General features: G+C 64.6%; 211 protein-coding genes and 1 pseudogene (1 of these 212 only partly in view). 116 read left to right on the forward strand and 96 right to left on the reverse strand.

Translation table 11 applies throughout. From position 1 onward, the window contains the following. The 3 genes from KY465_RS14875 to KY465_RS14885 all read left to right on the forward strand — a co-directional run. The coding region (locus KY465_RS14875) for a recombinase family protein (RefSeq protein WP_219202833.1) at positions 1-693 on the forward strand (693 nt) is incomplete at its 5' end. A gap of 15 nt (positions 694-708) precedes the next feature. Further along, a complete protein-coding gene (locus KY465_RS14880; protein ID WP_219201790.1) occupies positions 709-849 on the forward strand; it encodes a hypothetical protein in 141 nt (46 codons plus the stop codon). A gap of 861 nt (positions 850-1,710) precedes the next feature. Continuing rightward, complete coding sequence (locus KY465_RS14885) at positions 1,711-3,189, forward strand: pyridoxal phosphate-dependent decarboxylase family protein (RefSeq protein ID WP_219202835.1); 1,479 nt, start codon at positions 1,711-1,713, stop codon at positions 3,187-3,189. A 36-nt stretch (positions 3,190-3,225) separates the two neighbouring features. On the opposite strand, the gene glpK is transcribed toward KY465_RS14885, so the two are convergent. The 9 genes from glpK to KY465_RS14930 all read right to left on the reverse strand — a co-directional run bounded on the left by glpK (position 3,226) and on the right by KY465_RS14930 (position 13,321). Continuing rightward, positions 3,226-4,731, reverse strand: a complete 1,506-nt coding sequence (glpK, locus tag KY465_RS14890) for a glycerol kinase GlpK (protein WP_219202836.1) — start codon at positions 4,729-4,731, stop codon at positions 3,226-3,228. A 118-nt stretch (positions 4,732-4,849) separates the two neighbouring features. Further along, positions 4,850-6,568, reverse strand: a complete 1,719-nt coding sequence (locus tag KY465_RS14895) for an ABC transporter substrate-binding protein (protein WP_219202838.1) — start codon at positions 6,566-6,568, stop codon at positions 4,850-4,852. 66 nt (positions 6,569-6,634) lie between these two features. Further along, positions 6,635-6,916 (reverse strand): DUF2160 domain-containing protein, encoded by a 282-nt coding sequence (locus KY465_RS14900; RefSeq protein WP_219202840.1) that lies wholly within the window; start codon positions 6,914-6,916, stop codon positions 6,635-6,637. Between the two features lie 10 nt (positions 6,917-6,926). Beyond that, a complete protein-coding gene (locus KY465_RS14905) occupies positions 6,927-7,829 on the reverse strand; it encodes a carbohydrate ABC transporter permease (RefSeq protein ID WP_255561740.1) in 903 nt (300 codons plus the stop codon). After that, on the reverse strand, positions 7,829-8,716 hold the full coding sequence (locus KY465_RS14910) for a carbohydrate ABC transporter permease (protein WP_219202841.1): 888 nt from the start codon (positions 8,714-8,716) through the stop codon (positions 7,829-7,831). Before KY465_RS14910 ends, KY465_RS14905 begins: the two co-directional genes overlap by 1 nt. 2 nt (positions 8,717-8,718) lie before the next feature. After that, positions 8,719-9,795 carry an ABC transporter ATP-binding protein gene (locus tag KY465_RS14915; RefSeq protein ID WP_219202843.1) on the reverse strand — a complete coding sequence of 359 codons (1,077 nt, stop codon included), beginning with the start codon at positions 9,793-9,795 and terminating at the stop codon, positions 8,719-8,721. Between the two features lie 10 nt (positions 9,796-9,805). Then, on the reverse strand, positions 9,806-10,888 hold the full coding sequence (locus tag KY465_RS14920) for an ABC transporter ATP-binding protein (RefSeq protein WP_219202845.1): 1,083 nt from the start codon (positions 10,886-10,888) through the stop codon (positions 9,806-9,808). Positions 10,889-10,891: 3 nt separating this feature from the next. Next, positions 10,892-12,418, reverse strand: a complete 1,527-nt coding sequence (gene glpD, locus KY465_RS14925) for a glycerol-3-phosphate dehydrogenase (protein WP_219202847.1) — start codon at positions 12,416-12,418, stop codon at positions 10,892-10,894. A 135-nt stretch (positions 12,419-12,553) separates the two neighbouring features. Then, the gene (locus KY465_RS14930; RefSeq protein WP_219202849.1) at positions 12,554-13,321 is read right to left on the reverse strand and encodes a DeoR/GlpR family DNA-binding transcription regulator; all 768 of its coding nucleotides are present in this window, start codon (positions 13,319-13,321) and stop codon (positions 12,554-12,556) included. A gap of 107 nt (positions 13,322-13,428) precedes the next feature. Here KY465_RS14930 and KY465_RS14935 point away from each other — a divergent pair, with 107 nt between their 5' ends. The 9 genes from KY465_RS14935 (at position 13,429) to cueR (ending at position 23,643) form a co-directional block, all read left to right on the forward strand. Beyond that, positions 13,429-14,190, forward strand: coding sequence for an SDR family NAD(P)-dependent oxidoreductase (locus tag KY465_RS14935; RefSeq protein ID WP_219202851.1), 762 nt, complete (start codon positions 13,429-13,431; stop codon positions 14,188-14,190). A gap of 204 nt (positions 14,191-14,394) precedes the next feature. Next, entirely contained in the window at positions 14,395-15,204 is an 810-nt protein-coding gene (locus KY465_RS14940) for a LuxR C-terminal-related transcriptional regulator (RefSeq protein ID WP_219202853.1), read from the forward strand. A 147-nt stretch (positions 15,205-15,351) separates the two neighbouring features. Next, the gene (locus KY465_RS14945; protein WP_346432661.1) at positions 15,352-16,413 is read left to right on the forward strand and encodes an ABC transporter ATP-binding protein; all 1,062 of its coding nucleotides are present in this window, start codon (positions 15,352-15,354) and stop codon (positions 16,411-16,413) included. Further along, positions 16,410-17,348 (forward strand): ABC transporter permease, encoded by a 939-nt coding sequence (locus tag KY465_RS14950; protein WP_219202855.1) that lies wholly within the window; start codon positions 16,410-16,412, stop codon positions 17,346-17,348. The genes KY465_RS14945 and KY465_RS14950 overlap by 4 nt, the downstream gene beginning before the upstream one ends. Further along, a complete protein-coding gene (locus KY465_RS14955) occupies positions 17,341-18,177 on the forward strand; it encodes an ABC transporter permease (RefSeq protein WP_219202857.1) in 837 nt (278 codons plus the stop codon). The genes KY465_RS14950 and KY465_RS14955 overlap by 8 nt, the downstream gene beginning before the upstream one ends. 27 nt (positions 18,178-18,204) lie before the next feature. After that, positions 18,205-19,236 (forward strand): extracellular solute-binding protein, encoded by a 1,032-nt coding sequence (locus KY465_RS14960; RefSeq protein ID WP_219202859.1) that lies wholly within the window; start codon positions 18,205-18,207, stop codon positions 19,234-19,236. 84 nt (positions 19,237-19,320) lie between these two features. Beyond that, on the forward strand, positions 19,321-20,553 hold the full coding sequence (locus KY465_RS14965; protein ID WP_255561741.1) for a serine hydrolase domain-containing protein: 1,233 nt from the start codon (positions 19,321-19,323) through the stop codon (positions 20,551-20,553). A gap of 205 nt (positions 20,554-20,758) precedes the next feature. Further along, positions 20,759-23,170: a heavy metal translocating P-type ATPase gene (locus KY465_RS14970; protein WP_219202861.1), complete on the forward strand. Its 2,412-nt coding sequence runs from the start codon at positions 20,759-20,761 to the stop codon at positions 23,168-23,170. 71 nt (positions 23,171-23,241) lie between these two features. Further along, positions 23,242-23,643, forward strand: coding sequence for a Cu(I)-responsive transcriptional regulator (gene cueR / locus KY465_RS14975; RefSeq protein ID WP_219202863.1), 402 nt, complete (start codon positions 23,242-23,244; stop codon positions 23,641-23,643). Between the two features lie 4 nt (positions 23,644-23,647). On the opposite strand, the gene KY465_RS14980 is transcribed toward cueR, so the two are convergent. Continuing rightward, entirely contained in the window at positions 23,648-24,442 is a 795-nt protein-coding gene (locus tag KY465_RS14980; protein ID WP_219202865.1) for a class I SAM-dependent methyltransferase, read from the reverse strand. Positions 24,443-24,664: 222 nt separating this feature from the next. Between KY465_RS14980 and KY465_RS14985 the strand changes: the two genes are divergently transcribed. Further along, a complete protein-coding gene (locus KY465_RS14985; RefSeq protein ID WP_219202867.1) occupies positions 24,665-25,030 on the forward strand; it encodes a MerR family transcriptional regulator in 366 nt (121 codons plus the stop codon). Then, positions 25,027-25,464 (forward strand): carboxymuconolactone decarboxylase family protein, encoded by a 438-nt coding sequence (locus KY465_RS14990; RefSeq protein WP_219202869.1) that lies wholly within the window; start codon positions 25,027-25,029, stop codon positions 25,462-25,464. The genes KY465_RS14985 and KY465_RS14990 overlap by 4 nt, the downstream gene beginning before the upstream one ends. Positions 25,465-25,530: 66 nt before the next feature. On the opposite strand, the gene KY465_RS14995 is transcribed toward KY465_RS14990, so the two are convergent. The 6 genes from KY465_RS14995 to KY465_RS15020 all read right to left on the reverse strand — a co-directional run bounded on the left by KY465_RS14995 (position 25,531) and on the right by KY465_RS15020 (position 31,757). Then, positions 25,531-25,779, reverse strand: a complete 249-nt coding sequence (locus tag KY465_RS14995) for a hypothetical protein (RefSeq protein WP_219203339.1) — start codon at positions 25,777-25,779, stop codon at positions 25,531-25,533. Between the two features lie 119 nt (positions 25,780-25,898). Then, on the reverse strand, positions 25,899-27,173 hold the full coding sequence (locus tag KY465_RS15000; protein WP_219202871.1) for an amidohydrolase family protein: 1,275 nt from the start codon (positions 27,171-27,173) through the stop codon (positions 25,899-25,901). Beyond that, positions 27,170-28,111 carry an ABC transporter permease gene (locus KY465_RS15005; RefSeq protein WP_219202873.1) on the reverse strand — a complete coding sequence of 314 codons (942 nt, stop codon included), beginning with the start codon at positions 28,109-28,111 and terminating at the stop codon, positions 27,170-27,172. Before KY465_RS15005 ends, KY465_RS15000 begins: the two co-directional genes overlap by 4 nt. A 4-nt stretch (positions 28,112-28,115) precedes the next feature. Next, positions 28,116-29,165 carry an ABC transporter permease gene (locus tag KY465_RS15010; RefSeq protein WP_219202875.1) on the reverse strand — a complete coding sequence of 350 codons (1,050 nt, stop codon included), beginning with the start codon at positions 29,163-29,165 and terminating at the stop codon, positions 28,116-28,118. After that, positions 29,155-30,711 carry an ABC transporter ATP-binding protein gene (locus KY465_RS15015; protein ID WP_219202877.1) on the reverse strand — a complete coding sequence of 519 codons (1,557 nt, stop codon included), beginning with the start codon at positions 30,709-30,711 and terminating at the stop codon, positions 29,155-29,157. The genes KY465_RS15010 and KY465_RS15015 overlap by 11 nt, the downstream gene beginning before the upstream one ends. Continuing rightward, positions 30,711-31,757, reverse strand: a complete 1,047-nt coding sequence (locus KY465_RS15020) for a BMP family protein (RefSeq protein ID WP_219202880.1) — start codon at positions 31,755-31,757, stop codon at positions 30,711-30,713. The genes KY465_RS15015 and KY465_RS15020 overlap by 1 nt, the downstream gene beginning before the upstream one ends. Before the next feature lie 206 nt (positions 31,758-31,963). On the opposite strand from KY465_RS15020, the gene KY465_RS15025 reads away from it, so the two are divergent. After that, positions 31,964-32,971, forward strand: coding sequence for an alpha/beta hydrolase (locus KY465_RS15025; RefSeq protein WP_219202882.1), 1,008 nt, complete (start codon positions 31,964-31,966; stop codon positions 32,969-32,971). A gap of 6 nt (positions 32,972-32,977) precedes the next feature. On the opposite strand, the gene fosX is transcribed toward KY465_RS15025, so the two are convergent. After that, positions 32,978-33,382 (reverse strand): FosX/FosE/FosI family fosfomycin resistance hydrolase, encoded by a 405-nt coding sequence (gene fosX / locus KY465_RS15030; protein ID WP_219202884.1) that lies wholly within the window; start codon positions 33,380-33,382, stop codon positions 32,978-32,980. Positions 33,383-33,604: 222 nt separating this feature from the next. On the opposite strand from fosX, the gene mog reads away from it, so the two are divergent. After that, the gene (gene mog / locus KY465_RS15035) at positions 33,605-34,129 is read left to right on the forward strand and encodes a molybdopterin adenylyltransferase (protein ID WP_219202886.1); all 525 of its coding nucleotides are present in this window, start codon (positions 33,605-33,607) and stop codon (positions 34,127-34,129) included. Positions 34,130-34,179: 50 nt separating this feature from the next. Here mog and cysN read toward each other — a convergent pair whose 3' ends face one another. The 8 genes from cysN to betI form a co-directional block, all read right to left on the reverse strand. Then, on the reverse strand, positions 34,180-35,658 hold the full coding sequence (gene cysN / locus KY465_RS15040; RefSeq protein WP_219202888.1) for a sulfate adenylyltransferase subunit CysN: 1,479 nt from the start codon (positions 35,656-35,658) through the stop codon (positions 34,180-34,182). Further along, entirely contained in the window at positions 35,658-36,602 is a 945-nt protein-coding gene (cysD, locus tag KY465_RS15045; protein ID WP_219202890.1) for a sulfate adenylyltransferase subunit CysD, read from the reverse strand. The genes cysN and cysD overlap by 1 nt, the downstream gene beginning before the upstream one ends. A 4-nt stretch (positions 36,603-36,606) precedes the next feature. Continuing rightward, complete coding sequence (locus KY465_RS15050) at positions 36,607-37,416, reverse strand: phosphoadenylyl-sulfate reductase (RefSeq protein WP_219202892.1); 810 nt, start codon at positions 37,414-37,416, stop codon at positions 36,607-36,609. 124 nt (positions 37,417-37,540) lie between these two features. After that, positions 37,541-38,917, reverse strand: coding sequence for an O-antigen ligase family protein (locus KY465_RS15055; protein ID WP_219202893.1), 1,377 nt, complete (start codon positions 38,915-38,917; stop codon positions 37,541-37,543). Positions 38,918-39,050: 133 nt separating this feature from the next. Continuing rightward, positions 39,051-40,721, reverse strand: coding sequence for a choline dehydrogenase (betA, locus tag KY465_RS15060; RefSeq protein ID WP_219202895.1), 1,671 nt, complete (start codon positions 40,719-40,721; stop codon positions 39,051-39,053). Between the two features lie 44 nt (positions 40,722-40,765). Further along, on the reverse strand, positions 40,766-42,229 hold the full coding sequence (gene betB, locus KY465_RS15065) for a betaine-aldehyde dehydrogenase (RefSeq protein WP_219203301.1): 1,464 nt from the start codon (positions 42,227-42,229) through the stop codon (positions 40,766-40,768). A gap of 59 nt (positions 42,230-42,288) precedes the next feature. Further along, on the reverse strand, positions 42,289-43,830 hold the full coding sequence (gene betC, locus KY465_RS15070) for a choline-sulfatase (RefSeq protein ID WP_219202896.1): 1,542 nt from the start codon (positions 43,828-43,830) through the stop codon (positions 42,289-42,291). Next, complete coding sequence (gene betI, locus KY465_RS15075) at positions 43,830-44,426, reverse strand: choline-binding transcriptional repressor BetI (protein ID WP_219202898.1); 597 nt, start codon at positions 44,424-44,426, stop codon at positions 43,830-43,832. The genes betC and betI overlap by 1 nt, the downstream gene beginning before the upstream one ends. 196 nt (positions 44,427-44,622) lie before the next feature. Between betI and KY465_RS15080 the strand changes: the two genes are divergently transcribed. Continuing rightward, complete coding sequence (locus tag KY465_RS15080) at positions 44,623-45,789, forward strand: acetyl-CoA acetyltransferase (protein WP_219202900.1); 1,167 nt, start codon at positions 44,623-44,625, stop codon at positions 45,787-45,789. Further along, complete coding sequence (locus KY465_RS15085) at positions 45,786-46,538, forward strand: SDR family NAD(P)-dependent oxidoreductase (protein ID WP_219202902.1); 753 nt, start codon at positions 45,786-45,788, stop codon at positions 46,536-46,538. Before KY465_RS15080 ends, KY465_RS15085 begins: the two co-directional genes overlap by 4 nt. Positions 46,539-46,542: 4 nt before the next feature. On the opposite strand, the gene KY465_RS15090 is transcribed toward KY465_RS15085, so the two are convergent. Further along, entirely contained in the window at positions 46,543-47,421 is an 879-nt protein-coding gene (locus KY465_RS15090; protein WP_219202904.1) for a DMT family transporter, read from the reverse strand. A gap of 135 nt (positions 47,422-47,556) precedes the next feature. Next, positions 47,557-48,408, reverse strand: a complete 852-nt coding sequence (locus KY465_RS15095) for an N-acetylmuramoyl-L-alanine amidase (RefSeq protein ID WP_219202906.1) — start codon at positions 48,406-48,408, stop codon at positions 47,557-47,559. Between the two features lie 130 nt (positions 48,409-48,538). Here KY465_RS15095 and KY465_RS15100 point away from each other — a divergent pair, with 130 nt between their 5' ends. Both KY465_RS15100 and KY465_RS15105 read left to right on the forward strand, forming a co-directional pair. Then, positions 48,539-49,552: an asparaginase gene (locus KY465_RS15100; protein ID WP_219202908.1), complete on the forward strand. Its 1,014-nt coding sequence runs from the start codon at positions 48,539-48,541 to the stop codon at positions 49,550-49,552. Between the two features lie 46 nt (positions 49,553-49,598). After that, on the forward strand, positions 49,599-50,078 hold the full coding sequence (locus tag KY465_RS15105; RefSeq protein WP_219202909.1) for a cupin domain-containing protein: 480 nt from the start codon (positions 49,599-49,601) through the stop codon (positions 50,076-50,078). Positions 50,079-50,101: 23 nt separating this feature from the next. Here the strand turns inward: KY465_RS15105 and KY465_RS15110 are convergent, their stop codons facing one another. From KY465_RS15110 to KY465_RS15120, 3 genes are all read right to left on the reverse strand, one after another. Continuing rightward, positions 50,102-51,496 carry a TIGR03808 family TAT-translocated repetitive protein gene (locus tag KY465_RS15110; RefSeq protein ID WP_428983040.1) on the reverse strand — a complete coding sequence of 465 codons (1,395 nt, stop codon included), beginning with the start codon at positions 51,494-51,496 and terminating at the stop codon, positions 50,102-50,104. 181 nt (positions 51,497-51,677) lie between these two features. Then, on the reverse strand, positions 51,678-52,832 hold the full coding sequence (ampC, locus tag KY465_RS15115) for a class C beta-lactamase (protein WP_219202912.1): 1,155 nt from the start codon (positions 52,830-52,832) through the stop codon (positions 51,678-51,680). 91 nt (positions 52,833-52,923) lie between these two features. After that, positions 52,924-53,292 (reverse strand): DUF2267 domain-containing protein, encoded by a 369-nt coding sequence (locus KY465_RS15120; RefSeq protein ID WP_219202915.1) that lies wholly within the window; start codon positions 53,290-53,292, stop codon positions 52,924-52,926. 280 nt (positions 53,293-53,572) lie between these two features. Between KY465_RS15120 and KY465_RS15125 the strand changes: the two genes are divergently transcribed. Together KY465_RS15125 and KY465_RS15130 are read left to right on the forward strand one after the other, a co-directional pair. Further along, a complete protein-coding gene (locus tag KY465_RS15125) occupies positions 53,573-55,168 on the forward strand; it encodes a helicase HerA-like C-terminal domain-containing protein (protein ID WP_219202916.1) in 1,596 nt (531 codons plus the stop codon). A gap of 66 nt (positions 55,169-55,234) precedes the next feature. Then, positions 55,235-55,576, forward strand: a complete 342-nt coding sequence (locus KY465_RS15130; protein ID WP_219202918.1) for a RidA family protein — start codon at positions 55,235-55,237, stop codon at positions 55,574-55,576. A 69-nt stretch (positions 55,577-55,645) separates the two neighbouring features. On the opposite strand, the gene KY465_RS15135 is transcribed toward KY465_RS15130, so the two are convergent. The 4 genes from KY465_RS15135 to KY465_RS15150 all read right to left on the reverse strand — a co-directional run bounded on the left by KY465_RS15135 (position 55,646) and on the right by KY465_RS15150 (position 59,655). Further along, positions 55,646-56,392 (reverse strand): L,D-transpeptidase, encoded by a 747-nt coding sequence (locus KY465_RS15135; RefSeq protein ID WP_219202920.1) that lies wholly within the window; start codon positions 56,390-56,392, stop codon positions 55,646-55,648. Positions 56,393-56,616: 224 nt separating this feature from the next. Beyond that, complete coding sequence (locus KY465_RS15140) at positions 56,617-58,041, reverse strand: alpha,alpha-trehalose-phosphate synthase (UDP-forming) (RefSeq protein WP_219202922.1); 1,425 nt, start codon at positions 58,039-58,041, stop codon at positions 56,617-56,619. A gap of 1 nt (position 58,042) precedes the next feature. Beyond that, complete coding sequence (gene otsB / locus KY465_RS15145; protein ID WP_219202924.1) at positions 58,043-58,849, reverse strand: trehalose-phosphatase; 807 nt, start codon at positions 58,847-58,849, stop codon at positions 58,043-58,045. A gap of 146 nt (positions 58,850-58,995) precedes the next feature. Next, positions 58,996-59,655, reverse strand: a complete 660-nt coding sequence (locus tag KY465_RS15150) for a haloacid dehalogenase type II (RefSeq protein ID WP_219202925.1) — start codon at positions 59,653-59,655, stop codon at positions 58,996-58,998. 300 nt (positions 59,656-59,955) lie between these two features. Between KY465_RS15150 and KY465_RS15155 the strand changes: the two genes are divergently transcribed. Further along, positions 59,956-60,825, forward strand: a complete 870-nt coding sequence (locus KY465_RS15155) for a branched-chain amino acid aminotransferase (RefSeq protein WP_219202927.1) — start codon at positions 59,956-59,958, stop codon at positions 60,823-60,825. Positions 60,826-60,855: 30 nt separating this feature from the next. Here KY465_RS15155 and KY465_RS15160 read toward each other — a convergent pair whose 3' ends face one another. After that, positions 60,856-62,133, reverse strand: a complete 1,278-nt coding sequence (locus KY465_RS15160; protein ID WP_219202929.1) for a pilus assembly protein TadG-related protein — start codon at positions 62,131-62,133, stop codon at positions 60,856-60,858. 330 nt (positions 62,134-62,463) lie between these two features. Between KY465_RS15160 and KY465_RS15165 the strand changes: the two genes are divergently transcribed. The 3 genes from KY465_RS15165 (at position 62,464) to KY465_RS15175 (ending at position 64,656) form a co-directional block, all read left to right on the forward strand. Continuing rightward, positions 62,464-63,066, forward strand: a complete 603-nt coding sequence (locus KY465_RS15165) for a superoxide dismutase (protein WP_219202931.1) — start codon at positions 62,464-62,466, stop codon at positions 63,064-63,066. A 193-nt stretch (positions 63,067-63,259) separates the two neighbouring features. Then, a complete protein-coding gene (locus KY465_RS15170) occupies positions 63,260-63,706 on the forward strand; it encodes a c-type cytochrome (protein ID WP_219202933.1) in 447 nt (148 codons plus the stop codon). Positions 63,707-63,708: 2 nt separating this feature from the next. Further along, on the forward strand, positions 63,709-64,656 hold the full coding sequence (locus KY465_RS15175; protein WP_219202935.1) for a cytochrome c: 948 nt from the start codon (positions 63,709-63,711) through the stop codon (positions 64,654-64,656). An 18-nt stretch (positions 64,657-64,674) separates the two neighbouring features. On the opposite strand, the gene KY465_RS15180 is transcribed toward KY465_RS15175, so the two are convergent. From KY465_RS15180 to msrB, 6 genes are all read right to left on the reverse strand, one after another. Further along, the gene (locus tag KY465_RS15180; RefSeq protein WP_219202937.1) at positions 64,675-65,724 is read right to left on the reverse strand and encodes a vWA domain-containing protein; all 1,050 of its coding nucleotides are present in this window, start codon (positions 65,722-65,724) and stop codon (positions 64,675-64,677) included. 294 nt (positions 65,725-66,018) lie between these two features. After that, positions 66,019-67,125 (reverse strand): vWA domain-containing protein, encoded by a 1,107-nt coding sequence (locus tag KY465_RS15185; RefSeq protein ID WP_219202939.1) that lies wholly within the window; start codon positions 67,123-67,125, stop codon positions 66,019-66,021. 152 nt (positions 67,126-67,277) lie between these two features. Then, positions 67,278-68,387, reverse strand: coding sequence for a vWA domain-containing protein (locus KY465_RS15190; protein ID WP_219202941.1), 1,110 nt, complete (start codon positions 68,385-68,387; stop codon positions 67,278-67,280). Between the two features lie 1,421 nt (positions 68,388-69,808). Beyond that, the gene (locus KY465_RS15195; protein WP_219202942.1) at positions 69,809-71,902 is read right to left on the reverse strand and encodes a S9 family peptidase; all 2,094 of its coding nucleotides are present in this window, start codon (positions 71,900-71,902) and stop codon (positions 69,809-69,811) included. Between the two features lie 110 nt (positions 71,903-72,012). Next, a complete protein-coding gene (locus KY465_RS15200) occupies positions 72,013-73,347 on the reverse strand; it encodes an AMP-binding protein (RefSeq protein ID WP_219202944.1) in 1,335 nt (444 codons plus the stop codon). A gap of 382 nt (positions 73,348-73,729) precedes the next feature. After that, positions 73,730-74,140 carry a peptide-methionine (R)-S-oxide reductase MsrB gene (gene msrB / locus KY465_RS15205; protein WP_219202947.1) on the reverse strand — a complete coding sequence of 137 codons (411 nt, stop codon included), beginning with the start codon at positions 74,138-74,140 and terminating at the stop codon, positions 73,730-73,732. 220 nt (positions 74,141-74,360) lie between these two features. On the opposite strand from msrB, the gene KY465_RS15210 reads away from it, so the two are divergent. The 10 genes from KY465_RS15210 (at position 74,361) to KY465_RS15255 (ending at position 83,062) form a co-directional block, all read left to right on the forward strand. Next, positions 74,361-76,733 (forward strand): putative monovalent cation/H+ antiporter subunit A, encoded by a 2,373-nt coding sequence (locus KY465_RS15210; protein ID WP_219202949.1) that lies wholly within the window; start codon positions 74,361-74,363, stop codon positions 76,731-76,733. Next, positions 76,733-77,152, forward strand: coding sequence for a Na+/H+ antiporter subunit B (locus tag KY465_RS15215; protein ID WP_219202952.1), 420 nt, complete (start codon positions 76,733-76,735; stop codon positions 77,150-77,152). The genes KY465_RS15210 and KY465_RS15215 overlap by 1 nt, the downstream gene beginning before the upstream one ends. Beyond that, positions 77,152-77,529: a Na+/H+ antiporter subunit C gene (locus KY465_RS15220; protein ID WP_219202954.1), complete on the forward strand. Its 378-nt coding sequence runs from the start codon at positions 77,152-77,154 to the stop codon at positions 77,527-77,529. The genes KY465_RS15215 and KY465_RS15220 overlap by 1 nt, the downstream gene beginning before the upstream one ends. Positions 77,530-77,561: 32 nt before the next feature. Further along, entirely contained in the window at positions 77,562-79,187 is a 1,626-nt protein-coding gene (locus KY465_RS15225) for a Na+/H+ antiporter subunit D (RefSeq protein WP_219202955.1), read from the forward strand. After that, a complete protein-coding gene (locus KY465_RS15230; RefSeq protein WP_219202957.1) occupies positions 79,184-79,657 on the forward strand; it encodes a Na+/H+ antiporter subunit E in 474 nt (157 codons plus the stop codon). The genes KY465_RS15225 and KY465_RS15230 overlap by 4 nt, the downstream gene beginning before the upstream one ends. Next, on the forward strand, positions 79,654-80,124 hold the full coding sequence (locus KY465_RS15235; RefSeq protein ID WP_219202959.1) for a cation:proton antiporter: 471 nt from the start codon (positions 79,654-79,656) through the stop codon (positions 80,122-80,124). The genes KY465_RS15230 and KY465_RS15235 overlap by 4 nt, the downstream gene beginning before the upstream one ends. Next, positions 80,121-80,477 (forward strand): monovalent cation/H(+) antiporter subunit G, encoded by a 357-nt coding sequence (gene mnhG, locus KY465_RS15240; RefSeq protein ID WP_219202961.1) that lies wholly within the window; start codon positions 80,121-80,123, stop codon positions 80,475-80,477. Before KY465_RS15235 ends, mnhG begins: the two co-directional genes overlap by 4 nt. Positions 80,478-80,875: 398 nt before the next feature. Then, a complete protein-coding gene (locus tag KY465_RS15245; RefSeq protein ID WP_219202964.1) occupies positions 80,876-81,307 on the forward strand; it encodes a Ros/MucR family transcriptional regulator in 432 nt (143 codons plus the stop codon). Between the two features lie 346 nt (positions 81,308-81,653). Beyond that, positions 81,654-82,193 (forward strand): helix-turn-helix domain-containing protein, encoded by a 540-nt coding sequence (locus KY465_RS18725; protein ID WP_255561742.1) that lies wholly within the window; start codon positions 81,654-81,656, stop codon positions 82,191-82,193. Next, positions 82,190-83,062: a DUF6456 domain-containing protein gene (locus KY465_RS15255; protein ID WP_219202965.1), complete on the forward strand. Its 873-nt coding sequence runs from the start codon at positions 82,190-82,192 to the stop codon at positions 83,060-83,062. Before KY465_RS18725 ends, KY465_RS15255 begins: the two co-directional genes overlap by 4 nt. A gap of 31 nt (positions 83,063-83,093) precedes the next feature. Here KY465_RS15255 and KY465_RS15260 read toward each other — a convergent pair whose 3' ends face one another. Next, positions 83,094-83,522 carry a SufE family protein gene (locus KY465_RS15260; protein ID WP_219202967.1) on the reverse strand — a complete coding sequence of 143 codons (429 nt, stop codon included), beginning with the start codon at positions 83,520-83,522 and terminating at the stop codon, positions 83,094-83,096. Positions 83,523-83,735: 213 nt separating this feature from the next. Beyond that, positions 83,736-84,245 carry a DUF5330 domain-containing protein gene (locus KY465_RS15265; RefSeq protein ID WP_219202969.1) on the reverse strand — a complete coding sequence of 170 codons (510 nt, stop codon included), beginning with the start codon at positions 84,243-84,245 and terminating at the stop codon, positions 83,736-83,738. Between the two features lie 394 nt (positions 84,246-84,639). Here KY465_RS15265 and KY465_RS15270 point away from each other — a divergent pair, with 394 nt between their 5' ends. The 3 genes from KY465_RS15270 (at position 84,640) to KY465_RS15280 (ending at position 87,928) form a co-directional block, all read left to right on the forward strand. Next, positions 84,640-86,565, forward strand: coding sequence for a sensor histidine kinase (locus KY465_RS15270; protein ID WP_219202970.1), 1,926 nt, complete (start codon positions 84,640-84,642; stop codon positions 86,563-86,565). Continuing rightward, a complete protein-coding gene (locus KY465_RS15275; RefSeq protein ID WP_219202971.1) occupies positions 86,540-87,490 on the forward strand; it encodes a peptidoglycan-binding domain-containing protein in 951 nt (316 codons plus the stop codon). The genes KY465_RS15270 and KY465_RS15275 overlap by 26 nt, the downstream gene beginning before the upstream one ends. 81 nt (positions 87,491-87,571) lie before the next feature. Continuing rightward, positions 87,572-87,928 carry a DUF1491 family protein gene (locus KY465_RS15280; protein ID WP_219202972.1) on the forward strand — a complete coding sequence of 119 codons (357 nt, stop codon included), beginning with the start codon at positions 87,572-87,574 and terminating at the stop codon, positions 87,926-87,928. 34 nt (positions 87,929-87,962) lie between these two features. Here the strand turns inward: KY465_RS15280 and KY465_RS15285 are convergent, their stop codons facing one another. After that, positions 87,963-89,120, reverse strand: a complete 1,158-nt coding sequence (locus KY465_RS15285; protein WP_219202973.1) for a hypothetical protein — start codon at positions 89,118-89,120, stop codon at positions 87,963-87,965. 235 nt (positions 89,121-89,355) lie between these two features. Between KY465_RS15285 and KY465_RS15290 the strand changes: the two genes are divergently transcribed. Further along, the gene (locus KY465_RS15290; RefSeq protein WP_219202974.1) at positions 89,356-89,601 is read left to right on the forward strand and encodes a hypothetical protein; all 246 of its coding nucleotides are present in this window, start codon (positions 89,356-89,358) and stop codon (positions 89,599-89,601) included. Positions 89,602-89,674: 73 nt separating this feature from the next. Here the strand turns inward: KY465_RS15290 and KY465_RS15295 are convergent, their stop codons facing one another. The 3 genes from KY465_RS15295 to KY465_RS15305 form a co-directional block, all read right to left on the reverse strand. Then, positions 89,675-90,226: a DUF1254 domain-containing protein gene (locus KY465_RS15295; protein WP_255561743.1), complete on the reverse strand. Its 552-nt coding sequence runs from the start codon at positions 90,224-90,226 to the stop codon at positions 89,675-89,677. Continuing rightward, positions 90,216-90,803, reverse strand: a complete 588-nt coding sequence (locus tag KY465_RS15300; protein ID WP_219202975.1) for a DUF1214 domain-containing protein — start codon at positions 90,801-90,803, stop codon at positions 90,216-90,218. The genes KY465_RS15295 and KY465_RS15300 overlap by 11 nt, the downstream gene beginning before the upstream one ends. A gap of 91 nt (positions 90,804-90,894) precedes the next feature. Then, a complete protein-coding gene (locus KY465_RS15305; RefSeq protein ID WP_219203304.1) occupies positions 90,895-93,186 on the reverse strand; it encodes a transglycosylase domain-containing protein in 2,292 nt (763 codons plus the stop codon). A 273-nt stretch (positions 93,187-93,459) separates the two neighbouring features. On the opposite strand from KY465_RS15305, the gene KY465_RS15310 reads away from it, so the two are divergent. Further along, positions 93,460-93,939 carry a YcgN family cysteine cluster protein gene (locus KY465_RS15310; protein ID WP_219202976.1) on the forward strand — a complete coding sequence of 160 codons (480 nt, stop codon included), beginning with the start codon at positions 93,460-93,462 and terminating at the stop codon, positions 93,937-93,939. An 85-nt stretch (positions 93,940-94,024) separates the two neighbouring features. Here the strand turns inward: KY465_RS15310 and KY465_RS15315 are convergent, their stop codons facing one another. Both KY465_RS15315 and KY465_RS15320 read right to left on the reverse strand, forming a co-directional pair. Then, entirely contained in the window at positions 94,025-94,273 is a 249-nt protein-coding gene (locus KY465_RS15315) for a hypothetical protein (RefSeq protein WP_219202977.1), read from the reverse strand. A gap of 107 nt (positions 94,274-94,380) precedes the next feature. Beyond that, positions 94,381-94,695, reverse strand: a complete 315-nt coding sequence (locus KY465_RS15320; RefSeq protein WP_219202978.1) for a hypothetical protein — start codon at positions 94,693-94,695, stop codon at positions 94,381-94,383. Between the two features lie 538 nt (positions 94,696-95,233). On the opposite strand from KY465_RS15320, the gene KY465_RS15325 reads away from it, so the two are divergent. The 31 genes and pseudogenes from KY465_RS15325 (at position 95,234) to KY465_RS15475 (ending at position 125,824) form a co-directional block, all read left to right on the forward strand. After that, positions 95,234-95,923, forward strand: coding sequence for a hypothetical protein (locus KY465_RS15325; protein WP_219202979.1), 690 nt, complete (start codon positions 95,234-95,236; stop codon positions 95,921-95,923). A gap of 128 nt (positions 95,924-96,051) precedes the next feature. Next, a complete protein-coding gene (locus KY465_RS15330; RefSeq protein ID WP_219203305.1) occupies positions 96,052-97,326 on the forward strand; it encodes a DNA-packaging protein in 1,275 nt (424 codons plus the stop codon). A gap of 116 nt (positions 97,327-97,442) precedes the next feature. Beyond that, positions 97,443-97,736, forward strand: coding sequence for a Dabb family protein (locus tag KY465_RS15335; protein WP_219202980.1), 294 nt, complete (start codon positions 97,443-97,445; stop codon positions 97,734-97,736). A 181-nt stretch (positions 97,737-97,917) separates the two neighbouring features. Beyond that, complete coding sequence (locus tag KY465_RS15340) at positions 97,918-99,162, forward strand: phage portal protein (protein WP_428983041.1); 1,245 nt, start codon at positions 97,918-97,920, stop codon at positions 99,160-99,162. A gap of 30 nt (positions 99,163-99,192) precedes the next feature. Beyond that, positions 99,193-99,495: pseudogene (locus KY465_RS15345) on the forward strand (DUF6107 family protein); the annotation flags it as partial. Between the two features lie 152 nt (positions 99,496-99,647). Beyond that, a complete protein-coding gene (locus tag KY465_RS15350; protein WP_219202983.1) occupies positions 99,648-100,196 on the forward strand; it encodes an HK97 family phage prohead protease in 549 nt (182 codons plus the stop codon). A 40-nt stretch (positions 100,197-100,236) separates the two neighbouring features. After that, positions 100,237-101,496: a phage major capsid protein gene (locus KY465_RS15355; protein WP_219202984.1), complete on the forward strand. Its 1,260-nt coding sequence runs from the start codon at positions 100,237-100,239 to the stop codon at positions 101,494-101,496. Positions 101,497-101,573: 77 nt separating this feature from the next. Further along, positions 101,574-102,140 carry a head-tail connector protein gene (locus KY465_RS15360; RefSeq protein ID WP_219202985.1) on the forward strand — a complete coding sequence of 189 codons (567 nt, stop codon included), beginning with the start codon at positions 101,574-101,576 and terminating at the stop codon, positions 102,138-102,140. Beyond that, positions 102,140-102,475, forward strand: a complete 336-nt coding sequence (locus tag KY465_RS15365; protein ID WP_219202986.1) for a phage head closure protein — start codon at positions 102,140-102,142, stop codon at positions 102,473-102,475. Before KY465_RS15360 ends, KY465_RS15365 begins: the two co-directional genes overlap by 1 nt. Then, on the forward strand, positions 102,472-102,873 hold the full coding sequence (locus tag KY465_RS15370) for a DUF3168 domain-containing protein (RefSeq protein WP_219202987.1): 402 nt from the start codon (positions 102,472-102,474) through the stop codon (positions 102,871-102,873). The genes KY465_RS15365 and KY465_RS15370 overlap by 4 nt, the downstream gene beginning before the upstream one ends. Before the next feature lie 45 nt (positions 102,874-102,918). Next, complete coding sequence (locus tag KY465_RS15375; protein WP_219202988.1) at positions 102,919-103,326, forward strand: phage major tail protein, TP901-1 family; 408 nt, start codon at positions 102,919-102,921, stop codon at positions 103,324-103,326. After that, the gene (locus tag KY465_RS15380) at positions 103,326-103,712 is read left to right on the forward strand and encodes a gene transfer agent family protein (RefSeq protein ID WP_219202989.1); all 387 of its coding nucleotides are present in this window, start codon (positions 103,326-103,328) and stop codon (positions 103,710-103,712) included. The genes KY465_RS15375 and KY465_RS15380 overlap by 1 nt, the downstream gene beginning before the upstream one ends. Then, positions 103,709-103,933 (forward strand): phage tail assembly chaperone, encoded by a 225-nt coding sequence (locus KY465_RS15385; protein WP_219202990.1) that lies wholly within the window; start codon positions 103,709-103,711, stop codon positions 103,931-103,933. Before KY465_RS15380 ends, KY465_RS15385 begins: the two co-directional genes overlap by 4 nt. Beyond that, complete coding sequence (locus tag KY465_RS15390; protein ID WP_219202991.1) at positions 103,923-104,540, forward strand: phage tail tape measure protein; 618 nt, start codon at positions 103,923-103,925, stop codon at positions 104,538-104,540. The genes KY465_RS15385 and KY465_RS15390 overlap by 11 nt, the downstream gene beginning before the upstream one ends. A 63-nt stretch (positions 104,541-104,603) precedes the next feature. Next, the gene (locus KY465_RS15395; RefSeq protein WP_219202992.1) at positions 104,604-105,245 is read left to right on the forward strand and encodes a DUF2460 domain-containing protein; all 642 of its coding nucleotides are present in this window, start codon (positions 104,604-104,606) and stop codon (positions 105,243-105,245) included. Next, the gene (locus tag KY465_RS15400; RefSeq protein WP_219202993.1) at positions 105,242-106,132 is read left to right on the forward strand and encodes a DUF2163 domain-containing protein; all 891 of its coding nucleotides are present in this window, start codon (positions 105,242-105,244) and stop codon (positions 106,130-106,132) included. Before KY465_RS15395 ends, KY465_RS15400 begins: the two co-directional genes overlap by 4 nt. Further along, a complete protein-coding gene (locus KY465_RS15405; protein WP_219202994.1) occupies positions 106,107-106,577 on the forward strand; it encodes an NlpC/P60 family protein in 471 nt (156 codons plus the stop codon). The genes KY465_RS15400 and KY465_RS15405 overlap by 26 nt, the downstream gene beginning before the upstream one ends. A 3-nt stretch (positions 106,578-106,580) precedes the next feature. Beyond that, entirely contained in the window at positions 106,581-110,438 is a 3,858-nt protein-coding gene (locus KY465_RS15410) for a baseplate multidomain protein megatron (protein WP_219202995.1), read from the forward strand. Positions 110,439-110,485: 47 nt separating this feature from the next. After that, a complete protein-coding gene (locus tag KY465_RS15415) occupies positions 110,486-110,695 on the forward strand; it encodes a hypothetical protein (RefSeq protein ID WP_219202996.1) in 210 nt (69 codons plus the stop codon). 180 nt (positions 110,696-110,875) lie between these two features. Continuing rightward, entirely contained in the window at positions 110,876-111,127 is a 252-nt protein-coding gene (locus tag KY465_RS15420) for a hypothetical protein (RefSeq protein WP_219202997.1), read from the forward strand. 60 nt (positions 111,128-111,187) lie between these two features. Beyond that, positions 111,188-111,868 (forward strand): response regulator transcription factor, encoded by a 681-nt coding sequence (locus tag KY465_RS15425; RefSeq protein ID WP_219202998.1) that lies wholly within the window; start codon positions 111,188-111,190, stop codon positions 111,866-111,868. Then, positions 111,865-113,289 carry a sensor histidine kinase gene (locus tag KY465_RS15430; protein ID WP_219202999.1) on the forward strand — a complete coding sequence of 475 codons (1,425 nt, stop codon included), beginning with the start codon at positions 111,865-111,867 and terminating at the stop codon, positions 113,287-113,289. Before KY465_RS15425 ends, KY465_RS15430 begins: the two co-directional genes overlap by 4 nt. A 150-nt stretch (positions 113,290-113,439) precedes the next feature. Then, a complete protein-coding gene (locus KY465_RS15435; RefSeq protein ID WP_255561746.1) occupies positions 113,440-113,976 on the forward strand; it encodes an RT0821/Lpp0805 family surface protein in 537 nt (178 codons plus the stop codon). A 152-nt stretch (positions 113,977-114,128) separates the two neighbouring features. Further along, a complete protein-coding gene (gene ccmI / locus KY465_RS15440; RefSeq protein ID WP_219203000.1) occupies positions 114,129-115,703 on the forward strand; it encodes a c-type cytochrome biogenesis protein CcmI in 1,575 nt (524 codons plus the stop codon). After that, positions 115,700-116,224: a cytochrome c maturation protein CcmE gene (gene ccmE, locus KY465_RS15445; RefSeq protein ID WP_219203001.1), complete on the forward strand. Its 525-nt coding sequence runs from the start codon at positions 115,700-115,702 to the stop codon at positions 116,222-116,224. Before ccmI ends, ccmE begins: the two co-directional genes overlap by 4 nt. Before the next feature lie 55 nt (positions 116,225-116,279). Beyond that, positions 116,280-118,280 carry a heme lyase CcmF/NrfE family subunit gene (locus tag KY465_RS15450; RefSeq protein WP_219203002.1) on the forward strand — a complete coding sequence of 667 codons (2,001 nt, stop codon included), beginning with the start codon at positions 116,280-116,282 and terminating at the stop codon, positions 118,278-118,280. After that, complete coding sequence (locus KY465_RS15455) at positions 118,277-118,771, forward strand: cytochrome c-type biogenesis protein (protein WP_219203003.1); 495 nt, start codon at positions 118,277-118,279, stop codon at positions 118,769-118,771. Before KY465_RS15450 ends, KY465_RS15455 begins: the two co-directional genes overlap by 4 nt. 170 nt (positions 118,772-118,941) lie before the next feature. Continuing rightward, the gene (locus tag KY465_RS15460) at positions 118,942-120,468 is read left to right on the forward strand and encodes a Do family serine endopeptidase (RefSeq protein ID WP_219203004.1); all 1,527 of its coding nucleotides are present in this window, start codon (positions 118,942-118,944) and stop codon (positions 120,466-120,468) included. Between the two features lie 272 nt (positions 120,469-120,740). Next, positions 120,741-121,418: a response regulator transcription factor gene (locus KY465_RS15465; protein WP_219203307.1), complete on the forward strand. Its 678-nt coding sequence runs from the start codon at positions 120,741-120,743 to the stop codon at positions 121,416-121,418. Between the two features lie 6 nt (positions 121,419-121,424). Next, positions 121,425-122,867, forward strand: coding sequence for a sensor histidine kinase (locus KY465_RS15470; RefSeq protein ID WP_219203005.1), 1,443 nt, complete (start codon positions 121,425-121,427; stop codon positions 122,865-122,867). Next, the gene (locus KY465_RS15475; RefSeq protein WP_219203006.1) at positions 122,864-125,824 is read left to right on the forward strand and encodes a bifunctional [glutamine synthetase] adenylyltransferase/[glutamine synthetase]-adenylyl-L-tyrosine phosphorylase; all 2,961 of its coding nucleotides are present in this window, start codon (positions 122,864-122,866) and stop codon (positions 125,822-125,824) included. Before KY465_RS15470 ends, KY465_RS15475 begins: the two co-directional genes overlap by 4 nt. 15 nt (positions 125,825-125,839) lie before the next feature. Here the strand turns inward: KY465_RS15475 and KY465_RS15480 are convergent, their stop codons facing one another. Both KY465_RS15480 and pepN read right to left on the reverse strand, forming a co-directional pair. Then, entirely contained in the window at positions 125,840-128,260 is a 2,421-nt protein-coding gene (locus KY465_RS15480) for a PAS domain-containing sensor histidine kinase (RefSeq protein WP_219203007.1), read from the reverse strand. A 293-nt stretch (positions 128,261-128,553) separates the two neighbouring features. After that, on the reverse strand, positions 128,554-131,190 hold the full coding sequence (pepN, locus tag KY465_RS15485) for an aminopeptidase N (protein WP_219203008.1): 2,637 nt from the start codon (positions 131,188-131,190) through the stop codon (positions 128,554-128,556). 269 nt (positions 131,191-131,459) lie between these two features. Here pepN and KY465_RS15490 point away from each other — a divergent pair, with 269 nt between their 5' ends. Together KY465_RS15490 and KY465_RS15495 are read left to right on the forward strand one after the other, a co-directional pair. Continuing rightward, positions 131,460-133,757 carry a xanthine dehydrogenase family protein molybdopterin-binding subunit gene (locus KY465_RS15490; protein ID WP_219203009.1) on the forward strand — a complete coding sequence of 766 codons (2,298 nt, stop codon included), beginning with the start codon at positions 131,460-131,462 and terminating at the stop codon, positions 133,755-133,757. Next, positions 133,757-134,821, forward strand: coding sequence for a DMT family transporter (locus tag KY465_RS15495; protein ID WP_219203010.1), 1,065 nt, complete (start codon positions 133,757-133,759; stop codon positions 134,819-134,821). Before KY465_RS15490 ends, KY465_RS15495 begins: the two co-directional genes overlap by 1 nt. A 17-nt stretch (positions 134,822-134,838) precedes the next feature. Here the strand turns inward: KY465_RS15495 and KY465_RS15500 are convergent, their stop codons facing one another. The 10 genes from KY465_RS15500 to KY465_RS15545 all read right to left on the reverse strand — a co-directional run bounded on the left by KY465_RS15500 (position 134,839) and on the right by KY465_RS15545 (position 143,873). Continuing rightward, the gene (locus KY465_RS15500) at positions 134,839-136,125 is read right to left on the reverse strand and encodes an MFS transporter (RefSeq protein ID WP_219203011.1); all 1,287 of its coding nucleotides are present in this window, start codon (positions 136,123-136,125) and stop codon (positions 134,839-134,841) included. Positions 136,126-136,423: 298 nt separating this feature from the next. Then, positions 136,424-136,963 carry a dihydrofolate reductase family protein gene (locus KY465_RS15505; RefSeq protein WP_219203012.1) on the reverse strand — a complete coding sequence of 180 codons (540 nt, stop codon included), beginning with the start codon at positions 136,961-136,963 and terminating at the stop codon, positions 136,424-136,426. 75 nt (positions 136,964-137,038) lie between these two features. Then, entirely contained in the window at positions 137,039-137,959 is a 921-nt protein-coding gene (locus tag KY465_RS15510) for a uracil-DNA glycosylase (protein WP_219203013.1), read from the reverse strand. A gap of 435 nt (positions 137,960-138,394) precedes the next feature. Then, positions 138,395-139,042 (reverse strand): 50S ribosomal protein L9, encoded by a 648-nt coding sequence (gene rplI, locus KY465_RS15515; RefSeq protein ID WP_219203014.1) that lies wholly within the window; start codon positions 139,040-139,042, stop codon positions 138,395-138,397. A gap of 35 nt (positions 139,043-139,077) precedes the next feature. Then, positions 139,078-140,046, reverse strand: coding sequence for a YybS family protein (locus KY465_RS15520; RefSeq protein WP_219203015.1), 969 nt, complete (start codon positions 140,044-140,046; stop codon positions 139,078-139,080). Between the two features lie 128 nt (positions 140,047-140,174). After that, positions 140,175-140,423: a 30S ribosomal protein S18 gene (rpsR, locus tag KY465_RS15525; protein ID WP_219203016.1), complete on the reverse strand. Its 249-nt coding sequence runs from the start codon at positions 140,421-140,423 to the stop codon at positions 140,175-140,177. A 12-nt stretch (positions 140,424-140,435) separates the two neighbouring features. Next, on the reverse strand, positions 140,436-140,903 hold the full coding sequence (gene rpsF, locus KY465_RS15530; protein WP_219203017.1) for a 30S ribosomal protein S6: 468 nt from the start codon (positions 140,901-140,903) through the stop codon (positions 140,436-140,438). A 270-nt stretch (positions 140,904-141,173) separates the two neighbouring features. Further along, complete coding sequence (locus tag KY465_RS15535; RefSeq protein ID WP_219203018.1) at positions 141,174-142,220, reverse strand: aldo/keto reductase; 1,047 nt, start codon at positions 142,218-142,220, stop codon at positions 141,174-141,176. A 205-nt stretch (positions 142,221-142,425) separates the two neighbouring features. After that, positions 142,426-142,758 carry a hypothetical protein gene (locus tag KY465_RS15540; RefSeq protein WP_219203019.1) on the reverse strand — a complete coding sequence of 111 codons (333 nt, stop codon included), beginning with the start codon at positions 142,756-142,758 and terminating at the stop codon, positions 142,426-142,428. A gap of 218 nt (positions 142,759-142,976) precedes the next feature. After that, positions 142,977-143,873 carry a LysR family transcriptional regulator gene (locus KY465_RS15545; RefSeq protein WP_219203020.1) on the reverse strand — a complete coding sequence of 299 codons (897 nt, stop codon included), beginning with the start codon at positions 143,871-143,873 and terminating at the stop codon, positions 142,977-142,979. A gap of 199 nt (positions 143,874-144,072) precedes the next feature. Here KY465_RS15545 and KY465_RS15550 point away from each other — a divergent pair, with 199 nt between their 5' ends. From KY465_RS15550 to gmk, 9 genes are all read left to right on the forward strand, one after another. Then, a complete protein-coding gene (locus tag KY465_RS15550) occupies positions 144,073-144,495 on the forward strand; it encodes a DoxX family protein (protein ID WP_219203021.1) in 423 nt (140 codons plus the stop codon). Positions 144,496-144,600: 105 nt separating this feature from the next. Then, positions 144,601-145,425 (forward strand): 4,5-DOPA-extradiol-dioxygenase, encoded by an 825-nt coding sequence (gene ygiD / locus KY465_RS15555; protein WP_219203022.1) that lies wholly within the window; start codon positions 144,601-144,603, stop codon positions 145,423-145,425. 340 nt (positions 145,426-145,765) lie between these two features. Next, on the forward strand, positions 145,766-146,716 hold the full coding sequence (gene fabD / locus KY465_RS15560) for an ACP S-malonyltransferase (protein WP_219203023.1): 951 nt from the start codon (positions 145,766-145,768) through the stop codon (positions 146,714-146,716). Between the two features lie 47 nt (positions 146,717-146,763). Further along, positions 146,764-147,501 (forward strand): 3-oxoacyl-[acyl-carrier-protein] reductase, encoded by a 738-nt coding sequence (gene fabG / locus KY465_RS15565; protein WP_219203024.1) that lies wholly within the window; start codon positions 146,764-146,766, stop codon positions 147,499-147,501. A gap of 336 nt (positions 147,502-147,837) precedes the next feature. After that, positions 147,838-148,074, forward strand: coding sequence for an acyl carrier protein (locus KY465_RS15570; RefSeq protein WP_219203025.1), 237 nt, complete (start codon positions 147,838-147,840; stop codon positions 148,072-148,074). 142 nt (positions 148,075-148,216) lie between these two features. Then, positions 148,217-149,479: a beta-ketoacyl-ACP synthase II gene (gene fabF / locus KY465_RS15575; RefSeq protein WP_219203026.1), complete on the forward strand. Its 1,263-nt coding sequence runs from the start codon at positions 148,217-148,219 to the stop codon at positions 149,477-149,479. Between the two features lie 148 nt (positions 149,480-149,627). Beyond that, a complete protein-coding gene (gene mltG, locus KY465_RS15580) occupies positions 149,628-150,818 on the forward strand; it encodes an endolytic transglycosylase MltG (protein ID WP_219203027.1) in 1,191 nt (396 codons plus the stop codon). Positions 150,819-150,906: 88 nt separating this feature from the next. Further along, a complete protein-coding gene (locus tag KY465_RS15585; RefSeq protein ID WP_219203028.1) occupies positions 150,907-151,794 on the forward strand; it encodes a YicC/YloC family endoribonuclease in 888 nt (295 codons plus the stop codon). 2 nt (positions 151,795-151,796) lie between these two features. Next, a complete protein-coding gene (gene gmk, locus KY465_RS15590) occupies positions 151,797-152,459 on the forward strand; it encodes a guanylate kinase (RefSeq protein WP_219203029.1) in 663 nt (220 codons plus the stop codon). Positions 152,460-152,495: 36 nt separating this feature from the next. Here the strand turns inward: gmk and KY465_RS15595 are convergent, their stop codons facing one another. The 7 genes from KY465_RS15595 to KY465_RS15625 form a co-directional block, all read right to left on the reverse strand. Beyond that, on the reverse strand, positions 152,496-152,933 hold the full coding sequence (locus tag KY465_RS15595) for an EVE domain-containing protein (protein ID WP_219203030.1): 438 nt from the start codon (positions 152,931-152,933) through the stop codon (positions 152,496-152,498). A gap of 28 nt (positions 152,934-152,961) precedes the next feature. Further along, entirely contained in the window at positions 152,962-153,837 is an 876-nt protein-coding gene (gene rsmA / locus KY465_RS15600) for a 16S rRNA (adenine(1518)-N(6)/adenine(1519)-N(6))-dimethyltransferase RsmA (protein WP_219203031.1), read from the reverse strand. Then, positions 153,834-154,859, reverse strand: coding sequence for a 4-hydroxythreonine-4-phosphate dehydrogenase PdxA (pdxA, locus tag KY465_RS15605; RefSeq protein ID WP_219203032.1), 1,026 nt, complete (start codon positions 154,857-154,859; stop codon positions 153,834-153,836). The genes rsmA and pdxA overlap by 4 nt, the downstream gene beginning before the upstream one ends. A 28-nt stretch (positions 154,860-154,887) precedes the next feature. Continuing rightward, complete coding sequence (locus KY465_RS15610) at positions 154,888-155,841, reverse strand: SurA N-terminal domain-containing protein (RefSeq protein ID WP_346432650.1); 954 nt, start codon at positions 155,839-155,841, stop codon at positions 154,888-154,890. Between the two features lie 267 nt (positions 155,842-156,108). After that, the gene (locus KY465_RS15615) at positions 156,109-158,448 is read right to left on the reverse strand and encodes an LPS-assembly protein LptD (protein WP_219203309.1); all 2,340 of its coding nucleotides are present in this window, start codon (positions 158,446-158,448) and stop codon (positions 156,109-156,111) included. Between the two features lie 134 nt (positions 158,449-158,582). Continuing rightward, a complete protein-coding gene (gene lptG / locus KY465_RS15620; RefSeq protein ID WP_219203033.1) occupies positions 158,583-159,677 on the reverse strand; it encodes an LPS export ABC transporter permease LptG in 1,095 nt (364 codons plus the stop codon). Then, complete coding sequence (locus tag KY465_RS15625) at positions 159,674-160,882, reverse strand: LptF/LptG family permease (RefSeq protein WP_219203034.1); 1,209 nt, start codon at positions 160,880-160,882, stop codon at positions 159,674-159,676. The genes lptG and KY465_RS15625 overlap by 4 nt, the downstream gene beginning before the upstream one ends. 425 nt (positions 160,883-161,307) lie before the next feature. Between KY465_RS15625 and KY465_RS15630 the strand changes: the two genes are divergently transcribed. From KY465_RS15630 to KY465_RS15640, 3 genes are all read left to right on the forward strand, one after another. Then, positions 161,308-162,789, forward strand: a complete 1,482-nt coding sequence (locus tag KY465_RS15630) for a leucyl aminopeptidase (RefSeq protein ID WP_219203035.1) — start codon at positions 161,308-161,310, stop codon at positions 162,787-162,789. Positions 162,790-162,792: 3 nt separating this feature from the next. Further along, positions 162,793-163,251, forward strand: coding sequence for a DNA polymerase III subunit chi (locus KY465_RS15635; RefSeq protein ID WP_219203036.1), 459 nt, complete (start codon positions 162,793-162,795; stop codon positions 163,249-163,251). A gap of 127 nt (positions 163,252-163,378) precedes the next feature. After that, complete coding sequence (locus KY465_RS15640; protein WP_219203340.1) at positions 163,379-163,612, forward strand: hypothetical protein; 234 nt, start codon at positions 163,379-163,381, stop codon at positions 163,610-163,612. Positions 163,613-163,665: 53 nt separating this feature from the next. Here the strand turns inward: KY465_RS15640 and KY465_RS15645 are convergent, their stop codons facing one another. The 3 genes from KY465_RS15645 to KY465_RS15655 all read right to left on the reverse strand — a co-directional run bounded on the left by KY465_RS15645 (position 163,666) and on the right by KY465_RS15655 (position 167,151). Further along, complete coding sequence (locus KY465_RS15645; RefSeq protein ID WP_219203037.1) at positions 163,666-164,295, reverse strand: DUF922 domain-containing protein; 630 nt, start codon at positions 164,293-164,295, stop codon at positions 163,666-163,668. Between the two features lie 226 nt (positions 164,296-164,521). Continuing rightward, positions 164,522-166,408: an ABC-F family ATP-binding cassette domain-containing protein gene (locus KY465_RS15650; protein ID WP_219203038.1), complete on the reverse strand. Its 1,887-nt coding sequence runs from the start codon at positions 166,406-166,408 to the stop codon at positions 164,522-164,524. Positions 166,409-166,524: 116 nt separating this feature from the next. Beyond that, the gene (locus KY465_RS15655; protein WP_219203039.1) at positions 166,525-167,151 is read right to left on the reverse strand and encodes a hypothetical protein; all 627 of its coding nucleotides are present in this window, start codon (positions 167,149-167,151) and stop codon (positions 166,525-166,527) included. 376 nt (positions 167,152-167,527) lie between these two features. Here KY465_RS15655 and KY465_RS15660 point away from each other — a divergent pair, with 376 nt between their 5' ends. The 5 genes from KY465_RS15660 (at position 167,528) to KY465_RS15680 (ending at position 171,262) form a co-directional block, all read left to right on the forward strand. Further along, positions 167,528-168,175 (forward strand): DUF2799 domain-containing protein, encoded by a 648-nt coding sequence (locus KY465_RS15660; RefSeq protein WP_219203040.1) that lies wholly within the window; start codon positions 167,528-167,530, stop codon positions 168,173-168,175. A 119-nt stretch (positions 168,176-168,294) separates the two neighbouring features. Further along, on the forward strand, positions 168,295-169,068 hold the full coding sequence (locus tag KY465_RS15665; protein ID WP_219203041.1) for an SH3 domain-containing protein: 774 nt from the start codon (positions 168,295-168,297) through the stop codon (positions 169,066-169,068). Between the two features lie 117 nt (positions 169,069-169,185). Further along, positions 169,186-169,878, forward strand: a complete 693-nt coding sequence (locus tag KY465_RS15670; protein WP_219203042.1) for a glutathione S-transferase family protein — start codon at positions 169,186-169,188, stop codon at positions 169,876-169,878. A gap of 198 nt (positions 169,879-170,076) precedes the next feature. Beyond that, positions 170,077-170,499, forward strand: coding sequence for a nucleoside-diphosphate kinase (gene ndk / locus KY465_RS15675; RefSeq protein WP_219203043.1), 423 nt, complete (start codon positions 170,077-170,079; stop codon positions 170,497-170,499). A 133-nt stretch (positions 170,500-170,632) separates the two neighbouring features. Next, entirely contained in the window at positions 170,633-171,262 is a 630-nt protein-coding gene (locus KY465_RS15680; RefSeq protein ID WP_219203044.1) for a LysE family translocator, read from the forward strand. 14 nt (positions 171,263-171,276) lie between these two features. On the opposite strand, the gene KY465_RS15685 is transcribed toward KY465_RS15680, so the two are convergent. The 6 genes from KY465_RS15685 to KY465_RS15710 all read right to left on the reverse strand — a co-directional run bounded on the left by KY465_RS15685 (position 171,277) and on the right by KY465_RS15710 (position 176,644). Further along, positions 171,277-171,750, reverse strand: coding sequence for a molybdenum cofactor biosynthesis protein MoaE (locus KY465_RS15685; RefSeq protein WP_219203045.1), 474 nt, complete (start codon positions 171,748-171,750; stop codon positions 171,277-171,279). Positions 171,751-171,752: 2 nt separating this feature from the next. Next, positions 171,753-172,004 (reverse strand): molybdopterin converting factor subunit 1, encoded by a 252-nt coding sequence (moaD, locus tag KY465_RS15690; RefSeq protein WP_219203046.1) that lies wholly within the window; start codon positions 172,002-172,004, stop codon positions 171,753-171,755. 4 nt (positions 172,005-172,008) lie between these two features. Beyond that, a complete protein-coding gene (pgsA, locus tag KY465_RS15695) occupies positions 172,009-172,593 on the reverse strand; it encodes a CDP-diacylglycerol--glycerol-3-phosphate 3-phosphatidyltransferase (protein ID WP_219203047.1) in 585 nt (194 codons plus the stop codon). Positions 172,594-172,749: 156 nt separating this feature from the next. Beyond that, complete coding sequence (uvrC, locus tag KY465_RS15700) at positions 172,750-174,828, reverse strand: excinuclease ABC subunit UvrC (protein ID WP_219203048.1); 2,079 nt, start codon at positions 174,826-174,828, stop codon at positions 172,750-172,752. Next, the gene (locus KY465_RS15705) at positions 174,825-175,595 is read right to left on the reverse strand and encodes an SDR family oxidoreductase (RefSeq protein ID WP_219203049.1); all 771 of its coding nucleotides are present in this window, start codon (positions 175,593-175,595) and stop codon (positions 174,825-174,827) included. Before KY465_RS15705 ends, uvrC begins: the two co-directional genes overlap by 4 nt. A 113-nt stretch (positions 175,596-175,708) precedes the next feature. Further along, positions 175,709-176,644 carry a calcium/sodium antiporter gene (locus KY465_RS15710; RefSeq protein WP_219203050.1) on the reverse strand — a complete coding sequence of 312 codons (936 nt, stop codon included), beginning with the start codon at positions 176,642-176,644 and terminating at the stop codon, positions 175,709-175,711. A gap of 402 nt (positions 176,645-177,046) precedes the next feature. On the opposite strand from KY465_RS15710, the gene KY465_RS15715 reads away from it, so the two are divergent. Further along, positions 177,047-177,682: an outer membrane protein gene (locus tag KY465_RS15715; protein WP_219203051.1), complete on the forward strand. Its 636-nt coding sequence runs from the start codon at positions 177,047-177,049 to the stop codon at positions 177,680-177,682. 115 nt (positions 177,683-177,797) lie between these two features. Here KY465_RS15715 and KY465_RS15720 read toward each other — a convergent pair whose 3' ends face one another. From KY465_RS15720 to KY465_RS15740, 5 genes are all read right to left on the reverse strand, one after another. Next, on the reverse strand, positions 177,798-178,403 hold the full coding sequence (locus KY465_RS15720) for a glutathione S-transferase family protein (protein ID WP_219203310.1): 606 nt from the start codon (positions 178,401-178,403) through the stop codon (positions 177,798-177,800). Positions 178,404-178,439: 36 nt separating this feature from the next. Then, entirely contained in the window at positions 178,440-179,156 is a 717-nt protein-coding gene (locus tag KY465_RS15725) for a ribonuclease T2 family protein (RefSeq protein ID WP_219203052.1), read from the reverse strand. Between the two features lie 22 nt (positions 179,157-179,178). Beyond that, the gene (locus KY465_RS15730) at positions 179,179-179,655 is read right to left on the reverse strand and encodes a hypothetical protein (protein WP_219203053.1); all 477 of its coding nucleotides are present in this window, start codon (positions 179,653-179,655) and stop codon (positions 179,179-179,181) included. A 147-nt stretch (positions 179,656-179,802) separates the two neighbouring features. Then, positions 179,803-180,693: a LysR family transcriptional regulator gene (locus KY465_RS15735; RefSeq protein WP_219203054.1), complete on the reverse strand. Its 891-nt coding sequence runs from the start codon at positions 180,691-180,693 to the stop codon at positions 179,803-179,805. 162 nt (positions 180,694-180,855) lie between these two features. Next, positions 180,856-181,707 carry a 23S rRNA (adenine(2030)-N(6))-methyltransferase RlmJ gene (locus tag KY465_RS15740; RefSeq protein ID WP_219203055.1) on the reverse strand — a complete coding sequence of 284 codons (852 nt, stop codon included), beginning with the start codon at positions 181,705-181,707 and terminating at the stop codon, positions 180,856-180,858. A 67-nt stretch (positions 181,708-181,774) separates the two neighbouring features. Between KY465_RS15740 and KY465_RS15745 the strand changes: the two genes are divergently transcribed. Beyond that, the gene (locus KY465_RS15745) at positions 181,775-183,940 is read left to right on the forward strand and encodes a molybdopterin-containing oxidoreductase family protein (protein WP_219203056.1); all 2,166 of its coding nucleotides are present in this window, start codon (positions 181,775-181,777) and stop codon (positions 183,938-183,940) included. A 125-nt stretch (positions 183,941-184,065) separates the two neighbouring features. Next, positions 184,066-184,488, forward strand: coding sequence for an organic hydroperoxide resistance protein (locus KY465_RS15750; RefSeq protein WP_219203057.1), 423 nt, complete (start codon positions 184,066-184,068; stop codon positions 184,486-184,488). A gap of 34 nt (positions 184,489-184,522) precedes the next feature. Here the strand turns inward: KY465_RS15750 and KY465_RS15755 are convergent, their stop codons facing one another. From KY465_RS15755 to purM, 3 genes are all read right to left on the reverse strand, one after another. Continuing rightward, positions 184,523-185,824 carry an HD-GYP domain-containing protein gene (locus KY465_RS15755; protein WP_255561776.1) on the reverse strand — a complete coding sequence of 434 codons (1,302 nt, stop codon included), beginning with the start codon at positions 185,822-185,824 and terminating at the stop codon, positions 184,523-184,525. Positions 185,825-186,074: 250 nt separating this feature from the next. Then, positions 186,075-186,755 (reverse strand): phosphoribosylglycinamide formyltransferase, encoded by a 681-nt coding sequence (purN, locus tag KY465_RS15760; protein ID WP_219203312.1) that lies wholly within the window; start codon positions 186,753-186,755, stop codon positions 186,075-186,077. A gap of 29 nt (positions 186,756-186,784) precedes the next feature. Then, entirely contained in the window at positions 186,785-187,852 is a 1,068-nt protein-coding gene (gene purM / locus KY465_RS15765; RefSeq protein ID WP_219203058.1) for a phosphoribosylformylglycinamidine cyclo-ligase, read from the reverse strand. A 310-nt stretch (positions 187,853-188,162) separates the two neighbouring features. On the opposite strand from purM, the gene KY465_RS15770 reads away from it, so the two are divergent. From KY465_RS15770 to ppx, 5 genes are all read left to right on the forward strand, one after another. Beyond that, a complete protein-coding gene (locus tag KY465_RS15770; protein WP_219203059.1) occupies positions 188,163-188,699 on the forward strand; it encodes a CDP-alcohol phosphatidyltransferase family protein in 537 nt (178 codons plus the stop codon). 84 nt (positions 188,700-188,783) lie between these two features. Then, positions 188,784-189,917 (forward strand): AI-2E family transporter, encoded by a 1,134-nt coding sequence (locus tag KY465_RS15775; RefSeq protein ID WP_219203060.1) that lies wholly within the window; start codon positions 188,784-188,786, stop codon positions 189,915-189,917. 6 nt (positions 189,918-189,923) lie between these two features. Then, positions 189,924-190,736 carry a DnaA regulatory inactivator HdaA gene (gene hdaA, locus KY465_RS15780; RefSeq protein WP_219203061.1) on the forward strand — a complete coding sequence of 271 codons (813 nt, stop codon included), beginning with the start codon at positions 189,924-189,926 and terminating at the stop codon, positions 190,734-190,736. A gap of 82 nt (positions 190,737-190,818) precedes the next feature. Further along, positions 190,819-193,092: an RNA degradosome polyphosphate kinase gene (locus tag KY465_RS15785; protein WP_428983030.1), complete on the forward strand. Its 2,274-nt coding sequence runs from the start codon at positions 190,819-190,821 to the stop codon at positions 193,090-193,092. A gap of 162 nt (positions 193,093-193,254) precedes the next feature. Next, positions 193,255-194,790, forward strand: coding sequence for an exopolyphosphatase (gene ppx, locus KY465_RS15790; protein WP_219203063.1), 1,536 nt, complete (start codon positions 193,255-193,257; stop codon positions 194,788-194,790). Between the two features lie 26 nt (positions 194,791-194,816). Here ppx and KY465_RS15795 read toward each other — a convergent pair whose 3' ends face one another. The 4 genes from KY465_RS15795 to KY465_RS15810 form a co-directional block, all read right to left on the reverse strand. After that, a complete protein-coding gene (locus KY465_RS15795) occupies positions 194,817-195,170 on the reverse strand; it encodes a DUF1428 domain-containing protein (RefSeq protein ID WP_219203064.1) in 354 nt (117 codons plus the stop codon). A gap of 80 nt (positions 195,171-195,250) precedes the next feature. Beyond that, positions 195,251-195,733: a VOC family protein gene (locus KY465_RS15800; protein ID WP_219203065.1), complete on the reverse strand. Its 483-nt coding sequence runs from the start codon at positions 195,731-195,733 to the stop codon at positions 195,251-195,253. Positions 195,734-195,802: 69 nt separating this feature from the next. Next, positions 195,803-196,279 carry an SRPBCC family protein gene (locus tag KY465_RS15805; RefSeq protein WP_219203066.1) on the reverse strand — a complete coding sequence of 159 codons (477 nt, stop codon included), beginning with the start codon at positions 196,277-196,279 and terminating at the stop codon, positions 195,803-195,805. Continuing rightward, a complete protein-coding gene (locus KY465_RS15810; protein WP_346432651.1) occupies positions 196,276-196,896 on the reverse strand; it encodes a TetR/AcrR family transcriptional regulator in 621 nt (206 codons plus the stop codon). The genes KY465_RS15805 and KY465_RS15810 overlap by 4 nt, the downstream gene beginning before the upstream one ends. Positions 196,897-197,263: 367 nt before the next feature. Between KY465_RS15810 and KY465_RS15815 the strand changes: the two genes are divergently transcribed. Further along, positions 197,264-198,214, forward strand: a complete 951-nt coding sequence (locus KY465_RS15815) for a hypothetical protein (protein ID WP_219203068.1) — start codon at positions 197,264-197,266, stop codon at positions 198,212-198,214. A 137-nt stretch (positions 198,215-198,351) separates the two neighbouring features. After that, positions 198,352-199,653, forward strand: a complete 1,302-nt coding sequence (locus KY465_RS15820; RefSeq protein WP_219203069.1) for an SAM-dependent methyltransferase — start codon at positions 198,352-198,354, stop codon at positions 199,651-199,653. A gap of 35 nt (positions 199,654-199,688) precedes the next feature. Here KY465_RS15820 and rnd read toward each other — a convergent pair whose 3' ends face one another. Further along, positions 199,689-200,846, reverse strand: coding sequence for a ribonuclease D (gene rnd / locus KY465_RS15825; protein ID WP_219203070.1), 1,158 nt, complete (start codon positions 200,844-200,846; stop codon positions 199,689-199,691). A gap of 257 nt (positions 200,847-201,103) precedes the next feature. Between rnd and aspS the strand changes: the two genes are divergently transcribed. Continuing rightward, positions 201,104-202,894 (forward strand): aspartate--tRNA ligase, encoded by a 1,791-nt coding sequence (aspS, locus tag KY465_RS15830; protein ID WP_219203071.1) that lies wholly within the window; start codon positions 201,104-201,106, stop codon positions 202,892-202,894. 52 nt (positions 202,895-202,946) lie between these two features. Here the strand turns inward: aspS and KY465_RS15835 are convergent, their stop codons facing one another. Next, positions 202,947-204,176 (reverse strand): hypothetical protein, encoded by a 1,230-nt coding sequence (locus KY465_RS15835; RefSeq protein WP_219203072.1) that lies wholly within the window; start codon positions 204,174-204,176, stop codon positions 202,947-202,949. A gap of 205 nt (positions 204,177-204,381) precedes the next feature. Between KY465_RS15835 and parC the strand changes: the two genes are divergently transcribed. Continuing rightward, positions 204,382-206,634: a DNA topoisomerase IV subunit A gene (gene parC / locus KY465_RS15840; protein ID WP_219203073.1), complete on the forward strand. Its 2,253-nt coding sequence runs from the start codon at positions 204,382-204,384 to the stop codon at positions 206,632-206,634. Between the two features lie 169 nt (positions 206,635-206,803). Next, a complete protein-coding gene (locus KY465_RS15845) occupies positions 206,804-209,008 on the forward strand; it encodes a methyl-accepting chemotaxis protein (RefSeq protein WP_255561748.1) in 2,205 nt (734 codons plus the stop codon). A 118-nt stretch (positions 209,009-209,126) separates the two neighbouring features. On the opposite strand, the gene KY465_RS15850 is transcribed toward KY465_RS15845, so the two are convergent. The 4 genes from KY465_RS15850 to hemB all read right to left on the reverse strand — a co-directional run bounded on the left by KY465_RS15850 (position 209,127) and on the right by hemB (position 213,540). Beyond that, positions 209,127-209,876, reverse strand: a complete 750-nt coding sequence (locus KY465_RS15850; protein ID WP_219203074.1) for an arginyltransferase — start codon at positions 209,874-209,876, stop codon at positions 209,127-209,129. Positions 209,877-209,921: 45 nt separating this feature from the next. Continuing rightward, positions 209,922-211,736, reverse strand: coding sequence for an SLC13 family permease (locus tag KY465_RS15855; RefSeq protein ID WP_219203075.1), 1,815 nt, complete (start codon positions 211,734-211,736; stop codon positions 209,922-209,924). A 159-nt stretch (positions 211,737-211,895) separates the two neighbouring features. After that, a complete protein-coding gene (locus KY465_RS15860) occupies positions 211,896-212,363 on the reverse strand; it encodes an RDD family protein (RefSeq protein WP_219203076.1) in 468 nt (155 codons plus the stop codon). A gap of 112 nt (positions 212,364-212,475) precedes the next feature. Next, positions 212,476-213,540 carry a porphobilinogen synthase gene (gene hemB, locus KY465_RS15865; RefSeq protein ID WP_219203077.1) on the reverse strand — a complete coding sequence of 355 codons (1,065 nt, stop codon included), beginning with the start codon at positions 213,538-213,540 and terminating at the stop codon, positions 212,476-212,478. Positions 213,541-213,724: 184 nt separating this feature from the next. On the opposite strand from hemB, the gene KY465_RS15870 reads away from it, so the two are divergent. From KY465_RS15870 to KY465_RS15900, 7 genes are all read left to right on the forward strand, one after another. Then, positions 213,725-214,222, forward strand: coding sequence for a DUF6163 family protein (locus KY465_RS15870; protein WP_346432652.1), 498 nt, complete (start codon positions 213,725-213,727; stop codon positions 214,220-214,222). A gap of 123 nt (positions 214,223-214,345) precedes the next feature. Then, the gene (gene ldtR, locus KY465_RS15875) at positions 214,346-214,870 is read left to right on the forward strand and encodes a transcriptional regulator LdtR (protein WP_219203078.1); all 525 of its coding nucleotides are present in this window, start codon (positions 214,346-214,348) and stop codon (positions 214,868-214,870) included. A 383-nt stretch (positions 214,871-215,253) separates the two neighbouring features. Continuing rightward, the gene (locus KY465_RS15880) at positions 215,254-216,525 is read left to right on the forward strand and encodes a L,D-transpeptidase family protein (protein ID WP_219203079.1); all 1,272 of its coding nucleotides are present in this window, start codon (positions 215,254-215,256) and stop codon (positions 216,523-216,525) included. Positions 216,526-216,764: 239 nt separating this feature from the next. After that, a complete protein-coding gene (gene glyA / locus KY465_RS15885) occupies positions 216,765-218,066 on the forward strand; it encodes a serine hydroxymethyltransferase (protein ID WP_219203080.1) in 1,302 nt (433 codons plus the stop codon). A gap of 8 nt (positions 218,067-218,074) precedes the next feature. Next, positions 218,075-218,560 carry a transcriptional regulator NrdR gene (gene nrdR, locus KY465_RS15890; RefSeq protein ID WP_219203081.1) on the forward strand — a complete coding sequence of 162 codons (486 nt, stop codon included), beginning with the start codon at positions 218,075-218,077 and terminating at the stop codon, positions 218,558-218,560. Continuing rightward, positions 218,560-219,690 carry a bifunctional diaminohydroxyphosphoribosylaminopyrimidine deaminase/5-amino-6-(5-phosphoribosylamino)uracil reductase RibD gene (ribD, locus tag KY465_RS15895; protein ID WP_219203082.1) on the forward strand — a complete coding sequence of 377 codons (1,131 nt, stop codon included), beginning with the start codon at positions 218,560-218,562 and terminating at the stop codon, positions 219,688-219,690. The genes nrdR and ribD overlap by 1 nt, the downstream gene beginning before the upstream one ends. Next, positions 219,691-220,308, forward strand: coding sequence for a riboflavin synthase (locus KY465_RS15900; RefSeq protein ID WP_219203083.1), 618 nt, complete (start codon positions 219,691-219,693; stop codon positions 220,306-220,308). It begins immediately after the preceding gene. 76 nt (positions 220,309-220,384) lie between these two features. Here KY465_RS15900 and KY465_RS15905 read toward each other — a convergent pair whose 3' ends face one another. Then, positions 220,385-222,040: a methyl-accepting chemotaxis protein gene (locus tag KY465_RS15905; protein WP_255561777.1), complete on the reverse strand. Its 1,656-nt coding sequence runs from the start codon at positions 222,038-222,040 to the stop codon at positions 220,385-220,387. A gap of 457 nt (positions 222,041-222,497) precedes the next feature. On the opposite strand from KY465_RS15905, the gene KY465_RS15910 reads away from it, so the two are divergent. The 5 genes from KY465_RS15910 to KY465_RS15930 form a co-directional block, all read left to right on the forward strand. Continuing rightward, on the forward strand, positions 222,498-224,126 hold the full coding sequence (locus tag KY465_RS15910; protein ID WP_346432654.1) for an MFS transporter: 1,629 nt from the start codon (positions 222,498-222,500) through the stop codon (positions 224,124-224,126). A 171-nt stretch (positions 224,127-224,297) separates the two neighbouring features. Then, complete coding sequence (ribH, locus tag KY465_RS15915) at positions 224,298-224,753, forward strand: 6,7-dimethyl-8-ribityllumazine synthase (protein ID WP_219203085.1); 456 nt, start codon at positions 224,298-224,300, stop codon at positions 224,751-224,753. 3 nt (positions 224,754-224,756) lie between these two features. Beyond that, complete coding sequence (gene nusB, locus KY465_RS15920) at positions 224,757-225,314, forward strand: transcription antitermination factor NusB (protein WP_219203086.1); 558 nt, start codon at positions 224,757-224,759, stop codon at positions 225,312-225,314. Between the two features lie 71 nt (positions 225,315-225,385). Then, positions 225,386-226,588, forward strand: coding sequence for an MFS transporter (locus KY465_RS15925; RefSeq protein WP_219203316.1), 1,203 nt, complete (start codon positions 225,386-225,388; stop codon positions 226,586-226,588). Positions 226,589-226,802: 214 nt separating this feature from the next. After that, positions 226,803-228,678 carry the 5' portion of a sodium-translocating pyrophosphatase gene (locus tag KY465_RS15930; protein WP_219203087.1) on the forward strand. The gene runs 269 nt beyond the window's last position, so the window shows 1,876 of its 2,145 coding nt (coding positions 1-1,876); the start codon lies at positions 226,803-226,805; its stop codon lies beyond the right edge, outside the window.

The raw sequence follows: 228,678 nt of genomic DNA on the forward strand, positions 1-228,678 counted from the left end.
ACCCAATCCAGACCGATGGCGACGATGGCGAAAAGCGGTAAGGAAACAGCGTCCAAATCCGAGAACCCGCCCCGGCGGATGATCGGCTACGCTCGCGTCTCCACCGCTGACCAGAACCCGGATATGCAGGTCGCCGCCCTGCGTGCCTACGGGGTGCCAGAAGCCTTAATCTTCGTGGACAGGGCGAGCGGCAGCACCTTGGACCGCCCGCAATTCATCCGCGCTCTGAAGTTCGCGCAGCACCCCGAAACGGAGTTCGTCGTCTGGAAGCTCGACCGCCTCGGTCGCACGCTGGAAGGCATCATCGAAGTCCTTGCTCTTCTCGAATCTCGGGGCCTGAAGTTCTTCAGCCTGACCGAGCGGGTCGATATGACGACGCCTATGGGCAAGGCCATGTTGCAGATGATGGCAGTCGTCGCCGAGCTTGAGCGCAACCTGATCGTGGAGCGCACCAAGGCGGGGATAGCCCGTGCTCGTGAACGCGGGGAGCGAGGCGGCCGGCCCATCGCAATGACCCCGGCGCGCGTCGAAGTGGCAGACATGATGCTGCGCCTCGGCAAGCGCGGCAATGAGGTCTGGGAAGCCCTCAAGCCCCTGTCCGAAGTGCCGATCAGCCGGGCGGCTTACTTCGCCTGGCAGAAGCAATGGGATGCCGGGGAGGTCACGGATCTGCCCGGCGATGATGAAGTCTGAAAAGGAGCAAGGGCGATGAAGAGTTCGGATTATATTTGTGATTTTTCGTGGTTGGTCTATTTCGCGTTCTTCGGCATGGCCTGCGGCGCGCTGTTGCTGATAGGCGCGTTGGGCGGACTGATATGGTTCATCGTGAACCATGTGCAAATTGTCTGAATAGGAGCAAGGCTATGGCCGAAGGATGGAAGTGCCCGAACTGCGGGAAGGCCCACGGGCCACACGTTGACACGTGCCCGGAGCCGGGTGGTTTGGCACCACCCTTCTCGCCGTCGCCGTTTCCATATCCGCAGCCCGGCACCCTCTACGCCCCGTCGCAGATATGGCCGCCGTACACGACATGCGGCGGCCCGCCGGGCAGCGTCGATTCAGGGGCCACGCAAGTAATCGATCGGGTTTCGGGGCGCAGCCTCGGGCCGTCCGACTGAGTCCAAATAGGAGCGAGGCGATGCTGGAATGGAGACGAAAACGAGTTTTCTGGCCTGTGCGGTTCACGCACGACAACAAGGGTTACATGATCCTTCATCAGCCGGCGCGGCGACGCGCGCGTTGGTTTGAGGTGGTGCTGACCTGTGAGTATCAGACCTTCCGGGATTCTCACCGGGGCTATAGGCCATGCTGATCTGCACAAAGGAGCGAGAACGCCCCGTGAACTTAGTACGGGTTGGTACGGGTTGGGGACGGGTTGGGCCAGATTTGCATGAACGAAACGCGATCAAACGCAATCGGCTTCATTGATTTCATTGAATTTTTAGGACGCTTCCCCCGTTCGGGACGAGGGGGTCGGAGGTTCAAATCCTCTCGCTCCGACCAGCCTGTTCCCCCAATCAGTCGGTACACAAACCGGGTCGTTCGCGAAAGCGACCTGCGCCACCGCGCGCATCGCCGCCGACCGTCCCGATGGCGCCGGCATTGCCACCGTGCTACAGCTTGCAGCTGACGCGGCTGAAGCTGCCGCGCCGGGGCCCCGACTGCCACGTCGCCACCCGCGACGTCGCCGCACGATGGAGGACCCCGCCCATGCCGTCCCCGCCCACCGAGACGCCGCGCCGCGAGATGGAAAGCCTCGATCCCGCAGACTGGGAAGAGATCCGCCGGCTCGCGCACCGCATGATCGATGACGGCATCGACCACCTGCGCGACGTGCGCAGCCGCCCCGTCTGGCAGGACATGCCGCCGGCGGTGCGGGAAGCCTTCCGGTCCGGCCTGCCGCAGGAGCCACAGCCGCTGGCGCAGGTTTATGACGAGGTGGCGGCGTCGGTGATGCCCTATCCGATGGGCAATATCCACCCGCGTTTCTGGGCCTGGTACATGGGTTGCAGCAACATCACCGGCGCACTGGCCGATTTCCTCGCCGCCGTGCAGGGCTCCAATCTCGGCGGCGGCAATCACGCCGCCACCCTGCTCGACAACCAGGTGGTCGACTGGCTCAAGACGATGATGGGCTTTCCCGCCGAGGCCAGTGGCTCGCTGGTCAGCGGCGGCTCGATGGCCAATCTGATCGGCTTGGTGGTCGCCCGCAATGTCATGGCCGGTGCCACCGGTGTCGACGTGCGCGAGGAGGGGATGGCCGCCGCTCGCCCCCTGTGCTTCTACGGGTCCGACCAGTTGCATGGCTGCCACCGCAAGACCATGGAAACGCTCGGGCTCGGCAACAATGCCCTGCGGCGGATCGGCACCGACCAGCGCCTGCGCATCGATTGCGACGCCTTGCGCGCCCGCATCGCCACCGACCGTGCCGATGGCCGGCATCCGGCCTGTATCATCGCCAGCGCCGGCACCGTCAACACCGGCGCCATCGACGATCTGCCGGGACTGGCAGCCATCGCCCGCGACGAGGGCCTCTGGCTGCATGTCGACGGCTGCATCGGCGCATTGCTGGCCATAGCGCCGGACAATGCCTGGCGGGTGGCGGGGCTCGAACTGGCCGATTCCATCGCCCTCGATCCGCACAAGCTGCTGCATGCGCCCTTCGAGGCTGGCTGCGTGCTGGTGCGCGACGCCGCCGCCCATCGCAAAAGTTTTGCGGTCGACAGCGAATATCTGCAATCGACCCGCCGCGGCCTGCCGTCGGGCGACTGGCTCTACGAGCTCGGACTGCAGACATCGCGCGGGTTTCGCGCGCTGAAGATCTGGATGGCGCTGAAGGAACACGGCGTCGACAAGTTCGGCCGCCTGATCGACCAGACCATCGCGCTGGCCGGCGAATTGGCGCGCCGGGTCGCCGCCGAGGAGACGCTCGAACTGGTGGTCGAGCCTCAGCTCAACATCGTCTGCTTCCGCTATCGCCGTCCCGGCCTCGACGCCGACCGGCTCAAGGCCGTCAATGTCGAGATCATGCTGCGGCTGCAGGAACAGGGCACCGCCGCCGTCTCCGACACCACGGTGCACGGCACGCATTGCCTGCGCGCCGCCATCGCCAATTACCGCACCCGCCCGGAGGATCTCGCTTTGCTGGTCTCCGAGACAACGCGGATCGGCCGCACGCTCGCGTCCTGAGAGATGCTGCCCGTGGCACGGCCCGCGCGACGGCGATCAGGCCCGTGGGGCCTGCTGGGCGATGGCGCTTTGCACCGCGCGTTGCCAATTGGCGTATTTGCGCTCGCGGTCGGCCTCCTGCATCGCCGGCTCGAAGCGTCGCTGCAGCTGCCAGATCTCCGCGAAGCCGTCTTTGCCCGGATAAAGGCCGGCTTTCATCCCGGCCAGCCAGGCGGCGCCGACCGCGGTGGTCTCGAGAATGGTCGGGCGGTCGATCGGCGCATCGAGAATGTCGGCGAGAAACTGCATCGTCCAGTCGCTGGCCACCATGCCGCCATCGACCCGGAGCGTGACATCACCGTCCGAGCGCCCCCAGTCGGCGCGCATCGCCTCGACAAGGTCGCGCGTCTGGTAACACACCGCTTCCAGCGCCGCCCGGGCGAATTCCGCCGGCCCGGAATTGCGCGTCAGTCCGAAAATCGCCCCGCGTACTTCCGGCTCCCAATAGGGGGCGCCAAGACCGGCGAATGCGGGCACCAGCACGACCTCCTGGCTGGCATCGGCCGCATCCGCCAATGGACCGGTCTCGCCGGCATTCTTGATGATCCCCAGCCCGTCGCGCAGCCATTGCACGGCCGCCCCGGCAATGAAGATGGCGCCCTCCAGCGCATAGGTGGTCTCTCCGTCCAGCCGGTAGGCAATGGTGGTCAGGAGCCGGTTTTCGGAGCGGATCGCCCGCGTGCCCGTATTCAGCACCATGAAGCAGCCGGTGCCATAGGTGGATTTCACCATGCCCGGCGCGAAACAGGCCTGGCCGATCGTTGCCGCGTGCTGATCCCCGGCCATGCCGAGCACCGGAATGCTGGCGCCGAAGAGCTCCTTCGCCGTAAATCCGAATTCGAAGGCGCAGTCCTCGACCGTCGGCAGCATCGCCCGCGGGATGTCAAACAGCGCCAGCAACTCCTCGTCCCAGCAATTGTCATGAATGTTGTAGAGCAGCGTCCGCGCCGCATTGGTCGCGTCGGTGCGATGGCATGCGCCGTCGGTCAGCCGCCACAGCAGGTAGCAATCAATCGTTCCGAACAGAAGATCGCCGCTTTCCGCCTTGCCGCGCGCGCCCTCGACATGATCGAGCAGCCAGCGGATTTTCGTCGCGGAGAAATAGGGGTCGAGCAGCAGCCCGGTTTTCGCGGCCACCAGCGCCTCGTGCCCCTCCTTTTGCAGCCTGGCGCAATCGCCGGACGTGCGCCGGTCCTGCCAGACAATGGCCCTGTGGATCGGCTTGCCGGTCTTCCGGTCCCAGACCACCGTCGTCTCGCGCTGATTGGTAATGCCGATGCCGGCAATCGAGGCGGGCTCGATCTGCGCCTTTCCGATGGCATTGCGGGCGGTCGCAACGACGCTGTCCCAGATGTCTTCCGCATCATGTTCAACCATGCCCGAGGCAGGGAAATGCTGGGTGAACTCGCGCTGGTCCGAGGCCGTCACGCCGAGCGTCTCGTCAAAGATGATGGACCGCGAGGAAGTTGTGCCCTGGTCGATCGCAAGAATGTAGGAAGCCATTGGTCGCCCCATGCCGCTGTGGATTTGCAACTAGCCTATGAAAAGGGGGCCAAAACGCAATGTCCTGGCCCCCTCATTCGTCAGCAGGCGCGCGATGCCCTCGCGCGCCGGCAGAAGCTTACTGCCAGCTCTTGATCAGCTCGTCATAGGCGATGGTTTCGCCGGCCGGCTTCTCGTTTTCGACCTTCGGATAGGGAGCTCCCGGCTGCTCGAGCCAGTAGGAGGGATCCTGCTCCTCGTTCATCACCGGCCCGATGTCGCCCTGCACGCCGGCACGCTCGAGACGCTCGAGCACCTTTTCCTGGGCTTCACACAGGGAATCGAGCGCTTCCTGCGCCGTCTTGGCACCGGACATCGCATCGCCGATATTCTGCCACCACAGCTGTGCCAGCTTCGGGTAGTCCGGCACGTTGGTGCCGGTCGGCGACCACTGGATGCGCGCCGGCGAGCGGTAGAACTCGATCAGCCCGCCAAGCTTGTCGGCCCGTTCGGTGAAGTGGTCGGAGTTGATCGTCGATTCCCGGATGAAGGTCAGACCGACATCCGACTTCTTCAGATCGACCGTCTTGGACGTGACGAACTGGGCATAAAGCCAGGCCGCCTTGGCGCGGTCGGTGGGTGTCGACTTCATCAGCGTCCACGAACCGGCATCCTGGTAGCCGACCTTCTGGCCATCCTTCCAGTAAACGCCGTGCGGCGAGGGGGCCATGCGCCATTTCGGCGTGCCGTCCTCGTTCATCACCGGCAGGCCCGGCTCCACCGTCGCTGCGGTGAAGGCGGTGTACCAGAACATCTGCTGCGCGATGTTGCCCTGGGCGGGGATCGGGCCGGCTTCGCCGAACGTCATCCCGGCCGCTTCCGGCGGCGAGTACTGTTTCAGCCAGTCGATCGCCTTCTCCACGGCGTAGACGGCCGCCGGCGCGTTGGTGGCTCCGCCGCGGTCGACACACGAGCCGACCGGCTGCGAGTTCTCGTTGACGCGGATGCCCCATTCGTCCACCGGCAGTCCGTTCGGCTCGCCGACATCGCCCATGCCGGCCATCGACATCCACGCATCGGTGTAACGCCAGCCGAGTGAGGGATCCTTCTTGCCGTAGTCCATGTTGCCGTAGACCTTGCCCTCGACACCCAGATGCGACAGATCGCGGCCGGTGAAGAATTCGGCAATGTCCTCATAGGCGGACCAGTTCACCGGCACGCCCAGATCGTAGCCGTATTTCTCCTTGAAATCGGCCTTGTTCTTTTCGTCGTTGAACCAGTCGTAGCGGAACCAGTACAGATTGGCGAACTGCTGGTCCGGCAGCTGGTAGAGCTTGCCGTCCGGAGCCGTGGTGAACGAGGTGCCGATGAAGTCGTCGACATCCAGGTCCGGATTGGTCACGTCCTTGCCTTCTCCGGCCATCCAGTCCGTCAGGTTGCGCACCTGCTGGTAGCGCCAGTGGGTGCCGATCAGATCGGAATCGTTGACATAGGCGTCATAGATGTTCTCGCCCGACTGCATCTGTGTCTGCAGCTTCTCGACGACATCGCCTTCGCCGATCAGATCATGCGTGACATTGATGCCGGTGATGGCGCTGAAGGCTTCCGCCAGCACCTTCGATTCGTATTCATGCGTCGTGATGGTTTCCGAAACGACCTTGATGTCCATGCCCTGGAACGGCTTCGCGGCATTGATGAACCATTCCATCTCGGCCTTCTGCTCGTCCTCCGAGAGCACCGACAGGCCGTTGATCTCCTCAGCCAGGAATTTCTCTGCCGCCGCCATGTCGGCATGGGCAGGACCCATTGCCAGCATCAAGGCCGCGACGGCCGTTGTGTTGAGTAGGATATTTCGCATGCTTTTTCCTCCCATTGGAACTATGCGCATTACGAAGATGAGGGGCTCATCTCCGGTTCAGTTGGCTCACACGGTACGAAAAACGCCGACGGCGAAGATCAGCGAGAGCCCAAAGGCCCACCACAGGTCCGGGCCGACGAGGCCCAGCCAAGCGAGATGGATGAAGGCGCTGCCGAGCAGCGATATGAACAGCCGGTCGCCGCGCGTCGTCTCGAAGCGCAACAGCCCGACGCGCGGATGCCCGCCCGGCGAGAAATACTCCCACACGCCCATGGCGATCAGCAGTCCGACAATACCGGCCCAGAACAGGAAGGTCGGCACGGTCCATGCCATCCATGAGAAATCCATCGCTTCCTCCCTAAACCCGGCCCAGGGCAAAGCCCTTGGCGATGTAGTTGCGAACGAAATAGATGACGAGCGCGCCGGGGATGATGGTGAGGACACCGGCGGCGGCCAGAACCCCCCAATCAACCCCCGACGCGCCGACCGTGCGGGTCATGATGGCGGCGATCGGCTTGGCGTCCGTCGTCGTCAGGGTCCGCGCGATCAAAAGCTCCACCCACGAGAACATGAAGTTGAAGAAGGCTGCGACGCCAATCCCCGAAGCGATCAGCGGCATGAAGATCTTCACGAAGAAGCGCGGGAAGGAGTAGCCGTCGATATAGGCCGTCTCGTCGATCTCCTTCGGCACGCCGGACATGAAGCCTTCGAGAATCCACACCGCAAGCGGCACGTTGAACAGGCAATGCGCCAGCGCCACCGCCAGATGCGTGTCGATCAGCCCGAAGGCCGAGTAGAGCTGGAAGAACGGCAGCACGAACACTGCCGCCGGCGCCATGCGGTTGGACAGCAGCCAGAAGAACATGTGCTTGTCGCCGAGGAACCGGTAGCGCGAGAAGGCATAGGCCGCCGGCAGCGCCGCCACGATCGAGATCGTCGTGTTCATCACCACGTAAATCAGCGAGTTGATGTAGCCGGTGTACCAGCTCGGATCGGTGAAGATCACCGCATAGTTTCTCAGCGTCGGGTTGTCGGGGATCAGCGTGAAGCGCGACAGGATCTCCTGGTTGGTCTTGAAGCTCATATTGAGCAGCCAGTAGATCGGCAGCATCAGGAACACGATGTAGAGCGTGGGCACCAGCCAGCGCGACACGCTCTTGCGGGCGAAGCGGTTGCTGGCCCGCACGTTCTTCGTATCGATGACGTTTGCCGGAGCGGCTGTGGTCTCGGCGACCTTGGTATCGGAAACGCGGTTGGCCATCAGTCTTCCACCCGCGCATCTGGCTTGTCGACGCCGACATTGCTCATCACGGTAAAGAAGATGTAGCTGATCGTGATCACCATCAACTGGTAGACCAGCGACATCGCCGCCGCCGGGCCGAGGTCGAATTGGCCCACCGCCTGCTTGACCAGGTCGATCGACATGAAGGTCGTTGAATTGCCCGGCCCGCCGCCGGTCAGCACGAATGGCTCGGTATAGATCATGAAGGAATCCATGAAGCGCAGCAGGAAGGCGATGATCAGCACGCCGCGCAATTTCGGCAGCTGGATGTAGCGGAACACCGACCAGCGCGAGGCGCCGTCGATTTTGGCGGCCTGGTAATAGGCTTCCGGAATGGAGACCAGCCCGGCATAGCACAACAGGACAACCAGGCTGGTCCAGTGCCACACATCCATCAGGATGATCGTCGCCCAGGCGTCGAAGATGTTGCTGGCGTAATTGTAGTTGATGCCCATCTGGTCGAGCGCGTAGCCCAGCAACCCGATGTCGGCACGCCCGAAGATCTGCCAGATCGTGCCGACAACGTTCCACGGGATCAGCAGCGGCAGCGCCATCAGGACAAGGCAGACCGGCACCCAGATACCCCGGCGCGGCATTGTCAGCGCGATTGCGATCCCGAGCGGGATCTCGATGCACAAGACGATGAAGGAGAACAGCAGGTTGCGGCTCAGCGAGTTCCAGAACCGGTCCGATCGCAGCACGTCCTGGAACCATTCGGTGCCGGCCCAGAAGAACTGGTTGTTGCCGAACGTGTCTTGCACGGAATAGTTCACCACCGTCATGATCGGAATGATGGCGCTGATGGCGACCAGCAGGAACACCGGGATCACCAGCAGCCAGGCCTTGTTGTTGTAGGGTTTATCCATGTTCACGCTCCCCGCCGCACCAGGTGAGAGTTCTTGTAGATATTGATCCGCGCCGGATCGAAGCGCAGCGCCGCGTCCGCCGGGATTTCCTCCCCCTCCTGCAGCAGCGCATTGACCGGGTGGCCCTCGAGATTGGTGCGGACAATCTGGAAGCGGCCGATATTTTCCACCGCATCGATGCGCACCGGAATGCCCTCGCTGCCGCGCGCCGTCAGGGTGACGAATTCCGGCCGGATGCCGAGCTCGAGATTCTCGCCTGACGCCGGTGAAGGCTGGACCAGATCGATCGCCGTGCTGCCCACGGTCGCCGTACGTCCGGTGATGTTGCAGGGCAGGACATTCATGCCCGGCGATCCGATGAAATATCCGACAAATGTGTGCGCCGGTTCCTCGAACAGCTCTTCCGGCGTGCCGATCTGCACCACTTCGCCGGCGTACATCACCACCACCTTGTCGGCAAAGGTCAGCGCCTCGGTCTGGTCGTGCGTAACATAGATCATCGTGTGCCCGAGCTGGCGGTGCAGGTCCTTCAGCTTGGTGCGCAGCTGCCACTTCATGTGCGGATCGATGACCGTCAGCGGCTCGTCGAACAGGATGGCGTTGACGTCGTAGCGCACCAGCCCCCGGCCCAGCGAGATCTTCTGCTTCTCGTCGGCGGTCAACCCGCGCGCCTTGCGGTCGGCCTTGTCGCCAAGGTCGAGAATCTCGACCATCTCGTTGACGCGCTCGGTGATCGTCTCGCGCGGCACGCGGCGGTTGATCAGCGGAAAGGCCAGGTTCTCCCGCACCGTCATCGTGTCGTAGATCACCGGGAACTGGAACACCTGCGCGATGTTGCGCTCCTCCGGTTGCAGATGCGTGACGTCCTTGCCGTCAAACTTGATGTGGCCCTTGGATGGCACCAGCAGACCGGAGATGATGTTGAGCAGGGTGGTCTTGCCGCAACCCGATGGTCCGAGCAGCGCGTAGGCGCCGCCATCCTCCCAGTTGTAGTTGATCTCCTTCAGCGCGAAGTCGGCATCCGAGGTCGGGTTCGGAAGGTAGGAGTGGGCCAGACGGTCGAGGGTGATGCTTGCCATGCTCTTGTCCTCACATCTGTCCGGCGGAAGCAGGCGACGAGACCAGTTTCTCGCCCGCATCGAAGATGAACACGTCGCGCCCGGCGATATAGGCCGGGATCTGGTCGCCAATGCCGATGCGATGCACCCCGTGCAGCAGAGCCACCATCGGGGCATGCGCGCTTTCCAGATGAATGAAGCTTTCCGAACCGGTGATTTCTGTTGTCGAAACACGGCAGGCGATGGTCAGGGCTTCGCCTTCCGGCGGGCGCAGCGACAGGTGATGCGGCCGCACGCCGAGCGTATAGGCCCCGTCCGCCAACCCGCCGAGATGCGCAGGGACCCGCAACCGGCTCTGCTCCACCACGAAGGCATCGCCGGTCTTCGTCACCGGCACCATGTTCATCGGCGGATCGGAGAAGGTCTGCGCCGTCAGAAGGTCCGAGGGCGCATTGTAAACGTCAATGGTGCGATCGAACTGCGTCACCCGGCCCTCGTGCAGCGTCGCCGTCTTGCCGCCGAGCAGCAGCGCTTCATGCGGCTCCGTGGTCGCGTAGACGAAGATCGCTCCCGTCTCGGCGAAGATTTTCGGCAGTTCGACCCGCAGCTCTTCGCGCAGCTTGTAGTCGAGATTGGCCAGCGGCTCGTCGAGCAGCACCAGTTCCGCATCCTTGACCAGGGCCCGCGCCAGCGCCGTTCGCTGCTGCTGGCCGCCCGACAAATTGAGCGGGGTGCGATCGAGATACGGCGTCAGCTTCATCAGCGCCGCGGCTTTCTGCACCCGCGCATCGATCTTCGACTTGTCGACGCCGGCAACCCGCATCGGCGAGGCGATGTTCTCGTAAACCGTCATCGCCGGATAGTTGATGAACTGCTGATAGACCATCGCCACATTGCGCTTCTGCACCGGCACGCCGACCACGTCCTTGCCGTCGAGCAGGATCTGCCCCGAGGTCGGGCGGTCGAGACCGGCCATCAGCCGCATCAGCGACGTCTTGCCGGACAGCGTCGGCCCGAGCAGCACATTCACCGTGCCCTTCTCGAGCTGCATCGACACGCCGTCAATGTGCAGGCTGTTGCCGACTTTCTTGCTGACGTTCCTCAGTTCAAGCATCAATCAACCCCGTTCCGCCGCGCTTTGGCGCGGTTGTGCGTTGATGTCCATGAAGGCTTGCAGGTCGGCCATCTGCTCCGGGCTGAAGCGAATGCCGAGCTTGGTTCTGCGCCATGCGACATCCTCTGCCGTCCGCGCCCACTCATGCGCGATCAGATACCGCACTTCCACCTCCGTCAAGCCATGTCCGAAATCGGTGCCGAGGTCGGCCGCCGACCCGGCGGCGTCGAGCATCTCGAAGACCTTGAGGCCGTAGCATCGCGCCAGCCGTTCGCTCTGCGCCGTCCCGAGAAACGGGAAGGTGGCGCGCAGCCGGGCCAGCAGCGCGTCAAAGCCGGTCACTGCGAAATCGCCGCCGGGCAGGGCACTTTCGCGCGTCCACGGCCTGCCTTTCGCGCCGAGCGTCGCCTCGACTTTCTCCAGCATCGATTCCGCCAGGCGGCGATAGGTGGTGATCTTGCCGCCAAAGACATTGATGACCTTGGCCTGTGCACTTTCGCCGTCGACGCGCAGGACGTAATCGCGCGTTGCTTCCTGCGCTTTCGAGGCGCCGTCGTCGTAAAGCGGCCGCACGCCGGAAAAGGTCCAGACGATGTCGTCACGCGTCACCGGCTCGCGAAAATACGCGCTCGCCCCCTCGCACAGATAGTCGATTTCCTGCTCCGAGATGCGCACATCCGACAACGGACCGTGATAATCCTGGTCGGTGGTGCCGATCAGCGTGAAATCCTGCTCGTAGGGGATGGCGAAAAAGATGCGTTCGTCGGTGTTCTGGAAGAAATAGGCCTTCGGGTGATCGAACTTGCGGCGCACGACGATGTGGCTGCCCTGAACAAGGCGCACATTGTCCGCGTTGGTGTGACCGAGGGACGTCTGCAGGATGTCATCGACCCAGGGGCCGCCGGCATTGATCAGCAGTTTCGCCCCGACCGTCTCTATGGCGCCGGTATCGACCGATTGCAGCGAGACCTCCCACTCCGCCTCTTTGCGTTTTGCCGAGACAACCTTCGTCCGCGTGTGAATTTCCGCGCCTCTGGCCTGCGCGTCCATGGCATTGAGCACGACGAGGCGGGCATCGTTCACCCAGCAGTCGGAATACTCGAACGCTTTCGAAAACTCGCTCTTCAGCGGCCGCCCGGCACTGTCCGATCGCAAGTCGACGACATCGGTCGCCGGCAGCAGCTTTCGCCCGCCCAGATGGTCGTAAAGAAACAGGCCGAGCCGCAGCAGCCAGGCCGGCCGCATGCCGTCATGATGCGGCAGCACGAAGCGCAGCGGCCAGATGATATGCGGCGCCATCCGCAACAGCACCTCGCGCTCGATCAGGGCCTCGCGGACCAGCCGGAACTCGTAATGCTCGAGATAGCGCAGGCCGCCATGGATCAGCTTGGTCGACCAGGAGGATGTGCCCGAAGCCAGATCGTTCATCTCGGCCAGGCATACGGAATAGCCCCGGCCGGCCGCATCGCGCGCGATGCCGCAGCCATTGATTCCGCCGCCAATGACGAGAAGATCATAGTGCCTGGACAAGTCTGCCTCCCGAAGACGGTCACGCTTCCTCCAAAGCGAAACCGCTCACAGAAGAAGTGAAAATAATACGAATGTCAAACGAAAATGTCTCGAAAGGCTGACGCCCGTTCTCCCGCCGCGCGACGCGCCTGCGTCTCAGGCGGCGCCGGCTTCGATCAGCCGCACATCATTGTCCACGCAGATCCGGCGGATGGTGTCGCTGGCGCAGATATCGGTGACAAAGGTGTTCACCTGCGAAAGATGTGCGATGCGCACCGGCGCCGTGCGTTCGAACTTGGTTGAATCGGCGACCAGGATCACGTTGCGGGCGTTCTCGATGATCGCCTGTGCCACTTTCACCTCGCGGATATCGAAGTCCAGCAGCGCCCCGTCATGATCGATCGCGGAGGTGCCGATCACCGCGTGATCCACCTTGAACTGGCGGATGAAATCCACCGCCGTTTCCCCGACGATGCCGCCATCCGCGGCGCGCACCACCCCGCCGGCCATCACCACCTCAAACTTGCGATATACCCGTAAACGATTGGCAACATTGATGTTATTAGTGATCGCCATCAGGCCGACATGGTCCAATAGCGCCTCGCTGACTGCTTCCGTGGTCGTACCGATATTGATGAACAGCGAGGATTCATTGGGGATCAGCGCCGCCGCGGCCCTGCCGATCGCCGATTTCTCAGGTGCCGCAATCTGCCGGCGCTCCTCATATTCGAGATTGGCAACACCGGAGGGAAGTTCGGCGCCGCCGTGGATCCGCTTGAGCAATTGCTGCTCGCACAGATCGTTGAGATCCTTGCGGATCGTCTGCGGCGTTACATTGAAGCGCGACGCCAGGTCCTCGACCAGCACCCGTTCCTCGATCTTCGCCAGTTCGAGAATTCTTTCATGACGTGGGGTCAGATACATGCCGGTTCCGCGGTTTCATTTCTCTTTCGTTTTATCTATAACCGAACCCGAGCGAAACTCCAATCTGCCGATCTGCACGGACGGGTCGGTGCCGCGGCGAGGATGCAATGAACGGATCTCCTTTTTCACAAACCCTGTTTGACGGCCAGACCGTTCTTGTCACCGGAGCCGGGCGCGGCATCGGCCTGAGCGTGGCGCGCGCCTTTGCCGATCACGGCGCAAGGGTCATCGTCCACAGCGGCCGCGCCGGCACCGCGGAAACATTTGCCGGCAGCGGAATCGAAGCGCTGGAGGCCGATTTCAGCCAGCGCACCGGGGTCGCCGACTTCATTGCCGCCGTGCACGACCGCACCGACCACCTTGATGTGCTGGTCAACAATGCCGGCACCATGCTTGGCCGCTTTCCGGCGGGAGAGATCACCGATGCCCAGTATGATGAACTGGTGATGCTCAACCAGACCAGCGTGGTGATGCTGTGCCGTGGCCTGCTCGCGCCGCTGCGCGCCGCTCGCCAGGCGGCCATCGTCAACACCGTGTCGATCTCCGCCAGAACCGGCGGCAGCCCCGGCTCGTCCGTCTACAGTGCCACCAAGGCTTTCGTGTCCACCTATACCCGCGCATTGGCCCGCGAACTGGCGCCGGACGGCATCCGCGCCAACGCCGTCTCGCCCGGCACCATCGCCACCGATTTTCACGGGCGCTATTCCAGCGCCGCCAAACTCGAGGCCACCCGCGCCGCGCTGCCGCTGCAGCGGCTCGGAACGCCGGACGATTGCGCCCCCGCGTTCCTCTTTCTCGCCAGTCCGCTCCTGTCGGGCTACATCACTGGGCAGGTGCTCGAGATCAACGGGGGTCAGTTGATGGCCTAGCCATGCCATCTTGAGCCGCCGCCCGGCGGCCAGCGCGCCGATTGCCTTTGCGCGTGAAATCCGCTGGCGCCCGGCCTGCGATCTGCGCTAGTTTCACGCGGCCCGGCCCGGCTCACGCCGTGCTTCAGAAGGGCAGGGGATGACCCGCCGTTGTGTGCGGGCGTGGATATCGGCGCGGGGCCGGCGATGACACAGGATGCAGGCATGGCTGACCAGAACGCTGCGCCCTCGGAACGCGCGCCCCCGGCGCGCAGCCCGGTGGCGCGGGTCGTGGCCGCCATCGACACCGCCGACTTCTTTCCGGCGATGACCGATTATCTGCGCTCTGTGGTTCCCTTTCGCGGCATCTTCGTCACCCACCTGCACCGCGATCGGCCGCCCGGACATGTCTATGACAATGTCCGCGCCGAGCGCCACCGCGTCGTCGTCAATCAGTATCTCGACAGTGCCTATCTGCTCGATCCCGTCTACGATGCCTATCTGTCGGGGCGCATCAACTGTGCCATGCGGCTGCGCGACATCGCTCCCGACCGGTTTCGCAGCTCGACCTATTTTCGCCGCTACTATCAGAAGATCGTGCTGCGCGACGAGATGGCATTGCTCGTGCCGATGCCCGGCGACGATGCCCTTTTCTACTCGCTCGGACGGCTTGGCGACGAACCGCGCTTCACCGCGCGCGCCGTGCGCGCCTTTCAAGACGAGATGCCGGTGATCACCGCCCTGACCGGCAAGCATTTCGATCGCGGCCGCCACGGACCGTCCGGGCCCCGCGACGTCCCCGCCGGACCTTCGCTGACCGCCGCGCTCGAGGCTTTTGGCCGCGATGTTCTCACCGCCCGCGAGCGCGAGGTGGCAACGCTCATCCTCAAGGGGCATTCCTCCGCCTCGGTGGCCGCCGTGGCCGGCATTGCCGTGGCCACGGTGAAGATCCACCGCAAGAACATCTACCGCAAGCTCGGACTGTCGTCGCAGTCGGAGCTGCTGTCGCTCTTCCTGCGCTCGGTCCTGCAGTGATCCATACCTCCTTGGGGGTATTTACCGGCACGCATGCGGCTCCTAGCCTGAAGACAATTGCAGGGGGACAGCGTGACGAACACTCACACAGGCACCGTCTTGGCAGACCAGGGTTCGGCGGACGCGCACAGGCCCGCAGCCGTTTCCGTGCAGAAACTGTCGAAGAGATTTGGCGCCGGGCCGTTTGCCATCACCGCTCTGGACGCCGTCGAGATCGATATTGATCAGAACGAATTCTTCACGCTGCTCGGACCGTCCGGCTGCGGCAAGACCACGCTGCTGCGCCTGATCGCCGGCTTCGAACTGCCCTCCAGCGGTACCATCGCCTTGCAGGGCGAGGACATCACGGCGTTGCCGCCGCACCGGCGGCCGGTCAACACCGTGTTCCAGAGCTATGCCCTGTTTCCGCACATGACGGTTGCCGAGAATATCGGCTTCGGTCTGCGCATGCTTGGCAAATCGAAGGCCGAGATCGGCACTGTCACCGAGCGCATGCTGGCCCTCGTGCAGCTTGAGGCACTGGCCGGCCGGCGCACCGATCAGCTCTCCGGTGGTCAGCAGCAGCGCGTCGCGCTGGCACGCGCTCTGGCACCGGCACCGCGCGTATTGCTCCTCGACGAGCCGTTGGCCGCGCTCGATCTCAAACTGCGCAAGAGCATGCAGCTCGAACTCAAGAGCCTGCAGGCGGAAACCGGCATCACCTTCATCTTCGTCACCCACGATCAGGAAGAGGCGCTGACCATGTCCGATCGCATTGCGGTGATGAAGGCCGGCCGCATCCTGCAGGTCGGCAATCCGCGCCAGATATATGACCGTCCCGAGCACCGCTTCGTCGCCGACTTCATCGGCGATATCAACATTCTCGAGGCAACGGTTCTCGAGGCCCGTGACGGCGTCGCGACGGTGCGTCTGAAGGACGGCACGAAGGTCAGCGCCGGCACGGCCGCCGGTGCGGCGCCCACCGGCGAGGTGGCCATTGCCATCCGCCCGGAAAATCTGCGTCTGGCCGGCGAGGGCGAGAGCGCCACGATCACCGGCACGCTGGAGAACCTTGTCTATTTCGGCGCCGCCAGCAATCTGCATCTGCGCCTGCCCACCGGCGAGGACCTCGTGGTCCGCGTTCCCGGCACATTCGCGGAAGGCCGCTACACGCCCGGGGCATCGCTGGGCGTCAGCTTCCAGCCCGAACTGACCCGGGTCCTGGCATGAGCGCGCCGCCGCAAAATCCGGCTCTTGCAGCGGCGATCGCCAGCACCACCCGGCGGGAGCGGACAACCCGCGCCGCCCTTCTGGCACCGGCGCTGCTGATCATTCTGACAATCAGCGTCCTGCCGCTCGGCATCACGCTCGTCTATTCCTTCCTCACGCCGGGAACCTACGGCGGCGTGACCTGGGAATTCAGCGTCAACAGCTACCTGCAATTCCTGTTTGACCGCGACATCTTCGACGACACGCTGAGCTTCAACCCGGCCTATCTTTCAATCTATCTGCGCTCGATCGGTCTCGCCCTCGGCGCCACGCTCGGCGCGTTGATCCTTGGTTTTCCGACCGCCTATTTCATCGCCACCAAGCCGCGCGAGCAGCGCAACATCTGGCTGTTTCTCGTCACCCTGCCATTCTGGACCAACCTTCTGATCCGCACCTACGCCATGCTGCTGATCATTCGCGACGAGGGGATCATCAACACGGTGCTGATGCAGATCGGCCTGCTGAACGCGCCCCTGACCATTCTCTACACCGACACCGCCGTGTTCATCGGACTGATCTATTCCTACCTGCCGTTCATGGTGCTGCCGCTCTATGCCAGCCTGGAAAAGCTCGATTTCAACCTCGTCGAGGCCGGCTACGATCTCTATGCCAACCGCCTGCGCGTTCTCTTTCACGTCATCGTGCCGCTGGCCAAACCGGGCATTGTGGCCGGTTGCGTGCTCGTCTTCATTCCCGGTCTCGGCGCCTACATCACGCCCGAGCTTCTCGGCGGCGGCAAGAAACTGATGATCGGCAACATGATCGCCATGCAGTTCGGAGCCTCGCGCAACTGGCCGTTCGGCTCGGCAGCGGCGCTCATCCTGATGACCCTGGTGATCCTGGTACTGCTGGTCTATGCCCGCGCCGCCCGCCGGAAGGAGGCGGTCCATGACTGAAGGCTCCCCGGCCCCTGTGTTGCGCGCCTTTCGCCGGCGCGACCTGCGCGCCATGCCCGGCTTCAAGGCGATGGCCTGGTTGTGCATCATCGCCCTGTACATGCCTCTGGCTGTGCTCATCATCTTCTCGTTCAATGACAATCGCTCGGTGGTGCGCTGGACCGAATTTTCCCTCGACTGGTATGCCAAGGCCCTGGCCAATGACGGGATCCGCAACGCCGCCTTGGTGTCGGTGAAGATCGCCCTGTTCGCCACCGTCATCTCGACCGTCGTTGCGACCATGGCCGCCCTGGCGACGACCCGCACCCGCGGCTTTCGCGGCCAGGGTCTTGTCTACGGCATCATCAACCAGCCGCTGATGATCCCCGAGATCGTCACCGCCATCGCCACTTTGTCGCTGTTCGCACTGATCAAGCGGCTGACCGGGGTCACCGGTGTCGGCTACCTGATGATGGCGCATGCCGCCTTCTGCATTCCCTTCGCCTACATGCCGATCCGCGCCCGCCTTGAAACCATGACGCTGACCATGGAGCAGGCCGCCGCCGATCTGTATGCCACGCCGTTGAAGGCCTTCGCACTGATCACCCTGCCATTGCTCGGCCCCGGCATCGTCTCGGGCGCCATGCTCGCCTTTGTCGTGTCTCTCGACGACGTCATCATCACGCTGCTGGTCGCCGGACCGGGCGAGACCACGCTTCCCATTTACATTCTCGGCGCCATTCGGCGCGGGATCACCCCGGAGATCAATGCCGTCTCGACCATTTTGGTCGCGGTCTCGGTGTTGCTGGTCGTCCTGCTGTTCTTCGTGCAGCGGCGCATGCAGCGCTAAAGACGGAATAAAAAGGAGAGAGGAACAATGAAAGCGCTTATCAGGCTTTTCGGAGCAGCATCCGTGCTCGCCTTCGCGTCATCGGCGGCGATGGCGGAGGGTGAATTGAACATCTACAACTGGGGGAATTACACCAACCTCGACATGATCAAGAAGTTCGAGGAAAAGCATGACGTCAAGGTCAACCTCGATGGCTATGATTCCAACGAGGCGATGCTCGCCAAGGTGAAGGCCGGCGACACGGGCTACGACATTGTCGTTCCCGGCGACTACATGATCAAGGTGATGATCGGCGAGGGCCTGCTCGAGGAGGTCAAGCCCAACGAGATGGAGAACTTCAAGAATGTCGATTCGCAATGGGTCGATGTCTGGTGGGACCCGGGCCGCAACTATTCGATTCCCTACCAGTGGGGCACCACCTCCTTCACGGTCGACACGACGGTCTATGACGGCGACATCAACACGCTCGCCCTGATGTTCGATCCGCCCGAGGTCCTGAAGGGCCGGATCAACATGCTCAATGACATGAATGATGTCATCAACGCCGGTCTGCGCTATCTCGGCTACGGCCGCTGCAATGGCAATCAGGACGAGCTGCGCGAGGTTCTCGACCTGCTCATGGCCGCCAAGCCGCATTGGCGCACCATGGATTACGCCACCATCGAGAAGCTGACTTCCGGTGACGTCGATCTGAGCCAGACCTGGAACGGCGCGGCCATGCGGGCCCGCGCCCAGCGCGAGACCCTGCAATACGCCTATCCGAAGGAAGGCTTCACCGGCTGGATGGACAATGTCGCGGTCCTCAAGGGCGCTCCGAATCTGGAGAACGCCAAGCTGTTCATCAACTTCATGATGGATCCGGAAAACGCCGCCATGACCTCCAATTTCGCGCGCTATGCCAATGGCATCAAGGGCAGCGAGGAATTCATGGATGAGGAAATGCTCTCCGCGCGTGAGATCGTCATGCCCGAAGATGCGCCCGAGCCGGACTTCGTCACGCCCTGTCCGCAGGAAGTGGTCGATCTGTACAACAAGATCTGGACCCGGCTGAAACAGTAGGCCCTCACTCCGGACGCGCGCGCCGCGCGCGTCCGTCTTTGCCCCGGGGATCGCTCCCCAAGTCTCGCAGCAGGGATCACCGCGATGTCAGACACCGACAAGGTGGAGCCGACCGTGGCGCCGAAGACTGCCCGTCAACTGGGCATCATGCAGGGGTTTCCGCCCCCGCCGGAAAAGCGGCCGACCCTTGAGAACTGGGACCTGCCGCCCTTCAACCGCTGGAGTTTCCAGAATGTGCGCAGCCTGATCCCGACGGTTGACGTGTTCCGCGGCTACGGCGCCCCATCGCCGATGCCCGAGGCCCCGCGCGATCTTTCCGAAGTGACCTTCACGCGCGAGGATGGCAGCAGCGTCTCGCTCGCGCGGTTTCTCGATGACAGCTACTGTGACGCGTTTCTCGTCATGCATCGCGGCGCCATCGTCTACGAGACCTATCTCAACGGCATGCAACGCGAGACCTTGCACCTGTCGCAATCCGTCGCCAAATCCGTCGTCGGCCTGCTGGCCGGCATTCTTGCCGAAAACGGCACCCTTGACCTGCATGTGCCGCTTGTCGAGATGGTGCCGGAGCTGGGCCGCTGCGGCTATGCCGATGCGACACTCGACCAGGTGCTCGACATGCGCTCCGGCGTCCGCTTCAGCGAAGATTACAATCTGCCCGGCAGCGATATGACGCGCATCGACGTGGCCTCCGGCTGGCGCCCGGCCGCTGCCCATGAAGTGCGGCCGACGATCCGCGAGGTTATTCTCAGCCTGCCGAAGGTGCGCCCGCATGGCGAGGCCTTCGAGTACCGCTCGATCGAGACGGACGTTGCCGCCTGGGTTCTCGAGCGCACCGCCGGCAAGTCGCTGGCATCCCTGGTCAGCCGCCATCTCTGGCAGGCCATCGGCGCCGAGCGCGATGCCTATTTCACCGTCGACGAAGCCGGAACGGCCCTCGCCGACGGCGGCTTCAATGCAACCTTGCGCGACTATGCGCGGCTTGGCCGCCTGCTTCTCGACGGCGGGTGCGCCGATGGCCGCCAGGTCGTTCCTGCCGCCTGGATCGAAGGCATGCGCCAGGGCGATCATTCCGTGTTCGCGCATCCCTATACGGCGGTGCTGCCGCAGGGCGCCTATCGCCGCTTCTGGTGGATCCGCGACACCGCCCGCGGCGATATCTGCGCCCGCGGCGTCTTCGGCCAGTTGATCTATGCCGATCCGCGCAGTGATTTCCTGGCCGTCAAGCTGTCGACATGGCCGGACTACGTCATCCCGTCGCTGACCCGCGACACGTTCCGGGCCCTCGATACGATCCGGGACGCGCTGATCGAATGAGCGCCCGCGATCATATTGCGTGATTGTCGCGGCAGACCGACTAAGCCTGCTCTGAAATCCGTTGTTTTCATTGATAAATTTTGCTTCTTCCGGGGCGCGCGGGACGACCGCGATAAACCGCTTGACTCTCTAGTAACTGGAAGCTTTAGGCTTCGTGAAATCGTCCTTTTGACGACCTTTCACTTGAACCGCTTTGGAGCTTCCGATGGCGAAAATTCTTGCTCATACGCATACCGATGGTCATGGCGCCTGCTGTTCGCATCACGATCACAGCCCATCCGGTACAGATATTCTTTCCGCCGCCACGGTTCCCGTCGACGGCAAGGTCACCGACCCCGTCTGCGGCATGCAGGTGGCGGTTGATGCCGGCAAGCCGTCCCTCGAGCACAAGGGGCAAACCTTCCATTTCTGCAGCAGCAAGTGTCACGACAAGTTCGAAACCGATCCCTGGTTTTACCTCTCGGGCGGCAATGCGAAAAAGAAGGTCGTTGCCTCCGGCGCCGTGCAATACACCTGCCCGATGCATCCGGAAGTGGTGCGCGATGGCCCCGGCGCCTGCCCGATCTGCGGCATGGCGCTTGAGCCGATGAGCGGCGTTGCCGAGGGGCCGAACGAGGAACTCGTTGATTTCACACGCCGTCTGTGGGTCAGCGTGCTGGCCGCCGTGCCGCTTCTCATCCTCACCATGGGACCGATGTTTGGCCTTCCCATCCGCCAGTGGCTCGGCGAGCAGATGTCCGTCTATGTCGAATTCCTGCTGGCCGCCCCGGTCGTCCTCTGGGCCGCGCTGCCCTTCTTCCAGCGCGGGATCACGTCGGTGCGCACCATGAATGCCAACATGTGGACGCTGATCATGCTGGGCGTCGGCGCCGCCTACGGCTTCTCCGTTGTGGCGACCTTCCTGCCGGGCCTGTTCCCTGACGGCCTGAAGATGCATGGCGGCCATGTTCCGGTGTATTACGAAGCCGCCGTGGTCATCGTCGCCCTGATCTTCGTTGGCCAGGTGCTGGAACTGCGCGCCCGCGAACGCACCGGCGACGCCATCCGCGCTCTTCTCGACCTGGCGCCAAAAACCGCGCGCCGCATCACGCCCGATGGCGATGAATACGACGCGCCGCTGGAAAACATCGTGGAAGGCGACCGCCTGCGCGTGCGTCCGGGCGAGGCCGTCCCCGTCGATGCCACCGTCATCGAGGGCACATCCAGTGTCGATGAGAGCCTTCTGTCCGGCGAGCCTATGCCGGTCTCCAAACAGGCTGGCGATACGGTCACCGGCGGCACGCTCAACAAGCAGGGCTCGCTGATCATCGAGACGCGCGCCGTCGGCGAGGACAGCATGCTGGCGCGCATCGTGGCCATGGTCGCTTCGGCGCAGCGCTCGCGCGCGCCGATCCAGGGACTGGCCGATCGGGTTGCTTCCTTCTTCGTGCCGGCCGTGGTGGCCGTCGCCATTATCGCATTCATCGTCTGGCTGGTTTTCGGACCGGAGCCGTCCTTCATCTTCGCCATGGTCTCGGCGGTCGCCGTGCTGATCATCGCCTGTCCCTGTGCGCTGGGTCTGGCCACGCCGATGTCGATCATGACGGCAACCGGCCGCGGCGCTCAGATGGGCGTTCTGATCAAGGATGCAGAGGCGCTCGAGCGCATGGCCAAGGTCGACATCATCGTCGTCGACAAGACTGGCACGCTGACCGAGGGCCGTCCACAACTCACCGATGTCGAGACCGTTGACGGTGTCGATGAGAACGAGATGCTGGCGGCCGTGCGCGGGCTCGAGCAGGGGTCCGAGCATCCGCTCGCCGAGGCGATCGTCTCGGGCATCGAGGCGCGCGGCATAAATTCATCCGCCGTCGGCGATTTCGAAGCGGTGACCGGCAAGGGCGTGCGCGGCGTTGCTGCCGGCCGGAAAGTGGCGCTCGGCAATGCCGCGATGATGGCGCTGGACAAGATCGATCACGCCGCACTCGATGCGCGCGCCGATGAATTGCGGGCCAGTGGCAAATCCGCCATGTATGTCGCCCTTGATGACCGCATCGCCGGTTTGATCGCCGTCGCCGATCCCATCAAACCCACCACTGCCGCGGCCATCAAGGCCTTGCACGAGGAAGGCCTGCGCGTTGTCATGGCTACCGGTGACAATGAAATCACCGCCCGTGCCGTCGCGGCGAAACTTGGCATCGACGAGGTCCGTGCCGGGATCCTGCCTGAAGACAAGAAGGCCCTGGTCGACGAGTTTCACCGCCAGGGTCACAAGGTCGCCATGGCAGGCGATGGCGTCAATGACGCACCGGCTCTCGCCGCCGCCGAAGTGGGCATTGCCATGGGCACCGGCGCCGATGTGGCCGTCGAAAGCGCCGGCATCACGCTGCTCAAGGGCGACCTGATCGGCGTCGTCAAGGCGCGCCAACTGGCCCGCGCCACGCTGCGCAACATCAAGCAGAACCTGTTCTTTGCTTTCTGCTACAATGCCGCCGGCGTTCCGATCGCCGCCGGCATTCTCTACCCGGTCACCGGCACGCTGCTGTCGCCGATGATCGCCGCCGCGGCCATGAGCCTGTCATCGGTCTCGGTGATCAGCAACGCCCTGCGGCTGCGCCGGGTCAGGCTGGGCGCCTGAGCCCGGCCTGGAGCGCCGGGGAAAGGCCAGAAGACCCCCGCGTGAGAGGCTTTTGAGAAAGGAGAGCAGTCATGAACATCGCCATTGCCGCCGAACGGTCCGGACTGCCGGCAAAGACCATCCGCTATTACGAAGACATCGATCTGATCAAGCCGGCGCGCGGACCCAATGGCTATCGCGACTATTGCGCCCGCGATGTCGAAACCCTCAGCTTCCTGCAGCGGGCGCGCAGCCTCGGCTTCTCGCTTGATGAATGCCGCCTGCTGCTGTCGCTGTATCGCGACAGCCATCGCTCCAGTGCCGAGGTCAAGGCGATCGCCGAGGACAAGATCGTGCATATCGATCGCAAGCTCGTCGAGCTGAAGGCCTTGCGCAAGACGCTGTCGACGCTCGTTGCCAATTGTCACGGCGATGCCGAGCCCGAATGCCCGATCATCGATACGCTGGCCGGCCAGTCAGGCGAGGGGAACTGAGGCCTCACTCGGCGCCGATGCGGTAGAGATAAAGCTGCGTGCGCCGCCGGTCGCCCACCGGAATCACCGCCTCCGGCGTCACCCCCGGCACCGCGAAACTGTTGCTGACGAACAGGCTGCCCGGTCGCATTTCGGCGCGCGCCTTTGCAAACAGAGCCGCCATCGGCGCCGGCGACAGGAAGCAGTAGACCAGATCCCGCTCGGCCAATCCGCTGCGCCACAGGCTGCGAAACCCGATCCGCGCATTGCGGCAGCGCGCCAGGAATTTTCGCATGCGCGCCACCGCATAGACCAGCGGAGCGGTCTCGAGACCGTCGCAGATCAGGCGCGGATGCGCGCGCGCCAGCGTCAGCACCACGCCGCCCGTCCCGCAACCCAGATCGACAAAGCTGCCGGACCGGTTGTCGGTGATCAGCTGGCTGAGGGCGCTGCGCGTCTCGCGGTTGGTCAGATACAGCGGCACCCGTTCCAGCGGACTGTTCCAGAAGATCAGCGCCAGCACTGCAAGGGCCACGGGAAACAGCCATGCCGGGGCGCTTGCCGCCTGCACGACGGCCAGCGGCACCACCAGCTGCACCATCAGCCATGCCGCCGGCAGGCGCAGCAACAGGCGGCCGAAAGCCGCCGCCAGCGCCCCGAGGGCCAACAGCATGATGATCATCGCAGCGCCGGCCGGCAGCTCTTCGACCAGTTTGGCGTTCAATGGCACGAGGCGCAGGATCGACCAGACGATGATCAGCGCCAGCCCTTGGAGAAGAAGGGTCTTCAGCGCCATCATCAGCACGCGCCGCAGGGCCATCGCTTGGTCTGCCTAGTTGAAAATTAGACGAATCATGGGGGTAAATTAGCATATGACGATCTAGTGGCGAACGGCTTTGCCCCACCCTCTATGCCGCGCGCTGTACGATCACTTCCGCCTGGAGGGCCACATTGCGTGCGCCGGGCGCGGCGTCGCTTTTGCCCTTGACTTCGAGTGCACTCGAACCGGTAGGTTTCGCCCGATGGCAACAAGAGGCAAACGATGAAAATTGGGGAAGTGGCGCAACGCTCGGGCCTTTCGGTGCATACGATCCGCTATTACGAACGCATCGGCCTGGTGCCGAGAGCCGGTCGCGATGCAGCCGGACACCGCGATTATGACGCAGCCATCCTGACATGGATCGCATTTCTCAGCCGCCTGAAGGAAACCGGCATGCCGTTGCGCCAGATGGTTCACTATGCCGAACTGCGCGAACAGGGAGACACGACCGCAAACGCACGGCGGCACATTCTAAAATCCCATCGCAGCCATGTGCGCGATCGGATGCGTCGTCTCACCGAGGCGCTCGATGCGCTTGACGCCAAGATCTTCAGCTACACCGATAAACGCAAGGAAACACCGGAATGAACCCTATCGACAATGCAACGGAGACCCGGCTGCAGCGTGGCCAGAGGGCACTGGCTGAAATCGACGGCGAGGCCGGTGAAGCCGTGGTGCGCAGCCTGGCGGACATCGCGCCGGATTTTGCCACCTACCTGCTCGAGTTTCCGTTCGGCGATATCTACAGCCGCCCCGGTCTCAGTCTGCGCGAGCGCGAGATTGCCACCATCGGCGCGCTATGCGCCATGGGGACCGCTCGCCCGCAGCTGGAAGTGCACATCCGCGCCGGGCTCAATGTGGGCCTGACGCGCGAGGAGATCGTCGAGATCCTGATGCAGATGTCTGTCTATGCCGGCTTTCCGGCGGCGCTGAACGGCCTGTCGGCGGCAAAAGCGGTATTCGCCGCGCTTGATAGCGAAAACGGACCCGACGAGGTCGGGTCCGCGCAAGATATCAGCTGATGGTGAGACAGCCCGGTTCAGGCAAGGGCCACGGTGAGGGGAGGACCGGGCCGCAGCTCGAGTGATCTACTTCTCGTGATCCGGATCGCCCGCATGCCCGGGAATGGTCACGGCCACAGGATCACTGGCCGGAAACGTGTCTTCCAGACCGGTCTCCAGCTTCTCTTCATTGTCGGCCTTCTCGCGCGATTCCAGCTCCGCGCGCGCCGCCTCCGCAGCCAGTTCGCGGGTCGCGTAGACCGGCGAGTGGCGATTGTCGATGACGTAGCTGTAGCCATCCTCGCGCTGCTCGATTTCAAAGGATTCGTCGGTCATTGCAAAACTCCTTGGTCCAAACGTGAACTCACAGGGCAAACGCAGGAGCACCGGGCCAAGTTCCGGCTGTCCACGCGCCCGGCCGGTTCCCTGTTTCGGCACAACGGCCAGAAACCTCTTCAAAAGCGCCGGTCGATGGCCTTCTGGCGTCCGGGAAGGGTCAGCTGCATTGGCGTTTTCGCTCGCCGTGCGATCACCTGTCCCTTGGAAATTACCAGCAGCCGGTCGGCCCTGAGCCGGATGGCTTCCACCGGATCGGACGCATCGAGCACCACCAGGCTGGCCGCTGCGCCTTTGTGCAGGCCGTAGCCGTCAAGGCCGAGGATCGCGGCGCTTTCGCTGGTCACCATGTCATAACAGCGCCGCATCTCCGCTGGGCTCGTCATCTGCCCGACATGCAAGGCCATGAAGGCGACATCCAGAAGGTCGGCGGTGCCCAGCGAATACCAGGGATCGAGCACGCAGTCCTGGCCGAAACCGACCCGGATGCCGTGCGCCAGCATCTCGCGGACGCGCGTCATGCCACGCCGCTTCGGATAGCTGTCATGCCGGCCCTGCAAGGTGATGTTGATCAGCGGATTGGGGATCGCCGCCACCTGCGCCTCCGCCATCAGCGGCAACAGTTTCGAGACATAGTAATTGTCCATCGAATGCATCGATGTCAGGTGCGAGCCGGCGACCCGGCCATGCAGCCCGAGCCGTTGCGTCTCGTAGACCAGCTGTTCGATATGCCGCGACTGCGGATCATCGCTCTCGTCGCAATGCATGTCGACCCGGAGCCCGCGCGCCGCGGCGATCTCGCAAAGTTCCGTCACCGAAGCCCGGCCGTCGGCCATCGTGCGCTCGAAATGCGGAATGCCGCCCACCACGTCGACGCCCATGTCCAGCGCTTCAAGTGTGCACTTGCGGGCGTTCGGCGCGCGGTACAGCCCGTCCTGCGGAAAGGCCACCAGCTGCAGATCGATATAGTCCCTGATCTGCTCGCGCACCGACAGCAGCGCCCGCACTCCCTTCAGCCCGTCTTCATCGGAGGTGTCGACATGGCTGCGGATCGCCAGCAGACCCATCGAGGCGGCCCAGTCGCAGTAATCGAGCGCCCGCGCTGCAATTTCCTCTTCTGTCTGCACCGGTTTCAACTCGCCCCACAGCGCGATGCCTTCGAGCAACGTGCCGGAGGCATTGATGCGCGGCCGCCCGTAGGACAGTGTCGCGTCCATGTGGAAATGCGGATCGACAAAGGGCGGACTGACAAGATGACCGGAAACGTCGATCGTCTCACCGGCCTCGGCCGCAATGCCCGCCTCGACGGCCGCGATTTCGCCGCCCGACAGGCCGATATCGGCATGGGTGCCGTCCGGCAGCACGCCGCCCTTCAAGAGAATGTCGAAACTCATCTCTCACCTTTCTGATAGGGCACCATCAGCGCCTTCGGATAGGCCACCCGCCGGGCCACCAGCACCAGGGCGGCGATCGACAGGATATAGGGCATCATCAAAAACACCTGATAGGGGATCACCCCGCCGGTCAGTTGCTGCAGCCGCACCTGATAGGCATCGAATGCGGCAAACAGAATGGCCCCGATCAGCGCCTTGCCGGGCCGCCACGAGCCGAAGACGACCAGCGCGATTGCGATCCAGCCCCGGCCATTGATCATTTCGAAAAAGAACGAATTGAACGCCGACATGGTCAGGAACGCACCACCGATCGCCATCAGCGCCGAACCGGCCATCACCGCTCCGATGCGCACCGCCGAGACGGAAATGCCCTGGGCTTCCACGGCGCTCGGATTTTCGCCCACCGCCCGCACCGCCACGCCTGCTGGTGTGCGGTACAGCACCCACGCCACAACCGCGACGCTGACAAAGGCCAGATAGGTCAGCGGCGTCTGCTCGAACAGCGCCGGGCCGAGAATCGGAATCTCTGAAAGGCCCGGAATGGCGAGAGGTTGAAAGGCCTCGATCTTTGGTGGCGAGGAGACTTCCGGCAGCAAGAGGCGATAGGTGAAATAGGTCAGCGATGTGGCCAGCAGCGTGATGCCGATGCCGATGACATGCTGTGACAGGCCGAGGGGAACGGTCAGAACGCCGTGCAGCAGCCCGAATGCCGCCCCCGTCAGCGCCGCGATCATCACACCGGTCCACAGATCGAAGCCGAGATAGACGGTGAACCAGCCGGCGAACGCCCCGGCGGTCATGATCCCCTCAATGCCGAGATTGAGGACGCCAGCGCGTTCGCAGATTAATTCGCCCATGGTCGCGAAGATCAGCGGCGAGGCGATGCGGATGGCCGCCGCCCAGAAACTCGCCGTCAGAAGAATGTCGAAGGCTTCCATGGCGTTACCTCCACCGGATGCGGTAGCGCATCAGCATCATCGCCGTCACCATGGCCAGCAATGCGCTCGCCACCATCACCTGCGCGATGTAGCTCGGCACATTCGCCGAACGGCTCATCGCATCGGCACCGACGAAGATTCCCGCGACGAAGATCGCCGCGATCACCACGCCAAGCGGGTGCAGCATCGCCAGCATCGCCACGACGATGCCCGTGTAGCCGTAGCCGGGCGACAGATCGAGCGTCAGATTGCCCTTCAATCCGGCAACCTCCGAAAAGCCCGCCAGCGCCGCCAGTCCGCCCGACAGCAGCGCCGTCTTGGCCAGCACACGGTTGACCGGAATGCCGGCAAAGCGTGCCGCCTCGGCATTGTGGCCGACGGCCCGCATCTCGTAACCGAGCACGGTTTTCTTCATGATGAACCAGATGATGCCGGCCGCGACCAGCGCCAGCACGAAGCCGAAATGCAGCCGCTTGCCCTTGATCAGGCGCGGCAGTTTGGCCTCGGCAATCACCTTTTCCGATTGCGGCCAGCCGAGCCCGGTCGGATCCTTCAGTGGCCCTTCAAGCAGCAGCGAGACGAACAGGATGACGATGAAATTGAGCAGCAGCGTCGTCACCACCTCGTCGACCCCGAAGCGGGTCTTCAGCAGCGCCGGGCCAAGCAGCACCAGGGCACCGGCCAGCATCGCCGCCATCATGATCAGCGGGATCAGGCCATAGGCCGGGATCGTCACCGCCCCGGTGCCGATCACCACCGTCATCACCGCGCCCATGTACAGCTGCGCCTCGGCGCCGATGTTCCACAGTTTGGCGCGGAAGGCGACGGCGACGGCGAGGCCGGTGAAGATCAGCGGCGTCGCCCGGGTCAGCGTTTCCAGCGCCGCGAATTGCGAACCGGCGGCGCCTTTGGCGACCAGCCAGAACACGGTCAGCGGATTGGCGCCGGCCGCCATCACCAGAAGCGAGGCAAAGACCAGCGCCGCGGCAAGCGCCAGCACGGTCAGCGACAGCGACCGCGTCAGCGAGGAAGCTGCGCGTGGTTCAAGCCGCATCCGAGGCGCTCCCATGCTCATCAAAGCCGTGTCCGGCCATCAGAATACCGAGATCGCGCTGGCTGCGCGCGCCGCGCGCCGAGGGTGCTGACAGGCGTCCCTGCGACATCACGATGATGCGGTCCGACAGGGCCTGGATCTCGTCGAGATCCTCGGAAATCAGCAGGATCGCCGCCCCCCGGTCGCGCGCCTCGACCAGGCGCCTGTGCACATAGGCCACGGCGCCCACATCGAGCCCGCGGGTCGGCTGGCTGGCGAGTATCACCTCCGGATCGCCATCAAGCGCCCGTCCGAGAATGAGTTTCTGCATGTTGCCGCCGGACAAAAGCCGCACGCGCGCTTCTTCGGAGGGGCATTTCACGTCATAGGCGGCAATGATCTGGCGCGCGAAAGCCGCCGCTGCCGCCCAGTCAAGAATGCCCAGGCGCGAAAAGCGCCGGCTGCGATAGCCCTCGGAAATGACATTCTCGGTGACGCTCATATCGCCGATCATGCCGGTCGCATGCCGGTCCTCGGGGATGCGTCCGAGCCGCCGCGCCAGTGCCTGGCGCGGCGACCAGCGCGCCATCGTCTCGCCGCGAATGCTGATCGTGCCCGCGCTCAGGGGCAGGGTGCCGGCGATCGCTGCCGCCAGCGCCGCCTGTCCATTTCCCGAAATGCCGGCCAGGCCGGTGATCTCGCCGGCTCTCAGTTCCAGACTGACACCGTTCAGCCCGGCGCCGCCATAGCTGCGTGTCCGCGCATTGGCCAGCGCGAACAGGACCGGTCCCGGCGTCGCCGGCGCCACCTCATCCTGGGCCAGTTCGGCGCCGACCATCAGATGCGCCAGGTCCTGCGCCGACGTCTCGCCGATTGCCCGCGTACCCGCCACCGCGCCGGCCCGCAGCACGACGACCCTGTCGCTGACCGCCATCACTTCGTGCAGCTTGTGCGAGATGAAGATCACCGACAGCCCGTCGGCGACCAGCTTCTTGAGGGTCGCAAACAGCGCCTCGCACTCCATCGGCGTCAGCACCGCCGTCGGTTCGTCGAGAATCAGAATGCGCGCGTCGCGATACAGCGCCTTGAGGATCTCCACCCTCTGGCGCTCGCCCACCGAAAGATCCTTGATCTGCGCCTGCGCATCGACGGCCAGCCCGTAATCGCGCGCCAGGCGGTCAATGCGGGTCCGCGCCGCCCGCCGGTCCAGCCTCGGCCGGAACAGTCGCTGCGTGCCGAGCACGATATTGTCGAGCACGCTCATCTGTTCGGCGAGAGTAAAATGCTGGTGCACCATGCCGATCCCGGCGGCCAGGGCAGCGCGCGGTTCGCCGGCCGGCAGCGGTCGTCCCTCGACCTCGATGCGTCCGGCATCGGCCGTGTAGTGGCCGAACAGGATGTTCATCAGCGTCGTCTTGCCGGCGCCGTTTTCGCCGAGCAGCGCCACCACCTCGCCGCGCTTCAGCGTCAGCGAGATGGCGTCATTGGCGGTCAGCGCGCCGAAGTGTTTGGTGATCCCCGCGAGGCGGAGAACAGTCTCCGCCTCGTCCCCCGCTGTGTCCGGCATCAGCTGGATTTGGGCTCGGAATCATCGATCTCGACGGTAAATGAGCCGTCCAGGATCGCCTTTCTCTTCTCTTCAACCAGCTTCATGGCCTCTTCTGGGACCTTGCCCTCGAAGGTGCCGAGCGGCGCCAGCGACGAGCCTTTTTCCTTCATGAAGGAATAGACGCCGTAATCCTCGGCCTTGAAGCTCCCGTCGCGGACCTTGGCAATCGCCGCATCGAGCGTCGGTTCGAAATGCCACAGCGCCGATGCCACCACCGTGTCGGGATAGTCGGACTGCGTGTCGATGACATTGCCGATCGCCAGAAGCCCCTTTTCCTGGGCCGCGTCCGACACGCCGAAGCGCTCGGCATAGAGCACGTCGGCGCCGCCATCGATCTGCGCGAATGCCGTCTCCTTGGCTTTCGGCGGATCGAACCAGGAGCCGATGAAGGCGACCTGGAATTCGACCTCCGGATTGATCTCGCGGGCGCCGGCCATGAAGGCATTCATCAACCGGTTGACCTCGGGAATCGGATAGCCGCCGACCATGCCGATATTGTTGCTCTCGGTCATGGCGCCGGCAATGATCCCGGTCAGATAGGAGGCATCCTGGATGTAGTTGTCGAACACTGCGAAATTCGGGTTGGCATCGTCCGGCTTGAAGGAGGAGCCGATCAGGAAGGCGGTGTCCGGATAGTCGGCGGCAACAGCGCGGGCGGCGTCCTCGACGGCAAAGGCCTCGCCGACGATCAGGTCATGGCCGGCCTCCGCATATTCGCGCATGACGCGCTCATAATCGTTGTTCGACACGCTTTCCGAGAACACGTATTCGATGTCGCCGCGCTCCTTTGCCGCCTGCGCCGCCTTGTGAATACGGCTAACCCATTGCTGCTCCACCGGCACGGTGTAGATCGCCGCGACCTTGATCGGCTCTTCCTGGGCCGCAGCCGGACCGATAAAGCCGGGCAGCGTGGCCGACAGCGCCAGGGTGGCCACGGCGGCGGCGCCGCTGGCCAGCAGCTGCCGGCGTTTGACGAGAATTTTCGGGGCAGGGGATTTGGACATGTCAGACGCTCCTGTTGCGATGAAAGCTGTTCCGGGTAATTTTTGACCAAACGTTAAAACGCGTTTCCGCCCTTGGCAATGGGCGGCGCGCCTGACGGCGCGGAAAAGAGCGGTGCATCGCGGCGGCGTTTGCAGTTCGCCGGATCTTGCTGATACAAGCGCCGGCGAGCGGCCCATCGAGCAGAAGCGCCGGAGCGCGACAATCCATGTCCTTTCTCAGCACCTTTCTTGTCGGCGTCGTCATCGCCGGCGGCGCCTATTTCATCGCCGGGGCGGTGCTGGCCGCCTCGCAGACCCCGAGCGCGCCGTCCGCGAAGAAGGGCGAAGGCCTGCAGTTCGGCCACCTGCCGGCGCTCGACACCCGCACCGTGCCCGCGCCCGAGACCTTTCGGGCCGGCGATGGCGCCGAGCTGGTCTATCGCCGCTGGCCCGGTGAAAGCGCCCGGTCGCCGGCGCTCATTCTCCTGCACGGCTCCACCTGGCACGGCCGGCAGTTCTGGCATCTTGCCGCACAGCTGGCCGCGCAGGGCATCGAGGTGATCGTCCCGGATCTGCGCGGCCATGGCGAAGCGCCGCACAAGCGCGGTGACGTGGGTCATATCGGCCAGCTCGAGGACGATATCGCCGACCTCGTTGCTCATCTCGGCCTCAAGGCGGGCGAGCGCAAGCTGGTGATCGGCGGCCATTCCTCCGGCGGCGGCCTGACCGTGCGCTTTGCCGGTGGGCCGCATGCATCGCTCGCCGACGGCTTTGTGCTGCTCGCACCCTATCTTGGCTACAGGGCGCCGACCGCCAGGCCGCATTCGGGCAACTGGGCCTATCCGGCCACCCGCCGTATCATCGGCCTGTCGATGCTCAATGCCGCCGGCGTGCACCACCTTGACCACCTGCCGGTGATTGCCTTCGCCGTGCCGGACCTTGTGCGGCGCAGCCCGCTGGGTAAGACGGTCACCGACACCTATTCGCATCGGCTGCTGACCAGCTATTCGCCGCGCCGCGATTATACCGCCGATCTGGCCGCCATCGACAGGCCGCTGCTGCTGATTGCCGGCGCCGAGGACGAGGCGTTCCACGCGGACCAATTCGAGCCGACCATCTCGGCCCACACGGCCACCGGCCGCTATCACCTGATCGACGGGGAAAACCATCTCGGCATCGTCGACAATGAGCAAACAGCGCCGCTGATCGCCGATTGGCTGAAAGAGCATTTCTAAAAGGTTCTAGCCGCGCGCGTAGCGCGCCAGCCGCGTCGCCAGCGTGCCCGTATGCAGTTCGAACAGGTGATTGTCGTAGTCGTGAAAATAGATCGAGCGGCCTTCGCCGGCAATGCGGGCGCGGCCCTCGCGCACATCGAGGCCGAGCGCTTCAATGCGCGCCAGCCGCGCCTCGTACTCGTCCTCGGCAATCTTGAAGGCGACGTGATTGTAGCTCCGCTCGCCGAGTGCCGGACCTTGCATCACCGCCACCCAGACGCCGCCAATATCGAAAAACCGTTCCGGCGACAGGGAATGGCTGGCCGCGCCGCTGTCATAGGTCTTTTCCGCATCCAGCACCGTGACGAGCAGCTTTTCCATCCGGTCAAGATCGCTGACGATGAAGGTGATATGGCTGAGCCCCTCGACCATCTGGTTCTCCCGGGTGGTGAATTGCCGGACTGCGGATGCCCGTGCTGCACGGCGAATGCGACCGGACAATGCCACCGCCGCGCCCGCCCGGCAACGGCTGATCGCCGCAGCCGCAGCCAGGTCGGTAGACCGCCCGAAGCCATGCACGGCGCATCGCCCGCCCTTGGCGGCGCGCCGCCGCTGCGCTAGACAAACCCTCAAACCGGCCCTGAAGGATATTTCATGAAAATTGTCGCCGTCACCATTTCCGACCGCGCCAGCCGCGGTGAATACGAGGACAAGAGCGGCCCGGCGTTGGAAGACTGGCTGCGCCGCGCCATCTCCTCCGCCTTCGAGATGCAGCGCCGCGTCATCCCCGACGGCCTGGAGAGCGTGCGTGACACGCTGATTGATCTCTGCGACGTCGAGGGAGCTGATCTGGTGCTGACCACCGGCGGCACCGGCCCCAGCCCGCGTGATCTGACCCCGGAAGCGATGCGCCAGGTGATCACCATGGAACTGCCCGGCTTCGGGGAACTGATGCGCCGCGTCAGCCTCGAGGAAGTGCCGACCGCCATCCTGTCGCGGCAGACGGCGGGGGTGCGAGGCACCACACTGATCATCAATGTGCCGGGCAAGCCGGCGGCGATCGACATCTGCCTCAACGCGGTCTTTCCCGCCGTGCCCTATTGCCTCGATCTGATCGGCGCCGGCCGCATCGAGACCCGCGACGAGGTCATCAAGGCCTTCCGACCCAAGGGCGCGTGATACTGCGCGCCTGACCTACGGGGCGCGACCGCCGCCGCAACCGGCCTTGATCAATCGTTGCTGCTCTCGCCCTCTTCGACACGGATTTCGCCGGCATGGCTGCGGGCGAAGTCCGAATTGCGGAAGGCCTCGAGAAGATGGCCGGGCAGGGTGATGCGCACCCGTCCATCAGTGCCGCCACGCAGACCGCCCGGCGGATTGCGCCGGCCTTCGATCATGCCGCCGGCCACCGTGTTGCGCGTTTCCGGATCGATCAGGATGAAGGCGCCGGTCTGCCGGTTGGTGTCATAGGCATCGAAGATCGCCGGCTCGTCGAAATCAAGCTGCGCGCTGCCGATGGCGTTCAGCGCCAGGCCTGTCGCCGGTTGCCACTGCCCGCTTTGCAGATCGAGCGCCGCCGTTGGTGTCACCTGCACCCGCTGCCGCCGCGATCCGGCTTTCAGCCAGTAGCGCTTGCCCGGCTCGATGCCATCGGCCGACAGCGCCACCAGCCGCGAGGAAAACGCCGTGCCGGTCTGCGGGCGCTGATCGATAGCGACAATCATGTCGCCGCGCGCAATATCGACCGGCCGGTCGAGCACCAGGGTGATCGCATCACCGCTGACCGCGGCATTGCGGATCAGATCGAAGGTGACGATCTGCTTGACATTGGCCTCGACGCCGGAGGGCAGAATGACAACGGAATCGCCGGGCTTGATCGAGCCGCCGCTGACCGTGCCCTGATATCCGCGAAAGCCTTCACCGGGGCGCGACACGCGCTGCACCGACATGCGGAACCCGGTCGACTGTCCGGCGCGTTGGGTTGCGCGTTCAAGCACCTCGACCAGCGTTGGCCCCTCATACCACGGCATCGCTGCCGTGCCCGGCAGTACGATGTTCTCGCCTTTCAGTGCCGAGACCGGAATCGAGATGACGTTCTTGACGCCGAGCGTCAGGGCCAGTTCGCGGAACGCGCGGCTGATTTGCAGATAGCCGGCTTCGTCGTAATCGGTCAGATCGATCTTGTTGACCGCCAGCACGAACTGCCGGATGCCCATCAGCGCCGCAATCGTCGCATGCCGCCGTGTCTGTTCGAGCAGACCCGTGCGCGCATCGACAAGCAGCACCGCCAGATCGGCGGTCGAGGCGCCGGTCGCCATGTTGCGGGTGTACTGCACATGCCCGGGCGTGTCGGCAACAATGAAGGCGCGCCGTTCCGTCGAGAAATAGCGGTAGGCGACATCGATGGTGATGCCCTGTTCGCGTTCGGCCTGCAGCCCGTCGAGAAGCAGCGCGAAATCCGGCAGGCCGAGATCGTTCTGCTTGCCGGTCGAATCGCGCGACAGGGCCGCCGCCTGATCTTCCTTGACCGCCTTGGTGTCCCATAGCAGCCGGCCGATCAGCGTAGATTTGCCGTCATCGACCGAGCCGCAGGTGATGAACCTCAGCGGCCGCGAATCCTTGCCCGCCAGCTCGCTGGCAGTCTCGATCGATGGCGTTGGATCAGCCGCGCGTTCAGCCCGCGCCAGCGACGTGTTGTGCCCCGTCATCAGAAATATCCTTCGCGTTTTTTCTTTTCCATCGAGCCGGACTGGTCGCGGTCGATGGCGCGTCCCTGGCGCTCCGAGACCGTGGCGATTTCCAGTTCCTCGATGACCTCGTCGAGTGTCGTGGCGTGCGAGCGGATGGCGCCGGTCAGCGGAAAGCAGCCGAGGGTGCGAAAGCGCACCATTTCGCTGCGCACCTGCTCGCCGGGCAAGAGTTCCAGCCGCGCATCCTCGGCGAGGATCAACATGCCGTCGCGCTCCACCACCTTGCGCGGCGCCGCGTAATAGAGTGGCACGAGCGGGATGTTCTCGGCCGCGATGTAGCGCCAGATATCCACCTCGGTCCAGTTCGACAGCGGAAAGGCGCGCACGCTTTCGCCGGGCCGGATCATGCCATTGTAGATCGACCACAATTCCGGCCGCTGGTTGCGCGGATCCCAGCGATGATCGGGCGTGCGGAACGAGTAGATGCGCTCCTTGGCGCGCGAAGCCTCCTCGTCGCGGCGGGCGCCGCCGAAGGCCGCGTCGAACTTGCCGGCATCAAGCGCCTGGCGCAGGGCCTCGGTCTTCATGATGTCGGTGTAAAGCGCCGAACCATGTGTGAACGGCGTGATGCCTTCGGCCTTGCCGCGCGGATTGCTGTGAACGATCAGATCGAGGTCATACTCGGCGGCGATGGAATCGCGGAAGGCGATCATCTCGGCGAACTTCCAGCCCGTATCCACATGCAGAAGCGGGAATGGAATCTTGCCGGGATGGAAGGCCTTGCGCGCCAGATGCAGCAGCACCGAGGAATCCTTGCCGATCGAATACAGCATCACCGGCCGCTCGAACTCGGCGGCCACCTCGCGAAAGATGTGGATCGCCTCGTTCTCGAGCGCCTTGAGATGCGGATCGAGCGGCGGACGGCCGCGGCCGTGCTCGATGATTTCGGGATGTGCTGTCATGCGTTCAGGCCTTCTCGGTCCGTGTTGGTGTGGCGGCGGGCCCGACATGCAGGCCGCATTCGCGTTTCTCGTCATTTTCCCACCACCAGCGGCCGGCGCGTTCCGGCTCGCCCGGCTTGATGGCGCGCGTGCAGGGCGCGCAGCCGATCGAGGGATAGCCGCGCCGGTGCAACGGATTGACCGGAATGGTCTCCTCCGTGACCATGCGTTCGAGGCGCTCCAGCGGGACATCGGCAAGCGGGTTGATCTTGATCAATTCGCGCACCGGGTCGTATTCGGCCAGCGGCGTCTGCGCCCGGTTGTGCGACTGGCCACGGCGGATGCCGGTCACCCACACATCGGCGCCTGAAAGGACCCGAGCCAGTGGCCGCATCTTGCGGATATCGCAACAGGCATGACGCGCCGCGACGCTGTCATAAAAGCCGTTCAGCCCGTACTCCGCGACATAGCCGGAAACCTCGTCCACCTGCGGCTCGACCTGCGTGATCTCCACGCCGTAGCGCGACTGCGTTTCGCCAATCAGCATCAGGGTTTCGTCAAACAGCCGTCCGGTCTGCAGCGTCACGATGTCGATCTCTGCGCCGCTGCGCGCGATGGCCGCGGTCAGGACCTGGTCTTCAAGGCCAAGGCTGGTGGTGAACACGGCGCGCCCGAGGGCGCCGGCCTGCACCAGGCGCGCCTCAAGCGGCAGCGCTGCAAGAGTTGCGGCCAGCCGGGCTGCCTCTGCCTGGCCTGCCTGCGGGCTGGCGGCATCGGATTGCGCCGTCGGCGTGAGCGAAGGGGCATTTTGTGCGATCGATGAGGCAAGCGGCATGGTCGGTCTCCTGACGAAGTCCGGATCATGCCGTTCAGGGCGCGGCTTCGCGAGGAATGACGATCTGTTTGCACCGCCGCAGGCAGGCAGCCTTTCTATGCTTCACGCCCGTGGCAGGAAAATCTCACCGTGCGGTTGCGCCGCCGCTCGCCCCGGCTCCGGCCGGGCGCGGATTGAAGGCAAAGCGGGCCGCGAGATGCAATCCGAAAATGGCCAGCGATTGCATGGCCCAGATCGGGTCGATCCGCCGCAGGAAAAAGGTCTCGAGCAGCCCCATCAGCGACAGGAAGATGATGATCGTCGCGAACATGTCGGCCAGTTTCTGGTTGCCGGCGATGCGCCGCGCCTTGGCGTAGTTGTACAGGGGGGTGATGAACAGGACGAAGATGACGATGCCGCCGCCGATCACGCCGAGATTGTTGATGGCGTCGAGATAGTTCTGGTGGCCGTGGACGATGAAGCGGTAGTCCCACGCCGCCCAGAACGGCTTGTCGAGACCGCGCACCGTGCTGGTCAGCCAGAAATCGTCGTAGCCGTAGCCGAACCACAGCCGCTGCGGAATCATCGACAGGTTGAACTCCCACAGGCTCGTGCGTCCCGTAAACGTGCCATCGCCCAGCACCGAGTGCGCCAGCGCAAAGATGCGTGCGTTGAAAGCCGACCCGAGTGTGAGCACCAGCGCCCCGGTGAACGCGATCAGATGCAGCGCGATGGCGACCCAGGCGCGTCCGGTCAATGTTCCCATGGCGACGATGAAGACGGCCAGCGGCAGAAACCCGCTGGTGGTTTTCGACCCGGTCTGGATGACGAAATAATAAGCGGCGATGAATGTGATGGCACCGATCAGACGCAGGCCCGAGCGAAACAGATAGATGCCGAAAATGGCGATCACCGAGATCACCGGGCCGGCAATGTTCTTGTGCGAGAACAGCCCGCGCCAGAGCCCGGCATGCTGCGGCTCGTAAGCGTCATAGCCATGCACCGCCAGATGCGGCAGCAAGGCAACGCCGGCATAGGAGATTGCGAGAACGAGAAGCGACACGCTGGCCAGCACCAGCCGCAGGTCGCGCTCGCCGCGTGGCAGGGCCACCACCGTGAAGGTGATCATCATGCCGATCACCGTCAGCCCCAGCGATCGTGCGGTCTCCATCATGTCCGGCGCCCGCAGGACCGAAAAACCGATGACGGCCGCCAGCGCCAAAAGGCTCGGCGAAAAGAGGCTGCGCAGGACGCGCGGACTGGCAAGCGTCAGGAGACCGGCCAGGCTGATGGCACCGGCCGCCATGAACCCCACCTGCTTCAGCGGGTCGCCGTCCGAACTGATGTCCCCGCTCATGCTGATGGCAACGAATGGCCGGAGCGAGATGAGAATCAGCGCCAGCCCGGCGATCGACAGGGTCAGGGCCACAAGCCGCATCAGCGGCGGCGAGATCATGTCGGCGCGCCTGATCCGGTAATTGGCCAGAATGTCGGGACGAGCCCGGGCGCCCGGATATGTCAAATGCTGTCCCATGAGAACCTGGCCGCCATTGCGCCACGGGACGGCATTGCGTGGCCCATCCCGGTGGCAGAGAATCCGCCGGGCCACAATGAAACAACCGGGTTAACGCGGCGTTAACCATGTCACTGGCGGCTCAGCGCTTCAGCCGGTCCGTGCTCTGCCAGTCGGGGTTGATCCACGGCTCGAGGTCTTCGGCGCGGGGCAGGGAGCGACCCAGTATATGGTCGGCGGCCTTCTCGCCGGTCATGATCGACGGCGCATTCAGATTGCCATTGGTGATGCGCGGGAAGATCGAGGAATCGGCCACCCGCAATCCGGCAACGCCGATCACCCGCGTGTCGCTGTCGACGACAGCCATCGGGTCGTCCGGCGCCCCCATCTTGCAGGTGCCGCAGGGATGATAGGCGCTTTCCGTATGCTCGCGCAGGAAGGCGTCGATCTCCGCGTCGCTTTCAACCCCGGCGCCCGGTGCGATTTCGGCGCCGCGCCAGCGGTCGAAGGCCGGCTGAGCGAAGATTTCGCGGGTCAGCCGCACGCAATGGCGAAAGTCGCGCCAGTCATTCTCGCCGCTCATGTAGTTGAAGCGGATTTCCGGCGCCCGCCGGGGCTCGCGCGACTTCAGCCGCACCGTGCCGCGCGCTGCCGAACGCATCGGCCCGACATGCGCCTGGAAACCGTGCCCTTCAGCCGCCGCCTTGCCGTCATAGCGAATGGCGCCGGGCAGAAAATGAAACTGGATGTCCGGATAGCGCACCCCGGCGCGCGAGCGCACGAAGCCGCCGGCCTCGAACTGGTTCGAGGTGCCGAGACCCTGACGCAGGAACAGCCATTGCGCGCCGATCATCGCCTTGGAGACAAGGTTGAGATGTCCGTTCAGCGTGATCGGCTCGATGCATTCCTGCTGGATATACACTTCAAGATGGTCCTGCAGATTGCTGCCGACACCGGGCCGGTCGGCGACCACCTCGATGCCGTGCTCGGCAAGATGCGCCGCCGGGCCGATCCCCGACATCATCAGAAGCTTCGGCGAGTTGAAGGCCGAGGCGGCGAGGATCACCTCGCGGCGCGCGCCAACCCTCTGCAGCTTGCCATGCGCCTCGACCTCGACCGCCGTGGCGCGTTGATTCTCGATGACAATGCGAGTCGCAAAGCCTTTGAGAAGGCTGACATTGTTGCGCTTCAGGGCGGGCGTGAGATAGGCGTCGGCCGCCGACCAGCGCCGGCCCCGGTGAATCGACTGCTCGGAAGCGCCGAACCCCTCCTGGCGCCATCCATTGTAATCATCGGTGGTGCCGAAGCCGGCCTGACGACCGGCCTCGATGAAGGCGGAGAACAGCGGGTTGTCGAGCCGGCCGCGCTGCACATGCACCGGACCCTCGCTCCCGCGCCAGCGCCGGTCGACGCCGCCGCCGCGCCGGTGCGCCGTTTCCATGCGTTTGAAGTAGGGCAGCACATCGGCAAAGGCCCATCCGCGCGCGCCGCTCTCCTGCCAGTGATCGAAATCGGCGGCATGGCCGCGCACGAACACCATGCCGTTGATCGAGGACGAGCCGCCGATCACCTTGCCGCGCGGCGCCGCCAGCCGCCGGTTGTTGAGCTGCGGCTCCGGTTCGCTCTCGTAGCGCCAGTCATACAGGCTCATGTTCATCGGATAGGACAATGCTGCCGGCATGCGGATGAAGGGACCCATGTCGGTGCCGCCATATTCGATGACGATCACCGAATTGCGGCCATCCTCGCTGAGCCGCGCGGCCAGGGCCGACCCGGCCGATCCGGCGCCGACGATAACGAAATCAGCCTCCATGATGTCTCCGTTCATGCGTTGGTGGGAGGGCGCGCAAGCCGCGCTCAATAGGGGCTGTCGACCGGGCCGCTGGCGACATAGACGCTCTTCAGCCGCGTGTAGTGATTGATCGCTGCCATCGAATTCTCGCGGCCGATACCCGAGCGCTTGACGCCGCCGAAGGGCGCTTCCACCGGTGTCAGATTGTAGGTGTTGATCCAGGTGGTGCCGGCATCGAGCGCCGCAATGACCCTGTGCGCCCGCGCCAGATCGCGGGTGAACACGCCGGCCGCCAGCCCGTAGGGCGTGGCATTGGCACGATCGATCACTTCGCTTTCCTCCGCGAACGGCAGCACCGCCATCACCGGACCGAAAATCTCCTCGCGGGCGATGGTCATGTCGTCGGTGACATCGGCAAAAACGGTCGGCGCGATGAACGCACCCCCGGCAAAGCCCTGCAGCTCCAGCGGCGTGCCGCCGGTGATCAGCCGCGCGCCTTCACGCTGGCCGCTGGCGATGTAGTCGAGCACCTTGTCACGCTGGGCCATCGAGATCAGCGGCCCCATCTGTGTGTCCGGGTCGAGCGGATCGCCGATGCGGATTTTTTCCGTGCGGGTCTGCAAACGCTCGACAAAGCGTTCGTAAACCGGCTTTTCGACGAACACCCGCGTGCCGTTCGAGCAGATCTGCCCGGTCGAGTAGAAATTGCCGAGCATCGCGCCGCCGATGGCGTCTTCGAGATCGGCGTCGGCAAAGACGATCAGCGGCGACTTGCCGCCAAGTTCCATCGTCACGTCCTTCAGGGTGGTTGCCGCTGCGCCCATCACCTTGGAGCCGGTCGGCACCGAGCCGGTCAGCGAGATCTTGTCGATGCCCGGATGCGCGGCGAGAGCGGCGCCGATATCGCCAAAACCCTGGATGACGTTGAAGACCCCATTCGGCAGCCCGGCTTCGCAAAGGATTTCAGCGAGAATCAGGGCCGTCAGTGGTGTCATTTCCGAGGGCTTGAAGATGAACGCATTGCCCGCCGCCAGTGCCGGCGCGGCTTTCCAGGCGGCGATCTGCATCGGATAGTTCCAGGCGCCGATGCCGGCACACACGCCAAGAGGTTCGCGCCGCGTATAGACGAAATCATCGCCGAGATTGACTGTCTCGCCGGTGATGGCGGCGGCGATGCCACCGAAATATTCGAGACAGTCGGCCGCCGACGCCGCATCCGCCACCAGCGTTTCCTGCAGCGCCTTGCCGGTATCGAGAGTCTCGATGCGCGAGATCTCGGCATTGCGGGCGCGGATCAGATCGGCGGCGCGGCGCAGCACCCGGCCGCGTTCGCTTCCGGTCAGTCTCGCCCAGCCTTTTTGCGCCGCTCGCGCCTCGGCCACCACCCTGTCGACCAGTTCCGGCGTCGCCGCATGCAGGCGGGCAATGATGTCGCCGGTGGCCGGATAGGACACGTCAAGCGGCGCGCCGTCGGGGGTTTCGTGGAACTGGCCATTGATGTGGTGGGAGGCGCGCGGCTGCGCTTGCAATTTGGAATTCATGGCAGATCGGACTTTCATGGCTAGGGGAAGGGCGGCAGGTGGCGGGCCTATTCGCCGCGCGGGAACCGCTTTTCCTCTTCAAGGACATTGAGATCCATATGGTTGCGCATATAGCGCTCGGAGGCCTTCTGCAGCGGCTGGAAGTCCCACGGAAAATAGGCGCCGTTGCGCAGCGCCGGGTAGACGACATGCCGCCGCGCCTGGCTGGCGCGCACCTCGGCGTCGAAGGCAGCCATGTCCCAGCGCGCCGCAATTTGCGTCATGAACGTCTCGACGCGCTGCGCATGCTCGGCCATCCCGGCGAGGTTGCTGAGTTCGTTCGGATCGCTTTCAAGATCGAACAGTTGCGGCGGATCGAGTTCGCAATGGACGAACTTGTAGCGGCCCTCGCGCAGCGCGACGAGCGGCGCCGCCGAGCCCTCCGCCGCGTACTCCATCGCCACCGGCGCCGAGCGGCTGCCGCCTTCGATCAGCGGCACGAGGCTTTCGCCATCCGTCCACGGCGCGATCTCGTCCATCGCAACACCGGCCAGATCGCCCAGCGTCGGCGCCACATCGAGATTGGACACCGGTGCGTCGATCCGCCCGCCGGGGCGGCCGGGCACGGCGATCATCAGCGGCACCCGCGCCGAGCCTTCGAAAAAACTCATCTTGAACCACAGGCCGCGCTCGCCCAGCATGTCGCCATGGTCTGAGGCAAAGACCACGATCGTGTCGTCCTGCATGCGGGTGGCGGCAAGGGTCGCCAGAAGGCCGCCGATCTTGTCATCCAGATAGGAGATGTTGCCGAAATAGGCCTGGCGCGAGCGGCGCACGTCGTCGGCGCTGATGTCAAATTGCGCCGCATCATTGGCCTTGTACAGCCGCTGCGAATGCGGATCCATCTCGTCATAGGGGATTGCCGCCACCTGCGGATCGAGTTCGCGAATGCCCTGGTAAAGATCGAAGAACTGCCGCCGCGCCACATAGGGATCGTGGGGATGCGTGAATGAGACGGTCAGCAGCCACGGCCGCCGTTCCGGATCGTCACTGTCGCGCGCCAGCTGGTGCAGCTTCTGGGTGGCGAAGAACGCCACCTCGTCATCATATTCCATCTGGTTCGAGGTTTCCGCCACGCCGGCGCCGGTGACCGAGCCGAGATTGTGGTACCACCAGTCGATCCGTTCGTTCGGGCGGCGATAATCGGGCGTCCAGCCGAAATCCGCCGGATAGATGTCGGTCGTCAGCCGCTCCTCGAAACCGTGCAACTGGTCCGGGCCGACAAAATGCATCTTGCCCGACAGGGCGGTGCGATACCCGGCGCGCCGCAGATGATGCGCAAAGGTCGGAATATCGGAGGCAAACTCGGCGGCATTGTCATAGACCCGCGTCCGGCGCGGCAACTGGCCGGTCATGAACGAGGCGCGGCCCGGCGCGCACAGCGGCGAGGCAGTGTAGTTTTGCGCAAACCTAAAGGAGCGCGCCGCCAGCGCTTTCAGATGCGGCGCATGCAGAAAGTCGGCCGGCCCATCGGGGAACAGGGTGCCGTTCAGCTGATCGACCATGAGGATCAGGATATTGGGCTGCCGGGATGCGGTTGTCTGAGCCATCATGCCGCCTGCCGCTGCCGGATCGCCGCGATCTGGCTGGAGACCTGCTCTTCGATCAGCGCCACCGGGTCGGTGTGCCGGCCGGCCGTGCCGAGCGCCTTGCGGATATACAGCCCGTCGATCATCGCCGCCGCCGCCTCGGCGATGCGCTGCGCTTCGGTGCGGCCGGTTAGCGGGGCGAGTCCGCTCATCAGGTTGGAATGCAGTCGCCGGCCGTACAGTTTCAAGAGCCGGCTCAAGGGTGACGAACGCTGCGCCTCGACATAAAAGGCCAGCCAGGCCGCCACCGTCTGCCGCGAAAACTGCTTGTCGGAGAAGCTGACGGTCAGGATCGCCGACAGCCGCTCGCGCGGCGTTGCCGCTTTCTGCAGCGCCGCCACCGCATCCGCCTTGAGTTCGGCCAGCATCGATCGCACCGCCGCCGCCACCAGCATCTGCTTCGATCCGAAATAATGATGCGCCAGAGCCGGTGACACGCCTGCCTCGGCGGCAATCTCGGCCATGGTGACATCGAGCGAGCCGCGCCGCCCGACCGTCGTGATGACGGCCCCGGTCAGCGCCTTGCGGCGTGCGATTTCGACAGTGCTTCCGGCCACGGCGCGGCTCCTTTGCTCGTCAATATAGACTTGATTGACTGATCAATCAACAATGTCGGCAGCGCGACTTTCTCGCCTGAAATAAGGAAGAATCAGGCCGAAACTTGCCTCGCTCGCCGCGCAGGGCCGGTAGCCGAGGCTGCGCACTTTACAACGCGGCGGAATTGCCCAACATGGACGGCAAAAGGAGTTCTTCATGACAGCGAGTATCATCGGTTGGGCCCACACGCCCTTTGGAAAACACTCGGACGAGACCGTCGAAAGCCTGATCGTGCGCGTCGCCCGCGAGGCGCTCGAGCATGCCGGCCTTTCCGCCGGGGACATCGACGAGATCTATCTCGGCCATTTCAACGCCGGCTTCTCGCTGCAGGATTTCACCGCCAGCCTCGTTCTGCAGGCCGATGACGGCTTCCGTTTCAAGCCGACGACACGCGTTGAAAATGCCTGCGCCACCGGCTCGGCAGCCGTTCACCAAGGCATCAAGGCCATTCGTGCCGGTGCGGCGCGCCGCGTCCTCGTCGTCGGCGTCGAGCAGATGACCACGACCCCCGGCCCGGAGATCGGCAAGAACCTGTTGAAAGCCTCCTACCTGCCCGAGGATGGCGACACGCCAGCCGGTTTCGCCGGCGTTTTCGGACAGATCGCCGATGCCTATTTCCAGCGCTACGGCGACAAGTCCGATGCCCTGGCAGCGATCGCCGCCAAGAATCACAAGAACGGCGTCGACAATCCCTATGCCCAGATGCGCAAGGATCTCGGCTACGATTTCTGCCGCACCGAGAGTGAAAAGAATCCCTTTGTCGCCGGCCCCTTGAAGCGCACCGACTGCTCGCTGGTCTCCGATGGCGCCGCCGCCGTCGTTCTCGCCGACACCGAGACGGCGATGCAGGCGCCGCGCGCCATCCTGTTCCGCGCCGCCGAACACGTTCAGGACTTCCTGCCGATGAGCAAGCGCGACATTCTCGCCTTTGACGGGTGCCGCGAGGGCTGGCAACGCGCCTTCGCCCGCTCCGGCACGACGCTCGATGATCTCTCGCTGGTCGAGACGCATGACTGTTTCACCATCGCCGAACTGATCGAATATGAGGCGATGGGCCTGGCCAAGCCGGGGCAGGGCGCCGATGTCGCCCTGTCGGGCGAGACGGCGCGCGACGCCCGGCTGCCGGTCAACCCGTCCGGCGGGCTGAAGGCCAAGGGGCATCCGATCGGCGCCACCGGCGTCTCCATGCACGCCCTGTGCGCCATGCAGCTGACTGGCGAGGCCGGCGGCATCCAGGTGCCCGGTGCCGAGCTGGCCGGCATCTTCAACATGGGCGGTGCCGCGGTGGCCAATTACGTCTCGATCCTGGAACGCATCAGGTGACCGGCACGGTCGACGGTCACGTCGTCGTCACCGGCGGCGCTGCGGGCATTGGCGCGGCCACTGTCGCAGCCCTGCTCGACGAAGGCGCGGCCGTCACCGTGCTTGATGCCGACGGCAACGGTCTTGCCGCGCTGGAAGACCGTCATGAGGGAGAGGATCTGCTGGCGCTGTCCTGCGATGTCTCCGACGAGGATGAAGTCGCCGATTGCCTCGACCAGGCTGCCGACACCCTCGGGCCGATCACCGGGCTGGTCTGTGCGGCGGCGATCCCGGCGCGCGCTACCGCCGAGAAGACCTCGGTCGAGCTGTTTCGCCAGATCATCGATATCAATCTCACCGGCACCTTCATCGTCTGCCGTGCCGTGCTTGACCGCATGGGCGAAGACCTGGCGATCGTCACCCTGGCCGCCGCCTCGGGCCTGAGGGCCAATCACGGCCATGTTGCCTATGGCGCGTCGAAAGCCGGCGTCGTGCTGATGACCCAGGTTCTCGCCAATGAGTGGGGCGCCTCCGGTGTGCGCGTCAATGCCGTTGCGCCCGGCATCATCGGCGCCGCCGATGCGGGCCACAGCGATAACGATGAGTATCGCCGCTGGCTGGCGCGCACGCCGATGCGCCGTGGCGGCACGCCGGATGATGTGGCCGGCGCCATTCTGTTCCTTCTGTCGGACGAAGCCGGCTATATCAATGGCCACGTGCTTTCGGTCGATGGCGGCTTTGCCTCGGCCGGGCTGCTGCAGGATCTGTGAGCCGTCAGGCGGCGCCGGTCGGCACCGTCTCGATCGCTGCCAGCCTGCGCCGGCGCACGCTGACGCCGGTGATGATGGCGCCGAGCACCAGCAGAATGCCGGCCCATTGCGCCAGACCGAAGCGCTCATCCATCACCAGCGTGCCGATCAGGGTCGCCGTCACCGGACTGGCCAGCGCCAGATAGGCGGCGCTCGGCCCGAGTTTCGTCACGCCGCGGTTCCACGCGTAATAGCCGAAGGCCGTGCCGAAAAAGATCAGCCAGCCATAGCCCGCCACGGCCATCAGGTCAGGGGCCGGCGGCAAACCCTCCTTCAGCCACGCAACCGGCGCCAGGATCAGCCCGCCGAAGATCATCTGCCAGGTCACCATCTCCAGCGGCTTGCCGGCGCGGCCCCAGCGGTCGATCAGCACGGTCCCGACCCCCATCGACACGGCGCCGCCCAGCGCCGCCATGACGCCGATCATGTCCAGCGTTGCCGAGGGTGAAAACACCATCAGCCCGACGCCCGCCACCCCGGCAATGCCCGCCGCCACCTGCACCGGGTGCGGCGCATGCCGCCCGATCAGCGCCACCAGGCCGACAACCACCAGCGGCTGCACAGCGCCCAGCGTCGCCGCCAGCCCGCCCGGCACGCGCCCGGCGGCCACGAACAGCATGGAAAAGAACACCGCAATGTTGAAGACGGCCAGCACCGCATAGCGCATCAGCACCCCGGGTTTCGGAATCACCGGGTTCAGCGCCAAGAGCAACAGCCCGGCCGGCAGCGCCCGGATGACCCCGGTGAAGAACGGATGCGTGGTCGGCAGAAATTCCGTGAAGACGGCGTAGGTGGTGCCCCACAACATCGGACCGAGCACGGCAAACAACGCAATACGGAACATTCGCACTCCACAGGATCGGCCGCCTGCGGGTGCCGGGGGGTGGTCACGGGCAGGATGCATCAAGACGCGGCGGCGCGATGATATCTGTCGCCGCGCTGGATGCAAGCCGCGCTGCCATCGGCGGGTTTTTCGGCCTCACGCCGGAGCGGTCAGCCAGGCCGAATGTGCAAAGCCGCTGACGCCGTCGCAGCCCTCCTTCACGCGTGTGACAAAGGCCCATGGCGCCGCCTCCGACACCACCCGCACGAGGCTGCCTTGAGAAAGCAGGCCGATCACCGGGTGCTGCAGGCCGGGGCCGCTGCGCAGATTAAGACCATTGGCCGCCCGCACCTGCCGATAGGAGTCCTTATCTGCCGGGCAATCTGGCGGCGAGGATGTGCCGCGTCCCGCCGCAAGCCCGCGGAAGGCGCGCATGTCGAAAGCCGGGCCGGGATCGATCTTCCGTCCCGGCGCGATGTCGTCATGGCCGATGATCGCTTCCTCGCCGAGCCCGTAGCGCGCCATCAGCGCCGCCACCAGCTCAGCCGCCGCTTCGACCTGCACCGGCGCGAAGCGCTCCCAGGCGAGCGCCTCCGCCGGTCCGTTGCGGTGCGCGGCAATCGCCACGCGGCCGCGATCGACGGCGACGCCCGCATGGCTGACAAAGCCGTCCGGTCCGCGCTGCAACAGACCCCAATTGGCCAGTTCCACCCCGATCGAATGGGCATTCAGCCCGTCGATGCCGCGCCACCGGCTGCGTCCGGCATGCCAGGCGGCGCGGTCGCAGGCCACCTGCTGCACGATCGCCCCCTGTCGGCTGACGACGAAATGCGCCGAGGCGCGCGCGCCGGGAGAGGCGAAATAGCGCACCGTTCCGGCGGCAGCACCCCCGGCGGTATAATGCATGACGATATAGCGCGGCACGATGGCGCTGCCGGAATGGGCAGCGGCGACGAAGCGCACCGGCTGGTTGTCGGCGCCGACGAGGCGATTGTTTTCGATTTGCATCCGTTTCATCTCCCGCGCTAGAAGGAACCTGCATCAGCATAGGGGCATCGCTGATGGAGTGGATGAACTGGCTGCTGCGACTTCCGGGCGCCACACCGCGCCACGCTGCCCGCAATCGCCGGAGAAGAGCATGCACAACCCGGTTCTGGTCGAAATCACCCGTGGTGATCTGGTGGAAAGCCGCCATACGGGCCGCGTTGTGGTTTTCGATGCCGACGGCGCCACTGTCCTCGCGCTCGGCGCGGTCGATGAACCGGTCTTTCCGCGATCGGCGATCAAGGTGCTGCAGGCCCTGCCGCTGGTCGAGAGCGGCGCCGCCGAGGCCTATGGGTTCGGCCAGCGCGAACTGGCCCTGTCCTGCGCCTCGCATTCCGGCGAACCCGAGCACGCCGAACTGGCCGCCGCCATGCTCGCCAAAGCCGGGCTGGATGAGGCGGCGCTGGGATGCGGGTCCCACTGGAGCCTTGAGCCGCGTGTGATGCGCGCCCAGGCAAGGGCGCACGCGCATCCGACGCCGCTGCTCAACAATTGTTCCGGCAAGCATGCCGGCTTTCTCTGCTTTGCCTGCCATTCCGGCATCGCGCATGCCGGCTATGTCGATTATGATCATCCCGTGCAGCAGCACATCCGCGATGCCATGGCCGAACTGACTTCGACGCCGCTCGGCCATGATGTCTGCGGCACCGATGGCTGCAACATTCCCACCTATGCGGTGCCGCTTGACCGGCTCGCTCATACCTATGCCCGCCTGGCCACCGGAACCGGCCTTGCAGCCGAACGCGCCCGCGCCGCCCGAACGCTGATCGAGGCTTCGATGGCCGAGCCGTTTTTCGTTGCCGGCACCCGGCGCATGTGCACCACTCTGATGCAATTGGCCCCCGGGCGTATTTATGCCAAGACCGGCGCCGAGGGCGTCTACTGCGCCGCCATTCCCGAGCTCGGTCTCGGCATCGCCCTGAAAGCCGACGATGGCGCCACCCGCGCCGCCGAGATCATGGTTGCCGCAACGCTGGCGCGCCTGTTTGATGCCGCCGACCGGGACCTTGCGGCAAAGCTCGATAAGCTCGCTCAGCGCACATTGAAAAACTGGAACGGCACCATTGTCGGCGAGGAACGCCCGGCCGACGAACTGCGCGCCGGTTGATCGGGCTGAGCTGCAGGGTTGTCGGCGCGCAAAACGGAGACCCGCAATGAGTGAGGCTGAGAAACCGCTGGCCATCCGGGCCGCCGACGCGCCGGCGCGGCAAAAGCCCTCCAACTATCCCGAACCCTTTGCCAGCCGCATGGCCGGCCGCCACAAGCACCCGCTTGGCGACCTGTTCGGCCTGACGAATTTCGGGGTCAATCTGACACGGCTCGAACCCGGCGCCGAGACGGCGCTGTTGCACCGCCATTCGCGCCAGGATGAGTTCGTCTATGTGCTGGAGGGCGCGCCGACCCTGGTCACCGACACCGGCGAGATCGACCTGCAACCGGGGATGTGCAGCGGCTTCAAGGCCGGCGGGCTGGCCCATCATATCGTCAACCGCAGCGATCGTCCGGCGGTCATTCTCGAGATCGGCGACCGCCGGCCCGGCGACAGCGGCGAGTACCCGAAGGACGATCTCGTCGCCGCGCTCGGCAGCGACGGCGCCTGGATCTTCACCCGCAAGGATGGCACACCCTACTGACGGCAGGCCGCCGGCCGGCGTTTCTATCCGGCGACATTGTTGCGCACGGTCAGATGCGCAAAAGCCTCGGCTCCCTGGCGCGCCAGGTCACCGGTGACGGTCTCGTTCCAGCGCGTGCCGATGACGGCGCCCTGCGGTGTGTGCGAAAAGATGTTGCCTTGCACCAGCGTCGCTCCGGCGCCCTCGACCACGCTGACCGCGATGCCGGCGCCGCAATGCCGAATCATGTTGCCGGTCAGCGCCACATCGCGCAGATACGGGCCCCAGCCGGCCATGACGCCCCATTTCGGCGCCCCCTCGATCGTGTTGCCGGACACGCTGGCATCGGCTTCGACGGCGATGCCGATGCCGAAGCCGGAATTCTTCGGCACATAGGGGCCGCTCGTGGAAAGGTTGCGGACGAGATTGCCCGAAATCACCGACAGCCGCCCGCCGCGATCGAAATTGGCCACCGAGATGCCCATCGTGCCGCCATCGATCAGATTGTTGGCAATCACCGCCCCGCTGAACTCGAATTCGCTGTAGATCGCCGTCTCGCCCGAATGGAGCGCCTGGTTGCCGATGATCTGGCAATTGTCCGCCGAATTGGCGCGAATCGCCGAAAAAGCGCAATCGCTGACATGGTTGCCATTGATGATCACGCCGCCGGCCCGGAACAGATTGATTCCATTGCCGAACGGCCCGGTGCCGCCGTTCGTCGCCGCGATCCGCGCGATCCGGTTGCCGCTGATCAGCGTCCCGTCAAAGCCCTTGCTCCAGCGGTGCACCAGAATGCCGCCATTGCCGCAATCATGCACATGGTTGTCGCGGATCGTCAGGGTCCGACTCTCGACGGCATAAAGGCCCGCCTCCGCCGCGCCGGACAAGTCGCACTGCTCGACCGTTCCGCCGCACCCTTCGAGTGCCAGGCCATATTTCGCCGAACCGGCGATCTGCACGTCCCGCAGCGTGAGGTTTCCGACATTGCGCAACTGCACCAGTCCGCGCACATGCTCGCCGAGCCGCTGATTGGCGCCGTCGATCACCAGGCCATCAAGCGCGACCCGCTCCCCGCCCTCGGCAAGCAGCCCGTGCCCGCGCCCCGTATAGATCAGGCGGGTGGCTCCCGGCACACCGGCGAGCCGCGCCCCATCGGGCAGCGTCAGATTGGAGAAATAATAATCGCCCGCCGGCAATCGCAAAATCCGGCCCTCGCGCGCCGCGTCATCGATCGCCTGTTGCAGGCGGCGGCTCTGATCATCGACGACATCGGGCAGCAGTCCGGCAAGATCGCCATCATGCCCGCCGCGCAGATCCGCCTGTGCCAGGAGGGTTGGCTCGGCGGAGGCCGCCCGCACCAGGCCGGTGGACATGACGGCAAGGCCGGCCAGACCGGCAAGGCCCGACACTCCGGTCAGAAGGCGGCGACGGGTCGGCAAAGAGGGCGCAGGCGTCCGGGTCATAGCGTTACCAAGCAGGAAACGTGCCAGCGGAAACTGTGTCATTCCGGCACAGATCGCGCCCGAGCGGGCGGGCGAGGGGCCGGCAGCGACCGCATCGTTCCGGGCTGAGACACAAAGGGTGTCCACAAACCGTGTTGGTCGACCTCGTCCCAGGCCGCTAATCTTGTGCCGCCAGAAGCTCCTCGATCAGATTGTATGTGGCGCGCACACGCGCCTCATTGGGATAGTTCCGGTTGGCGAGGACAATGACACCAAGGTCCTGACTGGGCAACAACGCCACATATGCGCCGAAACCCCTGGTGGCCCCGGTCTTGTTCAGAATGACGTTCTGCTGCGGCGGCAAGGGAGACGCAATCGCCGTGACCGGCTGCGGTGACAGGATGAAGTCATAGCCGTTGCCGGCTTCGATCACGGTCCTGTCTGCGGGCCACGGATATTGCTCCCAAATCATGGCCTGCGTGTAATGGGCCGTCTCCGCCCGGCCCTCGCGCGTGCGTTTGAGGGCAGCAGCGAGCGCCGGGTCGGCATCGCCACGGCCGAGTTCGAGGTCGAGCAGGCGCAGCATGTCGCGGGCGGTGGATTTGACGCCGTAAGCCTCGTCCGCCAGCACACCCGGGTTCACCCGGATCGGCGCGTCGGACTCGCGATGATAGCCATAGGCGTAGCGGTGCATGGCCGACTCCGGCACATTCACGAAGGTGCTGGTCAGGCTTAACGCCGGAAACAGGATCTCTTCTGCAGCCTGCGCATAGGGCATGCCCAGGGCCTCCGCCGTGATGTAACCCAGCAGGCCGATGCTGACATTCGAATAGCTGCGCGTTCCGGGTTGCGGCGGTCGCCAGTCGGCCAGCCAGTCGATCAGTGCGGGCACATCCCTGATCCCGCCCGGAACCTGCAGCGGCAGACCACCTGTGACGTGTGTGGCGAGATCACCGAGCTTGATGCCGCCCAAGGCAGAGCCTTTCAGCTTTGGCAGACGGTCCGAGACAGGGGCTTCCAGATCGATGTGGCCGCGTTGTTCGGCCAGTGCCGCAAGGGTTGCGTTGAAGATCTTGCTGATCGACCCAAGCTCGAAGATGGTCTCCGGCGATGCCGCGACCTTGCCGTCTCGCACGGCCAATCCGGTCGCATAGAAGTGCTGTTCGCCGCGTAAGGTGATGCCGACAACCAATCCCGGAATGTCATATTGGGCGATCACCGGTGCGAAGCTCTCGCGCGCCATGCCGACGACCTGCTCGTCTGTCAGATCTTGCGCCGAAAGCAGGGTGGTAAACGAGAGCAGCGCGGCCGCTGCAAGAGCCCACCTCTTCATCTTTGCCTTCAACACGGTTTACGGCCCCAATAAAACAAAAAACCCGGCGCCGAGACGCCGGGTGGATCACGGGTTCACACGCGGCGTGCGCTCAGACGAACTGGCTGAGGCCGGGGATCGAGTTGACGATATCGTCGACCGCGCCGCCCGCACCCTTTTCACGCGCGAAACCGACGGTTTCCTTGGCCACCGAGGAGATCTGGCCCATGTCGAGCCCCATGCCCATCAGCTTCGAGCCGAGGCCCATCACGCCGCCGCCCATCAGGCTGCCCATGCCGCCGCCTTCTCCGGCAGCCATTTCCATGAACACATCGGCGCCGGGCAGGGCGGCAAGCATTTCCTGCACCTTGTCATCCGGCCCTTCCGACTTGAGGAAATTCAGGATGGCGCCGACAGCCTTCTGCGCCGTTTCCGCATCGATTCCGACAGCGGCCTCGATGCGCTTGATAAGTTCTTCCATGGGGATCTCCTTTGCATTGGCAAATTCTTACCTGATCAGTACGCAAGGTAAGGTCGAGTTTCAAGCGAAGATTGCCGCTCCGCCTGCTCTGCCTGTGCTCCGGGTTCGGCTGCCGAGCGCAGTGCGCCGAAGCGGCCAACCCACAGCATGACGGCGATCAGGCCATTGTTCGCCCTCTTCGATTTACCTATAAGTCATGCGGGGGCCGATGGCCACGCGTTGCATCGCAGCGCCCCGGGCACACAGGGCCGGGGGTGGCACAGGGGAAACGGAATACAACATGCTCAAAGACGGCAAGATCTACATCGGCACCAGCCGCAAGCCCGATGACACGGTCAACAAGGGTGAATATCTCGATCTGAAATACGCCAATCGTCACGGTCTCGTCACCGGCGCCACCGGCACCGGCAAGACGGTCACCCTGCAGATTCTCGCCGAAGGCTTTTCCAATGCCGGCGTGCCGGTGTTCTGCGCCGATGTGAAAGGCGATCTGTCGGGCATCGCGGCGATCGGAGAGCGCAAGGATTTTCTTGAAAAGCGCGCCGCGACCATCGGCCTCGATCCCTATGATCTGCAGGAGTTTCCGGTCATTTTCTGGGACCTTTTCGGCGAAAAGGGGCACCGCGTGCGCACCACGATCAGCGAGATGGGGCCGTTGCTGCTGTCGCGGCTGATGGACGCCACCGACGCGCAGGAAGGCGTCGTCAACATTGCCTTCAAGATCGCCGACGAGGGCGGTCTGCCGCTGCTCGATCTGAAAGATCTGCGCTCGATGCTCACCTACATGTCGGAGCATTCCGACGAGCTCTCGCGTGTCTATGGCAACATTTCGAAACAGTCCGTCGCCGCCATCCAGCGCGATCTGCTGGTGCTCGAGCAGCAGGGCGCCGAGAATTTCTTCGGCGAGCCGGCGCTGAAAATCTCCGACATCATGCGCACCACCAATGATGGCCGGGGTGCCATTTCCGTGCTGGCCGCCGACAAGCTGATGATGAACCCCCGCCTGTACGCCACATTCCTGCTGTGGCTGCTGTCGGAACTGTTCGAGCAGCTGCCCGAGGTTGGCGATCCGGACAAGCCGCGCCTGGTGTTCTTTTTCGACGAGGCGCATCTGCTGTTCGATTCCGCGCCGCGCATCCTGCTTGATCGTGTCGAGCAGGTGGTGCGGCTGATCCGCTCGAAGGGCGTCGGCGTCTTCTTCGTCACCCAGAACCCGCTCGACGTGCCCGATTCGGTGCTCTCGCAGCTCGGCAACCGGGTGCAGCACGCGCTGCGCGCCTACACCCCGCGCGAACAAAAGGCCGTCAAGGTTGCCGCCGAGACCTTCCGCCCCAATCCCGATTTCGACAGCTTCGAGACGATCACCCAGCTCGGCGTCGGCGAGGCGCTGGTCTCGACCCTCGAAAGCAAGGGGGTGCCCTCCATCGTCGAGCGCACTTTGGTGCGCCCGCCATCCTCGCGCCTTGGCCCGTTGACCGATCCGGAGCGCCAGAAGGTGATGGCCGTCAGCCCGGTGGCCGACCAGTATGACGAGGACATCGACCGTGAGAGCGCCCATGAAATTCTCACAGAACGCGCCGAGCAGGCTGCGAAAGAGGAGGAGGAACAGCGCCGCGCCGAGGAGGAAGAGGATCGCGAGATCGACGAGTCGCGCCGCTGGACGCTGCCCGGCTTTGGCGGCGATGACGATGATGATGAGCGCGAACGCAGCGGACGCCGCAAATCTACAACGCGCCGCAAGAGCAGCCGGCGCCGCTCAAGCAACCGCCAGACCGTCACCGAGGCGGTCATCAAGTCTGCGGCGCGCACGGCCGCGACGACCATCAGCCGGGCGCTGGTGCGCGGCATTCTCGGCTCCCTGAAAAAGGGCTTCTAGGGTCGCAACGCCGCCGCAGACACGGTGCCTACAAGCGCCCATACAAACATTCAGGAAAGACTGCAAATGATTGAAAGACTTGAGACATCGGCGCGCATGAGCAAGATTGTCCGGCACAATGGAACGCTCTATCTGTGCGGCCAGGTCGGCGCCGGCGATACGATCACCGAGCAGACCCGCGACTGCCTGTCGCGCGTCGATGCACTCCTCGAGAAGGGCGGTTCGTCGCGCGACCGCATCCTGCAGGCGATCATCTGGCTGGCGGACATGTCCGATTTCGCCGAGATGAACGCCGTGTGGGACGAATGGGTGCCGGAAGGTCATGCCCCGGCCCGCGCCTGCGGTGAGGCGAAGCTGGCCCGCCCGCAGCTCGGCGTCGAGATCATCATCACAGCCGCTTGCGATTAGAGTTGCGGCGAATGCCGCCGCACCAGGCGGTGATCAGTCAGGGCGGCCCCTCGGCCGCCCCTTTGTTGCTCAGCGCACCAGGATCGGGGTCTTGGCGGGAACGCGATCATACAGATCGCAGACATCCTGGTTGATCAGCCGCACGCATCCTGAGGAAACGGCCTTGCCGATCGACTGGTATTCCGGGCTGCCATGCAGGCGATACAGCGTGTCCTCGCCGCCCTGGAAGATGTAAAGGGCGCGGGCGCCAAGCGGATTGTCGAGCCCCGGCTGCATGCCGCCGTTATCGGCCGAATACTTCTCGAGCTCCGGTTCGCGGGCGATCATCTCCGCCGGCGGTGTCCAGGTCGGCCACTTCTTCTTCCACTGCACGATGGCGCGGCCCGACCAGGAAAAGCCCTGGCGGCCGATCCCGACGCCATAGCGCATGGCACGGCCGTTCTCGCGCACGAGGTAGAGAAAGCGCTGGCTGGTGTCGACGACGATCGAGCCGGGCCGCTCGCCCGTCGGATCGGCGACTTCCTGGCGCAGATAGATGGGATCGATCTCCCAATAGGGAATCGCCGGCAGCGGAAACAATTCATCCGGCTTGGCGCCATAGATCTCGTCGTAGAATGCCGAGCGCCGCGTCAGACCGGCTGAAGGGGATTGCGGCGAGCGGAAAGCCGGGTCCGTCTGCTGACGGAACGTGACCGTGGATTGCGGAGCCGCGCAACCGGCCATCAGCCCGGCGGCCGCGCCGCCGACGCCGAAACGCAGGAGGGAACGTCGTGAAAGTCCGAACGCCCTTTGCGTTCCGGTATTCTGGTCATGCATGTAAAGGCCCCTGAGCGGATTGATCTTGCAGAGTGGATAGGAGGTCGAATGTGGTTTTCCCACGGCAGGTACGTGACAATCCAGTCACAGCGCGGTGGCAGAAGTCACTTTGATGTGAGAACGCCGCATTTCTGCCCCGGTGAGATCCCCTTCTTGCCATCTTCTCCGATCAACAACTCGAAATTGTCGGGATGGTTCCGAGGCTTGGCTCGCACGACGGCGCGCTAGCGGTGCTGCGGCTGCATCAGCGGCCTTGCCCGGCGATCGAGGTTTATCGGCATCGCCTCTGGCGCCGGAGTGCTCACCGGCAGTTCCAGCTGCTTGATGAATGTCTCGCTCCACTTTGAGACATCGTTGTCCGCCAACCGCTTGTACAGGGCCTCATGACGCTCGCGTCGTTCCTCAAGCGGCATTTCCAGACCGCGCCGGATAGCCTTTGCAAGTCCCTGCGGATCATGCGGATTGATGATCAGGGCTTCCTTCATCTCCTCGGCGGCGCCGGCAAACTGGGACAACAGCAGCACCCCGGGATCGGCACTGTCCTGCGCCGCCACATACTCCTTGGCAACGAGGTTCATGCCGTCAAACAACGGCGTCACCAGCGCCAGGCGCGAATATCGGTAGAGCGCCGCGAGTTCATTGCGCGGCAGGGAGCGGTGGATGTAGTGCAGCGGCACCCAGTCCACGGTACCGAAGCGGCCATTGATGCGGCCGGTGATTGCTTCCAGTTCCGCCCGGATCTCCTTGTAGGCTTCAACGTCATCACGGCTTGGCGGCGCGATCTGCAACAGCGACACCTTGCAGTGATAGCCCGGATTGCTTTCGAGAAAATGCTCGTAGCCGGCCAGCCGCTGCGGCAGTCCCTTGGAGTAATCGAGGCGATCGACACCGATCAGCCGCGGCAACGCCGGCGGTTCGACCTTGCGTGACGTTTCAGCCGCCATGGCGGCAAAACCCTGCACGTCGATCGAGATCGGGAAACAGCCCAGCGAAATTTCCTTGCCATCGATGGACATGTTGCCGTTGAAGCGCAACTCACCGTTCAGCGTGTGCCGGAAGATGTCGATCAGATGCGCGACATCGCGTTTCGCCTGAAAGCCGATGACATCGTAGGACGCCAGCCACCCGGCGATGTCCTTCCATTCCGGAATGGCCCGGAAGGTCTGCAGATCCGGCAGCGGGATGTGCAGGAAAAAGCCGATGCGGTTGGTCAGTCCCGCCTTCTTCAATTCATGCGCCAGCGGGATCAGCTGGTAGTCGTGAATCCAGATGACGTCATCATCGCCGATCACCTTGGCGACCATGCGGGCGACGCGCTTGGACACCTCGCGATAGGCGCGGATGTAGTCCGGCTGCACATCGATCAGGTCAAGGCGCCCGTGAAAGGCCGGCCAGAGAACGGAATTCGAGTAGCCGAGATAGAAATCGCGCTGCAACTGCGGCTCGAGTTCGAACAGACCGATGTCGAAATCGCTGCGCTCATGCATGATGATGCTTTGCGACGGGTCCTCGCTGGCCGCCGGTGCGCTGCCGATCCACAGCCCGCCGCGCTTGCTCAGCGCATCCTTCAGGGCAACCACCAATCCGCCCGAATCGCTGGCTCCGTCGACGGAGGGCGCACGGTTGGAAATGATCACCAGTCTGGACACGTTAGTTTCTCCGTTTTGACAGCGTGGCCGACAGCCACCGTTTCAGCACCGCCGGGCTTTCGGCCCGATATTGCGCGCAGGTCGGGCCCGCGCCGATCTTTATCGACAACCCGCCCATGTCGTTGACACAGGCGAATGCCGTCTCATCGGTGGTGTCATCACCCGCATAAAGCGGCACCCGCCCGGCAAATTCCGGCTGCTGCAGGATCTGCTCGATCGCCGCTGCTTTCGAGATATTCTTCGGCTTGATCTCGAAGGCCATCTTCGCCGGCTGCAGTTCGAAATCATCACATCCCGACAAAAGACACTCGGCGAAGGTCCGCACCAGGCTTTCCACCTCGGGATTTTGACGGAAGTGCAGAACCATCCCGGTCGACTTTTCCTCGAGGATGACGCGCGGATCGATCACCGCGAATTCGGTCACCGCATTCTTGATATGCTCAAGCCGCTCGGCGTCGAACTCGGCCTGCGTGACGATCTCGCCGTCGCGGCGGATCTGCGCGCCATGGCCGCCGGAAACCGTGCCGGCAAAACCGCCGAGATAATAGCTGATATCCGCGAGATCACGGCCGGTGACGACCGCGACGGCACCGTGAAATCCCTGCATCAGGCTGCTGAGCAGGCGGCCATCGGCCGGCGTGTAGCGGATCGCGTCCGGCCGCGCCGCGATGTCGACAAGCGTGCCGTCAAAGTCGAGGAGGATGGCGGTGTTGAGGACATTGATGCGAAGATCGGCGAGATCTGCGGGCTCGGGAACCTGTGGCGCTTGAAATCCGACAAATTCGTAAAAACTGGCGCTCTGTTCCATCCATCCGACTCCCGCTTCCAACACCGGACTGAACTGCTCAGAAGCGTGAAGGTTCCATCACATTTACAATTTTACTTAGCAGCTGCAGCATAGCACATGCTGCACTGCAAGTTAACCCCGCGCGCCCCGGTCTGTCGCCGGCGGTTTCAAGTCACTGTCAGGGCTGACAAATCCGGCAGTATCAGCTGGGGTTTGAGATCCGGATACTCGTCCGGCATGCCGCCGCGATTGATCCAGACAGTGCGGAAACCGAACCGCGTCGCTCCCGCGATATCCCAGCGATTGGACGACTGGAAGGAGACCGCCTCGGCATACAGCCGGTATTGCGTGGTGACCAGTTCATAGACGGACTGCGCGGTCTTGAAGGTCTGCAAGGCATCGACCGAGAAGACATCGTCGATGATCGTATCGAGCGCGGCATTCTTCACCGCCGAGTCCAGCATCGCCGGAGACCCGTTCGACAGAATGGCGATCTTGGCGCCGGAATTCTTCAGGGCGCCGAGCACCGCCGGCACTTCTGCGTAGCAATCGAGCTTCCAATACGCCTCGAGCAGTTGCGATCGCAGGCTGCGATCGGCGGACGGCACCCGCTCGAACGCATGGTCGAGAGCCTCTTCCGTCAGGCTCCAGAAATCCCGGTAGGCGCCCATCAGGGCCCGCGTCCAGGAATATTCCAGCTGCTTGGCCCGCCAGATTTCCGACAGCAAAGGGCCCTCGCTGCCGAGGGCCTCGGCATGCCGGCGCACGGCCGCATGCACGTCGAACAGTGTGCCATAGGCATCAAAGACGAATGCGGCGTGAGGCATGAAGCGATCTTTCCCGGACTGGCATGACATGGCGGACAGGTGGACATGGCGCGGCGCGTGCGGCTGTGGCTGCCCTGCAGCGCCGCTTGCAAGGGTAAACCGTGGGCAGCCCAACATGCAATGGCCGCCACCGCGTGCCCCGCTTTCCCCCAGCGCTCTCATATTGTTTTGCCCGCACGTGCGTTCACGCAAGGATGCTGCGTTCTCTGCCTCCCGCCTTCCAGCGACGCGATTTTCAGCTTGACGCCGTGCGGGCGGACCGCTTGGCTGCTCTCCGCACAGCATGGCAAGGAGAGCGGAATGGCCCACGGCACGCGCGCCGGAACACCCACATGGACCTATGTTGACGGGGACTGGATCGAGGGCAACCCGCCGCTGATCGGCCCGGTCAGCCACGCCATGTGGCTGGCGTCGACTGTATTCGACGGCGCCCGATGGTTTGAGGGGGTTTCCCCCGATCTCGATCTGCACTGCCAGCGGGTCAACCGCTCGGCGCGTGCCCTTGGCCTCGAAGCCACGGTCCCGGCCGAACAGATCGAGGCGCTGGTCGCCGATGGGGTGAAGAAGTTCGACGGCAAGACGGCGATCTACGTCAAGCCGATGTACTGGGCCGAGCACGGCGGCTACATGGGCGTGCCGGCCGATCCGGCATCGACGCGTTTTTGCCTCTGCCTGTTTGAATCGCCGATGATCGCGCCCTCCGGCTTCTCGCTGACGCTGTCCCCGTTCCGCCGGCCATCGCTTGAAACCGCGCCGACGGACGCCAAGGCCGGCTGCCTCTATCCCAACAGCGGCCGCGCCATACGCGAAGCGCAGGCCCGCGGTTTCGACAACGCCCTGATGCTCGACATGGTCGGCAATGTCGCCGAAACCGCCACCTCGAACATCTTCATGGTCAAGGACGGTGTCGTCTTCACGCCCGTGCCGAATGGCTCGTTCCTGTCCGGCATCACCCGCCACCGGGCCATGACATTGATGCGCGCCGATGGCCGCCAGGTGGTCGAGAAATCGCTGACCATGGCCGATTTCCGCGATGCCGACGAGATCTTCGCGACAGGCAACCATTCCAAGGTCGTGCCGGTCATTCGCTTCGAAGAGCGCGACCTGCAGCCGGGCCCGGTCGCCCATGCCGTGCGTGACCTTTACATGGACTGGGCGCATTCCGCCTAGGTCCAACCCGCTGTCCCGAACGCGCACTATTCACTTGGTCAGCCGCGGCATCTCGATCGCGGTGTCGAAAAGTTCGGAAATGGCAGCTGGAACGCTGTCGTTAAAGCCGACCTCGGCATAAAGGCCCGGCGTCGCGCATGTGGCCATCTGTGTCGGGATGTCATCCTGAAACGGCGCCACATAGCGCGTGTAGAAGGGGCTGGAGGGCAGCGGCAGATAGGTCGTGTAGAGCACCGCGAGGCGGATCCCGGCGGCCTTGATATCGGTGCAGACGGCATCGTCGATCGGTTCGATGCAGCGCGTCGCGCGGATGACGCTCCGCGTGCAGGCATAAGGTCGCCGCGCGTCCCCGACGCCGTCGGAGATCAGAACGACAATCGCGTCCCGCTCTGCCTCGCTGGCCTGGTGACCGGTGATCACCGGAATCAGATCGGAAAGAGTTGCCGCAAAATGCGTCTGCTGGTCCTTGTTGTAGTTCTGATAGGGGATGCTCATCAATTGCAGCTGAGTCGCCATGGCGGCCTGCGCGTCGAAATCGCTCGAAGGCGGCGCAATCTCCGTCAGCCCCATGGTTTTCGCCGTCTCGCCGAATGAATAGATGCCGACCCTGAACTGATCCGGATAGTACTGGCGGCTGGAAATGTCGTTCAACAATTCCTGCACGCCGCGCCGTACCGTATCGATGCGGATGTTGACGCCGTAGGTCTCGGCGAGAGTGAGGTAATTGTCATTGTCGTTTTCCGTGTGGCAGGCAAAGGCGCAGCCATCAGGTGTGCTGTCTTGCATCAGCGCGATGTCGTCGGTCGTCGCGGCAACTCCCATCGAGGGGGTATTGTCGATCAGGAAATAGAAATTGGCGCTCTGGGCGGCGTTGGTCTCGGCGCGGACCGTGTCGCTGATCGTGATGGTCTCGTAATTGAACAGGTGCATGATCGTCGTATCCAGTTCCGCCGTATAGGTGGCGGTGGCGGTCAGGACATTGGAAATGTCCTCCACGGTGACCACAAACTCGGTGAGCGTGAAGGACATGTAGTCGTCGCTGTTGGCCAGCATGAAGTCTTCCGAAAGCAGTTCCTCGGCTGTGTAGACCGTCTTTGCGCCATTCATCACGAGATCGCTGTTGGCCTGCTGCAGCGCCGCAAGCACCGCGCTGTCGGCCGAATGTGTCAGCAGCGACCGGACACGATTGGCATTGGAAAGATCAAATGCCATGCCGGCAGTTGCCAGGACGACCGGCAACAATAGGGCCGTGAAAATTCCGAAGTTCCCGCTTGATTCATGTTTCGTATGTTTAAATACATGTTTCATATTAAAAACCTTGTATTAAATACAAATTATAAAATAAAAAACAATTATTTACTTGATAAATGAAAAACAAATGAATCTTCTATCTGTAGTTTATATGTAAAACTTTGGGGAAACATCGCGGCACGCCGGTTTGCGGGCAGGCCCGTTCCCTGGTCCGCTGTTTAAAAGCGGTTCGGACATTGTCAGGAAAAACCGATGGCTCTATGTAAGGCGACAGATCCGTACACCGGTTTTCTGCGGCGGAATGGGTGCGGCTGACGGCAAGCGGGGGATACCCGATCCATCGGCCCATCCGGCCTTGCCAAAACCCTCGAACCATGGAGATTGCATATGCCTCTCGAACTTCCGGAACTGCCTTACGACTACGACGCCCTGGCGCCCTACATGTCGAAGGAAACGCTTGAGTTCCATCACGACAAGCACCATCAGGCCTATGTCACCAAGGGCAATGACCTGCTCGCCGGCTCGGCTCATAAAGGCAAGTCGCTCGAGGAAATCTGCAAGGCCGCTTACGACGAGGGCAATGCCGGGCTGATCAACAATGTCGGCCAGCATTACAACCACATTCACTTCTGGCGCTGGATGAAGAAGGGCGGCGGCGGCAACAAGCTGCCCGGCAAGCTGCAGCAGGCCATCGACAGCGATCTCGGCGGCTTCGACAAGTTCAAGTCGGATTTCGTCGCTGCCGGCGTCGGCCAGTTCGGCTCGGGCTGGGCCTGGCTTGCCGTCAAGAACGGCAAGATCGAGATCATGAAGACCCCGAATGGCGAAAATCCGCTGATGCATGGCGCCAGCCCGATTCTCGGCGTCGATGTCTGGGAGCACTCCTATTACATCGACTACCGCAATGCGCGGCCGAAATACCTTGAGGCCTTCGTCGACAATCTGATCGACTGGGATCACGTGCTGGAAATGTACGAAGCGGCTGTCTGACAGCTAAGGCCCGCTCTGAGACACTGCAAAAGCCCCGGCGGAAACGTCGGGGCTTTTTTTGCGACCGTGACCTGTCGACCCCAGGGCGCGCCACTCTTCGCATGCATCACGCTTTTGTGATTTTATCTCCCAGCCGGTCATGCAATCATCTGCAGGCCTGCTGATTGGCGCAGGTCTCTAAAGGGAGAAGATGATGAAGTTGCGTCTGATTTTCACTGCCGCCGCATTCGGGATCGGCTGTGCCACACTGGCCTTCGCCGCCGACGAGCCGCAGAAGGAGCGGCAGGAACTGATGAAGGGGGTGGGCGGCGCGACCGGCACCATGGCCAAGATGGTCAAGGGCGAGGAACCGTTCGACCAGGCCGCGGTGATCGCCGCGCTGGAAACCATTTCCGCCAATGTCGAGAAGTTTCCCGAGCTGTTCCCCGAAGGCAGCGAGACCGGCATGGAGACCGAGGCCGCCCCGGCCATCTGGGAGAACATGGAGGATTTCCGCGCCAAGGCTGACAAGCTGCAAAGCGACGCCGACGCCATCCTCGCCGACCCGCCGGCGGATCTCGACGGTCTGAAAGCGGTATTCGGCCCGCTGACCAAGAATTGCGGCGCCTGCCACGAGACCTATCGCATCAAGAAGAGCTGAGCATGGCGGCAGCAAACGGCCGGCCGGTCGCAAAACGGCGCGTCCGCCTTCTTGGCGGGCTCGCCGTTGCGGCGCTGATCGCCGGTCTCGGCGTCTTTTGGGCCGTGACGGCACCGCGCGCGGTGAGCGCCGAACGCCTTGCCGCCATCGAGGCCATCGAGGCCGACCCGGCGCGCGGCGAACGCGTGTTCTGGGCCGGAGGCTGTGCGTCGTGCCATGCCGAAAAGGAGGCTAGCGGCGACGACCGCAAGCGGCTGTCGGGCGGTCTGCGCCTGACCAGCGATTTCGGCACATTCGTCGTGCCGAACATTTCGCCGCATCCCGATGCCGGCATCGGACAATGGACGCTGGATCAGTTTTCCAACGCCATGCTGGCCGGTATCGCTCCGGGCGGCAGCCATCTTTATCCGTCCTTTCCCTACGCGTCTTATGTCCGCATGAGCGATCAGGACATTGCCGACCTTTTCGCCCACATCAAAACCCTGCCGGCCAGCGATGCCACACACCCCGACCATGAGCTGAAATTTCCCTTCAGCTGGCGCCGTTTGCTCGGCGGATGGAAGTTTCTGTTCTTCGATGACGCGCCGCGAACCGAGCTTGCGGACGGCGATGCGCAGCTGCAGCGCGGCCAGTACCTGGTCGAAGGGCCGGGCCATTGCGGCGAATGCCACACGCCGCGCAATCTGCTCGGCGGCTTGAAGACGGATCAATGGCTGGCGGGTGCGCCGAATCCGGAAGGCGAGGGACGTGTGCCCAACATCACGCCGGGCAGCCCGTCGCTGAAAAGCTGGAGCGCCGCCGACATCGCCTATTATCTGGAATCCGGTTTCACGCCCGATTTCGACAGCGTCGGTGGTTCGATGGTGGCTGTGCAGAAGAACATGGCCGAACTGCCTTCTGCGGATCGCGAGGCGATTGCCGCCTATCTCAAGACCGTGCCGGCGCGATAGTCCTCGACCGGCGGTGGCCTATTTCGTCAGGCGCGCCAGGATCTGCTCGGAGTGCTGACCGATCCGCTCGAAGGCATCGATCAGGTCATCGGCCGTTTCCGCCTCGAAATAGTGTTCGCTGTCGGTTGCGCATGATGAGAGCAGGGACTGACCCTTGTCCGGCGCCATGAAGGCCACCGTATAGATCGTGATGCCGGCGGCCTTTGCCGCGGTGCAATAGGCCAGGGTGTAGACATCGTCGACGGCATTGTTGTTGTCGCCATCGGTCATGAACACCATGATCTTTTCCGGCGTCAGGCCGTTCTTGTTGATGTGAGTGCTGTCCTCGATCAGGGCATTGACGGCGGCATAGGCGAGATAGAAGCTCTGGGTCGACGACGTGCCGCCGCTTGCCGTTAGCTTTTCGGCGAATTTCGTGACCTGTTTGGTGCCCCAGGACATCAGTCGATAGTCGACGACACCGGAATTGTAGGTGATGGCACCGGTGCGCGAATATTTCGCATCCGGATCGGCCGTATCGATTTGACTCATCAGGTTGGAGACGGCGGTCTTCAGGGCCTCGATCTTCTTGGGTTGTCCATTGGACGGCGACCAGGAATATTGCCCGTACCAGTCCATCGAACCGGATACGTCGAGCACCAGCGCCATCGAGAAGGCGTGTTGCACCGGCAGGGCGCTTTCCGTGTCGGCATTGACCACGAAATCCATGGTTGCTGCATCGAATATCGACGCCAGCGGCGTCACTCCGATCGAGCCCTCGACCTTGACATTGACCTCCCACACATCCTGACCGTCGCGGGTTACCTTGCCGACCGTCGCCACCGGTGTGGCGGCGAAACTGGAATATTGCGCCAGTTCATTGCTGATCTCGCCGTTGAAATAGGCTTCGGCTTCCTTTTCGGCCTTGGACGAGTTGATGAGGTCGCCCACCGACAGCCGCGCGGCGACAGCGAGCGCTGCCGCGTCGGCCGCATTCTGGGTGCGCGCCTTCACCGTCATCACATTGGAGAAGTCCAGCAGCACACTGCCGGCGGCAAAACAGACGGGAACGAGAACCGCAGCAAACATTGCGAAATTTCCACGCCTGTCGTTGGCGAAGGAGTGAAACTTGCGAAACCGATGAACGAGCATGACGACCTGCCGGATGTGCGTTTGAGTATCACGAGAAAATAATATGAAAACATGCACAAACCGCTAAAGGCATGGGTAAAATGCCGTCAATCTGTGCCAAATCGTCGAGACCGGAATGGATTTCCCGCCGCCATGCGGAGGCAGCCGCCGTGCGGCCTTGCGGGCGGCGCGTACGCGACCGGCGGCCGGGGCGCACGGCTTAAAATCAGCTTGAGGGCGGCGGGCGGTGCGTCACTTCGTCAGACGGGCGAGGATTTCTTCGGAACGTTGGCCGATCCGCTCGAAAGCGTCGATCAGATCGTCGGCGGTTTCCGCTTCGAAATAGTGATCAGCATCGGTCGCGCATGATGAGAGCAGAGCCTGGCCTTTGTCCGGCGCCATGAACGCCACGGTATAGATGGTGATGCCGGCGCCCTTCGCCTCGTCGCAATAGTACTGGGTATAGGTGTCGGAACTGCTGTAATTGTTGTCGCCATCGGTCATGAAGACGATGAATTTTTCCGGTGTCAGCCCGTTCTTGTTCAGATGGTAGGTCTCCTCCAGGCCGTCCTTGACCATCTGGTACGACAGCCAGAAGCTGAGCCAGGATGAAGTGCCTCCATTGGCCGAGAGATCCTCGGTGAACTCCTCGGCACCGGATGTCCCCCATTGCATCAGCGTGTAGTCAACGAGGGATGTGTTGTAGGACGTGCCGCCAATGCGCGAATAGTTCGCCTCCGGGTCGGCGGTCTTGATCTGCGTCAGCAGGTTGCTCACCGCCGTTCTCAGCGCTTCGATCTTTTTCGGCTGCCCGTTCGACGGCGCCCAGGACGTGGTGCCGTACCAGTCCATCGATCCGGAGACATCAAGCACCAGCGCCATCGAGAAGGCGTTCTGCACCGGCGGCGCACTTTCGGTGCGCGCGCTCACGTCGAAGTTCATCGTCGTGCCGTTGAGCAGTTTCGCCAGGGGCGTGAGCGCGATCGAACCGGCCACCTGCAGATCGACCTGCCAGACATTCTGCCCGCCAACGCTGATCTGGTTGACCGTGGCCACCGGCGTCGCGGCGAAGCTTGAATATTGCGCCAGCTCATTGCTGATTTCGCCATTGAAATAATCGAGGGTTTCCGCCTCAGCGGTCGAGGCATCGCTGATTGTGCCGTTGGAAAGGCGCGCCGCGATCGCCAACGCCGCCGCATCGGCCGCATGCTGCGAGCGTGCCTTGACGGCCATCACGCTCGACACATCGATGGCCAGGCTGCCGACGGCGAAACAGATCGGCACCAGGGTTGCCGCAAGCATGGCGAAATTGCCGTCGCGGCGGCGCCAGAAAGCCTGGGCCGCCTGGGTCGTACTCAAGCAGAACGTCTGGTGCGACGAATGTGGCCGGTGATGACACATCCGCGCATCATCATATTAGAGGTCTGTAATTTCCCCTAAATCTGTGTGTAAAATTCTATCGATATGCCGTTCGCCCGACATACCGCTTGCCGCATGCGGCCGGGGCAGCCCTATTTCGTCAGGCGCGCCAGCATCTCGCTCGACGTCTGCCCGATGCTGGAGAATGCATCGACCAAATCGTCGGCGCTGCTCGGCTCGAAATAGTGCTCGCTGTCGGTCGCGCAATAGGACAGCAATGCCTTGCCCTTGTCCGGCGCCATGAACGCCACCGTGTAGATGGTGATCCCGTCAGCTTTGGCGAGATCGCAGTAATTCTGCGTGTAGAAGTCTGAACGCAATGCATTGTTGTTGCCGTCCGTCATGAAGATCATGATCCGGTCCGGTGTCAGCCCGTTCTTGTTGAGATGGCTGGAATCCTCGATCGCGTCGCCGAGGGCGGCGTAGGCAAGGAAAAAGCTGTACCAGGATGACGTGCCGCCGGACGCCGTGAGCCGGTCGGTGAAGCTCTGCACGCCGTCTGTGCCCCAGTCGATCAAGGTGTAATCGACGACATCCGAATTATAGGCAATGGCGCCGACGCGCGAATAGTCGGCCGTGGGGTCCGCCTCGTCGATTTGCGTCAGGAGGTTGGTCACCGCTGTTTTCAGGGCCTCGATCTTCTTGGGCTGCCCGTTCGAAGGCGTTGTGGAAGAATCGCCGTACCAGTCCATGGATCCGGACACGTCGAGCACCAGAGCCATCGAGAAGGCGTGCTGCACCTGCGAAGCGCTTTGCGTTTCCGCCAGAACATTGAACGTCATCGTCGACGCATCGAACAGCACTGCGAGCGGGGTCAGATCGATGGAGGCTTCGACATCGACCGCGACTTGCCAGACCGGCAAGCCGTTGGCGAGGGTCTGGCTGACGCTCGCGCTCGGCGTCGCGGCGAAGCTGGAAAAATGCGCCAGCTCATTGCTGATCTCGCCGTTGAAATAATCGACAGCCTCGGACTCGGCCTCGCTTGCCGTTGTCAGCGTGCCATCCGCCAGGCGCGCCGCCACGGCCAGCGCAGCAGCATCGGCTGCGTTCTGTGTTCGCGCCTTGACCATCATGACATTGGCGAAATCGAGCACGAGACTGCCGGCCGCGAAGCTGAGCGGCACAAGGGCGACCGCGAAAACGGCGAAATTGCCGCGCGCATCGCGGAGGAACAGGCGCAATTGATCATAAAAATGAGACATTGGATTGAAATCCCGACTACAATAGGAAATGAATATTACCAAGTAAAACTTTGTATTGTGTAAAGACTAAAGAGAAAATTATCTATTTGAATATTCATCTATATTGATTTTACGATTGTCGAGCCGGCAGTTTGCGCTGGGCGGCCTCATATGACGCAAGCGTTGCTGGGGGGGCGATACGGGGCGCCGCACCAAACGGTATCGCCTGCGCCTGCGGGGGCCCGAAAGAGGATCATCCGTCGCTGTCCGATCGGCCCGGACGGGATGCGCGCCGAGCGGGCCCGAGCGCCGGCGGGGCGAATATCAAGCGCCCACGGAGCAATCCCGCAAAGCGCTCATGAACTGCCAACGCAGTTGCCAATGCAGCGGACAATGAAGCTGCCGCCCGGTGATGGCCGCGATGAACCCCGGAATTGAATTATGGGTTGCCGCGCGGTTTGCCTTTGATATGGCTCGAGCGCTCAGCCTGCCGACATGTCTCAACGAACGGCACCAGGCCGGGGGGGGGGTGATGTCGAACGCCTGTTGGCGGGCGGCAGTATCGCAGCCCCGGTTTTTCCGTCGCCGGTGTCAGAGTCCCGGTTTTGACCTCGCACGCTTGCGCAGCCACTGCGTTTGGCGTCCGATCGCACGCGGCCCGTAAGTGGGGATAGTATGGTGGGAAAAGTAAGGTGGGGAAAGCAAGTGCCGCTCCGATTCCTCGCGCGCAAAGCACACCCCAAAGCATTCGCACGGCTGCCGAAGACCCGACGGCAAAGGTCCCCGAAACCGGCATTATTACCTAAAAAGGTGAAAATATCCGGCTTGTCTGAAAGGCAAAATCCGAACCCGATTCCAGGACAATATTAAGGGACACTTCTGTTTCGCAGGTCGTCAGGAGGGAGATCGGAACATCTTGCCGTTTTATCTTGAAACGACAATCGAGAAAATCGGCAAAAGCCGTTAACTTGAAAATAAAACTATAAAAATGAAAAGACGCCCAGACTATTCTTGCAAATTTGAAATTTATGTAGTGAAAAGGGATTCTGATCGGAAAAAATACAGTATTCAGTTTGGTTTATCTCTTAGGGCGCCCCTCAAAAATCCTCAAACAGGCGAAATTTAGCCTACTATAAATAGGTAGCGCAGGCCTTTCGCAGAAGCGGGAGGATCGAAATCCGCCAAAACAGCGAAGAACAAACCCCGCTTCCACGCGCAATGGACCATATTCCCTAAGGGAAATCAAGTAAAAATGTGTAATTTTACGGTGAAGGTGGCGCGCTGGGTAAAATCGAGGCCCGGTGCGGAATCCCGGTGAAATCGGCGCCAGCGGACAACCTCGGGGCGTGATCGCAAGCCGCTCAGGCGTCCGCCGACGGGCAGCAGCGCCCGAACCACGCCGCGGCACGATCTTGCCGCGTTTCACGCGTCTTGCAGCGGGTTCAGGCCCGCCCGACAACCTTCAAGGCAAAGGCGTATTCGAACGCGATTTCCTCAAGCCGTTGAAACCGCCCCGCTGCGCCGCCATGTCCGGCCGCCATGTTGGTCTTCAACAGCATCGGCTCGCCGGAGGTCGAGCACTCGCGCAGCCGGGCGATCCATTTCGCCGGTTCCCAATAGGTCACGCGCGGATCGGTCAGCCCGCCCAGCGCCAGGATCGGCGGATAGGCCTGGCGTGTCACATTGTCATACGGCGAATAGGAGGCGATCATTTGGTAGTCCTGCTCGGATGCGGCGGGATTGCCCCATTCCGGCCACTCCGGTGGCGTCAGCGGCAGACTGTCATCCAGCATGGTGCTGAGCACATCGACAAACGGCACCGCGGCGATGATGCCGCCGAATGCGCCCGGTGCCATGTTCGCCACCGCGCCCATCAGCATCCCGCCGGCCGAGCCGCCTTCGGCAATGATCCTGTCGTGCCGGGTCAGCCCAGCCGCGACCAATGCCTCGGCCGCCGAGATGAAATCGTGAAACGTATTGCGCTTGTGCGCGCGTTTGCCGGCCTCGTACCAGGCAAAGCCCTTCTCCTTGCCGCCGCGGATATGCGCAATGGCATAGATGAAGCCGCGGTCGACCAGCGACAGGCAGTTCGAGTTGAAGGCGGCGGGGATCGCAATCCCGTAGGCGCCATAGCCATACAGCAGGCAGGGGGCCGAGCCGTCGAGCGGCGTATCGCGGCGATAGAGCAGGGTGACCGGCACGCTCTCGCCGTCGTGAGCTGGCGCGATGATGCGGCGCGTCACGTAGTCCTCGGGGTTGTGACCGGACGGGATCTCGGTCTCTTTCAGCAGGTGCCGCTCGCGCGTGCGCATGTTGTATTCGAACAGCTGGCTTGGCGTCGTCATCGACGAATAGGTGAACCGCACCGTTTCGGTGTCGTATTCCATCGATCCCTGGAAGCCGAGCGAGTAAGCTTCCTCGTCAAAGGCAATGGCGTGTTCCGCACCGGTGCTGCGCTGGCGCACAATGATGCGCGGCAACCCGTTTTCCCGTTCCATCCAGACCAGATGATCGGCATAGGCGGAGATCGACAGGATCAGGCGTCCGGGCTTGTGCGCCACCACCTCCGTCCAGTTGTCCGGCTCGGGAGCGCCGACCGGTGCCTGCATGATCTTGAAATCCTTGGCGCCATCGACATTGGTCAGGATGTAGAAGACATCGCCGCCCTCGGTCAGTGAATATTCGACGCCGCTGCGCCGCTCTGCCACCAGCCGCGGCGCTTTCTCGGGCGCATCGGCGGGCACGGTCCACCATTCGCTGGTCTCGTGATCATTGATGGCAATGAAGATGTAATCGTGCAGGCGGCTTTCCGCCACGCCCATGAAGAACCCCGGATCGCTCTCCTCGCGCACCAGCCGATCCTGCGACTGCGGCGTGCCGAGCCGGTGGTAGTAAATATGCGCCGGGCGGTGATTTTCATCGACCGCCGTGTAGAAGAAGCCGCCGCTGTCCGCTGTCCAGGCACCGCCGCCGCCCGTGTTCTCGACCAGGTCATCGAGATCCGCGCCACTTTCCAGGTTGCGTACCTTGAGCGTGAAAAACTCCGATCCCTTGTCGTCATAGGCCCAAGCGAGATGCCGGTGGTCGGGCGCGTGGCTGCTGCCGGCCAGCCGGAAATAGGCCGCATCTCTGGCTTCCCGGTCCCCATCAAGCAGAATTTCTTCCTTGCCGCCCTCGCGCGGCAGACGGAATGAAATCGGATGCTCGCCGCCGCTGACATAGCGGATGCCGTAGCACCAGGGGCCGTCGGGCGCCGGAACGGAACTGTCATCCTCCTTGATGCGCCCGCGCATTTCCCTGAACAGCGTCTTCTGCAGCTCTTCCGTATCGGCCATCGCCGCGCTCACATAAGCATTCTCGGCCTCCAGATGCGCCCGGATGTCCGCGTCAAGCAGCGAAGGGTCCTTGAACATCGCCTGCCAGTTGGCATCGCGCAGCCAGCTGTAGGGATCCGAGCGGGTCGTGCCGTGATGCGTGTCGGACACCGGGCGCTGCGGGGCGATCGGGGCGGCGGGCAGATTTTTGAATGCGGTCAAGCGGGACTCCGGCTGTAGGGGCAGGGGGCTGCGGGGGACAGGGGTCCGATGTAGGCCGCTCGCCGGTGCTATTCAACCCGGCCGCCGCGCTCAATCCCGCGTCCCGGCGTTCAGCCCGACATTGCTGCCGTGTCGGCGGCCGCTTCGCCGCGGGCGGACGCATTCTCGCTCAGCCGGCGCAGCGCGTCGACATCCGGCATGTCCATCGGACCGAGATGATGCACCGTGCCATCGGCATCGCGATAGCCGCGATGCCCCGACAGATACCAGCGCTGGCTGCCGATGATCGGAAAGCATTGCGCCGTCAGCGCCGGTTCCTGGAAATAGGCGGTCGCCAGTTGCCGCCCGGTCAGGGCGATCTGCCCGGACCAGCCATCCGGCAGCGGCGACAGATCATCGTCGAAAATTTCGGCCTGCATCCCGGGAAACACCTGGCCGAGGGCCGCACTCAGGCCGGGAGCGGCGGCGGCACCATCCTCGTGGCTGCGCCGGAAACAGGCCACCGGCGCCTCCGGCGGGCCGTGCAGCGTCTCGATGAGGCTGTTGGGGGTGGCCCTGCGCCAGATCTCGGCCGCCTTGCTGCTCAGCGCCGCGCCGCAGAACAACGACAGCCGCAGCGTCGGCATGCCGCCCGGCGGCGGTCCGCCCAGGGGGCCGCCGGTAATCACCGATGGCGCCGAAAGCCAGGTGGTTATGCCGTGCCTCTGCACGAAAGTGCCGGGCGCCAGCATCTCGAGCAGTTGCATGATATGCAGCGCCGCACCGGCTTTCCAGGTGGTCAGCATATTGTGCACCGACAGCATCGAGGTCAGGTCAGCGGTTTCCGCCGCCCGGTCATTGGGGCTCAGATCATACCAGCCGTCGATCGCATCGAGATAGGCGAACAGGGCGCCATTCGGCACCATCGCCGCCCGATACCCGCCCTCCGGCCCGGCATTCGGCGCCGTGCTCAGATGCATGCATGCCAGATCTCCCGGTCCGCATTGCTGGGGCTCGCGCAGCACAACAGTGTCCGGAATCGGCCGGTTGTTGCGATAGGAGAGAAAGGCGGCAGGACCGGCACCGGGCGCGTAGACCGCATAGGGCGCCGCGGTCAGCACATCGGGGGTCAAGAGCTTGACCCCGGCCGCATCGACGATCAAGGCATCCAGCTGCAGAAATTCCAGCAGCCGTTGCAACTCTTCGGGCGGCGTGCGCAGGTTGATCGCCACGTAGTGACCGCCGGCCCATGCCGTTGCCAGGACACCGACACAGGCATGGATGCTGCGCGATGCAAGAATACCCACGCGACGCCGCGTCAGCCGGTTCGAAAGACTTGAGGCCAGACGCTGCACGCTGATCCGCAGGGCGCCGTAGCTCAATCGATGATGGCCGAACACCACGGCAGCATCCGACGGCTGGCGGCGAGAACTTAAGTAAAATGGGTATGAAATATTATAGTTCATGTATATCTCCGAAAATATACTTACTCATACTTGAATTCGGCATCGGAGAAAACCTAACACTTCATTAACCATTAACACCGCGCTCTGCCATGCGGAACCGGCAATCGTACGATCGAAGCGGGGTGCAGGAGCGGACTATAGGCAAAAATTACTGAAATGTGCAGGGTTTCTGATGCAATTTTTTCGCGATGTCCCTGCCGTGGCACCCCGCCGCTGCGGGGTGGGCATGGGTCCTGATCCTCAACTGGCGCGGAATGGCGCAATCATCGCAAAAGAAAACGGCCCGGCGATACGCACCGCCGGGCCGTTATTACAGTGTCAATTGCCCCGAATAGGGTGGAGGCGGGACCGGGCTCTATGCTCCCCGCCTCTGACCCGGGCTCTACGCCTCCGGGTCGAGCCGCATTGCCGTGCCGTTCATGCAGTAGCGCAGGCCGGTCGGCGCCGGCCCGTCCTTGAACACATGGCCCAGATGCGCGTCGCAATCGCTGCAGCGCACTTCCGTGCGCACCATGAACAGGGAGCGATCGCGATGCTCACTGACCGCGTCCGGCGCCACCGGCTCGTAAAAGCTCGGCCAGCCGGTGCCCGAGTCATATTTGGTCTCTGACGAAAACAGCGGCTTGTTGCAGCAGATGCATCGGTAGACACCGTCTCCCTTGCTGTCCCAGTTCGGCCCGGTGAAGGCGCGCTCCGTTCCGTGCTCGCGCGTCACGCGAAACTGTTCAGGCGTCAGCTCGGCGCGCCATTCTTCCTTGCTCTTGTCGATCTTCGGCTTGGTCTCGTTGCTCATCGGATGATCCTTTCGCTTGCCCTGAAGATAAGGAGCGCAGCGGGAGGCGACAAGGCCGCATGCCGGCGCCGATCCGCCATTGCAGCCGGTCAAATTGCGCTCTGGTCCGATTTTTCGACCTGTTTCACCCGGCTTGCCTTGCGGATGCGCCACCGGGAATTTAAGTGTCACTGAATCGTTCAGTTGGTGCCCCAGCGGGGCAGGAGAGTCCGGAGAAGCAATGCCCGCCGAGCAAGTCATGACCCTGGCTGCCATTGTTTTGCCGTTTCTTGCCGCGCTTATTGCTCCATGGCTCACCCGCCGTCTCGGCCATCATGCCGCCTGGGTCCTGGCCCTGTTGCCGCTGCTCGTCTTTATCCGCTTCGCCAGTTATGTCCCCAAGGTCGCTGCCGGTGGCGTGGTCACCGGCGGTTTCATTTGGGTGCCGTCTTTCAACCTGAGTTTCTCCTGGTTTCTCGACGGTCTGTCGCTGACCTTTGCGCTGCTGATTTCCGGCATCGGCACGCTGATCGTTCTGTATTCCGGCGGCTATCTCAAGGGCCATCCGCAGCTCGGCCGGTTCTTCGTCTTCATTCTGTTGTTCATGGGCGCCATGCTCGGCCTCGTGATCTCCGACAGTTTCCTGATGCTGTTTGTCTATTGGGAACTGACATCGCTGACCTCGTTCCTGCTGATCGGTTTCGACCACACCCGCGCCGCCTCGCGCCGCGCGGCGCTGCAGGCGCTGGTCGTCACCGGTCTCGGCGGCCTGAGCCTGCTGGCCGGACTGCTCGTCACCTGGAACATCACCGGCATCACCCAGTTCTCGCTCCTGGTCCGGCTCGGCGGCGACATCACCGCAAGCCCGTTCTACCTGCTGGCGCTGGTGCTGCTGCTCGGTGGCGCCTTTACCAAATCGGCGCAGTTCCCGTTTTATTTCTGGCTGCCCAATGCCATGGAGGCACCGACGCCGGTCTCCGCCTATCTGCACTCGGCAACCATGGTGAAAGCCGGAGTCTATCTGGTGATGCGCCTCAACCCGACCTTTGGCGGCACGCCGGCCTGGGAGACCATTCTGCCGCTCTTTGGCGGCACAACGCTGCTTGTCGGCGCGCTCCTGGCCATCCGCCAGACGGATCTGAAACTGATGCTGGCCTACACCACCGTTGCCTCGCTCGGCCTGATGGTGATGCTGACCGGCTTCGGCTCCGACTATGCCGTTGCCGCCGCCGTCCTCTATCTCGTCGCCCATTCGCTGTTCAAGGGCGCCTTGTTCATGGTCGCCGGCCTGATCGACCACGAATCGGGCACGCGCGATGTCCGGCAGCTTGGCGGCTTGCGCAAGGCGATGCCGATCACCTTTGTCGCGGCCCTTGCCGCCGCCTTCTCGATGGGCGGGCTGCCGCCCTTCTTCGGCTTTCTCGCCAAGGAAGAGATCTACGCCGCTCTGTATGCAGCCGATTACTGGTCGCTGGCCTTTGTCGCCGTCGCGGTGATCGGCAATGCGCTGATGTTCGTCATCGGCTTCGTCGTCGCCTTCAAGCCCTTCCTCGGCGAGAAAGTGAAGACGCCGAAAGACGCGCATGAAGGCCCGGCTCTGCTCTGGCTCGGCCCGTTCCTCCTGGCGCTCGCCGGCCTGCTCGCGGCCGTCTTCTCACCGCTCTTTCACGCCATCATTTCCTCGCCGATGGCCAGCGCCGTCGCCGGCCATTCAGAAGAGATCACCATTTCTCTGCTGCCGCATCTCGGCATGCCGCTTTATCTCTCGCTCGCCACCGTCGTGCTCGCCACTGCCATCTATCTGGCGCTGACCCCCGCACGAAACGCCATCGCCGCGACACTGACCGCCCTGGGCTGGGGACCGGATCGCGGCTTCGACCAGTTCATCGCCGCCAGCGTGCGCGCCTCGCGCATGCTGACCGCCATTCTGCAGCCGGGCCGGCTCGACATCTACATGACGGTGACCTTTCTCGCCGTGGCCGCCGCCTTGCTCGCCCCCATGGCGATTTACGGGGAATGGCCATCGCTGCCCGCCTGGCCGGAGGATGCGGAAATCCATGAGCTGGCGATCATTCTCATCGCCTTCATCGGCCTGGCCGCGGTCATCTGGGCGCGCGATCGCCTGACTGCGATCGTCACGCTCGGCGTGCAGGGATTTGCCGTGGCGCTGATCTTCATGCTGTTCGGAGCGCCGGATCTGTCCTTCACCCAGTTCATGGTCGAAACCCTGTCGGTGGTCATTCTCGCTCTGGTGATGACGCGTCTGCGCCTGTCGCCGGCCGACCACCGGCCCACCAAGCAGAAGATATTCGACGCTTCGGTGGCGTCCCTGTGCGGTGTCGGCTTCATGCTCTATCTGCTCGCCGTCACCGAGCAGCCGTTCAACAGCTACCTGACCGACTTCTTCGTCGCCTATTCGAAGGTGGTCGCGCACGGCGCCAACATCGTCAATGTCGTCATCGTCGACTTCCGCGGCACCGACACGCTCGGCGAGATCGCCGTCGTCATGGTCGCCGGTCTTGCCATCCTGTCGTTGATCCGCGTCCGCGCCGGCTGGCGTCCCGGCATGCTGGCCGAGAATGATCCGGATGCGCCACGCGGGGAGGGGACCTGATGCGCACGGTGATCTTCCGCACGGTGGCACCCTATCTGACCAGCCTGATGGTGCTGTTCTCGATCTTCGTCCTGTTGCGCGGCCACAACGAACCGGGCGGCGGTTTCATCGGCGGGCTGATCGCCGCCTCCGCCTTCGCCATCTACGGCATCGCCTGCGGTGTGGCGCCGGTGCGCCGGGCGCTTTATTTCCACCCCATGGCGCTGTCGGCCTTCGGCCTTTTGATGTCGACGCTCGCCGGCATGATCTCGCTGCCCCTGTCGGTGCCGTTCATGACCGGCAACTGGATGAAGCTGCATCTGTTCGGCAACGAGATTGATCTCTCCAGCGTGCTCCTGTTCGACATCGGTGTCTATTTCGTCGTGCTCGGCGCCATCACCTCGATTGCCCTGGCACTGGAAGAAAGGGATCGCGGCTGATGGAAGCGCTGTTCTCCCTGCTCGTTGGTGCCCTGTTCGCCGTGTCGATCTATCTGTTTCTGTCCAAGCACATCATCCGCATGCTGCTCGGCGCCGCCATACTCGGCAATGCGGTCAACCTGCTGATCTTCACCGCCGGCCGGCTGACCCGGGAAGTGCCGCCGATCATCGCCACCGACGAGACGACTTTGACCACCGCCGCTGCCAACCCGCTGCCGCAGGCGCTGATCCTGACCGCCATCGTCATCTCGTTTTCATTCTTCGCCTTCCTGCTGGTGCTCGGCTATCGTGCCTTCCAGGAGCTCGACACCGACGATACTGACGAGATGCGTGTCGCCGAGCCGGCCGATGAAGATGCCCCGCCGCTGGGCTATTAGCGCCATCGCACCCAAGGAGTAGACCCGCCGCAATGGCAACCGCAGCCCAAACACCCGTTGATTTCAGTGCCGCCTTCAATATGGCGCCGACACCGCTGGCCGACTGGCTGATCGTCATGCCGGTGGCCTGGTGCCTGCTGGCCGGCGCGGTGCTGCTGATGCTGCGCAAGCGCACTGCCCTGCATCCGGGCATCGCCATTTTCGCTTTGATCGGCCTGTGTCTGTTCGATGCCGCGCTGCTCGTCAGGGTGCTGGCCGAAGGCCCCCTGACCATGGTCATGGGACGCTGGCTGCCGCCCTTCGGCATTGCCTTCACGGTCGATCTGATGGGCGCCCTGTTCGCGCTCACCGCTGCGCTGGTGGCGCTGGCCGCCGGCGTTTTCGGACGCGCCGATGTCGACACCACCGGGCGCCGCTACGGTTTCTATCCGTTCCTGATGCTGCTGATGGCGGGTGTCTCCGGCGCCTTCCTGACTGGTGACGTGTTCAACCTTTATGTCTGGTTCGAAGTGTTGCTGATCGCCTCCTTCGGCCTGCTGGTGCTCGGCTCCGAACGCGCCCAGATCGACGGCGCCACCAAATACGCCTTTCTCAATCTGGTCGGCACGACCCTGTTCCTGATCGCCACCGGCTATCTCTATGGCCTGTTCGGCTCGCTCAACATGGCCGATATTATTGTCAAGGCGCCGCAATTGCGCGACACCGCGCCGTTGATGACCCTGACGACGCTGTATCTGCTCGCCTTTGCCATGAAGGCGGCGGCCTTTCCGGTCAATTTCTGGCTGCCGGCCTCCTACCATACGCCGAAGCTGGCCGTCTCGGCGCTGTTCGGCGGGCTTTTGACCAAGGTTGGCATCTACGCCCTGATACGCGTGCTGGTCATGCTGTTTCCGGTCGAACGCGACCATCTCGCCTGGGTCATCGCTGTCATTGCCGCCCTGACCATGGTGTTGGGGGTTGTCGGCGCCCTGGCTCAGAACGACACCCGCCGCGCGGTCGGCTACCTGGTGATTTCCGGCATCGGCGTCATGATGGCGGGCATTGCGCTGGGCAGCCCCGGCGGGCTGAGCGGCACCATCTTCTATGCGCTGCATTCGATGGTGGTGATGACGGCGCTGTATTTCGCGGCCGGCATTGGCGGCACGCTGGCCGGCAGCTTCCTGCTGTCGCGCTCGGGCGGGCTGTATGCCGGTCACGCCGTGCTTGCCTTCACGACGCTCGCCCTGTTCTTCTCGGTTGCCGGACTGCCGCCGTTTTCCGGCCTCTGGCCCAAGGTCCTCCTCGTCAAGGCGGCGCTGGATGTCGGGGCATGGTGGCTGGCGGCCAGTATTCTCGTCACCGGGTTCCTGACCACCATTGCCACCGGCCGCATCTGGTTGCTGGCCTATTGGCGCCCGGCTCCGGTCGGCGCCGAACCTGGAACGAACCCGCGCGCGCCCACCGCTGTCGAGGGCCGCCACGAGCCGCCGGTGGCCGCACCCGGAGACGCGGCACCGCCCTTTGCGGCCATGGCCGTGCTGCTGGCGCTGACCAGCCTGAGTGTTGTCTTCGGACTGTGGCCCGAACCCTTGCTGGCGGCGGCGCAGGAGGCAGCGGCCGCATTGCTCGATCCGTCGGCCTATGTGCTGTCGGTGTTTCCCGGCGAGGTGCCGCAATGAGCCTGTTTCTCGTCAATGTGCTGCTTGCCCTGGCCTGGTCGGCCGTCACCGGCGTGTTCAGCTTCGGCAACCTCGCCTTCGGCTTCGTTCTCGCCATGGGCGTGTTGTCCCTGATCCGGGAACAAGTGGGATCGGTCGGCTATTTTTCGCGCACCCGCCGCGTCGTTTCGCTGGCGTTATTGTTCATCTACGAACTGATCCTGTCGGCCTGGCGCGTCGCCATCCTGGTGCTGTCGCCGCGCATGGATCTCAAGCCGGGCATCTTCGCCTATCCGCTGAAGGTCGACCGTGATTTCGAGATCACGCTGCTGGCCAACATGATCACCCTGACCCCCGGCACGCTGTCGGTCGATGTGTCCGATGACCGGCGCATCCTGTTCGTGCATGCCATCGACGCCTCGACACCGGACCAGACGCGCCGCGACATTGCCGAGGGTTTCGAACGCAAGATCATGGAGGCGTTCCGATGAGCGAAGCCAATCTGATTCTTGATTATGCGGTCGATCTGTCGCTCTGGATCCTCAGCCTGTCATTTCTGGTGACCCTGATCCGCGTCATCCGCGGGCCGACTTTGCCCGACCGCGTGCTCGCGCTCGACATGCTGGTCGCCGTCGCAATCGGCTTCATCGCGGTGATCGGCATCAAGACCGGCTATGTTCTTTATGTCGACATCGCGATCGCGCTCGGGCTTGTCGGGTTCCTGACGACCGTCGCCTTCGCGCGCTTCATCCTGACCCGCGGCAAGACCGAGGATGATTTGCTGGAAGAACACAACCAGGCTGAGCGCCTGAAGAACCGCCCGCCAAGGCACGCCCCCGCGCGCGGCGACAAGCAGGGCGAGGGCGCAGCGACGGCGGAACGTCCTTCCGCAAGCCCGCCCACGAGTTCGGATGCCAGCGCGCCCACAAGTTCGGATGCGACAAAGGAGCGGCCATGACCATCGCCTTGACTTTGCTCTCGGCAGCCTTTGTTCTGATCGGCGCACTCTTCGCGCTTGTCGCCTCGATCGGCCTGCTGCGCCTTCCCGATCTGTACAGCCGCATGCACGCCGCCTCCAAGGCCGGAACCGTCGGATCCGGCCTGTTGCTCATCGCGCTGGCCATCCATGCCGGTGAAGCCGGCGTCATGGCCCGCGCGCTGGCCGGGGTGATCTTCTTCCTGCTCACGGCCCCGATCTCTGCGCATCTTCTTGCCAAGGCCGCCTATGCCGTCGGCTATAGGCTGGGACCGACCGCGGTCAGAGATGAAATGGCCTCCACTGTTGAAGAACAGACTTCCGGCTCCATTTGATCTGTGTGATCTGGCAGGTGTCGCGCGGCCCTGTTTCTTCGCCATGGAAAATTTCTGCTGTCCCTCACGCTGCGTTACGTGCGCGTGAATTATAACTGGTAAACATTGGCAGCTATCAACCGGACAAAAGAGCGGAGAATCAGTTGCAGGAACAATCGGATTCTAATCTAAGTTTCATGATGTGCTAAATTTAGCCTGTCAGTTATGGTGTGACTTTCGTTCTTACTAGTCGTTGATGTATTCAAAAATGATACACGAACACAATTCCATTTGTATTGCCAAGGTTTTCGGATAGAAGTCGCAAATCTCTCCGGACCCGATGCTGGAGATGGAAGAAAAAAGCCTCGGCGGCCGCGATTCAGAATTTGTGGCTTGCTGTATAAGACAAGGAATAGAAGATGAGCGAAGCTCCTCAAGACGATGGCAACGACCTGCTGATCGAGTTGACCTCGGAAATTGTAGCTGCCTATGTCAGCAACAATGCGGTGGTCGCCGGCGATCTTCCGGCCCTGATCAGCAATGTTCATTCGGCGCTGGGCGGTGTGTCCGGCAACAGCAAGGTTGAGGAAGTCGAAAAGCCCAAGCCGGCGGTGCCGGTGCGTCGCTCGGTCCAGAACGACTTCATCATCTGCCTGGAAGATGGACAGAAATTCAAATCGCTGAAGCGTCACCTGATGACCCATTACGGCCTGACGCCCGAGCAGTACCGCGAGAAGTGGGACCTGCCGGCCGATTACCCGATGGTTGCTCCGTCCTATGCCGAAGCCCGCTCGCGTCTGGCCAAGGAAATGGGTCTCGGTCAGAAGCGTAAGCGTCGCAAGGCGGCGTAACGCCTTTCGGGGCTGACGCCCCGAGCCGGCCCTGCTGATACGGCCCTGCTGATACGGCCTTCTTGATACACGCCCGCGAGCCTGCCCCGCGTTGGTGCTGGCCGAACAAACCTCTTGAAAGCCCCGGTCCCTGGCCGGGGCTTTTTGCTGTTGGCGCCGGGGCCGAGCAGCGCCAGGGCTGGACCAATGGGTGCCCAAAGGGGGGAAGAAAATCGCGGCAAAGCGGAAAAGGGAGTCAATAACCCCAATAAAAACAACAGGAGGTTGCAGGAAGTTGGTGGTTGCACGTCCTCCCTTTCGTCATAGGTAGAAAGAATATATTCCTACCTAATGAGGAATGAGTTTGATGTGCAAGTTTCATGATCCCCACCGGCATTCCACCGCGCCGTCCACGTTTCCCGTCCTATCCGCAACAAATGCCGGTTTCGCCGCCTGTGCACCCGCTGCAATCACGGCTCGCACGGCGAAAACCACCAGGGCTTGCGACCCCGCGCCAGGCCGAAACAAGCCGGCGCCTCGCGCTGCCGGCTCCAGGGAAAGCGCCACACGGGCCGAGGCGGCCATTGTCCTGACGCTGGTCGAGGAGTTGTTCGCCCTGGCGCGCATCGGCATGTTGCCGCACAGCGTCACGCGCCAGAGACCCCAGTGCCAGGTGCGGCAGATCGCCATGTATCTGTGCCGTGTGGCCCTGTCGATGTCCTATCAAAGCATCGCCCGGGCGCTGCAGCGTGACCGCTCGACGGTCATCCACGGCTGTGCCGTCGTCGAGGACCGCCGCGACCATCCCGCCTATGACGCCTTTCTCGACAGTTGCGAGCGCTGCGTGCGGGCGGTTTTCGCCGATCGCGCGTCGGCAGCGAAGCCGTCGAAGACTGCCGCATCATGACGCGGGATGACAGTGCGACGACGCGGCGGGCGCGGTTGAAGCTCTATCGTTTTCTCGCCCATGCCGGCGATCAGGGCTGTTCCTGCGCCCGCGCCGTGCACACCGCCGGCCCCGAAGAAGGCCTGGCACTCGAACGGCCCGACGGGCGAAGCCTCACCGTTGCTGCAGCCTGCCTCACTCAGGCTCTGCGCCGCGGCGGCGTGACCAGCGTTGATCGCCGGTTGCGTCTGACACGCGCCGGAGTGCAGAGCCTGAAGCGGCTTCTCGCCGAGGATGACGGCTTCGCTGACCAGCATGGCGAGAGGACGTTCCGGCCGTGTGCCGATGGTGAGAGGGTCAAGATCAATCTCGACGAATCGCCGCTGGGCGGCCTAGCCCGTCTGCGCCGCCGCGACGGGACGCGCTGGTTCCCGTCCGACCTGCTTGACGCCGGCGACCGGCTACGCGCCGATTTCACGCGTGGACACTATATGCCGGGGATAAGCGCTTCCATGCAGCCGGTCGTCAGCCGCGGCACGACCAACCGAACCAGCGGTGTTGCCGATCTCGCCGACGCGGCGCTCGCCGCCCGGCTGCGGGTTGAAAAGGCGCTCGATGCGGTGGGGCCGGAACTGGCCGGCCTGCTCGTCGATATCTGCTGCTTTCTCAAGGGGCTGGAAACGGTCGAGCGCGAGCGGCAATGGCCGCAGCGTTCCGCGAAGCTGCTCCTGCACGCCGGGCTTGAGATGCTGGCGCGCCATTACCGCGGACCGCGCCGCAAAGAGCCGCATCAGACCACCGCGCGGTGCTGGGGCGCACCCGGCTACCGGCCCGACCTTGCAGCCGATCTCGAGCGCAACACCGGCACATCGCGTGATCTCTCGAGCTGAAAGCCGGCGAGCCGCGCACAACGACCGTGGCCTAGGCCTGCCGCGCCTTGCCCGCTTCCTGCTTGATGCGATCCACCATTGAGCGCAGACCATTGGCGCGCTGCGCCGTCAGGTGCTCGCCGAGGCCGAGTTCGCCGAGCAGGCTTTGCGCTTCCAGCGCCGTCACTTCCGAGGCACGGCGTCCTGAGGCCGCCGCAAGCACGATCGCCACCAGGCCGCGCACGATATGCGCATCCGAATCGCCGCGGTAATGCATCACCGGGTCATCCGGCTTGCCGGCCGCCTCGCTGTCGGTGGCCAGCCACACCTGGCTGGCGCAGCCGCGCACCTTCGCTTCCTCGGTCTTTTCCGCCTCGGGCATGGCCGGCAGGCTCTTGCCCAGCTCAATCACATAGCGATAGCGGTCCTCCCATTCATCCAGGAAGGCGAAATCGTCCTTGATCGTCTTAAGGTCGGTCATGGTTCTCTGCTGTCTTCTTGCATTGGCCGAACAGGGGGCCGAACAGGGGCCGAACAGGGGCCGGGCAGGGGGTCGCCACCGGGGCGATCTCTCCGCCCAGCATATAGGCCCCGCACACAGGCCCGCCTAGAGCCCCCGCATATAACCAATGCATGGCAGAAATACACGTCTTTGGAAAAATTGGCCGCAAACCGGCGGCTCGTAGTCCTTGCTCTAGCGCAGCAGCGTGGGAACCGGGATCCGGTCAAGCGGCACGCCGGCGGGCAGTGAGCCCGTGACGATCGGCTCAGACATGACGAGTGTCGGCCGGTCGCCGGGATAGGTCGTATCGCCGGCCGGCGCCGCAAGGCCGTTTCCGGCCACGATCAGCGTTTCGCCTTCGCCTGGCTCTGCGCCGGCAGCAAAATGCTCATCAAGCAGCCGGTAGGCGACACGTGCTCCCTCGCGCGCCTGCAGGCCGAGGGCATGCAAGGTTTGCCCGCCCCGCTCGCAGATCGCCGGGTTGCGCTCGCACATGGCGAAAATGTCGCCGATCGCGGCAGCGGCCACGGCCAGGCCCTGGCCGACATCGCCCGCCACCTCGGTCGGCGCGGCGGGCACCGCCATGGGGTCGGTGCTGACCGCGTCAGCGCGCCGGTCTGCCGTCTCCGGTGAACCGGCGACGAAGGGCAGCGCCAGCAACACCAGCGAAAACCAGAACGCACCTTTCAGAAGAAACCACATGACCTTGACCCTCTTTTCTGCGCTTTCGGTCGGCAAGCCGCTTTTGCCAGCGACACCTGCTTTCCCGATGCCAGGCCACCCTAGCGCACACTTGCAAAGAGGCGATTGCAGGCCCCGCTGCAAATTGAAGCGAATTTATCTAAAATTTGAAGCAATGCCGCCGAACGCTCCGGACCGGGTTCTCCCCTGCGCCCGAAATGCCGCTTTCACAGGCACATCGCGCCGTTCCGGCACAGTCCCAACCAGCTGTTAACCATAGCTGGCGATGCCATGCCGTGACCGCAAGAAAAAGCTTTGCGGGCGCGCTCTGAGCCGCGTCGGCGCCGCCTGCCTTATTCATTCCTTAAGCTGCAAATGGCAAGCTTCCGCCCAACAGATAAGAACTGCGGCGTGTATGGATTCGGCAGGCATGTGGACGGCGAAACTGGGCGAAATTCTTGAGACAATGCTGACCGATGCCGCCGAAGGGTGGCTGTCGGCCTGTCGGCTGCCAAGGGATCGTCACGCCGAAGCGGTTCGTCAGTCCGTCGGCTGGCTGGCCGCGGCAGCCCTGCTGCTTGCGCTGGCCGCACCGCTTCTGATGCTTGTCCTGCCGCTGCCTCTCGCCTTGTCGATCGCGCTTTTCGCCACCGCCATCCCGCTCGCGGCAACCGGCATTCTGGCAACCACCGGCCGCTCCGGTTCGGCGCGTCTTGTTGCTCTCCTCGGCGCCACCATCGCCCTGACGGCGCTGATCACGGCAGCCGGCGGGCTGTCCTCGCCATTGATCCTGGTGTCCGCCCTTGTGCCCATCGAGGCCGCCCTGTCGAGCCGCAGCCGCGGCGGCCTGTGCATCGGCCTTGTCGCCGGCCTGGCGGTCCCCGGCGCCGTCGCCCTCGCAGGTCTTTTCGGCTTTGTCAGCGCCGTGCCGGCCATCCCGGTGCTGCCGGTCGATCCGCTGCTTGCGACCGCGGCGATGATCGCCGCCTATTCCGTGCTGCGCGGCGCCTGGCTGAGCGGTCCGGCAGCCAGCGCACAGGCCGCATTGAAGCACGCGCCGGACATGCAGGCCCCGGCAATCGAGACAACAGCTGCCGCCGACCCTGCGGAAGCGACGCGCCGCCAGCATGACCTTATGGATCATATGCCCGGCCTCGTGACGCTGCACGATGCCAATGGCAGTGTCGCCCAATATGGCGGCGCCGACGCTTCGGATTTCCTTGTCTGGATGAACTCGCCGATCGGCAATGGCTATCTCTCGCGCATCCATGTCAGCGACCGCATCCTGTTCCTCGACGCATTCGCCCGGCTGCGCCGCGGCGAAAAGCGCGTGCACATCGAATTGCGCATGGAGCGCCAGGACGGCTCGCCGCAGCAGTTCGTGCATCTCTCGGCAGACCTGATTGCGCAGCGTGATGCCGCCGGAACATTCACCGGGGCTGTCGTGCAAAGCCATGATATCAGCGAGGTCGTTGCAAGCCGCGCCGAGCTGGCGGCGACGGCGCACCAGGCCGAGACCGCCAATGAGGCGAAAACCCGTTTTCTCGCCGCCGTCAGCCACGAACTGCGCACGCCGCTGAATGCCATCATCGGTTTTTCCGACATGCTGGCGCGCGAATTCTTCGGCCCGTCCAGCGACCCGCGTCAGCGCGAATATGCCGGCCTGATCCACACGTCGGGACATCATCTCCTGTCGCTGGTCAACACAATGCTCGACATGTCGAAGATCGAGGCCGGACGCTACGAATTGTTCACCGAGAGCTTCGCGATCGGCGAGGCGGTCGCGTCCTGCGAATCCATGCTCGGACTGCAGGCCTCGGAAAAGGGTGTGTCGCTCGCCAGGCGCATAGCCCGCGATGCCGGCGAGATTGTTGCCGACCGCCGTGCCATCCAGCAGATCCTGATCAATCTGGTCGGCAACGCCATCAAGTTCACGGAGGCCGGCGGCGTCGTCACGACCGATGTCGAGCGCCGCAGCGATCGCATCTGCCTTTCGGTCAGCGACACCGGCATCGGCATTCCGGCCGCCGACCTGGAGCGCATCGGCGAACCATTCCGCCAGGGCGAGGCCTCGCTGGCGAGCAATGTCGAAGGCACCGGTCTCGGCCTGTCGCTCGTCAAGGGCCTCGTGACCCTGCACGGCGGTCGCTTTGCCATCACCAGCCGCGAAGGCGAGGGCACCAGAGTATCGGTCGAACTGCCGCTTGAGGGACAGTGCATCGATACCGACGAGCCGTCCTCCGGCAAGGCCGTGAGCTTTCCGCCGCGCCTGACCGCGTCTTCACCCATCAGACAGACAATGGAGGAAAAGTCGGATGACGCAGCAGCGCGCCTCGCATGATCCTTCCTTTGACGATGAGTACGAGCCCGGCTTTCTCGCCGGCTGCGCCGAACTGATCGCCGCCTATCCCTCCATCGCCGGAGGCACCGCCGCCTTTGCGGTCATTTTCAGTTTCGTCTCCGCCAACGCGCTGTGGTATCAGCCGGGCGAGCACCCGGCGCCATTGCTGCGCACCCGCCCGGTGAGCGCCGAGGCCCAGGCCGGCGGCGCGCCGCAGGATCTGATCCGCCAGGCCATCGATCGGGTGCCGGTGCGCCAGGTCACCACCTATCGCATCGAGCGTGATGATCTGCTGCCGACCGGCAGCATTCCGGTGCCCGAACTGGCACAGCGCCAGCAACCGGAAGCGGGCACCGATGTAGCCGCCCGCGCTCCGGACCGGGCAGCGGAAACACCGGCGCAAGCCAAACCGCTTCCGGTGGCCGACCCGCTGCTGGTCGACATTCAGACGCATCTCAAGCGCAAGGGATTTTACGGCGGCAAGGTCGATGGTCTGATCGGCCCGATGAGCGTCGCCGCCATCCGCAACTGGCAAAAGAAGGCCGGCCTTGAGATCACCGGCGCACCGTCAGCGCTGGTGCTTGAAAGCCTGCAGCTGGGCGGTCGGCCGGAACCTCTGGTGCGCCGCAACGATCCGCCGGTGGTCGTGCCTGCGAAGGCGCCGCAACCTTCCACCCGTCCCGCTACGCCGCCGGCTGCGAGTCCGCAGGTCGCGGCGGCACCGACACAGGCGGGCGACGAACTCGTCGCGCGCATCCAGTCGGGACTGTCGAACATTGCCTATGCCGACATCGCCGTCGATGGTGTCGCCGGAGAACGCACGCGCCAGGCGATCCAGGCTTTCGAAAAGCACTATCGCCTGCCGGTCACCGGCGAGGCCAACTCGGCTGTTCTGGAAAAGCTGTTGGAAATCGGTGCGCTCTAGGGTCAGGACCCTGGAACAGCGGCAGAAGCGACACGCCTGTCGCGCGCGCAAGCGCGTTGCGGCGGCAGGGGAGAGGACGGCATGGCACGCCTTAAATCCGGTCTGTTCGTTGCTGCACTGATACGGCGTCTGTTCGCCGAGGGCGGGCTTGCGGCGGTGGAGCAGCGCGGTTCTGAAGAGGCCGGCGCCATTCACTTTCGCATCCGCCATCGCAATGGCCGGGAAAGCCGTCTGGCGCCGGCACCGCAATCGATTTTCGAGACCGGGCGTCCCGAGGACCGGCGCTTCGAATGGCGTCAGCGGGACCAGCCCGAATGGGAAATCTCCGAGGCGTTGCGCCGCGAGCGGGACTTCGATCCCGACATCTGGATCGTCGAACTGGAGACCGACCGGCCGGAGGAATACCTCGACATCGTGCCGGATGAATCCGCCCGCTGACGCGTGCCTTGAGCCCGCAATGCCACGATAGGCTTCAGCCCACCTTCTGCGTTTCCTGCGCCAGCCCGTCATTGACGGCAGCCGGCGCGGATACCGTCTCGACGCCCGGGTCGACGGTGACCTGCGATCTTGCATAGGTATAGGCATCGGCGCGCAGCCAGGCGGCAAACCGCGAGCCGCACTCGGCCCGGTCGAGCTCGGCGAGCAACCGTTCGCAGCGGTTCTGGCCATTCTCCTCGGCACGAAGATGCGCGAAGGAGGTCTTCAGGGCCAGCATCGTGGCGTCGCGGCTGCACCCGAGCGCCACCATGGCGATCGCCAGTTGCCGGCCGGAAATATCGAGCATGATCCGCTCGGCGAGCGCAAAGCTCGATCCCATCGCATCGGCCAGGGCCGTGGCGAGCCACGCGGCGTCGTCACAGCCGGCCAGTCTCTCGAGCCGCGAAATGTCGGGCCGCTGCAATTGCGTGCGCTGCCGGTCGCTTCCCAGATCGCGATAGGCGGCGAGCAGGCCGGCTGTCCGGTGCACGACCGGTCCGCCGTCATTGGCAGCGGCTGGCGCCAGCGGCGGTGTGGCCGCGATGTCGTGCTGCGCGGCGTGCCGCAGATGATCGCGCAACCCTTCGGAGGCGGCATCGCTGCTGGTCAGTTCGTCAAGCCGGGCCAGCGGCGGCATTGCGCCCGGTTCGATGACCGCGCCCCCGTCCGGCGTCTCGATCGGGGCCGCAAATTGGGTCTCGAGCGTCAGCCCGCGCAATGTCAGGGCGCGCTCCACCCCCTTGTCGCCGAGGGCCCACAGGGCCGCCAGTGCGGCCGGTGACAACTGGCTGCGCCGCGCTGCCGCGCGCGCATGCGCCGGCCCGTTGCGGGCGATCGAGCGTGCCAGCATCGCCTCGGACAGCGCCGCATAATGGCTGATGAACGGTGCTGCCACCTCGATCGGCTGGTTGACCAGGAGTTCGGCAATTTCTTCAGGCAGGCGCGGCAGCCGCGACAACGCCGCCGCCGCCGTGCGCCGGGCCGCGACACTCGCCTGGTCGAACAATTGCGGAAACAGCGCCGCAAAGCGCAGCATATCGTGGCGCGCCGGACGCGCCAGGCTTTCAAAACCGCTGACCGCCGCGATCAGCAGCGCATCCTTGCGCGCTTCTTTTGAGGATGGTTCTTCCAGATCACGAAAACGGTTCGACACACTACAACCCTACGCATACGCAATGACATTTGAACTTAAAAATATCCGAAAAACGTTAGCGAGCTGTTAACTATGTACGGGCTTGATAAAGCCTTCAGGGGAAGTCCTGTTGTGCGTGTTTCCCGAGCGGAACAGCCGGGGTGTTTGACCGAACGCCCGACTGGGATCCGATGGATCGACCGGAACCGCCACTCTGCCACACTGCGGATGGCGCTCCATGACACGGAGACAAGACATGGCAACACTTCTGAGGTTTGAACCGGCCCCACGCTCTGCCGCGCCACGCGGCGGCGCGCTCAAAGGACCCGCGGACATACTGTTTTTCACCGGAATCCGCTACGAGCGCCACACCAGCCACACCAGCCATACTCTGGCGGAAAAGCCTGCTGCGAAGGGCGAGACGATTGCGCCGCGGCCCCGCAAGCTCAAGCGCGGCCGACGCAGTGCCCTTGCCGTCAAGCCGGGCGGCGACCCCGCCTGACCCTGAGTGCCGCGCCAAGGCTCTGCCGCCTGATTGGGTGCAGCCTCCGCTTAGACCGGGCCGCAAGCGCGCCTTAGCCCAGCGCCAGCGGCTGACACCGGGCCTCGGAAAGAAAGCCGCGCGCCTGCCGTTCACTGCTCGGGTCCGGCACGATCGTGCGCAGCACGACAAACCCCTCGGGATTCTCCAGTTCGACGAAGATCGACCGCTGCAGGGCTTCCGGCATGTTGCGCCTGAGCTTGAGCATCTGTGCCGTTGTCCCCAGGATCATGTCGACCCCGTCGCCGATCGCCGCGCGGTCATTCATCGAGTACACCTCGTCCGAATGCCGGTCATAGATCGCCAGTGTCCACAAGGCGACAACGCCGCGCGCGGTGATGCGCAGTGGCGCCTCCTGCAGATCGAAGCGGCAGACCGCCGAGCGCAGATGCGGATCATCATTGAACAGGCCGGTGACGTTGGCCTCGTTGGCGAGCGTGAAGAACTGCTGCGTTTCGCCGAGCGCCACGACCCGCGAGAAGGCATCGCTGCCCGTCCAGCTCGGCAGCGCCAGAATGATGATGATGTGCAGCAGCGCCCCGCCGACCACACCGGTAAACAGCGCCAGAAGCAGGCTACGCAGCATCGCAGCCCATCCTTGTGATGGCCGGCATCGCCACTTCGCCAAGCCCGGCCGAGGAGGCGGTTGGCGTGTCGATCAGGGTCAGGACGAGGCGGAACGGCCCGGCATGTGTCACCGACAGCCAGTTGCCGGGCGCCGGACGCTGGCCGACCACCGCCTCGAATGTGCCGTTCTGGTCCTGCAAAAGCCGCCAGGACTGCAAGCTGTCAGGTTTTTCCGGGGCAGCGGTGAGCGGTCGCCCGTCCTCGTCGGTGGCGCGCAAGGTCCAGAACCGTGCCGGCGGCGTGCGCCCCGACAAACGGTAGCGGCATTCGCCGCGCAGGTCGCGCCCGGCATCATCGGCAAGCGCGGTGAATAACAGGCCTTCCGCCTGGCCGAGCAGCAGCCGGCCTTCTTCGGAACGGTGCGCGCGGGCATAGGGATCGGCCCGCTTCGTCTGGATGTCCGGATAGGCATCCCATGCCCCGACAGAGATGGCGCCGAAACCCGATGTCGCGTCCAGAAGGCGCAATGTTGCCCAACTGCCACCGCCGAAAGCGGTCACGAGGGCAACGAGAACGTAAAGCGGCAGGCGAAACAAGATCTGAGCCTTCAGCACTGGCGCGCGGCGCAGGCGCCGCTATTGCGACCGCGTGACGGGCCGCTGAACACGAAGGCGCCGCAGGAACGCATCATTCCTGCGCCTCGTTCGTCTCGATCCCCGCCGCCGCCGCCAGCTCATCCGAGTCAAGCGGTGGTGCCGTGCGCAAGGCCGTCAGGATCTGCCGCAAGACACGGGTTGTATCGCGGCTCAGCGAGCGCGGCCGCACGCGCGGCATCAGATCGCCTTCGCCGGTTGCGGCATTGCTCGACAGTTTCGCCGCGGCGATCATCTGCCGGTCAGGCTCGGCATCCTCGATCCCCGGAATCGGTTTGAATTCCACACCCTGATGCGCGTAATCCATGATCCGCTTGAACGTACTGGCCGGCAGGGAACCGCCGGTCATGCGGTTGGTCGGCGTGTAATCATCATTGCCGAACCAGACGGCGGTCGTGAAATTACCGGTATAGCCGACAAACCAGGCATCGCGGTAGGCCTGCGTGGTTCCGGTCTTGCCGGCGGTCTTCAGCCCGTCGAGCTTGGCCCGCCGCCCGGTTCCCCATTCCGGCACCTGGCTGAGGATCTGGTTCATCGCCGCCGTCGATTTGGTGCTCAGCACCTGTTTGGCCGGTGCTTCATCGCGCCGGAAATCATACAGGATCTCGCCCTGGTAGTTCATGATCTGGGTGACGCCATGCCGCCGCGTCTGCTTGCCGTTCATCATGAACACGCCATAGGCGGTCGCCTGGTCGAGAACGGTCACCTCCGAAGTGCCGAGCGCCATCGTCTTGTCGGTGCGGACCGGGGATTGTACGCCCATCGCCCGCGCCGTCTCCGCCACCACATCGGTGCCGAGTTCGCGCGACAGGCGTACGGGAACCGTGTTGATCGACTTGGCGAGCGCCGTCGTCAGGTCGACCCGGCCGCGATAGCTGCGCCCGTAATTGCGCGGCGACCAGCCATTCCAGGTGATCGCCGCATCGGTGATCGTCGATTGCGGCGTGTATCCGTCTTCCATTGCCGTCGCATAGACATAGACCTTGAACGACGAGCCCGGCTGGCGCAGCGCCCGCGTGGCGCGGTTGAACTGGCTTTCACCGTAATCGCGGCCGCCGACCATGGCCCGCACCGCGCCGCCACTCTCGATCACCACCGCCGCGCCCTGGTCGGCGCGCATGTCGGCGCCCGACTGGCGCAGGCTGGACTTGATGGCGCTCTCGGCGGCCTTTTGCAGGCCCATGTCGATGCTGGTGCGCACGATCAGCGAATGCTGATCGAAGCGGACCGCCAGCCGCTTGACCTCCTCGAACGCCCAGTCGAGGAAATAATCGGGAGATTCAATGGCGCCGCGGTCGATGACGTCGGCCGGATTGCGCCGCGCCCCGATCACCTGCCCCTCGGTCATCAATTTGCCCTGCACCAGATTGGTCAGCACCTCGTTGGCCCGCGCCCGCGCCGCCGGCAGATTGATATGCGGTGCATAGCGCGCCGGCGCCTTGAACAGCCCGGCCAGCATCGCCGCTTCCGCCAGCGTCACATCGGTGACGTCCTTGCCGAAATAGAACTGCGACGCCCCGGCCACCCCGAAGGTGCCGCCGCCCATATAGGCGCGGTCGAGATACAGGCTCAGGATTTCCTTCTTCGACAGATTGGCCTCGAGCCACACCGCCAGGAAGGCCTCCTTGATCTTGCGCTCGATCGTCCGCTCATTGGTCAGAAACAGGTTCTTGGCCAACTGCTGCGTCAGCGTGGAGCCGCCCTGGACGACGCCGCCGGCGCGCGCATTCTCGGTCATGGCCCGCACCAGGCCGAAAAAGTCGATGCCGAAATGCTCGAAAAACCGCCGATCCTCGGTGGCCAGAACCGATTTGACCAGATGGTCGGGAAGCTGATCGACCGGCGCCGAATCCTCGTGGATGATGCCGCGATGCCCGATTTCGTTGCCGTAACGGTCGAGAAAGGTGACGGCGAAATCATCGCGCGCCCGCCAGTTGCCCGCCGTTTCCTCGAACGCCGGCAGCGCCAGCGCCAGCATCAGCACCGCCCCGGCGACGCCGATATTCATGCCTTCGCCGGCCACTTCGGACACCACCTTCATTGCCCCGCGGGCGCGGAAGCGGCGGAAGAAGATGGTGATCTCTTCCCAGCGCTCGCCGGCCGAGAAGCCGGCATCCCACAGGGTCGAATCGATCCATGAATCAAGCCGCAGGAGGAAGGTTGCGCGCTTTGCTTCCGGCACGCGCGCCGCCGGAGCAGCAGGTCGCGCCGTCTCGTCCGCGCCGTCCTGCTCCGGTGCAATCTCATGATCCGCCGCCGCCTGCTGATCTGGCGCGGCCTTCTGATCTGGTGAATCCTGCCGCCGCCACGCGCCGCGCGGCAGCATCCGGCCCAGAGAATTCAGCAGTTTTTTCAAAGACGTCGTGCTCCCTCGCCAGCCGGGCCGGCAATCAGTCTACACTCCCGCCGCCGCGAGCGGAACCGCCACCCGCCCGGCAAGTCGGCCAGGCGGCGGGCCGGCAAAAAGGCGCGCAGGACAGGCGCGCAGGGCGGGCAAGCGCCCACCCTGACATCATTTGGGTTTTGGCGTATTTTGACCACAAGAACAAGTCAGCAGTCGGGCACCATTGCCCGCCGCCAGCCAACCCCGGGGACTTTCATGGACGACGTGCCTTTCTGGCAACGAACGACGCTCGAGGAGATGAGCCCCGCCGAATGGGAAAGCCTGTGCGACGGCTGCGGCCGCTGCTGCCTCAACAAGCTCGAGGACTGGGACACCGGCGAGATCGCCTGGACCAACATCGCCTGCCGCCTGCTCGACGGCACCAGCTGCCGCTGCAGCGACTATCACAACCGCCAGGCCGAGGTGCCCGACTGCATCGGCCTGACGCCGCAGACCGTGCGCGCCTTGACCTGGCTGCCGCCCACCTGCGGCTACCGCCTGGTCGCCGAGGGCCGCGATCTCTACTGGTGGCACCCGCTGGTCTCCGGCGATCCCGACAGCGTGCACGCCGCCGGCATATCGGTGCGCGGCCGCACCGTCAGCGAGCGCGACATCAACCTCGATGATTTCGAGGATCATATTGTCGAATGGCCGGAGGAAGAGCCGGCGGGAGAAGAGGGAAAGAAGGCGGGGTAGGTGAGGGGGGAGGGTTGCGCTCAGCGACGACCCGATTGACCATGCAGGTCCGTCGGCGCGATTCACCGAACCAGCGGCGCACCTCTCATTGCGGAAGCGTACCGAAGAACGCTTGAATCTGCGCTTGAAATGCAATGAAGGCGCCTATGAGCGTGATCGCCCCAACGACGGCTGTGTTGATGTATCCCTTCGTTGGCAAGGCGCTCACCCGCTCTTCTATGCGTACCAAACGCTCTCGCGAATCTTTGACATCGGGTTTGATAGCTGCGACGTCCGACCTGATCGCATCTGTGTAGGCTTCGAGCGACGCCACTCTGGCTTCCAGACCGTTCATTCCACCTCCTCCTCCCGTTGGTGACAAGGGACCGCTCTTGCCCGGCGGCCCGAAATCGTCCTTCAAAGGGACAACGTTACCATCCGCAAAATCTGGGGCGCTTTCAGTCATTTTGCAACAACGGAGCTCATCAAGGCCATGAAAAAAAGCCGATGGGCGTTCTGAGCCTCGATCAGGAGTCGCCGGCTTTCGTGATTGAGATGATTTGCCTCGTCCACCTGACCATTTGAGTGCGCAATGATGGCATCCTGGAATAACGCTTGCGCACGCGCCATGTTGTCAAATGAGAAATACAATCTGTCCATGTCGACGCGGGTGACGCGGAGATCGAGAAATTGCGTTTCCGGTATATCCACCCATTTCTCAATGATCTGGCTTGGGATCGTCACAGAATTTGGCAGAGGTGCTTCCAGCTTGTTCATCCTTCATTACTATCAAATCTTTGCGTTATTTGCGAGTTGTTTTATAATTCGTCCTGCTGTTGCTAGTATCCGTTAAGCAGGATGGCAGATTCGATTTATAGGAAAATAATCCTTGCAACCGCAACGGTGATCTGCTAGGGTTCTGTCATCGTCACAGAAATGCGCCGGTGAGGCGGTTCGCTGATCCGGAGGTGCATGCTTGGTGCCGGCGGATTCGGCTTCGCCATAGAGATGCGGAACCGATACAGACACAGGCACAGACGCGGGCACCGTCACCGAAGCCGAAGCCGACCCCGACCCCGACCCCGACCCCGACCCCGACCCCGACCCCGTCGCAGTCGCAGTCGCAGATGCAGTCGTACTCGTAATCGCAGTCACAGACCGAGCGGCTGCGACGGATACAGCGGCAGCCGCAACCATCGTCAGCAGGCTTCCATCGCCTCGCCCACAAAACAATTGCCGTTTGCCTGAGCGTCCCTTTGCGGGCGCTTTTTTTCGTTTTCCGTTCCGAAAATTTCGCACCCCTGGAGGTTTGCTGATGCAGGATCACTCTGTTTCCGGCCAGAAAACACATGCGCCGCTGCCCGCGGCACATCGATCGCCGGTCGGCCCGCCGCCCATCGGCCCGACGACTGTTGGCGCGCCGCCGCTCTGCCCGCCGCCCGTCTGCCAGTCCCAGAATCGCAAGGCTCCGGCCGCCTGTATTCTCGAGGTCAAGCATGCGCTCGACCGGCGTGTCGAAAGCGGCGCCGGGCACAGCGATCCCGAAGGCACGGCGCGCATGCTGGTCAAGATGCGCGCCGTCCTGTCGCGCGAACTCGACCGCTTCGCCGCCGCCGCGCCTCTTAATGACGCGCAGCCGGTGGACGGCAAGGCGGCCATCGACCTCGTGTCGCTGATCGCCCGCACCTTGGAGAAGATCGACCAGCTGGAAAGCCAGATCGCCGCCGCGCAGCGCGACGGGCAGGGGGAACTCAGCAGCACCGAGCGCACCGCCTTGCACCGCACCGTCAGCGATCTGATTGCCACGCTTGCCAGGCGGCATGCGGGGCAGCCGCAGGAGAAAAGCGGTGACAGCGGTGATCGGCAGCCGGGCGCTGGCGGCACTGTTGATAATGCTGCGCCGGCACAAGCGACGGGTGGACATAACGGGGCAGGACCTGCCGCACACGCGTGTTCCGCCGGCGCAGATCCCTCCGCTGGCCCGGCTACCGGAGCGGACCGATAGCCAGCAATCCGGACGCCTTGCCAAGCAACAGGCCGGACATCGTGCCCGACACCGTGCCGATCAGGGCCGCGGCAGACGCCGCGCAGCCGGCTGGCTCCGATGGCAATACCGATGCTGGTGGCCGCGAGCTGATCGCGCATTTCATCGCCGGCCTGTCCGATGACAGCCTGCGCGCTCTGCCGCATTTCTGGCCGCTGATCAGCCATCCGGCGCAGCGTCCGCCACAGGGCGACTGGCGCACCTGGCTGCTGCTTGGCGGCCGCGGCTCCGGCAAGACCCGCGCCGGCGCCGAATGGGTGCATGCGCTGGCCAGCGGCGAGGCGGAAGGGCTCGGCTCCGACGGGCGCATTGCCCTTGTCGGCGAGACCTTTTCCGATGCCCGCGAGGTGATGGTCGACGGCATTTCCGGCATCCTGGCGATTGCCCGGCATCAGCGCCCGCGTCTCGAGGCGACCCGCCGCCGCCGCCTCCTCTGGCCGAGCGGCGCCATCGCCCAGATGTTCTCCTCGGAGGACCCGGAAAGCCTGCGCGGCCCGCAATTTTCAGTGGCCTGGGGCGACGAGCTCGGCAAGTGGCGGCATGCCCGCGACACATGGGACATGCTGCAGTTCGGCCTGCGCCTCGGACCGCGCCCGCGCCAGCTGATCACAACGACGCCGCGCCCGACGCCGCTGCTTCTGGCCCTGGTCAAGGATGCCGGCACCGTGCTGGTGCGCAGCGCCACCGCCGACAACGCCGCCAATCTGGCGCCGGGTTTTCTGAATGCGCTCAGGGCGCGCTATCAGGGCACCCGCCTTGGCCGCCAGGAGCTGGACGGTGAACTGATCGCCGACCGCGAGGACGGCCTGTGGCGCCGCCGCCAGCTCGAAGAGCTCGTCATCCGCCGGCCCGGACCGTTGCGCCGCATCGTCGTTGCCATCGACCCGCCGACCTCCGGCACCGCGAAAGGCTCCTGCTGCGGCCTTGTCGCCGCCGGCCTTGGCGAGGATGGTCGCGCCGTCGTGCTCGCCGACGCCTCACGCGAGGCCGCCGGCCCGACCGCCTGGGCGCGCGCCGCCGTGGCGCTCTACCGGCGCTTTGATGCCGATTGCGTCGTTGCCGAGGTCAACCAGGGCGGCGACATGGTCGAGGCGGTGCTGCGCACGGTGGCGCCCGAACTGCCGCTGCGCAAGGTGCATGCCAGCCGCGGCAAATGGCTGCGCGCCGAGCCGGTGGCCGCGCTTTACGAGCAGGGCAGGGTGGTGCATGCCGGCCACTTTCCGGCGCTCGAGGACCAGATGTGCGACTTCGGCCGCGACGGCCTGTCCTCGGGCGCATCGCCCGACCGCCTCGACGCGCTGGTCTGGGCCTTAAGCGAACTGATGCTCAGCCGGCGCGGCCAGCCCAGCCTGCGGCATTTGTAGTCAACGCCGCCCGCTTGTTCTCGCGCGGCGGATCGGTTACCTCGGCGCCAGTCTTGTTACGGGCCAGTGGCATTACGGGCCGTTGTCACGGGCCAGTGTTAATACGGGAATCAAACATGCTCCGCCATATCGTCTTCTTCCGCGCCAAGGATCCCGCCAATGCCGAGGCCGTCTATGAAGGTCTGAAAATGCTGACCAGGACGCCGCATGCGCGTTTCATGGAGGTCGGCCGCGTCAGCGTCCGCGACACGATTTCCGAGCCGGTCGATTTCGTCGTCTACGGCGAATTCGACGACGCGGCGGCGCTGGCCGCCTTCAAGGCAGAGCCGCTGTACCAGCAGTCGATCGAGGTCGTCCGCCCCTTGCGCGATCTGCGCATCGCCGCCGATTTCGAATCCGAACAGCCCTAGGGGCCTGAACCAGAAATTTTTCGCCCGCCCGGCTTTTCGCGCCGGCGCGAACCAGACGATCAAGCTTCGCCCGCCGGCTTTCTCCCGGCGGGTTTTTTCATGCCCGCCGCACGGCCGCAGGATTCTTGATCTTCGGCTCGATCGGCGCATTTGCAGGAAAGGACGGCCAATGGCCTGGACCGTGCGATTGCCGTTTTCATGGGCGCCGGGGCGCCACCCGACGCACGCCCCGCCCTCTGATGCCCCACCCCCTGAGGCCTCACCTCCCAATGCCGAACGCAAGGCGCATCTGCCGGCGGCGCTGGCGGCGCTCGGCGCCAGCATCGGCGCCTCCTGGACGGCGCGCAGCTACCCGTCTTTGGCGCGTGAGGGCTTCATGGGCAACCCGGTGGCCCACCGCGCCGTGCGCATGATCGCCGAGACGGCGGCGGCGACGCCCTGGCTCGTCTATGAGGGCGAGCGCGAACACCCGCGGCATCCGGTTCTCGACCTTCTGGCGCGTCCCAACGGGCAGGTGTCCGGCACCGAGTTTCTCGAAACCCTCTACGGCCATCTGCTGATTTCCGGCAATGCCTGGCTCGACGCCATTGCCGGCGGCGACGGCCTGATCGGCCTGCAGATCCTGCGGCCCGACCGCGTGCGCACCATTGCCGGTCCCGATGGCTGGCCGGTGGCGCATGAATACGGCGTCGGCAACAAGCGCCGGCGCTATCCCGTCGACCCGGTCGCAGGCCGCGGCCTTCTGCATCTGCGCCTGTTCCACCCGCTCGATGACCATGCCGGCTTTCCACCGCTCGGCGCCGCCCAGATGGCGCTTGATCTGCACAACCAGTCGAGCACCTGGAACAAGGCGCTGCTCGACAATTCGGCCCGCCCCTCGGGCGCCCTGGTCTATCAGCCCAAGGATGGCGGCAATCTCACCGAAGAGCAGTTCGATCGGCTCAAGCAGCAGCTCGAGGAGGGCTACCAGGGCGCCAGCCGTGCCGGCCGGCCAATGCTGCTCGAGGGCGGGCTGGACTGGAAGGCAATGGGCCTGACGCCGCGCGACATGGATTTCGTCGAGGCCCGCAATGGCGCCGCCCGCGACATCGCTCTGGCCCTTGGCGTACCGCCGATGCTGATCGGCATTCCCGGCGATCTGACCTATGCCAATTACCAGGAGGCCAACCGCGCCTTCTGCCGCCAGACCGTGCTGCCGCTGGTGGCCCGCACCGCCGCCGCCCTGAGCAACTGGCTGGCCCCGGTCTACGGCGCCGGCATCCGCCTTGATTTCGATGCCGACCGGCTGCCCGGTCTCGAGGCTGAACGCGAGGCGCTGTGGAACCGGCTCTCGAGGGCCGACTTCCTGACCGCCGACGAAAAGAGGGAAGCTCTTGGTTATCAAGCGCTTGGCGAGAAAACCGGACTCACTTCGCAAGACAATTGAATCGATCCCGCAAGTCATCGGAGACGCCCCATGAGCGCCATCGAGGATCCTGACCGTGCCCTGCTGGCGGCTCGCCTCGGCGGAGCCGTCGCCGGCGCCCTGGTCTCGCTCGTCTATCTGTTGCCGCATTCGACCCGCGAAGCGGCGGCCCGCGGCCTCACCGGCGTGACCGCCGGGCTGGTCTTCGGCGCACCGGTCGGTGCCGCCCTGGCCCAGCGCTTTGCCATCGCCGAGGCGATTGGTCCGGTCGAGACGATGCTGATGGGTTCGGCCGCCGCCTCAATGCTGGCCTGGTGGGGGCTCGGCGCCTTGTCGCGCCTGGCCGGCCGGGTGGGCCGCCGCACCGAGACCGGCACCAGCGCCGCCGGCAAGGGCAGGGAGCGGCACCGCGCCCCGCTGCTGGATCGCCCGCATGGCAGCCGCCCGCCGGCCGCAGCAGACGGGACAGCGCAAGACAAGCAGCATGCAACGCGGAAGGAGCACCCATGACGGCAAGCAAGCCGAGCTGGCAGAAAAAGCGCGTCGAACTCGATCTCGAGGAGGTCGCCGGCGATGGCTCCTTTTCCGGCTATGCCAGCATATTCGGCAGTCTCGATCTCGGCCACGACATCATCGCCCCCGGCGCTTTTGCCGCCAGTCTGCGCCGCCGCGGCCCGCCCGACATCCGCATGCTCTTCCAGCACGATCCCGACCAGCCGATCGGCCGCTGGACTGCCATCCGCGAGGACGGGCGCGGCCTGCATGTCGAGGGCAAGCTGGCGCTGGCCACCAGCCGCGGCCGCGAGATTCACGCCCTGATGAAAGCCGGGGCGCTCGATGGCCTGTCGATCGGCTTCCGCACCCTCAAGGCAGCGCGCCAGCAAAAGGGCGGCGTCAGGCGCATCCTGATGGCCGATCTGTGGGAGATTTCCATCGTCACCTTTCCCATGCAGCCGGAAGCGCGCGTCACCTCCGTCAAGCATCTTTCGCCCGAAGAGCACCTGATCGCCACCATCCGCCGCGCCACCCGCATCGTCGCCGGCCACGGCGCGTAACGCTTGTCTCCTTCCTCCATCCGATCAAAAGGACACGACCATGCACATGACCCGCACCAATGATGCCACGCCATCCCTTGAGACCAAGACGGCCAGCAGCGGCGAGGTTGCCGGCGCCTTCGACGAATTCATCGCCACCTTCGAGGCCTACAAGGACAGCAATGACCAGCGCCTGGCGCAGATCGAGCGGCGCTCGGCCGCCGATGTTCTCACCGAAGAGAAGGCGGAGCGCATCAACCATGCCCTCGACGCGCAGCAGCGCCGGCTGGACGAATTGACCCGCCGCGCCGCGCGTCCGCCGCTGGCCGCGGGGCGAACCGGGGAGGGGATAAGCGAGCACAAGGACGCCTTCGCCGCCTATATCCGCCGCGGCGAGGAGCGCAATCTGCGCCTGTGCGAGGAAAAGGCTATGACCAGCGCCTCTGACCCCGATGGCGGTTATCTGGTGCCCGACGAACTCGACAGCGAGATCGGCCGGCGCCTTGCCGACCTGTCGCCGATGCGGGCCATTGCCACTGTCCGCCAGGTCTCCGGCGCGGTTTTGAAAAAGCCCTTCGCGCTTGACGGCATGGCGGTCGGCTGGGTCGGGGAAACCGATGCGCGGCCGCAGACGGCGACGCCGCAACTGGCGGAGCTGCAGTTTCCCACCATGGAGCTGTACGCCATGCCGGCTGCCAGCGCCTCGCTGCTCGACGATGCGGCGCTCGATGTCGAGACCTGGATCGCCTCGGAGGTCGAGGCGGCATTCGCCGAACAGGAGGCAATTGCCTTCATATCCGGTGACGGCGTCAACAAGCCGCGCGGCCTCACCGATTATCCGAGCGTGGCCGACAGCGCCTGGAGCTGGGGCAATCTCGGCCATGTCGCCACCGGCAGCGATGGCGGCTTCGGCCTCGATCCTTCCGACCGGCTGATCGAACTGATCTATGCGCTGAAAGCCGGCTACCGCCAGAATGGCCGCTTCCTGATGAACCGCTCGACCCAGGCGCAGATCCGCAAGTTCAAGGATGCCGACGGCAATTATCTCTGGGTGCCGCCCGCCGGCATCGGACAATCGGCCTCCCTGATGGGATTCCCGATCAGCGAAGCCGAAGCCATGCCGGACATTGCCAGCAGCGCCACGGCGATCGCCTTCGGCGATTTCCGGCGCGGCTATCTTGTCGTCGACCGCACCGGCGTGCGCGTGCTGCGCGATCCCTATTCCGCCAAGCCCTATGTGCTGTTCTACACCACCAAGCGCGTCGGTGGCGGCGTGCAGAATTTCGAGGCCATCAAGCTTCTCAAATTCGCCATCGCCTGAACCTGGCGAGAACCGTAGTACGGCCGCCGCGCATCCATGCGGCGGCCTTTTTCTTTCCGTGACGCGGGGAGGGGCGCATGACCCTTATTCTCACCGGGCCGCCGCTCGGCGAACCGGTTTCGCTTGCCGAGGCGAAGGCGCATCTGCGCCTTGAGAGCGATGCCGAGGACAGTCTGCTTGAAAATCTGATCGCCGCCGCCCGCGCCCATTGCGAAGCGATCACCGGTCTCGCCCTGCTGACCCAGTCCTTCCGCCTTTTTCTCGACGACTGGCCGTCTGCTCCGGTGATTCAGATTGCCAAGTCACCGATCCAGGCAATTGATTCGATGCGGGTTTACGACGCCGCGGGACTTCCCGTCAGTCTTGATGTCACGGATGTGGTCCTTGACGGCCGCGCCCGTCCGGCACGACTGCACATGGGCAGCGTCGCGGCCACCGCGCGCCAGATCAATGGCATCGAGATCGATTTCACCGCCGGCTTCGGCACCGCCGCCGACATTCCGCCGGAGCTGCAGCGCGCCATGCTGCTGCACGTGGCGCTGATGTACGAATTTCGCGGTGCCGTGCCGCCGCAAATGCAGCCCGCCGCCGTGCCGCACGGCTATGCGTCGCTGGTCGCCCCCTGGCAGCGGCGGGCGATCTGATGCCGGCATTTCACTGTGATCCCGGCCGCCTGTCGGCGCGTCTTCTCCTGCAGCAGCCGCTCGACAGCGACGACGGCCAGGGCGGTACGACGACGAGCTGGGCGGATGTGACGCAGCTCTGGGCGCTGATCGAGCCGCTGAGCGCAACGCCCGGCGAGCAGGCGGCGCGCCAGGTGGCCATCCACACCCATCGCGTCACCCTGCGCCACCGCACCGGCCTCTTGCGCGGAATGCGCTTTATTTTCGACGGCCGGTTTCTGCTCATCCGCGCCATCTCGGATCCCGATGCGTCTGGCCGCTATCTGACGTGCCACTGCGAGGAGGAGGAGCCATGAGCGCCAATCTGCTGCAGGCGGCGGTGTATCAGCGCCTTGCCGGCGATGCCGCCATCAGCGCGCTGGCCGGGGCCGGCAAGGTGTTCGACGGTCGGCCGCTGCGCAAGACCTTGCCCTATGTGCATCTTGGCATCTGGCAGGTCGAGCCGCTCTCCGGCGATGACGGCACCTTCGAGCATCGCTTCGACATCGAGGCCTGGTCGGAACAGGGCGGCCAGCGGGAAGTGGCTGCCCTCGCCGAGGCGGTGCGCGCCGCCCTGCACGATCAACCGCTGACGCTCGATGGCGCCACGCTGGTCAATCTGCGCCACTGGCGCAGTCGCGCCGGACGCCAGGCGCAAAGCCGCTTTTACCGCGCCGTCGTCACTTTCCGTGCCGTGGTCGAGACCGCTGCCTGAACCCGCCGCCCATAACACCCGGAACGCCCAACCCAGGAGACCATCATGAGTGCCCAGAAAGGCAAGGATCTGCTGCTCAAGATCGAGAATGCCGGCAGCTATGTCACGGTCGCCGGCCTGCGCACACGCCGGCTGGCATTCAACGCCGCCGCGGTCGATGTCACCGACGCTGAATCCGCCGGACGCTGGCGGCAATTGCTGGCCGGCGCCGGCGTGCGCCGCGCCGCGCTCTCGGGCAGCGGCCTGTTCAAGGACGGCGAGAGCGATGCGCTGGTGCAGACCGTGTTCTTTGACGGCGAGATCCGCAATTGGCAGGTGATCGTGCCCGATTTCGGCACCATCAGCGGATCCTTCCAGATCGTCGCGCTGGAATATGGCGGCCGCCACGATGGCGAGGTCAGCTTCGACATCGCCCTGGAATCGGCGGGCGAATTGTCCTTCGGGGCGCTGTGATGAGCGCCCGCGGACCGCTGCCCAACCGCCTGCGCGGCGAGATCACGGCGCGCATCGACGGCGAGACGCGCATTCTGTGCCTGACGCTCGGCGCCCTGGCGGAACTTGAAAGCGCCAGTGACGGGACAGGTCTCGCCGGCCTGGCCCGGCGCCTGTCCGAAACCCGCTTTTCGGCCGAGGACCTGATCCGCATCTTCGGCGCCGGACTGCGCGGCGGCGGCAATGTCATCACCGACGCGGAAGTGTCCGAGCTCAGGATCGAGGGCGGCGTGCCGGAAATGGCGCGCATTGCGGCGCGGCTGCTGATCGCCACCTTTGCACCGGACGGCGAGGCGGCCCCAGAACACGCGGCACCAGCGCAGGATCGGCCGGGGCCTGCGCCATGATGCCCGGCAATTCGCATGCGAACACCCTGCCATGGCGGGCAATGATTGCTTTCGGGCTCGGGCGGCTGCGCCTCGCGCCGAAGGAGTTCTGGGCCCTGAGTTACCCGGAATTCCTGGCGCTGACCGGCAGCATTTCGGTTGCGAAGGCCGCGCCGCTCAGTCGCGTCGATCTCGAGAAACTTCTGCAGACCTATCCCGATGGAGACCCTGATGGCCGATGACGAGAGCCGGTGGCCGGACTATGATCTTGAAGCGGTGGAACGTGGGCTTGGAGAACTCGAGGCGCGCGCCGACCGCTTCGGTGCGGCAATCACCAGCGCCCTGAAATCGGCAATCATCGAGGGCCGCACGCTTGACGATGTCCTCAAATCGCTTGGCCGCACCATGTCCGGCATCGCGCTCGATGCCGGCCTGGCGCCACTCAAGGATCTGGTCTCCCAGGCGGCCTCCGGCCTGACGGCAAATCTGACCTCTGGCCTGACCTCGTCTCTCACCTCGGGCCTCGGCAGGATCATGCCCTTTGCCGAGGGCGGCGTGCCGGGACCGCTGACCCCCTTTGCCGAAGGCGGGGTGGTCGATGCGCCGACCTTCTTCCCGATGGCGGGCGGCGAGACCGGCCTGATGGGCGAGGCCGGCAGCGAGGCGATCCTGCCGCTCAGGCGCGGCAGCGACGGCCGCCTTGGCGTGGCAGCCCCCGGCGGGCAGGGCGACGCGGTCAATGTCACCTTCAACATCACCACGCCCGATGCCGAAAGCTTTCGCCGCTCGGAAGCACAGATCAGCGCCATGCTGGCCCGCTCCGTCGCCCGCGGCAACCGCCTGTTGTGACCACGGTCCCTGCGGCCGATGCGCAATGAACGGGCCGAGACCAGACGAGGAAGATAAACACCGATGCCAGAGGATTTTCACGAGGTCAGCCTGCCGCTGCGACTGGCGCTCGGCGCCACCGGAGGGCCGACCCGCCGCACCGACATCGTCGCCCTGTCCAATGGCGGTGAGGCACGCAACTCCCGCTGGGCCGACGCGCGGCGCCGCTATGACGTTGGCACGGGGCTGCGTTCGCTCGACGATCTCTATGCCCTGGTGGCGTTCTTCGAGGCGCGGCGCGGGCAATTGCACGGCTTCCGCTTTCGCGATCCGCTCGACCATTCGAGCGCCGCCCCGCAAGACGCGCCGGCTGCCGGCGACCAGATGATCGGCACCGGCGATGGTGTGACGGCGCTGTTTCAGCTGCACAAGACCTATGCCGACGCCGGTGGCGCCACCAGCCGGCTGATCGAAAAGCCGGTGGACGGCACGGTGCTCGTCGCCATCGATGCAACACCGCTCGATCCTTCCCTGTTCGCGGTCGACGCGACGCGTGGCCTGATCAGCATCGAGCCGGCGGCAATCCCGCCCAGCGGGGCCGTGGTGACGGCGGGTTATCTGTTCGACACGCCGGTGCGTTTTGACGCCGACCGCATCGAAGTCAATCTCGCCGCCTTCCGCGCCGGATCGGTGCCGAGCGTGCCGCTCAGGGAGATCCGCCCGTGAAGCTCGTGCCGCAACCGCTCGCCGACCATCTCGCCGGCGCTGCCACCACCACCTGCCACGCCTGGCGCCTGACCCGCCGCGACGGCCTGGTGCTCGGCTTTTCCGAACATGACCGCGATCTCGCCTTCGATGCCACGCTGTTTCGCGCCGCCACCGGCTTTGACGGCAGCGAGGTGGAGACGGCGCTGGGCCTGTCTGCCGACGCGAGCGACGTGCTCGGCGCGTTTTCCGCCGAGGCGATCACCCGCGACGACCTCCTGGCTGGACGCTATGACGGTGCCTTGGTCGAGACCTTCCTGGTCAACTGGCAGGCGCCGGAAGACCATATTCTGCTTTCGACGCGGGAACTGGGTGAGGTGCGCGCCGGCCCCCTGGCTTTCCGCGCCGAACTGCGCAGCCTTGCCGCCCGCCTCGATCAGGTCCAGGGTCGCATCTATGCGCGCCACTGCGACGCCGTGCTCGGCGATGGCCGCTGCCGCTTTGACCTTGAGCAGGCCGGCTTCGGCGCGACCGCCAGCGTTCTCGCCGCCGTCGGGGATGATGTCCTGACCTCTGCCGACCTTGGCGCATTCGCCGATGGCTGGTTCTCCAATGGCCGCATCACATTTGTCAGCGGCGCGCTCGCAGGCCTCGAATTCGCGCTTTCGGATCATCGCCTGGAGGCGGGCGTCGCCACCCTGACCCTGTGGTCGGCGAGCGAGATGCGGCCAATGCCGGGCGATGCCTTCACCATCCATGCCGGCTGCGACAAGCGCCGCGAAACCTGTCGCGACAAATTCGATAATCTCCTAAACTTTCAGGGGTTTCCCTTCATGCCGGGCAGCGACTTTGCCTATGGCTATGCCGACGAGGACAGTGTGCATGACGGCCGGCCGATTGTCCTGTGACGACGCGGTGGCGTGTGGCGCAGCGATTGTCGCGCTGGCCCGCCAATGGATCGGCACCCCTTACCGCCACCAGGCGTCGCACAAGGGGGTCGGCGCCGATTGTCTCGGCCTGGTGCGCGGCGTGTTCACCGAGGCGACCGGGCGCATCATCCCACTGCCGGCGCCCTATGCCCGCGACTGGGCGGAACGCTGCCACGAAGAGCGTCTGCTCGACGCGGCGCGGCACTATTGCGGCGCGCCCCTGCCATGCGGCGCGGCGCTGCCCGGCGACATTGTCATCTTTCGCTGGCAGGCCGGTTCCGCCGCCAAGCATGCCGGCATCCTGTCGCCCGCCCGGCGCTTCATCCACGCCTATGAACCGGCCGGTGTCATCGAATCGCCGCTGACCCCGAGCTGGGCCCGGCGCATCGTCGGCACCTTTCGCATTGCCAGGACAAGGGACTGAACCATGGCCGTCATTCTTCTGCAGGCGGCCGGTGCGGCGCTCGGCGGCATGCTCGGCCCGCTCGGCGCGGCCCTTGGCCAGGCGGCCGGCGCGCTGGCCGGCAATCTGGTTGACAACGCGCTGCTGGGCGGCGGCAAGACCGTCAAACGCGCCGGCCTGTCGGGGGCGCGCATCCCGTCAGCCGAGGAGGGCAGCGCTATTCCGCGCGTGCACGGAACGGCCCGCGTCGCAGGCGCCTTGATCTGGGCCACCCGGTTCGAGGAGGTGGTGACCGTCGAGCGCAGCGGCGGCAAGGCCGGCTCGGGCGGCAAGACCCAGACCTCAAGCTATTTCGGCAGTTTCGCCATGGGTCTCTGCGAGGGGCCGATCGCCTCGGTCCGTCGTGTCTGGGCCGACGGGCGCGAACTCGATCTGGCGGCCATCGAGATGCGCGTCCACACCGGAGAGGACACGCAGATGCCCGATCCGCTGATTGAAGCCAAACAGGGGGCGGGCGCCGTACCCGCTTGGCGTGGTCTCGCCTATGTGGTGTTCGAACGCCTGCCGCTCGACGGTTTCGGCAACCGCATTCCGGTGCTGAATTTCGAGGTCATCCGGCCGATCGGCGAACTGGAAAACCGCATCGAGGCGGTCACCGTCATTCCCGGCGCCACCGAACACGGCTACGCCCTGACGCCGATCTCGGAACTGCGCGGCCAGGGCGCCCGCACCTATCTCAACCGCCATACTCGCCAGATCGGCACCGACTGGGCAGTTTCGATCGATGAATTGCAGGCACTCTGCCCGAATCTGAAAAGCGTGGCGCTGGTCTGCGCCTGGTTCGGCGATGATCTGCGCGCTCGTGAGTGTCGTTTGATGCCCGGGATCGAGGAGCGCACGCGCAATTCCGAGAGCCGCCCCTGGCGCGTCGGAAATGCCGATCGCGACACGGCGCGGCTGATCAGCCGCATCGACGGCAGTCCCGTCTATGGTGGCACGCCGGCCGACGCGGCGGTCATCGAAGCCATCACCGATCTCAAGGCGCGCGGCCTGAAAGTGGTGCTCTATCCCTTCGTTCTAATGGATATCGTCGCCGGCAATGGCCTGCCCGATCCCCAGGGCGCCAGCGAACAACCCGCCTTGCCCTGGCGCGGCCGCATCACCACCGAACCGGCGCCCGGCCGGGTGGGTTCCCCCGACAAGACCGCCGCCATCGCTGCCGAAATCGTCGCCTTCTGCGGAGAGACCGACGCGGCAGATATTGTCGTTTCGGGCTCGACGGTGAATTGGACTGGCGGCGACTGGGGCTATCGCCGCATGATCCTGCATCACGCCGGCCTGGCCCTGGCCGCCGGCGGTGTGGACGGATTTCTGCTCGGCTCGGAACTGAAAGGCCTGACACGGCTGCGTGATGACACCGGCGCCTTCCCCTTCGTCGATGCCCTGACGGATCTGGCGGCTGACGTGGCGGCGCTGCTCGGAGCATCGACGACGCTGACCTATGGCGCCGACTGGAGCGAATACAACGGCTATGCCCCCGACGATGGCAGCGGCGATTTCTTCTTCAATCTCGATCCGCTGTGGTCGCATGCGGCGATAGGCGCCATCGCCATCGACAATTACATGCCGCTGTCCGACTGGCGCGACGGCGACCTGGAAACCGGCAATCCCGATGGCGAGCGCCATGCCGGCGATCGTCTCGCCATGGCCAGCGCAATTGCCGCCGGCGAGGGCTATGACTGGTACTACCAGAGCCCCGCCGACCGCCAAGCGCGCCTGCGCACCCCGATCATCGACGGATCGGCCGGCAAGCCCTGGGTCTACCGCGCCAAGGATCTGCGCGGCTGGTGGCAGAGCCTGCATTACGACCGCACCGCCGGGATCGAGGCCAGCGAACCGACCGCATGGGTGCCGGCTTCCAAGCCGATCTGGTTTAGCGAACTGGGTTGTCCGGCCGTCGACAAGGGCGCCGTCGAGCCGAATGTTTTTCCTGACGGCCAGTCGTCGGAGGGAACTGTTCCTTCGGGCTCGACGTCGGCGCGCGACGACGCCGTGCAGCGCGCCTTTCTCAATGCCCATTTCGACTATTGGAATGGTGCCGCGAATGCCGACGACATGGTGGCCCGCGATCGCCTGTTCGTCTGGACCTGGGATGCAAGGCCATTTCCGGTGTTTCCAACGAGCCAGATGGTCTGGGCCGACCATGCCAACTGGCGCACCGGCCACTGGCTCAACGGCCGCCTCGGCGGCGCCGATCTCGCCGATGTGATCGCCGCCATTCTTGCGGCAGCCGGCTTTTCGCGTTTCGATGTCACCAATGTCAGCGGCGCGGTCTCCGGGCATCTTATCACCGGCCTCGTCTCGCCGCGCCAGATCCTAGAACCGCTGCTCGACGCTTTTGCCATCGACATGCATGAGGGCGCCGACGGTCTGCACTTCGTCTCGCGGCTGAAGCTGGCGCAGGAGCCGCACCAGATCTCTGTCGTTGTCGATCCTGCCGATGCGCCGCGCTTTGATCTCGTGCGCCGGCCGGACGCCGAACTGCCGGCCGAGGCGATGATCCGCTTTGCCGATCCGCTCAATGATCACGAGACCGCCAGTGTCCGCTCCCGGCGTCTGGCCACCGGCGATCCGCGCGTCGCCGCCCTCGAACCCGCCGTGGCGCTCGACACGGGGGTGGCAGCGCGTGTCATCGATGGCTGGCTGAAGGACCGCTGGGCGGCGCGCCGCGAGTTGCACTGCGCCCTGCCGCCGGGACGCGTCGATGTCGAGCCGGGCGATCTCGTGCAGCCACTGTTCGAGGATGCGCCGTCCGGCCTGTTCCGAGTCACCCGTATCGAGGATGGGGCCAGCCGCCGCCTGACCCTGACCGGACATGCGGCGATCCGGCCTTACGAGCCCCTTGTCACGGCCCCGTCGCGCGGCACCACCGCATTCGATAGCGGTTATGCCCCGACCGTGCTGTTCGCCGATCTGCCGCTGCTCGAGGGCAGTGATGAGGGCGCCTGGGCGGTAGCCGGGGCGAGCGTGGTGCCCTGGCGGGCTGCCATCCTTGCCGCCGCCTCCGGCAATGAAGGCTACCGCCAGCGCGCCCGCATCGAGGCACCGGCGCATACCGGACGCCTCGCCGCCGACCTGCCGCCCGGACAGATCGAGGGCCGTTTTGATCGCGCCGCGTCGCTTATCATCGACCTCGACTATGGCGGCTTTGACAGCCTGTCGCGCCAGGAGGTGCTTGACGGCGGCAATGTGCTGGCGGTCGCGGCCGGCAACGGCGCCTGGGAGATCATCCAGTTCGAGCAGGCCGAGGAGATCGCCGCCGGCCGCTGGCAACTGACGTCGCTGTTGCGCGGCCAGTCGGGCACCGACGATGCCATGACCGCCGGCGCCGCCGCCGGTGCCGCGACGGTGCTGCTCGATGAGGCGCTGGTGTCCCTGGCGATCGCCGCCGGCGAGGCGGGACTTGAACGCAACTTCATCCTCGAACCGGTCGGCCTGAGCGGCGAGAGCGCCACCGACCCCGTTGCCTTCGCCGGCGGCCTGAGGGCCCGCACACCGCTTTCGCCCGTGCATCTGCGCGCCGCGCGCAGCACGGACGGCATCGCATTCACATGGATCCGCCGGTCCCGAACCGCCGCCGACAGCTGGCTGGCCAGCGAGATCGGCCTTGGCGAGGACCTCGAGGGCTACCGCGTCGAGGTGCTCGATGGCAGTACGGTGCTGCGCGAGGCGCAGGTCACAGAGACCGCATGGCTGTATCCCGCTGCCGACGAGATCGCCGATTTCGGCGCGCCGCAGACGACACTGACGGTCCGCGTCAGCCAGGCCGGCACTTGGTTGCCCTGGGGCGTGCCGCGCACCGCGACGCTTTTTGTGCCGTGAAGACGGCAGCTTTTCAGTGAACCCATCATCAAAGGAAGGAAGAAACGATGTATGACACAAAGGCCTGGTACCGCTCGAAGACCGTCTGGGGCTCGATCATCACCCTGTTCAGCATGGCCGCCGCGCTCGCCGGCGCCCCGATCGAGACCGCCGACCAGCAGATGCTGACGACCCTCGCAACAACGGCGGCAGGTGCCCTTGGCGGCATTCTGTCGCTGGTCGGCCGGGTTTCGGCCACCGACCGCATCACGCGCTAGGCAATGTTGCGGATAAACGGCGGCACTCGCGATAAAAGGGGCCGGAGCAGGCGTTCCGGCCCGTCCGCATCTTAAGGCGCGATGATTTTTCGCTTATTCATTTGCCGTTCAGGCACCATCGTCTAGAACAGGCTCAGCAAATCGAGACTGCCCGCCTTGCGGGCGAAAATGGGGCCTGAAATGACCACTTTGACCTGGACATCGCTGCTTTTGGGCGCAGCATTGAGCGTTTCCCCGATCGCCGCTTCGCCGGCGCTGGCGGCGGGCGATTGCGCCCAGGCGGCCGCGCGCGTTGTCGGCCAGACCGGCGGACAGCTTCTTTCCGCAACGCCCACCAATCGCGGCGGCCAGACCGTCTGCGAGATCACCGTGCTGATTCCCGGCACCGACAAGGCCCGCCCGAAGAAAGTCACGGTTTCCGTTCCGCTCTGATTTCGGCTAGCCTGCCGGCTGTTAACTGACACGCCCGGCGACCAAGCGGAGAGACTGACTGTGCGCATCCTGGTGATCGAAGATGACGAAAACCTCAACCGCCAGCTCTGCGAGGCGCTGGAGGAACAGGGCTACGTCATTGACCGCGCCTTCGATGGCGAGGAGGGCCATTTTCTCGGCGACACCGAGCCTTATGATGCGGTGATTCTCGACATCGGGCTGCCAGAGCTCGACGGCATCACCGTGCTGGAGCGATGGCGCGCCGACGGCCGCGTCATGCCGGTGCTGATCCTGACCGCCCGCGATCGCTGGTCCGACAAGGTCGCCGGCATCGACGCCGGTGCCGATGACTATGTCACCAAGCCGTTTCACGTCGAGGAAGTGCTGGCCCGCATCCGCGCCCTGATCCGCCGCACCACCGGCCATGCCAGCGCCGAGATCGTCTGCGGCCCGCTCAGCCTCGACACCAAGGCCTCGAAGGCCAGCATCAACGGCACCGCTCTCAAGCTGACCTCGCATGAATATCGCCTCTTGTCCTACCTGATGCACCACCAGGGCGAAGTCGTCTCCCGCACCGAGCTGATCGAGCATATGTACGATCAGGATTTTGATCGCGATTCCAACACCATCGAAGTTTTTGTCGGGCGTCTGCGCAAGAAGATCGGCAACGATCTCATCGAAACCGTGCGTGGCCTCGGCTACCGGCTCGCTGCCGGAGACAGCAGCGCTGCAAACGGATGATCCTGCGCTCTCTCACCGGGCGCGTCCTGCTGTTTGCCAGCCTCTGGTCCGGCATCGCCATCCTGACCATTGCTCTTGTCATTTCGACCCTCTACCGCCAGGCCAGCGAACGCAATTTCACCGGCCTGCTGCGCGCCCAGCTCAATGGCGTCATCAACGCCGTCTCGATGCAGCGGCCGGGCCAGCTGGCCGGCAGTCCGGAACTCGGAGACCTGGCCTTCGCGCAGCCCGAAAGCGGCTGGTACTGGCTTGTCGAGCCGATCGAAACGCCGGCCGCAACCACCGGACGCCTCGCTTCGCCATCCTTGAGCGGGCTCGATCTCGCCGTGCCTTCGACCGACGCCGTGCCCTTTGATGAGCGCTATCAGCGCAGCTATCTTCTCACCGATGCCGCCGGCAACGAGATCGAGGTCATTGAAACGGAGGTCGAGCTGGACGCCGGTGTCGCCCGCTTCCGGGTGGCGGGCAACCGCGATGTGCTCAAGGCCGACATCGATACCTTCAACGCCAGCCTGTTTCTCTCGCTTGGACTGTTCGCCTTCGGCAGCCTGCTTCTCAACGCCGTGGCCATCCTCATCGGCCTGCGGCCGCTCGATCGCGCCCGTCTGGCGCTCGGGCGCATCCGCAATGGCGAGGAAACCCGGCTGACCGGCACTTTTCCGCGCGAGATCGAACCGCTGGCCGCCGAGATCAACGCGCTGATCGAATCCAATGCGCGGCTGGTCGACCGGGCCCGCAAGCAGGTGGGCAACCTGGCGCATTCGCTCAAGACGCCGATTGCCGTATTGCTCAACGAAAGCCGCAATCTGCCACCGGCGCAGCAGAAGCTGCTCGTCACGCAGCTCGATGCGATGCGCGCCCAGGTCCAGACCTATCTCGATCGCGCCCGCATTGCGGCCGGTCGCGGCAGCGTGCTCGCCCGGACCGATGCCGAGAAGGCCGTGGCCCGCATGCTGCGCGTCATGTCCAAGCTCAATCCGCACCTCGATTTTTCCACCGATATCACAACCGCGCAGGGACAGGCGGCCACGCTTGCCGTCGAGCAGCAGGATTTCGAGGAAATGCTCGGCAACCTGCTGGAAAACGCCGCGCGCTTTGCCCGGTCGAAGGTGACGATCCGCTTGCGCCCCGCATCAGCGCCGGACGCCGAAGCGGCAGCGGCCGCGGAGCAGGCGATGCGACAGCGGCCGTTTCTCGCCGTCTGGATTGACGATGACGGCCCCGGCATCGCCCCCGAGCAGCGGGCCGAAGCGCTGCGCCGCGGCGCCCGCCTCGATGAATCCCGCCCGGGCACCGGCCTTGGACTTGCCATTGTCGCCGAGATCGCCGGCGAGTATGGCGGCAGGTTCAGCCTCGAAACCGCCGCTGCCGGTGGTCTTTCCGCACGCCTCGTCCTGCCCGGCGTCTTCGCGGAAACGTGATCGCCAATCCGCGCGCCGGGCCGGCTCGGTCATTGCCTGATCAGCCCCGCCACGTCATATTGCCGCCACAGCCGTCCCGCATGGGAATGCGCAGGATCGATGCCATGGGCCCCGAACACTGGGGCGTATGAGCACCCGCGGGAGTATGACATGAGAGCAGCCGAACGGATTGCCCGGCCTGACCACCGTCACCACATGCTGACCGGTCATGCCGGTTCACGCCGCCACAGGGGCCCACGCTTGGCTCGGCGTCTGGCTGCAGGCGGTGCGCTGATTGCCGCCACATTTGTGCTGGCGGCCTGCCAGTCTTCAAGCTCCTCTTTCACACCGCTGTCCTATGCCAAGCCGCAACCGGCGGCCTCTCCGGCCGGCTCGAATGCCTTGCTCGCCGCCCTGAACGGCGGCATCCTGCCATCGACCGCCGTTGCTTCGCTGACCAGCCAGGATCGCCTGCGCACACTGGAAGCCGAATACAAGGCGCTGGAATCGGCCCCGGGCGGTCTGCCGGTGAAATGGACGAGTTTCGACGGGCGCGCCAGCGGCAGCGTCACCGCCGCCACCCCCTACCAGGTCGGCCAGCAGAATTGCCGGCAATACACGCACACCGCCACGATCGCCGGCCAGCCGGTCACGGGGCAGGGCGCCGCCTGCCGCAATGCCGATGGCAGCTGGACACCTTTGAGCTGAATGGCATCGCCGGGCACTGCGTCGGGGGGGGGGTCTCGACCGGGGCCTCGACAGCTACCGGAAGCGGCCCGCTTCGCGACCAATCGTCCCAAGGCGGATGCGAGACATCGATTGCGGTTGGCAAGGTTGAACCGCTCGGATAATGAGACCTGATGCTGTTCTGGATACTTGCTGCTTTACTGACTTTCGCCGCCATCGCGGCCGTGCTGTGGCCGCTTCGTGGCCGCCGCGCCGCCGTTTCGGCTCCGCCGCCTGAAGCCCATGACATCGAGGTCTATCGCGATCAGCTGGCGGAGATCGAGCGCGATCGCGAAAGCGGACATCTGGCGCCCGCGCAGGCGGAGACGGCGCGTGCCGAGATCGGCCGGCGACTGCTGACAGCCGCCCGCCGCGATCAGCCGCAGCCGCACGGGGAGAACGGGCCGTCATCACCGCGCCGCCGCAACGCCCTGGCGCGCCCGGTGACGCTCGCCATCGTGCTGTTCATTCCGCTCGCTGCCCTGCCGGCCTATCTCTATCTCGGCTCGCCCGGCCTGTCGCAGCAGCCCCTGGCGGCGCGCATGAATGCCGCCCCGGAACAGACTGACATTGCTGTTCTTGTTGCCAATGCCGAGCGGCATCTGAAAGCCAATCCGGACGATGGCCGCGGCTGGGAGGTGCTGGCGCCGATCTACCTGCGCACCGGCCGTCTCGATGATGCCGCCACCGCGTTCCGGCGCGCCATTGCCTTGCTGGGACCGTCCGCCGGCCGCCAGGCGGGGCTGGGCGAAGCGCTGGTGAGCGGCTCCGGCGGCATTGTCACCGAGGAGGCGCAACTGGCCTTCCAGAGCGCCCGCGAACTCGACCCCGACGATCCGCGCCCGGCCTATTTTCTCGCTCTGGCCAGCGCCCAGGAGGGCCGCATCGACGTCTCTCGCGCCCAGTTTGAGAGCCTGATCCGGCGCTCGCCCGAAAACGCCCCGTGGCTGCCGACCGTGCGCAACCAGCTGGCCGCCCTCGAAGCCGTAGAGGGCCGCGGCATGAATGCCGACGCTCTGGCCAGCGCCCTCGGCGCCGTCACCGTCGAGGCGCGCGACGAGATGCTGGCCTCCATGCTGGCGACGCTCAAGACCCGCCTCGAACGCCAGCCTGAAGATCTCGAAAGCTGGCTGATGCTGGTGCGCTCGCATGCGGCAATGGGCGAGCGCGATGAGGCGCAGCAGGCGCTCACCCGTGCCGGCTCGACCTTCCCGACCGGGCAGCCGGCGATACAGCTCGCCGAACTTGCCGCCCAGCTCGGCCTTGAAGCCGGGGCCCGGATCAGTGGCGTGACGATGATTGCGCCCGAGCCCGGGGCGGCAACTCCGGCCACCGGCACGGCTGGCACGCCCGTCGCCTCCGGTCCGTTCCTGCTCCCGGATGCGGGCAAGCAGCCACCGGCCGCGGCGCTCGGCAATCCCGATGCTGCCGCCATTGCCAGCGCCCGCGACATGACGGCATCCGACCGCGCCGAGATGATCCGCGGCATGGTGGCCTCGCTCGATGCGAAACTGACCGAGGCGCCGGACAACCTTCCCGGCTGGCTGCGTCTGATCCGCTCCTACACGGTGCTCGGCGACCGCCAGAGCGCCGCCGCAGCGCTGGTGCGGGCCCGCGCCGCCTTCCCGCAAGGTGATGAAGCCCGCGCTGCCATCGACCAGCTCGCCACGGAATTGTCTCTGCAAGCCAGCGAGGAGTCAGCGCAGTGAACCGCAAGCAGAAACGTCTTGCCGTCATCGGCGCCGGCGCGCTGTTCCTGGCCCTGGCCGCCGGCCTGGTGCTGACCGCGCTGCAGGATCAGATCGTCTTCTTCTCCTCGCCGAGCGATGTGCGCGCCGGCACGGTGGCGCCGGGCACGCGTGTGCGGCTTGGCGGCCTTGTCGAAGACGGCTCGATCGAGCGCGGTGATGACGCGAGCGTGACCTTTGCGGTCACCGACACCAGCGAGACGGTGCGCGTGCGCTATGTCGGCATCCTGCCCGACCTGTTCCGCGAAGGGCAGGGGGTGGTGACCGAAGGCGTGTACGACCCGGCGTCCAACATCTTCATGGCCGACACGGTGCTCGCCAAGCATGATGAGAAATACATGCCCAAGGAAGTCGCCGACGCCTTGAAAGCGCAGGGCGTGTGGAAAGAAGGCGATGCGGAGCTGCCGCCCACCGGCCCGGCAGCCAGGGAGGCAGCGAAAGAGGCGGCTGGCGGGACGGCGACCAAGGCCCCCGCCTACTGACGGATCAGAGACCAGCCTCACGAACAAGGGCGCGGCAAGAGGGAAGCGAAACGCGATGATCACCGAACTGGGCCATTTCGCACTGATCCTGGCGCTTGCCACGACCCTGTTGCAGGCCGTCGTGCCCCTGCTCGGAGCGCGCCGCCACGACGCGGCGATGATGGCCGTGGGCGGCATGGCGGCGCAGGCGGCCTTCGTGCTGATCATTTTCTCCTTTCTCACCCTGGTCTATGCCTATGTCGTCTCCGACTTCTCGCTGCTGAACGTCGTCGAGAACTCGCATTCGCGAAAGCCGCTGTTGTTCAAGATCACCGGTGTGTGGGGCAACCATGAGGGCTCGATGCTCCTGTGGGTGTCGATCCTCGCCCTGTTCTCGGCGCTGGTGGCTCTGTTCGGCGGCAATCTGCCGGCCACGTTGCGCGCCAATGTGCTGGCCGTGCAGGCATGGATCACCGCCGCCTTCCTGCTGTTCATTCTCTTGACCTCCAACCCCTTTCTGCGCGTCAGCCCGGCCCCCGCCGAGGGCAACGATCTCAACCCGATCCTGCAGGACATCGGTCTCGCCATCCACCCGCCGATGCTCTATGTCGGCTATGTCGGCTTCTCGATCTCCTTCTCCTTTGCGCTTGCCGCCTTGATCGAAGGCCGCATTGACGCCGCCTGGGCCCGCTGGGTGCGGCCCTGGACGCTGATGGCCTGGAGCTTCCTGACCGCCGGTATCGCCATGGGCTCCTACTGGGCCTATTACGAACTCGGCTGGGGCGGCTGGTGGTTCTGGGATCCGGTCGAGAATGCCTCCTTCATGCCCTGGCTCGTCGGCACGGCGCTGCTGCATTCGGCGCTGGTGATGGAAAAGCGCGAGGCCCTGAAGATCTGGACGGTGCTGCTGGCCATCCTGACCTTCTCCTTCTCGCTTCTCGGCACGTTCCTCGTGCGCTCCGGCGTTCTCACCTCGGTGCACTCCTTTGCGTCCGATCCGACGCGCGGCGTCTTCATTCTCGGCATTCTCGTGCTGTTCATCGGCGGCGCCTTTGCCCTGTTCGGCCTGCGCGCCGCCACCCTGAAGGCCGGTGGCCTTTTCGCGCCGATCTCGCGCGAGGGCGCCCTGGTGCTCAACAATCTGTTTCTGACCACCGCCGCCGCCACCGTCCTGGTCGGCACGCTCTATCCGCTGGTGCTGGAAGCGACCACCGGCAGCAAGATCTCCGTCGGCGCGCCGTTCTTCAATCTGACCTTCGGCCCGCTGATGATCCCGCTGGTCTGCGCCGTGCCGTTCGGCCCGCTGCTGGCGTGGAAACGCGGCGATCTGGCCGGCGCCGCGCAGCGCCTCTACATGGCGGCCGGCGTTGCCGTTCTCATCGGTCTCATCGTCGCCGCCTTCACCACCGACGGCCCGGTGCTCGCCGCCGCCGGCATCGCGCTCGGCGTCTTCGTCATCGGCGGCGCTCTGAGCGATCTTGCCTATCGGTCCGGCTTTGGCCGCCTGCCGCTGGCCACCGTCTGGGCGCGCGCCAAGGGTCTGCCGCGCTCGGCCTTTGGCACGGTCTTCGCCCATGCCGGCGTCGGGGTCATGGTGATCGGTGTCGTTGCCGCCAGCGTCTACTCCACCGAAACCGTGACGGCGATGAATCCCGGCGACACGATTGAGGCGGGCGGCTACAGCGTCCGCTTCGAGGGACTGAGCGATGTCCAGGGCCCGAATTACACCGCCCAGTCCGGCGCCTTCATCATCTCGCGCGGCGGCGCCGAGGTGGCGCGCACCGAGAGTTCCAAGCGCTTTTATCCGGCCCGCCAGATGCCGACCACCGAGGCCGGCATTCTCACCTTCGGCGCCAGCCAGCTCTACATTTCCCTCGGCGACCCGGAAGCCAATGGCAAGCTGGTGGTGCGCGTCTGGTGGAAGGCCTGGGTGACGCTGATCTGGTACGGCGCGGTGCTGATGGTCATCGGCGGCGGCCTGTCGCTGTCCGATCGCCGTCTGCGCGTCGGGGCGCCAAATCGCCGCCGCAAGCCGGTGCCCGCCGACACCCTTGCCGGCGCCGGAGCGCCATCATGAACGCCGCCTTCGCCAGCAGGCTGGGACAGGGGTTTGCCGCGCTGGCGCTGGCGGCAGTGCTGCTGTTTTCCGCGCTGACCCCGGCTCTGGCGGTCAACCCCGACGAGGTTCTTGCCGATCCGCAGCTGGAAGCCCGGGCACGGGCCATTTCCGCCGAACTGCGCTGCCTGGTGTGCCAGAATCAGTCGATCGATGATTCCGATGCCGATCTGGCGCGCGATCTGCGCCTTCTGGTGCGCGAGCGCCTCAGCGCCGGCGATTCCGACAGCGAGGTCTATGACTATGTCGTCTCGCGCTACGGTGAATTCGTGCTCCTCAAGCCGCGGCTGTCCCTGCGCACCGCCCTTTTGTGGACCGCGCCGATCCTTCTTCTGCTGATCGGTATCGCCGTCCTCGTTCTCGCCGGCCGCTCGCGCCAGGCGGTCGCCGCGCCACCGCGTCTTGATGCCGCCGAGGAGGCGGAAATTGCCCGGCTGACCGGCAAGCGCTGACCCCAACGGATCGAACTGTGGCAGCTTCGCGGCGAACCTTACCAAGCTTTAATGTGGCGGAAAGGTTGCCGTAAACCGACAGGCGCTATCTCTCTTTGCAACGCCGGGCCTCTCCCTTTTTCGAAGGGAGGGCTCCGACTCCGAATTCATGCGAAAGAGGAAGACGCTTAATGTCAGACAAATCTCCCCTCAAGACCCATCGCCTGCTGGCCACCACCGCCATTGCCGGTTTTGCCGCCACAATGCTGTCGATCGGCACGCCGGTGCAGACCAGCACCGCCCTTGCCGATGCTGTCTCCGTCGAGGCGCCGCAGGCTCCGAGCTTTGCCGATGTGGTTGAAGCCGTCTCGCCCGCCGTCGTCTCGGTCAGGGTGACCTCCAACGTCAAGCCGGTCGGCGACGAGACCTTCTCCTTCAACGGACGCGGTCTCGAGGATCTGCCCGACGACCATCCGATGAAGCGCTTCTTTGACCAGTTCGATCGCCAGTTCGGCGAGCGCGCGCCAGGACCGCGCCCCGAGCGCCGTGGCCGCGCCCGTCCGGTCAGCCAGGGCTCCGGCTTCTTCATCTCGGAAGACGGTTACCTGGTCACCAATAACCACGTCGTTGACGGCGGCAGTGCCTTTCAGGTGATCATGGATGACGGCACCGAGCTCGACGCCAAGCTGGTCGGCAAGGATCCGCGCACCGATCTCGCCGTTCTCAAGGTCGAGGAAGCGCGCGAATTCGTCTATGTCGACTGGTCCGACGACAGCCGCGTCCGCGTCGGCGACTGGGTGGTCGCCGTGGGCAACCCCTTCGGCCTTGGCGGCTCCGTGACCGCCGGCATCGTTTCGGCGCGCGGCCGTGACATCGGCGCTGGCCCCTACGATGATTTCATCCAGGTCGATGCGGCCGTCAACAAGGGCAATTCCGGTGGCCCGACCTTCGATCTCAGCGGCAAGGTGATCGGCGTCAACACCGCCATCTTCTCGCCGTCGGGCGGCAATGTCGGCATCGCCTTCGCGATTCCCGCCTCCACCGCCAAGGCCGTCGTGCGCGACCTCATCGATGACGGCACCGTCGACCGCGGCTGGCTCGGCGTACAGATCCAGCCGGTCACCGACGACATCGCCGAATCGCTTGGTCTTGCCGAGGCCGAAGGCGCCCTGGTAACCGCGCCGCAGCCCGATGCCCCGGCTGGCAAGGCCGGCATCGAAGCCGGTGACGTCGTCACCGCCGTCAATGGCGAGACGGTCGAGGGCCCGCGTGAACTGGCCAAGAAGATCGCCGCCATCGAGCCGGGCGAGACCGTCGAGATCACCCTGTGGCGGGATGGCAAGAGTGTCGAGAAGTCCGTCACCCTCGGCAGCCTGCCGATGGAAACGGCGGCCCTTTCGCCGGATGCCGATGACCCGGCGGAAGACGCGCCGGCCGCAGCCACCGCAACGCTCGACGCCTTCGGCCTGACCGTCATCCCCAACGAGGATGGCAAGGGTCTGGTCATCACCGATGTGGCGGCCGACAGCGCAGCTGACGAACGCGGCCTGCGCGCCGGTGACGTCATCCTGTCTGTCAACAACCGGGAGGCGACCAGCGCCAAAGAGGTTGTGGCAATCATCGACGAAGCCGCCAAGGAAGGGCGCAAGGCTGCGCTGTTCCAGGTCGAGAACGAAAGCCGCTCGCGCTTCGTCGCCCTGCCGATCGAACAGGGCTGACGCACCGCCCACGGTCGCCGGCGCGACAGGCGCGGCCAGAGGCATGTGGCGTCCGGCCGGGAACCTGTTCGCTCCGGATCCTGTTGACCGGCCCACACGCAAAGACAGCGGGTCGCCCCATCGGCCCGCTGTCGCTTTTTCCACGCCATGAAACAAGGCGGCGCCAGGCCGCTGTGGAGACCGCGACCATGCCGATCGATCATCCGCCCGGTGAGGCAGATCAAGAGCGTCAGGCTTGTGAGGTGGCTGACAATGCCGCTACAACGCCGGGCATGAAGATTCTCATCATCGAGGACGATCTCGAGACGGCCGCTTACCTGACTCGCGCCTTTCGCGAGGCAGGCATGGTCATCGATCATGCCAGTGACGGCGACAGCGGCTTCTTCCTTGCTTCGGAAAACGATTATGATGTGCTGGTCGTGGACCGCATGCTGCCCAAGCGTGACGGCCTGTCGATCATCTCCGAACTGCGCGCCAGCGGCGACACCACGCCGGCGCTGATCCTGTCGGCCCTCGGCCAGGTCGATGATCGTGTCACCGGCCTGCGCGCCGGCGGCGATGACTATCTCACCAAGCCCTATGCCTTTTCCGAGCTGCTCGCCCGCGTCGAGATCCTCGGACGCCGCAAGGGCACCCGCGACACCGAAACCAGCTACCAGGTCGGCGATCTCGAACTCGACCGCCTGAGCCACGAGGTGCGGCGCGCCGGCAAGCTGATCGCCCTGCAGCCGCGCGAATACCGTCTGCTTGAATATCTGATGAAGAACGCCGGCCAGGTGGTCACCCGTACCATGCTGCTCGAACATGTCTGGGACTATCACTTCGATCCGCAGACCAATGTCATCGATGTGCATATCTCGCGGCTGCGCGCCAAGATCGAGAAGGATTTCGACGCGCCGCTCCTGCGCACCATTCGCGGGGCCGGATACATGATGAAGGCGGGGGACTAAGCGGCGATGGCCGGACGCTCGGGCAGCGTGCTCAGCCGCTTCGGCGCCATGCTGAGCACCACGGCAGTGCGCCTGTCGGCCCTGTACCTGGCCCTGTTTGCCATTTGCGCTGTGGCGCTGGTGTTCTACGTCACCGCGATTTCCGAGGGCTTGCTGCGCGACCAGACCGAACGCGCCGTGCGCGGCGAGATGCGCGATATTTCCCGCATCTATCAGACCCGCGGCATAGCCGGCCTGGTGCGCATCATCGACCGCCGCTCGCGCCAGCCCGGCGCCAATTTGTACATTATCGCCGCCGCCCAGGGGCAGATCGTCGCCGGCAATGTCGCCTCGCTGCAGCCGGGGGTTCTCGACCGCGAGGGCTGGACGCAATTGCCCTTCACCTATGAGCGCTACGGCGAGCGGGATGCTGACGCCGACCGCGCGCACCGCGCTCTGGCGCGTGTCATCTTTCTGCCCAATGGCATGCGCCTTCTCGTCGGGCGTGACATCGGCGAACCCGAGCAGGTGCGCGGCCTGGTGCGCCAGGCGCTCGTCATGGCGCTCGCCATCATGTTTGTCGGCGCCCTGGCGATCTGGTTCTTCGTCGGCCGCCGCGCCCTCAAGCGCATCGATCACATGTCGGCGGCCAGCCGCAAGATCCTCGCCGGTGATCTCAGCCAGCGCCTGCCCGAAGGCGGCTCCGGCGATGAGTTCGACCGCCTCAGCCGCTCCCTGAACACGCTGCTTGGCCGCATCGAGCGCCTCAATGAGGGACTGCGGCAAGTTTCCGACAATATCGCCCATGACCTCAAGACGCCGCTGACCCGCCTGCGCAACCGCGCCGAGGCGGCGCTGGCCGAGCGCAATAACGAGGAAGGCTATCGCCGCACGCTGGAAGAAATGATCGCCGAGAGCGATCAGCTGATCCGCACTTTCAACGCGCTTTTGATGATCAGCCGCGTCGAGGCCGGCTCGACAATCGCCGAGATGGCTCAAGTCGATCTGTCGGCTCTCGCCGCCGATGCCGCCGAGCTCTATGAGCCGGTGGCCGAGGAGGCCGGCGTGGCGCTGCAGCTCGAAATAGCCCCCGGCATCGTCATCAGCGGCAACCGCGAATTGCTGGCCCAGGCGCTCTCCAACCTCCTCGACAATGCCATCAAATATGCCGGGGGCCCGGCGGATGCATCGGTGATCGTGCGCCTGTCCGAAGCTCGCCGCGCCGTGCGCCTGTCAGTCGCCGACAATGGGCCGGGGGTTCCCGCCGACCGCCGCGACGACGTCGTCAAGCGCTTCGTGCGCCTTGATGAGAGTCGCACGAAACCCGGCACGGGCTTGGGTCTGAGCTTGATTCAGGCGGTCGCTGAAATGCATGATGGCCACCTCGAACTGACCGACGCCTTTCCCGGCGAGCCGAACCGGCCGGGGCTTGCGGCGACCATCATCCTGCCGGCCGGAGCCAAAGCATGACCGCCATCCTCGGGCAGATCGCCGCGCAGCCGCTCAAACCCTTCACGGTCAAGGCGGCGAAAGAGGCGCTGTCTGACCTTGGCGCCATGGCGCGCGAGGAGCCAATCCTCAAACCGTTCTTCGACGAGCCCGGGCCGGCCCGCGACTTCGTCGTCGCGGCGCTGTCCCTGTCGCCGTGGCTGGCCGAATCCGTCGCCGCTGATCCGCTGGCCCTGCACCGCGCCTTGACGCTGCCGCTCGATGCGTTGCTCGCCGAAGCGGCCACCGCAATGCGCGATGCCTGGCGCAACGGCGAGGGGGGGCTGGCCGGCGAAGCGCTGCTGATGCAGAGGCTGCGCGAGAACAAGCGTGGCGCCTGCATTGCCCTGGCGCTCAACGATCTCGCCCGTCTGACGGGCGCGCGTGAGACGACGGCGGGCCTGACGATGCTCGCCGATGCCGCCCTGGCCGCCAGTTTTGACTATTTGCTGCGCGACGCGCATGAAGCCGGCAAGCTGCAATTGCCCGATCCCGACATGCCCTCGCGCGGCACCGGCCTGTTTGCCCTTGCCATGGGCAAGCATGGAGCCGCCGAGCTCAATTTCTCCTCCGATATCGACATCGTCGTGTTCTTTGATCCCGAAGCCGGCGTCGTTGACGATGGCGAGGACGCCACGGAAACCTTTGCCCGCCTGGTGCGCCGCCTGGTGCGCATCATGCAGGAGCGCACCGGCCACGGTTATGTCTTCCGCACCGATCTGCGCCTGCGGCCTGATCCGGGGTCGACGCCGCTCGCCTTTCCGGTGGATGCGGCGATGCATTACTATGAGAGCCGCGGCCAGAACTGGGAGCGTGCCGCCTATATCAAGGCGCGTCCGGTGGCCGGCGATCTCGCCGCCGGGGACGCCTTTCTGCGCGATCTCGCCCCCTTCATCTTTCGCAAATATCTCGACTATGCCGCCATCGCCGACATTCACTCGATCAAGCGGCAGATCCACGCGCATCGCGGCTTCGGCGAGATCGCCGTCAAGGGCCACAACGTCAAGCTCGGGCGCGGCGGCATTCGCGAGATCGAGTTCTTTGTCCAGACTCAGCAGCTGATCGCCGGGGGACGCACACCGCAACTGCGCGGCCGGCGCACCGAGGAGATGCTCGCCGAACTGGCCCGCGTTCACTGGATCGACGAGGAGGCCGCGGCGACCATGACCTCGGCCTATTGGTATCTGCGCGATGTCGAGCACCGCATCCAGATGGTGCGCGACGAGCAATCGCACACATTGCCGGAGGGCGAGCGCGAACTTGGCCGCATTGCCTTGATGATGGGGGAGAAATCCACCGCCGCCTTCGGGCGGAAGCTGACCGGCGTGCTCACCTCGGTCGAGACCATCTATGGCGCCTTGTTCGAGGCCGAGGCGCAATTGTCGACCGCCACCGGCGGCAATCTGGTGTTCACCGGCGAGGATGACGATCCGGCCACCCTGGCGACGCTGTCGCAGATGGGGTTCGAACGCCCGACCGTGGTCGCCGGGATCATCCGCACCTGGCACTACGGCCGCTACCGCGCCACCCAGTCGACGGAAGCCCGCGCCCGGCTGACCGAACTGGCGCCACGCCTGCTGGAAGTGTTCGGATCGACGCGCCGGGCCGATGAGGCCATCATGCGCTTTGACGGCTTTCTCGCCGGCCTTCCTTCGGGCATCCAGCTGTTCTCGCTGCTCAGCAACAATCCGGCCCTGCTCAATTTCATGGTCACTGTGATGACCGCGGCGCCCCGCCTGGCGGACCTGATCGGCCGGCGCCCGCACGTCTTTGACGGCATGCTCGATCCGACGCTGATGTCGGAATTGCCGACCCGCGCCTATCTCGCCGAGCGCATCGGCAATGCCCTGGCCGGGGCACGCGACTATGAGGAGACCCTCGACAGGCTGCGCATCATCGCCCTTGAGCAGAAATTCCTGATCGGCGTTCGTCTGCTGACCGGGGCGATCACCGGCCCGCGCGCCGGCGAAGCCTTCACCGATCTTGCCGACCTGATCATCGCCGCCGCGCTCGACGCCGTGCGCGCCGAAATGGAGGAAGCGCACGGCAAGGTGCCCGGTGGCCGCGTCGCGGTGCTCGGCATGGGCAAGCTGGGCAGCCGCGAACTGACCGCCGGATCCGATGTCGACATCATTCTCCTGTATGACCGCCATCCGGACATGCAGGATTCCGATGGCCCGAAGCCGCTCGACCCGGTGCGCTATTACGCCCGCTTCACGCAGCGCCTGATCGCCGCCCTCTCGGCGCCGACAGCGGAAGGCATTCTCTACGAGGTGGATCTGCGCCTGCGCCCCTCCGGCAACAAGGGGCCGGTGGCCACCTCGCTCGCGGCCTTTCGCAAATACCAGGCCAGTGAGGCCGAGACGTGGGAACACATGGCCCTGACGCGCGCCCGGCCGGTGGCCGGTGACGCCGAGCTGATCGCCGAGACCTGCGCCGCCATCGACCAGGTTCTTTCAGCCCCGCGCAGCGCGAAGAAACTCGCTGCCGACGTCGCCGACATGCGTGCCCTGATCGACAGCGAAAAACCGCCCTCCAGCATCTGGGACGTCAAATTGATGAAGGGCGGGCTGATCGACATCGAGTTCATAGCCCAGTTCCTGGCTTTGCAGGCGCATGCCGAGGGCTGGAAGCCGAACAGCGGCTGCACCGGCACCGTGGCGGTGCTTGAGGCTCTCGGGTCCGATCGCATCGGTGTCGAGCGCGTCGAAACCCTGGTGCGCGCGCATCAATTGTGGATGGGCCAGACGCAGATGGTGCGCATGTGCGTGGCCGGCGGCTTCAACCCCGCCGAGGCACCGGCCGGACTGATCGACCTCGTGGTGCGTGCCGCCGATGCGCCGGATCTCAAGGCGCTGGAGGCCGATTTCAAGACCACCGGACGCAGCGTGCGCAAGCTGTTCGAGAAGATCCTGCGCGAAGCCCGGGGCCGGAAATAGCCGGCACGAGCGCTATCAGGCGGCCGCGGCCTGCGTCTTGCCGGCACCCTGCGGCGCATCGCTCTTGCCCGGTTTTGACGGTCCGGTCACCGGCTCGAGCGGCACGCCGTCATCGGTGACGTTGCACGGCACCCGGATCGCCACCAGCGTGCCCACGCCTTCCACCGAGCGGATGCGCATGGCGCCGCCATGCAGCTCCGTCAGGCTGCGCGAGATCGCAAGGCCAAGCCCCGACCCGCCCTGGCTTTTCGAGAACTGGTTCTGCACCTGCTCGAAGGGCTGCCCGATCTTGCTGAGCGCGGCGGCGGGAATGCCGATGCCGGTATCGCGGATGGTCAGGCTGATCGCGCCGGCCGATTTGCGCGCCCTGAGCATGATGTGGCCGCCCTCATCGGTAAATTTCGTGGCATTCGACAACAGGTTGAGCAGGATCTGCTTCATCGCCCGCCGGTCGGCGAATGCGGTCAGATCGCCGGCAATGTTCTGTTCGACGACGATGTTCTTGCGCTCGGCATTGACCGACACCAGCCGCAGCGTCTCGACGATCAGCGGCCCGATATCGATCGGCTCACGCTCGAGCTGCATCTGCCCGGCCTCGATTTTCGACATGTCGAGAATATCGTTGATGACGCCGAGAAGATGAATGCCGGAATTGTGGATGTCGTCGGTGTATTCCTCGTATTTCTCCGATCCGAGCGGCCCGAACATGCGGTTTTGCAGGATTTCCGAGAACCCGATGATGGCATTGAGCGGCGTGCGCAATTCGTGGCTCATATTGGCGAGAAATTCCGACTTCGCCAGGTTCGCCGCCTCGGCCTTTTCCTTTTCCGCCTGGTAGTCGCGGTTCAGCGAGGACAATTCCGCCGCCTTGCGCTTCAGTTCCGCCTGGCTGACGGACAGATCGCCGATCGTCGCCATCAGCCGCTTTTCCGAATCGCGCAGCCGCTCCTGATTGCGCTTGAGCTGCGTGATATCCGTGCCCACCGACACCTGGCCGCCGTCGCGGGTCTTGCGTTCATTGATCTGCAGCCAGCGTCCATCGGCCAGCTGCACCTCGAAAGTCTGCGCCTTTCCGTTGTCGTAGGGCGTTGCCAGCCGTCGCTCGACGACAGGCCGGGTCGCCGTCATCTCGATCATGGCGCGCGGCGTTCCCGCCGTCAGAACGCCGTCCGGCACGCCGAGGATCGTCTGGTAATGCTCGTTCCAGAGCACCAGGCAATCGTCCCGGTCCCACAGCACGAAGCTTTCCGATGTGCTTTCGATCGCGTCGAACAACCGCTGATCGGCCAGCGCCGAGCGCTGCTGCAGGCGGTATTGCTCGGTGACGTCCATGGCGATGCCGATCAGATGCGTCTGCGCCGCCGCCGGGTCGACCACCTGCGCGCGTGCCCGCATCCACACCCAATGGCCATCGGCATGGCGCATGCGGAAGAGGTGGTCGATCTGATTGATGTCGCCGCTCGCCACCTGCCGCGCCATCTCGTAGAGATCACCATCCTCCGGGTGGATCAGTTCGGACGCCTCGCCGAAGGAAATGACATTCTCGCGCGGCGGCAGGCCGAGAATCTCGTACATCGAGCGCGACCAGTACAGCCGGCCGCGCGCCATGTCCCAGTCCCACAGCCCGCAGCGTCCGCGCGACAGCGCCATGTCGACGCGCCGATGCGATTCCAGATAGATTTCGTCGGCTTCCTCGGCGCGCCCGGCCTGCGAGAAATAGGCGTAGAGAATAACCAGCAGGATGGCCGAGGTGGCGATGAACAGCGTCGCATTGACCGACACCGAACGGCGCCACATCGCCGTCATCTGGGTTGCCGAATCCACGACGAGGATCGCCCCGGCGCCATCGCCGATCTTGGCCATCGCGGCCCGCGAGGGCTGGCCGTTGAACTCGATCTGCTGGATGCCGGCGCGGATGCCGAACATCGCCAGCGGCGACCAGGCGGGCACGAGGCGCGTCATCGCACTGCCCACGAACGCCCGGCCATGCGCAGTCGCCGCGAAGATCTCGCCATCCGGTCCGGCCACCAGCACCGCGTTGACACCGTCGCCCGGCACGATGCCGGACAGGACCTTGTTGAGGCGCGCCTCGGTCTCCCATCGCCGCTTCTCGTTGACGATTTCGGGAAGCCCGGCAAGCGCCGATTGTGCCGCCGTCAGGGTCAGCGCCGTCACCCGTTCCGCCGCCGCCATCTTCGCGGTGTGGTCGTCGACCATGTTGGTAAAGCGCGCAATGGCAAGAACCACCAGGAACGCGACGATCAGCACCGGGATGGAGCGCTTGAGCATCGGCTCGGCGCTGATCAACCGTTCATAGGCCGGCTTGGCAAACAGCCGCGCATGTCCCGAGATCTTGGCTCTGCGAGCCTCTCCACCCCCTAGGGGCGAGGCAATATGCGACCGTCCGGCCGCAGTGTGATGCTGCGCGTCCGCCATGAGCGTTGATTTGTCCCCTTACCGACCGGCATCCGCGTCGCCGGATCTGACTCAGTGAATCATCGGTGATTCGCCTTGTCCAGTGTCCGTTGACAAAACTTTTTAACCTTTTGTTATGCTTTCTCTTTTTTGCCGGTTTCGGCAACGCGGATGACGCGCGCCGGGCGCATTAATTGCCTCAGACAGCAAATCACCTGCAAATCACATGCGCTGGAAAGGCCGCCGCGGCACCTGCAACCTGAGGGGAGTCCCGTCTGGCCGCTTCGCCTCCTGCCGGGACTTCTTGTCCCTTCCTATTGCAGGGTGCGCTCGACGATGTCGCTCAGATCGACAGACAGATCCCCGGCCGAGGAAATTGCAACCAGCGCCTTGCGGGCCTCTTCGCGGCGACCGCTTTCCAGCGATTGCCACGAGCGCATCGCCGTCAGCAGACGCGCCGCCAGCTGCGGGTTCTTGCGGTCGATCGCCAGCACCTCGTCGGCCAGCAGACGATAGCCGGCACCGTCAGCGCGGTTGAAGCCGGTCGGATTGCCGGCGGCAAAGGCGCCGAGCAGGGCCCGCACGCGGTTCGGATTGCCGCGCGTGTAGCCCGGATGCTGCATCAGCGCGACAACACGCGCATGGCTTTCAGCCCCCGGCGCCGTGGCCTGGACGGTGAACCATTTGTCGATTGCCAGCGGCGTGTCCGCATAGCGTTCGGCAAATTGATCAAGCGCCGCCTGGGTCTCCGGCGCATCCTCGAAATCGTGAGCGAGGACGGTCAGCGCATTGATGCGGTCGGTCATGTTGTCGGCATTTGCATAGGCCTCGGCGAGCCGTTGCGCATCGTTCTCGGCCAGGGCCGTATAGCGCAAGGCCATGCCGGCGAGGGCGCGCCGGCCCGCATCATTGGCCGCCGGTGAAAACGGTCCGGATGGCTTGTCGTCGGCGAGCGAGGAAAATGTGCGCTGCCCGGCCGCGGCAATGGCCCGCAAGGTTTCGCGTCGGGCCCGGTGGATGGCGTCCGGATCGATATCCTTGCCGATTTCGCGCGCCACATCCGCCTCGCTCGGCAGCGCCAGGACCTGCGCCCTGAAAGCCGGCTCGAGCGTCGCATCGCCGGCGACCGCAATGAGAATATCGGCCAGCCTTCCGGACTCCGGCAGCGCCGCATTGTCGCGCGCCAGCCCGGCCGCCTTGACCAGATGCCGCGTGGCCAGTTCGGTGATCGCCTGCCAGCGCGCCACGCCGTCGCTTTCATGCCGGGCCAGCGCCACCAGATCGTCGGCGCGGCTTTCCATCAGGATATTGACCGGCGCCGAGAAGCCCCGGTTGATCGACAGCACCGGTCGATCCTCAACGCCGTCAAAGACAAAGCTCTCGTTGCGTTCGGTCAGGTGCAGTACCGTGTCCGAGGCCGCCGCCGTTTGCGGTGCGCCGGTCACGGCGGTGCCGTTCGGCATCATCAGCGCATAGCCGAGCGGAATGTGCATCGGCTGCTTCTGCGGCTGACCGGGTGTCGGACGCAGATTCTGCTCGAGCGTCACCGTAAAACGCTGCTTGTCACGATCATACTCGGTCGAGACCGTCACCGTCGGTGTCCCGGCCTGCGTGTACCACAGCATGAATTGTCCAAGGTCGCGCGCCGACACCTCCGCAAAACAGGCAATGAAATCCTCGATGGTCACCGCCTGGCCGTCATGCCGCTCGAAATACAGATCCATCCCGGCGCGAAAGTCGTCCGCACCGAGGATGGTGCGCAGCATGCCGATCACCTCCGAGCCTTTTTCATAGATGGTCGTTGTGTAGAAGTTGTTGATTTCCTTGTAACTTGATGGCCGCACCGGATGTGCCAGCGGGCCGGCATCCTCGGGAAACTGGTGCGCCTTCAGGGTCTTGATCTCGGCAATCCGCTTGACCGGCGCCGAGCGCTGATCCTGCGAGAAGGTGTGATCGCGATAAACGGTCAGCCCCTCTTTAAGACACAGCTGGAACCAGTCACGGCAGGTGATGCGATTGCCGGTCCAGTTGTGGAAATATTCGTGGGCGATGATCGCCTCGATATTGGCATAATCCTGGTCGGTTGCCGTCTCGGGATCGGCCAGCACATATTTGTCGTTGAAGACATTGAGCCCCTTGTTCTCCATGGCGCCCATGTTGAAGTCGCTGACCGCGACGATCATGAAGATATCGAGATCATATTCGCGCCCATAGACCTCCTCGTCCCAGCGCATCGAGCGCTTCAGCGCATCCATCGCATAGGTGGCACGCGCCTCCTTGCCATGCTCGACATAAATCTTCAGCGCCACCTCGCGCCCGCTCATCGTCGTGAACGTGTCCTCGATCACGCCGAGATCACCGGCCACCAGCGCGAAAAGATAGGACGGCTTCGGATAGGGATCGTGCCAGGCGGCGAAATGACGTCCGTCGCCATAAGCGCCGCCGCCGAGAAAATTGCCGTTCGACAACAGTTGCGGCACGCTTTCGTCGGCGATGATCGTCACCGTGTAGACGGTCAGGACATCCGGACGGTCGTAGAAATAGGTGATGCGGCGAAAACCCTCGGCTTCGCATTGCGTGCAGTAATTGCCGCCGGAGCGGTACAGCCCCATCAGCGTCGTGTTGGCATCGGGCGACAGCTCGGTCTCCACGGTCACCTCGAAGGCCTCCGATTCGGGCAGTCCGCGAATGACAAGCTCGTCGGGAGTGGCGTCGAAGTCCTGCTCGCTGACGTCGATGCTGTCGATCTGCAGCGCCTTCAGGGTCAGGGCGTCTCCTGCAAACACCAGAGGGCGATCGGCTGCAACGCCGGCACGGCGCTTCAGGATCGACCGCGCCACCACCTTCGTCGCTTTCGGATCGAGTTCGAAGGTCAGGTCGATGCGTTCAACTTCGAAATCGGTCGGCGTGTAGTCCTTCAGATGAATGACTTGTGATTCTTCGGTCCCCATGAATACCCTTCAAGATAGCTTCGGCCGCGACGCCCCCGTGCCGCAGAATTCATCACGACTCGATTAATATTTTAATATATCTCTCAGCAAGACTTTCTTTTGCCCATTGCAATCTGAAATATGCCGCTCGGAGGCTTTTCTATCCGGGTGAAGGCTTGACCTCAACGTCTTGTCTCGTGCCCTGCGGCTCTCGACAATCGGCCGCTCTCGGCTACATTGCACCCGAGACCGCCACCGCGTGTGGCCATCAAATTCCGTCAGGACCTCTCATGACTATGGCAATGCCGAAATTCGGTGTGGGCGCGTCCGCCCATCGCAAGGAAGACAAGCGCCTGGTGCGCGGCGATGGGGCCTACACGGCCGACAAGTCCGTCCCGGGCCAGTTGCATGGCTATGTGCTGCGCTCACCCCATGCCGCGGCCAGCTTCACCTTCGCCGACCTCGAGACGGCGCGCCAGGCGGACGGGGTTCATCTGGTAATGACCGCCAGCGATGTCGCCCATCTCGGCGCGCTGCCGGTGTTCACCGGCGTCACCCAGCCCGACGGCTCGCGCATCGCGCTGCAGCTTGAACCGGTCCTGTGCGATGGCGAGGTCCGCTATGTCGGCGATGCCATCGCCTTCATCGTTGCCGACACGCTGGCCCAGGCGCAGGATGCCGCCGAACTGGTGATGGTCGAGTGGGAGGAACGCCCGGCGCAGACCGACACGGCGACCGCCCTCGAAGACGGGCGGCCCCTGGTGTGGCCGGAGACCGGCAGCAATCGCGCCTTTCGCTTCCAGCTCGGGGACCGCGACAGGACCGAGGCCGCCTTCGCCGGCGCCGACCATGTGGTCACCCTCGACCTCGTCAACAACCGCCTGGCCTCCAACTACATCGAACCGCGCGCCTGTCTCGCCGAGTGGGACGGCGCGGCGGAGAAATTCACCCTGCATGTCGGCTCGCAGGGCGTGCACAGCCTGCGCCGCAGTCTGGCCGACAAGGTGTTCAAGCTCGACCGCGAGGCGATCCGCGTCGTCACTGGTGATGTCGGCGGCGGTTTCGGCACCAAGATGTTCCTGTTCCGGGAATATCCGCTCGCCATGGAGGCGGCCCGCCGGCTTGGCCGACCGGTCAAATGGGTCGGCGACCGCACCGAGCATTTCATGGCGGATTCGCATGGCCGCGACAATGTCGTGACCGCCCGGATGGCGCTCGATGCAAAGGGTCGTTTTCTCGCCGTCAAGGTCGATATGCGCGCCGCCATGGGTGCCTATCTGCATCAGTTCGGCCCCAATATTCCGACGATCGGCGTCACCATGACCACCGGTGTCTATGATATTCCGGCCATGGATGTGAACATCGAGGCCGTTTACACCCACACTGCGCCGGTCGACGCCTATCGCGGTGCCGGGCGGCCCGAGGCGGCGTTCCTGATCGAGCGGCTGGTCGATCATTGTGCCCGCGAGATCGGCATCGACCCGGCGGAACTGCGCCGCCGCAATTTCATCGCGCCCGACAAGTTTCCCTACAAGACGCCCGGCGGACGCAATTACGATGTCGGCGAATTTGACGGCCACATGACCCGCGCCCTCGAGAAAGCCGATGCCGCCGGATTTGACGAGCGCGCCCGCGCCGCCAGGGCTGAAGGCAGGCTGCGCGGCCTCGGCACCGCCGTCTATATCGAGGCCTGCGCCTTCGCCGGCTCCGAGGCGGCCTTCATGGAGCTGACGCCGGACGGTGAGATCGTCCTGCGCATCGGCACCCAGAGCAACGGGCAGGGGCACGAGACCGCCTACAGCCAGTTCATTGCCGACAAGATCGGCATTGATTTCGAGAAGATCATCGTGCGCCAGGGCGACACCGATGAACTGGCGGCCGGCGGCGGCACCGGCGGTTCGCGCTCCATCCCGCTCGGCGGCGTCTCCGTGGCGCGCGCCGCCGACATTCTCGTCGACAAGATCAAGGCGCTGGCGGCCGATCATCTGGAGGCCGCCGCCGCCGATATCGAACTCGTCGACGGTGCGGCGCGCATTGTCGGAACGGACCGGTCGGTTGACTATGCCGCCCTGGCGGCCGCCGCGCCAAGCCCGGAGGCGCGCTCCGCCGACGCCGATGTCCGGCAGGACGAGGCGACCTACCCGAACGGAACGCATGTCTGCGAAGTCGAGATCGACCCGGCGACCGGAGCGCTCGAGATTGTCCGCTACACCGTGGTCGATGATTTCGGCATGACGGTCAATCCGCTGCTGCTGCTCGGCCAGGTGCATGGCGGCATTGTCCAGGGCATCGGCCAGGCGCTCAGCGAGGGCGTCGTTTACGACGCCGACGGCCAGTTGCTGACCGCCAGTTTCATGGACTATGCCATGCCGCGCGCCGGCGACCTGCCATTCTTCGAGTTTGAAACGCGCAATGTGCCCTCAACCACCAATGCGCTCGGCATCAAGGGCGCCGGCGAGGCCGGAACCATCGGCTCCTGTCCGGCGGTGATCAACGCCGTCATCGACGCCCTCGACCGGGCCCGCGGCATCCGCGATATCGAGATGCCGGTCACCCCGCACAAGCTGTGGCAGGCCCTGAACGGCTGATGGCACCCGGACAAGACACGTCCCCGGCGGGGGAGGAGCGCAACGACGACCCGCAGCTCACGCGTGCCCGCCACCCGGCCGGTCCGGCACTGCCGGCTGCCGGCAAAGCCGTGCCGCCGGCGGCCGGCAGCACCGGCGGCACGCGGCCGCTCGTCGGTATCGCGCTGAAACTCCTGTCCGTCACCAGCTTCGTCATCATGGTCACGGTCATCAAGATGACCGGCTCGGCGATGCCCACCGGCGAAATCGTCTTCTTCCGCTCGGCCTTCGCGCTGGTGCCGGTCTTCATCTATCTGGCCATGCGCGGCCAGATGGCCATCGCCTGGCGCACCAGCCGCCCGATCCTGCATCTGGTCCGCGGCCTGGTCGGCGTCAGTGCCATGGGGCTGAGTTTCTACGGCATTGCGCAATTGCCGCTGCCCGACGCCATTGCCATCGGCTATGCCATGCCGCTGCTGACCGTGGTGTTCGCCGCCATCTTTCTCGGCGAGAGCGTGCGTGTGTTCCGCTGGACGGCCGTCGCCATCGGCCTGACCGGCGTGCTGGTCATTTCCTGGCCGCGCCTGACGCTGTTCGAAGCCGGACTTGGCTCGACCGGCGAGGCGCTCGGCGTCATTGCCCTTTTGCTCAGTGCCACCTTTGGCGCCAGCGCCGCCATGCTGGTGCGCCGTCTGACTGTCACCGAGAAAACGCCGACCATCGTCTTGTATTTCTCGCTCAGCGCCGCGATCCTGGCGCTGTTCACCTTTCCCTTCGGCTGGGTGATGCCGGATCTGTACATTTTTTCGCTGATGCTCATTGCTGGCATCTGCGGCGGCCTGGCCCAGATTTTCCTGACCCAGAGCTACCGCCATGCCGATGTCTCGACCATCGCTCCCTTCGAATACGCCTCGATCCTGTTCGGTCTGGCGATCGGCTATCTGCTGTTTGACGAGGTGCCGACGGCCTCGATGCTGATCGGCACTGCCATCGTGGTCGCCGCCGGCATTTTCATTATCCTGCGCGAACACCGCCTCGGGCTCGAGCGCCGCGCCCAGCGCCGCCTCGTCGGTCCGCAAGGCTGATCAGAGACGCGCCCGGGCTAGCCGGCTTGTGATTCGCTCTCCGCGACCTCGCTGTCATCGCTGCCATAGTCCGGATCGGCGCGCGGATCGAGTTCGAGCGCTTGCTGCGTCGTGATCTGCCCGGGCAATGTTGCCTGGAATTCGCCGCGTGCTTCATCCGGCAATTCCTCGCGCCGCGTCATGCGCCAGGCCGCATAGGCCCCGTAGAACGCGAAGAACAGGCCGATAATGACGAAAAATCCGCTCGGCCCGCTCAGATCCATCACCGTACCGGCGATCAGTGGCCCGGCCATGGCGCCGCCGCCATAGACAACCGTCAGCCCGCTTGATACGGCGACGAATTCATCGGCTTCCGCATGGTCATTGGCATGCGCCACATTCAGGGCGTAAATCGGAAACAGCACCGTGCCGAGCAGGAACATGCCGGCAAAGAAGATGGTCCTCGAACTCGTGCCGAGCACGATGATCAGCAGGCAGCTGAACACGCCGATCGCTCCCGCCACGACCATCACCCGCCGCCGGTCCATGCGGTCGGAGGCGCGCCCGAGCGGATACTGGAACACCGCGCCGCCGATCATCGCCAGCGCCAGCATGGTGGCGCCCTCGGTGGTCGAAAGCCCGGTCTGCGTGCCATAGACCGGTGCCAGCCCGTTCCACACTCCGCCGATCAGGCCGGTCGAAAAGGCGCCGACCACCGCTGCCGGTGAACGCCGGAAGAGATGTGGCAGATCAAGCCGTACTTCGGTCAGCGGCTGCGGTGACTGGGCGCTCGACAGCGAGGTCGGCAGGATTGCCAGGGAGAAGATCAGGGCCGCCAGGATGAACAGCCCCGGCAGCATCGGATCGCCGAACGGCACGGCATATTGCCCGACCGTCAGCCCGCCCATCGACAGCATCATGTAGACCGAGAACAGCGCGCCGCGGCTCTCATTGGTGACTTTCTCGTTCAGCCAGCTTTCGATCACCATGTAACCGCCGGCAAGCGCAAATCCGGTCAGTCCGCGCGCCAGGATCCACACGGCCGGATGCACCACCAGCACGTTGAGCAATTGCGCCATCGACAGCAATGTCACCATGACGCCGAAGACGCGCACATGCCCGACGCGCCGCACCAGCCGCGGCGTCACCAGGCAACTGGCCGTAAACGCCACCGCATAGCTCGTCGCAATCAGCGAGATGACCAGCGTCGACCAGCCTTCGCCGACCGCGCGCAGGGGAATGAGGTAGCCCGACAGCCCCGCCGCCACCAGCATGAAGAAGGTGGACAGGAGCAGCGCGCCGACCGGGGCGATGGTGCTCAACATGGTCTCAATTCCCGGTCATTCGAGGGGCGCGGCGAATCTGTTGCCCTGCTCTAGCATCGACAGGGGGGAAGGCGAAGGCCCGGAAACGACAAGGCCGGCCGGTTCGCGACATGTGCGAATCGAATATGCGCGAATCGAATATGTGCTCCAGCCTGCGAAGGCCGAGGATCAGGAGGCCTTCTCGAGCTCAGCCGCCAGCGCCAGGAGATCGGCCCAGGCGAGCTTCGTCCGGTACCTGGAAGTGCAGCACATTTGATGGGGTCAGGGAAATTTGCCTCTGCGAGAGCTGCCCGCCGCGTCAGTGAGCGGTCAGATGCAGGTGCGTTGCCTCCGGCGTTATCGTGACGCTGGTGCGGCGGTAGATGCGGTTGTTTGCGGAGCCATCGAAAAGAGGGATTCCATTTTTTACGATCCGCGGGATGAGACGCAGATAGATTTCGTCCACCTCTCCACTGGCCATTGCAGCCTGTGCGGCGCTTGCCTCGCCGATAATCATCACGTCACGCTCACCGCAGGCTTTACGGGCAGCCGCCAGCGCCGTCATGAAATCCGGCAGAAAATGGAAGGAAATGCACCCGTTCTCAGCGGGGTTCTTTGCAGGTGCCGCGGCAGAGATGACAAAAATGGGAACCTGGTACTCATAGTTTCTGGCAAACCAATCCGGGTCCTCGGCCATCTCGAATGATCTGCGGCTCATCACGACCGCGCCGGTTCGCAAGACCAGAGGCGCAATCAGACCGGCGTCGTGCATTTCATCGACGGGGAAGATGCTGTTGCCGTACTCAACGGCCCAGAATCCGTCGATCGACATTCCCACATCCAGCACGACCGCGCCCATTCTGTAACTCCCAGCGTTTCACCTGTGTGCCTGAAGACCAGCACCGCGTCGCATCGTTCTGTCAGGGCGCGAGGCTCAGATGCCCGCCTCTTCGAGCAGCGCCGAAAGCGTCAGCAGATCGGCCCAGGCGAGCTTCTTCTGCGCCGGCTGGCGCAGCAGATAGGCCGGATGCAGGGTCGGCATCACCGGGATTGACAGTTCGCCGCGCGCGTAGGTCTTCATCTCGCCGCGGATCGACAGGATCCCCTGCCGGGTTTCAAGCAGCGTCTTGCTCGGCACATTTCCCAGAAACATCAGGAATTTCGGCTTCGCCAGCGCGATGTGCCGCTCGGCGAATGGCCGGCACAGCTCGATCTCGTGCGCCGTCGGCGTGCGGTTGCCCGGCGGCCGCCAGTAGATGACATTGGTGATATAGGTCGAATCCCGGTCGCGCCCGATCGCGGCCAGCATGCGGTCGAGCATGCGCCCGGCATCGCCAACAAAGGGCCGCCCCTGCTGATCCTCGTTGCGCCCCGGCGCCTCGCCGACCAGCATCAGGGGGGCCTCCGGATTGCCGTCGGAAAAAACCGTCGATCGCGCCGAATGGCGCAGATTGCAGCCGGTGAACGCCTCGACCGCCGCCTGAAGCTCCTCGACTGTCTGCGCCGCCGCCGCCGCCGCTTGCGCCGCCTCCAGCGCTTCCGCGCCGGGCAGCGTCATTTCGGCTGCCCCGGGCTGCGCAGCCGGGGGGGATGCCGCCGGGCGTGTTGCCTGCGCCTGGCTCGGTCCCGGTCCCTGCGCTCGGGGCGGCGCGGAAGCGCCCGCAGCCGGCATTCCGCGCTGTGGCGGCGCGGCAGGGGCGGCGCGTTGCGCCTGCTGACGGCGCGCTGCTTCCTGGCTTTCGAGATAGCGGTTGACCGGCGCATCCGCCGTTGCGCCATCGATGCCGGCGTCACGGTAAAACAGCATCAGCGCCTCGAGAGCGCTAAGGTCGGGGGAAGGGGCGGGGGCGGTCATGGTCCGGTTCTACGCCAGCCACGCCGCCGGTGCAATCGGCCCCTTTGGCGCAGCCTGCGGCAATGAAACCGCCCCGGACAGGGTGCGACCCGGCCCAGAAAAAGAAACCGCCCGGGGCAGGGTTGTCCCGGCCCAGAAAGAGAAACCGCCCGGGGCAGGGTTGTCCCGGCCCAGAAAGAGAAACCGCCCGGGGCAGGCTTGTCCCGGCCCAGAACAAGAAACCGCCCGGGGCAGGGTTGTCCCGGCCCAGAAAGAGAAACCGCCCGGGGCAGGCTTGTCCCGGCCTAGAACAAGAAACCGCCCGGGGCAGGCTTGTCCCGGCCTAGAACAAGAAACCGCCCGGGAGAGGGTTGTCCCGGCCCAGAAAAAGAAACCGCCCGGGACAGGGTTGTCCCGGGCGGAATTGTCAAAGCTGGATCAGCGCGGACCGGCCGATCAGGCCTGTTCGTCTTCGCCTTCCGAGCCGGCCTCATCGCCAGTTGCATCGCTTTCGCCGGCGGCACCTTCTTCGCCCTCATCGTCGAAATCCGGATCGTGAGCGGCGGCTTCGGCCGCGGCTGCGGCTTCATCCTCGTCGACGCCGTAGATGGCGTCGGCGGAGCTGAGATCCTCGCCCTTCGCCTGGCGTTCGGCCTCATCGGCCGAGCGGGCAACGTTGAATTCGACGGTGACCACCACATCCGGGTGCAGCGCGATGCTGATCTGATGCAGGCCGATGGTCTTGATCGGGGCGTTCAGGTCCACCTGGCTGCGGCCGATCGAGAAGCCGCCTTCGCCGAGCACCGTGACGACGTCGCGCGCCGCGACAGAACCGTACAGCTGGCCGGTCTCGCCAGCCGAGCGGACGACGACGAACGACTTGCCATCGAGATCCTGGGCCACGGTTTCGGCCTGCGACTTGCGCTCATTGTTGCGCGCCTCGAGATCGGCGCGCTGCGCTTCGAAGCGCTGCTTGTTGGCCTCGTTGGCGCGCAGCGCCTTGCCCTGCGGCAGAAGGAAGTTGCGGGCGTAGCCGTCGCGCACCTTGACGGTCTCGCCCATCTGGCCGAGCCGGGCAACGCGTTCGAGAAGAATGACTTGCATGAGAGGTCCTTTCGTTAAAGCGAAGTGTTTGTGTGTCAGGGTTTCGGATCGCGCGGCGTCATCGTCGCCATGCGTCCGGTGGAACTCAGCCCGAAGGCCAGGAAAACGAGAAGCGGCACGGTGAAGATGATCACCGACAGATAGGCCAGCCAGATCGCCGCCAGGCGCCATGGCTTGCCGCGCGTCGCATCGTGCATCAGCGCAAAGCCGGTCAGCGCGAAGCCGGCTCCGAAGGTGCCGACGATCGTCCAGCCGACAAGTTCGAGCATGCCCGGCAGAAAGGTCAGGGCCAGCCCGGCAAGGAACACCCACAGCCCGGTGCGCGGCATGCGCAATTGCGCCGCGAAATCATCGCGCGGCCGCTGCGAGCGCCCGGAAATGCGCACCACCAGCCGCGCCAGGTAATACATCGAGAACAGGAAGCCGACCCAGGTCAGGCCCTGGAACACCGGCAACAGCCGCAGCATCAGGCCCTTCATCTCGCTGATCATGTCGACCGTCAGCGGCATCTCGCTGTTGGCTTCGCCAAACAGCGTCACCAGGGCATCGACCAGTTCGTCGGCCATCGCCGGGCCGTAGCCGATCACCCAGCCCATGACCAGCAGCGCCATGGTCACCAGCGCCGAAATCTGGAACAGGATGTCCGACAGCGGATACCAGGCCATGCGGCCGGGCGGGCCGCCGATTTCCTCGGCGGGACGGGCGAGATTGTTGAGATGCGCGATCCAGGCCGCCGGCCCGAGCGAGGTCAGCGTGGCGCTCAGCGCCACCAGCGGTTCCGACAGGACAGCGATCAGCGCCGCCGCCGTGCCTACCGCGACGATTGCCGCCAGATTGGACCAGCCCATGCCGGCAATCAGCACCGGCAGGCAGGACGAGGCGACGAGCAGGATGGACAGGGTCGAGGGACCGCGCGCCCCGGCAAGCAGCAAGGCTGCGGCAGCGCCGGCGATCAGGCCGACGATCAGGCTGCCGGGAGCCGATATGAGTTTGCCGTTGGGCATGTCGCTGTCCTGCGTGTTGCGCAGTTAGGAGCGTTGCGCTCCAACTCGGTCAAAAATGATCCCGGCATGCGCCGCCGCATGGGGGAAGAGGCGGTCCCGGCGACAGCGCGCCGCCGGGACCGGTAGAACTAGCTGATCACGTAGGGCAGCAGGCCCAGGAAGCGGGCGCGCTTGATGGCACGTGCCAGTTCGCGCTGCTTCTTCTGGCTCACGGCAGTGATGCGCGAGGGCACGATCTTGCCGCGCTCGGACACGTAACGCTGCAGCAGCCGCACGTCCTTGTAATCGATCTTCGGTGCGTTGGCACCGGAGAACGGGCAGGTCTTGCGCCGGCGATGAAACGGGCGGCGCGTCGGGATCTGATTGATATCGACCATTGAGTTGTCTCCTTAATCGCGCGGGCGGCGGTCGCCGCGATCACCACGGTCGCCGCGATCACCGCGGTCGCCACGATCACCACGATCACCGCGATCGCCCCGGTCACCACGATCGCCGCGGTCACCGCCACGGCCACCCCGGCCACGGTCGTCACGCTCACGCTTTTGCAGCATGGCGGACGGGCCTTCTTCGTGTGCATCGACCTTGATGGTGATGAAGCGCAGAATGTCTTCGTTGAAACGCATCTGGCGTTCCATTTCCTGCACGGCTTCCGACGGGGCGTCGATATCCATCAGGGCGTAATGCGCCTTGCGGTTCTTGTTGATCCGGTAGGAGAGGGACTTCAGGCCCCAGTTCTCGATGCGCCCGACTGAGCCGCCACCGCTTTCGATGATTCCCTTGTACGTATTGACAAGGTCATCGACCTGCTGGGCGGACACATCCTGCCGGGCAAGGAACACATGTTCGTAAAGTGCCATTGGCTTGCCTTTCTTGCTGTGTCATCACCCGGATCCGGCGCTAAGCCCCAGCGACTTGTCCTGGCGGCCGGGGCAGGAACCTGCGGGCCGTGCAAGAAAGACGTGTCGGAACGGTCGTGAGCGGAGACACGGGAGGCCGGGACTCTGGTGTCCCTTGCAGGCATTTGCCAGCCCTCCGTTCAGCCACCAGCCAGATGACCGGGTGTTCGAACGAGAGCGCCTATACGCCGAACCGGCGGCAAACGCAAGTGCCCGCGGCGCCGGGCCGGCTCAAAACGGCATCGGAAATTTCCGGTGCAGGCGGGCAATCTCCTTGTGCACCTCCTCGGACAGTTGGACATCGACCGCACCGAGCGCCGTCTCGAGCTGTTCGAGTGTCGTCGCGCCGATGATCACCGAGGTCATGAACGGCCGCGACAGACAAAAGGCCAGCGCCATTTGCGCCGGGTCGAGATCATGCCGGCGCGCCACCTCCAGATAGGCATCGACCGCCGTCTCAGTCTGCGCCGTCCAGCGTCCGCCCAGCTTTTCCGTGCGCGACCGGCGCGAACCTTCCGGAATGACGCCGCCCTGATACTTGCCGGTCAGGATGCCGGCCGCCAGCGGCGAATAGGCCAGGAGCCCGACATCCTCGTGATGCGCCACTTCCGCAAGGTCGAGATCGAAGTGCCGGTACAGAAGATTGTATTCGTTCTGCACCGATGCGGCGCGCGGCAGATCGTGCATCTCGGCCAGCCGCAGCATCTGCATGATGCCCCAGCTGGAATCGTTGGACAGGCCGTAAGCGCGGATCTTGCCGGCCTTGATCGCATCATCGAGGCCGCGCAGCGTGTCGGCGAGATCGTCGAGCATCGCCGCCCCGGTGGCCTGTTTTGACGCGTCGAACCTCCAGTTCTTCCTGAAATGGAACGAGCCGCGATTGGGCCAGTGCAACTGGTACAGATCGATGCAGTCAGTCTTCAGCCGCTTCAGGCTGGCATCCAGCGCCCGGGAAATTGCCGCGCGGCTGATCATCTCGCCGCCGCGAATCCACTCATTGCCTTCGCCGGTGATCTTGCTGGCCAGCACCACATCGCCGCGTTTGCCGCTCTGTTGCAGCCAGCTGCCAATATATTCTTCGGTGCGCCCTTGCGTCTCGGCGCGCAACGGATTGGTCGGATACATCTCGGCGGCGTCGAAGAAGTTGACGCCGGCGGCGACGGCGCGGTCCATCTGGGCATGCGCTTCCGCTTCCGTGTTCTGTTCGCCGAAAGTCATGGTGCCGAGGCAAATTTCGCTGACGCGAAGATCCGTGCGGCCGAGCCTGTTCATTTTCATTGCAGTTCCATCAGTCGTTGATCACGCGGGAAGGGCACCGGGGAGGGGCAGGAAAGAACGCGGCGCGCTCATGAAAGTCACGCCGCACCAGTGCATCGACGCGCCAAAATAGCCACGCCGGCAGCGCGATCAAGCCTTAATCTCAAGGCCATTGGCAACAGCTTGGGCTGCCATTGGCAACAGCTGGGGTTGAGGCCGGCGCCCCTCAGGCGTCTTGATCGTCCCGAACGCGCTCGGCGGCCACCGCCAGGATGATGATCTGCCAAGTGGCCCAGACGGCCGGCCCGCCAATCAGCACGCCGAGCACCGCCTCGACCGGCAGGCTGGTGCCGACAAATCCGAGAAGGGCCCAGAACATCAGCGCGGCGACCAGCCAGATTTCCGATCCGATCAGCACGATGGCGCCGCTGGCTCGCGCCAAAGCGCGCGGCAGGCTGTAGAGCGGCCGCGCATCGATCAGTGGTGGCGAGGAGGGGATGAGGGCAGAGGGACGGGGGTCAACAGGGTCCGGGGCACCCGGCGAGGCAAGCGTCTGCATGGGGATACATCCACAAGATTGCGCTGCTGGAATTGAGCGCTGCGAGCTATAAATGAGAGAGCGCGATGTGGCCTGCAAGAGGGGCCGGCCGTGCACCTTAGAATATTTATTCTCTCATCCACGACAACGAGCCTCGGACGGGACGGCCTTGCGCACGCACGCTTTGCGGAAAAGCGGGTTCCTTCTCCACGGCGGCTTGAAAAGCCTGTCATGGCGCGTCAGGGCATGTGAGCGGCCTGCATGTCCTTGGCGGCGAAATCGATGAGGGTGCGAATTTTTCGCGGCAGGGCGCGGCCTTCGAGGTAAACGGCGCTGACCGGTCCTCCGTCCATGTCGTAATCCTGCAGCAACGGGACGAGGCGGCCGGTCTCCAGCATGTCCGCGATCGCGAAGCGGGGTGCATAGGCGACCCCCATGCCGTTTGCCGCCAGTTCGATTGCGGCCCGGGCCGAGTTGACGTGAAACCGACCACGCACCTGGGCGACGACCTCGCTGCCGTCCTTGCTGAATGCCCAGCGGTGCGGCTGACGCCGGTTCGTATCGACGATGCAGGCGTGCCCGGTGAGTTCGTCCGGCGTCCGCGGTGCCCCGTGCTCACCGATATAGTCGGGATGCGCGACGAGGCAGCTGCGGAAGGAGCCGAGCTTGCGCGTCTTCAGAGACAGGGTCTCTGACACGCCCATCCGGAACGCCAGATCGATGCCGTCGCCGGCCAGGTCGACATAGCGATCATCCAGCCTCAGATCGAACGCCAGATCCGGGTGCTCCTGGGCGAACCGCGCCAGCATGCCGGCCACATACACCTCGCCGAAGGTAACGGGCGCCGAGACCCGGATGATCCCGCTCAGGCCACGCGAGCCTTCCGACACGTTGCTCAGAAGGGCGTCGAGCTCGTCGAGAACAGCCGGCGCCCGGGCGAGAAGATCCGCGCCGGCCGGCGTCAACCCGACCTTCCGGGTGGTCCGCTGCAGCAGGCGAGTGCCCAGCCGGGCCTCCAGCTCGGCCACATATTTCGAGGTCAGGCGGTTCGAGACCCCGAGCTGCTCCGCCCCTGCGGTGAAGGAGCCGGTTCGCGCCGTGGCCACGAAGGCCTTGAGTTCGTCGACAATGTCCATGCTCAGTCCTTTTAAGAACAAAATCACGATAGTCATTCCATAACATCGTCATTTTATGGAGGATGGGAAAGGCCTATCTTCGCGCCAGTAACAAGCCCATCGGCTTTCTCAGCATCCAGTCGGCTCTGTTTTCGGTCATGGGGACCGGGATCGCGCCGCGCTGGCAATTGTCTCAAACGCCCTGACCGGAGTATCCGACATGACCACCCAGACCCAGACCGACTACGCAGCCGCTGCCCTTCGCATCTCGACGGGCATCCTCTTCCTCGCCCATGGCTGGATGAAGGTGAGCGTCTTCACCATCCCCGGCACCGTCGCTTTCTTCGAAAGCCTCGGCCTGCCCGGTGTTTTCGCCTACCTCACGATCATCGCCGAGCTGGCCGGCGGCGCCGCCCTGGTCCTCGGCATCGGCACCCGCGTCGTATCAATCGCGCTGATCCCTGTCCTTCTCGGGGCCACCTGGGCGCATTCCGGCTTCGGCTGGAGCTTTTCGGGCGAAGGCGGCGGCTGGGAATACCCGCTGTTCTGGACCGTGGTGCAAGGCGTTGTTGCCGTTCTCGGGCGCGGAGCCTTCGCGCTGCGCGTGCCCGAGCTCGACCGACGCCTCGGCCAGTTCGCCTGATCCATCCGCTTCACCCCGGCCCGGCAGCTTTCGGGCCGGACCCCTTCTCAGGCGCCACCCCCCGCCCCCGGGGGGGGGCGCCACACCCTCACGAAAGGACAAGCCATGTCGGTGACCCGCAAGCTCGAGATCCTCAAGCAAGGTCTCGACCGCTCCGAGCGGATGCCCCTGGTCTTTCTCGGCCACGGCAGTCCGATGAACATCATCGAAGATACCGACTACACCCGCGCCTGGTCGGAGCTGGGCCGCAGCCTGCCACGCCCGAAAGCGATCCTCGTCGTCTCCGCGCACTGGATGACCCGCGAGACCACGCTGGTCGATGTCTCCCGGATGCCGCGGACCATCCATGACTTCTACGGTTTTCCCGAGGCGCTCTACCAGGAGCAATACCCGGCCCACGGCGCGCCCGATCTCGCCCGCCAGGTAACGGCATTGCTGGCCAGCCACCACGCGCAGGAGGATGACACCTGGGGTCTCGATCACGGCGCCTGGGCCGTGCTCAAGTTTCTCTACCCGGAGGCGGATGTCCCTGTTTTCCAGGTCTCGATCGACATGAGCCAAGACCTCGAGCACCAGCTGTCGGTCGGCCGTGCCCTGTCCGAGCTTCGCGACCGCGGCGTGCTGATCCTCGGCTCCGGCAACGTGGTGCACAACCTCCGCGCCATGCGCCCCGGCGGCGCACCGCAGGACTTCGCAATCGAGTTCGACGCGCTCTTTGCCGACCGGCTGTCGGACCGCGACTTTGCCGCGCTCGCCAACCGCCGCGACCTTGGCACTCTCCTGTCCGCCGCCCATCCGACCGTGGATCACTATCTCCCCGCACTCACGGTTGCAGGTGCCTCGGACGAGAAGGACGAGCTGACGTTCATGACCGATGCCATCGATCTCGGTTCGGTGTCGATGCGCTCATTTGTGTTCCACGCCGCCTGAGGCTGGTGGATTCTCAGGCGTACGCACGCCCCGCCCCTGGGGCGCGAATTCAGGCTGCCGCAGTGTGGACAAATCCGCTCATCGCCCCAGATGAAATTTGCGCAGACGGGCGGCAGGCGCGCTCGGCATCGTCTTCCAGTTATCGCGGATGGACGCCGGTTCGGGTATCATGGAGCAGCCGCGTTGCGCGAGGAGCCGGTCAACCGGGGCGCCGTCCCCGGTTGTCGGCTGGCTGACGCAATGATCAACGCCGATCCGGGAACCGGTAGCGGCGCGCAAACTTGACAGGCATAGCGGGATTGGTGAACACAGCCCGCAACGCAAAAGGGCAGGAGACAACATGGCGCGGACATTCATCTTTCCCGGCCAGGGAAGCCAGGCGGTTGGCATGGGCCGCGACCTTGCGGCGAAATTCCCCGAGGCGCGAGCCGTCTTCGAAGAGGTTGACCACGGCCTGCATCAAAGCCTGTCGCATCTGATGTTCGAAGGCCCGGTCGACAAGCTGGTCCTCACCGCCAATGCCCAGCCGGCCCTCATGGCCGTCTCGATGGCGGTAATGCGCGTTGTCGAGGCGCGCGGCCACAAGCTGGCAGACCTTGCCGACTACGTCGCCGGCCATTCGCTTGGCGAATATTCGGCCCTGTGCGCCGCCGGTACCTTCTCGCTGGCTGACGCGGCCCGCCTGCTGCGCATCCGCGGCAACGCCATGCAATCGGCGGTGCCCGCCGGCGAGGGCGCCATGGCCGCCATTATCGGGCTCGAGGCGGACGAGGTGATCGCCGCCTGCGACGAGGCCAGCGAAGGGGCCAGCGTCTGCCAGATCGCCAATGACAATGGCGGCGGGCAACTGGTCATTTCCGGCCTGACGCCGGCCGTCGAACACGCTGCCCGCATCTGCACGGAAAAGGGTGCCAAGCGCGCCGTGATGTTGCCGGTCTCCGCCCCCTTTCATTCCGAACTGATGCAGCCGGCCGCCGAGCGCATCCGCGACGCACTGGCCGATATCGAGATGAAGGATCCGGTCGTGCCGCTGGTCTCCAACGTCGAGGCCACTGCCGTCAGTGACGCCGAGCGCATCCGCCAGTTGCTCGTCGAGCAGGTGACCGGCCGCGTGCGCTGGGCCGAGAGCGTCAGCTGGCTCGCCGCCAATGGTGTCGACACGTTGGTCGAGGTCGGTGCCGGCAGGGTGCTGTCCGGGCTGGCGCGGCGCATCGATCGCAATCTGGCCACCGTCGCTCTCGGCACGCCGGCCGACATCGACGCTTTCCTCGCCAGCCTGGATGATGGCTGACGCGCCGCTCTCACCACGCATTTTCAGCACCGAGAAGGATTGTTCGCATGTTCAAACTGACCGGCCGCAAGGCGCTTGTCACCGGAGCCTCTGGCGGAATCGGCGAGGCCGTGGCGCGCGCGCTGCATGCCCAGGGCGCCGTCGTTGCCCTGCATGGCACGCGCGTCGAGAAGCTCGAGGCGCTGGCCGCCGATCTCGGTGACAACTGCCATGTGATGGCCGCCAACCTGTCCGACCGCGCCGAGGTTGCCGCCCTGGGCAAACGCGCCGAACAGGAGCTTGAGGGCCTCGACATCCTCGTCAACAATGCCGGCATCACGCGCGATGGCCTGTTCGTGCGCATGACCGACGACAACTGGGATGATGTGCTGGAGGTCGATCTCGGCTCCGTCTTCCGGCTCACCCGGGAGATCGTGCACCCGATGATGCGCCGCCGTCATGGCCGCATCATCAACATCACCTCGGTGGTCGGCGTCACCGGCAATCCCGGCCAGGCCAATTACTGCGCCGCCAAGGCCGGCATGATCGGCATGTCGAAAAGCCTGGCGGCGGAAATTGCCAGCCGCAATGTCACCGTCAATTGCGTCGCCCCCGGCTTCATCGAATCGGCAATGACCGACAAGCTCAACGACAAGCAGCGCGGCGCCATCATGGGAGCGATCCCGATGGGCCGAATGGGCTCGGGCGACGAGATCGCCGCCGCCGTTGCCTTCCTGGCTGCCGATGAGGCCGCCTACATCACCGGCCAGACGGTGCATGTCAACGGCGGCATGGCGATGATCTGATACCGGGCAAAGCCTTGTGCCATCGGCCTTTGCGGTGCGTTTCGGTATTTTCGGCTTTGCCACATTTGAAATCCGTGCTAGGTCCCGCCGGCTTGCAAAAGGCGGTGGCCAGAGCAGGTAAAGGACGGGCGACGGCAGTGAAGAATCCACAATTTTCCGCCGCTCGGAGGGTGTCGAACAAGAAAAATCGGCGCCGATCTTGATTAGCAATGCCGACGCCGATAAACGGCGTCATGGAAACTGGACGGTCGACCTCGGGGGCGTCGTCCGCAAAACATGGAACGCCTGCGCCGATAAGCGGCGTCTGGACAACATGCACAGGTTGAGGAAACCGTTATGAGCGATATCGCAGACCGCGTGAAGAAAATCGTGATCGAGCACCTTGGCGTTGAGGAAGAGAAAGTCACCGAAAGCGCAAGCTTCATCGACGATCTCGGCGCGGATTCGCTCGACACCGTCGAACTGGTCATGGCGTTCGAAGAAGAATTCGGCATCGAGATTCCCGATGACGCCGCCGACACGATCCTCACCGTCGGCGACGCCGTGAAGTTCATCGAGAAGGCGCAGGCCTGATCGTGCCGGCCGCCGGCGGGCCAAGCCCGTTGCCGGCGGTGTGGCCTCGTCGCTGCGCGCCTGACGCAGGTGTCATGCTGCAGCGATGGGCCGGAGGCGCCACAGCGCCATCCGGCAGCGGGACCTTCCAGGATCTGACAAGATGCGACGCGTTGTAATCACCGGAACCGGCCTTGTCACGCCCATGGGCTGCGGCACGGACATTTCCTGGTCGCGGCTGATCGGCGGCGAGAGCGGGATCCGGCGGATCACCAATTTCGAAGTTGACGATCTTGCGGCCCAGATTGCCGGGCAATTGCCGCGCGACCCATCGGCCGAAGGGGCTTACAACCCCGATGACTGGATGGAGCCGAAAGAGCAACGCAAGGTCGATCCCTACATCATCTACGGTGTCGCCGCTGCCGAGCTGGCATTGCGCGATGCCGGTTGGCAGCCGCAAACCGATGCCGACCAGATCGCCACCGGCGTGCTGATCGGATCCGGCGTTGGCGGTCTCGAGGGCATCGTCGAGGCTGGCTACACGCTGCGCGACAAGGGTGCGCGGCGCATTTCCCCGTTCTTCATTCCCGGCCGGCTGATCAATCTGATCTCCGGTCATGTTTCGATCCGCCACAAATTGCGCGGCCCGAACCATTCGGTGGTTACCGCCTGCTCCACCGGCGCGCATGCCATTGGCGACGCGGCGCGGCTGATTATCTGGGGCGACGCCGACGTGATGGTGGCCGGCGGCGCCGAATCGCCGGTCAGCCGCATCGGACTGGCCGGCTTTGCCGCCTGCAAGGCGCTGTCGACCAGCTACAATGATCGCCCGGGCCAGGCCTCACGCCCCTATGACCGGGACCGCGACGGCTTTGTCATGGGTGAGGGGGCCGGTGTTGTCGTCCTCGAAGAGCTCGAACACGCCCGGGCCCGCGGCGCCACTATCCTCGCCGAAGTTGTCGGCTATGGCCTGTCCGGCGATGCCTTTCACATCACCGCCCCGGCGGAAGATGGAGACGGCGCCTACCGCTGCATGCAGATGGCCCTCAACCGCGCCGGCGTCGGTGTCGATGAGATCGACTACATCAATGCGCACGGCACATCGACCATGGCCGATACCATCGAACTGGCGGCTGTCGAACGTTTGGTCGGAGACGCGGCGTCGAAGATCTCGATGTCATCGACCAAATCGGCCACCGGTCACCTGCTTGGTGCCGCCGGCGCCATCGAGGCGATTTTCGCGGCGCTTGCCATCCGCGACAATGTCGTGCCACCGACGCTCAACCTCGACAATCCCGAGGTCGAGACGCCGATCGACCTTGTTCCCAAGGTGGCGCGCAAGCGCCAGGTCGATATCGCCGTGTCGAATTCCTTCGGTTTTGGCGGGACCAATGCCTCCCTGGTGCTGCGGCGCGTTGACTTGTAACGCCCCTGTCGCAGTCTTTCCGAACTGTTGATGCGTGTGTCGCGGCCGGCCTTCCGCTCCAGGCGATAGGGGTGGACAAGGCAGGTGAAATCGGCTTTTTGCCACATTGCTTTGGAATCTGGCCGGGGCAGCGAATCGAGGGAATGACGTGAACGACGGCGATCATCAACGCAACGATACCTTTGGGCGGGGCGGCCATGGCGACGGGCCGATCGTGCCGCTCTCGCCGTCTCAGGCCTTGAAGCCGGAACAGGTTCCACCCCCGCCGACGCGCTCGCGCCGGGCCCGCAGCCAGGTGGTGATCTTTCTCAATTTCGTCATGACCCTGACGATCCTCGTCGCCATCGCCGCCATCGGTATTTTCTGGTACGGCAAGGCGCAGTTCGAAGGGCCGGGTCCGCTCGATCAGACGACGGCGTTCATGGTGCCTGAGGGCGCCGGCTTCAACCAGGTCGCCGCCGGTCTCGAACAGCGCGGCATCATATCCGATCAGCGCATTTTCAAGGTTGCCGGCAAGACGGTGCTCGGCGATGACACCATCAAGGCCGGCGAATACGAGATCCGCGCCAATGCCTCGATGGCGCAGATTCTCGAGCAGATGCGCGCCGGCAAGTCGATCCTTCACACCCTGACCATTCCCGAGGGCTTCACCACCGCACAGGTGATCGAGCGCATCAAGGCGCACGACATGCTCGAGGGCGAGCTGCCCGCCGAACTGCCGGCCGAGGGCGACCTGCTGCCCGAGACCTACAAATTCAGCCGCGGCACGGAGCGCGCCGACATCCTGCGCCAGATGCAGCGCGGCCAGCAGCGCGCTCTCGACCAGATCTGGGCGCGCCGCGCCCCCGACCTGCCGCTGAAATCGAAGGAGGAACTGGTCATCCTTGCCTCGATCGTCGAGAAGGAAACGGCGCGCGCCGACGAACGTCCGCATGTCGCCTCGGTGTTCTTCAACCGCCTCGAGCGGGGAATGCGCCTGCAGTCGGATCCCACGGTGATCTACGGTGTCTTCGGTGGCGAGGGCAAACCCTCCGACCGACCGATCTACAAGTCGGATCTCGAGAAGGAAACGCCCTACAACACCTATGTCATCAGCGGCCTGCCGCCGACGCCGATCGCCAATCCCGGCCGCGAATCGATGGAAGCCGTCGCCAATCCCTCGCGCACCAAGGATCTCTATTTTGTCGCCGACGGCTATGGCGGCCACGCCTTTGCCGAAACGCTCGACGAGCACAATCGCAATGTCGCCCGCTGGCGCCGCCTTGTCGCCAAGCAGGAAGCCGAGGCAGCCCGCCAGGCCGCGGCGGCAGCCGAACGGGATGAGGCCCCGGCCGAATAGCTTTTCGTGCTGGCTTGACAGGTCGGCGCGCGCGCCGGGGTGAACGGGCCAGGCCGGCGCGCTCACCCGCCTCATTGGGGGAAACGAGATGGCGATACAGTCGATGACGGGCTTTGCCCGCGCCCGGTGCGCCGATGCCAGCAATGCCTATGTCTGGGAAATCCGGTCCGTCAACGGCAAGGGGCTGGACATCCGACTGCGCCTGCCACCCGGCCTGGAGCATCTCGAACCTGAGATCCGCAAGAAACTCGGCTCTGCCTTTGCGCGCGGCAATCTGCAGGTCAGTCTCGCCATTGCCGAGGGCGGCCAGGCGCTGGAAGCCGTGATCAACGAGGCGGCGCTGGAAAGTGTTCTGGCCCTGGTTGACCGGCTCTCCAGCCGTATCGATGCCGCGCCGCCACGTCTTGACGGCCTTCTCAATATCCGCGGCATGGTCGAATTGCGCGAGCCGGCGCTTGATGACGAGGCGCGCGGGCGGCGCGATGCGGCGCTCGGTGCCGGACTGGATGAGGCCATCACCGCGTTGAGCGAGGGCCGCCAGCAGGAGGGCGCCGCCCTCGTCGCGGTTCTTCAGGATCAGCTTGAACGGGTGGCGGCTCTCGTCGAGGCGGTGGAAAACAGCCCCGCGCGTACGCCCGAAGCCATTCGCGCGCGGTTGGCGGATCAACTCGCTGCCCTGCTTGACGCCGGTGCGGCGCTCGATCCCGACCGGCTCGCCATGGAGGCCGCCTTGCTCGCCACCAAGGCCGATCTGCGCGAGGAGATCGATCGTCTGAAGGCGCATGTCACAGCCGCGCGGGCTCTTCTCGCCGGCTCCGGCCCGGTCGGGCGGCGCCTTGATTTCCTGGCGCAGGAGTTCAATCGCGAAACCAACACCATCTGCTCGAAATCGAACGCCGCCGCCGTTACCGCGATCGGACTTGATTTGAAGGTGCTCATCGATCAGTTTCGCGAACAGATTCAGAACCTGGAGTGACCATGTCCGGCCCGACGACTGCCTCTCTGCCTTCCAGCCGCATCAAGCGTCGGGGGCTGATGCTCGTCTTGTCCTCGCCCTCGGGGGCCGGCAAGTCGACGATAGCCCGCAACCTTCTCGAGACCGACACCCAGCTCAGCCTGTCGGTCAGCGTCACCACCCGGCCCAAGCGCGCCAGCGAGATCGAGGGCGTGCACTACGAGTTCCTCTCGGCGCGTGAATTTGAGCGCATGCGCGCCAATGACGAACTCCTGGAGTGGGCCGAAGTGCATGGCAATTTCTACGGCACGCCGCGCGAGGCGGCCGAGCGCGCCATGGCCGAGGGGCGCGACATGCTGTTCGACATCGACTGGCAGGGGGCTTTGCAATTGCAGGAAAAGATGACCGCCGACGTGGTCTCCATCTTCATCCTGCCGCCCTCGATGGCCGAGCTGCGCGCCCGCCTCAACCGCCGCGCCGAGGATGCCGAGGACGTCATCGAGCGGCGCCTGAAAAATGCCCGGCTGGAGATAGAGCACTGGCGCGAATACGACTATTGCGTCGTCAACGACGATCTTGGACGCGCCTTTTCCGCCTGCCAGGCCATCGTGCAGTCCGAACGTCTGCGCCGCGACCGCCGGCCCGGCCTGTTCGAATTCGTCTCCGACCTGCTCAACGAGACCTAGTGTCCTGATCCTCGCAGCCGGCATCCTGACCGGCTTTCAAAGCCGTTGCGGATCGGCACCCATCGCCGCCGCGATCGCCGCGAAGTCACCGCGACTGACGCGCAGCCGCCCGGAGCGGAAGGCGCCACCCCAGTTGTTGCCGAGCAGACGCGTCACATCGAGCGCTGAAAGCAGCGGCCGGATTTCCGCCTGCCGCGCCTCGGGAACGTAATCGACATCGACCCGCCACGGCGAAAAATCATCGCCCGCTTCTACCTGGTAGGCCCGCGCCGAGGTGACCTGGCCGAGCGCCGTGAAGGCCTGCACCGCCGCGCCGCCGTCCAGCGCCGTGCGCGGCGAGTAATAGGCGATCCAGTCCCCTTGCTGCAGCGCCTGCACGGCGCTTTTCCGGCCGTGGCCAAGCTGCGCAAAGCCCCCTTCGACCCCGCGTTGCACGTGATCGCGGCTGGCGACACAGATCCAGTACTGGTGCATGCGGACCGCTTCCTCCTGCGCCCTGCCTCTATCCCGAAGTGCCGGCCTGCGCATCAAGGCACCGGGCCAGCGTGCAGAACTCGGCGATGCTGAGCGTTTCCGCACGCCGCTGCGGATCGATCTCAGCCGCATTCAGGAGGCGCTCGCCGCCAACCGGCTTCAGGCTCTGGCGCAGCATCTTGCGGCGCTGACCGAAGGCGGCCTGCGTGATCCGCTCCAGCGATGCCAGCTGACAGGGCAGGCGCTCGCGCCGCGGCTCGAGATGCACCACCGACGAGGTCACCTTCGGCGGCGGGTGAAAGGCCTGCGGCGAGATGTCGAACAGGATCTCCGCGTGTGTCAGCCAGCCGGCCAGCACGCCGAGGCGGCCATAGTGCTTGTCCCCCGCCGCTGCGACAATGCGCTGCCCGACTTCCTTCTGGAACATCAGTGTCATCGAGCTCCAGAACGGCGTGCCGGCATCCGCCGTCAGCCAGTTGAGCAGCAATTGCGTGCCGATATTATAGGGCAGATTGGCGACGATCTTCACCGGCAAGTCGTCTTCGCCTCCGGACCGGGCGGCGGCAAGCGCCGCCAGATCGGTGCTCAGCGCATCGGCTTCGATGATCTCCAGCCGGCCGGGATAATGCGCGGCGATCTCGCCGAGCGCCGGCAGGCAGCGCCGGTCCCGCTCGATCGCAATCACGCGCTCCGCCCCCTCGGCAAGCAAGGCCCTGGTCAGGCCGCCCGGTCCGGGACCGATCTCGATCACCAGTGCACCGGCCAGCGGGCCGGCGGAGCGGGCGATCTTCTGTGTCAGGTTGAGATCGAAGAGAAAGTTCTGCCCAAGCGCTTTGACGGCGGTCAGCCCGTGCGCCGCCGCCACCTCCCGCAACGGCGGCAATCCGTCAAAGGCAAGGCTCATGCATCCCCCGCAACACGGCGCCCGGATTGTGCCGCTGCCATCTGTCCCGCAAGCCGAAGGGCGGCAATCAGGCTGTCCGGGCGCGCATCACCGCTGCCCGCCAGGCTGAAGGCCGTGCCATGGTCCGGCGAGGTGCGGATGAACGGCAGGCCGAGCGTCGCATTGACGCCGTCGTGAAATCCAAGGGTTTTGGCCGGGATCAGCGCCTGATCGTGATACATGCACACCGCTGCATCATAGCTGGCGCGCGCCTCCGGATGAAACATCGTATCGGCCGGCAGCGGGCCGATGGCCTGCACCCCGAGGGCGCGCAGCTGGCGCACCGCCGGCAGGACGATCTCGCCATCCTCATCGCCAAGAGCGCCACTTTCTCCGGCATGCGGATTGAGGCCGGAAACTGCCAGACGCGGCGCGGCGATTCCGAACCGGGCCTTAAGCTCGCGGGCAATGATCTGCCCGGTCTCGACGATGGCCTCGGTCGTCAGCTGCCCCGTAACCTCTTTCAGCGGAATGTGGATGGTCACCGGCGCCACTTTCAGCTGGCTGTTGACCAGCAGCATCACCGGCCGCACCGTGCGCCTGAGATGCTCGGCGGCCAGCGCCGCGAGAAATTCCGTATGGCCGGGAAACAGAAACCCGGCATCATAGAGCACCGCCTTGGCGATCGGAGCCGTCACCACGCCATCGGCATCGCCGGTCAGCGTCAGCCGCACGGCCTGGCGGATCGCCTCGATCGTGGCGGAGGCATTATCGGTGTTGGGCTGGCCCGGGCGGGCCGGCCTGGCGCAGCGCACCGGCAGGACGGGGAGGGCGGCCGCAAAATGCGCGTCGGCCGCCGCCGCCGCCTCGATTTCGATGAGCGGCAACTCGACATCAAGCAAGGCGGCGCGGTCCCGCAATACCGCCGGATCGCCGATGACAAAGAATGCGGCGATGTCCGCCTCGCGCCGCTGCAGCCAGGCGCCGATGGCAATGTCCGGGCCGATCCCGGCAGGATCGCCCATGCTCAGTGCCAGCGCCATGCCGCACTCCCTTGAGCGGGTTCCGGCCCTAGCGGTTGGAAATCCGCGCCCGGCCCCGCAGTTCCTCGAGAAATTTCTGGGCATCGGCGCTGTCGCCATCGCCGTCGTCGCCCTCGGCCTGGAACACCATTGCCGCCGCCACATCGTCGGAAACGGTCTTTTCCGAGCAGATCAGGATGAACTCGATGCCGCGATCGGTGGTCCGCGTCCCGGTCGTGCTGCCGGCATTGGATTTCTCGATCAGCGGCTTCCAGTCAGCCGGCAATTGCGGCTGCAGCACCCGCCCGAGATCGCGCACGGTGACATCGCGCAGGCCCTTGACGACATCATGCGTGCCGCCGCAACCCGACAGGCGTCCGCGCAATTGCTCGGCCTCGCGCTTGCGCGCCGCCAGCAATGCGTTTGAGCGTTTCGCCTTGGGCACCACGAAGATCACCTGCTGCAGGATATATTCCGTCGTCGAGGGTTTCGAGCCGCCGCGCTCGAGCATCTTCGACACCAGCTCCTGGGTCGACATCTGGCCCCCATCGGCGCTGGCAAAACGGGCCCTCACCAGGCGCGGCCAGGTCATCTGCACGCGGATGTAATCCTTGAAGTGGCCGGCGGTGACACCGGCTTGCGCCAGCACCTTGTTCAGTTGGCCGGCGGTCATCTTGTTCGACTGCGCAAAGCGCTGATAGGAGGCCTCGACCTGCGCATCGGGAATCGACAGTCCGACCCGGCGCGCCTCCTGCATCTTCAGGGCTTCCTCCGTCAGCTGCTCGCGCGCCTTCTGCGCCAGGTTGCCCTTGGCGCGCTGCAGCCGCAGAAAGGCCGTGCGGCGTGCCAGGTCAACACTGGTGATGGCCTGGTTGTTGACGATGATCTTGATTTCGCTGGCCGCCCGAACCGGAGCAACACCGCCAAGCGGTGCGGCAAGCACGAGAGCGGCCACCAGGGCCAGGGCGCGACCGCCGCGACGTCCGATTGCCATGAATTCCATCGTCAAGTCCTTTCATTCCTCTGACAGCCCCCGCAGTCGTCTGGCTCACCCTCGATCGCGAGCCTCGAGCGCGCGCTTCGGTTTCGGCGCGGCGCCGGCGGGGCAGCGTATCGCAAGCCGGTCACGCCGATCGCCGCGAGCGCCAGTGCGGGACAGTCTGCTGGTCTTGATCGCCGCTTGTTGCGGCGAAACCATGACGGCACCGGCACCCCGGACGCAGAAACCGGCCCGCGCGCGCCGGATCGCCTGATCCCAAGGGTCCTGACCCTAGAAGGTTTTGCCGGTGGAATTGCCGAAGTCAAGATCGCCGAGTGTCCGGAAGCTCAACCGTGCGCCAAGGCTCCATTCGTTCGGATTGTCCGTGTAGCTTGGCCGGTGCGTATAGCTCACCGTCACGATCACGCATTCGTTCTCGAAGGAAAAACCGGCCATCGAGGTGTTGAAGCGTTTTTCGACCAGATCGTAACCCGACGAGCCGAAAACGCTCCAGTTCTCGTGGAACCGCAGGTTCAGGGCCCCGCTGACACCACGCCGGTCCTCTTCCGATCCGTAGCCGGCCGTGCCGGTCGCCCGCTGTGCCTTGATGTCGGAATAGGTGATCCGGCCTGTCAGCGCTTCGTTGGTGAATGTCGCGGTCAGATCGCCGCGGGCCATGTCGAACGTGTCCTTGTCGAGGCGCGCGCTGGCCGTCAGTCCGACGCCGACCGGCAACTCGATGCCGGCCAGGCCGACATAATCCGAGACATCCTGATCAAGTCCGGAATTGCGTCCGGCAAAGGTCAGGCTATCGACCGTGAAGGAGTTCACGCCCCCCAGATGGTAGGATTGTCCGAACAGCGCCCGTGCCGTCACGCCATTGGCGAAGCTGCCGGTGTAGCGCATGCCGACATTGGCGCGGCTGCCGCCCTCGATGCGGTCATAGCCCGAAAACTTGTCGCGCTCGAACAGCGTCGCGGCATCGAAGACGAAGCTTTGCGCATCCTCGTTCGGCAATTCGCCGGCGTAGGATTCGTTGGGCCGCAGGAACACCTGGGCGATCGGCTCGAAGACATGTGTCGATGAGGCGGTGGTCACCAGGAGCGGATAATTCACCTCGAGGCCGGCAGTCACCATGCCGCGCCAGGCGGAATCGTCGTAATGCAGGGTTCCGGGCATGGAACTGGTATCGAAATGATGCCCGTCGGCGCGCGCCGCGAGAAGCGGGGACACGCGCAGACCGAAATTGGTCGTCAGCGTCCGCTTCCATTCCAGCTCTGCCGTCACCCGCTGGTTCTGGCCCTGCAGACCCCGGTAGATGCCATCGACCTCGTATTCCGTATCGCGGCTGATCGCCTGACCATTGACGTCGAGCGACAATTCGCCGCCGAGCACCGGCTGCGAGAAGATCTTGTTGTAGTCGAGCAGCGGATGCACCCGCCCCTCGCGATCCTCGAGATAGTCGGCGAGATATTGACCGCTCGAACGGATCGTCGAACTGCGCACATCCACCTTGAAGGCGTAGAGATCGAAGTAATTGCGCTCGCCAAGGCCGGTCAGATACACCTCGGAGACGTGGTGGGTCTCGTCGAACCCTTCTATGCCGTAGGTGCGTGCGAAGGCCGGGTCGGATTCGAGCATCGCTTTCCAGCCGAACGTCCAGCGCGAGTTCAGGTTGAACTGACCGGTCGTGCCGACCAGGCCGCGCTCGGTCTTCTCGCTGTCGACGGTGGCCGTGCCGCTGTCTGAATAAAGGTCTTCCGGCTGCTGCTGCGAGATGCCCGCCATGCGCAACCGGATGATGCCGTTGTCGAACTGCTGGCGATACTCGCTGTCGAGTAGAAAGCCCTGCTTGGTATAGCCGGTGCCCCACACGGTCAGGTCCGCGCTCGGTCCGAGCGTCAGGAAATAGGGCACGGTCAGGAAATAACCGAGATCGTCGTCGCTGCCGATCGACGGGGTCAGAAAGCCGCTCTTGCGCTTGCGGTCGAAGTCCGGCACCTCGAAATAGGGCAGATAGGCGATCGGCAGACCGAACAGTTCGAAACGGGCATTGCGCAGGCGGATCGTCTTGGTGCGCTCGTCGCGCACCACCTTTTCCGCCTTGACCTGCCAGAACGGCGGCTTTTCCGGATTTTTCTCGCACGCTTCGCAGGCCGTGTAGACGCCGTGATTGAAGGTTGTCACCACGCCGCCGCGCCGGTCGGCACTTTCAGCGGCGATGCGGGTATTGTCCGGCGTCTCGATTTTCAGCGCCGTCACGAAACCATCGGCAAAATCGTCGGTGATGTCGATCTCGTCGGCATAGATGACATTGCCGTCCGGTTCGACGATCTGCACATCGCCGACAGCGCGCATCCGGCCGGTGACCTGATTGTATTCCACCTGGCGCGCCACGAGGTTGTAGCCGCCATAGTCGATCTGGACGCCGCCGCTGGCGATCACCCGTTCGGTCACATTGTTGTAGATCAGCTCATCAGCGGTCAGCAGCATCTGCTCATCGGCGGGCAGATCGAAATCTCCCGGAACAGACTGCGCCGCGACAGGGGAGGCGGTCAGCGATGCCGCAAGCAGTCCCGGCGTCAGTGCCAGCGCCGCCGCCACGACGACCGGCACGGCACCGCGTGCCAGACGACTCGGCAGGGGTGCGCCGGTTCTGGCCGTATCGGTCTTGGCGACGTGGACCCCATCCCCGGCACTCAAGACCGTTCCCGCGCGCAACACGCGCCCGCGCGAAGATCGATTCAATCGGCTTTTCGCCGTCACTATCCGTCCTCCTTGTGGAGAAGTACCGTTGTCCCCAGTGAAGCCGCGACGACGACCGGCAACCAGGCCGCCACGACAGGCGGCAGAGTACCGGCCTCTCCGAATGCCTGTATCACTTCCGAAACGACATAAAGCATGAAGCCAGCGAGGATTCCACCCAGAATTACCGCCATGGATTGTCCGAACCTTACAAATCGCAAGGAAACCATCGCCGCGATCACCGTCATGGAGGCAAACAGGGCCGGCAGCGCCAGCAATCTATGGAAGCTCATGGCATAGCTGTTGGCCGACACGCCATAGGAGCGGGCGGCGGCAATCTTGCCGGGCAGGTCGAACACGGAAATGGATTCGGCAGGCACCAGCGATTCGCCGAGAAACTCCGGCTCGAGCGTCGTCGCCACCTCGAAGCGATCCAGCGTCTCCCGCGGTTCTCCCGCCCTGTAGCGATTGACATTCCGAAGCACCCAGGCGCCGTCGGTCAGCGTTGCTCTCTCCGCTTCCAGCCGGTCGATCGGCTTGCCCTCCGGATCGAAGCGGATGAAGGTCGCATCGCCCAGTTGCGTGCCGCTTCCGGCGCGGATTCGCGCGCCGATGATCGTATCGCCCTCATCGGTGTGCTGTTTGAACCACGGTGGCCCGGAATTTTCACGCGGCGTCGCCGAACGCAGCTCGTTTTCGAGCAAGGTCTCCTCGACAATGCCGGTGGCGCGTGTGGCAAGCGGATTGAGAACGACGATCGCCACCAGGCCGAGCAGCAGATTGGCAACCAGCAACGGCGCCAGAAACTGCCAGGCCGACACCCCCGCAGCGCGCACCACCACCAGTTCATATTTCCGGTTGAGCTGCATCAAGGTCGCGATCGAGGCCAGCAATGCGATGAACGGCACCGCCGCCTGCGCCACCAGCGGCACGCGCAGGGCCGCGATGTAAAAGGCAATGCCGACGTGATAATTCGGCGATCCCGACAGGCGGCCCGCCGTCTCGTTGAAATCCACCAGCCAGATCACCAGCATCACGGCCAGGAAATAGCCGATGAACATCTTCAGGTAACGGCGGAAGAAGTAGCGCCACAAGGTCCCCGGAAACACTCTCATGTTGCGCGTGTCTCCTTGCGGCCGCGACGCAGCGACCACTTCTGCACCCGCTCGACCCAGCCATCGATGCGGACCTGCACGGCTTCGATGCGGCGGCGCACCACCTTTGGCACGGTGAATGTGAACCCGCTGACGGCCAGCAGGAAATAGATCGCCGTCGCCCCATAGGGCACGCCGTAGGCGGCAATACGCATGGCCTCGGATTGCCCGGCCGCCTCGGCGGAATAAAAGCCGAAGCCGCGCAGCGCGATAATGCCGGCCGTCATCAGCACGATGCTCTGCACCTGGTCCTGGCGGTTGGAATGCGCCTTGCCGAGAAAGATGCAGCCGATCAGGCCGAACATCAGTGGATACACCCAGTGGGTCAGCCGCCCGACCAGCCGTTTTTCGATTTCCTCCGGATAGTTCTTGCGAAAGAAATCATCTTCCGGCGGATTGAGAAGATAGGCGGTCGTCTGTTCGCGCGGCCGCAGGATTCCGCGTTCGCCGGTCGGCAGGAAGGACGACAGATCGATGGCGTAGGAATCAAACGACACGATCGAGATCTGCTGATTGTCGCCGCTGCGCTGATGCGCCTGGCCATCGGCCAGCAGCATGAACTGCTCCTCGCCGATCTGCACCAGCCGTCCGCGTTCGGCGTAGTACACCAGCTCTTCGTCTTCCGAGCGCCGGTCGGACAGGAACACGCCGCCGAACTCGCCACCCGCATACATTTCGCCAATATGCACATACAGCCCGTCAGCGAGCTTCTTGAAGCTGCCGCTGCGCACCGCCACCGACAAGAGATCCGCCGATGCGGCGGCCAGCGTGTCGCCAAGCGCCCGGTTGGCCCGCGGTTCGAGAAGGTTGCTGTTGGCAAAAGTCAGCGCCGCGATGGCAGCCGACAGCACCAGGATCGGCCGGAAGATCGAGGCGGGACCGGCCCCGGCGGCTTCCATCACCACCAGCTCCGAATCGGCGTTCATGCTGTTGAGCACCTGGCCGACACCGATCAGCAGCGCGAACGGCGCGACGATGCCGAGCACGCTCGGGATCAATACGAGCGCCACCTTCAGGAAAGCGAACAGCGCCTGCTCGCTGGCGGTCAGGATGTTCAGGCGCAAAAGCACCTGCGTCGTCAGCACCAGCAGGGTTGCCCAGACGAGCGCCCAGAAGGTCACCACCGTCATCCGACGCAGCAGATAGCGCTCGAATTGCTTCATCATGCCCAGTTCTGGCCTCGGTCAGCTGCGGCCCTCGGGCCGGTGGCGCCCGTGTAAAGCCTTGATTGCCGTGGCAATCGCGCCAGCCGCCGGGTAGCCCCGCCGGGTGCCGCTGTCAATGTTTCCGGGTGCCGATTAGAATCCAAAAGGGATAATTGTGAGGTAACGAACAGGGTTAAGAAATCCTTCCTGCGCCGCCAGTGTGCCAGTTTCGAACGCCCGGGAAAAGGGCGCCCCGAACGGCCTTCTGCCCCAGCCGTGCCGACCGGCCTTCTTGAAAGGCCCGGCACGGTTACCTACCATGAAAAGATGCTGACGGCTCGATGTTTGACCCGGTGCCGGCGGCCAGCAATCTCTTGCCAATGCCGGCAAAAGCGTGAAGAACAAAGCGCCCTTCGCCTGGCACCTCTCACAAGCCTGGAGCTTCTATGTCCGTCGAGATCGATATTACCTTTGCCAAATCCGCCAAGATCAATGGCGGCCTCGCCATTGCGCTGGCCAGCGCCGAGACACCGCTGCCTGAACTGGCACAAGCCTTCGATCCCGCCGGCGTGCTCGCCAAGGCGGTCAAGGTGGCAGCCTTTACCGGCAAGGCCCACAAGGCCGTCGATGTCCTCGCGCCGAAGGATTCGCCGGCTGACCGCATCGCCCTGATCGGCACCGGTACCCCCTCCGAACTGACCGCTTTCGACTGGCTGCGCATCGGCGGCAAGATGTGTTCGCTGCTCAAATCCGCCGAGCGGGTGGTGCTCGAACTCGATGCCGCGACGACGCCCGAAGCCGCTGCCGACATCGCCCTCGGCCTCTTGATGCGCGCCTATGATTTCGACAGCTACAAGACGAAAAAGAAGGACGACCAGCCCAAGACCCCCGATAAGGTCAAGGTCACCATCGTGCATCCCGATGCGAGCGCCTGCAAGAAGAGCTTCGCCGATCGCGAAGCCGTCGCCGCCGGCGTGACGCTGGCCCGCGATCTCGTCAACGAGCCGGCGAATATCCTCGGTCCGGTCGAGTTTGCCGAACGCGCCAAGGCCCTGGAAAAGCTTGGGGTCGAAGTGGAAATCCTTGAAGAAAAGGACATGCGCAAGCTGAAAATGGGCGCGCTGCTCGGTGTCTCGCAGGGATCCGCGCGCCCGCCGCGCCTCGCCATCATGACGTGGAAGGGCGGCAAGGCGAAGGACAAGCCCGTCGCCTTCATCGGCAAGGGCGTCGTCTTCGACACCGGCGGCATCTCCATCAAGCCGGCCGGCGGCATGGAGGACATGAAGGGCGACATGGGCGGTGCGGCCGCGGTCACCGGTCTGATGCACACGCTGGCTGCCCGCAAGGCCAAGGTCAACGCCATCGGCATGATCGGCCTCGTCGAGAACATGCCAGATGGCGCCGCGCAGCGGCCCGGCGACATCGTCACCTCGATGTCGGGCCAGACCATCGAGATCATCAACACCGACGCCGAGGGGCGCCTCGTGCTCTGCGATGCCCTGTGGTACTGCCGCGAGCGCTTCGAGCCGCGGGCCATGATCAATCTCGCCACGCTCACCGGCGCCGTCATGGTTGCACTCGGCCACCACCATGCCGGCCTGTTTTCCAACGACGACGAACTGGCCGCCGCTCTGACATCCGCTGGCGAGACCTCCCAGGAGCGCGTCTGGCGCCTGCCGCTCGGCCCCGACTACGACAAGCTGATCGATTCGAAATTCGCCGACATGAAGAACGCTGGCGGCCGCTTTGCCGGCTCGATCACCGCCGCGCAGTTCCTCAAGCGGTTCGTCAAGGATACGCCCTGGGCGCATCTCGACATTGCCGGCACGGCCATGGGCTCGCCGACCACGGATGTCAACAGGTCCTGGGGTTCGGGCTTTGGCGTGCGGCTGCTCGACCGCTATGTCCGCGACACCTTCGAATCCTGACCCATGGTCGAGGTGCTGTTCTACCATCTGACCGAATCGCGCCTCGACGATGCCCTGCCGATATTGCTCGAGAAATCTCTCGACCGGGGCGGTCGTGTCTCGGTGCATGCCGACAGCGAGGAGCGCCGTGATGCGCTCGATGCGCATCTGTGGGTGTTCCGCGACGACAGTTTCCTGCCGCACGGCATCGATCGCGGCGAGGGCGATGCCAATGCAGCGCGCCAGCCGGTGCTTTTGACCATGGCGGTGCAGCCGGCCAATGGCGCCACGGTCCGCTTTGCCGTCGGTGGCGCCGCCATCCCTGCGCTCGAGGGTTGCGAGCGTCTCGTCGTCATGTTCGACGGCCATGATGCGGCGCAGCTGCAGGCGGCGCGCGAGCAGTGGAAAACCCTCAAGCGCGAGGGGCACACGCTGACCTACTGGCAGCAGAGCGAGGACCGCCGCTGGCAGCGCAAGGCCTGACACCGGGCGCCTGACCCGAGGCGCCTGACCCCGGACCCCTGCAAACCGCGATGACCGGAGTGGCGGAACCTTCACCGCCGTGAGGAGTAGTTCCCGCATGTCGAAAGTTCAAAAGAGGGAACATCCGATGCCACAGTCCCAGACGATGAAGGTTTGCAAGGCGGCGAAAGCCGGCGAAGGTCTCGAAAAGGAAGCGATGAAGGAAGAAAAGACCTTCGAGCAAAAGTCCGGCCATCATCTCGAGAAAGGCGCCGAGCGTTTCGACGAGCGCGCCCGCGCCGCCGGCGGCCCGGCTCCGACCGACGCACCCGACGCGGCGGAGACCGAAATCGCGCCCGAGGCAACCGACCGCGGTACCTGACCCGACCCCGGACCAACCCCGGACCAACCCCGGACCAACCCCGACCGGGGCGGTCAGGGCAGCAGCGCCTGCAGCCGCTCGCGGTCTTCCATATCAACGATCTTCTGCGCGAAGCGGTGCGCCGCTTGCAGACGCTTGACCTTGGCAACGACGATCGGCTCAAGCGTGGCGCAATCCACATCGGTGATCGCACCAAGCATGTGCCGCAGCCGTGCCGCATACTCCTCGGCCACTTCCACATGCAGCATCTCATGCTCGCGCACCGTCGCTTCCAGGCGCTTCCAGCGTCCGTCCAGCGCTGCCGGTATGGGCTGCGAAGCCTGCCATTGCGGCAGTGTGACGGTGGTTTTGAGATCGACCACGACATTGATCGGCCGGCACTCAGCGCCGTTGTCTCCGTAGCTGAAGCGCGGCTCGATGGTCACCCGTGTCAGTCCGAAGGCGCGGCCGCCCAGCGGCGCGGCGGCGCGGATACTGTCTTTCAAGGCCGCAAGCGTGTTGCCGGCGACCTGGTAGTGCTGAATCACCGCTGGTTCGGCAACCGCCCCTGCCGGCGCCAGGATCCAGCTCATCGTGAGCACGGCAGCGGCACGGCCGATCTTTCCACCGGCCTTGCCCGCCCGCTTCAGGCCATCAACGTCCGCCCCTGGCCTTGATCTCTTCCACCCGCGTCCCGTATCCACGCGAGAATTCCCCAATTCATGCTGTGTCATATCAGTCCCCCTAGGCGACAAAGCCTAGGCGGCGAAACTTGCGTGAAATTTAGGGGGAAATGAAAAAAGGGGCTGGGAGGCCGAATTCGCACGATTGTTGCATTAGCGTGAAATATGCGAAGCGTGACGTGACATTTTCAATTGCAGTGCGGATCATGCGAGCGCCGCGCCGCCGGCGTGGCCGTGCGTGCTCGAACTATTCGGCAGCCGCCATGGCAGCGTCATACTCCGCCGACAGTTTGAGCCACTCTTCCTCTGCCCGCGCCAGTTCCGTGGCCTTCTGGGCGCGCTTCTTGGCCAGTTGCGGCACTTTCCAGGCCTGCTCGTTGAGAAGCACCGGGTCGGACAACTCGCTGTCGAGCATCTGAATCTGATTGCCAAGCTTGTCCGTCAAGGCTTCGAGATCGTTGATCTTTTTGCGCATGACGGCGTGGTCGGCACGCTTGTCGGCCGCCGCCCGCCGCTTTTCGGCCTTCGACTTTTCGTTCGAACCACCACCGCCTTTTCCCTTGCCCTTGCCGCCGGCGACGATCTCCTGGCGGTAATCGTCGAGATCGCCGTCGAAATTCGTCACGGTGCCCTCGCGCACGATCCACAGCCGGTCGACGGTTGCTTCGATCAGGTGACGGTCGTGGCTGATCAGGATCACCGCGCCGGCAAAGTCGTTGAGGGCGGCGATCAGGGCGGCGCGGCTGTCGATATCAAGATGGTTGGTCGGCTCGTCGAGGATGATCAGGTTCGGATTGTCGAAGGTGGCAAGCCCCATCAACAGCCGCGCCTTCTCGCCGCCCGACAGATCCTTGGCCGGCGTGTCCATCTTCTCGGTCGTCAGGCCCATCTGCGCGACGCGGGCGCGCACCTTGGCTTCCGCCGCCTCCGGCATCAGGCGGCGCACATGCGCCACGGCGCTTTCCTTCGGGCGCAGATCATCAAGCTGGTGCTGCGCGAAAAAGCCGGTCTTGAGCTGCGGCGCCAGCCGCACGTCACCGCTTCCCGCCTCAAGCCGGCCGGCGATCAGCTTGGCAAAGGTGGATTTTCCGTTGCCGTTCGCCCCGAGCAGCGCGATGCGGTCATCGGCATCGATGCGCAAGGTCAGCTGCGACAGCACCGGCGCACCCGGCGTGTAGCCGACCGATCCGCCATCGATCGCGATGATCGGCGAGGCGGCTGTCTTTTCCGGCGCCGGAAACGTGAAGCCGGCGACATTGCTTTCCAGCACCGCATCGATCGTGCCGAGCTTTTCCAGGGCCTTCAACCGCGATTGCGCCTGCCGCGCCTTTGAGGCCTTGGCGCGGAAGCGGGCGACGAAGGCCTCCATGTGCTTGCGCTTGGCCATGTTCTTCTCGCGCGCTTTCGTCTGCAGCATGTCGCGCTCGGCCTTCTGCCGCTCGAACTGGTCGAAATTGCCGCGATAGACGGTCAGCCGCTTCTGATCGAGATGCACGATGGTGTTCGCCGCCTTGTTCAACAGGTCGCGATCATGACTGATGATCAGCACGGTGTGCGGGTAGCGGCGAATGTACTCCTCAAGCCACAGCGTGCCCTCGAGATCGAGATAGTTGGTCGGCTCGTCGAGAAGCAGGAGATCCGGTGCGGCAAACAGCACCGAGGCCAGCGCCACGCGCATCCGCCAGCCGCCGGAAAAGCTCGACGCCGGTCGCGCCTGCGCTGCCGTGTCGAAACCCAGCCCGGCAAGGATGGCGCCGGCGCGGGCCTCCGCCGAATGCGCATCGATATCGGTGAGCCGCGTCTGGATATCGGCGATGCGGTGCGGGTCGGTGGCGGTTTCCGCTTCCGAAAGCAGCGCCGCGCGCTCCTTGTCGGCACGCAGGACGATGTCGATCAGCGGCGTGTCTTCCGAGGGCGCCTCCTGCGCCACCTGGCCGATGCGCGTGTTTTTCGGCAGTGAAACGCTGCCGCCTTCGGTGGCCATCTCGCCGGTGATCACCCGGAACAGCGTTGATTTGCCGGCGCCATTGCGCCCGACGAGCCCCGCCTTGGCCCCCGCCGGCAGCGACAGCGATGCCTTGTCGATGAGAAGTCGCCCGGCAATGCGGGCCGAAATGTCGTTGAGTGTCAGCATGGCCGCCTTGTGGCTGACCGGCGCCGCACACGCAAGGATTTTTGCGTCTGCGACAGGACACAGGCGGCCCGGACGGGCCGCCTGTGTTGCGCTGCGGGGGATGTGAGAGGGATCTTCTAGCGCGCGGCAATCGCCCTACACAGGCTCACCAGCTGGCTGTCCCATTGCCCGGGATTGCCGAGAATGGAATCACAGCGCTTGCGGTAGACCGTAATTTCGGACGCTGACAGATTGCCGACCGCGGCGGCAATCGTGGTGTCATCTGCGGGCGTGCCGCCGGTCCCCGTCGACCCGCTGCCGCCCGCCGATCCGCCGATGTCGAGCGACACATCCGCATCCGCGCCGCCGCCGAGCAGATTGCCGAGCAGGTTGATGAGAGGCGCGTCCGTGTTGTCGCCGCCACCGATGCTGACATCCGCGTCGACATCGGCACCGCCTGAGCCAATCGAGGCGGTGGTGTCGGCATCAATGCCATCCTTGCCGATCGAAACATCGGCATCCGCATTGACACCGCTGCCGCCACCGATACCGACCGCGGCATTGGCATCGACGCCGCCGCCTCCGGTGTTGGTGCCGCCGCTGTTGCCGCCGCCGATTCCGGCACTGACGCCGGCATTGACACCGCCGCCGCCACCGATACCGACGCTGACATCGGCGCCGACCTGCGCCAGGCTTGATGTGGCCATCGCGAGACCGAAAAGGGTTGCAAGGCCGGTCTTTTTCAGATTGCGCATGCTGGGCATGGGATCCTCCTGTTCATGTTTGCCGAGGTCCTGATCCTCGGATGCAGGAACAAGCCCGCAAGCCGCGCGACCGTTGCGGACCGGTGTGGCAAGGCGTTGAGAATCCATTTCCAGCCCTTGGTGAATTTGATTCAAATTGCCAGCAATCATCAGCAAACCTCTGACATCTCACGCTGAAAGCAGCCCGACCCTAAACGCTACGCTGGTGTTTCTGCTTGGCACAACCTGCAGGAAGGCGGCGCACAGCCGCGTTGGCAATTTGACTGGCCAGGCCTCGTCCGCAGCAACGAAAGACGCGGTTTCCCCTCAAAAGGTCAGGATTTACGACACGAGGAACGCGAGGCTACACTTCGCCGCAATTTAAGGTGGTTGTTTGATGACGCCCGGTTTTTGCTCGATCGCTGTCATGCCGATTGCGGCTCTGTTTCTGCTCGCCGCCTGCACCACCATGTCGCGCGAGGACTGCAGAACGGTCGACTGGCTGGCGGTCGGCGAAAGCGATGGCGCGGCCGGCCGGCCGGCGGCGGAGCGGCTTTCTGCCCACACCCGGTCCTGCGAGCGCGCCGGCATCGTGCCTGACCACACACGCTGGAGGGCCGGCTACGACAAGGGACTGCCGCGCTACTGCACGCCGATGAACGGGTTCGAGGTCGGCAACCGCGGCAGCGTCTATCATGACGTCTGCCCGAGCAACCTGGCAGACGGGTTTCTGCGCGCGCGGCAACTTGGTGCTGCAATCCGGGACCAGCGGCGAGCCGTTGTCGAACTCGACGCGCAGATCCGCGAAATGGGGGAGGAACTGCGCCAGCTGCGCCATCAGGACGAAGCATCGGCGCAGAATGCGGAGGGAGATGGCCTGGACGCAAGGGTCAGGCTGCACGAGCTCGAACAGGACCGCTGGCAACTGCAGATGAAGAAAGGCGAGGCCGAGCATCGGCTGAAACGCTCCGAGCGCGCCGCCCGGATCATCGTCGCCACATTGCAGCCGGCTTTCGGCGCGATTTCGGAAACTGTCGCGAATTAGATGACGGGGCCGCGGGGTCAGACCGCAAAATCCATCCGCATATGGCCAAGCAGTCTGCCATCTTTTATGCAGGGACGCGTAAGAAGATTCGGTCCGTTCTAGTCGTCTTCGGAGATTGTATGCCGCCTGCCGTCCTGTCCCCCCGCCGCCGCGTTCGAACAGATCATGCGCCCCGCCGCGGGACAAACGCGGCAGCCACGGCGCTGCTCGCCCTGTTGCTCTGCGCTTCCGCATCCGCCGCACGCGCCGGCGAGACCTTCCAGTGCGGCGATGCGCCGGCGGGCATCGATTTCAAGGTGACCATCGACACTGAGAAGCGCCTTGGTTCATTCCAGGGCATGGGGCGCGGCGGATTGTTGTCGCCCGATGCCGGCGGCGTCTGGATCAATCCGGAAACCCGCTTCGCCTTCACGCCGCACACCGAGCCGCAATTCATGCAACTGGGGTCGATGCAATTCCTGTGTGCGCCCGAGACGCCGGGCTTCGCCGGCGCCGAGACCGCGGGCGGGCAACTCGGCACCGGTCTCGCGCAGTCGGACGATACGCTGCTTGCCGTCGGTGTGGCGCCCGGCAACGCTGCCCTCGCGTCCTCCCCGGCCGAAACGCCCAGCCAGAAGCCGGTCGCCGATGAAGAACCGCTCGACAATCTTCCCGGCCGCTCACTCGGCGGCCATCTGCGCCAGGGACCCGGCACGGAATTTCCTTCGCTAGGCAAGCTGGCGGAAAACCGGCCGGTGACGCTTCTCGCCCGCAGCAGCATGTCGCTGGACGGCTATCAGTGGTTCCGCGTCGCCTTGTCGGACGGGCGCTATGGCTATCAGTGGGGCGGCATTCTCTGTGCCGTGGGCGCTGAGCTGCCCGGCCTGTACCAGACATGTGGCCTCGCGCCCTGAGCCGGCGAAAGTGCCGATCCCTGCGACCGCAGGAGGGAGGGGGTTGCAATCGCCGCAACACCCGTTTGATAGTACGATTAACCCAATGAATTGAACTGGTTTCGGATCGGATTGCCCATGACCCTCAAGCTCTACACGCTGAGCGCCGCCGATACGGCGCGCCCTTTCTCGCCGCATGGTTGGAAGGCCGTGCTGGCTCTGCACCACAAGGGGCTCGCATTCGAGGAAATCCAGGTGCCCTTCACCAGGATTTCCGAAATTGCCAATGGCGCGGCAAAGACAGTTCCGGTGCTGATCGATGGCGAGACAATCGTCACCGACAGCTTTGCCATCGCCGAGCATCTCGAAGCGGCCTATCCCGACCGGCCGAGCCTGTTCGGCGGGGAGGGCGGCCGCGCCATGGCCCGCTTCATCGAACGCTGGTCGCAGACGGCGACGGTTGCTGCGCTGGTGCCGATCATTCTCAAGGATGTCCATTCCTGCGTCGTGCCCGAAGACAAGGCCTATTTCCGCCAAAGCCGCGAAGCACGCTTCGGCATGACACTCGAGGAAGTGGTCGCCGATCGCCAGGCGGCGGCGGCCGCTTATCCGAGCAAGCTCGATGCCCTGCGGCACACGCTGAAATTCCAGCTCTTCATCGGCGGCGAGGGGCCGCTGTTTGCCGACCACATCGTCTTTGGCTGCCTGCAATGGGCGCGCCTGGTGCGGCCGCAATGGCTGCTGCCGGCCGGCGATCCGGTCAATGACTGGTTCGAGCGCTGTCTCGATCTTTATGGCGGCGTCGGCCGCAGCGCGCCAGCCGCCGCCTGAGATCCCGCCACCTGAGATCCCGCCACCTGGGATCAAAGCCGTCATTGCCGCTGAAATTGCCGCCTGCCTCTTGTCGGAAGCAGGTACGGCGGCTATTGAGACGCCCGATCCGCCGGCGGCGCCTTGCGTCCTTTCTGCCGGTTTTTCTTGCACCCTGAGCGGCATCATTGCCCGCATCTATCGAATGGAATGAAACGAATGGCGAGCGAACGCACCTTTTCAATGATCAAGCCCGATGCCACCAAGCGCAATCTGACCGGCGCAATCACCAAGAAGCTCGAGGATGCCGGCCTGCGCGTCGTCGCGTCCAAGCGCGTCTGGATGAGCCTGCGCGAAGCCGAAGGCTTTTACGCCGTGCACAAGGATCGCCCCTTCTTCGGCGAACTGACCGAGTTCATGTCCTCGGGGCCGACCGTCGTGCAGGTGCTTGAAGGCGAAAACGCCATTGCCAAGAACCGCGAAGTGATGGGCGCCACCAATCCGGCCGACGCTGCCGAAGGCACCATCCGCAAGGAGTTCGCCCTCTCGATCGGCGAGAATTCCGTGCACGGCTCCGATGCGCCGGAAACGGCCGCCGAAGAAATCGCCTACTGGTTCTCCGGCACCGAAATCGTCGGTTAAGCCGAAGACAGCCCGGCGGCATTCATTTGCGGCGTTCAGCGGCGGCGGCGAGGAGAAAGGCGGCGACAGACAGCCCGAGAGGCGCTAGGCTTGCGTGTGCTGCACGCAGCAGCGCAACTCGAAAGGTCGGTTCATGCTTGCGGAGGTCAATCTGCCGCTCATTCTCCTTGCCGCATTTGTCGCCGGGGTCAGCCCCGGGCCGGCAACCCTTGCGCTCGCCGGCACGTCCATGGCCTCCGGGCGCGGCGCCGGCCTGGCCCTGGCTTCGGGGATCACCACCGGATCGCTGATCTGGTCGGTCGCAGCCGCCCTCGGTCTCGGTGCCATGATGCTGGCCAATGCCTGGGTGTTTGATCTCGTGCGCTATTTTGGCGCCGCCTATCTGATGTATCTGGCCGTCAAGGCGGCGCGCTCCGCCTTCTCCGCCAATGCCGCGGCGACCCGATCGCTGTCCGGCGGCCGGCGCACGCTGTACGCCAAGGGCCTGGCCCTACACCTGACCAACCCGAAGGCCATCCTGTTTTTCGGATCGCTCTATTCGCTGGGTCTGCCGGCGGACACCAGCGCCGGTGATCTGGGACTGGTCATTCTTGCCGTCGGGGTGCTGAGTACCGTGCTTTTCCACGGCTATGCCCTGGTGTTTTCCTCACGCCTGATGACCCGGCTTTACCTCAGGATGCGCCGCTGGCTCGAGGCCGCCTTTGCGATCGGTTTCGGCACGGCCAGCCTGAAAATACTCACCGCCAGACTGCAAGCTTCCTAGAGCTGCAAGCAGCCTCAATCGGCCCAGCGGTCCTTGGCGGCATCATCGCTGTCTTTGGCGGCCACCCAATCGCCGCTGCTGCCATCGGCCAGATGTTCCTTTTTCCAGAACGGTGCTTCGCTCTTCAGGAAATCCATCACATAGGCCGCGCCGTCGAAAGCGGCCCGGCGATGCGCCGCCGCTGCCGCCACCAGAACGATATTGCCGCCCGGTGCGATGCGGCCGTAGCGGTGAACCACCCGCAGTCCGAGGAGCGAGAAGCGCCGCACCGCCTTTTCGGCGATTTGCGTGATGGCCCGCTCGGCCATGCCCGGATAATGCTCGAGCTCCAGCGCCGCGAGCCGCCCGGCCTCATCGCGGCACAGGCCGAGAAAACTGGCGACACCGCCCACATCGCCGCGCCCGGCGCTCAGCAGGGCCAGTTCCGCGCCGGCGTCGAAGTCGTCGGCCTGAATGCGCACCGCGATGGCTGAAGCGCCGCTGGCCACGCCTAGCCTCCGGTCACCGGCGGAAACAGGGCGATCTCGCGCGCGTCGCCGATCTTTTCCGCATGCTCGACATGTTCCTGGTTGATCGCCGCGCGGATGATCTCCGGCACCTTGAGCGCCTCGGCATAATTCTCGCCGCGACCGGCAAGATAAGCGATCAATTCGCCGATCGTCTCCACTTCGGGCGGCAGCTCGATCTCTTCCGAAGAAGTGCCGATGCGTTCGCGAATCCAGGCGAAATAGACAAGTTTCATGATCTTACCCGTCCACCACGTGCCGCAGCCCGGCACGGAAATAGTCATATCCGGTATATATGGTGACGATGGCGGCGATCCACAAAAGCCCGATGCCGGTTTCGGTGGTGTAGGGCAGCACCTTGTCTCCCGCCGGGCCGGCGAGCAGAAAGGCGATGGCCAGCAATTGCACGGTGGTTTTCCATTTGGCGATCTGCGTTACCGGTACCGAGACCTTCAGCGCCGCCAGATATTCCCGCAGGCCCGAGACGAGGATCTCGCGGCACAGGATGATGATGGCCGCCCAGATCGACCAGCCGGCAATGGTGCCATCGGCCGCCACCAACAAGAGCACCGAGGCGACCAGCAGCTTGTCGGCGATCGGGTCGAGCATGCGCCCGATATTCGATGTCTGGTTCCATGTGCGCGCCAGATAGCCGTCGAGAAAATCGGTCAGCGAGGCCACGATGAAGATTGCCAGCGCCCACCAGCGCGCTGCATCCGAGCCGTGCAGGCGCCCCTCGATGAAAAAGCACAACACGATCAGCGGCACCGCCAGGATGCGACCATAGGTCAGAAGATTGGGAATGTTCAGTGCGGGCGAAGCCATGAGCGGACCATTGCGTTTTCGGCAGATGAACCGGAGTGGCGCACAAGGTCAACCTGTATCGGCAAACTTTGCCGCCGCGCGCGCTTTTGCCGCTGCCATGCGAACAGGCCGCAGGCTGGGCGAGGGGGCCGCCCTGCCGCCGCGCATCTCTTGTGCTTAAGACGCCTCGTGAAAATGGTTGTAGATCAGTTCGGCCATCGCCTCGGAAATTCCCTCGACGGCGCGCAGATCCTCGATGCCGGCGCGCGAGACCGCCTTGGCGGTGCCGAAATGCATCAGCAGAGCTCGTTTGCGTGACGGGCCGATGCCGCCGATTTCATCGAGCGGGTTCTTCACCAGATCCTTCTTGCGCCGCGCCCGGTGGCCGCCAATGGCAAAGCGGTGCGCCTCGTCGCGCAGCCTCTGGATGAAATACAGCACCGGATCGCGCGGCGGCAGCGTGAAGGCCGGGCGGCCTTCCATGAAAAAGCGCTCGCGCCCGGCCTCGCGGTCGGTTCCCTTGGCGACACCGATGGCCGTCACCCGGTCGCGGATGCCAAGTTCCTCCAACATGCCGCGCACCGCGCTCATCTGCCCCTGGCCGCCGTCGATCAGGATCAGGTCAGGCCAGGCCGGAAAGGCGCCGTCGCCGCCGGCGTCATCCTCCGGCGCCGGCTCCAGGGCCTGCTCCGCCGCGTCCGCCTCATTGCGTGCTGCGGCCACCGGCGCCGGCATCGTATCGCTGTGCTCCTTCAAGAGCCGGGCAAAGCGCCGCTGCATCACCTCGCGCATCATGCCGAAATCATCGCCCGGGGTGATGTCCGTCGAGCGGATGTTGAACTTGCGGTACTGGTTTTTCACGAACCCTTCCGGTCCGGCGACAATCATGCCGCCGACCGCATTGGTGCCCATGATGTGCGAATTGTCATAGACCTCGATGCGCCGCGGCACCGTGCTCAGGCCGAAGGTTTCCGCCAGTCCTTTCAAGAGCCGCGCCTGCGAGGCCGTCTCCGCCAGATGCCGGCCGTGCGCCTCGCGCGCGTTCGAGCGCACATGGTCGACCAGTTCGCGTTTCTCGCCGCGCTGCGGCTGCGCAATTGTCACCTTGTGGCCGGCGCGTGTCGCCAGCGCTTCGGCCATCAGCGCCCGATCCTCGAAATCGTCGGAGATCAGGATCTGTTTCGGTGTCGGCTTGTCATCGTAGAACTGGCCGATGAACGCCCCGAGGATCTCGCCGGGCTCGAGCGCCGTGTCGGCGCGCGGAAAATAGGCCCGGTTGCCCCAGTTCTGCCCGGTGCGGAAGAAGAACACCTGGATGCAGGCCAGACCGCCATCCGCGTGGATGGCGAAAATGTCGGCCTCTTCCACCGACTGCACATTGATGCCCTGATGGCTCTGCACATGCGACAGCGCCGACAGCCGATCGCGGTAGATCGCCGCGCGTTCAAAGTCGAGATCGCCGGAGGCGGTCTGCATTGCCTCGGCCAGATGCGACTTCACCGCCTGGCTGCGCCCGGACAGAAACGCCTTCGCCTCATCGACCAGGGTCGCATAGTCGGTGCTGGAGATTTCACCGGTGCACGGGCCCGAGCAGCGTTTGATCTGGTAGAGCAGGCAGGGCCGGGTGCGGCTTTCATAAACCGAATCGGTGCAGGTGCGCAGCAGAAAGGCGCGCTGCAGCGCGTTGATCGTGCGTCCGACGGCACCGGCCGAGGCGAAGGGGCCAAAGTAATCGCCCTTGCGCGAGCGCGCGCCGCGATGCTTGAAGATCGCCGGCGCCTCATGGTCGCCGGTCACCAGGATATAGGGAAACGACTTGTCGTCGCGCATCAGGACGTTGAAGCGCGGTTTCAGCCGCTTGATCAGATTGGCCTCGAGCAGCAGCGCCTCGGTTTCCGTGCGTGTGGTCACGAACTCCATATTGGCGGTCTCGCGGATCATCCGCGTGATGCGGTTCGAATGCCCGCGCCCCTGGGCGTAGTTGGTGACCCGCTTCTTCAGGCTGCGCGCCTTGCCGACATACAAGACGTCGCCGGCTGCGTTCATCATCCGGTAAACGCCCGGCTGGTTCGGCAGATGCTTGACGAAGGCCTGGATCGCCGCCGCGCCGGTCAGGTTCTGCGCCATGCCCGGGCTTTCGTTCCATTCGATATCGCGCAGATCAGACGCCACGGTCGGCGTGATCTCCCCGCCGGTAGCCACGGCCTCTTCAGCGCCACTTGGGTCCGGGCGATCGCCGGGCGGGCGGCTGCTCATTCGCTCACTCCTGCCACATCCGGCGTCTCCCAGGCCAGATGCTGGCCGCCGTCCAGCGGGATCATCGTGCCGGTCACCGATGGCGTGTCGAACAAATAGCGGATCGTCCGCCCGAAGCTGATCAGGTCCGGCGCCCGCTGCAGCGGCACCGCCGCCACCTGACGCGCGAAATCCTCCTCGCTCTGGCGCGGGCTTGGCAGCGTCGGGCCCGGCGCGATGGCATTGACGCGCAGCCTCGGCGCATGTGTCATCGCCAAAGTGCGCGTCGCCGTCCACAGGGCGGCCTTCGACAGGGTGTAGGAAAAATGTTGCGGTGTCAGTTTCCACACGCGCTGGTCGATCAGATTGACCACCAGCCCGCCCGCCGATTCTGCCGGCAGATGCTCCGCCATGGCCGCCGTCAAGGCAACGGGCGCCTTGACGTGCACCGCCATGTGCCGGTCAAACAGCGCCGCATCGAAGGCATCGCCGAAATCCGGCTCGAAGATCGAGGCATTGTTGACCAGAAGGCGCGGCGCACCGAGCCGGTCGGCCACACGCGCCACCAGTCCCGCCACCGCGTCCGGATCCTCCAGATCGGCGATGAACACCTCCGCCGTGCCGCCGCCGCTGCGAATCGCTGCCGCCGTTTCTTCCGCCGCGCCCGCTGAGCCGTTGGCATGCACCGCCACCGCGAACCCGTTGGCCCCGAGATCCTCGGCGATGGCCCGGCCGATTCGTTTCGCAGCACCGGTGACGAGGGCGATCGGCGCTGAGCATTCGGTCATGGTGGCCTCTCTCGATCCGGTCAAAGGGGTGGCATGCAATCAACACGCGCTGCCAATAGGGCGCCACCCGGACACGGGCACGGGCGTTCCGCCTGCTGGCCGGCCAGGCGCCTTTAAAACACTGTAAAAATATACAGGGCGAAGGCCAAGAGCATCGCCCCGCCGCTGAGCTTTTTCAGCGGGATGCACCAATGCGCCAGCGCCACCACCAGCCCCGAGGCGGCAAACATCACCCACATGTCGACGTGAATGATGCGGGCATCGACGTCGAGCGGCAGAACGAGGCCCGTCACCCCGAGAATGAAGCCGATATTGAAGATGTTCGACCCGACGACATTGCCGATAGCCACGGCTCCCGAGCGCCGCCAGGCCGCTGCCACGGTGGTCACCAGCTCCGGCAGCGAAGTGCCGATGGCCACCACGGTCAGCCCGATCGCCGTATCGGACGCTCCAAGCATGCGGGCGATCTCGGACGCACCGAGAACGGTCAGCCAGGCGCCGATCGGCAGACCGATAAGACCCCCGGCAATGAACAGCACGATGCGCGAGACCGCCAGCGGCAGGGGAATCTCGCCATCGACATTCACGCCGGAATGTTTCGGGTCGACGCGCACCCGATGGATTTGCCAGCCGATATAGCCGAACATCACGACGAGCAGCGCTGCCCCTTCAAGGCGCGTCAATGTGCCATTCGCCATGAACACCATCAACAGGGCAGACAGCGCCATCATCACCGCCAGCGACACGCCGATGCCCTTCTCCGAGCAACTGACCGCCGAAAGCAGCGCCGGCACGCCGAGTACGAGAAGAACATTGGCAATGTTCGAGCCCACCACATTGCCGATCGCAATGCCTGATACCCCGTCAAAGGCGGCCTGCAACGACACGAACAGTTCCGGCGCCGAAGTGCCGAAGGCAACCACGGTCAGGCCGATGATCAGCGGGTTGATCTGCATGCGCGCCGCCAGACCGACGGATCCGCGCACCAGATAGTCGCCGGCCAGGATGAGCACGGCCAGCCCTGCGATCAGCGTGATGATGCTCAACATGAAAAACGCGCGGCCCTGGCTGAAGGAGGAGGATGGAAAGTCGTGCCTTCATATAGGCATTGGCCGGCGCGATGCAATCCGGCCTGCCAGCTTGTCAGCGGCAGCCGTGCAAATTGGCACGCCGGCAGGGCCGGGCAGCGGCCTGAGCCGGTCGCGGGCGCCCCAGAGCCGCGCCGCCGCATGACCGCTCCCGGAACAGCGCGTCGCGACCCCGATCTGTTGCAAAACCAACACATCACACTGCGCCTTTTTTGTGCCGCGCTCTGACCATATTCCCGCTTTTTCCTCGCCCCAATTTGAGTTCAGAAACGGCCATGCAATCCGGCGGAACCAATCCTGGTACCGCACGTTCTGCAACATGTGCGCCGTCTGGGGACGGTATGTAATTCAAGGAGTTTTTCTATGCGCACGACCAAGCTGGCACTCCTCTCCGCGGCTCTGGTGCTGCCGCTTTCACTTCAGGCTCAGGCCGCCGATGCCATCTATGAGGCTCCGCCCGAAGCGCCTGTCGCTGATATCGCAACCGCGCCTGCCTATCTGTGGGCTGGCGGCTATGCCGGTGTCTTCGGCGGCTACAGCTGGGGCGAAACCGACGCCATCTCCGACGTTGACGGCGCCATGGGCGGTGTCTACGGCGGCTACAACTGGCAGTCCGGCAACTTCGTTTACGGTGTCGAGGCCGACGTCGGCTATTCCGGCGCTGAAGGCACTGCCGCCGGCGTCTCCGCCGAGCAGGGCGCTTTCGGTTCGATCCGGGCCCGTCTTGGCTACGACATGAACCCGTTCCTGGTCTACGGCACGGTCGGTGGCGCCGCCACCAATCTTGAGCTGAACAGCGGCGGTGCTTCCGACGATCAGGTGATGTACGGCTACACCGTCGGTGCAGGCGTCGAAACCTTCGTCACCGAAAAGATCACCACCCGTCTTGAGTATCGCTACACCGATTACGGCAGCGAGGACTTCAATCTCGGCGCCGGCACGTTCTCGACCGGTTACGACGATCACTCGGTCCGCGCCGGTATCGGCATCAAGTTCTAAGCATGAGAATGCCGGTTCCGCCGGCTATCTGCTGAACAACAAAGAACCCCGGGAACGCCTGCCGTTTCCGGGGTTTTCTGCATTTGCAGCCGGTGACTATCTCGTCCGCTCGTCCTCAATCGGCCTGCGGACAAAGGCGGGCAAGATCGGGAAAATTGGCCTCGAACTTGCGCATGAACGCCTTCAGTTTCGGCCGGCCGCGTTCCCACTGGCCCTCGAATCGCAGATTGAGATAGCCAAGCACCGCGGCGATCGCCAGATGCGCTGCCGTCGGCGACTTGCCCATGCGCGGCAGGCGCTTTTCCAGCACCTCCAGTCCGCGCGTCACCTTGCGCCACTGCAGGTCGAGCCAGGGCTGATGCACCAGCTCTTCCGAGCGATAGCGCCGTTCATAGACGATCAGCAGCAGCGCATCGCAAATGCCGTCACACAGCGCTTCGGTGACCTCGGCCTCCGTGCGCTTGGCGGCATTGCGCGGATACAGCTTCCGCCCGCCCGCCCGGTCGAGATACTGCATGATTGCGCGGCTGTCATAGATGTTGACCCCGTCATCGTTCAGCAAAGTCGGAATCTTGCCGAGCGGATTGGTGTCGATCAGATCCGCCGGCTCGCTGGCGGTCGAGACATTGGTGATTTCGACCGGAAGCCCGGCGACAACCGCACCCATGCGGGCCTTGGCGGCATAGGGTGAAGCAGGAGCGGAGTAGAGTTTCATCGGCAGTGTCCCTCGTCGGAAAAATTTCGGCTCGATGCGCCGTCAGGGTTGCGGAACCGTCAGGCGGCTGGCTCGACAGCCGGACCTGTCCACCGCCGCGCAGGAGCGGAATTGCAGCTCATGCGTAAGGCACACCCGCACCTCTCGCAACCGCCCGGATTCACAGACGGCGGCGATGCCATCGCGCCGCAGTCCGGGATTGGCGGCAATGAACAGCTCCTCAGCCGCTTGCGCCGACAGCGTCATGTCGGCAGAGGCGCCGCGAAAGCGCTCGGGAACACGCACTCTTTCCGCCGCCGCCCGCACCACGTCGAAATACTGCTCCTGGGACAGGCCGGAACAACTGCCGTGCTTGCGCCACATATGGCCGATCAGTCCCATGCTCGGCGTCAGCGCCTGCAGCTCCTGGCCCAGCCGTGCGGGGACGCGGTCCGGCTGCCGGGTCGGACAATATTGCGGATAGCCGGCCTCGAATTGCGGCCACAAGCCGTGCACGATGAAACCGAAATCGGCGTCCTGCCCGCACTGCTGGCTGTCGCGCCGCCCGCGCCCCTCGGCGAGGCAATAGCTCGGCGACCAGGACAGGGCCAGAACGTAGAAATCAAAACCTGTGCCAAGCGGTACGGTCTCGGCCGCGATACTCGCTGTGACCGGGCCCGGCGCGCTGTCAGGCTGAGGCTGCTGGACAAGAAAGGCCGCGCCGGCAACAGCTGCCAGCGTCATCACCGCACCGGACAAAAGGCGCCGCCAGCGTGTCACGTCGATCTGCAACCCATGCCGGTCATCTCAGCGAGCGGCAATGCGCGCCATAGACCTTCCACGGATCGAGACCGGCCACGCAGAATTCGACATTGTCGCGGATGCCGGCAAACCCCATGCCGCCCTCGACCAGATACCAGACGGTGCGCGTCCGGCCATCATTCATCAGCGCCCGGGCATGGCAGTAGAGGCGAGGGATCAGGTGGGTCTGGCTGGCTGGCTGCCAGCGGTTCTCATGCGGTTGCGCGATGGCCTCGATACGCAATCCGCGCTTGAGCACATGCTCGTCCGTCCAGACGAACCGGCGCTGAATGTAATCAAGCACCTTCGGATCACGGCAGGCTGCGAAATTGCCACCGGTAAACGCCTGCGCGACTGGCGTCAGCGGCGCGCCGAGCGGTGCTGCCAGCGCCAGGCCGGCGGCCAACATCGCCAAACCCGGCAACGGGCCGAGGAACCTGCCGAGAAACCTGTCGAGAACCCGGCTTGCGGTGCGCATTAGCCAACCTATCAAATCAACTCTCCCTTCGGCGCGCATGCGCGCAATCAGCGAAAGGATGCTCAGGGGCAGGGCAAAGGTCAAGCCGCAATCGGCCGGCTGGCGCCAGCGAGCCAGCTCCTTATCCGAAGTAGTGACGCGAACCGGTCAGTCCAGAAACGAAGGCAGATGCGCGAACAAATGGTCATAGACCATCTTGATGCGATGATTGTGGCGCAGATCCTCATGCATCGACAGCCATGTTTCCATCTCGAAATGCACCGTATCGGCAAGCACCGGCACCAGCGACGGATCGCGTTCGGCCATGCTCTTGTGCGAAACGCCGATTCCCACGCCGGCCCGTACGGCTGCCAGCTGCGCGTTATGGCTGTCGCTGCGATAGCTGAACAGCGACGGGGTGATGTCCGGCAATTCGCTGGCGAACCGGCTGCGGTAGAGCGGATCGCGGTCCGGTCCGATCACCCGGTGGCCGGCCAGTTCGGCAATTGAGCCGGGCGGCGCACGGTTGCCGAGATAGTCGCGGCTGGCATAAAGGCCGAGCCGCACCACGCCGACCCGCCGGGCCAGCAACGCGCCCTGTTCGGGGCGCTGCATGCGGATGGCGATATCGGCCTCGCGGCGCAACAGGTCGACATTGCGGTTCGATGCATCGACCTCGATCTCGAGGCCTTCATGCTGACGCAGGAACGGCGCCAACAACGCCGGCAGGATCTCCGTCGACATGATTTCGGTCGCCGAGAGGCGCACAATGCCGGCCTCGCTGTCCGCCGTCTGCGCAACCGATCGCGCCAGAACCTCGGCCGCCGTCGCCATGCTGCGCGCCTGCGGCTCCAGCGAGATCGCCAGATCCGTTGGGGTCAATCCGTTCTGCGCGCGGGTGAAAAGCCGCACGCCGAGCGCCGTTTCCAGCTGATCGACATGCCGGCCGATCGTCGGCTGCGATACGCTGAGACTGCGCGCCGCTCCCGACAGGGAGCGCTCATTCATGACGGCGAGAAAGCTGCGCCACAATTCCCAGCCAATGGCAGCTTCGCTCATGGGGTATCGCCTTCGTGCTGGCTTGAACATTGACGCCGCGGCGCTCACCGCCGCATCCGGTCGAAATAGGCACTCGCGCAAAACAATAAAAGGGGCGAGGGGATTTTGCGAGAGGGCGGGGCCTCAGCCTTCGCCGAACTCAGACTTCGCCGACCCCCAGCCTTAGCCTTCGCCGACCAATGTCTCGACCCGCCAGCCCGCCTTGTCGTCCTGCGCCAGAAGCCGCGTGATTTCCGGCAGCGCCGCGCGCAGCGAGCCGGCCAGCGTATAGGGCGGATTGACCAGCACCAGCCCGGAACCGTTCAGCCCCTTTTCGGTGCGTGGATCGCGCACCCACATTTCGGTGACCAGCGTGTTGGGGCGGCCGAGCGTCTGCAGTTCGGCGTGGAAGCGGGCGACGCCACTGTCGGCCTTCAGCGGGTACCACAGGCAATAGGGGCCGGCGGCAAAGCGCCGGCTCGCGCGCGCCAGCCCGTCAATCAGCCGGTCGAACTCGCCGCCCTGTTCGAACGGTGGGTCGACCAGCACCAGGCCGCGCTTCTCCTTGGGTGGCAAATGTCCGCCGAGCGCCAGCCAGCCATCGAGTTCCGTCACCCGCACCTGGTGGTCGCCCTCAAACAGCCGCCGCAAATGCCGGGCGTCTTGTGCATGCAGCTCGATCGCCGACAGCCGGTCCTGCTTGCGCATGAGCCGGCGCACCAATTGCGGCGAACCCGGATAGCGCTTCAGTTCGCGGTCCGGGTTCAGCTCCTTGACGACGGTGAGATACGGCGCCAGGAACTCTTCAGTCGCCGGGGTCAGGCTGGCGCCCAGAAGCCGTCCGATCCCGCCCTGCCATTCGCCGGTCTTTTTCGCCTCGACCGAACCCAGATCATAGCTGCCCGGTCCCGCATGCGTGTCGATCACGCGGAAACCGCCGTCCTTGCGCTTGAGATAGCTGACCATCGCCGCCAGCACCGCATGCTTGAGCACATCGGCGAAATTTCCCGCATGGTAGGCATGGCGATAATTCATCGTCGAACAGGGTCCGTGGCGCGGCATTTTGCTGGTCGGGCGGCGCCGAAAGCCTTATAGGGAAAGCATGAACGAAGCCAGTCCCATTCGTCCCGACACCGGCCCTGGCTCCAGCTCCGATCCGGACAGCCCGGCGCAGCTGAAGCCGGCAATCGGCCATTCCGCTTGTCCGCATGACTGCCCCTCCACCTGCGCGCTCGAGGTGGAACTCATCGCCAGGGATCGCATCGGCCGCATCCGCGGCGCCCGCGACAACAGCTACACCGCCGGCGTCATCTGCGCCAAGGTCGCCCGCTATTCAGAGCGCATCCACCACCCGGACCGGCTGCTCAAGCCGCTGGTGCGCAGCGGTGCCAAGGGCGAAGGGAGCTGGAAACAGGCGAGCTGGGAGGCGGCGCTCGACCTGGTCGCCGAGAAATTCATCGCCGCCGAAGAGAGATATGGCAGCGAAACGGTCTGGCCCTATCAATATGCCGGTACCATGGGACTGGTGCAGCGCGACTCCATCCATCGCCTGCGCCATGCCAAGCGCTATTCCGGTTTCTTCGGCACCATCTGCGTCAATGCCGCCTGGACCGGCTATGCCATGGGCACCGGTGCCCTGCGCGGTCCCGACCCGCGCGAAATGGCCCTGTCCGACTGTGTCGTGATCTGGGGCACCAACGCCGTCTCGACCCAGGTCAACGTGATGACCCACGCCATCCGCGCCCGCAAGCAGCGTGGCGCGAAGATCGTCGCCATTGACGTCTACCGCAACGACACCATGAAACAGGCCGATCTGGCGCTGGTCGTCCGGCCCGGAACCGATGGCGCGCTCGCCTGCGCCACCATGCATGTGCTGTTCCGCGACGGCCTGGCCGACCGCGCCTATCTCGAACGCTACACGGATGATCCGGCGGGACTGGAAGAGCATCTGCGCACCCGCACGCCCGAATGGGCCGCCGCCATCACCGGGCTTTCGGTCGAGGAAATCGAGGAATTCGCCACCCTGGTCGGCCAGACCAAACGCACTTTTTTCCGGCTTGGTTACGGCTTCACGCGCTCGCGCAACGGCACCGCCAACATGCACGCGGCGCTGTCGATCGCCGCCGTCACCGGCGCCTGGCAATATGAAGGCGGCGGCGCCTTCCATTCCAATTCCGGCATTTTCGGCCTCGACATGGACCTGATCGAGGGCACGCAATTTGCCGATCCGGGCGTGCGCCATCTCGACCAGTCGAAGATCGGCCGCGTGCTGACCGGTGATCCCGAGGCGCTGTATGGCGGCCCGCCGGTCACCGCCATGCTGATCCAGAACACCAATCCCGCCAATGTCGCCCCGGAACAGCGGCTGGTGAAGCGCGGTTTCCTGCGCGAGGATCTGTTCACCTGCGTGCACGAGCAGTTCATGACCGAAACCGCACTGCTCGCCGATGTCGTGCTGCCGGCGACGATGTTTCTCGAGCATGATGACATCTATCGCGGGGGCGGCCATCAGCACATTCTCCTCGGTCCGAAGCTGATCGATCCCCCCGAAGGACCGCGCGAGAACATTTTCGTCATCGACGAACTGGCCCGGCGGCTCGGGGTCGGCGATCGGCCCGGTTTTGGCCTGACCGCGCGCCAACACCTCGACCACATGCTCGCAAAGCGCGGCCTCGGCTCCTTCGAGACATTCAAGCAGGCACGCTGGGCCGATGTGCAGCCCGACTTCGACACGGCGCACTATATCGACGGTTTCGCGCATCCGGACGGCAGGTTTCGCTTTCGTCCCGACTGGCAGGGCACCCCGGTCAACACAAAGCCGCCGCACAATGTCGGCCCGCAGGGCGAGTATCGGCAATTGCCGCAGTTTCCCGATCATGTCGAACTGATCGAGAGTGCTGATGCCGGCCATCCCTACCGCCTTGCCACCTCGCCATCGCGCAGCTTTCTCAATTCATCCTTTTCCGAAACCCCCGGTTCGATTGAACGCGAAGGCCGGCCGGAAGTGATGATCCATCCCGAAGATGCCGATTCGGAAGGCATCCGCTGCGGTGACCGGATCGAGATCGGCAACGCGCGCGGCGAAGTAATCCTCAATGCGCGCGTCACCGATGTCGTGCGGCCGGGCACCCTCGTCGCCGAGGGCATCTGGCCGAACGCGGCGCATGAAAGAGGTGAGGGCATCAATGTGCTGACCGGCGCCGACGCCATCGCGCCCTATGGCGGCGCTGCCTTTCACGACAACCGCGTCTGGTTACGCCCCGCCTGAATTGCGCATCTGCATAAATCGCATCCGGCCCTGTCGATCGGCCAGCCGCGCCTTATCTAGGCTGGGGACGAGGGTGTCGACGCCATCAATCATTGCGACCACTAATCACAGGACAGGAGCACTTCATGCCTACGAAAATTGTCTATAGCGCTGCAGCCACCGCCACCGGTGGCCGTGATGGCCACTCCAAGACCCATGACGGCGCGCTCGACGTCGATCTCGCCGTACCCACGGAGATGGGCGGTCCCGGCGGCGGCATCAATCCCGAGCAGCTTTTCGCCACCGGCTATGCCGCCTGTTTTCTCGGCGCGGTTCGACACTATGCCAAGTCGCAGAATGCCCAGGTGCCCGACGACACCGAAGTGACCGTCACTGTCGGCATCGGCCCGCGCGAGGATGACGGTTTCGGCATCGATGTGAAGATCAAGGTCAACATGCCCGGTGTCGAGCGGTCGCTCGCCGAAGATCTGATCGCCGGCGGCCACAAGGTCTGCCCCTATTCGCATGCCCTGACGGGCACCATGCAGATCACGCCCGAACTGGCCTGATTGCGAGACATATGCGCCGCCGGGATCTTCGCTCTCAGGCGGCGCTGTCCTCCGTCTTCAGCCGGGCGAGCCCCCGTTTCAGCGCTGCCACGCAACGCGGGTCAAAACTTGTTCCGGTTTCTTCGTCGAGAATTGCGAACGCCTTTTCGATCGACATGGCAGCCCGATAGGGCCGCTCCGCCGACAGCGCGTCGAACACATCCGCGACTGTCAGGATCCGCGCTTCCAGACAGATCTCGTCCCCCTTCAGCCCGTCGGGATAACCGCTCCCGTCGAGCTTCTCATGGTGCGCGCCTGCAACCGGAGCCAGGTCTGCAAAGGCGGCGACGCGCGCAAGTATCTCCCGGCTGAGGCGCGGATGACTGCGGATCGCCTCCCACTCCGCCGCGTCGAGCTTGCCGGGTTTGTCGAGGATCTGGTTGGAAATGGCGAGCTTGCCGACGTCATGCAGCAGGGCGGCGCGTCGCAGCCAGCGCCGCTGTCCGGCATCGAAGCCAAGCCCCTCGGCGATCATGTCACTGTACAGCGTCACGCGGTTCGAGTGATCGGCGGTGAACGGACTTTTGGCGTCGACGATGTCGGAAAAGGCCGAGGCGATATCATCGAGATAATCGTCGTCCACGGTGACAGCCGCGCTGCCGAGATCGAGGTCCTCGGCGCGCCGGCGCAGGTGCGGGTCGCAAAGCGCTTCCCAGAATCCGGGCCGTTGCTGTGCCAGCATGAAAGCATCGACGAGCGCCGGATCGAACCAGCTGCCGCTGCGCTTGCCAACTTCGGCTATGGCCGCCTCGATGCCGAATTCCTGATGAAAGACATCGGCGACCTGTGCCAGCAGGGAGATGTTGGCCGCCGCCGGAATGGCCGGGCCGCGCAGACCTTCCGGCTGGCCGCCGCCGTCCCAATGCTCGTCGAGACCGCGGATGCCGTCCTGCACCGTTTCTGAAAAGCGCATCTTGGCGGCAATATCGGCGCCGCGATGACAGCGTGATTCAATCAGTTCCCGGCCGATCTCGCCGCCGTTCTGGATCACGTGAACGAGTGCCCGTATTCTTTCGCTGAGACCCGATTCCAGTCCTGTCTTGGCAAAAACGAAGCGCAGCGCTGCACTCAATGATGTATCTATAGTCTTGAAATCGCGTTTGAAATTAATGTCGTCGGTCAGATAAAGCTGGCAGATGCGTGCGGCATTGCTCGAGCAACCAAGATCCTTCAACAGCGCCGTGTAGTAGACGTCCGACCGGGCCCGGCCGCGCTGTCCACGCGCATCGGCAACGAAATAGGCGATCCACGCCGCACGCAGGCAATGGCCAGCCGGCTGGCCCTCGGTCAGATCCAGCGCGAAGCTGAGTGAGTTGAGAAGCTGCCGGAATTCAAGCTGCGGAGAGCCCGTCGCGGACTGCGTCGCTGGCGCGACGGCGCCAGGAACGGGTGCGGCGTCGGTCGAAACGTCGCGAGATGGTGTCTGATGCAGCACGGCTGAATTGTCCCCGTTTCGAGACAGGCTGCCATTCACCCCCTAAGATTCGGTGTCGCTGCGCGTGAAATTTGTTTCGATCGGTGCAGAAAACTCAACAGTTGGCGCCCGCTTAGCCGCTGACGATCAGACGACCATCCTCGCAGACAATGCGTGTCGGTGCCGAAGCGGTCGCCAGACCATCGCCGCTCATGCGCACATGCCCCTCGGCCAGCAGGCTGAGGGCCTGTGGGTAAAGCTGGTGCTCGGCGGATAGAACGCGCGCGCCCAGGGTCTCGGGCGTATCGTCATTGAGAACCGGCACGGCCGCCTGCGCGATGACCGGTCCCTCATCCATTTCGGCGGTGACGAAATGCACACTGGCGCCGTGCACCCGGGTCCCGGCGGCAAGCGCCCGGTGATGCGTGTCGAGTCCCTTGAATGCTGGCAGCAGCGAAGGGTGGATGTTGATCATGCGTCCTTCCCAGCGGCGCACGAAATCTGCCGAAAGAATCCGCATGAAACCGGCCAGGCAGACGAAATCGACCCTGGCTTCGGCCAGGCGGTCGAGCAAGGCCGCTTCGTGGTCCGCCTTGCTGGAAAAATCAGCGCGCGGCACCGCGACCGCCGCGATATCGAGCGATTGCGCCCGCTGCAGCCCGGCGGCATCGGCCCGGTCGGACAGCACGGTGACAATGCGCGCCGGGTAATCGGGACGCATCGTCGCGGCGATCAGCGCGTCCATGTTCGAACCACGGCCGGAAATGAGAATGCCGACGCGCCGCTTTGCCGCATTCGGTCCCGGCGCCGTCATGCCCGTCGCGGCGGATGTCGATGGGCTGCTCAAAGCTTCAGGGTTCCGCTGGTGACAACGCCGGCGCCGCCGGCCGCACGGCTGCCGATATGGCCCAGCCGTACGACGGTTTCGCCCTCATTTTCGAGCGTTTGCGATACGGCTTCGGCCTCCGCCGCGCCAACGACAACCACCATCCCGATACCGCAGTTGAAGGTGCGCAGCATCTCCTCGGCCGCGACCTGGCCCTGATCGGCAAGCCAGCCGAATACGGCCGGCACGGGAATGGCATCCAGATCGATCTGCGCTGCCAGCTGCTCCGGCAGCACGCGCGGGATATTCTCGATGAACCCGCCGCCGGTGATATGCGCCAGCGCCTTGATCGCGCCGGTCTCGCGGATCGCCTGCAGCAGCGGCTTGACGTAGATCCGCGTCGGGGCCAGCAACGCTTCGGCAAGGCTCTGCTCGGGCGCGAACGGCGCCGGCGCGTCATAGGCCAGGCCGGACGCCGCAACGATCCTGCGGATCAGGGAAAAACCGTTCGAGTGCGCCCCGGATGACGCCAGTCCGAGAATGACGTCGCCGGCCGCCAGCTCGCTGCTCGGCAACAATCTGCCCCGCTCGGCGGCACCGACCGCAAAGCCGGCGAGGTCATAGTCGCCGCCGGCATACATGCCGGGCATTTCTGCCGTCTCGCCGCCAATCAGTGCGCAGCCGGCGCTCCGGCACCCGGCGGCGATACCGCCGACGATTTCGGCCCCCTGCGCCGGATCAAGCTTGCCGGTGGCGAAATAATCGAGAAAGAACAGCGGTTCGGCACCTTGCACGACCAGATCGTTGACGCACATTGCGACCAGATCGATGCCCACCGTGTCATGCACGCCCGCTTCGATGGCGATCTTCAGCTTGGTGCCGACGCCGTCATTGGCCGCGACCAGCACCGGATCGTTGAACCCGGCGGCCTTGAGATCGAACACCCCGCCGAAGCCGCCGATCTCGCCGTCGGCGCCCGGGCGCCGGGTGGCGCGCACCAGCGGCTTGATGCGATCGACCAGCGCGTTGCCGGCATCGATGTCGACGCCGGCATCCGAATAGGTCAAACCCTTTTTCTCGCTCATTCTGCGATCCTTTCCGCAGCCCTGTCCGGCTCCCCGCCCGGCTGCCCATCCGGCGCCTGCGTCCGGCAGTTGCCGCGCGGTTGCCGGTCGGCCGGATCCGTTCGGCTGATCGAGCCGGGAGATCGCATGTTGCCGCCGTGCACGCAAGCCGTCTTCAGTGGTCGGGGGGTCTTATCGCCAGCTTTATCGGGTGCTCGCGTTGCGGCGCCGCCTGCGCTAGGACTATGCGGGTTGCGTTGAATGCATCTTGAAAGACGACTGCCAGACGCCCCATCTTCACAGGCGGCCTTTTGCCCATGGGACCCCACCGATGACAGTGCCGAACCTGATCACCGTCGCCCGCTTCATCGCGGTGCCGTTTCTGCTTCTGGCGATGATGCGCGGCGACATGGGATGGGCTTTCGCGATCTTCCTGATCGCCGGCATTTCCGATGGCATCGACGGCTTTATCGCCCGCCGCTTCGGCCAGGTCAGCGAACTTGGCACCTATCTTGATCCGGTGGCCGACAAATTGCTGCTTGTCGCCGCCTTCGTCATGCTCGGCTATCTCGGCGCCTTGCCGCTCTGGCTGGTCCTGCTGGTCGTCACCCGCGATGTTCTGATCGTCGGCGCGGTGGCGCTGTCGCACCTGATGGGGCGTCCCGTCGCCGTTCAGCCGCTGTTCGTGTCCAAGGCGACGACGGCGGCGCAGATCCTGCTGGTCGTGGTCATCCTCGGCGAAAGCGCCGGGCTGGGCGACATCGGCTGGCTGAATTTCTCGCTCCAACTGGCGGTCGCGGGCTTGACCATCGCTTCGGCTGCGGCCTATCTCATCAGCTGGATGCGCCACATGGCCGAGACCGGCTGACCGCCCGCGCCGAACCTTTCTGCGGCGGCGAATTGCACCGGACCTGAGCAAAGCGGGCGGTGCCAGGGAAGACGGGATGCTGCAATGACAACCCAAATCGATCGTGCCGCCTTGCGCCGGCAGATTATCTTCTGGGCCTTCGCCCTGTTCGTTGCCGGGTTCTTTCTCTACCTTTTCCGCTCGATCCTGCTGCCGTTCATCGCCGGCATGGCGCTCGCCTATTTTCTCGATCCCGTCGCTGACCGGCTGCAGCGCATGGGGATGAGCCGCCTGGCGGCAACGCTGATCATCCTTGTTCTGTTCGTGCTCATCTTCGCTGTGGCGCTGATGATCGTCATTCCGCTGCTCGTCACCCAGGCGATGGATTTCGCCGCCAATGTGCCCACCTACATCTCCAATCTGCAGAATCTGCTGGCCCAGAGCACGGCGATCTATGTGCCCGAATGGCTGGGCGGCCAGCTGACCGGCATTCAGGACGGGTTCTCCTCGCTGATCAGCGAGGGTGCGAGCCTGATGGGCACCGTGTTCCAGCAGATCTGGAATTCCGGCAAGGCCATCGTCGACATTGCCGCGCTGTTCATCGTCACGCCGGTTGTCGCCTTCTACCTGCTGCTCGACTGGGACAACATGGTGGCCAAGATCGATTCCTGGGTGCCGCGTGATCATGTCGCAACGGTGCGCGAACTGGCGCGCCGCATGGACCGGACCATTGCCGGCTTTGTCCGCGGGCAGGGCACCGTCTGCATCATCCTCGGCATCTTCTATGCCATCGGGCTTACCTTGACGGGACTGAATTTCGGCCTGCTTATCGGACTGTTCGCCGGCCTGATCAGTTTCATTCCCTATGTCGGCTCGGTGATCGGTCTGGTGCTCTCGCTCGGCGTCGCGCTGGTCCAGTTCTGGCCCGACTATATCATGATCGGCGCCGTCGCCGGGGTGTTCTTCCTCGGCCAGTTTCTCGAAGGCAACATCCTGCAGCCGCGCCTTGTCGGCTCCTCGGTCGGCCTGCATCCGGTCTGGCTGATGTTCGCGCTGTTCGCCTTCGGTGCGCTGTTCGGCTTCGTCGGCATGCTTGTCGCCGTTCCCGCCGCCGCTGCCTTCGGCGTCCTCGTGCGGTTCGCGCTCGAGCGCTATCTCGACAGCGACATGTATCAGGGCAGGGAGCACCGGGCGTCGACAGTGCCGCCGCCGCCGCATAACCTGCCCTGGGAAAAGTGAGGGGTCATGGCGTCGAACCACCGGCATCCCGCCGCCCCGCCCCCGCAAGGGCCGCGTCCGGCCGCCGATCAGCCGGAGGATCAGAACCCGCCGCCCGCGCCGGCCCGGGAGTCCCGCCACAAATCCGGACGGGGAGCCGGTCAAGAACCCGGCCAGTTGCCGCTTGATTTCGGCCATCGCCCGGCGGCCAGCCGCGATGATCTGATCGAAAGCGATGGCCTGGCCGGCGCGCTCGGCCTGATCGACAGCTGGCCGCACTGGCCGTCGCCGGTGGTGATCCTTGCCGGCCCGACCGGGTCGGGCAAAAGCCATCTCGCTTCCATCTGGGTGGACAAATCCGGCGCCGTGCCCGTCGACCTCAACGCTGACGCGGCCGCTGCCATGGCCGTCGCCGCCAGGGGGCCGGTTCTGATCGAGGATGTTGATCGCGGCGCTTTGAACGAAGCGGACCTGTTTCACCTGATCAATACCGTGCGCGCCAACGGTACCGCATTGATGATGACCAGCCGCCTCTGGCCGGCGTCCTGGCCGGTCACCCTTGCCGACCTTGTCTCGCGGCTGAAAGCGGCGACAACCGTCGAGATCGGCGAACCCGATGACGCGCTGCTGGCGCAGCTTCTCGTCAAGCTGTTTGCCGACCGGCAGATCGATGCCGAGCAGCGCGTCATCGCCTATCTGGTCAGCCGCATGGAACGCTCGCTGGCCACCGCCGTGGCGCTGGTGGCCCGCCTCGATGCGCTGGCGCTCGCCCGCCAGAGCAAGATCTCGCTGCGCCTGGCCGCCGAGGTGCTGGAAGAAATGGATCGCGGCGCGGTCTGAAACCGTGCGTCACAGTTTCTTCGTGCTTGTGCTATAGCTGTGCGTCAGCAAGGTCTGCCAAGGGCTTGACCGCAGGATGACAATGGCCCGGCGACCCCGGCAAGATGGCCCGGCGACCCCGGCAAGATGGTATGACGCGATGAACGACATGAGCGAAGCAAAGACCGCCGAGAGCAAATCCCTGATCAAGCCGGTGCCGCGCACCGCCGACAATGATCTGCTCGACAGCCCCGACCGTTTCGTCAACCGCGAATTCTCCTGGTTGCAGTTCAACCGGCGCGTTCTCGAGGAAACCCTCAACGAAAATCATCCGCTGCTTGAGCGCGTCCGCTTCCTGTCGATTTCCGCCGCCAATCTGGACGAGTTCTTCATGGTTCGCGTCGCCGGACTTGAAGGGCAGGTGCGCCAGGGCATCTCGAACCGCTCCGCCGACGGCCTCAACCCGGCCGAACAGCTTGACCAGATCCTCGGCGAGGTGGATGGCCTGCAGCTTGAACAGCAGGCCTCTCTGGCTGTCCTGCAGCAGTATCTGGCCGCCGAAAAGCTGCACTTCGTGCGCCCGGCGCAACTGAGCGACGAGGATCGCCGCTGGGTCGAGAACACCTTTTTGGAATCGATCTTTCCGGTGCTCACGCCCCTGTCGATCGACCCGGCGCACCCGTTCCCGTTCATTCCCAATCTCGGATTCTCGATCTGCCTGCAGCTGGAGAGCAGCAAGGGGCGCGACCCGATGACGGCGCTGATCCGCCTGCCGGTAGCGCTCGACCGCTTCCTGCGCCTGCCGGACGGTCCTGACGATGCCATTCGCTACATCACGCTGGAGGATGTCGTCTCCTTGTTCATCGACCGGCTCTATCCGGGCTACGAGGTCGAGGGCTCGGGCACCTTCCGCATCATCCGTGACAGCGATATCGAGCTCGAGGAAGAGGCCGAGGATCTGGTGCGGTTTTTCGAAACGGCCCTGAAGCGCCGCCGGCGCGGCTCGGTGATCCGCATCGAGTTTGATTCCGAACTGCCGCAGAGCCTGCGCGAATTTGTCGTGCATGAACTCAACGTGCCGGAAAACCGCGTCGCCGTTCTGCCCGGCCTGCTGGCGCTCGATTCCCTTTCGGAGATCTGCAAGGCGCCGCGCGACGATCTGCGCTTTGTCCCCTATAATCCGCGCTTTCCCGAGCGCATACGCGAACATGCAGGCGACACCTTCGCCGCCATTCACGAAAAGGATCTGGTGATCCACCACCCGTACGAATCGTTCGACGCGGTGGTGCAGTTCCTGGTGCAGGCGGCGCGTGATCCGCAGGTGCTGGCGATCAAGCAGACCCTCTACCGCACCTCCAATGACAGCCCGATCGTGCGCGCCCTGATGGATGCCGCCGAGGCTGGCAAGTCCGTCACCGCCTTGGTCGAACTGAAAGCGCGCTTCGACGAGGAAGCCAATATCCGCTGGGCCCGTGACCTTGAACGCGCCGGCGTGCAGGTGGTGTTCGGCTTTGTCGAGCTGAAGACGCACGCCAAGATGTCGCTGATCGTGCGCCGCGAGGAGGGGAGGCTGATCTCCTACTGTCATCTCGGCACCGGCAACTACCATCCGATCACCGCCAAGATCTACACGGATCTGTCCTATTTCACCTGCGACCCGATGATCGCCCGCGATGTCGCGCGTGTCTTCAATTTCATCACCGGCTATGGCGAGCCGGCGGGCCTTGAAAAGCTGGCGGTCTCCCCGATGACCATGCGCAGCCACATCGTCGAAAACATCGAGGCGGAAATTCGCCATTCCGAGGCCGGACGTCCGGCGGCGATCTGGATGAAGATGAACTCCCTGGTCGACCCCGAGATCATCGACGCCCTCTACCGCGCCAGCCAGGCCGGGGTCGAGGTCGAACTGGTGGTGCGCGGCATCTGCTGCCTGCGTCCGCAGGTGCCCGGCCTGTCGGAGAACATTCACGTCAAGTCGATCATCGGCCGCTTTCTCGAACACAGCCGCATCTATTGCTTCGGCAATGGCCATGGCCTGCCGTCGAAACAGGCGATCATCTACATCGGATCAGCCGATCTGATGCCGCGCAATCTCGACCGCCGCGTCGAGACCCTGGTGCCGCTGACCAACGAGACGGTGCACGAACAGGTGCTCTCGCAAATCATGCTCGGCAATGTCATCGACAATCAGCAAAGCTACGAGATCCTACCCGACGGCACATCGCGGCGCATCGTCGCCCGGCCCGATGAAGAGCCGTTCAACGCGCAGATCTATTTTATGACCAATCCCAGCCTGTCGGGCCGCGGCGAGGCGCTGAAATCCAACGCTCCGAAACTGATCGCCCGGCGCGTCGACCGCCGCGACCGCACCACCTGAGCCGATTGTCCGATCGGACGCGGGAACGAAGAATCGCACGTCATGCGGTTGGCGTTGGACTTTTGTCGTGCATCCGCAGCTTGCAATGACGGTTTCATCCGGCAGGGAAATGCTTTAAGAGGGCGCTTCCTTATCCCGGCGCAAACCGATTAGGCTCGCTGCATGGTCATTTCAGAAGCGCAAGGGCGGATCCAGGGCATTCACCCTGTTGCCGTGGTCGATATCGGTTCGAACTCGGTTCGCCTCGTCATCTACGAGGGCTTGAACCGCTCGCCGGCAATGCTCTTCAACGAAAAGGTGTTCTGCGGCCTCGGTCGCGGCCTGGCCGGCAGCAACCGCATGGACGATGCGGCCATCGAGCGGGCCATCGCCGCGCTGCGGCGGTTCCGCGCCCTCGCCAACCAGGCCAGGGCCACGGAGATCCACGCCCTCGCCACCGCGGCCGCACGCGAGGCCGACAATGGCGCCGACTTCATCGAGCGCGCCGAAGCGACGCTCGGCTGCAGCATCAACGTTCTGTCCGGCGGCGAGGAAGCCAAATATTCGGCCTATGGTGTGATCAGCGGCTACCATCGCCCGGACGGCATCGCCGGCGACCTTGGCGGCGGCTCTCTGGAACTGGTCGATGTCCGTGGTCACCACTATTCCGGCGGCGTCACCCTGCCGCTCGGCGGCTTGCGGCTGGCCGAACTCTCCGGTGAATCCGTCAGCAAGGCGCGCCAGATCGCCCGTCAGCATCTCGAGGCGGCAAACGTGCTCAGCGCCGGCACCGGACGGCGCTTTTACGCGGTCGGCGGCACCTGGCGCAACATTGCCAAGCTGCACATGCAGATGACCGACTATCCGCTGCACATGATGCAGGCCTACGAGATCGGATGCGACGAGATGCTCGCCTTTCTCGACGAGGTTGCCGAGATGAAGCCGTCGGGCAAATTGCCCTTGAAGAGCATTTCACGCAATCGCCGCCCGCTGCTCCCCTACGGAGCGGTGACCCTGCAGGAGACATTGCGCATCATGCGGCCGGAAACGGTCAGCTTCTCGGCGCTCGGTGTGCGCGAAGGCTATCTGTTTTCCCTGCTTGGTGATGACGACCGCCGCCGCGATCCCCTGTTGACGGCATCGCGCGAACTGGCGGTGCTGCGCGCCCGGTCGCCGCGCCATGCCCGCGAACTTGCCGAATGGACCGGCGCGATGATGCCGGTCTTCGGGGTTGAGGAGAGCGAGGAAGACGCCCGCTATCGACAGGCGGCCTGCCTGCTTGCCGACATTTCCTGGCGCGCCCATCCCGATTATCGCGGCCCGCAGGCCCTGAACATCATAGCCCATTCGGCGCTCTCGGGCATTTCCCACGCCGGCCGCGCCTATATCGCGCTCGCCAATTACTACCGTTTCGAGGGCCTGACTGACGACAGTGCCTCCGAACCGCTGGCGGCAATCGCCGGACCGCGCTACGTCGAACTGGCCAAGCTGCTCGGTGGCGTGCTGCGCGTGCTCTATCTCTGCTCGGCGTCGATGCATGGCGTCGTCCCGCGCCTGCGCTTCGAACCGGCCGGCCCCGATGATGACGGTGCCGACATCGTGCTGGTGCTTCCCGCCGACATGGTCGATTTCCTTGGCGAGCGGCTCGACGGGCGCCTCAGCCAGCTTGGCAAGCTGACGGGCCGGACGCTGCGCGCACGTCTGTCAAGCGACGGTTGAAGCCGGCTCCGCCTCGGGTCCTGACTCTAGCGCGAGACGATGGTCTCGAAACTGCCCCACATCAGGCGTTTGCCATCGAATGGCATCGTCTCCGGCGAAAAGTCCATGCGCGGATCGGCCATGGCTTTTTCCAGCCCGCTTGTCGCGGTCGCCTTGTCGGGCCATTCGATGAAGGAAAACACCACCGTTTCTCCGTCCTTGAGCTTGACGGCCATCGGAAACGAGGTGGTCTCGCCATCCGGCACGTCATCGCCCCAGGCTTCCACCACCCGCGTTGCGCCATTCTCCCTGAATGCCGCCGCCGTTTTTTCAGACAGCGCGATGTAGTCGTTTTTCTTCTCGTTCGGCACGGCCACCAATAGGCCTGTAAAGTAGCTCATCTCAGTCCTCCCGTTGCGCCGCTCGCACACGCGTTGCGGCCATTTTCTGTTTCCTGCGAGGGCAGGGGCATGATCGCATTCTAATCGTGGCAATCCTGGCTGAATGCCGTTGCGGCGGCCGCGCGCATTTCATCGGCGTCCAGCACCCGCTGGTGGGTGGCAAATGACCAGCTGTGGCCGAACGGGTCCGTCAGCATGCCGAATCGGTCGCCCCAGAACTGGTCGGCCGCGGGCATTGTCACCGTGGCACCCTTGTCCTCGGCGCGGGACATCAGCGCATCGACATCCGGGACGAAGACATGCACCGATGAAGCCGAGCCGCCCAGCGTCTGCGGACTGCGCATGCCGCGCTCGGAATTTTCGTCGACCAGCATGATCGATGCGCCTTCCAGGAGGATCATCGCATGCATGATCTTGCCGTCAGGTCCGGCCATGCGGCCCCGGTCTTCGGCGCCGAAGGCGGCGACGTAAAAATCGATCGCCTTTGCGGCATCCCGGCAGATGAGATAGGGCGAGACCCGGCTAACGCCCTCGGGATAATACGTCTTTGCGTCCTGTGCCATGTTGGTTCCTCCTCTTCTGGCTGGGGTTGCGGTGCAATCCACCGCGCTCCACTGCTCCGGCCTGAACCTTCAGCCCGCGAGCGTTCTGGCGATCTCCTGCAGCTGCTCCGCCGCCTGGTTCCAGCCCTCCTTGAAGCCCATCTTCTCATGCTTTTCCCGGTCTTCGGCCGAAAAGTGCCGCGCCGTTGCCGTATAGCCGCAACCCTCCTGCGCATCGGAAAGGGTGATGATCGCCGTCATGAAGGGCGAGTCACTTGGCAGCCAGCCGCACCGGTAGGCATCGGTCCACACCAGCTTTTCGCCTTCGATGATCTCGAGATAGACGCCCTCATTGGGATAGTCCTTGCCCTCCGGATCGGCCATCACGACCAGCATCCGGCCGCCCGGCTTGAGATCGATCTCTGCCTTTACGGTGCGCCAGGGCGCCGGGGTGAACCATTGAACCAGGAGATCCGGCTCTGTCAGGCAGCGCCATACCGCCTGACGCGGCGCGGCAATGTGGCGGTCAAGAACCAGCTCACGGTCGGATTGGGATGTGGTGGTCATGCGGGGAGCTCCTCGGCGGCGGGGTGATTGAAAAGCAGGCGCACATAGCGGATCAGGTGATCGACGCTCTCTGCGGCCAGGTCGCGCGACTGCTGCGCCTTGGCCAGGATGAACGCACCCTGCAGCACCGCCTGGGTGTGCAGCGCCAGGCTTTCGGCGGAAAAACCGTGGACCCTGCGAGCCGCCATCGCTGCCTTGATGTCATCAACCAGCGTCAAGGCATGCTCATGGATCGACCGGGCACAGGCATCGCGTATCGCCGGGGCGCTTTCATGGGTTTCCTGCACCATCGTGCCGACAAGGCAGGTGTACTGGCTGACGGCTCCGGCCAGCAATTCCCTGCGGAATTCCAGATAGGCGAGAAACCGGTCAAGCGGGTCCGCGTGCGCATGGTAGGGCGCGGCGGCAAACAGCGCCGACGTGGTCTCCGACCAGTATTCGGCGGCGGCCACGCCAAGCGCTTCTTTGCTGGCGAAGTGATGGAAGAAGGCGCCCTTGGTCACGCCCGCGGCGCGGCAAAGCTCGTCGACGCTGGTGGCGGCGAAACCCCTGGCGCGAATGATGTCGCGCGCCGCCTCGAGAAGGCGCGCACGCGCTTGCTGGTTCTTCGGTGGCACTCGCAAACTCCCTTTTGTCAGGACAATACCAACCGGTTGGTATGTACGCAAGCCCTTTTGCAGCGCGGCTGGCATTTCATCATCGTTTAAGGCAAACGCTCTGGCCTAACCCGGCAGGCCAAGTGATGTCGCCGGGCCGTTTGCAACCGCGCGGCACGGCCTGGCGATATTTGCCAAGAGAGATGCTGCACTCTACACAGAATGTCCGCACACAGAATGCCCGCCGGGTTCGCTCAATCGAACCCAGGGCAAGGGCCAAGGGCCAAGGGCCAAGGGCCAGGGCGAGGGGCAGGGACAGGGACAGGGGAAAGGACAGGGAAGGCTGCGGTCCGCGGACTGCCTTCCCGAACGCAGCGGGGAGCAACCGGTGAGCAAACAGACCACATCGACAGGCCTTGTCTGGTGTCTGATTTTTCTTGTCCTCGACGCCGTCCAGGCCGTCTGGTTCGGCGCCCTTCTGCAACGCCACGATTCCTTTCTCATCGGTCTGCTTGTCTTCGGCCTTTCGGCTGCCGGCTGCATCGTCTGGGTGGCCGGGCGCGCGCCGGCACAGTTTGTCGTGGCGCGGCGGCACTTCGGCGCCCTTTTCGGCATGAACGTCGCCGCCGCCGGCGCCTGGGTGACCTATTTCCTGGCGCTGCAGCGCATCGAACCCGCCATCGCCTTCATGATCTTTTCCGGCATGATCCCGCTGACCACGATCCTTGCCGGCTGGCTGGGATTTGCCGAGGGCGAGCGCAGCCGCAACGGCATCGAGGCGCTCGGCAATGCCTTGCTACTCGCCGGCCTTGTGTTTCTCGCCTATGTCACGCTCAGCGGCCGCTCCGGCTTCCTGCGCGATGGCCTCGCCAGCGGCCTTGTCGGCCTGCTCCTCGCCTTCCTTGCCGGCGCGATGATCGCGGCCATGCTGATGTTCTCACAGCGGCTCGACCGGCGCGGCATGACGCCCGTCGCCCAGTTCGGCCTGCGCTTTCCGCTCTATCTGCTTGTCGCGCTGATCGGCTGGCAGGCCGGGTGGGACCACAAGGCACCGGCATCGGCGTCTGAATTGTCGAGCGCGGTGCTCATCGGCCTCATTCTCCTGGCCTTCCCGATCTATGCGGTGCAGCGCGCCGTGGCGCTGGTCTCTTCGCTGACCCTGGCTGCCATCGCCGCCACCGGACCGGTTCTCGTCTTTGCGCTGCAAGCCCTCGAAGGACGGGTGGATTTCGCGCCGGCGACCTCGCTCGGCCTGTTGATCTGCCTGGCCGGAGCCCTGCTGGCTGCCTATGGCGCGGCGCGGGATTTCCGCAAGGCGCGCCTGCCGGTGCCGCAGTAGGTGCCACCAATCCGCGGCGCCCGGTTGCCGCTTCCCTTCCGGTATTGCGCCGCAACAGGCGATCGCTACACTTGCAACAATCCGCCGGGTTGAGCGTTGCCGCATACCCGTCGGAGCAATGCACATCTGGAGATCCTATGACATCCGCAGGCAGGCTGAGAGCTTTTCGCGCCCTTCTCGAACACGCCGTCGCAACGCTTGAACTCGACATCGGATTTCGTCTCTGGGACGGCTCCACCGTGCCCGCCGACTGGCCCGCCGACGCCTTTACCATCCGCATCGCCGATCAGCGTGTCGTGGCTGCCTTGCTGCGCAGCCCGAAAGCCGAAACCCTGCTCAATCTCTGGGTCACCCGCCGCATCGATTTCGAAAATGGCGACATGTTCGATCTCATAGCCCGCCGGCCGAAGGTGCGCTCGCGCGACATTCGCAGCCGTCTGAGCAAATGGCGCATCGCCAATGTCGCGGTGCGCTTTCTCATGCTTGGAAAGGGCGGGCCCTGGCCGCTCGCCGACCGTCCGGAAGAGACGCCGTCAAGCGGCGATGTCGAGGAAAACACGCGCAATATCGCCTATCACTACGATCTCTCCAACGCCTTCTATAAGCTCTTTCTCGACCGGGAAATGGTCTATACCTGCGGCTACTGCACCAATTGGGACAATGACATCGAGCAGCTCCAGCGCGACAAGCTGGAGATGATCTGCCGCAAGCTGCGCCTGAAAAAGGGCGAGACCCTGCTCGACATCGGCTGCGGCTGGGGCGCGCTGACCCGCTACGCCGCCGACCAGTACGGCGTCACCACGCTCGGCGTGACCCTGTCGCAGGAGCAGATCGACGAGGCCCGCGCCGAAGCGGAAAAACGCGGGCTGAGCGAAACCTGCCGCTACGAGCTGATCGACTACACCGCCATCGAAGGCAAGTTCGACAAGATCGCCTCCATCGGCATGCATGAAGCGATCGGCATCGACAATTACCCGACCTATTACAAGACGATCAGACGGCTGTTGAAGCCGGATGGGCTGTATCTGCACCACGCCATCACCCGGCCGGCGACCGCCGACCTGCAGAATTTCCGCAAGAAGCACGCCGATATGGCGCTGCTGACCAAGTACATCTTTCCCGGCGGCGAGCTCGATCACATCGGCAACACGGTGACGATGCTCGAACAGCACGGCTTTGAAGTGCACGATGTCGAGAACTGGCGCGAGCATTACCAGCGCACCTGCCGGCTCTGGCATGACCGCCTGCTGGCCCGCTACGACGAAGCGGTCGCCGAGGTCGGCGAGGTGCCGACGCGGCTCTGGCTGATCTATCTCGGCGGCTGCTCGGTGGCGTTTGAACGCAACACGGCGCGCATCTACCAGACCGTCGTCTCGCTGCGCCGGCGCGGCCCTTCGCCATTGCCGCCGACGCGCGAGGATCTCTACCGCTCGATCTGAGCAGGCGGCAGGCGCGGCCAGTCTGGTTGCGGGGGTCAGTCCTCTTGTGGCAGCTCGATCACCTCGACGCGCCTGTCGCGAAAGCGCAGTCCGAGCTGGCCGTTGATCAGTTTCAACGCCTGCGCGCCAAAGATCTCGCGGCGCCAGCCGCTCAGCGCCGCCACCTCGGCCTCTTCGCCATCGGCGGCGATCCGGTCGAGATCCTCGCCGCTGGCGATCACCTTGGCAGCGACATTGCGTTGCTCGGACACCATCTTCAACAGGACGCGCAGCAATTCGTTGGCCGCCTGGGCGCCCTCCGGCGGATGCTTGCGGCGCGGAACTTTCGGCATCTGGTCACGCGGCGTTTGCAGCGCTTCATCGATGATCGCCACCAGCGCCTTGCCGGGTTGCGAGCGCTCCCAGCCGCGCGGAATGCTGCGCAGGCGCGACAGCGCCTCGAGCGTGGTCGGCTGCTGCTGTGCCAGTTCATACAGCGCATCGTCCTTCAGGATGCGGCCGCGCGGCACGTTGCGGCTTTGCGCCTCGCGCTCGCGCCAGGCGGCGATCGCCTGCAACACGCACAGTTCCTGCGGCTTCTTCAGCCGCAATTTCAGGCGTTTCCAGGCGTTTTCCGGGGGCGCTTCATAGGTCTCGCGGGATTCGAGAATGGCCATTTCGTCGGTCAGCCAGTCGGTCCGCCCCTCCGCCTCAAGCTCGGCTTTCAACGCCTTGTAGGCCTCGCGCAGATGCGTCACATCGGCCAGCGCATAGTCGAGCTGCTTGTCGCTCAGCGGCCGCCGGCTCCAGTCGGTAAACCGCGATGACTTGTCAATCTGCGTGCCGGTCAGCCGGTTGATCAACTGATCATAGGACACCGATTCGCCGAAGCCGCAGACCATCGCCGCCACCTGCGTGTCGAAAATCGGATGCGGTACGAGGTCGCCCCGGTGCACCATGATCTCGATATCCTGGCGCGCCGCGTGGAACACCTTGACCACCGAAGCATCGCCCATCAGCGCGAAGAACGGGGCCAGATCGATGCCGTCGGCCAGCGGATCGACGATCAGCGCTTCTTCTTCGCTGGCCATCTGGATCAGGCACAATTCCGGCCAGAAGGTCGATTCGCGCAGGAACTCCGTATCGATCGTGATGTAATCGGACTGGGCAAGCCGGTGGCAGGCCGCCTCGAGGGCGGCGGTCGTGGTAATCATCTCCATGCGTTCCGATTAGCGCGTTTATTCGGCTTTGTCTCTATCGCCGTTGCCGATCTCCCCAACTGCCGCAAACGCTTGAGTTCGCGGGTGCTGACCGGCGCGGGCCGCCCCAATATTGCCCTCCTGCGCGGCTCATCTTGACAAATGGGGCCGCGCATGCGCTTTTCCGCGCGATTTTCCCGGCAAGGTCTGCGCTCCCTCGCACCGGCAGCGCACCGCATGTCACAGCCGGTCGTCAGCCCGAAAGGATCAACATGCACCGTTATCGTTCCCATACCTGTGCAGCTCTCAGGAAGAGCGATGCCGGCGCCACCGTTCGCCTGTCCGGCTGGGTTCACCGGGTGCGCGACCATGGCGGCCTGCTGTTCATCGACCTGCGCGACCATCATGGCATCACCCAGGTCGTCGCAGACCCCGATTCACCGGCTTTCGCCACCGCCGAGGCGGTGCGCAGCGAATGGGTCATCCGCGTCGACGGCGCCGTCAAGGAGCGCACTTCGGAGACGGTCAATCCCGGCCTCGCGACCGGCGAGATCGAGGTTTTTGCCAAGGACATCGAGGTGCTGAGCAAGGCGCGCGAACTGCCGCTGCCCGTGTTCGGCGAACCGGAATATCCCGAGGATGTGCGCCTCAAATATCGTTTTCTCGACCTGCGCCGCGACACCCTGCATCAGAACATCGTCACCCGCACCCGCATCATCTCGGACATGCGCAAGCGCATGGAAGCGGCGGGTTTCACCGAGTTCTCGACACCGATTCTCACCGCATCCTCGCCGGAAGGGGCGCGCGACTTCCTGGTCCCCTCTCGCATTCATCAGGGCAAGTTCTACGCCCTGCCGCAGGCGCCGCAGCAATACAAGCAGCTGATCATGGCCTCGGGCTTTGATCGCTATTTCCAGATCGCGCCCTGTTTTCGCGACGAGGACCCGCGCGCCGACCGGCTGCCGGGCGAATTCTATCAGCTGGACCTGGAAATGAGCTTTGTCGAGCAGGAGGATGTCCTTGCCACCACCGAGCCGGTGATCCGCGACGTCTTCAAGGCCTTCGCCGGCGGCAAGCCGGTCACCGAGACCTTCCCGCGCATTGCCTATGCCGACGCCCTGCGCAAATACGGCTCCGACAAGCCCGACCTGCGCAACCCGATCGAGATGCAGGCGGTCACCGAGCACTTTGCAGGTTCGGGCTTCAAGGTCTTCGCCAACATGATTGCCAATGATCCCGCCGTCGAGGTCTGGGCCATTCCGGCCAAGACCGGTGGCAGCCGCGCCTTTTGCGATCGCATGAACTCCTGGGCGCAGGGCGAGGGGCAGCCGGGTCTCGGCTACATCTTCTGGCGCAAGGAGGGCGATGCGCTGTCCGGCGCCGGGCCGCTGGCCAAGAACATCGGCCCCGAGCGCACCGAGGCGGTGCGCACCCAGCTCGGCCTCGACGAGGGCGATGCCTGCTTCTTCGTCGCCGGTCGTCCGGAAAAGTTTCACGCCTTTGCCGGCGCCGCCCGCACCCGTGTCGGCGAGGAGCTCGATCTGGTTGACCGCGACCGGTTCGAGCTGTGCTGGATTGTCGATTTCCCGTTCTATGAATGGGATGAGGACGAGAAGAAGGTCGATTTCGCCCACAACCCCTTCTCGATGCCGCAGGGCGGCATGGACGCGCTGGAAAACAGCGATCCGCTCGAGATCAAGGCTTTCCAGTACGACATGGTCTGCAACGGCTTCGAGATTGCCTCGGGCGGCATCCGCAATCACATGCCGGATCTGATGATCAAGGCATTTGGACTTGCTGGACTCGGCGCCGATACGGTCGAGGAGCGCTTCGGTGGTCTCTACCGGGCCTTCCAGTACGGCGTGCCGCCACATGGGGGCATGGCCGCCGGTGTCGACCGCATCGTCATGCTCCTGGTCGGGGCCAAGAACCTGCGTGAAGTGACGTTGTTCCCGATGAACCAGCAGGCCGCCGATCTTCTGATGGGCGCGCCAAACCCGGCCATGCCGGCGCAATTGCGCGATCTTGGCATTCGCGCCATTCCACCCAAGCCGCAGGACTGACCGCCGCAGGAGGGACCGCGACGGGTGTCACGGCCAATCCGGCGGTTGATGATCAATCGTTGGCGGTGACGCGCACGTTCAGCATCTCGTAAAGGCCGCGCGGCGCCACCATCGCCGTGCCGAGAAGTTGCGAGAACGGCACCGGTTTTTCAGGCCTGGCGGTAACTGTCAGGCTTTGCGGATTGTCGAAAAAGCGGTTGGCCGCCTCGGTGATCTGTTTTTGCAGTTCGGGAATGCCAAGCTTCGCCGCCATGAACGGCGCCGCCGCCTTTGCCGCTTCCGCCATCTGCTCTCCCGACACGCCCTGCTTGCCGCCGTAATATTCGAGCAATTGCCGAGTCAGCGAATCGTCCTTGAAGCGCACAGCCGCTTCCTGCAGATTGAATTGCTGCATCGCCCCGAGCAGGTTCATCGCCGATGCTTCGTCACCGGCCGAGGACTGGTCGCGCATGGCGGCAATGAAGGCTGGTGTGTAGCCGGTGAAATCGGCGGTCAGCCGCACGCTGCCAAGACCATCGACAGTGATCACATGATCGCGGATTTGCACCCGCCCGGTCTCCGCCTCCCACTGCCCTTGCGTGCTCGTCCGTCCGGTCAGCGCGTCATATCCGAGATCGGTGAGGACACGCCGCGCCGGCGCCTCCTCAAACACTGCCGTATCAACCGATACGCCTTCGCTGGTCAAGGTGAAGGTCAGGCCTTCATTGTTGCCCATCCGCTCGACATCAACCGAGATGGATGCCACCGACACGATGGCGCTGCCATCATCGCGAGCCACGATCCGACCGGTGCGGAAGCTGTCATAGACCATCATCGTGTCCAGTCCGGTCATCGCCGCATCGGCGGGGATCCGCACACCGCGCAACTCGACGTCCTCCAGCACGACCTCGACATCATCATCGCTGATGCGGCTTTCCTCCGAACTGATGCGCTCGACAATGTAGCCGCCGCCTTCCGCCTCCGAGATGCCGCTATAGATCAGGTCGCCCAGCACGACCTTCTGCTCACCCGTCTGCATCGAGGCGCCCTGCAAGGTCAGCGTCCCGCCATCGAGCTCGGCGCCGCTATAGGTCAACTGGCCGTCGCTGGCGGCAAAGGCGGCGTTCATCTTGGCGAGAAAGTCATCCTTGTCGAGCGCCCACGCCGACAGGCTGCTGCCGGCCAGCAGCAATGCGCTGCAGGCCAGCCCTTGCGCGCAACGCCGGACCCGGACGGGCAGCCGGCCGGCCGGCAGGGTGCAGGGGCGCGAATTGAAATGCGTCGCGAGCGGAGAGAAAACCATTAAAAACCTCATTGTCTTGCGCGTTGATGCCGGTCACCGTTGGCCTGGGACAGCGCGCCAGGTGAGGGCATGCCCGGCCGCCTGAGCAGGCCGTGCGGGTGATGTGGCGGATAATCTGCGCGAAATGCGGCAAAAGTCCACCCGTCCTGTGGGCCGTGCCGGCTTCTCTCTTGCTCCGAATCAGACCGTCAGCTAAGCGCAGGCGATGGGAAAGAGCTTAATGCCGCCCGGCGGGGGCGACGATGACATCGAGCCGGTCGACCTGAAAAGGGCGCTCGAGGAGCGCTATCTCGCCTACGCCTTGTCGACCATCATGCATCGCGCCCTTCCCGATGTGCGCGATGGTTTGAAGCCGGTGCACCGCCGCATCGTCTACGCCATGCGCGACATGGGCTTGCGCTCGAACGGCTCGTTCAAGAAATCCGCCAAGATCGTCGGTGAAGTGATGGGCAATTTCCATCCGCATGGCGACCAGGCGATCTATGACGCCCTGGTGCGCCTGGCGCAGGATTTTGCCGTGCGCTATCCGCTGGTCAACGGCCAGGGCAATTTCGGCAATATTGACGGCGATAACGCCGCCGCCATGCGCTACACCGAATCGAAGATGACGGCCGTCGCCGAGCTTTTGCTCGATGGCATCGACGAAGATGCGGTCGATTTCCGCACCACCTATGACGAGGAGGGCCAGGAGCCGGTGGTTCTGCCGGGCGCCTTCCCCAATCTTCTCGCCAATGGTGCCACCGGCATCGCGGTCGGGATGGCCACGTCGATCCCGCCGCACAATGCCGCCGAACTGTGCGACGCGGCCATGCATCTCATTCGCAAGCCGGATGCCACGGTCGAGGAACTGATGGAATTCGTCGAGGGCCCGGATTTCCCCACCGGCGGCGTCGTCATCGACGACCGCGCCAGCATGCTCGAGGCCTACCGGACAGGCCGCGGCGGTTTTCGCGTGCGCGCCCGCTGGGAAACCGAGGACCTCGGACGTGGCGGCTATCAGATCGTCATCACCGAGATGCCCTACCAGGTGCAGAAGGCGCGCCTGATCGAGAAGGTTGCCGAGCTGCTGATTGCCCGCCGTCTGCCTTTGCTGGATGACATCCGCGATGAAAGCGCCGAGGATGTGCGGCTGGTGCTGGTGCCGAAGAACCGCACCGTCGACCCGGTGCTTCTTATGGAGAGCTTGTTCAAGCTTACCGAGCTGGAAAATCGCGTTCCGCTCAATCTCAATGTCCTCTCGCGCGGACGCGTGCCCAAGGTCATGGCGCTCAACGAGGTGCTGAGCGAATGGCTGGCGCACCGCCGCGAAGTGCTGCAGCGTCGTTCGCGGCATCGCCTTGCGGCCATCGAACGGCGTCTCGAGCTGCTGTCGGGCTTCCTGATCGCCTATCTCAATCTCGACGAGGTGATCCGCATCATCCGCGAGGAGGATGAGCCGAAGATCGATCTGATGCGGACTTTCGAGCTCAACGACGTGCAGGCCGAGGCCATTCTCAACATGCGCCTGCGCTCCCTGCGCAAGCTCGAGGAACTGGAGATCCGCAAGGAATTCGAGCAGCTGACCGAGGAGAAGACCGGGATCGAGGCGCTGCTCGCTTCCGAGAGCAAGCAATGGTCGACGGTCGCCTGGCAGATCGGCAATGTCCGCAAGACCTTTGCCAAGGAAACCGAGCTCGGGCGCCGGCGCACCACCTTCGATGCGGCGCCCGTCGCTGACCTTGAGGCCATCCAGCAGGCGATGATCGAGAAAGAACCGATCACCATCGTCATATCCGAAAAGGGCTGGATCCGCGGCATGAAGGGCCACCTCGCCGAGTTCGCGAGCCTGTCCTTCAAGGACGGCGACAAGCTCAAGCTCGCATTCCCGGCCCACACCACCGACAAGCTGGTCATCGTCACCACCGGCGGCAAGGCCTACACGATCGGCGCCGACGGCCTGCCCGGCGGCCGCGGCCATGGCGAGCCGCTGCGGCTGATGGTTGACATGGACAATGACCAGGCGGTTCTCACCGCCTTTGTGCACGTCCCCGGCCGCAAGCTGCTGCTCGCCTCGACGGTCGGCAACGGCTTCATCGTTGCCGAAAGCGACATCGTCGCCAACACCCGCAAGGGCAAGCAGGTGATGAATGTGCGCATGCCGGATGAAACCCGGCTGTGTATCCCGGTTGTCGGCGATCATCTTGCCGTGGTCGGCCAGAATCGCAAGCTGCTGATCTTCCCGCTGGAGCAACTGCCGGAGATGACGCGCGGCAAGGGCGTGCGGCTGCAGCGCTACAAGGATGGCGGCATCGCCGATGCGCGCTGTTTCGCCCTTGCCGACGGCCTGTCCTGGACCGACAGCGCCGGCCGGGTGCACAGCCGCGCCGCAAGCGAACTTAGCGAATTTATCGGCGATCGCGCCCAGGCCGGCCGCACGGTGCCAAAGGGTTTTCCCCGCAATGGCCGCTTTGCCGGCTGACCGGCAGCGTCACGGTGTCCCGTTTGCGAACAACAACCGTGAGTAGTTTCAGTAATTTTTAGGGGTTTTCCGTGAGTTTGCTCCCTCAGATGGTACGGAAACGGTAGCCGAGTCTGCCTGTTCCGAACCATTAAATTTGTGGGGAACGGGGCTCTTTATGTTAAAATCAATGAAAATCAGTCATCGCCTGTATCTGATTGCAGGTCTTGCGGTGGCAGGGATCGCAGCGATCTCGGGCATCTTTGTGGTCGAAAACCGCATTCTCGCCGAGCGCAACGCCGCCATCGTCGACCTTCTCGAAACCGAATGGCATCTTGAAGAGCTGCGCTCCGCCGCGCTCAACACCCGGCAGATCGAGAAGGACTTCCTGCTCGACAAGGATGTCGCGAAGATCGCCGCCTTTGACGAGAGCCGGGCGAAAGTTGCGGCCGACGGCGCGGAGATGCAGTCGCACATGGCCGATGATCTGGCCGCTCAGCTTGGCGAATTCCGCAGCCATTTCGAGGACTATGGCGATGCGGTCGAAACCGTCTTCGCGCAGGACCAGCGGCTTGGGCTGACCCCGGACACCGGACTGGAGGGAACGATGCGTGCCGCCGTGCACGGCATCGAGGAACTGCTCGCCGAAGCCAACAACGAGACCCTGCAGGTCAGCATGCTGATGCTGCGCCGCCACGAGAAGGACTTCATCCTGCGCGGCGCCGACAAGTATATCACCCGGCATGCCGACGAGGTCGAGAATTTCCGGGCCAGGATGCGCGGTGTGCAGTTCGCGTCGTCCGCCGCCTCCGCGGCGATTGCCGAGGCTCTCGAAACCTATCATCAGTCGTTCCAGGCCTATGCAGAAGGGGCTGCTCAGGAACGCCAGGCCCGCGCAGCGGCGACCGCGCAGTTCGTCACACTGCTGCCGATCATCAATGATCTGGTCGCGCAGTTCGAGGCGAAGAAAAAGGCCGCGGTGGCGGACAACGCCGCCTTTGAAAGCATGATGAACACGCTGATTGCCGGGCTTGTGGCGATGGTCGCCCTGGCTCTTCTTATCTCCGTCTTTGTCACCGCGCGCTCGATCACGGGCCCGCTTGCCGGTCTCAATGCCGCGATGCGCCGTCTTGCCAGCGGCGACACGGATAGCGAGATCGATGGGCTTGACCGCCGCGACGAGGTTGGCGCCATGGCCAATGCGCTCAACACCTTCCGTTCGGCTGCCATCAAGAACAAGGAGCTTGAGGCTGAGGCGGAAGCAAACCGCGCCCGTGCGGAAGCCGAGCGCGTGGAAATGCAGCGCCAGGCAGAAGCCGAAGCGGAAGAGCGCCTTGGTCAGGCCACCCGCACCCTGGGCGATGGTCTCAACCGGCTGGCGGGCGGCGATATGCTGTGCGAGATCAACGAGGCGTTCACGCCGAATCTCGAAAGCCTGCGCCACGATTTCAATGCCGCCGTCGCGCAATTGCGTGAAACCCTGGCGCAGGTCGGTCAGGCTACTGCCGCCGTCGATTCAGGAAGCGGCGAAGTCTCCGACGCCGCCTCTGATCTGGCCAAACGCACCGAGCGCCAGGCCGCTTCGCTCGAGGAAACCTCGGCAGCGCTGGAACAGATCACCGCTAATGTCGGCTCCACCTCGAAGCGTTCGGCCGATGCCCGCGATGTCGTGCAGAACGCCAAGGCGCGCGCTGACCGGTCCTCCTCGGTGGTGCGCGATGCCGTTGAGGCGATGGCCCGTATCGAGCAGTCCTCGACACAGATCAGCCAGATCATCGGCGTCATTGACGAGATTGCCTTCCAGACCAACCTGCTGGCCCTGAATGCCGGTGTCGAGGCCGCCCGCGCCGGCGAGGCCGGCAGAGGCTTTGCCGTCGTCGCCCAGGAAGTGCGCGAGCTCGCCCAGCGTTCGGCCACCGCCGCCAAGGAAATCAAGGGATTGATCTCCAATTCCACCGCGGCGGTCTCCGAAGGCGTCAAGCTGGTCAGCGACACCGGTGCCGGCCTTGACGACATCCAGTCCCTGGTCTCGGAGATCAACGAGCACATGGAAGCGATCGCCACGGCGGCCGAAGAGCAGTCATCGGGACTGTCCGAGGTCAATACCGCGGTCAACCAGATGGATCAGTCGACCCAGCAGAACGCTGCGATGGTCGAGCAGATGTCTGCGGCTGGCGTCAGCCTGTCGACCCAGAGTCAGGCACTGCGCAAGCTGATCAGTGCGTTCCGGATCGGCGCCGCCTCGGGCGAATTGCGCCAGGCCGCCAAGCAGATGCGCGCCGCCAACACCGACGCGACGACGCCCGAAGCGCCGCGCAAGGCATCAGCGCCAGCCGGCGCCGTGGCCGGCAACACCGCCCTGGCCGTCGAGGCTGAAGGCTGGGAGGAGTTTTAAGGTCCTGAACCGCCCTCGGCTCTGAAATCAACAACGCCCCGGCATTGCTTTGAATGCCGGGGCGTTGTGCGTTTAAGCCGTGCAAGCCGGGGCATGCGCCGGGAACCAGGCGGCGAGATCAGCTCTCGAACCGCTTCCAGCCCTGCGCCAGCAGATGCTCCTGCGGCAGGAAGCGCGTCTTGTAATCCATCTTCGGCGACCCCTTCACCCAGTAGCCGAGATAGACATGCGGCAGCCCCTCGGCCTGGGCGCGCTGAATGTGATCAAGGATCATGTAGGTGCCGAGCGAGCGCCGCGCCTCGCTCGGATCGAAGAATGAGTACACCATCGACAGCCCGTCGCTCATCACATCGGTCAGCGCCACGGCGATCAGCCGCCCGGTCGGGGCTTCCGCCACTCCGTCGCCGGGCGCGCGCAGCCTGTATTCGATCACCCTTGAACTGACATGGGTGTCCTCGACCATCATCGCGTAATCGCCGATCGTCATGTCCGCCATTCCGCCGGCCCGGTGGCGACTGTCGAGATAGCGTCTGAACAGCGTGAACTGTTCGCTTGACGGCTCGGCCGGGTAGTCCGTCGCCACCAGGTCGGAATTGGCCGCGCTGACACGCCGCATCGTCTTGCGTGGCGTGAATTCATTGGCCAGGATCCGCACCGACACGCAGGCCCGGCAGGTCTCGCAGGCCGGACGATAGGCAATGTTCTGCGACCGGCGGAAGCCGCCCTGGGTCAACAGATCGTTGAGCTCGCGCGCTTTCGGACCGACCAGATGCGTGAACACCTTGCGCTCATCTTCGCCCGGCAGATACGGGCAGGCAGACGGCGCGGTCAGAAAGAACTGCGGTGAATTGATGGAATGGCTGGTCATGTGTCGCAAGATCGTCCTGTGATCGCCGCCCAAAGATGTAACGGATCAGAGCCCGTAATACCATGGTGCGAGCAGCGAAAAGGTCAACCAGATGATCACCACCAGCGGCGTTCCCGCCTTGATGAAATCAGAGAAACGGTAATGACCCGGTCCCATCACCAGCAAATTGGTCTGGTATCCGATAGGGGTCGCGAACGACGCATTGGCGCCGAAGATCACCGCCGCGATGAAGGCCTCCGGTGAGACGCCGAAGCCGTTCGCCATGCCGATGGCGATTGGCGTGAACAGCACCGCCGTGGCGTTGTTCGACAGGATGTTGGTCATCACCGCCACGACCAGGAAAAACACCGACAGGCTGACCGGCAGCGCCGCCCCTTCGAGAAGATCGACGGCCCCATTGGCAATCAGCGCCGCGCCTCCCGTCACCTGCATGGCGGTGGCCAGCGCCAGCGTGGTGCCGACCAGCAGATAGATCTGCCGGTCGAAGGCGCGCGCCGCCTGGTACAGCGACAGGCAGCGGGTGGCCAGCATCGCCGCCACACCGGCGATCGCCGCGACGACGATCGGCAGCACCGAGAACGCCGAGGCCAGCACGATGGCCAGAAAGATCAGTCCCGCGATCGGCGCCTTGCGCGACTGCGGCAGCGCTTCCGTCGAATGTTCGAGCAGCAACAGGTCGTGGTTGCCGCGCATCGCCCTGATATTGTCGATCGGCCCGCCGATCAGCAGCGTGTCGCCGGGTTCGAGCCGGATCTCCGACAGGGCGGTGCGGGCCATGCGGCTCTTGCGCTGCAGACCGAGAACCGAGACGCCAAGCCGCACCGAGAGGCCGGACAGCTGGATGGTGCGACCGGAATAGCGTGAGCCGGGCGCCACGATCGCCTCGGCCAGGTGATAGCCGGGACCGGGAGCCGGGGCATCCGCGTCTTCCGTCTCCTCGGGCACCTCCTGGGTCGCCTTGCCGCGCGCCAGCGCTTTTGAGAAGGCACGCCGCGTGCCGGTCACCACCAGCGTATCGCCCGGTTCAAGCTCCATGTCGTCAAAGGGCGGCAGAAACGGTTCCTCCCGCCGCTCGAGCAGCCGCAGCGTCAGATCGCCAAGGCCGGGGAACATGCCGCCCTTCGACGACATGCCGACAAACGGATGCTGATTGCCCAGCGTGATCTCGCCGATGAACTGCGCGCCGGATCGCACTTTCGGTCCCGCCGCCGATTCGCGATCGGGCAGCAGTCGCGGCAAGGCGAACAGCACGTAGATCGCGCCGCTTACCGCCAGCATCACACCCATGCCGGTAATGTCGAAAAAGCCGAGACTGTAGCCGTAATCCTCGGCAACGCCGGCGGCGATCAGGTTGGTCGACGAGCCGATCAGGGTCGTCATGCCGCCAAGGATGGTGATGTAGGACAAGGGGATGAAGACGCGGCTCGGACGCAGCGAGCGCTGCGCCGCAAGCACCACCAGGATCGGGATGAAGATGACCACGACCGGAGTGTTGTTGAGAAACGCCGAGATGACCGCCGAGACGATCAGCACCATCACCAGCGGCCGCCAGGCGCCGGGGCCGCCGAACTTGCCGACGCCGCGCGCCAGGGCATCGACGGCGTCGGTGGCAAACAGGCCCTGGCCGACCACCAGCAGCGCCAGCACGGTGGCCAGCGCCGGATCGGCAAAGCCGGCGAGCAGCGCACTCATGCTGAGCGCCGTGTCGGCGCCTTCTGGCGTATAGGGCACCAGGCCAAACAGCAGCAACAGCGCCGTCAGCGCGGCAAGCGAGACCCCTTCCAACGGCCAGCGCTCAAGCGCGAAGCCGACAATGGTCAGCGCGATCAGCAGGAAAGTGGCGTAGAGATGAAAATCCATGAACGCTCGGCAGGTTGCGACGGGTCACACCACCATAGCGTCACAGCGCCGCTCCCCACAGACGCAAAACTGTCACGGTTTGACTTTTCCCGGCAAGGACGCACTGCTGCCACGCCCGGCAACGCAATTTTGTTCCTTCCGGCCCGCCAGCGAGCCGGGTCAGGCCCCGCGCCGCACGACCACGGTGCCAAGCAGCCGGTCATGAACCGTCTGCTTGCGATCAAGAATCAGTGTGGCAAGCAGGATCAGCGGCGTCAGGATGGCATTGAAGGCCCAGAACAGCACGCTGTGAACCACGGCGAACAGGAAATCGATACCGCGCCCGTCCAGCCGCTCGAGCCTAATGCCCATCATCCGCATGCCCGGTGTCGCCTGGTTGCCGCCGCCCAGCGTGAAGCCGACATAGGGTACGGCGACCAGCACGAAAAGCACGCTGTAGAGCATGAAGCCGAGCCCGAAGGTCAGGACGCCGGCGACGAAAATCACCATTGCAACGGGAATGCACAGCAGAAGCACCAGCGCATAATCGATGAAGAACGCCAGCACCCGTCGCGTCCGGACCCCTTCGTAGAGTGTCCGGTCGTCATAGGCGCTGTCTGAAACGTCAAGAATATCTGCGTTGCTCATGATCTCTTCCTCTGCCGCTGTCTTCCGGCGATAGCCACGACAGATATGGGGAGTGCGGGCGCCGGCTGCAAATTTTCACGCCCGGACAGGCATCACAACGGCCGCCACGGCGTCAGAACGGTGGTTTGAGAGCGGGTGCACCATGCCCGGCACGAATGCGCGCCGCCGCCTCCAGCGCGAAATAACTGAGAATGCCGTCACAACCGGCCCGCTTGAACGCCAGCAGCGATTCCATCATCACCCGCTCGCCGTCGATCCAGCCATTGGCGGCGGCCGCCTTGATCATCGCGTATTCGCCCGACACCTGGTAGGCGAAGGTCGGCAGGCCGAAGCTGTCCTTCAGCGCCCGGCAGATATCAAGATAGGGGAGGCCGGGCTTGACCATCAGCATGTCGGCGCCTTCGGCCACGTCGAGTTCCGCATCGCGCACCGCTTCCACGGCGTTGGCCGGGTCGATGTAGTAGCTGCGCTTGTCGCCCTTGAGCAGGTCCGCCGTGCCGATCGCTTCGCGATACGGGCCGTAAAATCCGGAGGCGAACTTCGTCGCATAGGACATGATGCCGACCGACTGGTGCCCGGCCGAATCGAGCGCCTGGCGGATCGCGCCGACGCGGCCATCCATCATGTCCGAAGGCGCGATGATGTCGGCACCGGCCTCCGCCTGCATCACCGCTGCCCGCGCAATCAGCGCCACGGTCTCGTCATTGACGATCTCGCCATCGCGGTAGATGCCGTCATGGCCGTGGCTGGTGAAGGGGTCGAGCGCCACATCGGTGATGATGCCGATGTCCGGCACGGCCTTTTTGATGGCGCGGGTGAACGCATGAATGAGATTGTCGTCATCGAGAATGTGCGATCCGGTCTCATCGCGTTTGTCCTGCGCGATGTTGGGGAAGGGCGCCAGTGCCGGAATACCGAGTTCGGCGGCGTGGCGCGCTGCCTCGACCGCCTGATCGACACTCAGCCGGAAGACCCCCGGCATGGCTTCGACGGGCTCGCGGACATTCGTGCCGGGTACGATGAACAGCGTCCAGATTAGGTCTTCGACGCCGAGCCAGTTTTCCTGCACCATGCGGCGGCTCCAGTCGGCCTTGCGGTTGCGCCGCATGCGCTTATGGCCGGTGATCCGATCGACATCGTCGGCGCGGCTTGCCAGGGAGGGGGGGAGTCGGGTCATGGCGGCCTCTTTGCTTATCGGGCGCCGCGCAAGGGCGCCGCCGCTGGTATCGGGTCTGTTTGAACCGCGCTGCAATTCCGGTCAAGACCGCCGCGTGCGCCTTGAGGGATGCCGGCCGGGTCCGTAGCCTGCGCTGCTTGCCGCGCTTGCGCCCGCCTCGCGAATCCCGTTCAGTGGAGGCGCGGTGCCCGGTCGGCTGGCGCGCGATGCGAATGGACAGGTGGTGATGGTGGCGATGTACGGTGTGGACGATGACCAGACAAGCGCGGTCGATTCCGGCCTGCTGGACCGTCTCTACCTGATCTTCCGGCGCATTGTCGCGGTCGGCTGCCTGCTTTCGGCTCTCTTTTACTGGAGCCGTCTCATCGGGCTGTCGGCCGAGGGCCAGTTCCGCTTCGACCTGCTGCCAGCCTATTGGCAGACCGCCGCTGCCGGCCTGTCGGTTCTGTTTCCCATCGCCGCGCTCGGTCTGTGGGTCGGCGCCGCCTGGGGCGGGGTCATCTGGTTTCTCGCTGCCGGGACGGAAGTCATCATGTATTATTTCATGGCCGATCTGTTCGGCAGCCGGCCCCTGGTCGTCATCGCCTATGCCCTGGTGGTCGTGGTCTACATCGCCTTCCGGCTGGCCTACTTCCTGCATGAGCGCGAGCGGGCGCGAAATGTAACGCCTGATTCACTCTGATTGCCAGCTGTGCCAAGGTAAGGCACTGTTAAGCCTGCATTTTAAGTAGTATTTTATGCGTATTCGCTAGGGTTTGTCTCAAGGACGGCACAAAGCCGCCGCAACAACAGTGAGGCAAATACAATGGCAACCATTCACCAGGCAGCCGCCACGGCAGCGCGCAAGGACACCCCCGCCGAAGGGCAGAATGATCTTCACGATCTGTACATGGAATCGCTGCAGCTCGTCGAACGGCTGCATCGCCGTCTGCTCGATGTCATCAAGGATGAATTCGACCGCAAGGGCCGTTCCGACATCAATGCGGTGCAGGCGCTGCTGCTCTTCAACATCGGCAATTCCGAACTGACGGCCGGCGAGCTGCGCAGCCGCGGCTACTATCTCGGCTCGAACGTGTCCTACAACCTCAAGAAGCTGGTTGATCTGGGCTACATCAACCACCAGCGCTCGCGCGTTGACCGTCGCTCGGTGCGCATCAGCCTGACCGATGAGGGCAGTGAAGTGGCCGGCACCGTTGCCGCCCTCTATGACCGTCATATCGGCTCGATCGCCCAGGTCGGCGGTATCGGCACCAATGAATTCGAGATCCTCAACAAGCTGATGCAGCGTCTCGACCGTTTCTGGAACGATCAGATCATGTACCGCCTGTAATATTCAGCATGGGCGCAGACTGAGCGCCCTCCGACAATGTCTCCGTTCGCCGCAGCCTGTGGCGGCGACGCGGAAACGGAACAGGAAGTGGCCCCGTCGCAGGGACGGGTCTGCAGCGCGCCATCCGGCCCGCCCCCACACCATCAATTGGCCACAAAGCCGTGCGACCCACCGCATCTGGCGGGGCGGCATCAGGCACAGCCCCGGTCCGGTCGCTTGCCTGGCGCTCGCCGCTGTGGCACATCGTCCGGATTATGTTTTGCAAATGTTAGGGACCTTGGCCTTAGTCTTGGCCCGGGTCTTGGTTTGACATTGAAGTTGACCCCGGGTTGATCGGCGCAAACGCCGCTGCCCGACGACAACAACCGGATGGTGACCGCCTCATGAACAAGCTCAGTGGATCTCGCCCGCTTTCCCGCCGTGTCTTTCTGGGAGGCGCGACGAGCCTAGCCACGCTGGCTGCCACCACCGGGCTGGCGCAGGCCCAGGCTTCGATTGCCGACGTCATCAACGCCCCGCGCCGCGGACAGTGGGACGATCAGTTCGATGCCAAGTCCTCGCGCGCCGTCAAGCAGGTCGCCACCAAGGTTCCGGTCACCTCCGCGGAGACGATCGGCTTTGTCGAGCGCGCCATGTACGAGCACCAGGCCATTGTCGCGCAGGGCGGCTGGCCGGTGGTTCCGGCCACTGAGAAACTGCGCCTCGGCGACAGCTCTCCGGCCGTTCAGCAGCTGCGCCAGCGTCTGATGGTCTCGGGTGATCTCGACCGCACGGCGGGCGTTTCCAATTCCTTCGATTCCTACGTCGATGGTGCCGTCAAGCGGTTCCAGGCGCGGCACGGCCTGCCCGCCGACGGCGTGCTTGGCAACTATTCCTTCCAGGCCCTGAATGTCAGGGCCGATGTGCGACTTGGCCAGCTGGAGACCAACCTGGTCCGCCTGCGCTCCATGTCCGGCTATCTCGGCGACCGCTACGTCATGGTCAACATACCCGCGGCGCAGATCGAGGCCGTCGAAAATGGCCGCGTCGCGCTGCGCCATACGGCCATCGTCGGCAAGATCGACCGCCAGACGCCGATTCTCAATTCCAAGATCCACGAGGTGATTCTCAATCCCTACTGGACGGCGCCGCGCTCGATCATCAAGAAGGACATCGTGCCGCTGATGCGCGAGGATCCGACCTATCTGGCGCGCAACTCCATCCGCCTGTTCGACAATGCCGGCAACGAAGTGGCACCGGAAACCGTCGACTGGCACGCCGAAGAGGCCCCCGCGCTGATGTTCCGCCAGGATCCGGGCAAGATCAACGCCATGGCCTCGACCAAGATCAACTTCCACAATCCGCACGCCGTGTACATGCACGACACGCCGCAGCAATCGCTGTTCGGCAAGTTGCTGCGCTTTGAATCCTCCGGCTGCGTGCGCGTTCAGAATGTTCGCGACCTGTCGACCTGGCTGCTGCGCGACACCGCCGGCTGGAATCGTCAGGCGATCGAAGCGACCATCAAGAGCGGCAATTCGACGCCGATCGAACTGGCAGACCCGGTGCCGGTCTATTTCGTCTACATCACCGCCTGGGCATCGGAAGACGGTGTCGTGCAGTTCCGCGACGATATCTACCAGCGCGATGGTGTCGAGGAACTGGCTCTGCGCTAGGCCCACCGCTGCACGCTGTCCCTCGCTATTGCGAGCATTGCGAAGCCTGCCGGTCGAACCGGCGGGCGCGCCCAGTCATCCTGCAGCCAGCCATCTTTCAGGTTCTCATCCCCGCCAATCGCCCGACCCTCGCTTGCCCTTGCCGGGCGAGGGCGGTAAAGACCGCTTTCGAGACGCGGCCAGCCGCATGGTCTGCCGCAACACCTGCCATTTCGATCAGCGATCACGAGGAAACGGTCATGTCCGACGTGCAAATCACCGAAGCCTTCTTCACCCGGCCCTTGGCCGAGGCCGATCCGGAGATCTTCGGTGCCATTCGAGATGAGCTGGGGCGCCAGCGCCATGAAATCGAGCTGATCGCCTCCGAGAACATCGTCTCGCGCGCCGTGCTCGAGGCGCAGGGCTCGATCATGACCAACAAATATGCCGAGGGCTATCCCGGCAAGCGCTACTATGGCGGCTGCGAGTTTGTCGATGTCGCCGAAACCCTGGCAATCGAGCGCGCCAAGGAGCTGTTCGGCTGCCAATTTGCCAATGTGCAGCCCAATTCCGGCTCGCAGATGAACCAGGCCGTGTTCCTGGCGCTGCTGCAGCCCGGCGACACCTTCATGGGTCTTGATCTGAATTCCGGCGGCCATCTGACGCACGGTTCGCCGGTCAACATGTCCGGCAAGTGGTTCAATGTCGTCTCCTACGGGGTGCGCGAAGACGATCACCGGCTCGATATGGATGCCATTGCGGCCAAGGCCGAGGCTGAGAAGCCGAAACTGATCATCGCCGGCGGCACCGCCTATTCGCGCGTCTGGGACTGGCAGCGTTTTCGCGAGATCGCCGATTCGGTCGGCGCCTATCTTATGGTCGACATGGCGCATATCGCCGGTCTGGTTGCCGGCGGCGCGCATCCGTCCCCGGTGCCGCATGCGCATGTGGTCACCACGACGACCCACAAATCGCTGCGCGGCCCGCGTGGTGGCATGATCGTCACCAATGACGAGGCGATCGCCAAGAAGATCAACTCGGCGGTGTTCCCCGGGCTGCAGGGCGGGCCGCTGATGCATGTCATCGCCGCCAAGGCCGTCGCCCTGAAGGAAGCGCTCGATCCCTCCTTCAAGACCTATGCCGCCAATGTCGTTGCCAATGCGCGCGCCCTGGCCGCTTCGCTGCAGGAGCACGGCCTCGACATTGTCTCCGGCGGCACCGACAACCATTCGATGCTCGTTGATCTGCGACCGAAAAATGCCACCGGCAAGCGTGCCGAGGCGGCCCTCGGCCGTGCCAATATCACCTGCAACAAGAACGGCATTCCTTTCGACCCGGAAAAGCCGTTTGTGACCTCCGGCATTCGTCTCGGCACCCCCGCCGGCACGACGCGCGGCTTTGGCGAAGCCGAGTTCCGCCAGGTCGGGGCGCTGATCGGCGAGGTGCTGGACGGCCTGAAGGCTTCGAACTCGGATGAAGGCAACGCCGCCGTCGAGCAAGAAGTCCGCAAGAAGGTGATCGCCCTGACCGACCGTTTCCCGCTTTACGCCGGCATGGATTGAGCCGCGGCATGCGCTGTCCCTATTGCAGTTCCGAAGACAGCCAGGTGAAGGATTCGCGCCCCGCCGAGGATGGCGCTGCGATCCGCCGGCGCCGCGTCTGCCCGGGCTGTGGCGGCCGCTTCACCACCTTTGAGCGCGTGCAACTGCGCGATCTGGTGGTTTCCAAGAAAACCGGACGCCGCGTCCCCTTCGATCGCGACAAGCTGCAGCGCTCTTTCGAGATCGCCCTGCGCAAGCGTCCGGTCGAGCGCGAGCGCATCGACCGCGCCGTCTCGGGCATCGTGCGCCGGCTGGAAAGTTCCGGCGAAACGGAAGTGGCGACCGATGAGATCGGCCTTCTGGTTCTCGAGGCGCTGAAGGCGCTCGATGACGTCGGTTTCGTCCGCTACGCCTCGGTGTATCGCGATTTTGCCGGACCGGAGGATTTCGAACGCACCATCGCCGAATTGCAGGCCAAGATCGCCAGCGACACGATCATCCCGGAAAAGGACTGATGACCGGCCGGCCGCCGTCTTCCGATCTGGACCGGCGCTACATGGCTGCGGCCATCCGTCTGGCGCGCCTGAACGAGGGCCGCACCGGCGCCAATCCCTCGGTCGCGACGCTGCTGGTGCGCGATTTCGGGCAGGGGCCGGTGATCATCGGCAGCGGCGTTACGGCGCTTGGCGGCCGGCCGCATGCCGAACCGCAGGCGCTCGCCGAGGCCGGCGAGAGGGCTCGCGGCGCCACCGCCTATGTCACTCTGGAACCCTGCGCCCATCACGGCCGCACCGCGCCCTGCGCCGATGCGCTGGTCAGCGCCGGTGTCGCCCGCGTGGTCGGTGCTGCCGGCGATCCCGATCCGCGCGTTTGCGGCCGGGGTTACGAGATCCTGCGCCGCGCCGGCATCGAGGTGGAAGAGGGCGTTCTGGCCGATAACGCCGCCCGAGACCTTGCCGGCTACCTGACTCGACGCACGAAGAACCGCCTGCATGTGACTCTCAAGCTTGCGCTTTCCGCCGACGGCTTGATGGGCCTGCGCGGCACGGGCCAGGTGGCGCTGACCGGCGAGATCGCCAACCGCCAGGTGCATCTCATGCGCGCCGCGAGCGATATCATCCTGATCGGCTCCGGCACCGCATTGGCCGATGACCCGGCCCTGACATGCCGCCTGCCGGGACTGGAAGACCGCTCGCCGATCCGCCTCGTGCTCGATGACGCCCTGCGCCTCGATCCCGCCTCACAGCTGGCCGCCAGCGCTCGCCGGACGCCCTTGTGGATCGCCAGTTCAGCCCCGCCCGATGCCGACAAGCGGCCGTCCCTTGCTGCCCTTGGCGCCGAATTCATTGCCGCCGAGCCGCTTGAGGGCAAGCTGGCCCTGCCGGAGCTTCTGGAAGATCTTGCCGCCCGCGGCCTGTCGACCCTGTTTGTCGAGGGCGGCGCAGCTGTGGCACGCTCCTTTCTCGATGAGGATCTGGTCGATCGGCTGGTGCTCATGACTGCGCCGCAAAAGCTTGCCGACATTGCGGCGGGCGAGGGGATCGTTGCGCCGCTGACACGCGAGAGCGTACCGGCGCGCTTCAAACCGCTGCGGACCGCCTGGTACGGCCCCGATCGCATGGACAGTTTCGAAAGGCAGAATTGAATGTTCACCGGCATCATCACGGATATCGGCACACTGTCGGATTTGAGCGCGCGCGATTCCGGCATGCGTCTGAAGATCGCCACGGCCTATGATCCCGCCACGATTGCCATCGGCGCCTCGATTGCCTGCGCCGGGGTCTGCCTGACCGTCACCGCCTTGCCGGATGACAACACCGAGGGCCGCTGGTTCGAGGTCGAGGCGTGGGAAGAGGCGCTGCGCCTGACCACCATCGGCGACTGGAAACCCGGCCGCCGCATCAATCTCGAACGCGCTTTGAAAATCGGCGATGAACTCGGCGGGCATCTTGTTTCCGGCCATGCCGATGGCCGCGCCGAAATTATCGAGGTGCGTGATGAAGGCGAGGCGCGTCGCTTCGTGTTGCGCGCGCCCGGCGATCTGGCAAAATTCATTGCGCCGAAAGGCTCCGTGGCGCTCGATGGCACGTCGCTGACCGTCAACCGCGTCAATGGCAATGCGTTCGACGTCCTGCTGATCCGCCATTCCCTCGAGGTGACCACCTGGGGTGAACGCCGCGCCGGCGATGCGGTCAATCTCGAGATCGACACCCTGGCCCGCTATGCCGCCCGCCTCGCCGAATATGGCGCAGAGGAAGCCTGACCCCGCGCTGTTCCCCCTTGTTGCCATAAAAAAGGCCGGCTGAACGCCGGCCTTTCCGTCGCGTAGTGTCTGCGGCCTATGCGGCGGCGCGTTGGGTTGCTTGAACGGCACGATCCTGACGCACCGTGTCGTCGAGCTGGAACTGCCCGATCATCTTGAACAGTTCCGCCGCTTCGCCGGCCAGCGAGTGTGCCGCCGCCGAGGATTCCTCGACCATCGCCGCATTTTGTTGCGTGCCCTGGTCGATCGAGGTCACCGCATGGTTGATCTCGCCAAGTCCGGTGGCCTGTTCCGCCGACGCCGTGACGATCGCCTGCACATTCGCCGAAACCTCATTGACCTGCGCAACGATCGCCGTCAGTGTTTCTCCGGTCTCTCCGACCAGCTTGACGCCGGTCTTGACGTGGCCGTCGGAGGCGGAGATCAACCCCTTGATCTCCTTGGCGGCCGTAGCCGAGCGCTGCGCCAGTTCCCGCACTTCCTGCGCGACGACGGCAAAGCCCTTGCCGGCCTCACCGGCCCGCGCCGCCTCGACACCCGCATTGAGTGCCAGCAAATTGGTCTGGAAGGCGATCTCGTCGATGACGCCGATGATATTGGTGATCTCGTGCGCCGACGCCTCGATGCGTCCCATTGCCGCCACGGCATCCTGAACGATATTGCCCGAATGCTCGGCATTCTCGCGGGTTCGGTCAGCCAGCGCGCCGGCTTCCCGGGCCCGGACGGAGGCATCATTGACCGTGGTGGTGATTTCTTCCAGCGCTGCCGCCGTCTCCTCGACGGACGCAGCCTGCTGTTCGGTGCGCCGCGACAGATCGTTGGACGCATCGCGCACCTGATCGGCCGCCGAGGCGATCGAAGCGGCGTTTTCGCTCACCTGGCGCATGGCGCTTCCCAGCCGCTCGGTGGCGCCGTTGAAATCCTTGCGCAGTCGCTCCAGCGACGGAATGAAGGGCTTGTCGATATGTACGGCGAGATTGCCGCCGGCCAATCCCTGCAGGGCTTCGGCCAATGTCTCGACATTGCTGACGCGATCGGTGATGTCGCTGGCAAACTTGACCACCTTGAACACCTTGCCTTCGGCATCGGTGATCGGATTGTAGGTCGCCTGGATGTGAATGCGCTTGCCGCCCTTGCCGATACGCAGGAATTCACCGGAGTAGAACTCGCCGCGCGCCAGTTTCGGCCAGAAATTGCGATAGTCCTCGCTATTGGCGTAATCGGCCTCGCAGAACATCGAATGATGCTTGCCGACGATCTCGTCATGCCCGTAGCCCAGCGCGCCGCAGAAATTCTCGTTGGCCTTCAGGATCGTGCCGTCCGGCTTGAACTCGATCACCGCCTGGGAGCGGGACAAGGCGGCAATCTTGCCGTTGCTGTCGGCGGATTCGATCATCTGCTGGGTGATATCGGTGGCGAACTTGACGACCTTGTAGGCCTTGCCGCCCTTGAACACCGGGTTGTAGGTCGCTTCGATCCAGATTTCCCGGCCACCCTTGGCCAACCGCTTGTAGCGCCCGCTGTCGAATTCGCCGCGCCCGAGCTTGTCCCAGAAGGCCCGGTAGCTTTCGCTCTTTGCTTCGTCCGGGTCGACGAACATGCTGTGGTGCTTGCCAACGATTTCTTCAGGCTTGTAGCCGATCGCACCGCAGAAATTCTCGTTCGCCGCGAGGATATTCCCCTTCATGTCGAATTCGATGATCGCCATCGACTTGCCGATGGCTTCCAGCATTCCCTTGGCGTCATGGCCGAAGCCGAAAGACAAACTTTTCACGAGCTCTTCCCCTTTGTCTGGCTGATATCGAGCCGCGCCTGGCGTGCTCCTCGCGGACCACCAACCTGTCCCCCCCGATCCCCACAGATCCGGTGTGACAGCGTGCTCGATTGCCTGTTGATTGGCACCATTGGGTCTGGAAGATCCCGGGGGGCGACCCCGGGTAGCCGTTGTCATAGCGGCCTAGCAGTCTGCGACTTCCACCCGTTGATAGGCGAATGATGACCAGCAACTCTTTAGTATCTCTTAAATTTTACGGGGGATTCAGCGTATTTACGAAAAATACCATGCGATTTTTAAGGATAGCTCCACGCCAATTCAACTTGCGGGTGAGGCAAGAGTTTCGCCCGGCGGCATCGCGGCGATTGACCGCGCGCCTGGCACAAGCGAAAGAGATGAGCAGCAAGGAGGATCTGTGAAGAAAACCGGCTCGCCGCTCGATCTGCTCGCCAACCGCACCTATCGCATGCTGTGGGGCGCCACCATGATGTCGAATCTCGGCACCCTGGTGCAAACCGTCGGCGCCGGCTGGCTGATGACGTCAATCGCCACCTCGCCGGTGCAGGTCGCGCTCGTGGCCGGCTCCAACACGCTGCCGATCATGTTGTTCGCCTTGCTGGCCGGGGCTCTGGCGGATTCCTACGACCGCCGGCGCATCATGCTGGTCGCCCAGATCTTCATGTTCGTCGTGTCGATCGCCTTGACGGCGGCCGCATGGCTGGACCTGTTGACGCCCTGGTCGCTGCTTGCCTTCACCTTTCTCATCGGCTGCGGCATGGCCGTCCACAATCCCTCCTGGCAGTCCTCGGTGCGCGATCTGGTGCCGCGCGAGGATGTCCCGTCGGCGGTGCTGATGAACTCGATGGGCTTTAACCTGATGCGCTCGGTCGGACCGGCATTGGGCGGCTTCATCGTCTCGATCGCCGGTGCGGCGCTCGCCTTCGCGGTCAATGCGGCGAGTTACATTTTTCTCATCATTGCGCTGTTGGCCTGGCGCAGCCCGGCCAATGAACAGCGTCTGCCGCGCGAACCCTTCCTGCTCGCCGTATCCGCTGGCATCCGCTACGTCGCCATGTCCCCCAATCTCCTGCGCGTTCTCGCCCGCACCTTCCTGTTCGGCTTTGGCGCCGTGGCGATTCTCGCCCTCTTGCCGCTGGTTGCCCGTCAGCAGCTGCAGGGCACGGCCATCACCTTCGGCATTCTGCTTGGAAGTTATGGCGTCGGCGCCATCGGTGGCGCGCTGGGTAGCCTGTGGCTGCGTGCCCGTTTTGACAATGAGCAGATCATCCGTGCCGGTTTTCTCGCCGTTTCGCTGGCCGTGATGGTGCTCGCGGTGAGCAGCAGCCTGCTGATCGATTGCCTCGTTCTGCTGCTCGCCGGCGCCGGCTGGCTATCGTCGCTGTCGCTGTTCAACGTCTCGGTGCAGCTGTCGACGCCGCGCTGGGTGGTCGGTCGCGCCCTGTCGATCTATCAGACCTGCGCCTTTGGCGGCATGGCTATCGGAGCCTGGGTCTGGGGCGCGATTGCCGCCGAAGCCTCGCTGCCCGCAGCACTGATGGCCGCCGGTCTGGTGCTGGTCGGCGGCGCGGCGGTCGGCCTGCTCGTCCGATTGCCGCAATCGGGGGGCGATGAACTCGACCCTCTCGGCCGCTTCCGCGAGCCCGAGCTGCGCCTTGATCTGCGCCAGCGCTCGGGGCCGATCATGGTCATGGTCGATTACGAGATCGATCAGGCCGACGTGCCGGAATTCCTGCGCCTGATGGCCGATCGCCGCCGTATCCGCATCCGCGACGGTGCCCGGCAATGGGCCCTGCTGCGCGATCTGGAAAATCCCGACATCTGGACCGAGACCTATCACGTCGCCACCTGGATCGAATATGTCCGCCACAATGAGCGCCGCACCAAGGCCGATGCCGAAGTCAGCGACCGCCTTGCGGCCTTGCATCGCGGCCCGACGCCGCTGCGCGTGCATCGCATGATCGAGCGGCAGACTGTCCCCTTGCGTGACGACATGCCGCTGAAGGACTATACCGAGCTTCCGTGAACCAACCCCGGCGCCGGGCGGCCGGCCGCAGCCGGCATGGCATCCGGACGCTGCCGCGCCTTGGATTTGACTTGCCTTCGCCAGCGCAAAGTGGTTTGACCGCCTCGTCGCCGCCCCGGCATCAAACCGCGGCGTGCACCATGATAAGAATGCCAGTTCTGGAACCCACTTATGCAAACGACGTCCGCTCCGCATCTGCTTGTCGTCGAGGCGCGCTTTTACGACGATATGTCGGACGCGCTTCTGGCCGGCGCCGAACAGGCTCTGAAGGCTGCCGGCGCCACCTGGGACGTGATCACCGTACCCGGCGCGCTGGAGATTCCCGCCACCGTTTCGATGGCGCTTGATGCCGCCGAGAACGGCGGCACGTCCTATGACGGCTTCGTGGCGCTCGGCATCGTCATCCGTGGCGAGACCTATCATTTCGAGATCGTTGCCAACGAATCAGCCCGCGGCCTGATGAATCTCGCGGTCAGCGAAGCCCTGGCGCTCGGCAACGCCATCATGACCGTCGAGAATGCCGACCAGGCCTGGGAACGGGTCCGCCCCGAGCGCCTTGACAAGGGCGGCTTTGCGGCGCGCGCCGCCCTGCAGATGATCGACATTCGCAACCGGATGGAAGGCTGAGCGATGACAAGCCGACCAAAGGGACCTTCGGGGGCAAAACCCGGCAAGGGTGCGGGTGAAAAATCTCCGGCCGCGCCGGCGGGCACGCCTGAAGTCAAGCCGGCCAACCAGCGTGGCGCGGCCCGGCTCGCCGCTGTCCAGGCGCTCTATCAGATGGATGTCGGTGGCACCGGCCTTCTCGAGACGGTCGGCGAATACGAAGCGCACCGTCTGGGGCAGGAGGTTGACGGCGAGCAATATCGCCAGGCCGATCCGGCCTGGTTCCGCGCCGTTGTTTCCGGCGTTGTCGACATGCAGCGCGAGCTCGACCCGATGGTGCGCGGCGCCTTGACCGAAGACTGGCCGCTGTCGCGCCTCGATGCCACCTTGCGTGCCATCCTGCGCGCCGGCGCATGGGAGCTTCTCAAGAAGCGCGATGTGCCGCATGCGGTGATCGTCAATGAATATGTCGACGTCGCCCGCGCCTTTTATGCGGAAGAAGAGCCGCGCATCGTCAATGCCGTGCTCGACCGGCTGGCCCGCCGTCTGCGCGTCAAGCCGGGCGAAACGGACCAGCCGTGAACGAGCGGCCCGGCGCGCCGCGGCCTGCCACGGCAGCGCCGGCAAGCCTTGGCCAGCCCCTATCGAAACCCTTGGCGCTGGCGCGCCGCAATGCCCTGCTCTTGTCGGCCGCCCAGGCCGTCTCGGGAGCCTGTTCGCCGATCGCCATTTCGCTCGGCGGTCTGGTCGGTTATCAGCTTCTCGCCAGCGACAAGTCCTGGGCCACGGCGCCGGTCACCGGCTTCAATGTCGGGCTGGCGCTCGGCGCCCTGCCAGCGGCCTGGCTGATGCGCGGGGTCGGCCGGCGCTACGGGTTCATGAGCGGCAGCGCCGTACTCGCCACCGGCGGCTTGATTGCCGCCATTGCCCTGTTCCGCCAGAGTTTCCTCCTCTTTGCCATCGGCATGCTGATCATCGGCGCCGGCCAGTCCTTCACCCAGCAATACCGCTTCGCGGCTGCCGACGGCGCGCCCGCCGCCTTCAAGGCCCAGGCGATCTCCTGGGTGCTGGCCGGCGGGGTCTTCGCCGCCATCATCGGCCCGCAGACGGTGATCTACGCCGGTGACCTGTTCGCCCCGATCAGTTTCGCCGGAGCCTTCGCGGCGATCGTGCCGCTGGCCGCCATTGCTGCCGCCATCCTGTCCTTCCTGCGCATTCCCAACGACACCGTGCCCGGCGATGTGGGCCATGATGACACGCCGGCCCGGCCACTCGGCGAGATCATCCGCCAGCGCCGCTTCATCACGGCCATGACCTGCGCCATCGGCGCCTATGCGCTGATGTCGTTCATGATGACCGGTGCGCCGCTGGCCATGGTCGGCTGCGGCTTTTCCCCGACGCTCGCCACGCTCGGCATCCAGTGGCATGTCATGGCCATGTTCGCCCCGAGCTTCTTCACCGGCCGGCTGATCGCCCGCTTCGGGCGTGAGACCATCACCGCCGCCGGCCTGCTGATCCTGCTCGCCTGCGCCGTCATCGCCGCCCTCGGCATCGAATTGTGGAACTTCTGGCTGGCCCTCGTGCTGCTCGGCATCGGCTGGAATTTCGGCTTCATCGGCGCCACCGCCATGGTCACCACCACCTACCGCGCCTCCGAAAAGAATATCGTGCAGGGCTTTCACGACATCACCCTGTTTTCCAGCGTCGCTTTTGCGTCGCTGATGTCCGGCACCGTGCTCAACCATTGGGGCTGGGAGACGGTCAGCCTGGTCTTCTGGCCGGTGGCGCTGCTCTGCCTTGCCGTGCTCGCCGGACAGGTGCGCGCCGACCGCCGGCAGGCCGCTGCCGCCGTGTGAACTCCTTCAATGCTGCCGCTGTCTCCGACTGCCGACGCGATAAGGCCCGAAAGAGTGTTTGCAAGCCCGCTCGCGGCCGCTTCAGCACTTGACGCGGTATGAGCCCTCACGCAACATCGCCGCGCGCCGCGACGGGGAGGGGACAACTGGCTCCGTGCGACTGCGCTTCTGACCGGGGCGAAGACCGCCGGTTGTCAATTGGAGGAAAGTAAGCATGACAATTTTGTTGGCTGTCATTGTCTGTGGCCTGCTGTCGATCGTCTACGCGATCTGGGCCACCCGATCGGTGCTCGCCGCCGATCAGGGCAATGAGCGGATGCGGGAAATCGCCGGTTATATCCGCGAGGGCGCCCAAGCCTATCTGACCCGTCAGTACACCACGATCGGGATCGTTGGTGCCGTCGTTTTCGTGATCACCTGGTTGCTTCTCGGCGCCCTGGCTGCCGTCGGCTTCCTGATCGGTGCGGTGCTCTCCGGACTGGCCGGCTTCATCGGCATGCATGTGTCCGTACGCGCCAATGTACGCACCGCCCAGGCCGCTGCAGGCAGCCTTGCCGCCGGCCTCGACGTCGCCTTCAAATCCGGCGCCATCACCGGCATGCTGGTGGCCGGCCTCGCCCTGCTTGGCGTTTCCGTCTACTACGCCGTCCTGACCGCCGGCATGGGGCTTCCCTCTGATGGCCGCCTTGTCATCGACGCGCTCGTGGCGCTCGGTTTCGGCGCTTCGCTGATCTCCATCTTCGCCCGCCTCGGCGGCGGCATCTTCACCAAGGGCGCCGATGTTGGCGGCGATCTGGTCGGCAAGGTCGAAGCCGGTATTCCCGAGGACGATCCGCGCAACCCGGCCACCATCGCTGACAATGTCGGCGACAATGTCGGCGACTGCGCCGGCATGGCCGCCGACCTGTTCGAAACCTATGCGGTCACCGTCGTGGCCACCATGGTTCTCGCGGCCATCTTCTTCGGCGGCTCGGCGCTTCTCGGCGCCACCATGCTGTATCCGCTGGCCATCTGCGGCGCCTCGATCCTGACCTCGATTGCCGGCACCTTCTTCGTCAAGCTTGGTCAGAACGGCTCGATCATGGGCGCGCTCTACAAGGGTCTGATCGTCACCGGCCTTCTGTCCATCGTCGGGCTCGCGGTCGCCACCTGGGCCACCGTCGGATTTGGCGATGTTGCCGAAGTCGCCGGCCAGATGATCACCGGCTGGGCTTTGTTCGGCTGCGGCGTCATCGGCCTGATCGTCACCGCGCTGATCGTCGTGATCACCGAATACTACACCGGCACCAACAAGCGCCCGGTCAATTCGATCAGCCAGGCATCGGTCACCGGCCACGGCACCAATGTCATCCAGGGTCTGGCGATCTCGCTCGAATCGACGGCCCTGCCGGCCATCGTCATCGTCGCGGGCATCATCTCGACCTTTCAGCTCGCCGGTCTTTTCGGCACGGCCATCGCGGTTACCGCCATGCTCGGCATCGCCGGCATGATCGTCGCCCTCGATGCCTTCGGTCCGGTCACCGACAATGCCGGTGGTATTGCCGAAATGTCCGACCTGCCACCGGAAGTGCGCCAGACGACCGATGCACTCGACGCGGTCGGCAACACCACCAAGGCGGTGACCAAGGGCTACGCCATCGGTTCCGCCGGCCTCGGCGCCCTGGTGCTGTTTGCCGCCTATTCCAACGATCTGCAGTTCTTCGCCGCCAATTCCGATCAGTATCCTTACTTTGCCGGCATGGGCGAGATCTCCTTTGATCTGTCCAACCCCTATGTCGTCGCCGGCCTGATCTTCGGCGGACTGATCCCCTATCTGTTCGGCGGTATTGCCATGACCGCGGTCGGCCGTGCCGGCGGCGCCGTCGTCGAGGAAGTGCGCCGTCAGTTCCGCGAAAAACCCGGCATCATGCAGGGCACGGAAAAGCCCGACTACGGCCGGGCCGTCGACATGCTGACCAAGGCGGCGATCAAGGAAATGATCATTCCCTCGCTGCTGCCGGTTCTGGCGCCGCTGGTCGTCTATTTCGGCGTCCTGCTGATTTCCGGCTCGCGCGCTTCGGCCTTCGCGGCGCTCGGGGCGTCGCTGCTCG

This window comes from Neohoeflea coraliihabitans (assembly GCF_019334345.1).
GTDB classification, from domain to species: domain Bacteria; phylum Pseudomonadota; class Alphaproteobacteria; order Rhizobiales; family Rhizobiaceae; genus Pseudohoeflea; species Pseudohoeflea coraliihabitans.

What these genes read in the sequence shown, in the direction of transcription:
- KY465_RS14880 (WP_219201790.1), top strand. Translation starts at nt 709, where the DNA reads ATGAAGAGTTCGGATTATATTTGTGATTTTTCGTGGTTGGTCTATTTC.
- KY465_RS14885 (WP_219202835.1), top strand. Translation starts at nt 1,711, where the DNA reads ATGCCGTCCCCGCCCACCGAGACGCCGCGCCGCGAGATGGAAAGCCTC.
- glpK (WP_219202836.1), bottom strand. Translation starts at nt 4,731, where the DNA reads ATGGCTTCCTACATTCTTGCGATCGACCAGGGCACAACTTCCTCGCGG.
- KY465_RS14895 (WP_219202838.1), bottom strand. Translation starts at nt 6,568, where the DNA reads ATGCGAAATATCCTACTCAACACAACGGCCGTCGCGGCCTTGATGCTG.
- KY465_RS14900 (WP_219202840.1), bottom strand. Translation starts at nt 6,916, where the DNA reads ATGGATTTCTCATGGATGGCATGGACCGTGCCGACCTTCCTGTTCTGG.
- KY465_RS14905 (WP_255561740.1), bottom strand. Translation starts at nt 7,829, where the DNA reads ATGGCCAACCGCGTTTCCGATACCAAGGTCGCCGAGACCACAGCCGCT.
- KY465_RS14910 (WP_219202841.1), bottom strand. Translation starts at nt 8,716, where the DNA reads ATGGATAAACCCTACAACAACAAGGCCTGGCTGCTGGTGATCCCGGTG.
- KY465_RS14915 (WP_219202843.1), bottom strand. Translation starts at nt 9,795, where the DNA reads ATGGCAAGCATCACCCTCGACCGTCTGGCCCACTCCTACCTTCCGAAC.
- KY465_RS14920 (WP_219202845.1), bottom strand. Translation starts at nt 10,888, where the DNA reads ATGCTTGAACTGAGGAACGTCAGCAAGAAAGTCGGCAACAGCCTGCAC.
- KY465_RS14930 (WP_219202849.1), bottom strand. Translation starts at nt 13,321, where the DNA reads ATGTATCTGACCCCACGTCATGAAAGAATTCTCGAACTGGCGAAGATC.
- KY465_RS14935 (WP_219202851.1), top strand. Translation starts at nt 13,429, where the DNA reads ATGAACGGATCTCCTTTTTCACAAACCCTGTTTGACGGCCAGACCGTT.
- KY465_RS14940 (WP_219202853.1), top strand. Translation starts at nt 14,395, where the DNA reads ATGGCTGACCAGAACGCTGCGCCCTCGGAACGCGCGCCCCCGGCGCGC.
- KY465_RS14950 (WP_219202855.1), top strand. Translation starts at nt 16,410, where the DNA reads ATGAGCGCGCCGCCGCAAAATCCGGCTCTTGCAGCGGCGATCGCCAGC.
- KY465_RS14955 (WP_219202857.1), top strand. Translation starts at nt 17,341, where the DNA reads ATGACTGAAGGCTCCCCGGCCCCTGTGTTGCGCGCCTTTCGCCGGCGC.
- KY465_RS14960 (WP_219202859.1), top strand. Translation starts at nt 18,205, where the DNA reads ATGAAAGCGCTTATCAGGCTTTTCGGAGCAGCATCCGTGCTCGCCTTC.
- KY465_RS14965 (WP_255561741.1), top strand. Translation starts at nt 19,321, where the DNA reads ATGTCAGACACCGACAAGGTGGAGCCGACCGTGGCGCCGAAGACTGCC.
- KY465_RS14970 (WP_219202861.1), top strand. Translation starts at nt 20,759, where the DNA reads ATGGCGAAAATTCTTGCTCATACGCATACCGATGGTCATGGCGCCTGC.
- cueR (WP_219202863.1), top strand. Translation starts at nt 23,242, where the DNA reads ATGAACATCGCCATTGCCGCCGAACGGTCCGGACTGCCGGCAAAGACC.
- KY465_RS14980 (WP_219202865.1), bottom strand. Translation starts at nt 24,442, where the DNA reads ATGGCCCTGCGGCGCGTGCTGATGATGGCGCTGAAGACCCTTCTTCTC.
- KY465_RS14985 (WP_219202867.1), top strand. Translation starts at nt 24,665, where the DNA reads ATGAAAATTGGGGAAGTGGCGCAACGCTCGGGCCTTTCGGTGCATACG.
- KY465_RS14990 (WP_219202869.1), top strand. Translation starts at nt 25,027, where the DNA reads ATGAACCCTATCGACAATGCAACGGAGACCCGGCTGCAGCGTGGCCAG.
- KY465_RS14995 (WP_219203339.1), bottom strand. Translation starts at nt 25,779, where the DNA reads ATGACCGACGAATCCTTTGAAATCGAGCAGCGCGAGGATGGCTACAGC.
- KY465_RS15000 (WP_219202871.1), bottom strand. Translation starts at nt 27,173, where the DNA reads ATGAGTTTCGACATTCTCTTGAAGGGCGGCGTGCTGCCGGACGGCACC.
- KY465_RS15005 (WP_219202873.1), bottom strand. Translation starts at nt 28,111, where the DNA reads ATGGAAGCCTTCGACATTCTTCTGACGGCGAGTTTCTGGGCGGCGGCC.
- KY465_RS15010 (WP_219202875.1), bottom strand. Translation starts at nt 29,165, where the DNA reads ATGCGGCTTGAACCACGCGCAGCTTCCTCGCTGACGCGGTCGCTGTCG.
- KY465_RS15015 (WP_219202877.1), bottom strand. Translation starts at nt 30,711, where the DNA reads ATGCCGGACACAGCGGGGGACGAGGCGGAGACTGTTCTCCGCCTCGCG.
- KY465_RS15020 (WP_219202880.1), bottom strand. Translation starts at nt 31,757, where the DNA reads ATGTCCAAATCCCCTGCCCCGAAAATTCTCGTCAAACGCCGGCAGCTG.
- KY465_RS15025 (WP_219202882.1), top strand. Translation starts at nt 31,964, where the DNA reads ATGTCCTTTCTCAGCACCTTTCTTGTCGGCGTCGTCATCGCCGGCGGC.
- fosX (WP_219202884.1), bottom strand. Translation starts at nt 33,382, where the DNA reads ATGGTCGAGGGGCTCAGCCATATCACCTTCATCGTCAGCGATCTTGAC.
- mog (WP_219202886.1), top strand. Translation starts at nt 33,605, where the DNA reads ATGAAAATTGTCGCCGTCACCATTTCCGACCGCGCCAGCCGCGGTGAA.
- cysN (WP_219202888.1), bottom strand. Translation starts at nt 35,658, where the DNA reads ATGACGGGGCACAACACGTCGCTGGCGCGGGCTGAACGCGCGGCTGAT.
- cysD (WP_219202890.1), bottom strand. Translation starts at nt 36,602, where the DNA reads ATGACAGCACATCCCGAAATCATCGAGCACGGCCGCGGCCGTCCGCCG.
- KY465_RS15050 (WP_219202892.1), bottom strand. Translation starts at nt 37,416, where the DNA reads ATGCCGCTTGCCTCATCGATCGCACAAAATGCCCCTTCGCTCACGCCG.
- betA (WP_219202895.1), bottom strand. Translation starts at nt 40,721, where the DNA reads ATGGAGGCTGATTTCGTTATCGTCGGCGCCGGATCGGCCGGGTCGGCC.
- betC (WP_219202896.1), bottom strand. Translation starts at nt 43,830, where the DNA reads ATGGCTCAGACAACCGCATCCCGGCAGCCCAATATCCTGATCCTCATG.
- KY465_RS15080 (WP_219202900.1), top strand. Translation starts at nt 44,623, where the DNA reads ATGACAGCGAGTATCATCGGTTGGGCCCACACGCCCTTTGGAAAACAC.
- KY465_RS15090 (WP_219202904.1), bottom strand. Translation starts at nt 47,421, where the DNA reads ATGTTCCGTATTGCGTTGTTTGCCGTGCTCGGTCCGATGTTGTGGGGC.
- KY465_RS15095 (WP_219202906.1), bottom strand. Translation starts at nt 48,408, where the DNA reads ATGCAAATCGAAAACAATCGCCTCGTCGGCGCCGACAACCAGCCGGTG.
- KY465_RS15100 (WP_219202908.1), top strand. Translation starts at nt 48,539, where the DNA reads ATGCACAACCCGGTTCTGGTCGAAATCACCCGTGGTGATCTGGTGGAA.
- KY465_RS15105 (WP_219202909.1), top strand. Translation starts at nt 49,599, where the DNA reads ATGAGTGAGGCTGAGAAACCGCTGGCCATCCGGGCCGCCGACGCGCCG.
- ampC (WP_219202912.1), bottom strand. Translation starts at nt 52,832, where the DNA reads ATGAAGAGGTGGGCTCTTGCAGCGGCCGCGCTGCTCTCGTTTACCACC.
- KY465_RS15120 (WP_219202915.1), bottom strand. Translation starts at nt 53,292, where the DNA reads ATGGAAGAACTTATCAAGCGCATCGAGGCCGCTGTCGGAATCGATGCG.
- KY465_RS15125 (WP_219202916.1), top strand. Translation starts at nt 53,573, where the DNA reads ATGCTCAAAGACGGCAAGATCTACATCGGCACCAGCCGCAAGCCCGAT.
- KY465_RS15130 (WP_219202918.1), top strand. Translation starts at nt 55,235, where the DNA reads ATGATTGAAAGACTTGAGACATCGGCGCGCATGAGCAAGATTGTCCGG.
- KY465_RS15135 (WP_219202920.1), bottom strand. Translation starts at nt 56,392, where the DNA reads ATGCATGACCAGAATACCGGAACGCAAAGGGCGTTCGGACTTTCACGA.
- otsB (WP_219202924.1), bottom strand. Translation starts at nt 58,849, where the DNA reads ATGGAACAGAGCGCCAGTTTTTACGAATTTGTCGGATTTCAAGCGCCA.
- KY465_RS15150 (WP_219202925.1), bottom strand. Translation starts at nt 59,655, where the DNA reads ATGCCTCACGCCGCATTCGTCTTTGATGCCTATGGCACACTGTTCGAC.
- KY465_RS15155 (WP_219202927.1), top strand. Translation starts at nt 59,956, where the DNA reads ATGGCCCACGGCACGCGCGCCGGAACACCCACATGGACCTATGTTGAC.
- KY465_RS15160 (WP_219202929.1), bottom strand. Translation starts at nt 62,133, where the DNA reads ATGAAACATGTATTTAAACATACGAAACATGAATCAAGCGGGAACTTC.
- KY465_RS15165 (WP_219202931.1), top strand. Translation starts at nt 62,464, where the DNA reads ATGCCTCTCGAACTTCCGGAACTGCCTTACGACTACGACGCCCTGGCG.
- KY465_RS15170 (WP_219202933.1), top strand. Translation starts at nt 63,260, where the DNA reads ATGAAGTTGCGTCTGATTTTCACTGCCGCCGCATTCGGGATCGGCTGT.
- KY465_RS15175 (WP_219202935.1), top strand. Translation starts at nt 63,709, where the DNA reads ATGGCGGCAGCAAACGGCCGGCCGGTCGCAAAACGGCGCGTCCGCCTT.
- KY465_RS15180 (WP_219202937.1), bottom strand. Translation starts at nt 65,724, where the DNA reads ATGTTTGCTGCGGTTCTCGTTCCCGTCTGTTTTGCCGCCGGCAGTGTG.
- KY465_RS15190 (WP_219202941.1), bottom strand. Translation starts at nt 68,387, where the DNA reads ATGTCTCATTTTTATGATCAATTGCGCCTGTTCCTCCGCGATGCGCGC.
- KY465_RS15200 (WP_219202944.1), bottom strand. Translation starts at nt 73,347, where the DNA reads ATGAACTATAATATTTCATACCCATTTTACTTAAGTTCTCGCCGCCAG.
- msrB (WP_219202947.1), bottom strand. Translation starts at nt 74,140, where the DNA reads ATGAGCAACGAGACCAAGCCGAAGATCGACAAGAGCAAGGAAGAATGG.
- KY465_RS15210 (WP_219202949.1), top strand. Translation starts at nt 74,361, where the DNA reads ATGCCCGCCGAGCAAGTCATGACCCTGGCTGCCATTGTTTTGCCGTTT.
- KY465_RS15215 (WP_219202952.1), top strand. Translation starts at nt 76,733, where the DNA reads ATGCGCACGGTGATCTTCCGCACGGTGGCACCCTATCTGACCAGCCTG.
- KY465_RS15220 (WP_219202954.1), top strand. Translation starts at nt 77,152, where the DNA reads ATGGAAGCGCTGTTCTCCCTGCTCGTTGGTGCCCTGTTCGCCGTGTCG.
- KY465_RS15225 (WP_219202955.1), top strand. Translation starts at nt 77,562, where the DNA reads ATGGCAACCGCAGCCCAAACACCCGTTGATTTCAGTGCCGCCTTCAAT.
- KY465_RS15230 (WP_219202957.1), top strand. Translation starts at nt 79,184, where the DNA reads ATGAGCCTGTTTCTCGTCAATGTGCTGCTTGCCCTGGCCTGGTCGGCC.
- KY465_RS15235 (WP_219202959.1), top strand. Translation starts at nt 79,654, where the DNA reads ATGAGCGAAGCCAATCTGATTCTTGATTATGCGGTCGATCTGTCGCTC.
- mnhG (WP_219202961.1), top strand. Translation starts at nt 80,121, where the DNA reads ATGACCATCGCCTTGACTTTGCTCTCGGCAGCCTTTGTTCTGATCGGC.
- KY465_RS15245 (WP_219202964.1), top strand. Translation starts at nt 80,876, where the DNA reads ATGAGCGAAGCTCCTCAAGACGATGGCAACGACCTGCTGATCGAGTTG.
- KY465_RS18725 (WP_255561742.1), top strand. Translation starts at nt 81,654, where the DNA reads ATGTGCAAGTTTCATGATCCCCACCGGCATTCCACCGCGCCGTCCACG.
- KY465_RS15255 (WP_219202965.1), top strand. Translation starts at nt 82,190, where the DNA reads ATGACGCGGGATGACAGTGCGACGACGCGGCGGGCGCGGTTGAAGCTC.
- KY465_RS15260 (WP_219202967.1), bottom strand. Translation starts at nt 83,522, where the DNA reads ATGACCGACCTTAAGACGATCAAGGACGATTTCGCCTTCCTGGATGAA.
- KY465_RS15265 (WP_219202969.1), bottom strand. Translation starts at nt 84,245, where the DNA reads ATGTGGTTTCTTCTGAAAGGTGCGTTCTGGTTTTCGCTGGTGTTGCTG.
- KY465_RS15270 (WP_219202970.1), top strand. Translation starts at nt 84,640, where the DNA reads ATGGATTCGGCAGGCATGTGGACGGCGAAACTGGGCGAAATTCTTGAG.
- KY465_RS15275 (WP_219202971.1), top strand. Translation starts at nt 86,540, where the DNA reads ATGACGCAGCAGCGCGCCTCGCATGATCCTTCCTTTGACGATGAGTAC.
- KY465_RS15280 (WP_219202972.1), top strand. Translation starts at nt 87,572, where the DNA reads ATGGCACGCCTTAAATCCGGTCTGTTCGTTGCTGCACTGATACGGCGT.
- KY465_RS15290 (WP_219202974.1), top strand. Translation starts at nt 89,356, where the DNA reads ATGGCAACACTTCTGAGGTTTGAACCGGCCCCACGCTCTGCCGCGCCA.
- KY465_RS15295 (WP_255561743.1), bottom strand. Translation starts at nt 90,226, where the DNA reads ATGCTGCGTAGCCTGCTTCTGGCGCTGTTTACCGGTGTGGTCGGCGGG.
- KY465_RS15305 (WP_219203304.1), bottom strand. Translation starts at nt 93,186, where the DNA reads ATGCTGCCGCGCGGCGCGTGGCGGCGGCAGGATTCACCAGATCAGAAG.
- KY465_RS15310 (WP_219202976.1), top strand. Translation starts at nt 93,460, where the DNA reads ATGGACGACGTGCCTTTCTGGCAACGAACGACGCTCGAGGAGATGAGC.
- KY465_RS15315 (WP_219202977.1), bottom strand. Translation starts at nt 94,273, where the DNA reads ATGAACGGTCTGGAAGCCAGAGTGGCGTCGCTCGAAGCCTACACAGAT.
- KY465_RS15320 (WP_219202978.1), bottom strand. Translation starts at nt 94,695, where the DNA reads ATGAACAAGCTGGAAGCACCTCTGCCAAATTCTGTGACGATCCCAAGC.
- KY465_RS15325 (WP_219202979.1), top strand. Translation starts at nt 95,234, where the DNA reads ATGCAGGATCACTCTGTTTCCGGCCAGAAAACACATGCGCCGCTGCCC.
- KY465_RS15335 (WP_219202980.1), top strand. Translation starts at nt 97,443, where the DNA reads ATGCTCCGCCATATCGTCTTCTTCCGCGCCAAGGATCCCGCCAATGCC.
- KY465_RS15350 (WP_219202983.1), top strand. Translation starts at nt 99,648, where the DNA reads ATGACGGCAAGCAAGCCGAGCTGGCAGAAAAAGCGCGTCGAACTCGAT.
- KY465_RS15355 (WP_219202984.1), top strand. Translation starts at nt 100,237, where the DNA reads ATGCACATGACCCGCACCAATGATGCCACGCCATCCCTTGAGACCAAG.
- KY465_RS15360 (WP_219202985.1), top strand. Translation starts at nt 101,574, where the DNA reads ATGACCCTTATTCTCACCGGGCCGCCGCTCGGCGAACCGGTTTCGCTT.
- KY465_RS15365 (WP_219202986.1), top strand. Translation starts at nt 102,140, where the DNA reads ATGCCGGCATTTCACTGTGATCCCGGCCGCCTGTCGGCGCGTCTTCTC.
- KY465_RS15370 (WP_219202987.1), top strand. Translation starts at nt 102,472, where the DNA reads ATGAGCGCCAATCTGCTGCAGGCGGCGGTGTATCAGCGCCTTGCCGGC.
- KY465_RS15375 (WP_219202988.1), top strand. Translation starts at nt 102,919, where the DNA reads ATGAGTGCCCAGAAAGGCAAGGATCTGCTGCTCAAGATCGAGAATGCC.
- KY465_RS15380 (WP_219202989.1), top strand. Translation starts at nt 103,326, where the DNA reads ATGAGCGCCCGCGGACCGCTGCCCAACCGCCTGCGCGGCGAGATCACG.
- KY465_RS15385 (WP_219202990.1), top strand. Translation starts at nt 103,709, where the DNA reads ATGATGCCCGGCAATTCGCATGCGAACACCCTGCCATGGCGGGCAATG.
- KY465_RS15390 (WP_219202991.1), top strand. Translation starts at nt 103,923, where the DNA reads ATGGCCGATGACGAGAGCCGGTGGCCGGACTATGATCTTGAAGCGGTG.
- KY465_RS15395 (WP_219202992.1), top strand. Translation starts at nt 104,604, where the DNA reads ATGCCAGAGGATTTTCACGAGGTCAGCCTGCCGCTGCGACTGGCGCTC.
- KY465_RS15405 (WP_219202994.1), top strand. Translation starts at nt 106,107, where the DNA reads ATGACGGCCGGCCGATTGTCCTGTGACGACGCGGTGGCGTGTGGCGCA.
- KY465_RS15410 (WP_219202995.1), top strand. Translation starts at nt 106,581, where the DNA reads ATGGCCGTCATTCTTCTGCAGGCGGCCGGTGCGGCGCTCGGCGGCATG.
- KY465_RS15415 (WP_219202996.1), top strand. Translation starts at nt 110,486, where the DNA reads ATGTATGACACAAAGGCCTGGTACCGCTCGAAGACCGTCTGGGGCTCG.
- KY465_RS15420 (WP_219202997.1), top strand. Translation starts at nt 110,876, where the DNA reads ATGACCACTTTGACCTGGACATCGCTGCTTTTGGGCGCAGCATTGAGC.
- KY465_RS15430 (WP_219202999.1), top strand. Translation starts at nt 111,865, where the DNA reads ATGATCCTGCGCTCTCTCACCGGGCGCGTCCTGCTGTTTGCCAGCCTC.
- KY465_RS15435 (WP_255561746.1), top strand. Translation starts at nt 113,440, where the DNA reads ATGAGAGCAGCCGAACGGATTGCCCGGCCTGACCACCGTCACCACATG.
- ccmI (WP_219203000.1), top strand. Translation starts at nt 114,129, where the DNA reads ATGCTGTTCTGGATACTTGCTGCTTTACTGACTTTCGCCGCCATCGCG.
- KY465_RS15450 (WP_219203002.1), top strand. Translation starts at nt 116,280, where the DNA reads ATGATCACCGAACTGGGCCATTTCGCACTGATCCTGGCGCTTGCCACG.
- KY465_RS15455 (WP_219203003.1), top strand. Translation starts at nt 118,277, where the DNA reads ATGAACGCCGCCTTCGCCAGCAGGCTGGGACAGGGGTTTGCCGCGCTG.
- KY465_RS15460 (WP_219203004.1), top strand. Translation starts at nt 118,942, where the DNA reads ATGTCAGACAAATCTCCCCTCAAGACCCATCGCCTGCTGGCCACCACC.
- KY465_RS15465 (WP_219203307.1), top strand. Translation starts at nt 120,741, where the DNA reads ATGAAGATTCTCATCATCGAGGACGATCTCGAGACGGCCGCTTACCTG.
- KY465_RS15470 (WP_219203005.1), top strand. Translation starts at nt 121,425, where the DNA reads ATGGCCGGACGCTCGGGCAGCGTGCTCAGCCGCTTCGGCGCCATGCTG.
- KY465_RS15475 (WP_219203006.1), top strand. Translation starts at nt 122,864, where the DNA reads ATGACCGCCATCCTCGGGCAGATCGCCGCGCAGCCGCTCAAACCCTTC.
- KY465_RS15480 (WP_219203007.1), bottom strand. Translation starts at nt 128,260, where the DNA reads ATGGCGGACGCGCAGCATCACACTGCGGCCGGACGGTCGCATATTGCC.
- pepN (WP_219203008.1), bottom strand. Translation starts at nt 131,190, where the DNA reads ATGGGGACCGAAGAATCACAAGTCATTCATCTGAAGGACTACACGCCG.
- KY465_RS15490 (WP_219203009.1), top strand. Translation starts at nt 131,460, where the DNA reads ATGACTATGGCAATGCCGAAATTCGGTGTGGGCGCGTCCGCCCATCGC.
- KY465_RS15495 (WP_219203010.1), top strand. Translation starts at nt 133,757, where the DNA reads ATGGCACCCGGACAAGACACGTCCCCGGCGGGGGAGGAGCGCAACGAC.
- KY465_RS15500 (WP_219203011.1), bottom strand. Translation starts at nt 136,125, where the DNA reads ATGTTGAGCACCATCGCCCCGGTCGGCGCGCTGCTCCTGTCCACCTTC.
- KY465_RS15505 (WP_219203012.1), bottom strand. Translation starts at nt 136,963, where the DNA reads ATGGGCGCGGTCGTGCTGGATGTGGGAATGTCGATCGACGGATTCTGG.
- KY465_RS15510 (WP_219203013.1), bottom strand. Translation starts at nt 137,959, where the DNA reads ATGACCGCCCCCGCCCCTTCCCCCGACCTTAGCGCTCTCGAGGCGCTG.
- rplI (WP_219203014.1), bottom strand. Translation starts at nt 139,042, where the DNA reads ATGCAAGTCATTCTTCTCGAACGCGTTGCCCGGCTCGGCCAGATGGGC.
- KY465_RS15520 (WP_219203015.1), bottom strand. Translation starts at nt 140,046, where the DNA reads ATGCCCAACGGCAAACTCATATCGGCTCCCGGCAGCCTGATCGTCGGC.
- rpsR (WP_219203016.1), bottom strand. Translation starts at nt 140,423, where the DNA reads ATGGTCGATATCAATCAGATCCCGACGCGCCGCCCGTTTCATCGCCGG.
- rpsF (WP_219203017.1), bottom strand. Translation starts at nt 140,903, where the DNA reads ATGGCACTTTACGAACATGTGTTCCTTGCCCGGCAGGATGTGTCCGCC.
- KY465_RS15535 (WP_219203018.1), bottom strand. Translation starts at nt 142,220, where the DNA reads ATGAAAATGAACAGGCTCGGCCGCACGGATCTTCGCGTCAGCGAAATT.
- KY465_RS15540 (WP_219203019.1), bottom strand. Translation starts at nt 142,758, where the DNA reads ATGCAGACGCTTGCCTCGCCGGGTGCCCCGGACCCTGTTGACCCCCGT.
- KY465_RS15545 (WP_219203020.1), bottom strand. Translation starts at nt 143,873, where the DNA reads ATGGACATTGTCGACGAACTCAAGGCCTTCGTGGCCACGGCGCGAACC.
- KY465_RS15550 (WP_219203021.1), top strand. Translation starts at nt 144,073, where the DNA reads ATGACCACCCAGACCCAGACCGACTACGCAGCCGCTGCCCTTCGCATC.
- ygiD (WP_219203022.1), top strand. Translation starts at nt 144,601, where the DNA reads ATGTCGGTGACCCGCAAGCTCGAGATCCTCAAGCAAGGTCTCGACCGC.
- fabD (WP_219203023.1), top strand. Translation starts at nt 145,766, where the DNA reads ATGGCGCGGACATTCATCTTTCCCGGCCAGGGAAGCCAGGCGGTTGGC.
- fabG (WP_219203024.1), top strand. Translation starts at nt 146,764, where the DNA reads ATGTTCAAACTGACCGGCCGCAAGGCGCTTGTCACCGGAGCCTCTGGC.
- KY465_RS15570 (WP_219203025.1), top strand. Translation starts at nt 147,838, where the DNA reads ATGAGCGATATCGCAGACCGCGTGAAGAAAATCGTGATCGAGCACCTT.
- fabF (WP_219203026.1), top strand. Translation starts at nt 148,217, where the DNA reads ATGCGACGCGTTGTAATCACCGGAACCGGCCTTGTCACGCCCATGGGC.
- KY465_RS15585 (WP_219203028.1), top strand. Translation starts at nt 150,907, where the DNA reads ATGGCGATACAGTCGATGACGGGCTTTGCCCGCGCCCGGTGCGCCGAT.
- gmk (WP_219203029.1), top strand. Translation starts at nt 151,797, where the DNA reads ATGTCCGGCCCGACGACTGCCTCTCTGCCTTCCAGCCGCATCAAGCGT.
- KY465_RS15595 (WP_219203030.1), bottom strand. Translation starts at nt 152,933, where the DNA reads ATGCACCAGTACTGGATCTGTGTCGCCAGCCGCGATCACGTGCAACGC.
- rsmA (WP_219203031.1), bottom strand. Translation starts at nt 153,837, where the DNA reads ATGAGCCTTGCCTTTGACGGATTGCCGCCGTTGCGGGAGGTGGCGGCG.
- pdxA (WP_219203032.1), bottom strand. Translation starts at nt 154,859, where the DNA reads ATGGCGCTGGCACTGAGCATGGGCGATCCTGCCGGGATCGGCCCGGAC.
- KY465_RS15610 (WP_346432650.1), bottom strand. Translation starts at nt 155,841, where the DNA reads ATGGAATTCATGGCAATCGGACGTCGCGGCGGTCGCGCCCTGGCCCTG.
- lptG (WP_219203033.1), bottom strand. Translation starts at nt 159,677, where the DNA reads ATGAGAGTGTTTCCGGGGACCTTGTGGCGCTACTTCTTCCGCCGTTAC.
- KY465_RS15625 (WP_219203034.1), bottom strand. Translation starts at nt 160,882, where the DNA reads ATGATGAAGCAATTCGAGCGCTATCTGCTGCGTCGGATGACGGTGGTG.
- KY465_RS15630 (WP_219203035.1), top strand. Translation starts at nt 161,308, where the DNA reads ATGTCCGTCGAGATCGATATTACCTTTGCCAAATCCGCCAAGATCAAT.
- KY465_RS15635 (WP_219203036.1), top strand. Translation starts at nt 162,793, where the DNA reads ATGGTCGAGGTGCTGTTCTACCATCTGACCGAATCGCGCCTCGACGAT.
- KY465_RS15640 (WP_219203340.1), top strand. Translation starts at nt 163,379, where the DNA reads ATGCCACAGTCCCAGACGATGAAGGTTTGCAAGGCGGCGAAAGCCGGC.
- KY465_RS15650 (WP_219203038.1), bottom strand. Translation starts at nt 166,408, where the DNA reads ATGCTGACACTCAACGACATTTCGGCCCGCATTGCCGGGCGACTTCTC.
- KY465_RS15655 (WP_219203039.1), bottom strand. Translation starts at nt 167,151, where the DNA reads ATGCCCAGCATGCGCAATCTGAAAAAGACCGGCCTTGCAACCCTTTTC.
- KY465_RS15660 (WP_219203040.1), top strand. Translation starts at nt 167,528, where the DNA reads ATGACGCCCGGTTTTTGCTCGATCGCTGTCATGCCGATTGCGGCTCTG.
- KY465_RS15665 (WP_219203041.1), top strand. Translation starts at nt 168,295, where the DNA reads ATGCCGCCTGCCGTCCTGTCCCCCCGCCGCCGCGTTCGAACAGATCAT.
- KY465_RS15670 (WP_219203042.1), top strand. Translation starts at nt 169,186, where the DNA reads ATGACCCTCAAGCTCTACACGCTGAGCGCCGCCGATACGGCGCGCCCT.
- ndk (WP_219203043.1), top strand. Translation starts at nt 170,077, where the DNA reads ATGGCGAGCGAACGCACCTTTTCAATGATCAAGCCCGATGCCACCAAG.
- KY465_RS15680 (WP_219203044.1), top strand. Translation starts at nt 170,633, where the DNA reads ATGCTTGCGGAGGTCAATCTGCCGCTCATTCTCCTTGCCGCATTTGTC.
- moaD (WP_219203046.1), bottom strand. Translation starts at nt 172,004, where the DNA reads ATGAAACTTGTCTATTTCGCCTGGATTCGCGAACGCATCGGCACTTCT.
- pgsA (WP_219203047.1), bottom strand. Translation starts at nt 172,593, where the DNA reads ATGGCTTCGCCCGCACTGAACATTCCCAATCTTCTGACCTATGGTCGC.
- uvrC (WP_219203048.1), bottom strand. Translation starts at nt 174,828, where the DNA reads ATGAGCAGCCGCCCGCCCGGCGATCGCCCGGACCCAAGTGGCGCTGAA.
- KY465_RS15705 (WP_219203049.1), bottom strand. Translation starts at nt 175,595, where the DNA reads ATGACCGAATGCTCAGCGCCGATCGCCCTCGTCACCGGTGCTGCGAAA.
- KY465_RS15710 (WP_219203050.1), bottom strand. Translation starts at nt 176,644, where the DNA reads ATGTTGAGCATCATCACGCTGATCGCAGGGCTGGCCGTGCTCATCCTG.
- KY465_RS15715 (WP_219203051.1), top strand. Translation starts at nt 177,047, where the DNA reads ATGCGCACGACCAAGCTGGCACTCCTCTCCGCGGCTCTGGTGCTGCCG.
- KY465_RS15730 (WP_219203053.1), bottom strand. Translation starts at nt 179,655, where the DNA reads ATGCGCACCGCAAGCCGGGTTCTCGACAGGTTTCTCGGCAGGTTCCTC.
- KY465_RS15735 (WP_219203054.1), bottom strand. Translation starts at nt 180,693, where the DNA reads ATGAGCGAAGCTGCCATTGGCTGGGAATTGTGGCGCAGCTTTCTCGCC.
- KY465_RS15740 (WP_219203055.1), bottom strand. Translation starts at nt 181,707, where the DNA reads ATGAATTATCGCCATGCCTACCATGCGGGAAATTTCGCCGATGTGCTC.
- KY465_RS15745 (WP_219203056.1), top strand. Translation starts at nt 181,775, where the DNA reads ATGAACGAAGCCAGTCCCATTCGTCCCGACACCGGCCCTGGCTCCAGC.
- KY465_RS15750 (WP_219203057.1), top strand. Translation starts at nt 184,066, where the DNA reads ATGCCTACGAAAATTGTCTATAGCGCTGCAGCCACCGCCACCGGTGGC.
- purN (WP_219203312.1), bottom strand. Translation starts at nt 186,755, where the DNA reads ATGACGGCGCCGGGACCGAATGCGGCAAAGCGGCGCGTCGGCATTCTC.
- purM (WP_219203058.1), bottom strand. Translation starts at nt 187,852, where the DNA reads ATGAGCGAGAAAAAGGGTTTGACCTATTCGGATGCCGGCGTCGACATC.
- KY465_RS15770 (WP_219203059.1), top strand. Translation starts at nt 188,163, where the DNA reads ATGACAGTGCCGAACCTGATCACCGTCGCCCGCTTCATCGCGGTGCCG.
- KY465_RS15775 (WP_219203060.1), top strand. Translation starts at nt 188,784, where the DNA reads ATGACAACCCAAATCGATCGTGCCGCCTTGCGCCGGCAGATTATCTTC.
- hdaA (WP_219203061.1), top strand. Translation starts at nt 189,924, where the DNA reads ATGGCGTCGAACCACCGGCATCCCGCCGCCCCGCCCCCGCAAGGGCCG.
- KY465_RS15785 (WP_428983030.1), top strand. Translation starts at nt 190,819, where the DNA reads ATGGCCCGGCGACCCCGGCAAGATGGCCCGGCGACCCCGGCAAGATGG.
- ppx (WP_219203063.1), top strand. Translation starts at nt 193,255, where the DNA reads ATGGTCATTTCAGAAGCGCAAGGGCGGATCCAGGGCATTCACCCTGTT.
- KY465_RS15795 (WP_219203064.1), bottom strand. Translation starts at nt 195,170, where the DNA reads ATGAGCTACTTTACAGGCCTATTGGTGGCCGTGCCGAACGAGAAGAAA.
- KY465_RS15800 (WP_219203065.1), bottom strand. Translation starts at nt 195,733, where the DNA reads ATGGCACAGGACGCAAAGACGTATTATCCCGAGGGCGTTAGCCGGGTC.
- KY465_RS15805 (WP_219203066.1), bottom strand. Translation starts at nt 196,279, where the DNA reads ATGACCACCACATCCCAATCCGACCGTGAGCTGGTTCTTGACCGCCAC.
- KY465_RS15820 (WP_219203069.1), top strand. Translation starts at nt 198,352, where the DNA reads ATGACATCCGCAGGCAGGCTGAGAGCTTTTCGCGCCCTTCTCGAACAC.
- rnd (WP_219203070.1), bottom strand. Translation starts at nt 200,846, where the DNA reads ATGATTACCACGACCGCCGCCCTCGAGGCGGCCTGCCACCGGCTTGCC.
- aspS (WP_219203071.1), top strand. Translation starts at nt 201,104, where the DNA reads ATGCACCGTTATCGTTCCCATACCTGTGCAGCTCTCAGGAAGAGCGAT.
- KY465_RS15835 (WP_219203072.1), bottom strand. Translation starts at nt 204,176, where the DNA reads ATGGTTTTCTCTCCGCTCGCGACGCATTTCAATTCGCGCCCCTGCACC.
- parC (WP_219203073.1), top strand. Translation starts at nt 204,382, where the DNA reads ATGGGAAAGAGCTTAATGCCGCCCGGCGGGGGCGACGATGACATCGAG.
- KY465_RS15845 (WP_255561748.1), top strand. Translation starts at nt 206,804, where the DNA reads ATGAAAATCAGTCATCGCCTGTATCTGATTGCAGGTCTTGCGGTGGCA.
- KY465_RS15850 (WP_219203074.1), bottom strand. Translation starts at nt 209,876, where the DNA reads ATGACCAGCCATTCCATCAATTCACCGCAGTTCTTTCTGACCGCGCCG.
- KY465_RS15855 (WP_219203075.1), bottom strand. Translation starts at nt 211,736, where the DNA reads ATGGATTTTCATCTCTACGCCACTTTCCTGCTGATCGCGCTGACCATT.
- KY465_RS15860 (WP_219203076.1), bottom strand. Translation starts at nt 212,363, where the DNA reads ATGAGCAACGCAGATATTCTTGACGTTTCAGACAGCGCCTATGACGAC.
- hemB (WP_219203077.1), bottom strand. Translation starts at nt 213,540, where the DNA reads ATGACCCGACTCCCCCCCTCCCTGGCAAGCCGCGCCGACGATGTCGAT.
- ldtR (WP_219203078.1), top strand. Translation starts at nt 214,346, where the DNA reads ATGGCAACCATTCACCAGGCAGCCGCCACGGCAGCGCGCAAGGACACC.
- KY465_RS15880 (WP_219203079.1), top strand. Translation starts at nt 215,254, where the DNA reads ATGAACAAGCTCAGTGGATCTCGCCCGCTTTCCCGCCGTGTCTTTCTG.
- glyA (WP_219203080.1), top strand. Translation starts at nt 216,765, where the DNA reads ATGTCCGACGTGCAAATCACCGAAGCCTTCTTCACCCGGCCCTTGGCC.
- nrdR (WP_219203081.1), top strand. Translation starts at nt 218,075, where the DNA reads ATGCGCTGTCCCTATTGCAGTTCCGAAGACAGCCAGGTGAAGGATTCG.
- ribD (WP_219203082.1), top strand. Translation starts at nt 218,560, where the DNA reads ATGACCGGCCGGCCGCCGTCTTCCGATCTGGACCGGCGCTACATGGCT.
- KY465_RS15900 (WP_219203083.1), top strand. Translation starts at nt 219,691, where the DNA reads ATGTTCACCGGCATCATCACGGATATCGGCACACTGTCGGATTTGAGC.
- KY465_RS15905 (WP_255561777.1), bottom strand. Translation starts at nt 222,040, where the DNA reads ATGCTGGAAGCCATCGGCAAGTCGATGGCGATCATCGAATTCGACATG.
- ribH (WP_219203085.1), top strand. Translation starts at nt 224,298, where the DNA reads ATGCAAACGACGTCCGCTCCGCATCTGCTTGTCGTCGAGGCGCGCTTT.
- nusB (WP_219203086.1), top strand. Translation starts at nt 224,757, where the DNA reads ATGACAAGCCGACCAAAGGGACCTTCGGGGGCAAAACCCGGCAAGGGT.